Annotated in this window: 211 protein-coding genes, 3 tRNA genes and 1 pseudogene (2 of these 215 cut by a window edge); 69 read left to right on the forward strand and 146 right to left on the reverse strand. The window is 73.9% G+C overall.

The window, feature by feature from the left end; genetic code table 11:
• Both EDD33_RS17315 and EDD33_RS17320 read left to right on the forward strand, forming a co-directional pair.
• On the forward strand, positions 1–1,001 hold the 3' portion of the coding sequence (locus EDD33_RS17315) for a phytoene desaturase family protein (RefSeq protein ID WP_123392273.1). Its footprint begins 589 nt before the window's first position; 1,001 of the gene's 1,590 nt are visible here — the last part of the coding sequence; its start codon lies beyond the left edge, outside the window; it ends in the stop codon at positions 999–1,001.
• A gap of 98 nt (positions 1,002–1,099) precedes the next feature.
• Positions 1,100–1,176: transfer RNA gene (locus tag EDD33_RS17320), tRNA-Phe, on the forward strand.
• 17 nt (positions 1,177–1,193) lie between these two features.
• Here the strand turns inward: EDD33_RS17320 and EDD33_RS17325 are convergent.
• Positions 1,194–2,054 (reverse strand): MerR family transcriptional regulator, encoded by an 861-nt coding sequence (locus tag EDD33_RS17325; protein ID WP_123392275.1) that lies wholly within the window; start codon positions 2,052–2,054, stop codon positions 1,194–1,196.
• Positions 2,055–2,133: 79 nt separating this feature from the next.
• Between EDD33_RS17325 and EDD33_RS17330 the strand changes: the two genes are divergently transcribed.
• Together EDD33_RS17330 and EDD33_RS17335 are read left to right on the forward strand one after the other, a co-directional pair.
• A complete protein-coding gene (locus tag EDD33_RS17330; RefSeq protein ID WP_123392276.1) occupies positions 2,134–2,481 on the forward strand; it encodes a nuclear transport factor 2 family protein in 348 nt (115 codons plus the stop codon).
• Between the two features lie 142 nt (positions 2,482–2,623).
• On the forward strand, positions 2,624–3,019 hold the full coding sequence (locus tag EDD33_RS17335) for a VOC family protein (RefSeq protein ID WP_123392277.1): 396 nt from the start codon (positions 2,624–2,626) through the stop codon (positions 3,017–3,019).
• A gap of 4 nt (positions 3,020–3,023) precedes the next feature.
• Here the strand turns inward: EDD33_RS17335 and EDD33_RS17340 are convergent, their stop codons facing one another.
• Both EDD33_RS17340 and EDD33_RS17345 read right to left on the reverse strand, forming a co-directional pair.
• On the reverse strand, positions 3,024–3,731 hold the full coding sequence (locus EDD33_RS17340) for an FkbM family methyltransferase (protein WP_123392278.1): 708 nt from the start codon (positions 3,729–3,731) through the stop codon (positions 3,024–3,026).
• A gap of 30 nt (positions 3,732–3,761) precedes the next feature.
• Complete coding sequence (locus EDD33_RS17345; protein WP_246003578.1) at positions 3,762–4,163, reverse strand: acylphosphatase; 402 nt, start codon at positions 4,161–4,163, stop codon at positions 3,762–3,764.
• Here EDD33_RS17345 and EDD33_RS20915 point away from each other — a divergent pair.
• From EDD33_RS20915 to EDD33_RS17360, 4 genes and pseudogenes are all read left to right on the forward strand, one after another.
• Positions 4,077–4,301 (forward strand): annotated as a pseudogene (locus EDD33_RS20915) (DNA-formamidopyrimidine glycosylase family protein); the annotation flags it as partial. The gene EDD33_RS17345 and the pseudogene EDD33_RS20915 overlap by 87 nt on opposite strands.
• Before the next feature lie 193 nt (positions 4,302–4,494).
• The gene (locus EDD33_RS20600) at positions 4,495–4,899 is read left to right on the forward strand and encodes an Fpg/Nei family DNA glycosylase (RefSeq protein ID WP_246003579.1); all 405 of its coding nucleotides are present in this window, start codon (positions 4,495–4,497) and stop codon (positions 4,897–4,899) included.
• A 146-nt stretch (positions 4,900–5,045) separates the two neighbouring features.
• Complete coding sequence (locus EDD33_RS20605; protein WP_170169866.1) at positions 5,046–5,990, forward strand: patatin-like phospholipase family protein; 945 nt, start codon at positions 5,046–5,048, stop codon at positions 5,988–5,990.
• 79 nt (positions 5,991–6,069) lie between these two features.
• A complete protein-coding gene (locus EDD33_RS17360; RefSeq protein WP_123392282.1) occupies positions 6,070–7,041 on the forward strand; it encodes a YegS/Rv2252/BmrU family lipid kinase in 972 nt (323 codons plus the stop codon).
• Positions 7,042–7,115: 74 nt separating this feature from the next.
• Here the strand turns inward: EDD33_RS17360 and EDD33_RS17365 are convergent, their stop codons facing one another.
• Positions 7,116–8,657 (reverse strand): LVIVD repeat-containing protein, encoded by a 1,542-nt coding sequence (locus EDD33_RS17365; protein WP_170169867.1) that lies wholly within the window; start codon positions 8,655–8,657, stop codon positions 7,116–7,118.
• Positions 8,658–8,805: 148 nt separating this feature from the next.
• Here EDD33_RS17365 and EDD33_RS17370 point away from each other — a divergent pair, with 148 nt between their 5' ends.
• Positions 8,806–9,516, forward strand: a complete 711-nt coding sequence (locus EDD33_RS17370) for a DUF305 domain-containing protein (protein ID WP_123392284.1) — start codon at positions 8,806–8,808, stop codon at positions 9,514–9,516.
• Between the two features lie 120 nt (positions 9,517–9,636).
• Here the strand turns inward: EDD33_RS17370 and EDD33_RS17375 are convergent, their stop codons facing one another.
• The 8 genes from EDD33_RS17375 to EDD33_RS17410 form a co-directional block, all read right to left on the reverse strand.
• Entirely contained in the window at positions 9,637–9,849 is a 213-nt protein-coding gene (locus tag EDD33_RS17375; protein ID WP_123393618.1) for a BldC family transcriptional regulator, read from the reverse strand.
• Positions 9,850–10,172: 323 nt separating this feature from the next.
• Positions 10,173–10,373 carry a DUF3073 domain-containing protein gene (locus EDD33_RS17380; protein WP_123392285.1) on the reverse strand — a complete coding sequence of 67 codons (201 nt, stop codon included), beginning with the start codon at positions 10,371–10,373 and terminating at the stop codon, positions 10,173–10,175.
• A 140-nt stretch (positions 10,374–10,513) separates the two neighbouring features.
• Positions 10,514–11,599 carry a phosphoribosylformylglycinamidine cyclo-ligase gene (purM, locus tag EDD33_RS17385; RefSeq protein ID WP_123392286.1) on the reverse strand — a complete coding sequence of 362 codons (1,086 nt, stop codon included), beginning with the start codon at positions 11,597–11,599 and terminating at the stop codon, positions 10,514–10,516.
• The gene (purF, locus tag EDD33_RS17390; protein ID WP_170169868.1) at positions 11,596–13,197 is read right to left on the reverse strand and encodes an amidophosphoribosyltransferase; all 1,602 of its coding nucleotides are present in this window, start codon (positions 13,195–13,197) and stop codon (positions 11,596–11,598) included. Before purF ends, purM begins: the two co-directional genes overlap by 4 nt.
• Positions 13,198–13,239: 42 nt before the next feature.
• Complete coding sequence (locus EDD33_RS17395) at positions 13,240–14,034, reverse strand: inositol monophosphatase family protein (protein WP_211332588.1); 795 nt, start codon at positions 14,032–14,034, stop codon at positions 13,240–13,242.
• 9 nt (positions 14,035–14,043) lie between these two features.
• Positions 14,044–16,161 (reverse strand): PAS domain-containing sensor histidine kinase, encoded by a 2,118-nt coding sequence (locus tag EDD33_RS17400; RefSeq protein WP_123392289.1) that lies wholly within the window; start codon positions 16,159–16,161, stop codon positions 14,044–14,046.
• 78 nt (positions 16,162–16,239) lie between these two features.
• Positions 16,240–17,589: a dipeptidase gene (locus EDD33_RS17405; RefSeq protein ID WP_123392290.1), complete on the reverse strand. Its 1,350-nt coding sequence runs from the start codon at positions 17,587–17,589 to the stop codon at positions 16,240–16,242.
• Between the two features lie 38 nt (positions 17,590–17,627).
• Positions 17,628–17,987: a sterol carrier family protein gene (locus EDD33_RS17410; protein ID WP_123392291.1), complete on the reverse strand. Its 360-nt coding sequence runs from the start codon at positions 17,985–17,987 to the stop codon at positions 17,628–17,630.
• Positions 17,988–18,110: 123 nt separating this feature from the next.
• Here EDD33_RS17410 and EDD33_RS17415 point away from each other — a divergent pair, with 123 nt between their 5' ends.
• A complete protein-coding gene (locus EDD33_RS17415; RefSeq protein ID WP_123392292.1) occupies positions 18,111–18,656 on the forward strand; it encodes a hypothetical protein in 546 nt (181 codons plus the stop codon).
• An 81-nt stretch (positions 18,657–18,737) separates the two neighbouring features.
• On the opposite strand, the gene EDD33_RS17420 is transcribed toward EDD33_RS17415, so the two are convergent.
• From EDD33_RS17420 to EDD33_RS17430, 3 genes are read right to left on the reverse strand one after another with little or no spacing between them, the layout of a single operon-like run.
• The gene (locus EDD33_RS17420; RefSeq protein WP_123392293.1) at positions 18,738–19,307 is read right to left on the reverse strand and encodes a hypothetical protein; all 570 of its coding nucleotides are present in this window, start codon (positions 19,305–19,307) and stop codon (positions 18,738–18,740) included.
• Between the two features lie 54 nt (positions 19,308–19,361).
• A complete protein-coding gene (gene purL / locus EDD33_RS17425; protein ID WP_246003580.1) occupies positions 19,362–21,656 on the reverse strand; it encodes a phosphoribosylformylglycinamidine synthase subunit PurL in 2,295 nt (764 codons plus the stop codon).
• A gap of 10 nt (positions 21,657–21,666) precedes the next feature.
• Positions 21,667–21,882 carry a hypothetical protein gene (locus tag EDD33_RS17430; protein WP_123392295.1) on the reverse strand — a complete coding sequence of 72 codons (216 nt, stop codon included), beginning with the start codon at positions 21,880–21,882 and terminating at the stop codon, positions 21,667–21,669.
• 15 nt (positions 21,883–21,897) lie between these two features.
• On the opposite strand from EDD33_RS17430, the gene EDD33_RS17435 reads away from it, so the two are divergent.
• A complete protein-coding gene (locus EDD33_RS17435) occupies positions 21,898–22,530 on the forward strand; it encodes a hypothetical protein (protein ID WP_123392296.1) in 633 nt (210 codons plus the stop codon).
• Positions 22,531–22,618: 88 nt separating this feature from the next.
• On the forward strand, positions 22,619–24,109 hold the full coding sequence (locus tag EDD33_RS17440) for a glycoside hydrolase domain-containing protein (RefSeq protein WP_123392297.1): 1,491 nt from the start codon (positions 22,619–22,621) through the stop codon (positions 24,107–24,109).
• On the opposite strand, the gene purQ is transcribed toward EDD33_RS17440, so the two are convergent.
• The 12 genes from purQ to EDD33_RS17500 all read right to left on the reverse strand — a co-directional run bounded on the left by purQ (position 24,106) and on the right by EDD33_RS17500 (position 36,594).
• Entirely contained in the window at positions 24,106–24,777 is a 672-nt protein-coding gene (gene purQ, locus EDD33_RS17445) for a phosphoribosylformylglycinamidine synthase subunit PurQ (RefSeq protein ID WP_123392298.1), read from the reverse strand. The two genes, EDD33_RS17440 and purQ, sit on opposite strands and share 4 nt — an antisense overlap.
• A complete protein-coding gene (gene purS / locus EDD33_RS17450; protein WP_246003581.1) occupies positions 24,774–25,019 on the reverse strand; it encodes a phosphoribosylformylglycinamidine synthase subunit PurS in 246 nt (81 codons plus the stop codon). The genes purQ and purS overlap by 4 nt, the downstream gene beginning before the upstream one ends.
• Before the next feature lie 93 nt (positions 25,020–25,112).
• Entirely contained in the window at positions 25,113–26,357 is a 1,245-nt protein-coding gene (locus EDD33_RS17455; protein ID WP_246003691.1) for a S8 family serine peptidase, read from the reverse strand.
• Positions 26,357–27,697: a type VII secretion protein EccB gene (gene eccB / locus EDD33_RS17460; RefSeq protein ID WP_123392302.1), complete on the reverse strand. Its 1,341-nt coding sequence runs from the start codon at positions 27,695–27,697 to the stop codon at positions 26,357–26,359. Before eccB ends, EDD33_RS17455 begins: the two co-directional genes overlap by 1 nt.
• 114 nt (positions 27,698–27,811) lie before the next feature.
• A complete protein-coding gene (locus EDD33_RS17465; RefSeq protein ID WP_123392303.1) occupies positions 27,812–28,744 on the reverse strand; it encodes an LPXTG cell wall anchor domain-containing protein in 933 nt (310 codons plus the stop codon).
• A 107-nt stretch (positions 28,745–28,851) separates the two neighbouring features.
• Positions 28,852–30,219 carry a type VII secretion integral membrane protein EccD gene (gene eccD / locus EDD33_RS17470; RefSeq protein WP_123392304.1) on the reverse strand — a complete coding sequence of 456 codons (1,368 nt, stop codon included), beginning with the start codon at positions 30,217–30,219 and terminating at the stop codon, positions 28,852–28,854.
• 203 nt (positions 30,220–30,422) lie between these two features.
• Complete coding sequence (locus EDD33_RS17475) at positions 30,423–32,003, reverse strand: WXG100 family type VII secretion target (protein ID WP_123392305.1); 1,581 nt, start codon at positions 32,001–32,003, stop codon at positions 30,423–30,425.
• 1 nt (position 32,004) lies between these two features.
• Positions 32,005–33,444, reverse strand: coding sequence for a S8 family peptidase (locus tag EDD33_RS17480; protein WP_123392306.1), 1,440 nt, complete (start codon positions 33,442–33,444; stop codon positions 32,005–32,007).
• The gene (locus tag EDD33_RS17485) at positions 33,444–34,112 is read right to left on the reverse strand and encodes a hypothetical protein (RefSeq protein ID WP_123392307.1); all 669 of its coding nucleotides are present in this window, start codon (positions 34,110–34,112) and stop codon (positions 33,444–33,446) included. Before EDD33_RS17485 ends, EDD33_RS17480 begins: the two co-directional genes overlap by 1 nt.
• A 141-nt stretch (positions 34,113–34,253) precedes the next feature.
• Positions 34,254–34,547 (reverse strand): WXG100 family type VII secretion target, encoded by a 294-nt coding sequence (locus EDD33_RS17490; protein WP_056540738.1) that lies wholly within the window; start codon positions 34,545–34,547, stop codon positions 34,254–34,256.
• A gap of 27 nt (positions 34,548–34,574) precedes the next feature.
• Positions 34,575–34,886 (reverse strand): WXG100 family type VII secretion target, encoded by a 312-nt coding sequence (locus EDD33_RS17495; protein WP_056540734.1) that lies wholly within the window; start codon positions 34,884–34,886, stop codon positions 34,575–34,577.
• A gap of 214 nt (positions 34,887–35,100) precedes the next feature.
• The gene (locus EDD33_RS17500; protein ID WP_123392309.1) at positions 35,101–36,594 is read right to left on the reverse strand and encodes a hypothetical protein; all 1,494 of its coding nucleotides are present in this window, start codon (positions 36,592–36,594) and stop codon (positions 35,101–35,103) included.
• Positions 36,595–36,836: 242 nt separating this feature from the next.
• On the opposite strand from EDD33_RS17500, the gene eccCa reads away from it, so the two are divergent.
• Positions 36,837–40,829, forward strand: coding sequence for a type VII secretion protein EccCa (gene eccCa, locus EDD33_RS17505; RefSeq protein WP_246003582.1), 3,993 nt, complete (start codon positions 36,837–36,839; stop codon positions 40,827–40,829).
• Between the two features lie 4 nt (positions 40,830–40,833).
• Here eccCa and EDD33_RS17510 read toward each other — a convergent pair whose 3' ends face one another.
• The 10 genes from EDD33_RS17510 to EDD33_RS17550 form a co-directional block, all read right to left on the reverse strand.
• On the reverse strand, positions 40,834–41,028 hold the full coding sequence (locus tag EDD33_RS17510; protein ID WP_123392311.1) for a hypothetical protein: 195 nt from the start codon (positions 41,026–41,028) through the stop codon (positions 40,834–40,836).
• Positions 41,025–41,450, reverse strand: coding sequence for an SRPBCC family protein (locus EDD33_RS17515; RefSeq protein ID WP_123392312.1), 426 nt, complete (start codon positions 41,448–41,450; stop codon positions 41,025–41,027). The genes EDD33_RS17510 and EDD33_RS17515 overlap by 4 nt, the downstream gene beginning before the upstream one ends.
• Positions 41,450–42,337 (reverse strand): phosphoribosylaminoimidazolesuccinocarboxamide synthase, encoded by an 888-nt coding sequence (locus EDD33_RS17520; RefSeq protein ID WP_425463867.1) that lies wholly within the window; start codon positions 42,335–42,337, stop codon positions 41,450–41,452. The genes EDD33_RS17515 and EDD33_RS17520 overlap by 1 nt, the downstream gene beginning before the upstream one ends.
• 100 nt (positions 42,338–42,437) lie before the next feature.
• Positions 42,438–42,581 (reverse strand): hypothetical protein, encoded by a 144-nt coding sequence (locus EDD33_RS20155; RefSeq protein ID WP_170169870.1) that lies wholly within the window; start codon positions 42,579–42,581, stop codon positions 42,438–42,440.
• Between the two features lie 195 nt (positions 42,582–42,776).
• Entirely contained in the window at positions 42,777–44,342 is a 1,566-nt protein-coding gene (locus EDD33_RS17525) for a M28 family metallopeptidase (RefSeq protein WP_123392313.1), read from the reverse strand.
• Positions 44,343–44,489: 147 nt separating this feature from the next.
• Complete coding sequence (gene purB, locus EDD33_RS17530) at positions 44,490–45,917, reverse strand: adenylosuccinate lyase (RefSeq protein WP_123392314.1); 1,428 nt, start codon at positions 45,915–45,917, stop codon at positions 44,490–44,492.
• Positions 45,914–46,495 carry a hypothetical protein gene (locus EDD33_RS17535; RefSeq protein WP_148077132.1) on the reverse strand — a complete coding sequence of 194 codons (582 nt, stop codon included), beginning with the start codon at positions 46,493–46,495 and terminating at the stop codon, positions 45,914–45,916. Before EDD33_RS17535 ends, purB begins: the two co-directional genes overlap by 4 nt.
• Positions 46,496–46,637: 142 nt before the next feature.
• Positions 46,638–47,885 carry a phosphoribosylamine--glycine ligase gene (purD, locus tag EDD33_RS17540; protein ID WP_123392317.1) on the reverse strand — a complete coding sequence of 416 codons (1,248 nt, stop codon included), beginning with the start codon at positions 47,883–47,885 and terminating at the stop codon, positions 46,638–46,640.
• 11 nt (positions 47,886–47,896) lie between these two features.
• A complete protein-coding gene (locus EDD33_RS17545; protein WP_123392318.1) occupies positions 47,897–49,735 on the reverse strand; it encodes a family 43 glycosylhydrolase in 1,839 nt (612 codons plus the stop codon).
• Positions 49,736–49,835: 100 nt separating this feature from the next.
• Positions 49,836–51,119 (reverse strand): adenylosuccinate synthase, encoded by a 1,284-nt coding sequence (locus tag EDD33_RS17550; protein WP_123392319.1) that lies wholly within the window; start codon positions 51,117–51,119, stop codon positions 49,836–49,838.
• Between the two features lie 125 nt (positions 51,120–51,244).
• Here EDD33_RS17550 and EDD33_RS17555 point away from each other — a divergent pair, with 125 nt between their 5' ends.
• On the forward strand, positions 51,245–52,147 hold the full coding sequence (locus EDD33_RS17555) for a diacylglycerol/lipid kinase family protein (protein ID WP_246003584.1): 903 nt from the start codon (positions 51,245–51,247) through the stop codon (positions 52,145–52,147).
• A 12-nt stretch (positions 52,148–52,159) separates the two neighbouring features.
• Here the strand turns inward: EDD33_RS17555 and EDD33_RS17560 are convergent, their stop codons facing one another.
• From EDD33_RS17560 to EDD33_RS17575, 4 genes are all read right to left on the reverse strand, one after another.
• A complete protein-coding gene (locus EDD33_RS17560) occupies positions 52,160–52,576 on the reverse strand; it encodes a DUF3151 domain-containing protein (protein WP_123392321.1) in 417 nt (138 codons plus the stop codon).
• Between the two features lie 74 nt (positions 52,577–52,650).
• Positions 52,651–53,226 (reverse strand): PepSY domain-containing protein, encoded by a 576-nt coding sequence (locus EDD33_RS17565; RefSeq protein ID WP_123392322.1) that lies wholly within the window; start codon positions 53,224–53,226, stop codon positions 52,651–52,653.
• Between the two features lie 111 nt (positions 53,227–53,337).
• Positions 53,338–54,684 (reverse strand): sensor histidine kinase, encoded by a 1,347-nt coding sequence (locus EDD33_RS17570; RefSeq protein ID WP_211332590.1) that lies wholly within the window; start codon positions 54,682–54,684, stop codon positions 53,338–53,340.
• A complete protein-coding gene (locus EDD33_RS17575) occupies positions 54,677–55,354 on the reverse strand; it encodes a response regulator transcription factor (protein ID WP_123392324.1) in 678 nt (225 codons plus the stop codon). Before EDD33_RS17575 ends, EDD33_RS17570 begins: the two co-directional genes overlap by 8 nt.
• 538 nt (positions 55,355–55,892) lie before the next feature.
• Between EDD33_RS17575 and EDD33_RS17580 the strand changes: the two genes are divergently transcribed.
• Entirely contained in the window at positions 55,893–56,429 is a 537-nt protein-coding gene (locus EDD33_RS17580) for a hypothetical protein (RefSeq protein WP_148077133.1), read from the forward strand.
• Between the two features lie 418 nt (positions 56,430–56,847).
• Here the strand turns inward: EDD33_RS17580 and fbaA are convergent, their stop codons facing one another.
• Positions 56,848–57,879: a class II fructose-bisphosphate aldolase gene (fbaA, locus tag EDD33_RS17585; protein WP_123392326.1), complete on the reverse strand. Its 1,032-nt coding sequence runs from the start codon at positions 57,877–57,879 to the stop codon at positions 56,848–56,850.
• A 115-nt stretch (positions 57,880–57,994) separates the two neighbouring features.
• Between fbaA and EDD33_RS17590 the strand changes: the two genes are divergently transcribed.
• Positions 57,995–58,312: a hypothetical protein gene (locus EDD33_RS17590; protein ID WP_123392327.1), complete on the forward strand. Its 318-nt coding sequence runs from the start codon at positions 57,995–57,997 to the stop codon at positions 58,310–58,312.
• A gap of 6 nt (positions 58,313–58,318) precedes the next feature.
• Here the strand turns inward: EDD33_RS17590 and EDD33_RS17595 are convergent, their stop codons facing one another.
• From EDD33_RS17595 to EDD33_RS17615, 5 genes are read right to left on the reverse strand one after another with little or no spacing between them, the layout of a single operon-like run.
• Positions 58,319–59,263, reverse strand: coding sequence for a hypothetical protein (locus tag EDD33_RS17595; RefSeq protein WP_123392328.1), 945 nt, complete (start codon positions 59,261–59,263; stop codon positions 58,319–58,321).
• A 3-nt stretch (positions 59,264–59,266) separates the two neighbouring features.
• Positions 59,267–59,899: a TrmH family RNA methyltransferase gene (locus EDD33_RS17600; RefSeq protein ID WP_123393627.1), complete on the reverse strand. Its 633-nt coding sequence runs from the start codon at positions 59,897–59,899 to the stop codon at positions 59,267–59,269.
• Between the two features lie 59 nt (positions 59,900–59,958).
• Positions 59,959–60,642, reverse strand: coding sequence for a DedA family protein (locus tag EDD33_RS17605; protein ID WP_246003585.1), 684 nt, complete (start codon positions 60,640–60,642; stop codon positions 59,959–59,961).
• Entirely contained in the window at positions 60,639–61,178 is a 540-nt protein-coding gene (gene pyrE, locus EDD33_RS17610; protein ID WP_123392329.1) for an orotate phosphoribosyltransferase, read from the reverse strand. The genes EDD33_RS17605 and pyrE overlap by 4 nt, the downstream gene beginning before the upstream one ends.
• A gap of 11 nt (positions 61,179–61,189) precedes the next feature.
• Positions 61,190–61,921, reverse strand: coding sequence for a class E sortase (locus EDD33_RS17615; RefSeq protein ID WP_123392330.1), 732 nt, complete (start codon positions 61,919–61,921; stop codon positions 61,190–61,192).
• Positions 61,922–62,000: 79 nt separating this feature from the next.
• Here EDD33_RS17615 and EDD33_RS17620 point away from each other — a divergent pair, with 79 nt between their 5' ends.
• On the forward strand, positions 62,001–63,212 hold the full coding sequence (locus tag EDD33_RS17620) for a pyridoxal phosphate-dependent aminotransferase (RefSeq protein ID WP_123392332.1): 1,212 nt from the start codon (positions 62,001–62,003) through the stop codon (positions 63,210–63,212).
• Between the two features lie 3 nt (positions 63,213–63,215).
• On the opposite strand, the gene EDD33_RS17625 is transcribed toward EDD33_RS17620, so the two are convergent.
• From EDD33_RS17625 to dnaK, 8 genes are all read right to left on the reverse strand, one after another.
• Positions 63,216–64,520, reverse strand: coding sequence for a hypothetical protein (locus tag EDD33_RS17625; RefSeq protein WP_123392333.1), 1,305 nt, complete (start codon positions 64,518–64,520; stop codon positions 63,216–63,218).
• A 377-nt stretch (positions 64,521–64,897) separates the two neighbouring features.
• The gene (gene clpB, locus EDD33_RS17630) at positions 64,898–67,480 is read right to left on the reverse strand and encodes an ATP-dependent chaperone ClpB (RefSeq protein WP_123392334.1); all 2,583 of its coding nucleotides are present in this window, start codon (positions 67,478–67,480) and stop codon (positions 64,898–64,900) included.
• Positions 67,481–67,623: 143 nt separating this feature from the next.
• Entirely contained in the window at positions 67,624–68,517 is an 894-nt protein-coding gene (locus EDD33_RS20390; protein WP_246003586.1) for an Abi-alpha family protein, read from the reverse strand.
• The gene (locus EDD33_RS17640; RefSeq protein WP_246003587.1) at positions 68,514–69,818 is read right to left on the reverse strand and encodes a DUF445 domain-containing protein; all 1,305 of its coding nucleotides are present in this window, start codon (positions 69,816–69,818) and stop codon (positions 68,514–68,516) included. The genes EDD33_RS20390 and EDD33_RS17640 overlap by 4 nt, the downstream gene beginning before the upstream one ends.
• A gap of 114 nt (positions 69,819–69,932) precedes the next feature.
• The gene (locus EDD33_RS17645; protein WP_123392336.1) at positions 69,933–70,346 is read right to left on the reverse strand and encodes a heat shock protein transcriptional repressor HspR; all 414 of its coding nucleotides are present in this window, start codon (positions 70,344–70,346) and stop codon (positions 69,933–69,935) included.
• Between the two features lies 1 nt (position 70,347).
• Positions 70,348–71,520: a molecular chaperone DnaJ gene (gene dnaJ / locus EDD33_RS17650; RefSeq protein ID WP_123392338.1), complete on the reverse strand. Its 1,173-nt coding sequence runs from the start codon at positions 71,518–71,520 to the stop codon at positions 70,348–70,350.
• 48 nt (positions 71,521–71,568) lie between these two features.
• Positions 71,569–72,261 carry a nucleotide exchange factor GrpE gene (grpE, locus tag EDD33_RS17655; protein ID WP_246003588.1) on the reverse strand — a complete coding sequence of 231 codons (693 nt, stop codon included), beginning with the start codon at positions 72,259–72,261 and terminating at the stop codon, positions 71,569–71,571.
• Positions 72,258–74,120, reverse strand: a complete 1,863-nt coding sequence (dnaK, locus tag EDD33_RS17660) for a molecular chaperone DnaK (protein ID WP_123392339.1) — start codon at positions 74,118–74,120, stop codon at positions 72,258–72,260. The genes grpE and dnaK overlap by 4 nt, the downstream gene beginning before the upstream one ends.
• Positions 74,121–74,363: 243 nt before the next feature.
• Here dnaK and galE point away from each other — a divergent pair, with 243 nt between their 5' ends.
• From galE to EDD33_RS17675, 3 genes are all read left to right on the forward strand, one after another.
• The gene (gene galE / locus EDD33_RS17665) at positions 74,364–75,371 is read left to right on the forward strand and encodes a UDP-glucose 4-epimerase GalE (RefSeq protein ID WP_123392340.1); all 1,008 of its coding nucleotides are present in this window, start codon (positions 74,364–74,366) and stop codon (positions 75,369–75,371) included.
• 73 nt (positions 75,372–75,444) lie between these two features.
• Positions 75,445–76,887: a glucose-6-phosphate dehydrogenase gene (gene zwf / locus EDD33_RS17670; protein ID WP_123392341.1), complete on the forward strand. Its 1,443-nt coding sequence runs from the start codon at positions 75,445–75,447 to the stop codon at positions 76,885–76,887.
• Between the two features lie 47 nt (positions 76,888–76,934).
• The gene (locus EDD33_RS17675; RefSeq protein WP_123392342.1) at positions 76,935–77,783 is read left to right on the forward strand and encodes an aldo/keto reductase; all 849 of its coding nucleotides are present in this window, start codon (positions 76,935–76,937) and stop codon (positions 77,781–77,783) included.
• Positions 77,784–77,870: 87 nt separating this feature from the next.
• Here EDD33_RS17675 and EDD33_RS17680 read toward each other — a convergent pair whose 3' ends face one another.
• From EDD33_RS17680 to EDD33_RS19830, 10 genes are all read right to left on the reverse strand, one after another.
• On the reverse strand, positions 77,871–78,410 hold the full coding sequence (locus EDD33_RS17680; protein ID WP_123392343.1) for a hypothetical protein: 540 nt from the start codon (positions 78,408–78,410) through the stop codon (positions 77,871–77,873).
• A 90-nt stretch (positions 78,411–78,500) separates the two neighbouring features.
• Positions 78,501–79,580 (reverse strand): ABC transporter ATP-binding protein, encoded by a 1,080-nt coding sequence (locus tag EDD33_RS17685; protein ID WP_123392344.1) that lies wholly within the window; start codon positions 79,578–79,580, stop codon positions 78,501–78,503.
• Positions 79,580–80,671 (reverse strand): ABC transporter ATP-binding protein, encoded by a 1,092-nt coding sequence (locus EDD33_RS17690; RefSeq protein ID WP_123392346.1) that lies wholly within the window; start codon positions 80,669–80,671, stop codon positions 79,580–79,582. The genes EDD33_RS17685 and EDD33_RS17690 overlap by 1 nt, the downstream gene beginning before the upstream one ends.
• Positions 80,668–81,681 (reverse strand): ABC transporter permease, encoded by a 1,014-nt coding sequence (locus EDD33_RS17695; protein ID WP_123392347.1) that lies wholly within the window; start codon positions 81,679–81,681, stop codon positions 80,668–80,670. The genes EDD33_RS17690 and EDD33_RS17695 overlap by 4 nt, the downstream gene beginning before the upstream one ends.
• A gap of 112 nt (positions 81,682–81,793) precedes the next feature.
• Positions 81,794–83,545, reverse strand: a complete 1,752-nt coding sequence (locus tag EDD33_RS17700; protein WP_123393634.1) for an ABC transporter substrate-binding protein — start codon at positions 83,543–83,545, stop codon at positions 81,794–81,796.
• A 99-nt stretch (positions 83,546–83,644) separates the two neighbouring features.
• Entirely contained in the window at positions 83,645–84,670 is a 1,026-nt protein-coding gene (locus tag EDD33_RS17705) for an ABC transporter permease (RefSeq protein WP_246003589.1), read from the reverse strand.
• A gap of 123 nt (positions 84,671–84,793) precedes the next feature.
• Entirely contained in the window at positions 84,794–86,035 is a 1,242-nt protein-coding gene (locus EDD33_RS17710; RefSeq protein ID WP_123392348.1) for an MFS transporter, read from the reverse strand.
• Positions 86,036–86,042: 7 nt separating this feature from the next.
• Positions 86,043–86,264 (reverse strand): SCO4848 family membrane protein, encoded by a 222-nt coding sequence (locus EDD33_RS17715; RefSeq protein WP_123392349.1) that lies wholly within the window; start codon positions 86,262–86,264, stop codon positions 86,043–86,045.
• A 4-nt stretch (positions 86,265–86,268) separates the two neighbouring features.
• Positions 86,269–86,826 (reverse strand): sensor histidine kinase, encoded by a 558-nt coding sequence (locus EDD33_RS19825; protein WP_170169871.1) that lies wholly within the window; start codon positions 86,824–86,826, stop codon positions 86,269–86,271.
• Positions 86,827–86,914: 88 nt separating this feature from the next.
• On the reverse strand, positions 86,915–87,403 hold the full coding sequence (locus EDD33_RS19830; RefSeq protein ID WP_170169872.1) for a response regulator: 489 nt from the start codon (positions 87,401–87,403) through the stop codon (positions 86,915–86,917).
• A 148-nt stretch (positions 87,404–87,551) separates the two neighbouring features.
• Here EDD33_RS19830 and EDD33_RS17725 point away from each other — a divergent pair, with 148 nt between their 5' ends.
• The gene (locus EDD33_RS17725; protein ID WP_170169873.1) at positions 87,552–88,256 is read left to right on the forward strand and encodes a response regulator; all 705 of its coding nucleotides are present in this window, start codon (positions 87,552–87,554) and stop codon (positions 88,254–88,256) included.
• 226 nt (positions 88,257–88,482) lie between these two features.
• On the opposite strand, the gene EDD33_RS20165 is transcribed toward EDD33_RS17725, so the two are convergent.
• From EDD33_RS20165 to EDD33_RS17760, 8 genes are all read right to left on the reverse strand, one after another.
• Complete coding sequence (locus tag EDD33_RS20165) at positions 88,483–88,635, reverse strand: MFS transporter small subunit (RefSeq protein WP_170169874.1); 153 nt, start codon at positions 88,633–88,635, stop codon at positions 88,483–88,485.
• Positions 88,632–90,059 carry an OFA family MFS transporter gene (locus EDD33_RS17730; protein ID WP_123393638.1) on the reverse strand — a complete coding sequence of 476 codons (1,428 nt, stop codon included), beginning with the start codon at positions 90,057–90,059 and terminating at the stop codon, positions 88,632–88,634. The genes EDD33_RS20165 and EDD33_RS17730 overlap by 4 nt, the downstream gene beginning before the upstream one ends.
• A gap of 77 nt (positions 90,060–90,136) precedes the next feature.
• Positions 90,137–91,081, reverse strand: a complete 945-nt coding sequence (locus EDD33_RS17735) for a ferredoxin family protein (protein WP_123392356.1) — start codon at positions 91,079–91,081, stop codon at positions 90,137–90,139.
• Positions 91,036–92,175, reverse strand: a complete 1,140-nt coding sequence (locus EDD33_RS17740; protein ID WP_123392358.1) for a cupin domain-containing protein — start codon at positions 92,173–92,175, stop codon at positions 91,036–91,038. Before EDD33_RS17740 ends, EDD33_RS17735 begins: the two co-directional genes overlap by 46 nt.
• Positions 92,176–92,182: 7 nt before the next feature.
• On the reverse strand, positions 92,183–92,503 hold the full coding sequence (locus tag EDD33_RS17745) for a BatC protein (RefSeq protein WP_123393640.1): 321 nt from the start codon (positions 92,501–92,503) through the stop codon (positions 92,183–92,185).
• 94 nt (positions 92,504–92,597) lie between these two features.
• Positions 92,598–93,749, reverse strand: coding sequence for an imidazolonepropionase (gene hutI, locus EDD33_RS17750; RefSeq protein ID WP_123392360.1), 1,152 nt, complete (start codon positions 93,747–93,749; stop codon positions 92,598–92,600).
• Positions 93,746–95,035 (reverse strand): formimidoylglutamate deiminase, encoded by a 1,290-nt coding sequence (locus tag EDD33_RS17755; RefSeq protein WP_123392362.1) that lies wholly within the window; start codon positions 95,033–95,035, stop codon positions 93,746–93,748. The genes hutI and EDD33_RS17755 overlap by 4 nt, the downstream gene beginning before the upstream one ends.
• A complete protein-coding gene (locus EDD33_RS17760) occupies positions 95,032–96,255 on the reverse strand; it encodes an allantoate amidohydrolase (RefSeq protein WP_246003590.1) in 1,224 nt (407 codons plus the stop codon). Before EDD33_RS17760 ends, EDD33_RS17755 begins: the two co-directional genes overlap by 4 nt.
• A gap of 10 nt (positions 96,256–96,265) precedes the next feature.
• Between EDD33_RS17760 and EDD33_RS17765 the strand changes: the two genes are divergently transcribed.
• The 4 genes from EDD33_RS17765 (at position 96,266) to EDD33_RS17775 (ending at position 100,159) form a co-directional block, all read left to right on the forward strand.
• Positions 96,266–96,880: a nitroreductase family protein gene (locus EDD33_RS17765; protein WP_123393644.1), complete on the forward strand. Its 615-nt coding sequence runs from the start codon at positions 96,266–96,268 to the stop codon at positions 96,878–96,880.
• 184 nt (positions 96,881–97,064) lie between these two features.
• Positions 97,065–97,208, forward strand: a complete 144-nt coding sequence (locus EDD33_RS20170) for a hypothetical protein (RefSeq protein ID WP_170169875.1) — start codon at positions 97,065–97,067, stop codon at positions 97,206–97,208.
• A gap of 195 nt (positions 97,209–97,403) precedes the next feature.
• Complete coding sequence (locus EDD33_RS17770) at positions 97,404–98,726, forward strand: M20/M25/M40 family metallo-hydrolase (protein ID WP_123392364.1); 1,323 nt, start codon at positions 97,404–97,406, stop codon at positions 98,724–98,726.
• Positions 98,723–100,159, forward strand: a complete 1,437-nt coding sequence (locus EDD33_RS17775) for an MFS transporter (RefSeq protein ID WP_211332593.1) — start codon at positions 98,723–98,725, stop codon at positions 100,157–100,159. The genes EDD33_RS17770 and EDD33_RS17775 overlap by 4 nt, the downstream gene beginning before the upstream one ends.
• 7 nt (positions 100,160–100,166) lie before the next feature.
• On the opposite strand, the gene EDD33_RS17780 is transcribed toward EDD33_RS17775, so the two are convergent.
• Positions 100,167–100,952 carry a TSUP family transporter gene (locus tag EDD33_RS17780; protein WP_123392366.1) on the reverse strand — a complete coding sequence of 262 codons (786 nt, stop codon included), beginning with the start codon at positions 100,950–100,952 and terminating at the stop codon, positions 100,167–100,169.
• Positions 100,953–101,069: 117 nt separating this feature from the next.
• Between EDD33_RS17780 and EDD33_RS17785 the strand changes: the two genes are divergently transcribed.
• The gene (locus tag EDD33_RS17785) at positions 101,070–101,639 is read left to right on the forward strand and encodes a DnaJ family domain-containing protein (RefSeq protein WP_123392368.1); all 570 of its coding nucleotides are present in this window, start codon (positions 101,070–101,072) and stop codon (positions 101,637–101,639) included.
• The gene (locus tag EDD33_RS17790) at positions 101,636–102,250 is read left to right on the forward strand and encodes a class F sortase (RefSeq protein ID WP_148077135.1); all 615 of its coding nucleotides are present in this window, start codon (positions 101,636–101,638) and stop codon (positions 102,248–102,250) included. Before EDD33_RS17785 ends, EDD33_RS17790 begins: the two co-directional genes overlap by 4 nt.
• A gap of 83 nt (positions 102,251–102,333) precedes the next feature.
• Here EDD33_RS17790 and EDD33_RS17795 read toward each other — a convergent pair whose 3' ends face one another.
• From EDD33_RS17795 to hutH, 4 genes are all read right to left on the reverse strand, one after another.
• Complete coding sequence (locus EDD33_RS17795; RefSeq protein WP_123392372.1) at positions 102,334–103,221, reverse strand: universal stress protein; 888 nt, start codon at positions 103,219–103,221, stop codon at positions 102,334–102,336.
• A complete protein-coding gene (locus tag EDD33_RS17800) occupies positions 103,218–104,699 on the reverse strand; it encodes an amino acid permease (protein ID WP_123392373.1) in 1,482 nt (493 codons plus the stop codon). The genes EDD33_RS17795 and EDD33_RS17800 overlap by 4 nt, the downstream gene beginning before the upstream one ends.
• A gap of 88 nt (positions 104,700–104,787) precedes the next feature.
• The gene (gene hutU / locus EDD33_RS17805; protein WP_123392375.1) at positions 104,788–106,449 is read right to left on the reverse strand and encodes a urocanate hydratase; all 1,662 of its coding nucleotides are present in this window, start codon (positions 106,447–106,449) and stop codon (positions 104,788–104,790) included.
• Complete coding sequence (gene hutH, locus EDD33_RS17810; protein ID WP_123392377.1) at positions 106,446–108,017, reverse strand: histidine ammonia-lyase; 1,572 nt, start codon at positions 108,015–108,017, stop codon at positions 106,446–106,448. The genes hutU and hutH overlap by 4 nt, the downstream gene beginning before the upstream one ends.
• Positions 108,018–108,157: 140 nt before the next feature.
• Between hutH and EDD33_RS17815 the strand changes: the two genes are divergently transcribed.
• The 4 genes from EDD33_RS17815 (at position 108,158) to EDD33_RS17830 (ending at position 115,323) form a co-directional block, all read left to right on the forward strand.
• On the forward strand, positions 108,158–109,156 hold the full coding sequence (locus tag EDD33_RS17815; protein ID WP_246003591.1) for a glycoside hydrolase family 25 domain-containing protein: 999 nt from the start codon (positions 108,158–108,160) through the stop codon (positions 109,154–109,156).
• Positions 109,157–109,233: 77 nt separating this feature from the next.
• On the forward strand, positions 109,234–110,019 hold the full coding sequence (locus EDD33_RS17820) for an IclR family transcriptional regulator (protein ID WP_123392379.1): 786 nt from the start codon (positions 109,234–109,236) through the stop codon (positions 110,017–110,019).
• A 9-nt stretch (positions 110,020–110,028) separates the two neighbouring features.
• On the forward strand, positions 110,029–111,225 hold the full coding sequence (locus EDD33_RS17825) for an MFS transporter (RefSeq protein ID WP_246003592.1): 1,197 nt from the start codon (positions 110,029–110,031) through the stop codon (positions 111,223–111,225).
• 135 nt (positions 111,226–111,360) lie between these two features.
• On the forward strand, positions 111,361–115,323 hold the full coding sequence (locus tag EDD33_RS17830) for a heterodisulfide reductase-related iron-sulfur binding cluster (RefSeq protein ID WP_123392381.1): 3,963 nt from the start codon (positions 111,361–111,363) through the stop codon (positions 115,321–115,323).
• Between the two features lie 273 nt (positions 115,324–115,596).
• Here the strand turns inward: EDD33_RS17830 and EDD33_RS17835 are convergent, their stop codons facing one another.
• Genes EDD33_RS17835 through EDD33_RS17855 form a run of 5 tightly spaced genes read right to left on the reverse strand, consistent with a single transcriptional unit; the run spans position 115,597 to position 120,554 of the window.
• Complete coding sequence (locus EDD33_RS17835) at positions 115,597–116,568, reverse strand: siderophore-interacting protein (RefSeq protein WP_123392383.1); 972 nt, start codon at positions 116,566–116,568, stop codon at positions 115,597–115,599.
• Positions 116,565–117,407: an ABC transporter ATP-binding protein gene (locus tag EDD33_RS17840; RefSeq protein ID WP_123392385.1), complete on the reverse strand. Its 843-nt coding sequence runs from the start codon at positions 117,405–117,407 to the stop codon at positions 116,565–116,567. The genes EDD33_RS17835 and EDD33_RS17840 overlap by 4 nt, the downstream gene beginning before the upstream one ends.
• Positions 117,407–118,483: a FecCD family ABC transporter permease gene (locus tag EDD33_RS17845; RefSeq protein WP_246003593.1), complete on the reverse strand. Its 1,077-nt coding sequence runs from the start codon at positions 118,481–118,483 to the stop codon at positions 117,407–117,409. The genes EDD33_RS17840 and EDD33_RS17845 overlap by 1 nt, the downstream gene beginning before the upstream one ends.
• A complete protein-coding gene (locus EDD33_RS17850) occupies positions 118,480–119,523 on the reverse strand; it encodes a FecCD family ABC transporter permease (protein ID WP_246003594.1) in 1,044 nt (347 codons plus the stop codon). Before EDD33_RS17850 ends, EDD33_RS17845 begins: the two co-directional genes overlap by 4 nt.
• Entirely contained in the window at positions 119,520–120,554 is a 1,035-nt protein-coding gene (locus EDD33_RS17855; RefSeq protein ID WP_123392387.1) for an iron-siderophore ABC transporter substrate-binding protein, read from the reverse strand. Before EDD33_RS17855 ends, EDD33_RS17850 begins: the two co-directional genes overlap by 4 nt.
• Positions 120,555–120,676: 122 nt before the next feature.
• Between EDD33_RS17855 and dcd the strand changes: the two genes are divergently transcribed.
• From dcd to EDD33_RS17875, 4 genes are all read left to right on the forward strand, one after another.
• A complete protein-coding gene (gene dcd / locus EDD33_RS17860; protein WP_123392389.1) occupies positions 120,677–121,252 on the forward strand; it encodes a dCTP deaminase in 576 nt (191 codons plus the stop codon).
• A gap of 4 nt (positions 121,253–121,256) precedes the next feature.
• On the forward strand, positions 121,257–122,051 hold the full coding sequence (locus tag EDD33_RS17865; RefSeq protein ID WP_123392390.1) for an SGNH/GDSL hydrolase family protein: 795 nt from the start codon (positions 121,257–121,259) through the stop codon (positions 122,049–122,051).
• A 40-nt stretch (positions 122,052–122,091) separates the two neighbouring features.
• Positions 122,092–122,167, forward strand: a tRNA-Gly gene (locus tag EDD33_RS17870).
• Positions 122,167–122,835: a DUF2461 domain-containing protein gene (locus tag EDD33_RS17875; protein WP_123392391.1), complete on the forward strand. Its 669-nt coding sequence runs from the start codon at positions 122,167–122,169 to the stop codon at positions 122,833–122,835. Before EDD33_RS17870 ends, EDD33_RS17875 begins: the two co-directional genes overlap by 1 nt.
• Positions 122,836–122,865: 30 nt before the next feature.
• Here EDD33_RS17875 and EDD33_RS17880 read toward each other — a convergent pair whose 3' ends face one another.
• The 4 genes from EDD33_RS17880 to EDD33_RS17895 all read right to left on the reverse strand — a co-directional run bounded on the left by EDD33_RS17880 (position 122,866) and on the right by EDD33_RS17895 (position 125,802).
• Positions 122,866–123,951 carry a hypothetical protein gene (locus EDD33_RS17880; protein WP_148077136.1) on the reverse strand — a complete coding sequence of 362 codons (1,086 nt, stop codon included), beginning with the start codon at positions 123,949–123,951 and terminating at the stop codon, positions 122,866–122,868.
• Between the two features lie 52 nt (positions 123,952–124,003).
• Positions 124,004–124,522 (reverse strand): hypothetical protein, encoded by a 519-nt coding sequence (locus tag EDD33_RS17885; RefSeq protein WP_123392393.1) that lies wholly within the window; start codon positions 124,520–124,522, stop codon positions 124,004–124,006.
• Positions 124,519–125,280: a signal peptidase I gene (locus EDD33_RS17890; protein WP_123392395.1), complete on the reverse strand. Its 762-nt coding sequence runs from the start codon at positions 125,278–125,280 to the stop codon at positions 124,519–124,521. The genes EDD33_RS17885 and EDD33_RS17890 overlap by 4 nt, the downstream gene beginning before the upstream one ends.
• 78 nt (positions 125,281–125,358) lie before the next feature.
• Complete coding sequence (locus EDD33_RS17895) at positions 125,359–125,802, reverse strand: hypothetical protein (RefSeq protein WP_123392396.1); 444 nt, start codon at positions 125,800–125,802, stop codon at positions 125,359–125,361.
• Positions 125,803–126,058: 256 nt separating this feature from the next.
• Between EDD33_RS17895 and EDD33_RS17900 the strand changes: the two genes are divergently transcribed.
• Entirely contained in the window at positions 126,059–127,060 is a 1,002-nt protein-coding gene (locus tag EDD33_RS17900; protein ID WP_123390269.1) for an IS481 family transposase, read from the forward strand.
• Here the strand turns inward: EDD33_RS17900 and EDD33_RS17905 are convergent.
• A complete protein-coding gene (locus EDD33_RS17905; protein WP_056540546.1) occupies positions 127,057–127,515 on the reverse strand; it encodes an RrF2 family transcriptional regulator in 459 nt (152 codons plus the stop codon). The two genes, EDD33_RS17900 and EDD33_RS17905, sit on opposite strands and share 4 nt — an antisense overlap.
• A 268-nt stretch (positions 127,516–127,783) precedes the next feature.
• Here EDD33_RS17905 and EDD33_RS17910 point away from each other — a divergent pair, with 268 nt between their 5' ends.
• From EDD33_RS17910 to EDD33_RS17935, 6 genes are all read left to right on the forward strand, one after another.
• Complete coding sequence (locus EDD33_RS17910) at positions 127,784–129,661, forward strand: acyl-CoA dehydrogenase (RefSeq protein WP_123392397.1); 1,878 nt, start codon at positions 127,784–127,786, stop codon at positions 129,659–129,661.
• Between the two features lie 148 nt (positions 129,662–129,809).
• Positions 129,810–130,034 carry a DUF6458 family protein gene (locus EDD33_RS17915; protein WP_056540541.1) on the forward strand — a complete coding sequence of 75 codons (225 nt, stop codon included), beginning with the start codon at positions 129,810–129,812 and terminating at the stop codon, positions 130,032–130,034.
• Positions 130,035–130,125: 91 nt separating this feature from the next.
• On the forward strand, positions 130,126–130,959 hold the full coding sequence (locus tag EDD33_RS17920) for a maleylpyruvate isomerase family mycothiol-dependent enzyme (protein ID WP_123392398.1): 834 nt from the start codon (positions 130,126–130,128) through the stop codon (positions 130,957–130,959).
• On the forward strand, positions 130,956–131,930 hold the full coding sequence (locus tag EDD33_RS19835; RefSeq protein WP_170169876.1) for an SDR family NAD(P)-dependent oxidoreductase: 975 nt from the start codon (positions 130,956–130,958) through the stop codon (positions 131,928–131,930). Before EDD33_RS17920 ends, EDD33_RS19835 begins: the two co-directional genes overlap by 4 nt.
• Positions 131,927–132,427, forward strand: coding sequence for a GNAT family N-acetyltransferase (locus EDD33_RS17930; RefSeq protein ID WP_170169877.1), 501 nt, complete (start codon positions 131,927–131,929; stop codon positions 132,425–132,427). The genes EDD33_RS19835 and EDD33_RS17930 overlap by 4 nt, the downstream gene beginning before the upstream one ends.
• A 17-nt stretch (positions 132,428–132,444) precedes the next feature.
• Positions 132,445–133,443 carry an NAD-dependent epimerase/dehydratase family protein gene (locus EDD33_RS17935; RefSeq protein WP_123392400.1) on the forward strand — a complete coding sequence of 333 codons (999 nt, stop codon included), beginning with the start codon at positions 132,445–132,447 and terminating at the stop codon, positions 133,441–133,443.
• 102 nt (positions 133,444–133,545) lie between these two features.
• Here EDD33_RS17935 and EDD33_RS17940 read toward each other — a convergent pair whose 3' ends face one another.
• From EDD33_RS17940 to EDD33_RS17975, 8 genes are all read right to left on the reverse strand, one after another.
• Positions 133,546–134,496, reverse strand: a complete 951-nt coding sequence (locus tag EDD33_RS17940) for a hypothetical protein (RefSeq protein ID WP_148077138.1) — start codon at positions 134,494–134,496, stop codon at positions 133,546–133,548.
• A gap of 152 nt (positions 134,497–134,648) precedes the next feature.
• Complete coding sequence (locus EDD33_RS17945; RefSeq protein WP_123392403.1) at positions 134,649–135,449, reverse strand: ABC transporter permease; 801 nt, start codon at positions 135,447–135,449, stop codon at positions 134,649–134,651.
• A complete protein-coding gene (locus tag EDD33_RS17950) occupies positions 135,449–136,411 on the reverse strand; it encodes an ABC transporter ATP-binding protein (protein WP_123392404.1) in 963 nt (320 codons plus the stop codon). The genes EDD33_RS17945 and EDD33_RS17950 overlap by 1 nt, the downstream gene beginning before the upstream one ends.
• A 64-nt stretch (positions 136,412–136,475) precedes the next feature.
• Complete coding sequence (locus EDD33_RS17955; protein ID WP_123392405.1) at positions 136,476–137,984, reverse strand: dihydrolipoamide acetyltransferase family protein; 1,509 nt, start codon at positions 137,982–137,984, stop codon at positions 136,476–136,478.
• Positions 137,985–138,032: 48 nt separating this feature from the next.
• Positions 138,033–139,010, reverse strand: a complete 978-nt coding sequence (locus EDD33_RS17960) for an alpha-ketoacid dehydrogenase subunit beta (protein ID WP_123392406.1) — start codon at positions 139,008–139,010, stop codon at positions 138,033–138,035.
• The gene (gene pdhA, locus EDD33_RS17965) at positions 139,010–140,167 is read right to left on the reverse strand and encodes a pyruvate dehydrogenase (acetyl-transferring) E1 component subunit alpha (RefSeq protein WP_123392407.1); all 1,158 of its coding nucleotides are present in this window, start codon (positions 140,165–140,167) and stop codon (positions 139,010–139,012) included. Before pdhA ends, EDD33_RS17960 begins: the two co-directional genes overlap by 1 nt.
• A gap of 268 nt (positions 140,168–140,435) precedes the next feature.
• Positions 140,436–141,080: a hypothetical protein gene (locus tag EDD33_RS17970; protein ID WP_148077139.1), complete on the reverse strand. Its 645-nt coding sequence runs from the start codon at positions 141,078–141,080 to the stop codon at positions 140,436–140,438.
• Positions 141,081–141,177: 97 nt separating this feature from the next.
• The gene (locus EDD33_RS17975; RefSeq protein ID WP_123392410.1) at positions 141,178–142,113 is read right to left on the reverse strand and encodes a DMT family transporter; all 936 of its coding nucleotides are present in this window, start codon (positions 142,111–142,113) and stop codon (positions 141,178–141,180) included.
• Positions 142,114–142,146: 33 nt separating this feature from the next.
• On the opposite strand from EDD33_RS17975, the gene EDD33_RS17980 reads away from it, so the two are divergent.
• Positions 142,147–142,644, forward strand: coding sequence for an SRPBCC family protein (locus EDD33_RS17980; RefSeq protein WP_123392411.1), 498 nt, complete (start codon positions 142,147–142,149; stop codon positions 142,642–142,644).
• Between the two features lie 17 nt (positions 142,645–142,661).
• Positions 142,662–142,874, forward strand: a complete 213-nt coding sequence (locus EDD33_RS17985; RefSeq protein WP_123392412.1) for a hypervirulence associated TUDOR domain-containing protein — start codon at positions 142,662–142,664, stop codon at positions 142,872–142,874.
• A gap of 78 nt (positions 142,875–142,952) precedes the next feature.
• Here EDD33_RS17985 and EDD33_RS17990 read toward each other — a convergent pair whose 3' ends face one another.
• The 3 genes from EDD33_RS17990 to EDD33_RS18000 are packed head-to-tail and all read right to left on the reverse strand — an operon-like array spanning position 142,953 to position 146,001.
• Positions 142,953–143,912 (reverse strand): glutathione S-transferase family protein, encoded by a 960-nt coding sequence (locus EDD33_RS17990; RefSeq protein WP_123392413.1) that lies wholly within the window; start codon positions 143,910–143,912, stop codon positions 142,953–142,955.
• 42 nt (positions 143,913–143,954) lie between these two features.
• Positions 143,955–145,058 carry a histidinol-phosphate transaminase gene (gene hisC, locus EDD33_RS17995; protein ID WP_123392414.1) on the reverse strand — a complete coding sequence of 368 codons (1,104 nt, stop codon included), beginning with the start codon at positions 145,056–145,058 and terminating at the stop codon, positions 143,955–143,957.
• A gap of 10 nt (positions 145,059–145,068) precedes the next feature.
• A complete protein-coding gene (locus EDD33_RS18000; protein WP_123392416.1) occupies positions 145,069–146,001 on the reverse strand; it encodes a dimethylarginine dimethylaminohydrolase family protein in 933 nt (310 codons plus the stop codon).
• Positions 146,002–146,139: 138 nt separating this feature from the next.
• Here EDD33_RS18000 and EDD33_RS18005 point away from each other — a divergent pair, with 138 nt between their 5' ends.
• The 9 genes from EDD33_RS18005 (at position 146,140) to EDD33_RS18045 (ending at position 154,007) form a co-directional block, all read left to right on the forward strand.
• The gene (locus EDD33_RS18005) at positions 146,140–146,850 is read left to right on the forward strand and encodes a GntR family transcriptional regulator (RefSeq protein WP_123392417.1); all 711 of its coding nucleotides are present in this window, start codon (positions 146,140–146,142) and stop codon (positions 146,848–146,850) included.
• Between the two features lie 18 nt (positions 146,851–146,868).
• Complete coding sequence (locus tag EDD33_RS18010) at positions 146,869–147,252, forward strand: phage holin family protein (protein WP_123392418.1); 384 nt, start codon at positions 146,869–146,871, stop codon at positions 147,250–147,252.
• A 1-nt stretch (position 147,253) separates the two neighbouring features.
• Entirely contained in the window at positions 147,254–147,757 is a 504-nt protein-coding gene (locus EDD33_RS18015) for a low molecular weight protein-tyrosine-phosphatase (protein ID WP_246003595.1), read from the forward strand.
• Between the two features lie 91 nt (positions 147,758–147,848).
• Positions 147,849–148,850: a sigma-70 family RNA polymerase sigma factor gene (locus EDD33_RS18020; RefSeq protein WP_123392419.1), complete on the forward strand. Its 1,002-nt coding sequence runs from the start codon at positions 147,849–147,851 to the stop codon at positions 148,848–148,850.
• A gap of 4 nt (positions 148,851–148,854) precedes the next feature.
• Positions 148,855–149,451 (forward strand): maleylpyruvate isomerase family mycothiol-dependent enzyme, encoded by a 597-nt coding sequence (locus EDD33_RS18025; RefSeq protein ID WP_123392420.1) that lies wholly within the window; start codon positions 148,855–148,857, stop codon positions 149,449–149,451.
• Positions 149,452–149,515: 64 nt separating this feature from the next.
• Positions 149,516–150,370 (forward strand): fructosamine kinase family protein, encoded by an 855-nt coding sequence (locus EDD33_RS18030; protein ID WP_123392422.1) that lies wholly within the window; start codon positions 149,516–149,518, stop codon positions 150,368–150,370.
• Between the two features lie 88 nt (positions 150,371–150,458).
• Positions 150,459–151,169, forward strand: a complete 711-nt coding sequence (locus tag EDD33_RS18035; protein WP_281274197.1) for a response regulator transcription factor — start codon at positions 150,459–150,461, stop codon at positions 151,167–151,169.
• 19 nt (positions 151,170–151,188) lie between these two features.
• Positions 151,189–152,583: a sensor histidine kinase gene (locus EDD33_RS18040; protein WP_123392424.1), complete on the forward strand. Its 1,395-nt coding sequence runs from the start codon at positions 151,189–151,191 to the stop codon at positions 152,581–152,583.
• Between the two features lie 44 nt (positions 152,584–152,627).
• Positions 152,628–154,007 (forward strand): S1C family serine protease, encoded by a 1,380-nt coding sequence (locus tag EDD33_RS18045; protein ID WP_123392425.1) that lies wholly within the window; start codon positions 152,628–152,630, stop codon positions 154,005–154,007.
• 114 nt (positions 154,008–154,121) lie between these two features.
• On the opposite strand, the gene EDD33_RS18050 is transcribed toward EDD33_RS18045, so the two are convergent.
• The 10 genes from EDD33_RS18050 to EDD33_RS18095 all read right to left on the reverse strand — a co-directional run bounded on the left by EDD33_RS18050 (position 154,122) and on the right by EDD33_RS18095 (position 166,595).
• Complete coding sequence (locus EDD33_RS18050; RefSeq protein WP_123392426.1) at positions 154,122–156,014, reverse strand: anthranilate synthase family protein; 1,893 nt, start codon at positions 156,012–156,014, stop codon at positions 154,122–154,124.
• Between the two features lie 55 nt (positions 156,015–156,069).
• The gene (locus EDD33_RS18055; RefSeq protein ID WP_123392427.1) at positions 156,070–158,202 is read right to left on the reverse strand and encodes a HelD family protein; all 2,133 of its coding nucleotides are present in this window, start codon (positions 158,200–158,202) and stop codon (positions 156,070–156,072) included.
• Positions 158,203–158,296: 94 nt separating this feature from the next.
• Positions 158,297–159,739: a vWA domain-containing protein gene (locus EDD33_RS18060; protein ID WP_123392429.1), complete on the reverse strand. Its 1,443-nt coding sequence runs from the start codon at positions 159,737–159,739 to the stop codon at positions 158,297–158,299.
• Positions 159,736–160,605: an AAA family ATPase gene (locus EDD33_RS18065; protein ID WP_123392430.1), complete on the reverse strand. Its 870-nt coding sequence runs from the start codon at positions 160,603–160,605 to the stop codon at positions 159,736–159,738. Before EDD33_RS18065 ends, EDD33_RS18060 begins: the two co-directional genes overlap by 4 nt.
• Before the next feature lie 35 nt (positions 160,606–160,640).
• A complete protein-coding gene (locus EDD33_RS18070) occupies positions 160,641–162,143 on the reverse strand; it encodes an MFS transporter (protein ID WP_123392431.1) in 1,503 nt (500 codons plus the stop codon).
• Between the two features lie 4 nt (positions 162,144–162,147).
• On the reverse strand, positions 162,148–162,720 hold the full coding sequence (locus EDD33_RS18075; protein ID WP_123392432.1) for a TetR/AcrR family transcriptional regulator: 573 nt from the start codon (positions 162,718–162,720) through the stop codon (positions 162,148–162,150).
• Positions 162,721–162,797: 77 nt separating this feature from the next.
• Entirely contained in the window at positions 162,798–163,790 is a 993-nt protein-coding gene (locus tag EDD33_RS18080; protein ID WP_123392433.1) for an aldo/keto reductase, read from the reverse strand.
• 123 nt (positions 163,791–163,913) lie between these two features.
• A complete protein-coding gene (locus EDD33_RS18085; protein WP_148077140.1) occupies positions 163,914–164,603 on the reverse strand; it encodes a hypothetical protein in 690 nt (229 codons plus the stop codon).
• Complete coding sequence (locus EDD33_RS18090; RefSeq protein ID WP_123392436.1) at positions 164,600–166,291, reverse strand: coiled-coil domain-containing protein; 1,692 nt, start codon at positions 166,289–166,291, stop codon at positions 164,600–164,602. Before EDD33_RS18090 ends, EDD33_RS18085 begins: the two co-directional genes overlap by 4 nt.
• Positions 166,292–166,298: 7 nt before the next feature.
• The gene (locus tag EDD33_RS18095) at positions 166,299–166,595 is read right to left on the reverse strand and encodes a hypothetical protein (RefSeq protein ID WP_123392437.1); all 297 of its coding nucleotides are present in this window, start codon (positions 166,593–166,595) and stop codon (positions 166,299–166,301) included.
• 58 nt (positions 166,596–166,653) lie between these two features.
• On the opposite strand from EDD33_RS18095, the gene EDD33_RS18100 reads away from it, so the two are divergent.
• Positions 166,654–167,091, forward strand: a complete 438-nt coding sequence (locus tag EDD33_RS18100) for a VOC family protein (RefSeq protein WP_123393657.1) — start codon at positions 166,654–166,656, stop codon at positions 167,089–167,091.
• 61 nt (positions 167,092–167,152) lie between these two features.
• Entirely contained in the window at positions 167,153–168,397 is a 1,245-nt protein-coding gene (locus EDD33_RS18105; protein ID WP_123392438.1) for an HNH endonuclease signature motif containing protein, read from the forward strand.
• Between the two features lie 62 nt (positions 168,398–168,459).
• Here EDD33_RS18105 and araA read toward each other — a convergent pair whose 3' ends face one another.
• From araA to EDD33_RS18165, 12 genes are all read right to left on the reverse strand, one after another.
• Complete coding sequence (gene araA / locus EDD33_RS18110; protein WP_123392439.1) at positions 168,460–169,959, reverse strand: L-arabinose isomerase; 1,500 nt, start codon at positions 169,957–169,959, stop codon at positions 168,460–168,462.
• Between the two features lie 38 nt (positions 169,960–169,997).
• The gene (locus EDD33_RS18115) at positions 169,998–170,678 is read right to left on the reverse strand and encodes an L-ribulose-5-phosphate 4-epimerase (RefSeq protein WP_123392440.1); all 681 of its coding nucleotides are present in this window, start codon (positions 170,676–170,678) and stop codon (positions 169,998–170,000) included.
• Positions 170,675–172,381: a ribulokinase gene (gene araB, locus EDD33_RS18120; protein WP_123392441.1), complete on the reverse strand. Its 1,707-nt coding sequence runs from the start codon at positions 172,379–172,381 to the stop codon at positions 170,675–170,677. Before araB ends, EDD33_RS18115 begins: the two co-directional genes overlap by 4 nt.
• Positions 172,378–173,496: a LacI family DNA-binding transcriptional regulator gene (locus EDD33_RS18125; RefSeq protein ID WP_246003596.1), complete on the reverse strand. Its 1,119-nt coding sequence runs from the start codon at positions 173,494–173,496 to the stop codon at positions 172,378–172,380. Before EDD33_RS18125 ends, araB begins: the two co-directional genes overlap by 4 nt.
• Positions 173,493–174,503 carry a galactofuranose ABC transporter, permease protein YjfF gene (gene yjfF, locus EDD33_RS18130; RefSeq protein ID WP_123392444.1) on the reverse strand — a complete coding sequence of 337 codons (1,011 nt, stop codon included), beginning with the start codon at positions 174,501–174,503 and terminating at the stop codon, positions 173,493–173,495. Before yjfF ends, EDD33_RS18125 begins: the two co-directional genes overlap by 4 nt.
• Positions 174,500–175,570, reverse strand: coding sequence for an ABC transporter permease (locus tag EDD33_RS18135; RefSeq protein WP_123392445.1), 1,071 nt, complete (start codon positions 175,568–175,570; stop codon positions 174,500–174,502). The genes yjfF and EDD33_RS18135 overlap by 4 nt, the downstream gene beginning before the upstream one ends.
• On the reverse strand, positions 175,563–177,188 hold the full coding sequence (locus EDD33_RS18140; protein WP_211332594.1) for a sugar ABC transporter ATP-binding protein: 1,626 nt from the start codon (positions 177,186–177,188) through the stop codon (positions 175,563–175,565). The genes EDD33_RS18135 and EDD33_RS18140 overlap by 8 nt, the downstream gene beginning before the upstream one ends.
• Positions 177,189–177,270: 82 nt before the next feature.
• Entirely contained in the window at positions 177,271–178,278 is a 1,008-nt protein-coding gene (locus EDD33_RS18145) for an ABC transporter substrate-binding protein (protein ID WP_123392446.1), read from the reverse strand.
• A 288-nt stretch (positions 178,279–178,566) separates the two neighbouring features.
• On the reverse strand, positions 178,567–179,619 hold the full coding sequence (locus tag EDD33_RS18150; RefSeq protein ID WP_123392447.1) for an aldose epimerase family protein: 1,053 nt from the start codon (positions 179,617–179,619) through the stop codon (positions 178,567–178,569).
• Positions 179,620–179,647: 28 nt separating this feature from the next.
• Positions 179,648–180,673: a LacI family DNA-binding transcriptional regulator gene (locus EDD33_RS18155; protein ID WP_123392449.1), complete on the reverse strand. Its 1,026-nt coding sequence runs from the start codon at positions 180,671–180,673 to the stop codon at positions 179,648–179,650.
• 27 nt (positions 180,674–180,700) lie between these two features.
• Positions 180,701–181,309 carry a cysteine dioxygenase gene (locus EDD33_RS18160; RefSeq protein ID WP_246003597.1) on the reverse strand — a complete coding sequence of 203 codons (609 nt, stop codon included), beginning with the start codon at positions 181,307–181,309 and terminating at the stop codon, positions 180,701–180,703.
• Positions 181,291–182,262 carry an amidohydrolase family protein gene (locus tag EDD33_RS18165; protein ID WP_123392450.1) on the reverse strand — a complete coding sequence of 324 codons (972 nt, stop codon included), beginning with the start codon at positions 182,260–182,262 and terminating at the stop codon, positions 181,291–181,293. The genes EDD33_RS18160 and EDD33_RS18165 overlap by 19 nt, the downstream gene beginning before the upstream one ends.
• Before the next feature lie 167 nt (positions 182,263–182,429).
• Here EDD33_RS18165 and EDD33_RS18170 point away from each other — a divergent pair, with 167 nt between their 5' ends.
• The gene (locus tag EDD33_RS18170) at positions 182,430–183,500 is read left to right on the forward strand and encodes an NADH:flavin oxidoreductase/NADH oxidase (RefSeq protein ID WP_123392451.1); all 1,071 of its coding nucleotides are present in this window, start codon (positions 182,430–182,432) and stop codon (positions 183,498–183,500) included.
• A gap of 12 nt (positions 183,501–183,512) precedes the next feature.
• On the opposite strand, the gene EDD33_RS18175 is transcribed toward EDD33_RS18170, so the two are convergent.
• Positions 183,513–184,757 carry a glucose-1-phosphate adenylyltransferase family protein gene (locus EDD33_RS18175; protein ID WP_123392452.1) on the reverse strand — a complete coding sequence of 415 codons (1,245 nt, stop codon included), beginning with the start codon at positions 184,755–184,757 and terminating at the stop codon, positions 183,513–183,515.
• A 63-nt stretch (positions 184,758–184,820) separates the two neighbouring features.
• Between EDD33_RS18175 and EDD33_RS18180 the strand changes: the two genes are divergently transcribed.
• Positions 184,821–185,216 carry a low affinity iron permease family protein gene (locus tag EDD33_RS18180; RefSeq protein WP_123392453.1) on the forward strand — a complete coding sequence of 132 codons (396 nt, stop codon included), beginning with the start codon at positions 184,821–184,823 and terminating at the stop codon, positions 185,214–185,216.
• 24 nt (positions 185,217–185,240) lie between these two features.
• Here EDD33_RS18180 and EDD33_RS18185 read toward each other — a convergent pair whose 3' ends face one another.
• The gene (locus EDD33_RS18185) at positions 185,241–185,729 is read right to left on the reverse strand and encodes a DUF427 domain-containing protein (protein ID WP_123392454.1); all 489 of its coding nucleotides are present in this window, start codon (positions 185,727–185,729) and stop codon (positions 185,241–185,243) included.
• 54 nt (positions 185,730–185,783) lie between these two features.
• Here EDD33_RS18185 and EDD33_RS18190 point away from each other — a divergent pair, with 54 nt between their 5' ends.
• The gene (locus tag EDD33_RS18190) at positions 185,784–186,224 is read left to right on the forward strand and encodes a DUF6153 family protein (protein ID WP_123392456.1); all 441 of its coding nucleotides are present in this window, start codon (positions 185,784–185,786) and stop codon (positions 186,222–186,224) included.
• A 76-nt stretch (positions 186,225–186,300) separates the two neighbouring features.
• Complete coding sequence (locus EDD33_RS18195) at positions 186,301–186,846, forward strand: DUF305 domain-containing protein (RefSeq protein WP_123392457.1); 546 nt, start codon at positions 186,301–186,303, stop codon at positions 186,844–186,846.
• Positions 186,847–186,868: 22 nt separating this feature from the next.
• Here the strand turns inward: EDD33_RS18195 and EDD33_RS18200 are convergent, their stop codons facing one another.
• The 4 genes from EDD33_RS18200 to EDD33_RS18215 all read right to left on the reverse strand — a co-directional run bounded on the left by EDD33_RS18200 (position 186,869) and on the right by EDD33_RS18215 (position 188,596).
• A complete protein-coding gene (locus EDD33_RS18200; protein ID WP_123392458.1) occupies positions 186,869–187,315 on the reverse strand; it encodes a hypothetical protein in 447 nt (148 codons plus the stop codon).
• A 157-nt stretch (positions 187,316–187,472) separates the two neighbouring features.
• Positions 187,473–187,559, reverse strand: a tRNA-Ser gene (locus EDD33_RS18205).
• Positions 187,560–187,597: 38 nt separating this feature from the next.
• The gene (locus tag EDD33_RS18210; protein ID WP_123393663.1) at positions 187,598–188,029 is read right to left on the reverse strand and encodes a nucleoside deaminase; all 432 of its coding nucleotides are present in this window, start codon (positions 188,027–188,029) and stop codon (positions 187,598–187,600) included.
• A gap of 33 nt (positions 188,030–188,062) precedes the next feature.
• Complete coding sequence (locus EDD33_RS18215; RefSeq protein WP_123392459.1) at positions 188,063–188,596, reverse strand: tRNA adenosine deaminase-associated protein; 534 nt, start codon at positions 188,594–188,596, stop codon at positions 188,063–188,065.
• Between the two features lie 81 nt (positions 188,597–188,677).
• Here EDD33_RS18215 and upp point away from each other — a divergent pair, with 81 nt between their 5' ends.
• Positions 188,678–189,319, forward strand: coding sequence for a uracil phosphoribosyltransferase (gene upp / locus EDD33_RS18220; protein WP_123392460.1), 642 nt, complete (start codon positions 188,678–188,680; stop codon positions 189,317–189,319).
• Between the two features lie 9 nt (positions 189,320–189,328).
• Here the strand turns inward: upp and EDD33_RS18225 are convergent, their stop codons facing one another.
• The 8 genes from EDD33_RS18225 to EDD33_RS18260 form a co-directional block, all read right to left on the reverse strand.
• Positions 189,329–191,509 carry a sensor histidine kinase gene (locus tag EDD33_RS18225; protein WP_123392461.1) on the reverse strand — a complete coding sequence of 727 codons (2,181 nt, stop codon included), beginning with the start codon at positions 191,507–191,509 and terminating at the stop codon, positions 189,329–189,331.
• A gap of 141 nt (positions 191,510–191,650) precedes the next feature.
• Positions 191,651–193,048, reverse strand: a complete 1,398-nt coding sequence (locus EDD33_RS18230; protein ID WP_123392463.1) for an NAD(P)(+) transhydrogenase (Re/Si-specific) subunit beta — start codon at positions 193,046–193,048, stop codon at positions 191,651–191,653.
• Positions 193,045–193,371, reverse strand: coding sequence for an NAD(P) transhydrogenase subunit alpha part 2 (locus EDD33_RS18235; RefSeq protein WP_123392464.1), 327 nt, complete (start codon positions 193,369–193,371; stop codon positions 193,045–193,047). The genes EDD33_RS18230 and EDD33_RS18235 overlap by 4 nt, the downstream gene beginning before the upstream one ends.
• A complete protein-coding gene (locus tag EDD33_RS18240; RefSeq protein ID WP_123393665.1) occupies positions 193,368–194,582 on the reverse strand; it encodes an NAD(P) transhydrogenase subunit alpha in 1,215 nt (404 codons plus the stop codon). Before EDD33_RS18240 ends, EDD33_RS18235 begins: the two co-directional genes overlap by 4 nt.
• Positions 194,583–194,677: 95 nt before the next feature.
• Entirely contained in the window at positions 194,678–195,451 is a 774-nt protein-coding gene (locus EDD33_RS18245) for a VIT1/CCC1 transporter family protein (protein WP_123392465.1), read from the reverse strand.
• Positions 195,452–195,524: 73 nt separating this feature from the next.
• Positions 195,525–196,211 carry an NAD-dependent deacylase gene (locus EDD33_RS18250; protein WP_123392466.1) on the reverse strand — a complete coding sequence of 229 codons (687 nt, stop codon included), beginning with the start codon at positions 196,209–196,211 and terminating at the stop codon, positions 195,525–195,527.
• Entirely contained in the window at positions 196,208–196,690 is a 483-nt protein-coding gene (locus EDD33_RS18255) for a hypothetical protein (protein ID WP_123392467.1), read from the reverse strand. The genes EDD33_RS18250 and EDD33_RS18255 overlap by 4 nt, the downstream gene beginning before the upstream one ends.
• Entirely contained in the window at positions 196,690–197,625 is a 936-nt protein-coding gene (locus EDD33_RS18260; RefSeq protein ID WP_123392469.1) for a 1,4-dihydroxy-2-naphthoyl-CoA synthase, read from the reverse strand. The genes EDD33_RS18255 and EDD33_RS18260 overlap by 1 nt, the downstream gene beginning before the upstream one ends.
• 61 nt (positions 197,626–197,686) lie before the next feature.
• Between EDD33_RS18260 and EDD33_RS18265 the strand changes: the two genes are divergently transcribed.
• Positions 197,687–198,130 (forward strand): nitroreductase family deazaflavin-dependent oxidoreductase, encoded by a 444-nt coding sequence (locus EDD33_RS18265; protein ID WP_123393667.1) that lies wholly within the window; start codon positions 197,687–197,689, stop codon positions 198,128–198,130.
• A 3-nt stretch (positions 198,131–198,133) separates the two neighbouring features.
• On the opposite strand, the gene EDD33_RS18270 is transcribed toward EDD33_RS18265, so the two are convergent.
• Positions 198,134–198,766, reverse strand: coding sequence for an ACT domain-containing protein (locus EDD33_RS18270; protein ID WP_123392470.1), 633 nt, complete (start codon positions 198,764–198,766; stop codon positions 198,134–198,136).
• Positions 198,767–198,849: 83 nt separating this feature from the next.
• Between EDD33_RS18270 and EDD33_RS18275 the strand changes: the two genes are divergently transcribed.
• Positions 198,850–199,749, forward strand: coding sequence for an NAD(P)H-binding protein (locus EDD33_RS18275; protein WP_123392471.1), 900 nt, complete (start codon positions 198,850–198,852; stop codon positions 199,747–199,749).
• A gap of 4 nt (positions 199,750–199,753) precedes the next feature.
• Here the strand turns inward: EDD33_RS18275 and EDD33_RS18280 are convergent, their stop codons facing one another.
• The gene (locus EDD33_RS18280) at positions 199,754–200,500 is read right to left on the reverse strand and encodes a CPBP family intramembrane glutamic endopeptidase (RefSeq protein ID WP_123392472.1); all 747 of its coding nucleotides are present in this window, start codon (positions 200,498–200,500) and stop codon (positions 199,754–199,756) included.
• Positions 200,501–200,572: 72 nt separating this feature from the next.
• On the opposite strand from EDD33_RS18280, the gene EDD33_RS18285 reads away from it, so the two are divergent.
• Positions 200,573–201,922, forward strand: coding sequence for a cryptochrome/photolyase family protein (locus EDD33_RS18285; RefSeq protein WP_123392473.1), 1,350 nt, complete (start codon positions 200,573–200,575; stop codon positions 201,920–201,922).
• Here EDD33_RS18285 and thpR read toward each other — a convergent pair.
• Entirely contained in the window at positions 201,901–202,491 is a 591-nt protein-coding gene (gene thpR / locus EDD33_RS18290; RefSeq protein ID WP_246003694.1) for an RNA 2',3'-cyclic phosphodiesterase, read from the reverse strand. The genes EDD33_RS18285 and thpR overlap by 22 nt on opposite strands.
• Positions 202,492–202,631: 140 nt before the next feature.
• Here thpR and glgX point away from each other — a divergent pair, with 140 nt between their 5' ends.
• Genes glgX through treZ form a run of 3 tightly spaced genes read left to right on the forward strand, consistent with a single transcriptional unit; the run spans position 202,632 to position 208,949 of the window.
• Positions 202,632–204,863, forward strand: coding sequence for a glycogen debranching protein GlgX (gene glgX / locus EDD33_RS18295; protein WP_123392476.1), 2,232 nt, complete (start codon positions 202,632–202,634; stop codon positions 204,861–204,863).
• A complete protein-coding gene (gene treY / locus EDD33_RS18300) occupies positions 204,860–207,190 on the forward strand; it encodes a malto-oligosyltrehalose synthase (protein ID WP_123392477.1) in 2,331 nt (776 codons plus the stop codon). The genes glgX and treY overlap by 4 nt, the downstream gene beginning before the upstream one ends.
• 1 nt (position 207,191) lies before the next feature.
• Positions 207,192–208,949: a malto-oligosyltrehalose trehalohydrolase gene (treZ, locus tag EDD33_RS18305; protein ID WP_123392478.1), complete on the forward strand. Its 1,758-nt coding sequence runs from the start codon at positions 207,192–207,194 to the stop codon at positions 208,947–208,949.
• A 225-nt stretch (positions 208,950–209,174) separates the two neighbouring features.
• On the opposite strand, the gene EDD33_RS18310 is transcribed toward treZ, so the two are convergent.
• From EDD33_RS18310 to recC, 6 genes are all read right to left on the reverse strand, one after another.
• Complete coding sequence (locus tag EDD33_RS18310; protein WP_123392479.1) at positions 209,175–209,864, reverse strand: CE1759 family FMN reductase; 690 nt, start codon at positions 209,862–209,864, stop codon at positions 209,175–209,177.
• Positions 209,861–210,922: a CE1758 family FMN-dependent luciferase-like monooxygenase gene (locus EDD33_RS18315; protein WP_123392480.1), complete on the reverse strand. Its 1,062-nt coding sequence runs from the start codon at positions 210,920–210,922 to the stop codon at positions 209,861–209,863. The genes EDD33_RS18310 and EDD33_RS18315 overlap by 4 nt, the downstream gene beginning before the upstream one ends.
• Positions 210,923–210,990: 68 nt before the next feature.
• Positions 210,991–212,601 (reverse strand): choline-sulfatase, encoded by a 1,611-nt coding sequence (betC, locus tag EDD33_RS18320; RefSeq protein WP_211332595.1) that lies wholly within the window; start codon positions 212,599–212,601, stop codon positions 210,991–210,993.
• 2 nt (positions 212,602–212,603) lie between these two features.
• Entirely contained in the window at positions 212,604–214,421 is a 1,818-nt protein-coding gene (gene recD / locus EDD33_RS18325; protein WP_123392481.1) for an exodeoxyribonuclease V subunit alpha, read from the reverse strand.
• Positions 214,418–217,807: a UvrD-helicase domain-containing protein gene (locus EDD33_RS18330; RefSeq protein WP_246003598.1), complete on the reverse strand. Its 3,390-nt coding sequence runs from the start codon at positions 217,805–217,807 to the stop codon at positions 214,418–214,420. Before EDD33_RS18330 ends, recD begins: the two co-directional genes overlap by 4 nt.
• Positions 217,804–221,109, reverse strand: coding sequence for an exodeoxyribonuclease V subunit gamma (recC, locus tag EDD33_RS18335; protein WP_123392483.1), 3,306 nt, complete (start codon positions 221,107–221,109; stop codon positions 217,804–217,806). Before recC ends, EDD33_RS18330 begins: the two co-directional genes overlap by 4 nt.
• 110 nt (positions 221,110–221,219) lie before the next feature.
• Between recC and EDD33_RS18340 the strand changes: the two genes are divergently transcribed.
• Both EDD33_RS18340 and EDD33_RS18345 read left to right on the forward strand, forming a co-directional pair.
• Positions 221,220–221,783 carry a PH domain-containing protein gene (locus EDD33_RS18340; RefSeq protein ID WP_246003599.1) on the forward strand — a complete coding sequence of 188 codons (564 nt, stop codon included), beginning with the start codon at positions 221,220–221,222 and terminating at the stop codon, positions 221,781–221,783.
• Positions 221,780–223,324, forward strand: coding sequence for a PH domain-containing protein (locus EDD33_RS18345; protein ID WP_123392484.1), 1,545 nt, complete (start codon positions 221,780–221,782; stop codon positions 223,322–223,324). Before EDD33_RS18340 ends, EDD33_RS18345 begins: the two co-directional genes overlap by 4 nt.
• A 12-nt stretch (positions 223,325–223,336) precedes the next feature.
• Here the strand turns inward: EDD33_RS18345 and EDD33_RS18350 are convergent, their stop codons facing one another.
• The gene (locus EDD33_RS18350) at positions 223,337–224,098 is read right to left on the reverse strand and encodes an SDR family oxidoreductase (RefSeq protein ID WP_211332596.1); all 762 of its coding nucleotides are present in this window, start codon (positions 224,096–224,098) and stop codon (positions 223,337–223,339) included.
• A 58-nt stretch (positions 224,099–224,156) separates the two neighbouring features.
• Positions 224,157–224,621 carry a MarR family winged helix-turn-helix transcriptional regulator gene (locus EDD33_RS18355; protein WP_211332597.1) on the reverse strand — a complete coding sequence of 155 codons (465 nt, stop codon included), beginning with the start codon at positions 224,619–224,621 and terminating at the stop codon, positions 224,157–224,159.
• Between the two features lie 38 nt (positions 224,622–224,659).
• On the opposite strand from EDD33_RS18355, the gene EDD33_RS18360 reads away from it, so the two are divergent.
• Positions 224,660–225,928, forward strand: the 5' portion of a protein-coding gene (locus EDD33_RS18360) for an MMPL family transporter (RefSeq protein WP_123392487.1). Its footprint extends 816 nt past the window's final position; only the first 1,269 of its 2,085 coding nucleotides appear in the window; the start codon lies at positions 224,660–224,662; the stop codon falls past the right edge of the window.

Here is a 225,928-nt window from a genome sequence, read left to right on the forward strand (position 1 = left end):
ACGCCGACCTGCCGCTCACCGGCGTCGGCTCGGGCGTGTTCGCCCTGATGCTCACCATGACCGGCCAGGTCCACGGCTTCCCGGTGCCCGTCGGCGGCGCGGGCGCCCTCACGGCGGCGCTGGCCCGGCGGCTGGAGAAGAAGGGCGGCCGGGTCGAGCTCGGCACCCCCGTCACCGGCATCGAGCTGCGCGACGGCCGGGCCCGGACCGTGCGCACGGCCGGCGGGACGACGTACGACGCGACGCGGGCCGTCGTGGCCAGCGTCGTCGCACCCCACCTGTACGCCGACCTGCTGCGCCCCCGCGACGTCTCGCGCCGCGTGCGCTGGGGGATGAAGCGCTTCCAGCTCGACCCCTCGACCGTCAAGGTCGACTGGGCGCTGTCGGCGCCGGTGCCCTGGGCCACCGCCCCCGCGGCCGCTCCCGGGACCGTCCACGTGGCCGACTCCGTCGCCCAGATGGTCGAGGTGACCGAGCAGGTCGCCGCGGGCGTCGTACCGGCCGAGCCGTTCCTGCTGACCGGCCAGATGACCACCAGCGACCCGACCCGCTCCCCCGCGGGCACCGAGTCGCTGTGGGCCTACACCCACGTGCCGCAGCCCGCGCAGCACCGCAGCGACGCCGCCGGCGAGCTCAGCGGCCGCTGGGACCACGACGACCTGGAGCGGTTCGGCGACCGGATCCAGGCCCGGCTGGAACGGTTAGCGCCCGGCTTCGGCAGCACCGTGCTCGCCCGCCGCGTGCTCGGGCCGCACGAGCTGGAGGCCCGCGACGGCAACCTCGTCGGCGGCGCGATCAACGGCGGCACCTCGCGGATCTCCCAGGAGCTGGTGCTGCGTCCGGTGCCCGGCCTGGGCCGCGCCGAGGCCGGTGTCCCCGGTCTCTACCTCGCCTCCGCCTCGGCCCACCCCGGCGGTGGCGTCCACGGCGCGCCCGGCGCCAACGCGGCCCGGGCGGCACTCGCGCACGACCGCACCCGCGGCTGGCGGCCGTTGCGCTGACGGGTGCGGGGGTCCTCCCGGACACGGTTTCGGGCGTCCCCGAGGTGTCCGGTACAGTTCCGTCTCGGTTCCTCCGGTCCGCCGCAGGAGCCTGGTGAGGGCAGGTAGCTCAGCTGGTACGAGCGTCCGCCTGAAAAGTGGAAGGTCGGCGGTTCGACCCCGCCCCTGCCCACCACCGACGGAGCCCGCCGGTCAGTCCGCTGACCGGCGGGTTCCGTGCGTCCGGCCCGACCGGTCCGTCCCGCCCGTCCCGCCCGGGGCCACCCCGACACCGAAGACCGGCCACCCGATCTCGGTGCGCCACGCGGAGGCCTCGGGGGTGTCCCGCGGCCCGACGAGGTAGGTCTCGCGGATCGGGCCGGCCACGGCGAGCGCGTTGCGCACCAGCCAGCTCCCGACCTCGCCGTAGGTGACGTCGATGTCGTCGTGCGCGCCGACGTGGGTCGCGACGGCCAGCTCCACCCCGGGCAGCGTGACCGGGTGCACCCGGCCCCGTCGCGGGGCGTCCGTCGTCGGGAGGTGCACCAGCACGTGCCCGGCGCCCTGCTCGAACAGCGCGTTGTCGTAGACGCCGCCCGGACGACCCGCCGGCTCGGGGACCACGGCGTCGAGCTCGGCCATCGCCCCGGCGTACCAGGTCAGGACGTCGTCGATCGCGACGTCGTCCTCGACCGCCGCGACCTCGGCCCCGGCGACCGCCCGCAGCTCCACGTGCACCGGTGCGGGCTCGGGCGCCAGCAGCCGACGCAGCGAGGTGACGGCGGCGCGGGTCCGGTCCAGCTCGGCCTCGAGACGCGCCAGGTGGTCGGCCACGAGGGTGGCGCGGGTGCCGGGGTCGGACGAGCCCAGGATGCGGCGTACGTCGGTCAGCGGGACGTCGAGCTGGCGGAGCCGGTGGATGACCTGCGCCGTCGGGATCTGCTCCACGCCGTAGTGGCGGTACCCGGTCGAGGCGTCCACGCTCGCGGGCACCAGGAGCTCGGTCTCGTGGTAGCGCCGCAGCGTGCGCACGCTGACGTGCGTCAGCCGGGAGAACTCCCCGATGGTCACCATGCCGGAAGTCTGCCCCCTCCCCCGGGGAGAGGGTCACGTCCTTGACCCTCCTCCGGACGGAGGCGGCAGCGTGTCCGCCATGACCACCAGCATCGAGACCTTCGAGCTCCCCGCCACCGTCCGTGCCTTCCTGGCCGCCCACGCCGCCGGCGACAGCGACCTCGCGGCCCGGGCCTTCACCGCCGACGCGGTCGTCACCGACGAGGGGCAGACCTACCGCGGCGCCGACGAGGTGCGGCGGTTCCTGGAGGAGGCCGGCTCCCAGTTCACCTACACGACCGCGCTGGTGGGCGCCGAGCGCGTCGGGGAGACCCGCTGGGTCGCCGTGAACCGGCTCGAGGGCGATTTCCCCGGCGGCGTGGCCGAGCTGCGGTTCCGCTTCCGCCTGGTCGGCGACCTCGTGGCCGAGCTCAGCATCGGCCCCTGACGCCGCCGCCGGCCGGTCTATCCCGCGGGCGCGCCGGGGTTGTCGTTGCCCGACGGACAGGCGGAGAGTCGGGTGGGCCATGACCGCCGGGGCGGCGTCGCGGTCCGGGTCCCTGACGTGGTCCCTCCCCCGAGGAGTCGCCATGCTCGACCAGGCCGAAGTCACCGCCAACATCCCCGCCGCCGACCTCGCGCGGGCCCGCGCGTTCTACGCGGACAAGCTCGGCGTCACCCCCGTCCAGGAGATGGCGGGCGTCGCGCTGCTCTACCGGACCGGGGCCGGGTCGGTGTTCACGATCTACCAGACCGAGCACGCCGGTCGGGCCGGCCACACCATCGCGCAGTGGCACGTCGCCGACGTCCCCGCCGCTGCCCGCGAGCTGGCGGCGAAGGGCGTGCGGTTCGACCACTTCGACGCCCCCGGGATGGAGTGGGACGGCGACGTCTCCTTCACCGAGGGCATGGGGCACGCCGCGTGGTTCCGCGACAGCGAGGACAACGTGCTCTGCCTCGACAGCGGCGTGCCCGGGCTCGACTGAGGCCTCAGGGCTCCGGGGTGCGGACGAGCACGGCGTCGTGCTCGATCACCCGCAGGCTGGCGCGCTCGAAGGAGACGGGGTAGAGACCGGCGAGCGACCAGCCCGCCGCGGCGTACTCCTGCAGGTGCTCGGCCATCAGCGGCACGCCGTCGTAGATCGGCAGGCACGCCACCTCCGACAGCACCGCCACGACCGGCCCTCCCGCCCGCACCAGCCGGCCGGCGCCGCGGAAGGCGGCCAGGTCGAAGCCCTGCGTGTCGAGCTTGAGCAGCACCCGGGTGGCGTCGCCGGCGAGCTCGTCCCAGGCGGCGTCGAGACGGCGTACGGCGACCCGCTCCTCGCGCGTCCGCGACATCACGTCCTTCCACGACCGCCCGAACTCCGAGCTCTCGCGCAGCGACCCCAGCTCGGTCTCCTCGTCGACCGCGTGCAGCACCGCCTCGCCCTCGACGTCGCCCAGCGCCCACGGACGCACCTCCCAGGCGGGGTCGGTCGCGGCCAGCTCCTCGAGCCGGGCGCGAGGTGCGGCGGCGGGCTCGAGGGAGACCAGCCGGCCGGCGTACCCACCCTCGCGCAGGCCGCGCCCGAACTGGCCCCGGTTGGCCCCCACGTCGAGCACCAGGTCGACGTCGAGCGCGGTGATGAGCCACCGCAGGTGCGCGTCGCGCGCCTCCTCGCTGAGCTGCCGCTGGTGCACCAGGGGGTCGTCCATGCCACGACCCAACCACGGGCGAGGGGGCCGCTACTCCTCGACGGTGAAGCCGACCAGGTCGGCGGGGTCGGTGTCCACGGTCGCGAGGTGGTGCACCCGGGCGCTGGGCGACCCGCGCCGCAGCCAGGTCAGCATGTCCTCGACCGGACCCTCGTCACCTTCGACGAGCGCGTGCACGGTGCCGTCGCTGCGGTTGCGGACCCAGCCGGCGACGCCCAGCCGCTCCGCCTCGCGCGCGGCGTACGCCCGGAACGCGACGCCCTGCACCTTGCCGGTCACCAGCACCTCCACCGCACGCATGCGTGCCAGGATGCCCGGTGGGGACCGGTCGGCACACTGGAGGGCGTGCCCGAGCTGCCCGAGGTCGAGTCCGCCCGCCAGGTCGTCGAGCGCGGGGCGCTCGACCGTCGCATCGTCGAGGTCGACGACCACGACACCTACGAGTGCCGCCCGCACGCGCCCGGCGAGATCGCCGCGGCGCTGCTCGACCGCCGGATCCGCTCGGTGCACCGGCGCGGCAAGCTGATGTGGTGCGAGACGACCGGGCGGCGCTCGCGGCAGGGGGACGGCCCCCTGCTGGGGCTGCACCTCGGGATGAGCGGCCGCATCCTCGTGGTCGGGCCCGACGACAGCCAGGTCGAGGGCGGCGACCAGGAGGGCACCGGGCCGGGCCGGGCCCCGCAAGGAGGAGTGGTACCGCTTCACGCTCACCTTCGACGACGGCGGCCGGCTGCGCCTGTTCGACAAGAGGCGGCTCGGCCGGGTGCGGCTCGACCCCGACCTCGACGCGCTCGGTCCCGACGCCGGGGAGATCGGGCGCGAGGAGTTCCGCGAGCGCGTCGGCCGCGGCACGGCCCCGCTCAAGGCCCGGCTGCTCGACCAGTCGGTGCTGGCCGGCGTCGGGAACCTGCTCGCCGACGAGGTGCTGTGGCAGAGCCGGCTCGACCCGCGTCGCCCCGCGGGCGAGCTGTCCCCCGAGGAGCTCGACGACCTGCGTCGCGAGCTGCGCGCCGGCATCCGTCGCGCGATCCGGCTCGGCGGCGTCCACACCGGCGAGGTGGTCCCCCACCGGGGCGCCGGTCGGCACTGCCCGCGGTGCGGCGCCGAGATGACCCGGGCCACGGTCGGCAGCCGGACCACGTGGTGGTGCCCGGTCGAGCAGCACTGACGACCCGGGCAAATCCCGGATTTCCCGGTAAAACGGACATAGGAGACGCCAGGATGGATCTGGGTCCGCAGGAACGCGGGCCACGACACGCCGACTCGGGCAGGCGCACCACGCAGCAGACCGGCACCACACCACCTGGAGGGGCGATGAGCGGGCGAGACGACATCCACGCGGCGGTGCCCCCCTCCGTGCCCGAGCACCGCAACGTCTTCGTGCTCTCCGGCGGGGCGTCCCGCGGGGCGGTCCAGGTGGGGATGCTCGAGGTGCTCCTCGACGCCGGGATCGTGCCCCACGCCCTGGTCGGCACCTCCGTCGGCGCCCTCAACGCGGCCTTCCTCGCCACCAGCCCCACCCACGACCGCGTGCGGGAGCTGCGCGGCAAATGGCTGCAGCTGACCACCCGCGACATCTTCCCGGGCGGCACCCTCACCCGGGTGGGCCACCTGGTCCGTCAGCGGCCCTACCTGTTCTCCTCGGCGGCGCTGGCCCGGCTGATCGAGGACTGGAAGCCCGTCGACCGGCTCGAGGACCTGCCGGTCCCGGTGCGGGTCGTCACCACGCCGCTGGCCGGTGACGGCGCGGTCTACCACCGGCACGGCGACCTGGCCCAGCTGCTGCTGGCCTCCGCCGCCGTCCCCGCGGTCTTCGCGCCCGTCGACCTGCCGGCGAGCTGCGGCCACCCCGGGCTGCACGTCGACGGCGGCGTCGCCGACAACGTGCCCGTGGCCGGCGCGGCCGACCTGGCCCCGACCCGCGTGTTCGTGCTCGATGCCAGCGTCCCCGCCCGCCTCCCCCGAGGTCGTACGCCGATCGACGTGCTCGTCGCCAGCCTCGGCGTCGCCATCCGGGTGGGCGCCGCCCCCGACCTCGGTCCGTCGGTGGGCGTGCACCGGATGACCACCCCCGACCGGGGCGTGCGGATGACCGACTTCTCCGCGACCCGCGAGCACATCGCCGACGGTCGGACGGCCGCCAACCAGGCCGTGGAGGAGATGCTCCGGGTCGAGCAGGCCCAGCGTGCCGTCCAGGCGGCCCCCGTCCCCGCGCGCCGCGGCGTACGCCTGTGGGACCGGCGCGAGCGCGTCGCCTGAGCGCTCGTCGCGTGCCGTCCTCAGGCTCGCATCAGGTCGCTCACACGGCGTCCTCACACCCCCGGCCTACCGTGGACGCATGCCCCTCGATCCCTCCCTCGACCGCGTCTGCGTGGTGCTCAACACCGCCTCCCGGCGGGGTGCCGACGCCGTCGAGGAGGTACGCCGCCTGCTCGCCGCCGCGGGCCTGGGCCACGCCCGGCTCGACGCCGTGCCGGTCGGCAGCGCCCTGGACGCGGCCCTCGACGCCGCGCTGGACACCGGCCCCGACCTGCTCGTCGTCGGGGGCGGCGACGGGTCGCTGAGCGCCGCGGCCGGCAAGGTCGCCGGCACCGGCACCACCCTGGGCGTGCTGCCGCTCGGCACCGCCAACGACTTCGCCCGCACCTGCCAGATCCCCGGCGCGCTCGAGGAGGCGGTGCGCACGCTCAGCACCGGGAAGGTCGTCGACGTCGACCTGGGCCGGGCGCGCGCGTTCGGCCCCGGCACCGCCGCGGTCTCGCGCCCGTTCCTCAACGTCGCCTCGACGGGACTCTCGGTCGGCGTGACCGAGCGGCTCAGCGCGCGGCTCAAGCGACGGCTCGGGCCGCTCGCCTACCCCGTGGCCACGCTCTCGGCGTACCGCCACCACGAGCCGTTCTCGGTGCGTCTGGAGTTCCCCGACGGCGACCACCCGACGCTCGAGCTCGACGACCTGCTGCAGGTCGCGGTCGGCAACGGCCGCCACTACGGCGGTGGCAACGCGGTCTCCCCCAGCGCCTCGGTCGACGACCACACCCTCGACCTCTACGCCATCACCCGCGGCCGGCTGCGCGACCACGTCTCGATCGCGCGGCTGCTCAAGGACGGCAGCTTCGTGGAGCACGACCGGGTCCACCACCTGCTGACCCGCCGGGTGCGGGTGCACACCTCGGTGCCGCAGCCGTTCAACCTCGATGGCGAGGTCGCCCTCGGCACGCCGGTGGACTTCCGGGTCGAGCGCGACGCGGTCCACGTCGTCGTCCCGCGGGCCAGCACCGCCGCGTCGTACGACGGGCAGCGCGCCGCCTGAGGCGACGACCGCGCAGACGCACCGCGGCCCCCGGACCAGCATGGTCCGGGGGCCGCGGTGCGCGCGGGTGCAGGTCAGCCGTCGAACGAGGTCTGGGCCTGCGGGTTGAGCTCGGTCATCCTCACCTTGCGGGCCGGGTCGGTGCGCTTGTCACGCAGCTCGAAGACGTCGAAGCCCTTCTGGATGTCGTTGGAGTAGATGTAGCCGTTGTAGTAGTACGACGACCACGAGCCGCCCAGCTGCAGCGCGGTGGCCGACAGCGGACCGCGGTCGAACCAGCCGATCTCGGTCGGCTTCGAGGAGTTCGTGAAGTCGAAGACCGAGGTGCCGCCCTGGTACCACGCCTGGACCATCACGTCCTTGCCCTCGACCGGGATCAGCGAGCCGTTGTGGGCCACGCAGTTCTCGGTGTCGGCCTGGGTGCGGGGCATCTTGTAGTAGCTCCTGAACTCCAGCTGGCCCGCGACGATGTCGTAGATGCCGTTGGCGCCCTTGGTCGACCCCACGGCCGGGTTGCAGGTCGGGCTGCCGCCGCCGCCGAGCTCGTCGGTGAAGACGACCTTGGTGCCGGCGTTGTTGAAGGTCGCGGAGTGCCAGAACGCGAAGTTGGTGGTGTCGCGCACCGTCTCGGTGACCTTCGGGTTCTCGCGGTCGGCGATGTCGAGCAGCACGCCGTCGCCCATGCAGGCGCCGGCGGCGACGTCCTTCGCGGGGTAGGTCGTGATGTCGTGGCAGCCGCTGGTGGTGCTGGACCCGTTGCTGCCCGGGTTGCCGCCCTCGGGGAAGAGGACCGGCTCGTTGACGACCTTGGCGTCACGCGGCGCACCGGCCGGGATCTTCACGACGCTGATCTTGTCGTGGGCCGGCTGGCAGTCGGGGAAGTCCGCCCGCGGGGAGTAGGAGGAGACGTAGACGTAGACGGACCTGCCGTCCTTGCTCGGGGCGAGGGAGTTGGTGTGCGAGCCGCAGTCGGTCTCGATCGCCGAGACGTACTCCGGTCGCGTGGGGTCGCTGATGTCGAAGATGCGCAGGCCCTCCCACGACGACTTCTCCGTCGCGGGCTGCGGCGTGCTGTCGGCGCACGAGGAGCTGCTGCGGCTGGAGTCGACGCTGAAGACCAGGATGTCGCCGGAGATCGAGACGTCGCCCTGGCCGCCGGGGCACAGGAACTGGGTCACGGCCCGGGGCTTCTTGGGGTTCTTGATGTCGAGGACCGTGAAGCCGTTGTAGTTGCCCGCGAAGGCGTAGTCCCCCTTGAAGGCCAGGTCGCTGTTGTAGGCCGAGGACTCGGCGAAGGCGCCCTGCTTGGGCACGTTGGCGACCAGCTTCATGTTCGTGCTGCTGGCGCTCTGGCCCGGCTGGAGCTGCCCCTGACTGGGGGCGACCTTGCGGAAGTCCTGACCGGGGAGGCAGCCGGCGGCGAAGTTGTCGCCGGCCTTGGCCAGCTTCTTCTTCTCGGCGTCGGTGCAGCGCGGGTCGGCCTGGCTGGCGGTGGCGGACTCTTCCTCGTGGGCCATGACCGGGCCCGCGGTGGCGAGCAGACCGAGGGCGGCGACGGAGGAGAGGAGCGCCGTTCGGCGCAGGGGCGTGCGGGCACGCCGTCGTTGGAGGTGCATTCCCGAGAACCTTTCGTGACGGGCCGACGGGTTCTCCGTCGATACCGGTTCGTCGTACCCTGACCGTTCTGTCCTGTCCGTGTAAAGGTCCCGGCACCCTGTTTTGCGAGGGTTGTGCTGGATTCGTTACCGATCGAGGAGCCCCACCGTGTCCGTCTCGGGATGCACCCCCGCACGCCGTACGCCGCGCCTCGCCGCGCTGGCGCTGCTCGGCACCCTGACCCTCTCGGCGTGCGGCGGCACCGACGCCGACCCCGCCGCGGAGGCCTCGCCGTCCGCCGGTCCCACCGCCTCCGACGGGCCGCGGGTGGTCCAGGGAGGTGAGCCCGGGGAGGACGCCCGCGAGGTCAGCGGCGACGACGCCGTCGCCCAGGACGAGTGGTCCCACGACGACGTGATGTTCATGCAGATGATGGTTCCCCACCACGCGCAGGCGCTGCGGATGTCGGAGCTGGCGCCGGAGCGGGCGCAGGACCCCCGGGTGCTGCGGCTGGCCGAGCGGATCGAGGCGGCCCAGGGGCCGGAGATCACGATGATGGCCGCGTGGCTCGACGAGCGCGCGCTCGAGGTGCCCAGCGCGAAGGACCCCATGGCGCTGGACCACGGCGAGCACGGCCACGCCTCGATGGAGGGCATGCTCACCGACGCGCAGATGGAGGCGTTGGCGAGGACGCGGGGGGCAGCCTTCGACGAGCTCTACGTCCGCTCGATGATCCGCCACCACGAGGGTGCGGTCGCGATGGCCGACGAGACCGCCGGCGAGGGCATCGACGCCCGGGTGGGCGAGCTCCGCGACGACGTCACCGCGTCGCAGTCGGCCGAGATCGCCCGGATGCAGGACCTCCTCGACGGCCGCTGAGGCCCCCGTCGCTCCGGCGCGACCGCCGTGGGACGTGCACGAGGCTCCTCACCGGTCGGTGAGGAGCCTCGGTCGGCGTCAGGTGGCGCGGTGCGAGCACACCGCGCGGCGGACGTCAGGTCAGTCGCGGGCGCCGCGCTGGGCCGGGATGGTGCCGCCCAGGAGCTCGGTGACCTCGGACTCGCGGTAGCGGCGGTGGCCGCCCAGCGTGCGGATGGCGGACAGCTTGCCCGCCTTCGCCCACCGCGTGACCGTCTTCGGGTCCACGCGGAACATGGCGGCCACCTCAGCAGGAGTGAGGAGGGATTCGGTCTCAGTCGGTCGCGTTACCACGGCGCTCCCCTTAATGCTTATGTCGAGCGACTTGCTCTGAGGAAAGGATGCCACCGCGGGGGGTCCCCCGAAACCTGATATGTCCGGATTCCGGGAAACCGGGGAAAATCGGCGAACGCCGTCTAGACCGGATCAGATCCACCCTTGCGTAGAGCCACGTATGGTGCATTCGCACCAAGGCGGACATCCGTTACAAGTTGCCGCCCCCGCGCGGTGGTCCAGGGGCATGGTTCCGCTGCGGCCGCCCCCGGAGGTGCCGGTCGTCTCGGAGCACCCCCGCACCGCCGCCCCGCGGGCAGCCGCACGTCACGTGCCGAGCAGGATCAGTCGCGTGAGGAGGGGCCGGAGTAGTCGGCCCACTTGTCGTACTCGTCGGGATCATCGACACGGTCGGTGTTCTCGGCCGGGGCCGAGTCACTCCCGTGGAGCTCCTGCGCCAGCGACGCGAAGTCCGTCTCGTGAGTGCGGTACTTCAGATCGCGAGCAACCTTGGTCTGCTTCGCCTTTGCACGGCCGCGCCCCATGGGTGGCCCCCTCGCACGTTTGGCCGGCGCTCGACGGCTGCCGGTCGGAGTCAACTGTTCGTGGGCTCAACCCTAGCCGCCCGATGGTCAGTCGTGCACATCGGGCGGGACACGCCGCTGCTGCGTGGGTGTGCGGGGGCTCAGCGGTGGTCGCCGCGCAGGCTCACCCGACCGCCGTCCTGCTCGCCCGCGGTGGCGACGGTGCCGGCCACCCAGGCCTCGATGCCGTGGCCCGCGAGCAGCGAGACCGCGCGGTCGGCGTCCTCGGGCGCGGTCAGCGAGACCATGCCGACACCGCAGTTCAGGGTGCGCTCCAGGTCCTCGCGGGCGACCCCGCCGGTGCGCGAGACCAGCTCGAAGACCGGCGGCAGCGACCACGTCGTGCGGTCCAGGGTCGCGCTCAGCTCCACCGGGAGCACCCGTTCGAGGTTGGCGGCCAGGCCACCCCCGGTGATGTGCGACATCGCGTGGGTCTCGGTGTCGCGGGCGAGGTCGAGGCAGGCCTTGGCGTAGATGCGGGTCGGCTCGAGGAGCTCCTCGCCGAGGGTGCGGCCGAGCTCGTCGACGTGCTCCTCCAGCGAGCGGCCGCCCTGGGTCAGCAGCACGTGACGCACCAGCGAGTAGCCGTTGGAGTGCAGCCCGCTCGAGGCCATCGCCACCACGGCGTCACCGGGTCGGACACGGCCGGGACCCAGCAGCTGGGAGGCCTCGACGACGCCGGTGGTCGAGCCCGCGACGTCGTACTCGTCGGGACCGAGCAGGCCGGGGTGCTCCGCGGTCTCGCCGCCGATGAGCGCGCAGCCGGCGGCCACGCAGGCCTCGGCGATGCCCTTGACGATGGCGGCGATCCGCTCCGGGACCACCCGTCCGGTGGCGATGTAGTCGGTGAGGAACAACGGCTCGGCACCGCACACGACCAGGTCGTCGACGAGCATGCCGACGAGGTCGAAGCCGATGGTGTCGTGCTTGTCGAGCGCCTGCGCGATGGCGACCTTGGTGCCCACGCCGTCGGCCGAGCTGGCCAGCAGCGGCCGGTCGTAGGCCTTGAGCGCGCTCGCGTCGAAGAGCCCGGCGAAGCCGCCGATGCCGCCGATCATCTCGGGGCGGCGGGCCTGCTCGACCCAGACCTTCATCAGCTCGACGGCGCGGTCGCCGGCCTCGATGGAGACGCCTGCCGACTCGTAGGTCGCCCCGGTGGCGGGTGCGGGACCGGTGCCGGCGCTCACGGGCGCTCCAGGGCGTCGGGCGCCCCGCCCCCGGTCAGCGAGGTCGCCAACCCGTCGGCGTCGAGCAGGGGGGCCATCTCGAGCAGGTGCTTGCCGAGGTTCTCCGGCTCGGGCAGCTTGACCGGGTAGACGCCGTCGAAGCAGGCGCGGCACAGGTCGTCCTTGGGCACCGTGGTCGCCTCGACCAGCCGGTCGAGCTCGATGTAGCCCAGCGAGTCGGCGCCGATGGAGGAGCAGATCTCCTCGGAGGTGAGACCGTTGGCGATCAGCTCGGCGCGGGTGGCGAAGTCGATGCCGTAGAAGCACGGCCACTTCACCGGCGGGCTCGCGATCCGGACGTGCACCTCGCGGGCGCCGGCCTCGCGGAGCATCCGCACCAGCGCGCGCTGGGTGTTGCCGCGCACGATCGAGTCGTCGACGACGACCAGGCGCTTGCCCTCGATCACGTCGCGCAGCGGGTTGAGCTTGAGCCGGATGCCGAGCTGACGGATGGTCTGGCTGGGCTGGATGAACGTGCGCCCGACGTAGGAGTTCTTCACCAGGCCGGTGCCGTAGGGGATGCCGCTGGCCTCGGCGTACCCGATGGCGGCCGGCGTGCCGGACTCCGGCACCGGGATCACCAGGTCGGCCTCCGCCGGGAAGTCCTGCGCCAGCCGGCGGCCGATCTCGACGCGCACGCTGTGGATCCGCTGGCCCGAGATCAGGGTGTCGGGGCGGGCGAGGTAGACGAACTCGAACAGGCAGCCCTTGGGGGCGGCGGCGGCGAAGCGGCGGGTCCGCAGGCCCTGCTCGTCCACGGCGACCATCTCGCCGGGCTCGATCTCGCGGATGTAGGAGGCGCCGACGATGTCGAGCGCCGCGGTCTCGCTCGCCACGACCCAGCCGCGCTCGAGCCGACCGAGCACGAGGGGGCGGATCCCCTGGGGGTCGCGGGCGGCGTAGAGCGTGCCCTCGTCCATCCAGACGAACGAGTAGGCGCCCTTGATGAGCGGCAGCAGCTCGGCCGCGCGCTCCTCAAGGCTGGTGTCGGGGTGGTAGGCCAGCAGGGCGGTGACCAGCGAGGTGTCGTTGGTGGTCACCTCGAGCTTGCGGCCGCCGAGGTCGAGCTCGCCGCGGTCGTCCGGCAGCGCGTCCACCATCTCCTGCAGGTCGCGGGTGTTGGTGAGGTTGCCGTTGTGGGCCAGGGCGATCGAGCCGTGCTCGGTCGGACGGAAGGTCGGCTGCGCGTTGTGCCAGGTGCTGGCCCCGGTCGTGGAGTAGCGCGAGTGGCCGACCGCCAGGTGGCCCTTGAGCGCCTCCAGCGTGGACTCGTCGAAGACCTGCGAGACCAGGCCCATGTCCTTGTAGACCAGGATCTGGCGGCTGTTGCTGACCGCGATGCCGGCCGACTCCTGGCCGCGGTGCTGCAGCGCGTAGAGACCGAAGTAGGTCAGCTTGGCGACGTCCTCCCCCGGAGCCCAGACACCGAAGACGCCACAGGCGTCCTGTGGTCCGCGTTCGTGGGGGTCGAGGTCGTGAGTCAGACGACCGTCGCCGGGACGGCTGGAGGGGCTGGCCACGGGCCCGAGTGTACGGCCCGGGACGGGCTCGCGTGACACGCGAGGTGGAGCAGGCCACGGAGGCCCGACGGAGCGGTCGGCCTAGGAGCCGGTGCGCGGCCAGATCCCCTCGCACGCCTCGAGCACCAGGCGCAGCGTCTCGGCGTCTGCGGCGACGACGAGCCCGGGAGAGTCCGAGCGTGCGGTGTAGGGGCTGCCGTCGCGGTGGGCCACCGCTCCCCCGGCCTCGCGGAGCATCAGCGAGCCGGGCAGGTGGTCCCAGGCGTTGGTGTGGCCGTAGAGGAGGTAGTCGGCCTCGCCCTCCATCAGCCGGGGGTAGTCGATGCCGCAGCACACCCACGAGCCGCGCAGCGCGGGGAGCCCGAGCGGCTGGCGTCCGCGGCGCGACCAGATCGAGGTCGCCCCACGAGGTCGCGCTCCGGCGGGCTCGCGGACGACCGGCACGCCGTTGCGGCGCGTGCCGGCCCCGCGCTCGGCCACCCAGGCCACCTGGTGCTCGGGCTGCCAGATCCAGCCGCGCACGGTCTCGCCGTCGACCACCTCGGAGACCATCACCGCGTGGTCGGGCGAGCCCTGGACGAAGTTCTTGGTGCCGTCGACCGGGTCGACGGTGAAGCCGTGGTCGGCCTCGCGGAACCGCTGCAGCAGGCCCTCGTCGGCGGCGTGGGCCTCCTCGCCCAGCACGACGGCATCGGGGTAGGCCTCGAGCAGGGCCGCGGTCAGCAGCTCCTCGGCCTCGCGGTCGGCGACCGTCACGAGGTCGCCGGGCTGCTTCTCGTCGATCTCGGACTCCGTGAGGGAGCGGAAGCGGGGCGTCACCACCTCGGCCGCCACCTGCTGGACGAGCGTCAGGACGGCGTCGGTGGTCAGAGGCACCGCTCCAGGCTAGCGAGGGCCTCCGACGGCCTCGGCGTCAGCGGGCCCCGTGGTCGAGGTGGTCCGCGAGCCCGGGAACCAGCCGGGGGCGACCGGCAGGGTGAAGCTGAACACCGCCCCCTCGCCCAGGGTGCTCTCCACCCAGATCCGGCCGCCGTGCTGCTGCACGATCGAGCGGGTGATGGTGAGGCCGAGCCCGGTGCCGCCCCGGTCGGTGGCCTCCCCCGTGGTGACCTGGTGGAAGCGCTCGAAGACGTGCTCGAGCTGGTCGTCGGGCAGCCCCGGACCGTGGTCGCGGACGGTGACCAGCACGGCGTCGCGCTCGGTGCGCACCTCGACCTCGACGGCACCGCCCTCGGGGGAGAACTTCACGGCGTTGCCAATCAGGTTGACCAGGGCCTGCTCGATCCGGTCGGCGTCGCCCCAGACCTGCGCCGGCCCCACCTCGCCGACCTCGATCCGCACGTGCGCCCCGGCGGCGAGCGGCTGCAGCGCGGTGACGGTGTCGTGCAGCACCCGCGCGAGCGGGATCCGGGAGCGCTGCAGCCGGAACTGACCGGTCGCGAGCTTCTCGGCGTCGATGATGTCGTCCACCAGCCGGCTCAGCCGCTCCACGCCACGGCTGGCGTTGGCGACCAGGCTGTGCCCGTCCGGGGTCAGCTCGCCCGCGTCGCCGTCGACGAACATCTCGAGCACGCCCCGCACCGAGGTCAGCGGCGTGCGCAGCTCGTGGCTGACGGTGGAGACGAACTGCCGCTTGACCTGCTCGACCGCGACGCGGGCGGAGACGTCGCGGAAGGCGATCACCACGCCCCCGTGGTGGCCACCGTCGAGGTCGCCCGCCCCGGACGGCTGCGGCGTCGCGTGCAGCTCGACCGGCACCACCGACCCGTCGCGGTGGCGCAGCTCGGCGTCGACGCCGTCGACGACCGCGCCGAGGAGGGCACCGTCGAAGGGGCACTCGTGGCGCGGGGCGGTGCACAACGCCTCGCACGCGTCGCGGCCGACGAGCCCGGCGGGCGTCCGCCCGAGCAGCGTGCAGGCCGACGCGTTGGCGAAGGTGATCCGGCCCTGCGCGTCGGTGCTCACGATGCCGTCGCCGACGGTGTCGAGGATCGTGGCGTAGCGCTCGGTCCAGTCGCGCAGGTCCGTCGTGCGGTCGGCGACCTCGCGCTCGAGGCGCCAGTGGAACCGCCGGGCGTCGGAGGTCACCACGACGTGCCGCACCACGACCGAGAGGGCCACCACCGCGGCCAGCGCACGCTGCGGCCAGTGGTCGAGGCCGACCACGATGCCGGTCACCGCGGCGACGACGACCACGGCCTCGGGCACGGCCAGGACGACCCGGGAGACGCGGGAGCCGACCTCGACGGTGTCGGGACGGCGGCGCACCACCCGCTGCGCCGACAGGGCGAGCAGCGTGGTGCCGACGCCGACGGCCCAGCTGACGCCCGCGGGAGCGACGTACGCGTCCGGCGTGAGGGTGTACGCCGCAGCGCCGGCCAGCCACGCGACGAAGGACGCCGAGAGCAGGAACAGCTCGGGCCGGGGCGGGTAGACGTGGCGCCGGCTGACCTCGTAGGCCAGCCCCACCATCGCCAGCGCCGCCGCGGGGTAGGCCAGCGCGAACACCCGGTCGGCCCCGGAGGCGCCCTGGACCGCGCTGCCGACCAGCGAGACCGACATCAGCAGGCCGACGCCCGCCACGAGGACCAGCACGTCGAGCCAGGCGCGGGCCGCCTGGCCGGTGCTCCACCGCGGACGCGGCAGCACCAGCAGCGCGGCCAGCACCAGCACCATCGAGGTGCCCTGCAGCGGGTAGATGCCGGCGTTGATGCCGCGGCCCGGCAGCACCACGGCCGAGACGACCGTGACCACGTTGCCCGCCGCCCACAGCCCCGACGCCACGGCCAGCAGCCTCCAGGCCACCGACCAGCGCGCGCTCGTGACGCGGGCCGCGCGCAGGCACAGCACGGCGGCGGGCAGGCACAGCACGGCACCGACGAGCTGGGCCGCGACCGCCACGGCGAGGCCGTCCGGGAGCAGCAGCGCGAGGAGACCGGCCACGGCGAGCAGCCCCACGGCGAGCAGCGTCGTACGCCGCCCACCCGGGGTGCGGGCGGTCACGTCCTCACCTGGCACCTCGGTCCACCTCCACGAGAGACCCGCGCGGACGAGGCGGGCGCCGCCACCCTAGTCGGCGGGTCAGCCCCCGGCGAGCAGGTCCAGCAGCCGCGTCTCGGCCAGGCAGACCCGCTCGAACTCGGCGAGGTGCAGTCCCTCGTCGATGCCGTGGGCCCGGGTGTCGGGGTCCTCGACGCCGGTCACCAGCACGCTGGCCTCGGGGAAGGACTCGAGGAACTCGGCGATGAAGGGGATCGAGCCGCCCACCCCCATGTCGACGGGTGCGGTGCCGTCCCAGGCCTCGGTGAAGGCCCGGCGCGCGGCGTCGTACGCCGGCCCGGTGGCGTCGATCCGGGTGGCCTCGCCGGTGTCGACCAGGTCGACGGCCAGCTCGGCGCCCCACGGCACGTGGGTCTCGAGGTGGCGGCGCAGGCACGCCAGGGCGTTGGCGGTGGTGTCGCCGGGGGCCACCCGGAGCGAGATCTTCGCCCGCGCGACCGGGGTCAGGGTGTTGCTGGCGCCGTCCACCCTGGGGGCGTCGACACCGGTGACGGTGAGGGCGGGCCTGGTCCACAGCCGCTCCACCGCCGAGCCGGTGCCGATCAGCTCGACACCGGGGTTGGCGCCGGACTCGGCGCGCAGCCGGTCGGCGGGGTACTCCACGTCGGCCGCGGGGCCGCTGTGCAGGCCCGCCACGGCGACGTCGCCGGCGTCGTCGTGCAGGCTCGCGAGCAGGCGCACCAGGGCCATCAGCGCGTCGGGCACCAGCCCGCCCCACATGCCCGAGTGCACGGCGTGGGTCAGGGTGCGGACGGTGACGTCGACCCGCACCAGGCCGCGGAGGCTGGTGGTGAGGGCGGGGACGCCGATGTCCCAGTTGCCGCTGTCGGCGATCACGATGACGTCGGCGCGCAGCGTGTCGGCGTGCTCGCGCAGCAGGTCCGGGAGGGTGTCGCTGCCGACCTCCTCCTCGCCCTCGACGAAGACCGTGACCCCGACGCCGAGGTCGTCGCCGAGCGCACGCACGGCGGCCAGGTGGGCCACGATGCCGGCCTTGTCGTCGGCCGAGCCGCGGGCGAAGAGGCGGCCGTCGCGCTCGGTCGGCTCGAAGGGCGGCGAGGTCCACTCGGCGTGGTCGTTCTCGGGCTGCACGTCGTGGTGGGCGTAGAGCAGCACCGTGGGCCGCCCCTCCGGCGCGGGCTTGCGCGCGATCACCGCCGGGGCGCCGCCGTCCTCGCGGGCACTCACGATGGCGGTGTCCTCGAACCCCTCGCCCCGGAACAGCGCGGCCACCGCCTCGGCGCTGCGCTGCACCTCGGCGGCGCGGGCCGGGTCGGCGCTGACCGACTCGATCCGCACCAGGTCCTCCAGGTCCGACCGCAGGCGCGGCAGCTCGGCCTGCACCCGGGAACGCAGCTCCTCGATGTCCATGCCGACCACCCTAGGAGCCCAGGAGGGAACCGGCCGCCCTACCCCAGCGGGAGGTACGGCGCGAGGTCGGCGCGCTCGCCGGAGGCCCGGACCCGGCCGGTGGCCAGCGCCTCGGGCCAGGTGGTGGTCGCGGTGGCCAGCGCGATCCAGGTGTCGGCGTCGAGCTCGACCACGGCGGGCGGGGTGCCGCGGGTGTGGCGCACGCCCGGGATCACCTGCGCGGCGGCGTACGGCGGGACCCGGACCTCGACCGAGGCGCCGGGCGCGCGGTCGGCCAGCACCGCCAGGTAGTGCTTGACCAGCAGCTTGAGGTCGGCGCGGCCGTGCTCGCCCGCGGCGAGCCGGGCCCGGGCGTCGGCGACCGCGCCGGGGTCGGCGAGGCGGAGGTGGGCGGGCACGACCCCAGGCTAGCCAGCGCGTGAGCCCGAGGGGGCGGGGGCCGGTGAGGCCCCTCGGGCGTGGGTACGGATCGATATCGGCCGTCGCAGCCCTGCGCGGCCCCTCCCATCGGAAGGACATCCATGTCCGAGCGCGACACCGTCATCCGCAGCATGCACGACCTCGGCCTCGCCACCTGGTTCGGAGGCTCCCTGATGGGCGCCGTCGGCCTCAACGGTGCGACCGCCGAGGCGCACGACCCGCAGGAGCGCACCCGCCTGTCCTCGCTGGGCTGGAAGCGCTGGTCCCCCGTGGCCGCCGCGGCCATCGGCGTCCACGCCATCGGCGGCGCCGGCCTCATCGCCTCCAACAGCAACCGGGTCCGCCAGCAGGACGAGGCGGCCAACAACACGCTGGTCAAGCTCGGTCTCACCGTCGTGGCCGCCGGCCTGACGGCGTGGTCGGGTGCGCTGGGCCGCAAGGTCGAGCAGGAGCAGGACCAGGGCGCCGTCGGCGCCACCGAGCCCCATGCCGGCGCCTCCGAGGGCCTGAAGAAGGCCCAGCGTCAGCTCAAGATCACCCAGTGGGCGATCCCCGCCGTCACCGGCACCCTGATCGTCATGGGCGCCCAGCAGGGCGAGCAGCAGAAGCCCTCGCAGCAGCTGCGCACCCGCGTCGGCCTGGGCTGAGCGCGACCGGCACGGGACGTCGTGGGGGGTGGTCGCCCCGCGACCGCACCGCACGACGTCCCGGACCGGGGGCGCCCCGGGTCAGGCCCCGAACTTGTCGACGAAGGCCTGCTTGATCGCGGCCCCCACCTCGCGGTCGCCCTCGATGCCGATGCCGTCCTTGGTCGACTCGTCGCTGACCAGGCGTGCGACCTCCTCCTGGTCGTCGCACAGGCCCGTGCTGGCGACGAAGGCCTCGTCGTCGGAGACGTCGAAGTCGACCGAGATGTCCTTGCCCTCGTCCTGGAGGCAGAGCTTGCGGTTCTTCTCGTCGAACTCGGCGATGGAGATGCCGTCGGGGAAGTCCGCCTGGCGGTTGAAGTCCTCGGCCGACGTCGCCTTCTCCACGGCTTCTTGCTGGGCGAACAGCGTGGTGACCAGCGCTGCGTAGTCCGCGGGGGTGGCGTCGGGCTCGGCAGGGGCCGAGGACTCCGCCGACCCCGACCCCGAGGCGGAGTCGCCGGCCGAGCCCGTCGACTCCTCCGAGGAGCCGCAAGCGGTCAGGGTCAGGGCGAGCAGGATGCTCGGGACGGTGACGAGCGCGCGCTTGGTGATGGTGGCCTCCCCAGGCTCAGGGACAGCCGGACACCACGGACGGCCCGGACCTGTCACCGCCCACTGTGGCGGATGCCGCCTGACCGCGCAGCAAAAAAGGCCTGACCGGGCTCAGCCCAGGGCGAGCGGCAGCGTCGCGACCCAGGCCTGGTGCAGCTCGTCCAGGGGCACGTCGAACGCGCCGGCCACCGACACGGTCGAGCCGCCCGTGGTCCCGATCGCCGTCACCGGGACGCCCGCCTCGCGGGCCGCCGCGACGAGGGCCTCCTCGTCGGCCGGGTCGACCGTGACGACCGCGCGGGCCGCCGACTCGCCGAACAGCGCGACGAAGACGTCCTCGTGGACGCCGCCGAGCGCGACCTCGACACCGACGTGGTGGCGCAGCGCGGACTCGACCAGCGTCTGCGCGAGACCGCCGTCGGAGACGTCGTGGGCCGAGGTGAGGAGCGCGGCCGAGCCGACCAGCACCTCGCTCAGCGCCCGCTCCGCGGCGAGGTCGACCCGCGGCGGCAGCCCCCCGAGATGGCCGTGGACGACGTGCGCCCACTCCGAGCCCGACAGCTCCTCGCGGCTCTCGCCCAGCAGCAGCACCCGGTCGCCCGCGCGGCCGAAACCGGTCGGGGTGCGCCGGGCCACGTCGTCGATGACGCCGAGGACGGCCACCACGGGGGTGGGCAGGATCGCGGTGTCGCCGGTCTGGTTGTAGAGGCTGACGTTGCCGCCCGTGACGGGCACGCCCAGCTCGAGGCAGGCGTCCTTGAGACCGCGGCAGGCCTCGGCCAGCTGCCACATCACGGCCGGGTCCTCGGGGGAGCCGAAGTTGAGGCAGTCCGAGATCGCGACCGGGGTGGCGCCGCCGGTGGAGACGTTGCGGTAGCTCTCGGCGAGGGCGAGCTGCGCCCCGGCGTACGGGTCGAGGCGGGCGAAGCGGCCGTTGCAGTCGGTCGAGAGCGCGACCCCGAGGCCGGTCTCGTCGTCGATGCGCACCATGCCGCTGTCGCTGGGCTGGGAGAGCACGGTGTTGCCGCGGACGTAGCGGTCGTACTGGTCGGTGATCCAGGACTTGTCGCACAGGTTGGGGCTGGCCACGAGCCGCAGCAGCGTCTCGCGCAGCTCCTCCGGCGTGGTCGGGCGGGGCAGCGCCTCGGCGCCGTCGGCCTGGAGCGCGTCCTGAGAGTCGGGGCGGGCGTAGGGCCGCTCGTAGACCGGGCCGTCGTGGGCGACGGTGCGGGGGTCGACGTCGACCACGGTCTGGCCGTGCCAGTCGATGACCAGCCGGCCCTCGCCGGTGACCTCGCCGACCACGGTCGCCTCGACGTCCCACTTCGCGCAGATCTCCAGGAAGCGCTCGACGTCGGCAGGCTCGACGACCGCCATCATCCGCTCCTGGCTCTCGCTCATCAGGATCTCCTCCGGCGCGAGCGAGGAGTCGCGCAGCGGCACCCGGTCGAGCTCGACGTGCATGCCGCCGTCGCCGGCCGCTGCGAGCTCGCTGGTGGCGCAGGAGATGCCGGCCGCGCCGAAGTCCTGGATGCCGGCGACGACGCCCGCGGCGAAGAGCTCGAGCGTGCACTCGATGAGCAGCTTCTCCATGAACGGGTCGCCGACCTGGACGGCGGGGCGCTTGGAGGGCTTGGTCGCGTCGAAGGTCTCCGAGGCCAGGATCGAGGCGCCGCCGATGCCGTCGCCGCCGGTGCGGGCGCCGTACAGCACGACCTGGTTGCCGGCGCCGGTCGCCTTGGCGAGGTGGAGGTCCTCGTGGCGCAGCACCCCGACGCAGAGCGCGTTGACCAAGGGGTTGCCGAGGTAGGTCGGGTCGAAGACCGCCTCGCCGCCGATGTTGGGCAGGCCCAGGCAGTTGCCGTAGCTCCCCACCCCGGACACGATCCCCGGAAGCACCCGGTGGGTGTCGGGCTCGTGGAGCGGCCCGAAGCGCAGCGGGTCCATCACCGCGACCGGGCGGGCGCCCATGGCGAGGATGTCGCGGACGATGCCGCCGACGCCGGTGGCGGCGCCCTGGTGCGGCTCGACGTAGGACGGGTGGTTGTGGCTCTCGACCTTGAAGGTGACGGCGTAGCCCTGGCCGATGTCGATGACGCCGGCGTTCTCGCCGATCCCGGCGAGCATCCGGCCCGCGCGGGTCTCCTGCGGGATCTCCGAGAACTGCTTGAGGTGCACCTTGGAGGACTTGTAGGAGCAGTGCTCGCTCCACATCACGGAGTACATCGCCAGCTCCGAGCTGGTCGGACGACGACCGAGGATCTCGCGGATCCGGGCGTACTCGTCGGCCGTCAGGCCCAGCGTCGACCAGGGCTGCTCGCGCTCCGGGTCGGCCGCGGCGACCGCCACGGTGTCCAGACCGGTCTCGTGAGGCGGGCGGGACTCGGGCGAGGGGGTCTCGGGCACGGGCGACAATCTACCGAGGTCCGCGGTGGCGACCGGCCGCCGGTGCGTCCGCGGACGACCCGCCCTCGGACGCCTGGGCCTCGGCCAGCCGTTCGTGCAGCCGCGAGCGGACGTCGTCGGGCGAGAGCTGCGCCCGCTGGCGCTGGTCACGCGCGATGATGGCGCCGGTCGCGGCGACGCCGCCCACCCCCGCCAGGCCCAGCAGCTTCCACCACGAGAACTTCACGGGAGGACCTCCTCGATGGACATCGGTACCGGCCTCAGTCTGGACGACGCGGTCGACCTCACCCGGACCGGGGACCTGTGGCTCTTCCGCGGCCGTTCGGCCGCCGACCAGGCGATCCGGGTGCTGACCAACGCGCCCGTCAACCACGTCGGGATGGCGGTCGTGCTCGACGACATGCCTGCGCTGATGTGGCACGCCGAGCTCGGCAAGGGGTTGCGCGACGTCTGGACGGGCAGCCACCAGCGCGGCGTGCAGCTGCACGACCTGCGCGAGGCGGTCGAGCAGTGGTGCGGCCGCTACGAGCAGCGGGCGTGGCTGCGCCAGCTCGACGCCCCGGTCACCCGGGCGCAGGAGGACGCCGTGCTCCGCACGATCTCCCAGCTCGACGGCACGCCGTTCCCGGCCACCGCCGCGCTGGCGGGGCGGTGGGCGCGGGGGCGCGTGCACCACGACGCCGGGCTGGAGACGACGTACTGCGCCGAGGTCGTGGCCCGCACCTACACCGCGATGGGGCTGCTCGACCCGGACCGGCCGACCAACTACTACGACCCCGGCAACTTCTGGTCCGGCGACGGCCTGCAGCTGCTCGCCGGCGCCCGGCTCGGCGACGAGGTCCCGGTGCGGATGTCGTCGGATCCGCGCCGCTAACTACGTTCCTGTAATTCGGTCGAGCGTGTTACGGCTGTGAAGAATGTGATTAGGGTGACGCGGAATCCCGACATTCTTGGAGATAGTCATGCGTCTGCCCGGCCCCTCGGCGACCGGCCGTCCGACCACGTCACGGCTCCGCGGCTGGGCGCGCCGCGCCTCGGCGGGGCTCCTGGTCGGAGCGCTCGCCGGTGGCCTGCTGGCGACCAGCCCCGCTCCGTCGTACGCCGCGAACCCGGTGACGCCCGGTGACTACACCGGCCTCGGGTTCGACCAGTGCGAGGCACCGAGCGAGACCGCCATGCGGGCCTGGCGCCGGGCCTCGCCGTTCCGCGCGGCGGGCATCTACATCTCCGGCGCGTCACGGGCCTGCCAGCGCCAGGCCAACCTGACGCCCACGTGGGTGCGCAACCAGCTGGCCGACGGCTGGCACCTGATGCCGATCACGCTCGGTCCCCAGGCGTCCTGCTCGACCCGCTTCCCGCGCTACGGGCGGAGCATCGACCCGACGATCAACCCCAGCACCACCGGGACCTACGCCGCGGCCCGCGCGCAGGGCGCCGCCGAGGCCCGCAGCGCCGTGTCCCGCGCCGGCACGCTCGGCATCGTCAAGCGCAGCACGATCTTCTACGACCTCGAGGCCTTCGACACGACGTCCTCGACCGCCTGCACGCAGTCGGCGCTGTGGTTCATGGACGCGTGGACCCGCGAGCTGCACCGGCTCGGCTACGCCTCGGGCTACTACTCCAGTGCCGCGTCCGGCATCAAGCTGCTCGACGACGCCCGGGTCCGCTCGGGCAACCCGATCCGGATGCCCGACCAGGTCTGGATCGCCGACTGGGACGGCCGCGCCACCACCTCCTCCCGGTGGGTCCGCAGCACCGGGTGGGCCGACCACGCCCGCGCCAAGCAGTTCCGCGGCGACCACCGCGAGACCTGGGGCGGGGTGAGCATCACCATCGACACCAACTACGTCGACCTCCGCACCCCGCGGATCCCGGGCGCGGTGAGCACGCCGGCGCCCAGCCCGACGCCGGCTCCGGCGCCGTCGCCCTCCCCCTCTCCCGAGCCGGTCCCGATGGGTCCCGCCCCGCGCCACACCGGCACCGACCTGGCCGACGCCCGGTGCTCCCCGTCGACGATCAGCCTCCCGGCGTACACCCGGACGGGGCCGTGGCGCACCCAGCACCTCGTCGCGCTGCAGTGCCTGCTCAAGCAGCGTCGGCTCTACCCGTACGCCGTCACCGGCACCTGGAACACCCCGACCACCACCGCGCTGCACGCCTTCCAGCGACGGGCCGGCCACCCGGTCCGGACCTGGGCGAGCCGCAGCGACTGGGTGAGCCTGCACGTCACCGGCACCAGCCGCCGCACGCTGCGCAGCGGCGCCACCGGCGTCGACGTGATCCGGGTGCAGCGTGCCCTCAACGCGGCCACGAGCGCCGGCCTGGTGGTCACCGGTCGGTACGACGCCCGCACCGCCTCGGCCGTCGGCACCTACCAGCGCGCGGTCGGCGTCAACCCGAGCAAGGTGGTCTACGGCACCACCTGGACCGCGATGGAGAAGGGCCGGCTCTAGCGGGACGCGAGCGCGCCGAGCACGCTGGTGAAGAAGCCGAGCCCGTCGGTGCCCGGACCGGTGAGGTCCTCGACGGCGTGCTCGGGGTGCGGCATCAGCCCGACGACGTTGCCCGCCTCGTTGGTGACCCCGGCGATGCCGCGCTGCGAGCCGTTGGGGTTCTCGCCCACGTAGCGGGCGACGACCCGGCCCTCGGCCTCGAGGGCGTCCAGGGTGTGCTCGTCGGCGACGAAGGAGCCCTCGCCGTTCTTCAGCACGATGGTGAGCTGCTGGCCCTCGGCGTACGCGGTGGTCCAGGCGGTGCCGGTGTTCTCCACGACGACCCGCTGGTCGAGGCAGCCGAACTTGCGGTGGTCGTTGCGGATCAGCGCACCCGGCAGCAGGTGGGACTCGCAGAGGATCTGGAAGCCGTTGCAGATGCCGAGCACCGGCATCCCGCCCCGTGCCGCGTCGACGACCTCGGTCATCACCGGCGCGAACCGGGCGATGGCGCCGGCGCGGAGGTAGTCGCCGTAGGAGAACCCGCCCGGCAGCACGACCGCGTCGACCCCGGCGAGGTCGTGGTCGCCGTGCCACAGCGCGACCGGCTCGGCGCCGGCGATGCGGACCGCGCGCTGCGCGTCGACGTCGTCGAGCGAGCCGGGGAAGGTGACGACACCGACCCTCACGGCAGCACCCGCACGTCGTAGTCCTCGATCACCGGGTTGGACAGCAGCGTCTGGGCCATCTGGTGGACCTCGGCGAGCACCGCCTCGCTGGCCTCGCCGTCGAGCTCGAGCTCGAACCGCTTGCCCTGGCGCACGTCGACCACCCCGCTGAAACCGAGCCGGGGCAGTGCCCCCTGCACCGCCTTGCCCTGGGGATCGAGGATCTCGGGCTTGGGCATGACGTCGACGACGACTCGGGCCACGGGGCGCATCCTTTGCAGGCGGTGGGCGTACGGCGCGCCGAGTCTATCGGCGTGCGACCCCGACCTCGCGCCGCGTCCGGCTGGGGCCGCCGGTCAGTCGCGGCGGGCGCGGGCGACCAGGGGCCGGAGCACGAGCGCGAGGGCAGCCAGGCCGCCGCCCCCGATCAGCCACCAGAGCACCTCGCGACGCGCGGGGTCCAGCGGGTCGGTGCTGACCTCCATCGCACGCGCCCCGGTGGGTTCGCTCGCGACGGCCTCGACCTGCTCCTGTCCCGGCGCCGCCGGACCCGGTCGGCGCGTGTCGAGCGTCGCGGTCAGGGCCTCGTAGGGCCGGATGGCGCCCCAGCCCTGGCGATCGTCGCGCTGACCGGCGACGGGGCGCTGGGCGGTGGAGGCGATGCGGTAGCCGATCTGGGCCGCGCTCTCCTCGGGGAACCGCTGCTTGAGCTGCGCCGCGAGCGCGGACACGAACGGCGCCGCCCAGCTGGTCAGCGCCACCTCGCCCGTCTGGCAGTCGCCGTTGGCGTGGAACGCGACCAGGATGTTGGAGCCGGGTGCCGCCACGTCGACGTGCTCGCCGTGGACGGAGTAGTCGTCGACCACGCCCTGGACGTTGGTGGCGGCCACGCCGATCACGCCGCGACCGGCGGCCGGGAAGCGCTGCTCGGTGCGGGAGGTGCCGTCGGAATCGCCCGAGGAGGCGACCACGACGACGTTGCGGCGTTCGGCCAGTGCCAGCGCCGACTTGATCTCCCCGAGCGAGATGTTCGTGCTGGGAGCGCTGAGCGAGACGTTGACGACGTCGGCGCCGTTCTCGACCGCCCACCGGATGCCGCGCGCGATGTTCGACCCGGTGAGCCCCGTGTCGCCGGGCTGCAGGTCCGTGTCGCGGGTGAACACGCGCACGGGCAGGATCTGCACCTCCGGGGCCGCACCGATGAGACCCGACCTCTTCTCGGGCAGGGCCCGCGCCGCGATGATGCCGGCCACCGCCGTCCCGTGTCCGAGCACGTCGGTCCGGCCGGTCGGGTCGGGATCGCCCGCGACGAACGAGACTCCCGGGAGCACGACCCCGTCCGGGAAGTGGGCGTTGTCGTCGTTGACCCCGCTGTCGACGACCGCGACCTTGACGCCACGGCCTCGCGCGAGGGTCCATGCCTGACCGATCCCCAGACGCTGCAGCACGGGTGAGGCCCCTGGGAAGTACTGCGTCTTGCCGATCTCGCACTCGGCCGCGGACGCAGGCGTCGCCGTCGCCACCACCCCGAGCGGGGCGAGCGTGGCGAGCAGGACCGCGGCCAGCCCGGACCGCAGGCGGGTACGACGCCGCGACGCCATCACGACTGGTCCGAGGCCACCGGCCGCTTCGCAGCGGCGGAGGAGCTGAGCTGCGGGCCGGGTGCGAAGAGGTCCATCCACGCTGCCGGGACGGGTCGAGGGGTGTAGTCGGAGTAGCCGAGCGACGCCAGGCCGGCGCCGTCGGAGTTCTGGCCGACGACGTAGCTGGTGCCGGTGCCGTCGACCAGGTAGACCGGGCCGGCGTCGAGCACGTTGGCCGAGACACCTCGCACCACCGCTCCTGACCGCAGCGAGACGTTGCGCTCGAGCTCGGACGTGGTCGCCAGGGCGTCGTCGCTGCGCGGCGCGGCCAGCTGCACGACCGGCGCCTCGTCCTCCGAGGCGTCCATGCGCACGCACGGCGTACCGGGCAGGTCGTACGGCGTGACCGCGTCCTCGGGCCAGTCGCTCGCGACGGCGTCGTTGCCGGGACGGGTGTCGAGGTCCTGGATGTCGGAGAAGTCCAGCTCGACGGGCTGACGTCGGGCGCTGTAGACGAGGTGAGCGAACTCCGTGGTCTGCAGCAGCGCCCCGTCGGCTCCGAGCACGAAGGTGCGACCGTCGACCTCGACGGGGGTGCCCACCTCGCTCAGGCCGGGCACGCCGGTGTCCACCCGGCGCCCCTCCCCTGCCAGCTGGGGCCCGGGCAGGGGGGTGCCCTCGGGCACCAGGTCGAGCCACAGTCCGGAGACGTCGACGGGCTCGACCCCGTCCAGCCCCAGGGACCGCAGCACGAGCTGGCCCTGGCTGTCGCCGGCGACCGGCAGGCGCCGCTCGCCCGCGACGAGGAACTGCTTGCCCTCGCTCTGCACCAGCAGGGCGGCGTCCGTCGCGGGCTGGGAGACCGGGTCGGTCGTCAGGCTCACCTTGATGCCGCCGCCGGTGTTGGTGCACGCGGTCCATCCCTGGTCCGACAGTGCGTCCGGGCTCGGCAGGACCTCGGGAGCCCCGTTGATACCGATGGTGGGCCCCGGCCTCTTGCCGGCGATCACGTCGTCGCCGATGGTGACGGGCTCCTTGCCCTCCTCGAGGAGGAGCCGGGCCGAGGTGATGTTGATGATCGGGTAGAGCGTGCCCTCGTAGGCGTAGAAGCGCGACCCGCTCTCCTTGCCGATGACCAGGCCGGCCTGGTCCCAGTTCTTCGGCGGCGGCTTCTGCAGGAAGCCGCTCACCGCGGCGCCGGCCACCACCATCACGGCCAGGACGATGCCGCCGATGATGGTCCGGCCGTAGCGCACCGGCTCGACCTCGCGGCCGCCGGGAGCCCCGCTCACGAAGGCGGTGACGAGACGACGGCGGTTGTAGCCGTGGGCCTCCACCAGGTCACGCTTGCTCGACATGGCGTCCCCGCCCTCCCCTCGGTCCGTTCGTCGCTGCAGGTGGTGCGCCGCGCGTGATGCCGGAGCCTCGCGGCTCCGGCATCACGACGCGGTTGGTGCAGGTGGTGCGGGTCCTCAGGCGCCGACGAGGCGGTGACGTCCGCGACGACCGGGCTTGACCAGCAGGCCGCCGGCGAGCAGCAGACCGACACCCACGAACAACAGCTGGCGGCTGTTCTCCGCCGCGCCGGTGGCCGGCAGGCCCTCGGTCGCGGACCCGGTCGAGGACCCGGTCGAGGTCGCCGCCGGCGCGGACTGGCAGATCACCGAGTCGCTGCAGGAGGTCACGGCCGCGGCCGCCTCGGACCCGGGGACGCTGCCCTCGGGCTGGGCCGAGACCGTTCCCAGCCCGGAGTTGTTGCCCCCGACAGATCCCGACACGGGACCGGTGCCGGGGCTCGTGCCGGGGCCCGTGCCGGGGCCCGTGCCGGGGCCCGTGCCGGGGCCGGGGTCCGTGCCCGGGTCGGTGCCGGGGTCCGTGCCCGGGTCGGTGCCGGGGTCCGTGCCCGGGTCCGTGCCCGGGTCCGTGCCGGGGTCGGTGCCCGGCTCGCCACAACCGGGAGCGTCGTCGTTGTAGTCGACGCCGTCACAGTCGTCGACCGGCGGGCACCCGTCCTGGTCGGGGAACAGCTCGCACGGCCCCAGGTCCTGGCAGCCCACGGCGGTGTCGAGGTCGATGCCGATACCCGGGCAGTCGTCGTCGGGCAGCTCGCCGCCCGGGGTCCCGCCGCCTCCACCGGGAGTGCCCTCACCGGGCGTGTCGATCGGCGGTCCGCTGCCCTCGTCCTGACCGGGGGGCAGGTCGAGGCCCTCGGCCACGGGGACGATGTCCTGGACGTTCGAGGCCTGCGTCTCCGGGGCCGTGTCCTCGGCCATGGAGGGCGCCGCGAAGGCGCCGGCGACGAGCCCGACGACCATCATGGTCACGGCCAGGGACTGACGGGCACGACGGGTGCGCCGCGGCCGCCGGGCGGGTGCCTGGACCCGCGTGGTGGATCGATCGGTCATGTGTGGTTCTCCCCCGATGTGTGGTGCGAACAGAAGCAAAACGTGACGAACAGTAGGCGTGGGCCGCGGCTACGTCGACCCGGACGACCCGGGTCTGGGACGGGCGCTCACGAGGTCACCGCCGCGACGACGCCGACCGCGATCACGACGAGCGGGATCATCGCGACCAGCGCGGTGAGCTCGGCGACGTCACCCAGGCGTCCCCACCGCACCGAGGGCGGACGGGGCACCAGGGTGGTGACGAGCAGGACCACCGCGGTGACGGCGAGCACGACGGCCAGGACCGGGAGCCAGGAGCGCTGGAAGAGCACGATGCCGACGCACAGCGAGGCGAAGCCGGCGACGGCGCAGCCGAGGCCGGTGACGACCTCGGGCCCGACGCGGTACTGGCGGGTGCGCAGCAGCAGCACGACGCAGGCGCAGACCGCGACGAACGTGCCGGTGACGCCGAGGGAGACGGCCATCGGGGCGGTCAGCACCAGCAGCAGACCGACGGTGGCGGTCACCGCCAGCAGCACCTCGTGGCCGATCCTGGCGTCGCGGCGCACGGCGCCGGCGTCGACGGGGAACGCCTCCGCGGTGAGCTGGGCGTGGTCCTGGGCCTGCGGGACGCGGGTGCTGGTCGAGGAGAGCGCGACCCACGGGACGGCGCTGCCGGCGAGCACCACCACGACGAGCAGGACGGTGTGCACCGCCTGGGCGTCCAGGGTGGTCGCGGCGACGATGCCGTTGGCCACACCGAGACCGGCGCTCACGGCCGCGGCGGGCACGAGGGCGGCACGGCGCTCGGTGAGGCCGAAGACGGCGACCAGGCTCACGGCCAGGGCAGCGCCGGCACCGACGGCGGCGGGGAGACCCAGCACCGGGCCGGCCGGGGCAGCGGTGACGCCGCCGACGGCGGCGAAGACGACGCCGGCCCAGGCGAGCATCACGGCCGTCTCGTGCTCGGCCCGCACGCGGGCCAGCACCACGGCGGCGACGACGAGCACCAGGCCCGAGACCCCTGCGGCGGCACCGGCGACCACGTCGGGGCGCTGCAGTCCCAGGGCCAGGGCCCCGAGGCCGAGGACGAGGGCCGCCGCGCCCAGAGCCGTACGCCGCCCGGTGGCGGGGTCCCAGGGGCGCATGTCGGCCTCGACGGCGTCGGCCATCGCCTCGACCACGTCGTCGTAGACGCGGGGGGCGGGCTGGTCGACCCCGGCGGTCAGGGTCAGCACGCTGCCCGGGTCGACCCCCTGGGCGAACAGCCCGAGGTCGCCGTCGAGACGACGACCGTCGGCGGCGACGAGGTCGTAGCCGGCGTACACGGTCTCCGCGTCGAGCAGGTTGAGGGTCCGCGCGAGCTCGGGCACGAGCTCGGCGACCGGGAGCTGGCCCGGGAGCGCGAGGTCGTGGCGGCGCTCACCGACGACGACCGTCAGGCGCAGCAGCCCGCCACCCGCGACACCGCCCTCAGGCACGGCGACCTGCGTCATGGAGCACCCCCGGGTCGATCTGGACTGGACGTCCCGCGCCAGGTGCGACGGACAGGTCGGACGAGGCGGCCGGGACGTGCTGACGATATCGGCACAAAGGGCCCCGGCTCACCGGAAGGCCCAAAGTCGGACGCCCCTGACGGACATCCGCCGCGACAGGACCGACCAGCGGTCCCGTCGCGGCGTACGACGCCTCGCAGCGCCTACTGGATCACGTCGGGAGCGACGTCGTCGTCGTCGAGCCAGTCCTCGGCCATCACCATGGCCGTGCGCTTGTCCGCCTTCTCGTCCGCACCACGCTGGGTGCCGCGACCGCCCTGCGCCGTGGAGCCCGGACCGGTGCCACCGGGACCGCTGCGCGCACCCGGACCGCCGTTGCGGCCTCCGGTCGCGCTGCTCCCGGGTGCCGCCTTGGCCCCCGCGGCTCCACCCGACCTGCCGGCCCCGCTGCCGCCCGCCGCCTTGGCGTTGCTGCCCGCGGCGGTGCTGCGACCACCGGCCTGCATGCCACCGCCCGCCGGTCGGCCCGCGGCTCCCGCGGACCGTCCAGCCGCGCTGCCGGCGCGAGCCCCGGCGCCACCACCGCGACCGCCCGCGGCACCGCCGCGCGCACCCGCCTGCTGGCCGCCGGCCATGCCACCGCGACCGCCCGCGGCACCGCCGCGCGCACCCGCCTGCTGGCCGCCGGCCGTGCCACCGCGACCGCCGCCCGTCTGGCCGGCCCCGCCGGTGGTCCCTGCGCTGCGGCCGCCGAGGACGCCCTTGGACGCACCGGCGGACTTGCCGCCGATGGCGCCGCCCTTGGCCGAGGCACCCGAGGTCCCGGCGCGTGCGGAGGCACCCGCCGCGCCCGCGGCACGACCTGCTCCGGCGCCGGCACCGCCCACCTTGCCGAGCAGCCCCTTGCCGCCACCGAGCAGCGCGGCCGCGCCCCCCGCACCCATCGCACCGCCCGTGCCGCCACCGAGACCGGCACTGCCGCCGACGACCGAGCCGCCGCCAGCACCGCCACCGCCGGCGCCGCCCTCCGCGCCCGGGACGGTGCCACCGACGACGCCGTCGGCCGTGGCGCCGTCGTTGCCGACGCCCTGGACGTTGCCAGGCCTGATGGTGCCGCCGAGGACCGGGCGGCCGCCGAGCATGGCGGTGCCCACCGCGGTGCCGGCGAAGGTGCCGTTGGTGCTGGTCGAGTAGGGCCCGGTGCCACCGGAGCCCGGGGCGGAGTAGGAGCTGCCTCCACCGCCGGTGTAGGTGTCGTCGTGCGTCTCCTCGGGCACGTCGACGACCTTCTGGTCGAACGGCGCTGCGGTCCTCATCTCGCGGGTCGCCTCGGTGAAGCCGGCGTTCATCACCCGGAGGTACTCGCCCGCCTTGCGCTCACGCTCGGCCTTGCCTGCGGCACTGGCCTCGTCGGCAGCCTCGACCTGGCGGGGGGTCGCGCCGTCGCCCAGCGCGGAGCTCCCGGCCGGCGGCGTCGGCAGCGCCTGGTAGTTGGAGCGCGCCTCGGTCACGGTGCGCGCGGCGGTGCGGTAGGAGTCCGCCGCCAGGGCCATGCGGTCCGCCTGCACCTCGACGTTCTCGGCGAGCGTGCCGAAGGCAGTCGTCGCCGCCGCACCGTCGTCCCCCGACGGCCACGCGGCCTGCAGCTGGGTCTGCTTGGTCCGGAGGCGCTCTGCGACCAGCCGCAGGTCCTCGGCCCCCTTGTCCCAGGCACGGGCCTGTCGGCGCATCGCGCCCGGCTCGGCCTCCAGCGCCTTCATCAGCGCGGCTTCGTTGGGTCCCATCTCAGCTCCCCCTCGGTGCTGTGCGGTCGTCGGTCGGTTCGTGGTCTGCGTGGACGGCTGTGCCCGGCTCGGGGCGCGGGGGCGCCGTGGTGGGCCGGCGTCTGCGGGCCAGCACTGCCCCGGCGCCGACGGCGGCGAGGAGCACGGCCCCGAGGGCCACGGCCCACCACGGGACCGCTCCCCCCTGGCCGGCCTGGTCGGTCTCGTCGGCGCCGCCGGCCTGCTGCGCGCTGTCCGAGGTGGCGCCGCTGTCCTCCGGACCGGCCGCCGCGTCGGCGGTGGCGTCCTCGCCCGAGGTGTCCTGGTCGTAGCTGCTGGCGGGGAACGCCTCGATGGCCTCGGCCGGTTTCATGAGCAGGGGGTTCTCGTCGGGGTAGCCGGCCGGGTCCACCTCGAGCGCGCGACGCAGGCTGAGGGTGCCGTAGCCCTGCACCTTGTCGTAGGCGAGGCCACCGTCGGCGCCCTTGCGGCCGGTGTGGTGCAGGACGCTCTGGATCAGCTGGTTGTTGGTGGCCTCGGGCCAGCGTTCCTTCAGCACGGCGAACGCGCCGGCCGTGATCGCCGAGGCGCCGGAGGTACCGGTGCGCGGCTCGGCGAGGACCCACGTCGAGTCCTGCCTGAAGGCACCCAGCGGGGTGTCGACCCCGGGGGCGGTCACGGTGAGCCAGTCGTTCTCGGGAAGTCCGTCGCCGTAGGGGTTCTTGGACCACACCGTGCCCTTGCTGGTCCCGGCCGCCACGGCGACGACCCCGGGGATCCCGGCCGGGAGCTCGAGGAGCTGCTCGTCGCGGGGAGTGCCGTCGGGGACCTCACCGCTGGAGGCCACGACGACGGCTCCCGCGTCCAGGGCCCGGGCGACCGGCTCCTCGAGACCGCTGCCCACCCCGAGAGACATGTTGATGACGTCGGCACCCCACGCGATCGCCTTGTCCACCTGGCGGCCGATGAGGAGGCCGTCGCACTCGTAGCCGCCGTTCTGGGGGTTCTGGTCGTAGGAGTAGAAGCGCACCTCGGCGTCCGGCGCGACCCCGACGATGCCCTTGCCGCCCGCCCCCTGGCCCACGATGGCCGTGGTCATCGCGGTGCCGTGGCTGGCGAGCGGTCCCCGCCAGTACTTGATGGGCTTGTTGTCGAGGCAGTCGGTGCCCGTGCTGAGCTCGGCGCCCCGCAGGTCGGGCACGTAGGGGTCGAGCTGGATGTCGATGACGGCGACCTTGACGCCCTTGCCGGTGGCCTTCTCGTGGACGTCGCCCAGCCGCATGGCGTCGTACCACCACACCCCGGGTCGGGACTTCCGCGCCGCGGCAGCGACCTCCGAGCCGGTGTCGGTCGAGGTGCTGTCCCCCGCGGGCGCGGTCGCGCCCGAGGCCGGGGCCACCCCGCCCGTCAGCAGCAGCCCGGCGCCGAGCAGGCCGAGGGCTCGCGCCCCAGCGACGACCATCAGAAGGATCCGCCCTCGCCCGGGGGCGGGCCCTGCGGCGCGGAACCCGGGGACGTGGGACCCGTGGTCGCAGGGCCGGTGGTCGCAGGGCCGGTGGTCGCAGGGCCGGCGCCCGACGGATCGGCCGGGGCCGACGGATCGGCACCGCCGGCCGCCCCGCCGGGGGACGCCTCGACACCGTCGGCCACCTCTCCGGGCGACCCCTCGACGCCGTTGTCCATGGTCTCGGCGGCCGGGTGGTCCTCGTCGAGGTTCTCTTCGTAGACCTCCTGGCTCTGCAGGCCGGTGTGGTCGTCGTACTGGTCGTTGACGTTGCTCATCGCGGCAGCCGCAGCCTGCTCGTCGGCGCGGCGGGCCTCCATCGAGGTCATCGTGTCGGCGTTCGACTCGTCGACGGCGCGGTGGTTGGCGGCGTTGGACGCGAGCGCGTCGGCGAACTCCTCGAGGTCGGTGACGACGCCCATGAGGATCTCGGTGAACACCTGGTGAGCGGTGGCCTGGTGCTCGTGGAAGGCCAGGCCCGGGGGGATCCCCGCGAACGCGCCGGCGTCGAGGGTGGCGTTGGCGAACTCGCCCGCACCCTCCTGGGCCGCGCTCGCGATCTGGCTGCGCGTCTGCTGCGCGATCGCCTCGATCTCCTCGATGAGGATGTTGACCTCGCCGCTCATGGCCTCGCTCCTGCCCTGCCGTGCTCGCGCATCGCGCTACCCCCTGGTCGTGCCACTCCGTCGGTGAAAACCTGCCGGGTGGGTCGGGCGACGTCCGCCCGACCCACCCAGGTGGTGCAAGTGCTGCTGTGCTGCTGCGGCTCAGCCCCAGCGAGAGGCGTTGGCGCTCTCGGTGGACTGGTAGTCGCTGTTGGACTGCGTCACCGCGTTGCCGATGTCGGCGAGCAGCTGCTTCATGTCGGCCATGCCGGCGTCCCACTTGGCCTTGGCGGCCTGGTAGGACTCCGACGCCGAACCGGTCCAGTCGGCGCGCAGCGGCGCCAGCTCGGACTCGAGGGTGTCGAGACGACCCTCGATCTGGTTGGCCGATCCCATGATGTCGGCGGCGGCCGTGTCGAGGCCGCCGAAGTTGACCTTGAGCTCTCCTGCGTTCATGTCTCTGCTCCTGTGATCTGGTCTGGGTCAGCCGAGACGGCCGGACAGCTTGCTGAAGGTGGAGGACTGCTGCTCGTCGCTGGCGTTGTAGGTCTGCTCCGACGACTTCAGGTTGGCCTCGAACTCGTCGAGCGCCGAGGTGATCTTGCGGGCGCTCTCGTCCCAGCGCTGCATCGTCTGCTGGAACGCGGACGAGCCGGATCCACGCCACTGGGCGCCGATGCTGGACAGCTTGCCCCGGAGCCCGGTCAGCTGCTGGTCGAGGTCACCCTTGGCGGACGCCACCATCTGGGCCCCACGGTTGAGTGACTGATCTTGCTTGGTTACCTCGCCGGCCATGTCAGCCAGCCCCCTTTCGTTCGTCCCTCCGGGTATCCGAGCCCTTCCCGGCCCCGAATGCTGCGCACCCCCCGATGGAGCACGGTGGAACGGATCACAGCGAAGATATCCCTGCCGGGCACCGGCCAAACCAGAATCCTGCAATCGGTCCCAGCAATGGCGGACATCCGACTTGTCCGGGTTGGTGGGGAGGTGACCCACCGGTGTCGCCGGGTCAGCCGACCGAGGTCCTGACGAGGTCGAACAGGCCGGAGGCGAGCGGGACCAGCGCGAGGACGAAGACGCCCGTGAGCGTCTCCAGGATCTCCCCGACGCGCGCCCACCAGACCGAGCGCCACCCTCCCCCGAGCCGCACGGCGGCGAGGAGCACCGCGGGCGCGACGACCAGCGCGGCCGCGAAGGCGTACCAGAGCGCGTCGGGCCCCAGGTCGGTCGCCACGGCCGTGCCGGTGAGGGCGACGAGCCAGGCTGCGGTCAGGCCGAGGAGGGTGCGCAGGCCCAGCGACCGGAAGCTCCGGCTCACCAGCGCCAGCGAGGCGGCGCCGAGGAGCACCAGGGCGACACCGCCCCAGCGCGCCCACGACGTGGGGTCACCGCCCAGACCGAGCACCACGAACGGTCCGGTCACCGCGGCGGCGACGGCGCTCACCACGACACCGGTGCCGACGGTGCGCTGGCTGCGGCGCGCGACCTCGCGCACCATGCGGGGACGGACCTGGTTGCGCTTGCGGCCGCTGCGCGGCTGCTCGCGGGCCGACCACGCGGTGACCGCCAGTCGGTCGAGGTCGAGCAGGACGTCGTCGTCGACGTCGACGGCGAAGGCCGGGAGCACCCGGGTGGCCACGACGGCGGCGCCGAAGCCCACGGCGGAGAGGGCCAGCGGGCTGGCACCGAGCAGCAGCCAGACCACCGCGGTGACGCAGACGATGCCGCCCGTGACCAGCCACAGCCGCGCGAGGTGCTCGTCGGCTCCCTCGAGGCCGGTGCGGGCGAGCGCCGCGACCACCAGGGCCGCGAGCCCCCCGACGGCCAGCGCCAGGAGCAGCCCGCCGGCGTCCGGCGAGGCCGCCGCCACGAAGCCGGCCGCTCCGGCGAGGCCCGGCCCGGCGAGGAAGGACCAGTCGTCCTGGCGGACCCGGGGCGTGCCGGTGCGGAGGTCGGCGCCGGCATCGACCGCCTCGTCGTCCCCGGGACGGGGCGCGGCCACGAGCAGGGCGCCGACCAGGAGGACGGTGGCGGCGACGGGGCGCACCCAGAACGGGGCGTCGGCGGCGAAGGTCAGACCCGCCCCCACGGCGGCCGCGGCGAACCCCGCGACACCCGCCAGCACGAGCAGTGCCGCAGCGGTCCGACCAGCGGGGCGCTGGGAGCCGGGGGCGGCGACGTCGTCGCTCCCGCTCCCGCTCGCGGCGGAGACCGTGGCGGGAGCGGCATCGGCGGCGACGAGGAGGTCGCCCTGCTCCAGGACGTCCTCCAGCGTGGCGACCGGGTCGAGCTCACGGCCACCGGCGCGGGCCAGTCGCGGCGGGGAGGCGAGACCGAGCGTGTCGGCGTACTCCTGGGCGAGCGCGGCGACGTCGAGCCACATCGGGACCGCGACGTCGAGCCGTCCGGCGTCGCCCAGGATGCTCAGGCGCAGGGCCTGGTCGGCACCGTGCGTGGGGCGCACCGCCGGGGCCTCCCCCTCCGCCTCCGACTGCGTGGTCATGCGAGCCCCCCGTGCCCTCTCGTGTGTGCGTGCCTGCTCGGCGACACCGTGCCCTACGGAGCCCGACGCGCGCCGGTGGACGGCCAGGGTTGGCGTGTGTCCGTCACGCATCGGCAGATGCGGATGTTCTGCCCATGGGGCCCCGAACAGGCACCTATCATCATGCCCCACGGGGGCAGTTGCGTACGCCGAAGTCGTCACCCCGTCCCGCCGACGACTCCACGACGCGTAGGGGTAGGGCCGTGACCGCCACTCTGGGATCCGATCGATCGCTCGACGTCCCGCAGATGCCCCGGGGCACGCTGCACCTCGAGCCGCCGCCGGAGCTGGAGCCCCACGAGGGCGCCAGCGGCGCCCTGATGATGGCGCTGCCCATGCTCGGCAGCGTCGGCGCGATCGTCTTCGTGGCGGCCGGCCAGGCCGGCCCCACCCGCTACATCGCCTCGGGCATGTTCCTCGTGGCCACGCTCGGCTTCGTCTTCGTCCAGATCGACCGGCAGCGCAAGCAGCGCAACAACAAGGTCTCGGGGGGCCGCCGCGAGTACCTCCGCTACCTCGCCGGCGTCCGGACCCAGGTGCGCGACGCCGCCGACCAGCAGCGCCGCAGCCTGACCTGGCGCTTCCCCGAGCCGACGGCACTGCCGGCCCTGGCCGAGGAGCGGTCGCGGCTGTGGGAGCGCGGCAAGGACGACGAGGAGTTCCTGCAGGTCCGGTTCGGCGTCACCGCGCAGGCGCTGGCACTGGAGCTGGTCCCGCCGGAGTCCGCACCCATCGACCAGCTCGACCCCGTCTCGGCCTCGGCCCTGCACCGCCTGATCGCCGTGCACCGCGTCCAGCCCGACCTGCCCGCCGCGCTGCGTCTCGGCGCCTTCAGCCGCGTCGAGCTGACGGGCGACGCCGAGCAGGTACGCTCCCTCGCCCGCTCCCTGGTCGGCTCGGCCACCGCGGCGCACGCCCCGCAGGACCTGCTGGTGGCCGTGCTCGCCTCGCCGGACAACCTCGCGGCGTGGGACTGGGTGAAGTGGCTGCCCCACGCCCACAGCCCGGAGCAGAACGACGCCCTCGGCCGCAGCCGGATGGTCAGCGACTCCCTCGAGGACGTCTTCTCGATGCTGCCCCCCGAGCTGCGCGACCGGCCCCGCTTCTCCGGCGAGGGCCGGGACTCGCTGCCCCACCTGCTGCTCGTGGTCGACGGCGGCGCGCTGCCCCCCGGCAACAACCTGCTGCCCGAGGAGGGACTCGAGGGCATCACCGTGCTCGACCTGCCCGCCTCGTGGGGCGACCTGGAGGACCCGACCCGGCTGCGGCTCCACCTCGAGTCGGCCGTGCTGCCCGACGGCCGCGTCCCGATGACCGCGCTGCGGCTGCGCGAGGCGCCGACCAAGGCCGCCGGCGACCAGATGGACGCGGCGACCGCCGAGGCCTACGCCCGCCGGCTCGCCCCGCTGGAGCTGCACGACGGTCCCGTCCGCGAGGACCCCAGCGCCGCGACCCCCGAGCTGCTCGACCTGCTCGGGCTGGGCGACGTGCACGACCTCGACCTCGCCAAGGCCTGGGCCCACCGGCCGGCCCGCGACCGCCTGCGCGTCCCGATCGGCGTCGGCGAGGCCGGCAGCCCGATCCACCTCGACATCAAGGAGTCCGCCCAGCAGGGCATGGGCCCCCACGGCCTCGTGATCGGCGCGACCGGCTCGGGCAAGTCGGAGTTCCTGCGCACCCTCGTGCTGGGCCTGCTGGCCACGCACTCCAGCGAGAACCTCAACATGGTCCTCGTCGACTTCAAGGGCGGCGCGACCTTCGCCGGCCTGTCCGACGCCCCCCACGTCTCGGCGGTGATCACCAACCTCGAGGGCGAGCTCACCCTGGTCGACCGCATGCAGGACGCCCTGTCCGGCGAGATGGTGCGCCGGCAGGAGATGCTCCGCGCCGCCGGCAACTACGCCTCGGTGCGCGACTACGAGAAGGCCCGCGCCGACGGCGCCGACCTCGAGCCGCTGCCCAGCCTGTTCATCTGCGTCGACGAGTTCTCCGAGATGCTCTCGGCCAAGCCCGACTTCATCGAGCTGTTCGTCGCCATCGGCCGGCTCGGCCGCTCGCTCGGCCTGCACCTGCTGCTCGCCTCCCAGCGCCTGGAGGAGGGCCGGCTGCGCGGGCTCGAGAGCCACCTGTCCTACCGCGTCGGGCTGCGCACCTTCTCGGGCGCGGAGTCCCGCGCCGTCCTCGGCGTCCCGGACGCCTACGAGCTGCCGCCCGTGCCCGGCCTGGGCTACCTCAAGCCCGACCAGTCGACGCTGCTGCGCTTCAAGGCCTCCTACGTCTCCGGCCCGCCCCCGCGTCGCAGCCGTCGCGGCCGCGCGTCGGGCGGTACGACGACCACGATCCTGCCCTTCACCACCGCGCACGTGCTGCCGCCCCGGGTCGACACCGAGGAGCAGCACGACTCCACGCCCGTGCCTGCCGTCCAGGCCACCGACTCCCGGTCGATCCTCGACATCGCCGTGGACCTCATGGTCGGCCAGGGCCCCGAGGCCCACCAGGTGTGGCTGCCGCCCCTCGACGTGCCCGACACCCTCGACCAGCTCATGGGCGACCTCACCGAGAGCGACGAGCACGGGCTGCACTCCCCGGGCTGGCGCTCGCGCGGCGGACTGGTCGTGCCGCTCGGCATCGTCGACCGGCCGCGGGAGCAGCGCCGCGACGTGCTCGAGGCCGACCTGTCCGGCTCCGGCGGCCACATCGCCGTCGTCGGCGGTCCCCGCTCGGGCAAGAGCACGCTGCTGCGTACCCTCGTGGCCAGCGTCTCGCTCACCACGACGCCGCAGGAGTCGCAGTTCTACATCCTCGACTTCGGTGGCGGCACCTTCGCGCCGATGGCGAACGCACCCCACGTGGCGGGTGTCGCCACCCGGTCGGAGCCCGACGTGGTGCGGCGTACGTTCGCCGAGGTCACGGGCATCGTGGACAAGCGCGAGAAGTACTTCCGCCAGCAGGGCATCGACTCCATCGAGACCTACCGGCAGCGCCGCGCCGACGGCACCGCCGACGACGGGTACGGCGACGTCTTCCTGGTCGTCGACGGGTGGAGCACGCTGCGCTCGGACTTCGACGACCTCGAGATGCAGATCCAGGTGCTCGCCCAGCGCGGCCTGACCTTCGGCCTCCACGTCGTCACCAGCGCCAGCCGGTGGGCCGACTACCGCGCCGCGATCCGCGACCTGTTCGGCAACCGGTTCGAGCTGCGCCTCGGTGACCCGCTCGACTCCGAGATCGACCGCAAGGTCGCGCAGCTCGTGCCGACCGGCCGACCCGGGCGCGGCATCGTGCAGCGCTGGGGCAGCAAGCTGCACTTCCTCGCCGCCCTCCCCCGGGTCGACGACACCTCGGACCCCCGCAGCGTGGGACGCGGCGTCGAGGACTACGTCGAGCGCCTCCGCAAGGCCTGGAAGGGCCAGACCGGCCCCAAGCTGCGGCTGCTCCCCGAGCGCGTGGAGCTGGCCGACGTGCTGGCCCAGGCCGAGCGTCGCTCCGGCACCGGCGACCAGCGCGTCTACCTCGCGATCGACGAGAAGGACCTGGCCCCGGTCGGGCTCGACGTCGACAGCGAGCCGCACCTGCTGGTCTTCGGCGACTCGCGCTCGGGCAAGAGCGCGCTGCTGCGCACCTACCTCCACGAGGTGATGCGCACCCGCACCGCCGCGCAGGCGCAGGTGTTCACGGTCGACTACCGGCGCTCGCTGCTGGGCGAGGTGCCCGAGGAGTACCAGGTCGAGTACCTCACCAACGCCAACCAGGCCGAGCCCGTCCTGAAGGAGCTCGCGGCGTACCTCCAGACGCGGCTGCCCGGGAGCGACGTCACGCCGCAGCAGCTGCGCGACCGGTCGTGGTGGACCGGTGCCGAGGTCTTCGTCGTGGTCGACGACTACGACCTCGTCGTCACCGGTTCGAGCTCCCCGCTCGCTCCGCTGGTGCCGGTGCTCGGCCAGGCCCGCGACGTCGGACTGCACCTCGTCGTCGCCCGCCGGTCCGGTGGCGCCGCACGGGCGATGTACGAGCCCGTCATCCAGTCGCTGCGCGAGCTGGCGATGCCCGGCCTGCTGCTCTCGGGCGACCCCCAGGAGGGCGCGCTCATCGGCACCACCAAGCCGCGCAAGTCGATCGCGGGCCGCGGTCAGCTGATCACGCGCGACCGCGGGGTCGACGTGGTGCAGGTGGCCTGGCGCGACGCCGAGCTCTGAGGGCTCAGCGGCGGTCGCTGCGACGCAGCGCCACGATGCCCAGCGCGACGCCGAACCCGGCGAGCAGCGGGCCGACCAGCGACCAGAAGCGGACGCCGGTCATCGGGCTGCCCTGCACGTAGCCCAGTCCCTGCAGGGTCCACAGCACCCCGACCGCGACCATCAGGCCGGCCAGCGCCAGCAGCAGGACCCGGATCACGGGTGGTGCCGCTCGGAGAGGATCCGACCGGCCGTGGCCAGGTCGGCGCGGACGGCGGGCAGGCCCACCGCACCGGCGGCGGCACCGACGGGTGCCCACGGCCCGCGACCGCGGACCGTGAACTGCGCGTGGACCCGGCAGCCGGCACCGTGGGGCTCCAGGCGGAGCGTGAGGTCGGCGGTGATCCCGCGCCAGGTCCCCGACTCGGCCCAGGAGGCGTCGTCGAGCGCGGTGGTGGCCATGTCGGCCACGACCCCCACCGCCGTGTGGTCGCGCCAGCGCTGGCCGGTGTGGGGCGGACCCGGGTCGAGCAGCTCGACCCGGCGCAGCGACGACTGCCACTCGGGCCGGTTGACCGGGTCGCTGAGGTAGGCCAGGGCGACGTCGGCCGGGACGTCGTAGGTCAGGGTGGTGGTGGGCATCAGAACCGCTCCCCCGTGAGTCGCTCGAACGCCTCGACGTAGCGCGCGCGGGTCCGCTCGACCACCTCGGGCGGCAGTGGCGGCGGCCCTTCCCCGGTGTTGCGGTCCCAGCCGCTCTCCTCCGAGGTCAGCCAGTTGCGCACGACCTGCTTGTCGAAGGAGGCCTGCACGCGGCCGGGCTCCCAGTCGTCGGCCGGCCAGTAGCGGCTGGAGTCGGGGGTGAGCACCTCGTCGCCGAGGACGACCGTGCCGGGCTCGCCGCGCTCGGCGTCGAGCCGGGTGCCGAACTCCAGCTTGGTGTCGGCCAGGATGATGCCGCGCTCACGGGCGAGGGTCTCGGCGCGGGCGTAGACGGCCAGCGTGAGGTCGCGCAGCTCGGCCGCGGCCGGGGCGCCGATGTCGCCGGCGACGGCGTCGAAGGAGACGTTCTCGTCGTGGTCTCCCAGCGCCGCCTTCGTGGCCGGTGTGAACAGCGGCTCGGGCAGACGGCTGGACTCGGTCAGGCCGGGCGGCAGGTCGATCCCGCACAGGGCGCCGGTGGCCCGGTAGTCGACCAGGCCCGAGCCGGTGAGGTAGCCGCGCGCCACGCACTCGACGGGGTACATCGCCAGCTCCTCGCACACGACCGCGCGACCCTTGACCGACTCGGGGACGTCGGTGGAGACGACGTGGTGGGGCACCAGGTCGGCGAGCTGGTCGAACCACCACAGCGACATCCGGGTGAGGATCTCGCCCTTGTCGGGGATCGTGGTCGCCAGGACGTGGTCGTAGGCGCTGATGCGGTCGCTGGCGACCATCAGCAGGCCGCCGTCGTCGAGCCGGTAGAGGTCGCGGACCTTGCCGGAGTGCAGGTGGGTGGCGCCCTCGATCACCGGCGCGGGCGGGATGTTGTCCACCTCGCCAGCCTACGCAGCGGCCCCGGGACGCGACGGAGGGGCGTGCCGGTGGTCCGGCACGCCCCTCACGCTCAGCTGGGTCAGAGGCGGATCAGAGGATCGCCTTCAGGATGGCGCGGTTGCCGCCCTTGGGGGCGGCGTCGGCCGCGCCGCCGGCAGCAGGCACGGCCGAGACGGCCAGCGCGACGGTGACGGCGAGCAGGGCGCCCTTGATGCCTCGCGACTTGATGTTCATGTGTGTTCCCCTCCGTGGACCCGGACCCCGGCGGCCCGTCGTTGAGGTCGAGCGTAGGAGGGCTTTGTCCGTTTTGGTGGTAAACGGGGAAAGTCGTCGAAAAAGGGGGACACGGCCGAGGGGCCGCCTCCGGCTGGAGACGGCCCCTCGGGTCGAGCGTGCTGGTGGAGCGTGGTGGTCGAGCGGTGCGTCCGGTCAGCGCTTGCTGTGGCCGTGCGCGTCGCCGGTGACCTGGACGGCCTTGGCGGAGCGCTTGTCGCCCTTCGCCGCCTTGGCCTGGCTGTTGATCGACTTGGTGCTCGTCGACAGCGTGTAGACGGCGTGCGCGACCGCGTCGGACATCTGGTCCAGAGCCTGGACGTTGATGTTGTCGATGTCGTCGCAGGCCTGGTGGTAGCACTCGTCGTACGCCACGCCGGCCTTGCCGCCGTAGATCCGCGCCTGCTCGGGGGTCTTGATCTCCTCCGCGCCGGTGAACAGGCCGCCGGCGGCGACACCGTTCTCGATGAACGGGCCGTAGTCGCTGCGGCCGTCGAACGCGGTGGGCTCCGAGGCGAGCTTGCGGCTCTTGAAGTAGTTCACGAAGAGGTCCTCGAGCTGCGCGGAGCCCGCGGGACCCACGACGCCGGTGCCGAGCGAGTTGTCGCCGTCGTAGACGAAGCGGACGAAGTTCGGCGAGCCGACCATGTCGAAGTTGAGGTAGGCCTCGATGTCCTCGAGCGCCTCGGGGTTGTTCTCGACCAGGCCGTCGACGTAGTCGTAGGCACCGAGCAGGCCGAGCTCCTCGGCACCCCACCAGGCGAAGCGGACCTTCTTCTTGAGGTTCTTCTGCTTGGCCAGCTGCTCGGCGACCTCGAGGATCGTGCCCGAGCCGGAGCCGTTGTCGTTGATGCCGGGGCCCTCGAGGACGGAGTCGAGGTGGGCACCGGCCATGACGACCCGGCCGGCGTCGCCGCGGGTGGTCTCGGCGAACACGTTGTAGGTCGTGCGCGGCTCGCTGACGGTGGAGGTGGTGACCTTGGCGACGGTGCCCGACGCGAGCAGCTCCGTGCCCGCGGCGTAGCTGAGCCCGAGGACCGGGATCTCGATGCCCGGCGCGCCCAGGGTGCCGGCGACGGTCCCGGTCTCGTCGGTGGTGCCGCGGTTGAAGATCAGCGCGGCGGTGGCGCCCGCCTCCTCGGCGTTGGCGGCCTTGGTCGCGAAGTCGCAGGTGCCGCGCTGGAGCAGCGCGATGTTGCCGGCCGGGAACGAGGCGAAGTCGGCTGCCTCGCACCCGCTGGTGGAGGTGTCGGTCGCGGCCCCCGTGGTGTCGACCGCGGTCACCGTGGCCTGGGTGGAGCCGCTGCCGGAGTAGTCCATGACGTCGTAGTCGGTGTCGATGGTGTAGCTCTTCGGGCTGGGCGAGACCCGGGACAGGGTCCCGGGCGCGGTCTCCTCGAAGAAGTCGAACCGGAAGGACTCCACGGTCGGCTTGTAGCCCGCCGCGCGCAGCGTCTTCACGACGTAGTCCCGCGAGGCCTCGTAGCCGTCGGTGCCGCTCGCGCGGGTGCCACCGTTGGCGTCGGCGATGTCCTGCAGCGCGGCGAGGTGCTGCTGCACGCCCTTCACCGTCACGGACTTCTGGAACTTCTTGGAGGCCTGGCTGACGGTGGGCTTCGGCTGGGGCTTGGCCTCGGCGACGCCGGCCGTGCTGGTGGCGATCAGGGCCGCGGTGGTCACCGCGGCCGTGGCCGCGGCCAGGCCGCGGGCAGGACGGGACATCCTCATGGTTCTCCTCGAGACGGACGATCTCGGCCACGGATCTCGCGGGCGAGGGTCAGAACCGCTCGAACCTAAGCCGCCCCGACGCCCGCTGACCAGACTCCGAGACCAACTCGTGACCTCGCCGTGACTCCTGGGGCCCCCGTGCTAGAGGATCGCGCCCGGGACGTACGACGCCGCGTCCGGGTCGGTGGCCACGACGGCCTCGATGCGGCGCACCACCTCGGCGACCTGGTCGCGCGCGGCTCCCGTGAACTCCACGGGGTCGGCCACGAGGCCGGCGATGCGGGAGCGGTCGAGCCCGAGCCGCGGGTCGTCGCCGAGACGGTCGAAGAGGTCGTTGGCGGCCAGGCCCTGCCGCATCTCCAGGGCGACGCCGACGGCGTGCTCCTTGATCGCCTCGTGGGCCTCCTCGCGGCCCACCCCGGCCCGCACCGCCGCCATCAGCACCTTGGTGGTGGTGAGGAAGGGCAGGTAGCGGTCGAGCTCGCGCTGCACGACGGCGGGGAAGACGCCGAACTCGTCGAGCACGGTGAGGAAGGTCTGGAACAGGCCGTCGGTGGCGAAGAACGCGTCGGGCAGCGCCACGCGGCGTACGACGGAGTCGGAGACGTCTCCCTCGTTCCACTGGTCGCCCGCGAGCTCGCCCACCATCGACAGGTGGCCGCGCAGCACGACGGCGAGGCCGTTGACGCGCTCGCAGGAGCGGCTGTTCATCTTGTGCGGCATCGCCGAGGAGCCGACCTGCCCCTCCTTGAAGCCCTCGGTGACCAGCTCGAGCCCGGCCATCAGCCGGATCGTCGTGGCGAGGTTGGAGGGTCCGGAGACCAGCTGGGTGAGCGCGCTGACGACGTCGAGGTCGAGCGAGCGGGGGTAGACCTGACCGACGCTGGTCAGGGTGCGCTCGAAGCCGAGGTGGGTGGCCACCCGCTGCTCGAGGTCGGCCAGGTCGGCGGTGGACCCGTCGAGCAGGTCGAGCATGTCCTGGGAGGTGCCCATCGGCCCCTTGATCCCGCGCAGCGGGTAGCGCCCCAGCAGGTCGTCGAGCCGCTCGAGGCCGACGAGCAGCTCGTCGGCGACGGTGGCGAACCGCTTGCCGAGCGTGGTCGCCTGCGCGGCGACGTTGTGCGAGCGCCCCGCGACGACCAGCTCGGCGTGCTCGGCGGCGAGCCGACCCAGCCGCGCGAGGGTTGCGACGACGCGCCGGCGGACCAGCAGCAGGCTGGAGCGCACCTGGAGCTGCTCGACGTTCTCGGTCAGGTCGCGCGAGGTCATGCCCTTGTGGACGTGCTCGTGGCCGGCGAGGGCGCAGAACTCCTCGATGCGCGCCTTGACGTCGTGGCGCGTCACCCGCTCCCGCGCGGCGATGCTGGCGAGGTCGACCTGGTCGACGACGGCCTCGTAGTCCTCGACCACCCCGTCGGGCACCTCGACCCCGAGGTCGCGCTGGGCGCGCAGCACCGCGAGCCACAGCTGCCGCTCCAGCACCACCTTGTGCTCCGGGGACCAGATCTCGGCGAGGTCCGCCCCGGCGTAGCGGGTGGCCAGGACGTTGGGGACGGCGGGGCGACTCACCCCCCAATCCTCACACGCGCGGAGGGGACCCTCGCGACCTGCGTCGGTGGGTGGATGACCCAGGGCCGTCCGGGCCCCGTGCGCAACCGGGCTCCGTCGAAGACCTCGAACCACGACGCGGGTGCGGCGAGGTCGAACGACGGCGCGGACCCGTCCACCGACCTCGCCCGCGTGATCTCGGCTCCGAAGGTGACGAACCCCCCGGTGCACGCCACGAACGGTCGCGGTCCGTCGCGCTCGATCTCGAGCTGGAGGCGCAGCATCACCCACCGTGAGATCTCGCCCCAGCCGTGCGCGAACCACCGCTCCTGGTCGGATCGCGACAGACCGCGGGGCAGGTCGCGGCGCGCGACGAACAGCCCCTGCGGGCACTGCTGGGCCAGGGTGCGGCCGGCCAGGACGCGCCGCTCCGCCAGCTGCCGAACCCGCCCCTCGTCGTGGAGCAGCACGGACCTCGCGCGGACGGCTGTGCCTGCCAGTCCCCCGGCCAGGACCCGGTCGGCGGACCGGGCACCCACGCCGGCCGACCTCAGGACCGTGAGCGCCTCGCGGGTCGAGACGAGCGTCGGCGGTGGCATGCGACGGACGCTAGGCCGCGGCACCGACAACCGGCCCGCTCGCACCCGATCGTCGACCGCCACGGGAGCCCCCTCGGACAGGACTGGGGAGAGGGTGGCGACTGCCACGGTCTCCTGAGTCCTCGGAGGAGAGGTCGGTCGGTCAGTCCCGGGCTGCGGCGCGAGCGATGTCGGTGCGCCACTGGGCCCCGGGGAAGTCGATGGACGACACACCTGAGTAGGCCTTCGTCCGCGCCTCCTCGAGGTCGCCTCCGACCGCCGTCACGGCCAGCACGCGGCCACCGTCGGTGACCAGTCGACCGTCGCCGTCGAGGGCGGTCCCGGCGTGGACCACGTCGACGTCCTCCCGGGCGTCGAGCGCGTCCGCACCCGTGATCACGTCCCCCCGGTGGGACGAGGCGGGGTAGCCGCGGCTGGCCATCACCACCGCGACGGCCGCGCCGGCCCGCCAGCGCGGCGGCTCGACGTCGGCGAGGGTGCCGACGGCTGCCGCCCGGAGGAGCGGGCCCAGCGGCGAGTCGAGCAGCCGCAGCAGCGCCTGGGTCTCGGGGTCGCCGAAACGGGCGTTGAACTCCACCACGCGCACCCCGCGGGAGGTGAGGGCGAGACCGGCGTACAGCAGGCCGGAGAAGGGGGTGCCGCTCGCGGCGAGGTGGTCGACGGTGGGCTGCAGCACCCGCTCGAGGACCTCCTCGACGAGGCCGTCGGGGGCCCAGGGCAGGGGGGTGTAGGCGCCCATGCCGCCGGTGTTGGGGCCGGCGTCGCCGTCGCCGAGGCGCTTGAAGTCCTGGGCCGGCTGCAGCGGGTAGACGGTGGTCCCGTCGGTGAGGGCGAACAGCGAGACCTCGGGCCCGTCGAGGAACTCCTCGACCAGCACCTGCTCGCAGCCCGCCGCGTGGTCGAGTGCGGCCTGGCGGTCGTCGGTCACCACGACGCCCTTGCCGGCGGCGAGGCCGTCGTCCTTCACGACGTACGGCGCGCCGAAGGCGTCGAGCGCGTCGGCGACCTGCTCGGGGGTGGTGCACACCCGGGCCAGGGCGGTCGGCACGTCGGCGGCGGCCATCACCTCCTTGGCGAACGCCTTGGACCCCTCGATCCGGGCGGCGTCGCGGGAGGGCCCGAAGACCGCGATCCCCCGCTCCCGGACGACGTCGGCCACGCCAGCCACGAGCGGCGCCTCGGGACCGACCACGACCAGGTCGACACCCAGACGGACGGCGAGGTCGGCCACGGCCGCCCCGTCGAGCGGGTCGACGTCGTGCAACGTCGCGACCTCCGCGATGCCGGGGTTGCCGGGCGCGGCGTGCACCTCGACCTCCCCGGGGTCCCGTGACAGCGCGAGGGCCAGCGCGTGCTCACGTCCGCCGGTGCCGATGACGAGGGTCTTCACGTGGGTGCACCCTACCGGCGCAGCGACCACACCCGCAGGTGGTCGAACCTCGCGGTCGACCCCTCGCCCCCGCCGGCCACCAGGCCGATCCGCGGCGCGACGAGGTCGTCGGCGCGCCAGGTGGACCCGCGGGTCCAGGTGATGCCGTCACGACTGCTGTCCGCGCGGTAAAGCCGCGCGGCACCCTCGGTGGTGTGCACCAGGCGCAGCCACGTCGTCGCACCCGGCGGCCCCACCGTGGAGATGCCGATGCGACGCGGTGTCGGACCGGCCTCGCGGACGAAGCCGACCTGCTCGATCTCCCCCGCCACGGCGTGCACGAGCTTGAGGTAGCGGTCGTCCCCCGCGTGGACCACCAGCCCGGCCTGGGTGCCGCTCGGGGCACCGGCCCCTGGCACCTCCAGGGTCACCCGGGTCTCCACGACGTAGTCGCCCTCGGGGGCTGCCTGGAGGAGCAGCGGCGCGTCGTTGCGGGCGGCGTACAGGCTGTTCGTGTGGGTGCGCAGCCGCAGCGTGCCGTCGGTCACCTCCACATCCTCGGGTGCGGGCGAGCGCAGCCAGGTCCAGCGGTCCGCCAGGGCGGCGCCGTCGAAGTCGTCGGAGCGGGCCACGTCGAGCACCCCCGGGGGGTCCGCCGGCACCGGTGAGGGGCGGTACGCCGAGCGCTGGCCGGTCTGCGCGGCGGGGACCGGGACGGCCGTCGAGGACGCCCCGCGTCCGGCACGGACGGTGGGCCAGCCGCCGACCCAGTCGACGGGGTCGAGCATGGGCGGTCGCCGGGTGATCACCTCCCCGGCGAGGAAGGGCCGGGCCAGGTCGACCGCGTGGTAGACGGTCCACCACTGCCCGCCGCGATCCACGAACGTCGAGGTGTGGCCCGGGCCGACCCACCGGTTGCCCGACGCCGCGAGCACCGGCGTGCCACCGGGGCGGCGGTCCAGCAGCGAGACGCCGTCACGGTCGCGGAACGGTCCGTAGGGGCTGCGCGAGCGCGCGGTGACGACCGAGTAGCCGGAGAGCCCGCCGTTGCAGCAGTCGCCCGCGGAGACGGTGAGGTAGTGGTAGCCCCCGCGCCGCACCACGTCGGGCGCCTCGAAGCGTCGCGTCACCGTCACCGGACGCACGCGGCCGGTGAGGCGCATGCCGGTGCGGGTCAGCGCGGCCGGGGCCGCCTGGACTCCCCCGGCGAAGCTGCCGAAGTAGAGCACCGGCGGGATGCTCCCCGAGGCCTCGAGCAGGTGAGGGTCGATGGTGGCGGCGAAGTCGCAGCCCGGACCGAGCCGGCGCGGTGCGACCACGGGCGTGGCACTCGGCGTCCACGGCCCGGTGGGCCGGGTCGCCACCGCCACCCCGATCGCCCGGTCGCGGGCGCAGCCCGGCTGCCCGCTGACCCGGTCCCTGACGTCGGTGACGCCGAAGGTCATGTAGTAGCGCTTGCGGGTCGGCGACCAGGTCACGTCGGGAGCCCACAGCGACGCCCCGGGCGCCGCCCACGACGGACGGGCGGACGCGGCCGCGCCGACGTAGCGCCAGTGCACGAGGTCCTCGCTGCGCAGCACCGGGAGCGTCCGGGAGACCCGCGGGGTCGCCGCGGCGTCGCGGTCGTCGATCGGGTCGGAGGTGCAGACCATGAACCAGGAGCGGGCGTAGCCGCCGGCGCCGCGGAAGACGTGGGGGTCGGGACAGTTCGTCACGGTGCGCGTGCCGGCGGTGGGCCGCAGCGGGTTGGTGTACGTCGCCCCCGCCGCCTGTGCCGTCGGGGTGGGCACCCCCGGCGACACTGCCAGCAGCCCGGCGAGCAGGCACGACACCACCGCCGTGGCGGCCAGCGCCGCGAACCGGAACCGCATGGGGGTCCTCCTCCGTCGACCGCGACCGTAAGCCCACCGTGGCCGGTGGCGCGGCGCGACGACCGAGGGGCGGGCGCTGGACTAGTCAGCCGGGGACGGCTCAGCCGTTGACGACGACCGTCTGCTCGCGGCCGGGACCGACGCCGACGGCCCAGAACTTCGCACCGGACATCTCCTCCAGCGCCGCGACGTAGCGCTGGGCGTTGACCGGCAGGTCCTCGAACCGCCGGCAGCCGGAGATGTCGTCGGCCCAGCCGTCGAGGTACTCGTAGACCGGCTCGGCCCGGTGGAACTCGCTCTGGGTCAGCGGCATCTCGTCGTGGCGGACGCCGTCGATCTCGTAGGCCACGCAGACCGGGACCCGCTCCCAGGAGGAGAGGACGTCGAGCTTGGTCATGAACAGCTCGGTGAGGCCGTTGACGCGGACGGCGTAGCGGGCGACCACGGCGTCGTACCAGCCGCACCGACGGTCGCGGCCGGTCGAGACCCCGACCTCGCCGCCGACGCGCCACAGCTTCTCGCCGTCCTCGTCGAAGAGCTCGGTGGGGAACGGACCGGAGCCGACGCGGGTCGTGTAGGCCTTGATCACCCCGATCACGCGGTCGAGGCGGGTCGGTCCGACGCCGGAGCCGGTGCTGACGCCGCCGGCGACCGGGCTGCTGCTCGTCACGAACGGGTAGGTGCCGTGGTCGACGTCGAGCATCGTGGCCTGGGCGCCCTCGAAGAGCACCGTGCGGCCGTCGTCGAGCGCCCGGTTGAGCAGCAGCGAGGTGTCCTCGACCATCGGCTTCATCCGGTCGGCGTAGGACAGCAGGTCCTCCAGGACCTCCTCGACGCTGATCGCGCGGCGGTTGTAGACCTTGGTCAGCAGGTGGTTCTTGACCTCGAGCGCGGCCTCGACCTTCTCGGCCAGGATCGCCTCGTCGAACAGGTCGGCGACGCGGATGCCGACCCGGTTGATCTTGTCGGCGTACGCCGGGCCGATGCCGCGGCCGGTCGTGCCGATCTTGTTCTTGCCCAGGAACCGCTCGGTGACCTTGTCGATCGTCGAGTGGTAGGAGGCGATCACGTGGGCGTTGGAGCTGATCACCAGCCGGCCGATCGCCACGTCGCGCTCGAGCAGCGCGTCGAGCTCGCGGAACAGCGCCTCGGGCGAGACCACGACGCCGTTGGCGATGACCGAGGTGCAGTCGGTGGTGAGGATGCCGCTGGGCAGCAAGTGGGTGGCGAACTTCTGGCCGTCGACCACGATGGTGTGGCCGGCGTTGTGCCCGCCGCTGGTGCGGACGCAGAAGTCGATGCTGTCCTCGGTGGTCAGCAGGTCGGTGGCCTTGCCTTTGCCCTCGTCCCCCCACTGGGCTCCGAGAACGACGATCGCGGGCATGTGTGCACCCCTCCATCAGCGGGTGTCGACCGGCCCGGGAGGGCCCTGGCACGCATCGAGCCCGGTCCCCGACCGGGCTCACTGCGCACGCCACGCTACCACCGGGCAGCGGCTAGGGTTCGGTCGTGGACCCCCTTCTCGTGATCGCCAACGCCGAGGCCGGCGGTGGCGAGCGCGACGCCCTCCAGCAGGCCCTCGAGGTCCTCCGGGCCGAGGCCGACGTCGAGGTCGCCCGGACCTCCAACCCCGGCGAGCTCGACGGCGTGCTGCACCGCGCGGGGTGCCGCCGCCTCGTGGTGGCCGGCGGCGACGGCAGCCTGCACGCGGTGGTGAAGGCGCTCTACAAGCGCCACGAGCTCGAGAAGCGGACCATCGGCCTGCTCCCGCTCGGCACCGGCAACGACTTCGCCCGCTCGCTGGGGATCCCGCTGGACCCCCAGGAGGCGGCGCGCACGGTGCTCACCGGCGAGGTCCGCCCGATGGACCTCATCGTGGACGAGCTCGGCGGCGTCGTGGTCAACAACGTGCACGCCGGCGCCAGCGCCCAGGCCAGCCGCCGCGGTGCGCGGTGGAAGAAGCGGCTGGGGCCGTTCGGGATCGGCATCCTCGGCTACCCGGTCGGCGCGGCGCTGGCGGCGTTCCGGCCGCCGTACGTCCGGCTGCGGATCGAGGTCGACGGCGAGATCCTCGTCGACGTCGACCGGCCCACCCTCATGGTCGCCATCGGCAACGGTGCCAGCGTCGGCGGCGGCACCGAGCTGACGCCCGACGCCGACCCGGAGGACGGTCGGCTCGACGTGATGGTCTCGCTGGCGACCGGGCCGCTGCAGCGGTTCGCCTACGTCGGCGAGCTCGTCCTGGGCAAGCACCAGGAGCGCGACGACGTGCTCACCGCCCGGGCCACGCAGGTGACCATCAGCGGCGAGGACTTCTACCTCTCCGCGGACGGCGAGATCAACGGGCCCGAACGGCGCCGGTCGTGGCACCTCGAGCGGGCGGCGTACTCCATGGTCGTGCCGCCCGCCTGAGCCCTCCGCGGCTCAGAGGAGCTGGTCGGCGGCCTCGGGGCTGGAGTCGCGCAGGAAGTCGGCGCAGCGCTGCTGCTCGTGGTCCTCACCGATGCGACCGGCCGCGGTGGTGAGCGCGGCCAGCGCCCGCAGGAAGCCGCGGTTGGGCTCGTGCGACCACGGCACCGGGCCGTGACCCTTCCAGCCGTTGCGGCGCAGGGAGTCCAGGCTGCGGTGGTAGCCCACGCGGGCGTAGGCGTAGGCGGTCACGTCGTCGACGTCACCGTCGGCCAGCGCGGCCTCGGCCAGGGTGGCCCAGGCGAGCGGCGACTCGGGGTGGCGGCGTACGACCTCGGCGGCCGGGGCGCCGGACTCCAGCTCGGTGGCCGCCGGGTCCTGCGGCAGCTCGGTGGGCGGGGGGCCGGCCATCAGGTCACGTCCAAGGGTCATGGCTCGATGCTCCCACGCGCGACGAGGCCCACCCGCCCCGCAGGGTGGGTGGGCCGTCGGGGGCCGCTGCGGGGTCAGCGGTCCTCGCGCTGGTCCACCACGGCGAAGGCGTCGTCGAGGTCGACGTCCCACTCGGTGCCGTCGGTGGCACGGACCTCCACGTCGTACGCCGTGCCGCGGTCGTCGCTGGCCTCGACGTCGGTCGCCGTGCCGCCGCCGACCGCCTCCTCCGCGGCCGCCGCGGCCCGGTCCCGCTCGGTGGCGCTCAGCACGCGGTCGTCGCGGTCGGTCGTGCCGTCGTCGTCGGTGACGTCGTCCCGGTCGGTGCGGTCGTCCCGGTCGCCGTCGGCGCGGTCGTCCTCGCGGCCGACCACGCCCAGCTCGTCGTCGAGGACGACGTCGACCTCGGTGCCGTCGGCGCGGGTGACCTCGACCTCGTAGGCCTCGCCGCGGTCGTCGCTGGTCTCGACGCTGGTGACGCGGCCCTCGCCGACGGTGCGCAGCGCGGCGGCCGAGACGCGGTCACGCTCGCCGCCGCCCACCTGGTCGGCACTGGCGGTGCCGGCCCAGACGGTGCCGCCCACCCCGAGCGCCACGACGGCGACGGCGGGGACGAGGACGCGCTTGCGGCGCAGGGTGCGGGTGTTCATGGGAGTTCCTCTCGCTGGGGTGTCGGGGTGACGGGTACACCGTGCGACACCGTCGCTGAACCCACCCTGAAGGCGCCTGAAGACGCGTTCAGCCAGCGGCGACGGGGTCGGTCAGGAGGCGGCGGGCAGGCGCACGGTGAACCGGGCGCCGCCCCAGGGCGACGTACCGATCTCGACCGTGCCGCCGTGCACCCGCACGATCTCGCGCACGATGCTCAGCCCGAGGCCGCTGCCGCCGTCGTCGCGGGCACGGGACTCGTCGAGCCGCACGAACCGCTCGAAGACCCGGTCGCGGTCGGCCGGGGCGATGCCGCTGCCGTCGTCGTCGACCACCACCTCCGCGGTGCCGGCGTCGTCGCGCACCCCCAGGCCGATCCGGGACGTGGCGTGACGCACGGCGTTGTCGACCAGGTTGCGCACCACCTGGGCCAGCGCGCCCTCGTCACCGCGGACCCGCGCCGTGGCGATGCCCGAGCCGTCGACCTCGAGGCCGCCGCGCCGCGCCCGCCGGGCCTCGGTCAGCACCAGGTCGTCGAGGTCGACCTCGCGCCGCTGCGCCGCGACCGCGGCCTCGTCGGCCCGGGTGAGCAGCAGCAGCTGCTCGACCAGCCGCTGCATCCGCACCGACTCCTCGAGCACCGCGTCGGCGAGCTCGCCCTCGGGCATCGCGCCGGGGTGGGCCCGGGCGACCTCGGCGGTCTGCCGGATGCCGGCGAGCGGCGAGCGCAGCTCGTGCGAGGCGTCGCCGACGAACTGGCGCTGCCGCTCCTGGGCGGCCTGGAGGCGCCCGAGCATGCCGTTCATGGTGTGCGCGAGGCGGTGCACCTCGTCGCGCGAGGGCGGCTCGGGCACGCGGCGGTCGAGCCGGTCACCGGTGATCTGCTCGACCTCCTGGCGGATCCGCTCCACCGGTCGCAGCGCCCGGGTCACGACCACCCAGGTGGTGCCGCCCACGAGCAGCAGCAGCGCCGGCAGCCCGACGAGCAGCAGCGGCACGAGCGCGGCGACGGAGTCCTCGACCTCCTCACGGCTGACCGCCACGACGACGCGGTAGTCGCCGGCGCTCTCGGTCACCACGAGGTACGCCGCGTCGCCGCCGGGCAGTCGCACCTGGTCGGCGTCGCGCGCCGGCAGCGGCCGGGACAGCGGCTGCGAGGAGCTGACCACGCGACCGTCGCCGTCCTGGACCTGCCACACCTCGTCCTCGAGGTCGTCGTCCTCGCCCTGGTCCTCGGCGGTGCTCCCTCCCGGCGTCTCGGTCGAGCCGACCTGCGCGGCCAGGGTGTCCGCGCGCTGCTCGGCCGACGACTCCAGCCCGTCGACGAGCGCGCCGCGCACCAGCACCACCAGGGCGACGCCACCGGCCAGGAGGGCCACCGCGACGACGAGGACGGCCGCGAGCGTCGTACGGACCCGGACGGAGGCGCGACCCAGCCCGCGGGCCCCGCGCTCAGCCACCGTCGCTCGCCAACCGGTAGCCCGCGCCGCGCAGCGTGCCGATCGCCTCGCGGCCGAACGGCCGGTCGAGCTTGTTGCGCAGGTGCCGGACGTAGACCTCGACGATGTTGGGGTCGCCCTCGAAGTCGTCGTCCCACACCGCGTCCAGGATCTGCCGCTTGGAGACCACGTCGCCGGGGTGGCGCATCAGGAACGCCAGCAGCGAGAACTCCCGCGTGGTCAGGTCGAGCTCGACCTCACCACGCCAGGCCCGTCGCGCCGCCGGGTCGAGCCGCAGGTCGCCGGCCTCGAGCAGCGTGGGCCGCTCGCGCGCACCCCGCCGGGCCACCGCACGCAGCCGCGCCACGAGGACCGGGAACGAGAACGGCTTGGTGAGGTAGTCGTCGGCCCCGGTGTCGAGCCCCTCGACCTGGTCCCACTCGCCGTCCTTGGCCGTGAGCATCAGCACGGGCGTCCAGTTCTGCTCCGCGCGCAGCGTCTCGCAGACCTTGTAGCCGTTGATGCCCGGCAGCATCAGGTCGAGCACGATGGCGTCGTACGGGTGCTCGCGGGCCAGCCACAGCCCGTCGGTCCCGTCGTGGGCCACGTCGACCGCGAACCCCTCGGCCTCCAGCCCCACCCGCAGCGAGCGCGCCAACCGCACCTCGTCGTCCACGACGAGCACACGCATGGGCACCTCCGGGGCAGGGGACGGCCCCATCCTCCCGGCTCGTCCTGAACGCCCGCTGAAGGCGGGGGCGGCGGGTGGGCGGCGGGTGGCGGCGGGCGGTGGGCGGCGGGCGGTGGGCGGTGGGCGGTGGGCGGTGGGCGGCGGCGTATCGCATGTAACGCGGGGTTATTGCATGTGAACAAGGCCGGTCCGGGCCGCGACGCTGCACAGCACCGCACCAGATGACCGGTGCGGCGCGATCAGGCCGAGCGCGCCTGGGCGTCGTACGCCGGATGCGCGCGGCCTGCTCGGCCAGGTGGGACGGCAGCCGGGGACCGAACCGTGACCGGGTGACCAGCTCCTCGGCGGCCACCCGCCGCATGGTGCTGTCCCGGGCGCGGCCGAGCAGGTCGTCCCAGTGGACGCGCGACATGCCGAGCCCCTCGCCGCAGATCGCCACCTCGCGTGCCCGAAGAGCACGGAGCGCCTCGCGGGTCGACGTGGCGTAGCCGCCCTCGCTGCGGGGCAGCAGCTTCTGCAGACCGTCGGCCTCGACGAGGTGGCAGCCGACCCGCAGGTCGGCCCAGTAGACACGACCACCCACGGCGATCGGCCACCCGACGTCGATGTCGTCGAAGCCCATGTCGACCAGCAGCAGCCGGGCGAGCGACTCGACCGCGGTCTCGGCGCGGTCGTCGCTGAGCTCGAGCGCCTGGCGCACCGTCCTGACGCCGGGCCAGGACCACATCACCCGGAGCTCGCGCTCCAGCTCGTGCAGGGGTACGCCGCCCCACCGCACGGCATCGATCGCCACGACCCCCGTCTCCCGACCGTGCTCACGGGCGAGGTCGAGGGCGGTGCGCGCGGGACCCGTCACGGGGACACCACCGACGACGTGCTCGTCCCCCAGGTCGATGCGCGTCAGGTGGTGCTTGACCCCGTGCTCGGTGCGGCTGCCGCCGACCCCGAGGCGAGTGACGTGACTGAGCTGGTGCTGCGGCCGCAGCAGCGGCACGCCCAGGGCACGGGCCGCCGAGTCGTGGCTGAGGACGTGCTCCTCTGTCATCATCAGGTGCGCGGCGAGGTCACGCAGTGACGCGCGCTCCTCGGCGGTGGTGTCCTCCCACCGGCGGCGTTCGGCGTACACGCCGCGCCGCACGACGACCCAGGGACCGTACGTCGCCAGGAGTGCGCGCAGCTCGGAACGGCCGTAGCCCGCCGACTGGCACTGGGCACGGGTCACGAGCCCGTGCTGGGAGACAGCGAGGGAACGGAGAGCTGGGCGCACGCGAGCAGGCTCGACCCCGCGTCGGGGCTGCGCCACCCCCCGGCGTACGCCTGTGGAGAAAGCGCGGTCATGGCCGGCCTGTGGACGGCAGGTCACCCATGTTGCCGCCGCTCATCTGCTGCGGTGGTGTGCACCCAGAACGGGCGGACCGGCCTTGTTCACATGCACTAACCCCGCGTTACATGCGGATCCACGCCCACGCCCACGCCCACGACCGCCCCGCCCGTCAGCCGATGGAACGGCCGGAGGCGCGGAGGTGCTCGCAGGCCTCGACGACGCGGGCGGCCATGCCGGCCTCGCCGGCCTTGCCCCAGGCGCGGGGGTCGTACTGCTTCTTGTTGCCGACCTCGCCGTCGATCTTGAGCACGCCGTCGTAGTTGCTGAACATGTGGGCGGCGACGGGGCGGGTGAAGGCGTACTGGGTGTCGGTGTCGACGTTCATCTTGACCACGCCGTAGGACAGCGCCTCGGCGATCTCCTCCGGGGTCGAGCCGGAGCCGCCGTGGAAGACCAGGTGGAAGGGCTTGGAGCCGGCGTCGAGGCCGAACTCCTGCACCACGGCGTCCTGGGCGTCCTTGAGGACCGAGGGGCGCAGCTTGACGTTGCCGGGCTTGTAGACGCCGTGCACGTTGCCGAAGGTCAGCGCGGTCATGAAGTAGCCGTGGTCGCCGTGGCCGAGCGCCTTGGCGGTGGCGATGGCGTCCTCGGGGGTGGAGTAGAGCTTGTCGTTGATCTCGTTGTCGACGCCGTCCTCCTCGCCACCGACGACGCCGACCTCGATCTCCAGCACGATCCGCGCGGCCTGGCAGGCCTCGTGGAGCTCCTGGGCGATCTGGAGGTTCTCCTCGAGCGGCACCGCGGAGCCGTCCCACATGTGGCTCTGGAACAGCGGCTCCTGACCACCCTTGACCCGCTCGGCGGACAGGGCGAGCAGCGGGCGGACGAAGCCGTCGAGCTTGTCCTGGGGGCAGTGGTCGGTGTGGAGCGCGATGTTGACGGGGAACTGCTTGGCCACCTCACGGGCGTAAGCCGCGAAGGCGACCGAGCCGGTGACCATGTCCTTCACGGTGGGGCCGGAGAGGTACTCCGCACCGCCGGTCGAGATCTGGATGATGCCGTCGGACCCCGCCTCGGCGAACCCGGCCAGCGCGGCGTTGAGGGTCTGCGACGAGGAGACGTTGATGGCCGGGAAGGCGAACTCCTGCGACTTCGCGGTGTCCAGCATCTCGGCGTACTTCTCGGGGGTGGCGATGGGCATCGGCGGGACTCCTCGGCGGCGGGGACGGCAGGTGGGTGCAGCGGGTGGCCGCGGCGGGCGGCGACTGGATTTCCACCCTAGTGGACCCGTCCGACGCCGCCGTAGTCTCGCCGCCATGCCTCCCCTCGGGCGCGAGTCCCGCGCGCTGGTCGCCTTCGTCCTCGCCGCCGCGCTGCTCCTCACCGGACTGTCCAACCTCGGCGTCGCGGTCTACCGCTCGCTGGAGTCGCTGCTGCCCTTCGTCGGCCAGCCCGACCTGCTGGCCGCCGTCATCGGGCTGGCGCTGTCGGTGCTGGTGCTCGTCGTGGGCCGCGGCGCCGCCCGGGGCCCCGCCCGCGACGTGTGGCACCACCTCGCCGTCGCGGCCAGCTGGCTGGCCCTGCTGCTGGTGCTGATGGCGCTGCTGACCCTGGTCGCCGCGCTCCTCGGCTGAGGTCGTTCAGCCGTGCGGCCGCACCGGCGGCACGACCTCGCCCCGACGGACCCGACGGTCGTGGACCCGCTGCATCCGCGCCTCGCGTCGCCGCCGTGCGGCGCGGCCCCGCGGGCTCTCGACGTACGCCGAGAACGCCCGTCGTCGACTGGGCCACCAGCTCTCCTGCGCCCGGATCACCCAGCGCATCACCACGGTGACGACGGCGCCGGCCACCCGCCCGGGCTCGCCCGTGCGGTGCAGCTCGCGCACCCGCGGCGGCATCAGCAGCAGCGCCTGGGTGCGGGCGAACCAGTGCATCGGCGGCGGGAAGAAGCGGTCGGCGTACTGCTGGACCATGCCGCGCGCCAGCTCGTGGCCGTCGTCGGTCGAGGGCCACGGCCGCGCCTCGAACTCCTCCGCGAAGCGCCGCATCCCGGCGAGGTCGTCGGGCAGGCCCGTCACCGGCCCGTGCTCGCCGCGGAACAGCGCGCCGAGGTCGCGCAGGAAGTGGTGCCAGGCGACGTCGAGCGTGGGTGACTGCGGCGGCAGCCCGAGGGTCTCGCGCATCCGCGGCACGAAGGTCGCGATCGCGCACAGCGTGTAGACGTACTCGTCGTTGTCGCCGAACGCGCCGGGGAACTGTCGCGCCAGGCCGAGGTGGTAGCGGTTGAGCCGCTCCACCGAGGCCCGCGTCTGCGGCGAGGACGAGCCGTGCCGGAACCACGTCAGGAGGTACGCCGACCCGTCGGCGAACCGCTGCTCGCCGCGGTGCAGCAGCTTGCCGGTGCCGACCAGCGTCGCCGCCGCAGTCGGGGGCACGGCGGTCTGCGCGGTGGTGACCAGCAGGGTCAGGTTGACGATGGGCAGGTTGAGCTGGTGCTCGGCGAGCAGCCGCATCACCTCGTCGTACTCCGTCTCGGGGTCGAGCGCCTCGATCCGGCGCGGCAGCCACGTCCAGGGAGCGGGCACGGCTCAGCCCCGCCAGGCGGTGTCGAGGTCGGCGTGCCGCACGACCCAGGCGTGCATCGCGACGGCCGCCGCGGCAGAGGCGTTGATGGAGCGGGTGGAGCCGAACTGCGCGATCGAGAAGGTGCCGTCGCAGGCCTGGCGGGCGCCCTCGGAGAGGCCCGGCCCCTCCTGCCCGAACAGGAAGCACACCGCGCGCGGCACCTCCCAGGTCTCGAGGTGGCGCGAGCCGGGCAGGTTGTCCACGCCCATCAGCGCCACCCCGCGCTCGTGGAGGTACGCCGCCAGGGCCGGCACGTCCGGGTGGTGCCGGACGTGCTGGTAGCGGTCGGTGACCATCGCGCCACGCCGGTTCCAGCGGCGGTTCCCGACGATGTGCACCTCGCGGGCGAGGAACGCGTTGGCGGTGCGGACCACGGTGCCGATGTTGAAGTCGTGCTGCCAGTTCTCGATCGCGACGTGGAAGTCGTGGCGACGCGTGTCGAGGTCGGCCACGACCGCCTCGAGGCGCCAGTAGCGGTAGCGGTCGACGACGTTGCGCCGGTCGCCGTCGCGCAGCAGGTCGGGGTCCCACTGCGGCCCCTCGGGCCACGGGCCCTCCCACGGGCCGACGCCGACCTCGGCAGGGCCGTGCGGCACGGGGTCGTACGGCGCCCGCGGCTCGTCCGGCGACTCCGGGGTCGGCGGCGGGGACCCGCTCACGCCGCCGGGCCGCCCGCGCGCTTCTCGGCCCGGATGCTGCGCACCCGGGTCACCACGAAGAAGCCGACGGCGGCCACCACGAGCGCGATCACGACGTTCTGGAAGGTGCCGACGTAGGGGCCGACCGTGTCCCACTGCTCGCCGAGGAGGTAGCCCGCCATCACGAACACGCTGTTCCACACCAGGCTGCCGAGCAGCGTGTAGAGCGTGAACAGGCCGAACGACATCCGCTCCAGGCCGGCCGGCACCGAGATCAGGCTGCGGAAGATCGGCACCATCCGCCCGAAGAAGACCGCCTTGCCGCCGTGGCGGGCGAACCACGCCTCGGTCTTCTCGAGGTCCTCGGTCTTGACGAGCGGCACGCGCTCCCACACGGCGTACATCCGACGGCGGCCGAGGCCGGCGCCGATGCCGTACATCGCCCAGGCACCCACCAGCGAGCCGAGCGTGGTCCAGAAGATGGCGCCCCACAGCGTGAAGTCGCCGCGGCTCGCGGCGAAGCCCGCGAACGGCAGGATGATCTCGCTGGGGATGGGCGGGAACAGGTTCTCCAGCGCCACGGCCAGCCCCGCGCCGGGACCGCCGAGCTTCTCCATGAGGTCGACGGCGAAGCCCGCGAGCCCGCCGAGGTCCTCGGACCCGCTGGCGGCCAGGGGCAGGACGTGCCCGAGCGCGCTCACCCGTGGACCGCGTCGAGCTGGGCCTTGGTCAGCACCGGGCGCACCTCGAGGCCGACGTCGGCCAGCGGGTTGCTGTCCGCGGGGCTGCGGTCGATGGCGCACACCACCGTCTCGACGATCGCGCCCGCGTCGCGCAGCGCTCGGGTGGCGTCGCGCACGGCGCCGCCGGTGGTGATGACGTCCTCGACGAGGGTGACGCGGCGCCCCGCCACGTCGGGCCCCTCGGCCAGCTTGCAGGTGCCGTAGCGCTTGGCCTCTTTGCGCACGAACAGCGCCGGCAGCGAGGTGCGCGCCGAGAGCACGGTGGCGAGGGGGACGCCGCCGAGCTCGAGGCCGCCGAGCAGCTCGGTGTCCGCGGGCAGCAGCGGCTCCATCCGGGCCACGACGCGGGCCAGGAGGGCGGGCTGGGCCTCGAAGAGGTACTTGTCGAAGTACTCCGTCGCGACCTGGCCGGAGCGGAGCGTGAACTCGCCGGTCAGGCGGCAGGCGGCGTCGACGTCGCGGGCGAGCTCGGGGTCCGGGGCGGCGGCGGGCATGGTGCCAGAGGCTACAGCCCGGTCTTGGGCTCGGTCTTGACGAGGTGACCGAAGGAGATCATCCGGTCGTCGGTGTGGAAGAGCTCCGAGCACGTGGTGAGCGTGATCAGCCGCTGGCCCTTGCGCTGCTCGGGCTGGGCGCCCCCGGCCTCGGGGTTCTTCGGCACCTCGTCGAGGACCCAGACGCCGGTGAAGGGGATCACCAGCGCCCGCGGGTCGGTGTCGAGGCGGTAGGTGTACGTCGCGTCGACGGTCTCCACGAGCACCTGGTCGCCCGGCCGCAGCTCGGGCATCCGACGCAGCGGCTCGCCGTGGGTGACCCGGTGCGCGGCCAGGGCGTAGTTGCCCTTCGCGCCCGGGTCTGCGGTGTCCTCGAAGTGGCCGTAGCCCTTGGCCAGGACCGCGTCGCTGGTGCCCTCCAGCACGGGCACGACGTAGTCGTCGCCGAACTTGGGGATCCGGATCAGGGCCGAGGCACGTCCCTCGGGCACGTAGGCCGGCTCGAGCTTCTCGCCGCCGCCCTCCCACTGCGTGCGCAGCGTGGAGGTGACCTCCTTCTGGGCCCGCTGCGAGGTCCAGTTGGTGCCCCAGAACTGCCACCCGACGTAGCCGAGCATGACCACGCCAGCCAGCATCATCGCGACGCCGAGCCAGGTGGTGACGCGGCGGACCAGGCTGGGCCGACCGGCCCGACGACCCGCGGGGGTGGTGGGCTCGGAGGTGCGCCGGGAGGCCTTCGACATGCGGCCATCATGACGGCTCGGGCCAGCCCGCCCCGACCGATCCCGGGAACCGGTCGGCCCGCGGGCTAGGTTCGGACGGGTGACGCCGCCCCTCACCCCGTCCTCGACCCCGTCCCCGACCGGTCTCTCCGGCCGGACCGCCCGCCGGCTCGACGGGGTCGGTTCCACGATCTTCGCCGAGATGTCGGCGCTGGCCGTGCGCACCGGCTCGGTCAACCTCGGTCAGGGGTTCCCGGACGTCTCCGGGCCCGCGGCCGCCGTCGAGGTGGCGTACGACGCGATGCGGGCCGGCCGCAACCAGTACCCGCCCGGGCACGGCTCCCCCGACCTCGTCGCCGCCGTGGTGCGCCACCAACGACGCCACTACGGCATCGAGCTGACCCCCGAGGAGGTCGTCGTGACCACGGGCGCGACCGAGGCGGTGGCGGCGGCGGTCCTCGGCCTGGTCGACCCGGGCGACGAGGTGGTGGTGCTCGAGCCCTACTACGACAGCTACCGCGCGATGGTGCAGTTCGCGGGCGGCGTACGACGGCCGGTGACGCTGCGTGCCCCGGACTACCGCCTCGACGCGGCCGAGCTGGAGGCGGCCGTCACGCCCCGGACCAAGCTCGTGCTGCTCAACACCCCCCACAACCCGACGGGGCACGTGCTGTCGAGGGCCGAGCTGGAGGCGGTGGCCGACGTCGCCCGGCGTCACGACCTGCTGGTGGTGACCGACGAGGTCTACGAGCACCTGGTCTTCGACGACCACCGGCACGTGCCGATCGCGACGCTGCCCGGCATGGCCGAGCGCACCGTGTCGATCTCCAGCTCGGGCAAGACGTTCTCCTTCACCGGCTGGAAGATCGGCTGGGCCACCGGTCCGGCCGCGCTGGTCGCCGCCGTCGAGGGCGCCAAGAACTGGTTGTCCTACTCCTCGGGGGCGCCGTTCCAGCCCGCCGTGGCGCATGCGCTGGACCACGAGGAGGACTTCCACCGGGCGCTGCGCGACGACCTGGCGACCAAGCGCGACCACCTGTGCGCCGGGTTGGCGGACCTGGGCCTGGAGGTGCACGTGCCGCAGGGCACCTACTTCACGACCACCGACGTCTCGGCGCTCGGCTGGGAGGACGGAGAAGCGTTCTGCCTGGCGCTGCCCGAGCGGGCGGGCGTGGTGGCGATCCCCTCGCAGGCGTTCTACGAGGCCGGGTCGGCCGAGGGCCGGCACCTCGTGCGGTGGGCGTTCTGCAAGGAGCGCGACGTCATCGACCAGGGGCTGCGGCGGCTCCGCGCCGGGCGGCTGCAGGCCTGAGCCTCACCAGGGCCCCTGCCGCCCCGACGGGGGCTGCTGCGGCGGGACGCCGGGGCGACCCGCCTCGGCACGGCGGGCGAACCAGTCGCGGGTCTCGGCGTGCAGCAGCAGCCCGATGACCACGGCAGCGGCGAGCTGGACGACCAGCCCGACCGGGAAGGCGGCGATCGCGAGCAGGAACGTCGCACCGGCGCTGACGACCAGTGTCCAGCGGGCCCAGTTGTGGCCGCGGCGCGCGAGGTAGGCCAGGACGCAGGCGGCGACCGCCCACAGGATCGAGAGCACCAGCACGATCACCATCGACGGCAGCAGCACCTGCTCGACCGTCTCGGCCGGGACCTGGGCGTCGCGCAGCGCCTGCTGCCACTGCGGGGACTCGCGCAGCGGGTCGAGCACGGCGTCCGGGGAGGCGATCAGGACGACGGTGACGACGGTGTAGACGGCCGCGATCGTGCTGGAGAAGATCCAGGTCACCAGGCAGGCGATGGACAGCGGGGCCGGCACCCTGCGGGTGGCGGCGGTCGCGTTCCGGTCCTGCCCCCGGCCCTGACCCTGGTCCTGCCCCTGGTCCTGCCCCTGGGGCAGCCACGCCGGCGGGGTCTGCTCGGTCCGGGGGGCGCCGAAGCCGTGGGTCGCGGGCGGCCGACCCCCGCTGCCGCTGGTGCCGTCGGGGTCGACCTTCGGCAGGGTCGCGACGGCCGTCGAGCCGCCGGCCCCGCTCGCCCCGGCGTCCGAGGACGGGCTCGGCCCGCCGACGCCCGACGCGCCGGGCCGGTCGACCGAACGGGCGCGGTCGCGGTCGTCCTGCGAGCCGGGCGTGCGGGACGAGCTGTCCGAGCGCGTGGCGGTGGAGCCGCCCCAGGACGACTCGCGCACCGGCCGGCCGGCGTACCAGTCCCGCGCGGGGCCGGACCAGATCACCGCGGTCGCCGCCGCCACCAGCGCACCCAGGAGGCCGCCGGTCAACGGCGCGGTGAGCAGCAGCGGCACGGCCGCGACGGTGAGCGCGATCCGGGCCCCGCGGTGCTTCTGCAGCACGAAGACGCCGGCGACCAGCGCCACGGCCGCGCAGACCGCGGCCACGGTGAGGCCCACGCGCATCAGCTCCAGCGCCTGGGACACGCTCAGCCCGAGTCCTTCCCCCGCCGGCGAGGACAGCGCCTCGGTGACGGAGTCGCGGGTGTCCACCGAGCGCAGCCGCGTGATGCTGTCGAAGACCGAGACCAGCAGGAACAGCGAGCCGCCGATCACCAGCCCTGCCGCGGTCGTGACCTGGCGGGGTCGGGCGGGGGTGCTGGAGTCGGCCATGGGGCCATCTTGCCAAGCGCACGGCTGTCGCCGCCGGTCCGCCCGTCCGCAGGCTCCCGGTCGCGGCCGGACGGACGGCCTGCCGCGCGGCGGCGTACGTCGTGCGCAGCGGCGTGCGTAGGTGAGGCGATGCGCATGTAACGCGGGGTTATTGCATGTGAACAGGGGCCCTCCGGCCGATCTCGGTGCACAGCACCGCGGCAGATGGGCCGGCGCGACAGACGACCCCGCGTCGTGCGGACGCGGGGTCGCCTGTCGTGCTGATCCCTGGATCGACAGCTCGGTCACATGTGGTGCGGTGCTGTGCACCCGACACGCCGGGCATGCGGCATGTCCACATGCAATAACCCCGCGTTACATGGGCCCCGCCGCCGACCTCATCCCGTCGTCAGCACCAGCCCGTCGGAGTCGTCGGTGTCGACGACGACGTGCTGGCCGTCGACCACCTCGCCGCTGATGAGCAGGCGGGCGAGCGGGTCGCCGATGGCGGTCTGCACCAGGCGGCGCAGCGGCCGGGCGCCGTACGCCGGGTCGTAGCCGTGCTCGGTGAGCCAGGCCCGGGCCGCCTCGGTGACGCCGACGGTGATCCGGCGCGGCGCCAGCCGGGCGTCGAACGCCCGAAGCTGGAGGTCGACGATGTGCGCCAGCTCCTCGCGACCGAGCGCGTCGAAGAGCACCACCTCGTCGAGCCGGTTGAGGAACTCGGGCTTGAAGGCCTGCCGCACCACGGCCATCACCGCGTCGCGCTTCTTCTCCTCCTCCAGCGTCGGGTCCACGAGGTAGGTCGAGCCGAGGTTGCTGGTCAGGATGAGCAGCGTGTTGCGGAAGTCGACCGTGCGGCCCTGGCCGTCGGTGAGCCGACCGTCGTCGAGCACCTGCAGCAGGATGTCGAAGACCTCCGGGTGGGCCTTCTCGACCTCGTCGAGCAGGACCACGGAGTACGGCCGACGACGCACCGCCTCGGTCAGCTGGCCGCCCTCGTCGTAGCCGACGTAGCCCGGAGGGGCGCCGACCAGCCGCGAGACCGAGTGCTTCTCGCCGTACTCGCTCATGTCGATGCGCACGATCGCGCGCTCGTCGTCGAAGAGGAAGTCCGCGAGCGACTTCGCCAGCTCGGTCTTGCCGACGCCGGTGGGGCCGAGGAACAGGAACGAGCCGGTCGGGCGGTCGGGGTCGGCGATGCCGGCCCGGCTGCGTCGTACGGCGTCGGAGACGGCCGTGACCGCGGCGCGCTGACCGACCAGCCGCTCGCCGACGATGTCCTCCATCCGGAGCAGCTTGGCGGTCTCGCCCTCGAGCAGCCGGCCGGTCGGGATGCCGGTCCAGGCCTCGACGACGTCGGCCACCTCCTGCGGCCCGACCTCCTCGTTGACCATCCGGTCGCCCGCCGGCACCTCGGCCCGGTCGGCCTCCTCGATCTGCTTCTCCAGCGCCGGGATCCGGCCGTAGAGGACCTCCGAGGCAGCCCCGAGGTCACCGGCGCGCTGCAGCCGCTCGGCCTCCACGCGCAGCTCGTCGATCTGCTTGCGCAGCTCGCCCGAGCCCTCCAGGGCAGCCTTCTCGGCCTCCCAGCGGGTCTCCAGGCCGCGCAGCTCCTCCTGGCGGTCGGCGAGGTCGGCACGCAGCCGCTCCAGCCGGTCGCGGGAGGCGTCGTCGGTCTCGCGGTCGAGCGCGAGCTCCTCCATCCTCATCCGGTCGACGGCGCGGCGGAGCTGGTCGACCTCGACGGGCGAGCTCTCGATCTCCATCCGCAGCCGCGAGGCCGACTCGTCGACGAGGTCGATCGCCTTGTCGGGCAGCTGCCGGCCGCTGATGTAGCGGTCGGAGAGCACCGCGGCGGCCACCAGCGCGGCGTCGGTGATCTTGACGCCGTGGTGGGCCTCGTACTTCTCCTGCAGGCCGCGCAGGATCGCCACGGTGTCCTCGACGCTGGGCTCGCCCACGAAGACCTGCTGGAAGCGGCGCTCCAGGGCGGGGTCCTTCTCGATCCGCTCGCGGTACTCGTCGAGCGTGGTCGCGCCGATCAGGCGCAGCTCCCCGCGGGCCAGCATCGGCTTGAGCATGTTGCCGGCGTCCATCGTGGAGTCGCCGCTGGCGCCCGCGCCGACGACCGTGTGCAGCTCGTCGATGAAGGTGATGACCTGGCCCTCGGAGGACTTGATTTCCTCGAGCACGGCCTTGAGGCGCTCCTCGAACTCGCCGCGGTACTTCGCGCCGGCCACCATCGCGGCCAGGTCGAGCGAGAGCACGCGACGCCCCTTGAGCGAGTCGGGCACGTCGCCCGCGACCACGCGCTGGGCGAGTCCCTCGACGACGGCGGTCTTGCCGACGCCGGGCTCGCCGATCAGCACCGGGTTGTTCTTCGTGCGGCGCGAGAGCACCTGCACGACGCGGCGGATCTCGGCGTCCCGGCCGATCACCGGGTCGAGCCGGCCCTCCTCCGCGCGGGCGGTGAGGTCCACGGCGTACTTCTCCAGCGCCTCGTAGGTCGCCTCGGCCTCCGGGCTTGTGACCCGGCGGCCGCCGCGCACCGCGGTGATCGCCGTGCGCAGCGCGTCCTCGGCCACCCCGGCGCCCTGCAGCACCCCGCGCACGGGGGTGTCGACGACGACCAGGGCGAGCAGCAGGTGCTCGGTGGCGACGTAGTCGTCGCCCATGCCGGTGCTCAGCTCGAGCGCCTTGGCCAGCACGCGGGTCAGGCCGGCCGAGGGCGACGGGTTCGACACCGTCGACCCCGAGGCACGCGGCAGGCCGGCCAGGGCCTGGTCGACCGCGCGACCGACGGCGGCCGCGTCCACGCCCGCCTTGCCGAGCAGCGACGGCGCGACGCCCCGCTCCTGCCGCAGCAGCGCGGCGGCGAGGTGGGTCGGCTCGATCTGCGGGTGCCCCTCGGTGACCGCCAGCGTGCCGGCGGCGTTGACGACCTCCACGCTGCGCGAGGTCAGCTTCGACGCATCCACTTGGTTCTCCCTCACAGGTCCGGGTCCCACCCGGGGCGGCGGGACGACACCGGTGCAACGACACCAGAGTTGAGTCTGTTCCCCTCAACTTTGAGGGGCGCCGTGACGTCCTGTCCAGGGCCTTTCGACCCGCGTGCGCCGCCTCAGTCCTGCGGGATCCCGTGGCTGGGGAGCGAGGTCCGCTCGGTGGGGTCGACGAGGCAGGCGGTGCAGAACCCGGTGCCGAAGGGGGTCAGGTGGATGCTGCGGCGCACCACCTTGGGGAAGCGCACGGAGTGCATCGCGGCGAGCACGTCGGGCTGGGCCTCGACGACCTGGTACTCCATCGGGTCCTCGAGCTGCTCCCGGCTGAACCAGATCAGCCCGAGCCGGAACAGGTTGTTGAGGTACGCCGGCACCTCGTCGGGGTAGCGCGCCCCCGCCCGGGCGCCGATCATCGACATGCCCGGCGCGACCAGCGCGCTGCTCACCATGCCGACCGGGCCGCCGGTGCGGACGTCGACCGAGGGCTGCGGGCCGCCGCGCAGGAGCAGCAGCAGGATGCGCGCCTCGTCGGGGGCGAGCTCCTCCAGGATGCGGCCGTACGCCGGGTGCACCTCCTCGGTCCCCCACACGTCGCGGGACCGCTCGAGCAGGTCCTCGCCCCGCTCGCGCAACGACCGCTCCCGCTCGGGCTTGGACTCCTGGGGGGTGGCGTCGGCGAGCACGACCTCGGCCAGGGAGACCGACGCGTCGCGCAGCGCCTTGGTGACCGGGACCCCCGAGGAGACCGCCCGGGCGACGTCGCTGACCGTGCGTGAGGCCTCGGCGACGTCGTGGGCCACGCCCTGGACCAGCTCGCCGGCGGTGTCGGGGTCGGTGACCGCGCGCACCAGCAGCCGGCCCGAGCGCAGCCCGGCGCCGATCGACCAGACCGTCGAGCGCGCGGCCGCCGTGGCTGCGATCCGGGCCACGCCGGGCAGCGCCTCGGTGGCCTCGCGCAGCACCGGCTGCCGGGAGCGGCGGGGCTCGCCGGTGGGCTCCATCGGGGTGCTCACCTCGGACCCCCCACCCCGAAGAGCGCGAGGTGGAGCAAGCCACCCGCGAAGCCCATGATCGCGCCGTGGGCGTACAGCATCCACTCGTCCTCCTTGATCGCCGAGCGCATCATCTCCACGAAGTCGCGCGGCGGGAGCTCCTTGGTGCGCTGCGCGATCAGGGCGTTGATCTTGTCGGCCTGGCGCCGGCTGAACTCCGGGTCCTTGAACGGCTTGATGGTGCGGTCGACGGCCTCGAGCGCCATCGCGTCGCGGATGTTGTCGAACTGCCGGGGTCCGACCGCGACGCGCACCGCCCCGCGGACCGGGCCGGCGGCGTTGTCGATGGCGGGCCGCATCGCCGAGGCGAGCATCTGCCGGGTGCGGTCCCCGCGGGGGCCGTCGAGCAGGAAGTCGCCGATGTTCTCCAGGGTGATGACGTCGTCGGCGATGATCCGGGCGTACACCTCGGCCGCCTGGTCCTGGCGCCGCAGGAACAGCCCGTGGACCTTGACGCCCAGGATCCGGCGCGGCTCCGGGGGCTCGAAGATCAGCCACATCCCGAGCGCGTTGGTGATCCAGCCGACCAGGACACCGAGGACGGGCAGCAGCCACCACTGCGCGAACCAGTGGTCGAGCACCGCGACCGGCACGCCGAGCGCGAAGCCGAAGACGAACCCGAACGCGACCATCAGGTTGAGCTCGCGCTGGCCGAAGTCACGGAAGATGCGGACCACCAGCGCGGGGTTGCGCTGGAAGTGGTTGATGACCATGATCTTGGGGTCCAGCAGCTGGTCGATGTGCTCGCCGATCTCGTCGGTCACGGTGTGCACCACGCCGGGCAGCTGCGCCTGGACCCGGCGTACGACGGCCTCCCGCGCAGGCCGCGGCAGGTCGCGCCACAGCCCCGGATGCTCGCGCCGCATGATCTGGTCGATCATCTGCGGCAGGTCGGGCTCGAAGACGGTGACGATGTGCTCGGCGATCTGGTCGGGCTCGAGCTGCTGGTAGAACTCCGCCGGCGTCCCGAGCTTGGCGATCGCCTTGTCCACGGCGATGCTGCCCATCTTGGCCGCGCGGGCCGGCACGATCCCCTGCCAGCCGAGACCGCCCTGCAGGATGCCCGGCACCTCCTGCACCTTGCGGGGCAGCACGCGCGAGAGCTGGCGCATGCCGGGCACGGTGATGCCGTGGAAGCGCACCGGCGAGAAGAGCATCCACAGGCCCGACCAGTTGATGAGGAAGCCGACCACGCCGGTGAACACCGGGATGGTGAGCACGTGGACCCAGTCGGCCCGCTGGAAGAACCAGTCGATCTCCACCGGGGACTCCTCGTCGCTGCGGACGGACCCGGCCGGGCACGTCGTGTGTCGCCGAGGTTAACGACTGGTAGGCAGCCAGGTCACCGGGACGGCCAAGCCCGTCGCGAGGGGGCCTCAGTGCCAGGGCGTGATCGTGCCCGGCGGGCGCAGGGCCGGCAGGTTGGGCCGGTGGCCGCGCAGGGTGTCGAGCGTGGTCTGGAGCGCGGACTGCAGCTCCCCGACCTGGCCGCGCAGCTCTGCGTTGCGGGCCCGCAGGGCCGCCACCTGGTGCTCGAGCTCGAGGATGCGGCGTACGCCCTCCAGGCCGATGCCCGAGGCGGTCAGCTCCGCGACCTCGCGCAGCAGCTCGATGTCGCGCAGCGAGTAGCGGCGACCACCGCCGCCGGTGCGGCCCGGCGAGACCAGGCCCGCGCGGTCGTACTGCCGCAGCGTCTGGGGGTGGAGCCCGGTCAGCTCGGCCGCGACGCTGATGACGTAGACGGGCACGGTGGGGCCGGGCACCTGCGGACGGCGGGGGCGGGCGGGCACGTCACGCCCTGCCCTGCTCGAGCGAGGCGCGGGGGTCGTGGCCACCGCGGGCCTCGCGGTAGGCCGCCACGGCGGCGCGGCCGGCTTCGTCGAGGTCGCCGGGCACCTCCACCTCGACGGTGACCAGCAGGTCGCCGCGGGCGCCGTCCTTGCGGGCCGCCCCACGTCCCCGGGCCCGGAACACCCGGCCGTTGGGGGTGCCCGGGGGGAGCCGCAGCGTCACCGGCGACCCGCCCAGCGTCGGGACCTTGATCTCGGCGCCGAGCACGGCCTCGTCGAAGGCGACGGGGGCGGTGAGCGTGAGGTTGTCGCCCTTGCGCCCGAACAGCGGGTGGGGACGGACCTTGACCACGACCAGCAGGTCGCCCGCGGGGCCGCCCTGCTCACCGGCGGCTCCCTTGCCCTTGAGCCGGATCTTCTGGCCGTCCTTGACCCCGGCCGGGATGCGCGCGGAGACGGTGCGGTCGGACATGCCGCGACCCGAGCCCAGGCAGGTGGGGCACGGCTCGTCGTAGACGAGCTGGCGGCCGTGGCACTCCGGGCAGGTCTCGTTCATCGAGAACGCGCCGCCGACGCTGTTGACCACGACCCCGGCGCCCTCGCAGGTGCCGCAGACGTGCGGGCGGGTGCCCGGCTTGCCGCCGGTGCCCGAGCAGGTCGGGCACGGGGCGTCCGAGCGCAGGCGCATCGTGATGGTGGTGCCCTCGACGGCGTCGGCGAAGTCGATCGAGGTCTCGGCCTCGACGTCGTTGCCGCGGCGGGCACGGCTCTGCTGCCGGGTGCCGCCGCCGAAGCCGCCGCCCCCGCCGCCGCCCTGCCGGAACAGGTCGCCGAAGAGGTCGGAGACGTCGAAGCCCTGACCACCGGGGCCACCAGCGCCGGTGGTGCGTCCACCGCCGAAGCCCCCGGGGAACCCGCCGCCGAAGCCGCCGGAGCCGACGGCCGAGCGCAGCTCGTCGTACTCCTTGCGGCGCTCGGCGTCACCGACGACGTCGTAGGCCTCCGCGACCTGCTTGAAGCGGTCCTCCGCGGCCTTGTCGCCCGGCTTGGAGTCAGGGTGGTTCTCGCGGGCCAGCTTGCGGTAGGCCTTCTTCACGGTCGCCTGGTCGGCGTCCTTGGGCACCCCCAGGACCTGGTAGAAGTCCTTGCCGGCCCAGTCGGCGTGGTTCGCCACGGGTCACCCCTCCTCTCGTGGATCGCGGTCGTAGGTCGTGCGGGAGCCTCAGCCCTCGGGCCCGAGCACCGTCACCTTGGCGGCGCGGACCACCCGCTCGCCGATGCGGTAGCCCGCCTGGGCCACCACGTCGACCCGGGTCGTGTCGACCTCCGGGCTGGCGCCGTGCATCAGCGCCTCGTGCAGCGTCGGGTCGAACTCGTCTCCCGTGGCGCCGAACTTGGTCAGGCCCAGGCCGCTGACGGTGCGGTCGAGCGAGTCGGCCACCGCCTTGAAGCCGCCCTCGACCTCGCCGTGCTCGCGCGCCCGGTCGATGTCGTCGAGCACGGGCAGCAGGCCGCTCAGCACCGTGAAGACGGCGTTCTCGCGCACCAGGTCGCGGTCGCGCTCGACGCGCCGCTTGTAGTTCAGGAACTCCGCCTGCAGCCGCTGGAGGTCGAGCGTGCGCTCGGCCAGGGCGGTCTGCGCGAGGACCAGCTCGTCGGAGGCGGCCAGGTCGCCCGCGGCGTCGTCGGCCGGGGCCTCGCCCGGGTCACGGGACTCCACGGGGTCACCGGTCGCCGGCTGGTCGAGCTGGTCGGCGTCGGCCACCGGGCCCGCGGCCGGGTCGGCCGCCCAGTCGGCGGACGTGCCCGTCGTCGGGTCGTCCGCCGAGGGACCGGCCCCGGGCCGGGGAGCAGCGGGCTGCTCCCCGGCCGGGGTCCCGACGTCGTCCAGCGGACGGTCGTCGGAAGAGGTCACTTGTCCTCCTGCTTGGGCTCGTCGTCGACGATCTCGGCGTCGACGACGTCGTCGTCGTCGGTCGGGGCCTCGGCGCCGGGCTCGCCCGCGGCCGCGCCCTCACCCGACTCCTGGGCCGACGCCTCGTACATCGCCGCCCCCATCTTCTGGCTGGACTCGCCGAGCTTGGCGATGGCGGCGTTGAAGGCGTCCTTGTCGGTGCCCTCGTCCTCGAGCAGCTTCTTCAGCTCGTCGAGGTCGGCACGGACCTCGGTCTTGACGTCCTCGGGCAGCTTCTCGTCGTTGTCGTCGAGGAACTTCTCGGTCGAGTAGACGAGGGAGTCGGCCTGGTTGCGGGCGTCGACCGCCTCGCGACGCTTGGCGTCCTCCTCGGCGTACTGCTCGGCGTCACGGACCATCCGGTCGATGTCGTCCTTGGACAGCGCGCTGCCGCCGGAGATCGTCATCGACTGCTCCTTGCCGGTGCCCTGGTCCTTGGCCGAGACGTGCACGATGCCGTTGGCGTCGATGTCGAAGGTGACCTCGATCTTGGGCACGTTGCGCGGCGCCGGGGGCAGGCCGGTCAGCTCGAAGTTGCCGAGCGGCTGGTTCTGCGCCCACATCTGGCGCTCGCCCTGGGCGACCTTGATCTCGACCGACGGCTGGTTGTCGTCGGCGGTGGTGAAGATCTCCGAGCGCTTGGTCGGGATGGTGGTGTTGCGCTCGATGAGCTTGGTCATCACCCCGCCCTTGGTCTCGATGCCGAGGCTCAGCGGCGTGACGTCGAGGAGCAGCACGTCCTTGACCTCGCCCTTGAGCACGCCGGCCTGCAGGGCCGCGCCGATGGCGACGACCTCGTCGGGGTTGACGCCCTTGTTGGGCTCCTTGCCGCCGAGCAGGCTCTTGACGACGTCGGTGACGGCCGGCATCCGGGTGGAGCCACCGACGAGGACGACGTGGTCGATCTTGCTGACGTCGACGCCACCGTCCTTGAGGACGTTCTGGAACGGCGTCTTGGTGCGCTCGAGCAGGTCCGCGGTGAGCTTCTGGAACTCGCTGCGGGTGAGCTTCTCCTCGAAGTGCAGCGGGCCGGACTCGCCGTGGGTGATGTAGGGCAGGTGGATCGTGGTCTCGCTGGAGGAGGACAGCTCGATCTTGGCCTTCTCCGCGGCCTCCTGGAGGCGCTGGAGCGCGATCTTGTCCTTGCTCAGGTCGACGCCGTTGCCGCCCTGGAACTTCTTGACCATCCAGTCGACGACCTTCTGGTCCCAGTCGTCGCCACCGAGGTGGTTGTCACCGCTCGTGGCCTTGACCTCCACGACGCCCTCGCCGATCTCCAGCAGCGAGACGTCGAAGGTGCCGCCACCGAGGTCGAAGACGAGGATGGTCTGGTCGGCGTCGCCCTTGTCGAGGCCGTACGCCAGCGCGGCGGCGGTCGGCTCGTTGACGATGCGGCTGACGTTGAGGCCCGCGATCTCGCCGGCCTCCTTGGTGGCCTGGCGCTGCGCGTCGGAGAAGTACGCCGGGACGGTGATCACCGCGTCGGTCACGGTCTCGCCGAGGTAGGCCTCCGCGTCGCGCTTGAGCTTCTGCAGCACGAACGCGCTGATCTGCTGCGGGGTGAAGTCCTTGTCGTCGATCTTCTGCTTCCAGTCGGTGCCCATGTGGCGCTTGACCGAGCGGATCGTGCGGTCGACGTTGGTCACGGCCTGCCGCTTGGCGACCTCGCCGACGAGGACCTCTCCGGACTTGGCGAAGGCGACGACCGACGGGGTCGTGCGCGCGCCCTCGGCGTTCGCGATGACGGTGGGCTCGCCACCTTCGAGTACGGCGACGACGGAGTTCGTCGTGCCCAGGTCGATGCCGACCGCTCGTGCCATGTCAGTGCTCCTTGCGTGTGGGGGTTCGGGGGCCGGACCTCGTGGGCCCGGCGGCTCTCCGGCGGTGTCGCTGCCGGTGCCGTGTCAGACAAGTTGAGTCCTGCTCGCTCAACTCTAGACACCTGTCCCAACCGCGCGCCACCGGGTCTTGTTCCCGTCCCGCGAGGTGCTGCTGCGGCGACCCACGTGGGCTGCCGCGTCGTGCGCCTGCGGCCCGGGGCGTGCGGCCCCTAGCCTGGCGCGGTGAAGGTCCTCGTCACCGGCGGCGCCGGCTACATCGGGTCGACGACGGCGACGGCGCTCGAGGCCGCCGGCCACGAGCCGGTCGTGCTCGACTCGCTGCTGACCGGCCCCCGGGTCTTCGTCGGCTCCCGGCCCTTCTACGAGGGCGACGTCGCCGACCGCGGGCTCGTGGCGCGGGTGTTCGCCGACCACCCCGACATCGGCGCCGTGATCCACATGGCGGCGCGCGTCGTGGTGGCCGAGTCCGTCGACGACCCCTACGGCTACTACCGCGACAACGTCGTGAAGTCGCTCGAGCTCGTCGACCAGCTCGCGGCGCTCGGCTGCACCCGCGTCGTCCTCTCCTCCTCCGCCTCGGTGTACGCCGCCCCGGCGACCGGCTTCGAGGTCACCGAGGACTCGGCGCTCGACCCGCAGTCGCCGTACGCCCGCACCAAGCTGGTGATGGAGCTGGCGCTCGCGGACCTGACCGCGGCGACCCCGCTCCGGGGCATGTCGCTGCGCTACTTCAACCCGATCGGCGCCGACCCGGCGCTGGCCACCGGGCTGCACGTGCGCGACCCCTCCCACGTCCTCGGGCAGCTGCTGCTGGCCTCCGACGGCCGCCGCGACGCCTTCGCGGTGTCCGGGACGGACTACCCCACCCCGGACGGCACCGGCGTCCGCGACTACGTGCACGTCTGGGACCTCGCCCGGGCCCACGTCGCCGCGGTCGAGCGGTTCGACGACGCGCTGGCCGAGGAGGACACCACCCACCTGGTGCTCAACGTCGGCACCGGGTCCGGCGTCTCCGTGCGCGAGCTCGTGGCCGCCTTCGAGCGGGTGCACGGTCGACCCGTCCCGGTGCGCGACGCGGCCCGACGACCCGGCGACAGCGCCGGCGCCTACGCCAACGTGGACCGGGCACGGCGCCTGCTGCGGTGGCGGGCCGAGGCGAGCCTCGAGGAGGCCATCGGGTCGGCGCTGGCCTGGTGGGCCCGGCGTGAGCAGGTGCTCGGCTACCCCTGAGCCGTGACCCCCGCCACCCCTGGAGGCGGCGAGCGCGCTTCCCATCCGAGTCGCGGCAGAGAATGCTGGGCCCATGCCGACCCCCACGACCGTCGTCCTGTTCGGTGCCACGGGCGACCTGGCCCAGCGCAAGCTGCTGCCCGGCCTGATGCACCTGTTCCAGTCAGGGCTCCTGACCGAGGTGCAGGTCGTCGGCACCTCCCTGGACGACCACGACCGCGACTCCTTCGTCGACTTCACCCGGATGGCCATCGCGGAGTACGGCGGCGAGGGCGCCGACCCGCCGGGGTGGGAGGAGTTCTCCAAGCGGCTGCACTGGGCCGCGGGCGCCGGTGGGCCCGCCCGGCTGGCCGAGGTGGTCGCCGAGGCCGAGGCGCACTTCCCCGCGGACGCCGAGCCGCGCCGGCTGCACTACCTGAGCGTGCCGCCCAAGGCGGCGCTGCCGGTGGTCCACCAGCTCAAGGACGCCGGCCTCGTCGAGCGGGCCCGGATCGTGATGGAGAAGCCCTTCGGCACCGACCTGGAGTCGGCCAAGAAGCTCAACAGCTCGCTGCACGAGGTCTTCGACGAGGACCAGATCTTCCGGATCGACCACTTCCTGGGCAAGGAGGCGGCCCAGAACATCCTGGCCTTCCGCTTCGCCAACGGCCTGTTCGAGCCGATCTGGCACCGCAACAACATCGACCACGTCCAGATCGACGTCCCCGAGGAGCTCGGCCTGGCCCAGCGGGCCGACTTCTACGAGTCGACCGGCGCCTACCGCGACATGGTGGTGACCCACCTGTTCCAGGTGATGGCGTTCACCGCCATGGAGCCGCCGACGGCCCTGGAGCCGTTCGCGATCTCGGAGGAGAAGAACAAGGTCTTCCGCTCGATGCTGCCGATCGAGCCCAGCGACGTCGTGCGCGGGCAGTACGTCGGGTACCGGGACATCGACGGGGTCGCCCACGACTCCGAGACCGAGACCTTCATCGCGCTCAAGTGCTACGTCGACAACTGGCGCTGGGCCGGGGTGCCGTTCTACCTCCGCACCGGCAAGCGCCTCGCCGAGGGGGCGCGCATCATCTCGATCGCCTTCCGCGAGCCGCCGCGCTCGATGTTCCCGGCCGGCTCCGGCGTCGGCGACAACGGTCCCGACCACCTCACCTTCGACCTCGCCGACCAGTCGAAGATGTCGCTGTCCTTCTACGGCAAGCGACCCGGCCCGGGCATGAAGCTGGACAAGCTCTCGATGCAGTTCGCGATGCACGAGACCGGCTGGGCGGGCGAGGTGCTGGAGGCCTACGAGCGCCTCATCTACGACGCCGCCCGCGGTGACCGCACCCTGTTCACCAGCGCGGAGGGCATCGAGCGCCTCTGGGAGGTCTCCCAGCCGCTGCTCGACAACCCGCCCCCGGTGCGGCCCTACGCGCAGGGCTCCTGGGGACCCAACCGGATCCACCAGCTGATCACCCCGCACCTGTGGCGGCTGCCCTTCGAGCGCACCTGGCGCGACGCCAAGGAGAAGGGCTCCTGACCCGCGCTCCCGGAATAGACCCGGGGGCGGCGGGTATTGAGACGGACATGGCATCTGTCCCGAACCTGACCCTGAACGACGGCAACACCATCCCGCAGCTCGGCTTCGGGGTGTTCCAGGTCCCGCCGGAGGACACCGCGCGGATCACCGGCCTGGCCCTGGACGCCGGCTACCGCCACATCGACACCGCGCAGATGTACGGCAACGAGAAGGGCGTCGGCGAGGCGCTGGCCGCCTCCGACCTCGCCCGTGACGACGTCTTCGTGACCAGCAAGCTCAACAACGGCTTCCACGAGCCCGACGCGGCGCGCAGGTCCTTCGACGAGTCGCTGGCCGCGCTCGGCACCGACCACGTCGACCTGTTCCTCATCCACTGGCCGCTGCCGACCCGCTACGACGGCGACTTCGTGTCCACCTGGAAGACCCTCGTCGAGTTCCAGAAGGAGGGGCGCGCCCGGTCCATCGGCGTCTCCAACTTCCAGCCCGCCCACCTCGAGCGACTGGCCCAGGAGACCGACGTGGTGCCCGCGGTCAACCAGATCGAGGTCCACCCCTACTTCGGCAACGAGGCCGCCCGGGCCGCCAGCCACGACGCCGGCATCCTCGTCGAGGCCTGGTCCCCGATCGCCCAGGGCGGCGTGCTCGACGACGGCACCATCTCCGAGATCGCGGAGAAGGTCGGCCGCAGCACCGCGCAGGTGACCCTGCGCTGGCACGTGCAGCGCGGCGACATCATCTTCCCCAAGTCCTCCTCCCCCCAGCGGATGAAGGAGAACTTCGCGATCTTCGACTTCGAGCTCGACGACGCGCAGGTCCGGGCGATCGACGCGCTCGACAAGGGCGAGCAGGGCCGCACCGGCCCCAACCCCGACGAGTTCGACTACATCCCCGACTGATCACCCCTCGCCGTACGACGTGACAGGGCCGGTCCCCTCGGGGGCCGGCCCTGTGCCGTGCCCGGCGAGGACGTGCTGGGCGCGCGGTCAGCCGATGGTGACCCGGACGACGTTGCTCGCCTTGCGGGCGGCCGGGTCGAAGAGCCGGAACAGGTTCTCCCCCGTCCGGCCGCTCATCACGTAGGTCTGGAACGTGCCGGCCGTGACACCCGCGTCGACACCGAAGCTGGTCCAGGCGCCGTTCTCCTGCCGCTGCACCTCCAGGCGTGCGTTGTCGCCGCCGCGGTAGGTGCCGGTGAGGTTGATCCGCTGCATCGGGCCCACCGAGGACGGGCTGACCGAGAGCGAGATGTCGCCGTCGGCGGCGGACTCCGAGGGAGACTCGCTGGGCGGGGCCGAGGGTGACTCCTCCCCCGGCACGGGCAGCGCCGAGGACGGCAGCGGGTCGCTGGGCTCGGTGGCCGACCCCACGGCGACGTCCGACTCGCCCTCGTCGAGCCCGAGGGTCCGGACCATGAGCACGGTGCCGAGGGCGATCACGATCGCGACCGCCAGCAGCGCCACGAGCCCCTTGACCAGCGCTCCGCGCACCTGCTCGGAGCGCTCGTCCTGATCGTCGTGGTCCATCGCGAAGGCCTCCGGGGGATCGGGGGTCGGCGACCGGGTCGGCCGGTCCGGGCTCGGGCCCGACGAGCGTACGAGGTCCTCGCGCCCGCCTCAGGGGGTGGGTGCAGGCGTGGACACCGGCGTCGGGGCCTCGAGGTTCTCGGGGAAGTGGCAGGCGACCTGGTGCGAGGGACGTCCGAGCTGCACCAGTGGCGGCTCCTCGGTCCGGCAGATCTCCTGCGCCTTCCAGCACCGGGTGTGGAACCGGCAGGCGGGCGGCGGGTTGATCGGGCTGGGCACGTCGCCCTGGAGCCGGATCCGCTCGCGGTTCTGGCGTCGCGTGGTGTCGGGCACCGGCACGGCCGAGAGCATCGCCACGGTGTAGGGGTGGTGCGGCCGGTCGTAGAGGTCGTCGCGGTCGGCGACCTCGACCACCTTGCCGAGGTACATCACCGCGACCCGGTCCGAGACGTGGCGTACGACGGAGAGGTCGTGCGCGATCATCACGTAGGTCAGCCCCAGCTCCTCCTGGAGGTCCTCCAGCAGGTTGACCACCTGGGCCTGGATCGAGACGTCGAGCGCCGAGACCGGCTCGTCGGCGACGATCAGCTTGGGCTTGAGCGCGAGCGTCCGGGCGATGCCGATGCGCTGCCGCTGGCCGCCGGAGAACTCGTGCGGGTAGCGGTTGTAGTGCTCGGGGCTCAGCCCGACCAGCTCGAGCAGGTCCTGGACGGCCCGCTTGCGGCCACCCTCGGGGTCGACGCCCTGCAGCCGGAACGGCGCCCCCACGATCTTGCCGACGGTGTGCCGCGGGTTCAGCGAGGAGTAGGGGTCCTGGAAGATCATCTGGATGTCGCGGCGCAGCGGGCGCATCTTGCCCTCGGACAGGTGGGTGATGTCCTGGCCGTCGAAGCGCACCGTGCCGCCGGTGGGCTCGAGCAGCCGGGTGACCAGGCGCGCGGTCGTGCTCTTGCCGCAGCCGGACTCCCCCACGATCGAGAACGTCTCGCCCCGGCGTACGGCGAAGTCGACGCCGTCGACGGCCTGGACCGCGGTCTTGCCGCGCTGCAGGAAGCCGCCCTTGATCGGGAAGTGCTTGACCAGCCCCTCGACGCTGAGCAGCACGTCGTCGTCGGAGGTGGCGCCCCCCGTCGTCGGGTCGGCCGTCTGGTCGGTGGTCGGAGTCGTCATCAGGCGAGCCTCGGGGAGATCTCCTGCGCCCAGACCTGCTGGCGCTCGGCGGTGGGCAGGTGGCAGGCGGCGCCGTGGCCGACGTGGGCGCCGGTGCCGCTGCCGGCCGGCAGCAGCTCGGGGCGCTCGGTGGTGCAGGCGTCGCCCCGCACGCGGCCGGAGAACTCGCAGCGCGGGTGGAAGGCACAGCCCGACGGCACCCGGATCAGGCTCGGCGGGGTGCCCTTGATCGGCAGCAGCCGCTCGGTCGGCGGCCGGTCGAAGCGGGGCATCGACCCGAGCAGCCCCCAGGTGTAGGGGTGCTCGGGGGCGTTGAAGATCGCCTCGGCGCTGCCCTGCTCGATGCCGCGGCCGGCGTACATCACCACGATGTCGTCGGCGAGCTCGGCGACGACGCCGAGGTCGTGGGTGATGAGCACGACCGCGGAGTCGAACTCCTGCTGCAGGTCGCGGATCAGGTCGAGGATCTGCGCCTGCACCGTCACGTCGAGCGCCGTGGTGGGCTCGTCGGCGATCAGCAGGCTCGGGTCGCACGAGAGCGCCATCGCGATCATCGCCCGCTGGCGCATGCCCCCGGAGAACTGGTGGGGGTAGGCGTCGATGCGGCTCTTGGGCTCGGGGATGCCGACCCGGTCGAGCATGTCGATGGCGTGGGCGCGGGCGGCCTTCTTGGAGACCCGGTTGTGGATCCGGTAGGCCTCGATGATCTGGTTGCCCACGGTGTAGAAGGGGTGCATCGCCGAGAGCGGGTCCTGGAAGATCATCGCCATCTTCTGACCGCGCAGGCGGCGTACGTCGTCCTGCTCGGCCCCGACGAGCTCCTGCCCGTCGAGCCGGATCGACCCGGTGATGCGGGCCGAGCGGCTGGTGTGCAGCCCCATCACGGCCATGCTCGAGACGGACTTGCCCGAGCCCGACTCCCCCACGATGCCCAGGGTGCGGCCGCGCTCGACGGAGTAGGACAGGCCGTCGACGGACTTCACCAGGCCGTCGTCGGTCTCGAAGTGCACGCGGAGGTCGGAGACCTCGAGGTACGGCGCCCGGCCGCCGCCCGTGGGGGCGGGGGTCGGGTCGGCGAGGAGAGAGTTCATCGTGCGCGCACCCTGGGGTCGATGACGGCGTAGAGCAGGTCGACGATCAAGTTGGCCACGGCCACGAACACGGCGACGAGGAGCACCACGCCCAGCACCTGCGGCAGGTCGTTGCTCTTCGTGCCGTCGATGGCGAGCTGCCCCAGGCCGGGGAGGCCGAAGACGGTCTCGGTCAGCACGGCGCTGCCGATCAGCAGGCCGAAGTCGAGGCCGAAGATGGTCACGATGGGCGTCAGCGCCGCCCGCAGGCCGTGCTTGGTGACCACCGTGCGCTCGCGCAGGCCCTTGGCGCGGGCGGTGCGGATGTAGTCCTCGCCCATCGTCTCGAGCATCCCGGCACGGGTGAGCCGGGCGTACTGCGCGGAGAACAGCAGCGCGAGCGTGATCCACGGGAGCAGCAGGCCGTAGGCCCACTGCAGGGGGTTCTCGGTGAAGGGGGTGTACGTCGCTCCCGGTGGCGTCCAGCCGAGCTGGTAGCTGAAGAGCGACAGCGAGATCAGGCCGGTCCAGAAGATCGGCATCGAGACGCCGGCCAGCGCGATCGTCATGGCCGCACGGTCGAAGAAGGAGCCGCGCTTGAGCGCGGAGACGACCCCGACGGTCAGGCCCATGACCAGCCACAGCAGGGCCGCGCCGATGGCCAGGGAGAACGAGACCGGGAGGCGCTTGAGGATCTCGGGGGTGACGGGGTCCTGGTTGCGGAAGGAGTAGCCCAGGCACGGGGCCGGGCAGTTCACCTGCGCGACGCCGGTGTCGATGGTGGTGCCGAACACGACGCCGCGCAGCCAGTTGAGGTACTGCACCGGGATCGGGTCGTAGAAGCCGAGCCGCTCGGTGGTCAGCTGCACCGTGTCGGCGGTGGCGGCGCGGCCGACGTAGCGGGTCGCCAGGGTCTCGGGGGAGGCCCCGGCGAGGCGGGGCATCAGGTAGAAGATCGCGAAGGTGATCATCGAGACGATGATCACGAGCCCGACCGCGGCGATGAGTCGCCGGATGATGTAGCTGATCACTGACGTCGGCACGGTGACCGCGCCGGCCGGGTCCTGAGGCGGACCCGGCCGGAGCGGCACCTACGCCTTCACCTGCTTTCGCATGAGCGTGACGCGGGGTGGTGCAGGACGGCTACTGCTTGACGCCCATGGCGGTGTAGTCGTAGTAGCCGAAGGACTCGTTGACGAACACGTTGGTGGCGTTCTTGCCGCGGAGCAGGACGGACTTGGCGTAGACGCCCGGGTAGATGACCGCCTCCTCCATCACGCGCTCGTCGATCGCGCCCCACATCTCGTTGCGGGTGTCCTCGTCCTGCTCGACGATGGCCTCGTCGAGCATGTCCTGGACCTCGGGGATCCGGACGGAGGTGTTCGAGGAGCCGCCGGTCTCGCGGATCACGCGACCGTCGACGATCTGCGACAGGAAGCCGTAGCCGTCGGGCCAGTCCGCACCCCAGCCGTTGATGCACATGCCGATGTTGTTCTTCACGACGTACGACGGGAGGCCGCAGGTGCCGGAGAAGTAGTCACCCTCAGGCAGCGGACGCGGGGTGGCGGTGATGCCGACCTTCTCCAGCGACTGCTGGAACGCCTCGGCCGTGGCCTTCTCCTTCGGACGCTCGGCCCGGTAGGCGATGTTGGTCTCGAAGCCCTCGGAGCCACAGGCCTTCAGCGACTCCTCGGCCTTGTCGGGCTGGCCGTTGGGGTTCTTCTTGACGTCGTAGAGGTCGAAGTCCTTGTAGCCCGGGATCTGCGGGGGCATCAGGGTGGTGGCGATCTCGCCGCCGGCGAACTCGCCGCCGTAGGCGTTCTGGTAGGACTTCGGGCTCATGGCGTACATGACGGCCTTGCGGCAGTCGATGTTGTCCAGCGGCTTCACGGTCGGGTTGATCGAGGTGTACCAGAGGCGCGCGTTGAGCGGGTTGTCCGCCCGCTCGCGCAGGTCGGCCTGCTGCAGCACCTTGGGCAGCGCCGCGGCCTGGACCCCGGTGCCCGCGATGTCGACGTCGATGGTGCCCGCGATGATCTGGTTGTCGAGGTCGTTGGCCTCGAGCCCCGTCTTGACCACCATCTCGTCGGGCAGCGCCTTGCGGTTGGGGTCGCTGTCCGCGCTCCACTCCGGGTTGCGCTTGAGGGTGAACCCGCTGCTGGGGTCGTAGTTGCCGTCGAACATGTAGGGGCCCGAGGAGAGCGGGTGCGACTTGTACTTCGCGCCGGTGTCCTTGTCCTCCGGCACGGGAGCCGTCTGCGGCAGCTGGGCGAGGTAGTCGAACCCGGCGAACGGCTGCTTGAGCTTGAAGACGATGGTCTTGTCGTCCGGGGTCTCGATGGCCTGGTCGGTGTCGGCGTTCTTGGACTTGTAGGGGCCCTTGTAGCCGTCCGGCAGGTCGAGCATCGCCTCGAAGTAGGCCGGCCCGTTGGGGAAGGTCTCCTTGTCGGTCGAGCGCAGCACCGCGTGCTTGACGTCCTGGCTCGTGATCTCGGTGCCGTCCTCGAACTTCACCCCGTCGCGCAGCGTGTAGGTCCAGGTCTTGCCGCCGTCGCTGGACTTGCCGAGGTCGGTGGCGAGGTCGGGGGTCAGCTCGAGGCCGGCCTTGCCGGGCTCGGTCTTGAACATCACCAGGGAGCGCGCGTAGTTGCGCAGCATGTCCCAGGAGTAGCCGTAGTAGGTCTCGCCCGGGTCGACCGTGTCGCCCCACTCGCCGGCGAGGCCGAAGGTGAGGGTGCCGCCCTTCTCATCGGACTCGGAGACGATCTTGCCGACGCCGCCGTTGTCGAGCTCGGGCTCGCCGGCGCTGCTGCCGCCGCCCCCGCCGCCGGAGCCGCAGGCACTGAGACCCAGTGCGGCCACCGCGACCAGGGCCGCGGCACCTCTCTTACGCATGAACCGCATGGTTCCTACCTTTCTCTCCTCCGGCCCCGGCGGTCGCCAAGGTCACGGGCTGGTGCGTCGTCGGGGTCGACGAGGTGTCGGGCACCTCGGTCACCGACTGCTCTTGGGGTCGAAGGCGTCTCGCAGCCCGTCGCCGAAGAGGTTGAAGGCCAGGACGGTCAGGAAGATCGCCAGTCCGGGCCAGAACATGAAGTGCGGGACGGTGTAGAAGTTCACCGCGTCCGAGAGCATCCCGCCCCAGCTCGCGGTGGGGGGCGGGACCCCGACACCGAGGAACGACAGTGCCGCCTCGAAGAGGATGTTGGTCGGGATGATCAGGGTGGCATAGACCAGGATCGGCGCCAGCAGGTTGGGCAGCAGCTCGGTGAACAGGATGTAGGGCCGGCGGGCCCCGAGGCTGCGAGCCGCCTCGACGTACTCCCGCTCCCGCAGGGAGATCGTCTGGCCGCGCACGATGCGTCCGATGTAGGGCCAGTTGAAGAACCCGATCACGAACACGAGCAGCGCCAGCCGCAGCGGCAGGCCCTTGAGTCCGAACGCCTCGTTGGGGAAGACCCCGGACAGGGCGATGGCGAAGACCAGGATGGGGAAGGCCAGGAACACGTCCATGACCCGCGACAGGACCGCGTCGACCCAGCCGCCGAAGAAGCCGGCCACGATGCCGACGACGGTGCCGATGACCACCGAGACGATGGTGGCGAGGATGGCGATGAGCAGCGAGATGCGGGCGCCGTAGAGGACGCGGCTGAAGATGTCGCGGCCGTTGACGGTCTCGACCCCCATCGGGTGGTCCCAGCTCATGCCACCGAAGGCACCGATCGGGATCCCGCCGAAGTTCATGTCGAGGAGGTCCTCGTGGAAGGCGTTGGGCGGCCCTCCGGTCACCTTGACGATGAGCGGCGCCAGCAGGGCCACCACCACGAGGAAGACGATGAACGCGGCGCCGGTGAGCGCGACCTTGTCCTTGCGGAGCCGGCCCCACGCGATGTGGCTGAGGGAGCGACCCTCGATGTTGCGCTCCCCCGCGACGACCGCTTCCGGGTCGATCGCGTGACCGGGCTCCTCGAGCGTGCTCAGAGCGACCTCCTCGGCCGTGTCGGACGTCGTCCGGACCACGTCGGTCGGCGCGGTCGCCTCACCTTGGTCCTGCCCCCGGTGGGGGTCAAGCACCGCCCCGGCCGCGTTGCCGAATCGTGACCGCCCCGGGGCCGCTGACGGGAACTCCTGCGGCCCGGACGCTCAGGCGGGGGCGACCTCGCGGAACCCGGCGGTCACGACCTCACGATGTCCGTCCAGGACGCGCCACAGCACCAGGCCGATGGCGAGGCCCGCCACGCCCGCGGTCACGAAGACGGCCGGGATGCCCGACGAGCGCGCCAGCAGGCCCCCGGCCAGGGTGCCGAGCGGGATGCCACCCCAGATCACCGTCCGGTAGGCGCCCTGCACCCGTCCGAACAGCTCCTCGGGCACCAGCACCTGCCGCACCGACATCACCTGCACGTTGAAGGTCGAGACCGCGGCCGCGGAGAGCGCCGATCCCACCAGGCCGACCGCGGGATGGGGCAGCAGCCCCATCGCGAGCAGCGCCGCGGCGGAGACGACGCCGCTCAGCCCCATGGCGTGGGTGCGTCCCAGCACCCGCGTGACGTACGGCGAGGCCAGCGCGCCGACCACCGCGCCGACACCCCCGGCCGCGAGCAGCACCCCGAAGCCGCGCTCGTCGAGCCCGAGCGTCTCCAGGGCGTAGAGCACCATCACGCCCTGGACGAGCGCGTGGACGGCCGCCTGCACGCCGCAGCACAGCATCAGCGAGCGCAGCAGCCGGTGCCGCAGCAGCCAGCGCAGCCCCTCGGCGACGTCGGTGCGCACCGTCGTCGGGACCGTACGACGCGGCAGGGCGCGGGCGGTCACGCCGACGACGAGCACCGCGGCCAGCAGGTAGGCGCCGGAGTTCAGCCACAGCGGCGCCGAGACCGCCAGGCCGAAGAGCAGCGCCCCGACGGGCGCCCCGAGGAAGATGTTGCCCACGCTCTCGACGGTCGTCAGCAGGCTGTTGCCGCGCTCGAGCTGGTCGCGGGCCACCACGGCGGGCAGCAGCGCCCGGGCCGCGTTGTCGTAGACCGTCTCGGCGGTGCCCAGCGCGAGCGCGGTGGCGTAGAGCAGCGGCAGCGTGGCGACGTCGAGCACCACGGCGGTGGCGAGCAGGCCCGCGCCGACGGCGCGCACCAGGTTGGCGCCCGCCATGGCCCGGCGCCGGTCGACGCGGTCGACCAGCGCACCGGCGGGGAGCGAGAGCAGCAGCCACGGCAGCACGGCCAGGGCCGCGACGGCGGCCACGGCCATCGGGTCGCGGGTCAGGGTGGCGGCCAGCAGCGGCAGCGCCGCCTGCAGCACGCCGTCGGAGAGGTTGCTGGTCCCGGAGGAGACGAACAGGCGGCGGAACGCCGGGCCGAGGGGCTGCCGGGGACCGGGACGGCCCACGCCGGGGTCAGCGACCGGCGCGCTGGGCCCGGAGGGCCTGCAGGCCCCAGCGGCCGAGCACGACCGCGATCACGAGGTTGACCACGATCAGCACGCCGTGGGCCACGAAGTAACCGGTCGGCCGCTCCTCCTCGGTCTGCACCAGCGCCTTGGTGAACTGCGCGTAGGTGACGACGTTCCACACGGCGACGGCGAGCAGGACGAGGGCGTGCTTGCGTTCGAGCTTCACCGCCTCAGCCTAGGCAGGGCCCCGTCGTCCCCGGCTGTGCGGGCATCCGGGCGCACAGCGCGTCCGCCCCGCCCAGCGCCTCGACGACCGCGCTCGCGAGGTCGACGAGCTCGCCGCGCTGCAGGCCGTCACGTGCGCCGTCCAGAAGCGTGCCGACGACGGTGAGCAGCCGCTCGGCGTTGGCGTCGATGCGCTGCAGCATGAGCGCCTGGTCCTCCCCCAGTCGTCCGGCCTCGCCGTCCAGCAGCAGCTCGACGTAGCCGATCACGGCGGTGAGCGGCGTGCGCAGCTCGTGGTCGACCGCGGCCAGGACGCGGCTGCGCGTCTCGGGGGTGCGCGGCAGGCGGGACGCGACGACGTACGCCGGCACCGGGTGCACCACGGGCCGGCCGGCGCGGCGCCGGCCGAGCGAGCGGTGCGTGCCCAGCGCGGGTCCGGTGGCGCCGTGGACGCCGCCCGGGGTGCGACGCGGGCCGGACCGGGGCGGACGACCGGCCGGACCGGAGGTGCGGCGACGGGGGCGGGGGCGGAGCACGTCGGTGCCCGCTCGGGGGGCGGTCACGGACGGGGGCGCGGGTGGCACGGGTGGGGCATGCTCCGAGCCTGTCAGCCCCAGGACGCCACCGGCAGGGCCCGAGGCGCGATCCCGTCTAGTGCCTAGGAGCCGTTCGCACCTGGTCGGACGGGTGGTGCGGCCGGTCGCCGTCGACCAGGTGGAGCAGCGCCGTGGCGGCCGCGGGGGTGGCCAGGACCACCTGCCCGGCGGCGCAGCGCACGAGCAGGTCGGGCAGGTCGTGGGCGGGCTCGCCCTTGACGAGGAAGCCGACCACCCCCTCGCGCAGCAGCTCGACGACGGTCGCGGCGGTGGCGTGGGCGGAGAGGACCACGACCCGCACCGGGTCGAGCCGGCCCTGCTCGACGGCGTGGCGGAGCGCCCGGGCGGCGACCACGCCCCCCTCGGGCATCCGCACGTCGAGCAGCACGAGCTCCGCGGCCAAGGCCCGGACGGCGTCGACGACGTCCGAGCCCGAGGTCCGGGTGCCGACCACCTCGAAGCGGCGGTCCGCCTCGACGACCTCGACGAGCGCAGTGCGGAACAGCTCGTCGTCGTCGGCGACGAGCACTCGGGTGGCGCGCACGTGTTCTCCCTGCTCCGGGTCGCTGCACATGGTGCCCCTCGGGGGCGATCCGCGGAAACCCGTGACGGAGCCATTGTGTCTAGTACCTTGGTGCCACCTCAGCCCGCGGCCCGTCCCGTCCGCGGTGCGAGGATCCCGGGGGAGGGACATGGCCGAGGACCAGGACGACGGCGCGGGGACCGACGCCGAGACCGGCGCCGAGACCGGCGCGAGGTCACGCGTGCGGGTGCTCGTCGTCGACGACCACGCCGTGCTGGCCACCAGCCTGGGCCAGGTGCTCGACGCCGAGCCCGACCTGACGACGGTCGGGGTGGCGGGCACGCTCGCGGAGGCCCGGACGATGATCCGGTCCACCCGCCCCGACGTGCTGCTGCTCGACCACCGGCTGCCCGACGGCGACGGGGTCGCCGCGATCCCCGAGCTCCAGGCGCTGCGCCCGGAGGTGCAGGTGGTCGTGCTCACGGCGAGCGCCGCCGACCACGTGCTCATCGCCGCCATCGAGGCCGGGGCGTCGGGCTTCGTGTCCAAGACCCGCAGCCTCGGCGAGGTCACCGGCGCGGTCCGCGCCGCCGCCTCGGGCGAGGCGCTGATCAGCCCCGAGATGCTGGCGCGGCTGCTGCCGCGGCTCTCGCGCGGTTCGCAGCGTCAGCACCAGGAGCTGACCGAGCGCGAGCGCGAGGTGCTGGGCCTGCTGGCCGGCGGGCTGACCAACGCCGCCATCGCCGCGGAGCTGGTCGTGAGCGTGCACACCGTGCGCAACCACATCGCCAACCTCTCGGCCAAGCTGGGGGCGCACTCCAAGCTCGAGGCGCTGTCGATCGCGGTGCGCGAGGGCCTGCTGCCGGACCGGTGAGGCGACGTGCGGCCGCCCCGGCCCGCCAGCAGCGGACGCCCCTCGGCGTCGCGGGTGGTGCATCGGCACCAGGACGAGATGGGACGCAGCGCTCAGGTGCGGCGGCCGTGCGCCCGGCAGACTGGTCGGTCGGTGGGGCGCGTCCCCCCTGCCCCGCCGACCAGACGCCAGGCCCGGTGGCACCCCCGGCCATCCCCCCATGGTCCGGGAGCCGCCGGGCCTGGTCTCAGCCGAGCAGCTGCGCGGCCTTGACCAGCGTCTGCCACAGCCCGTAGGCGAGCGGCACGGAGACCAGCAGCCAGGCCAGCGTGACCACGAGCGCGCTCGTGGGGCTGGTCGAGCCGGAGGTGCGGGACTGGTCGTCCTGGGTGGTGCTCATCGGGTGCCTCCTGTGGTGGCGGGCTCGCCCGCGGGGTCGCTGTGGTCGCCGGAGCCGGAGTGGGACCGGACGGCCTCGGCGTCGTAGTGCTTCTCGTCGACGGTCTTGACGAGCAGGTTGGCCACGAAGCCCACCCCGAGCACGACCACCATGGTGATCAGCGCCGGGTGGTAGTCCTCGGCGACCAGGCTGCCGGGCTCGCCGGCGCGGTCGAGGAAGCCGTTGACGATGAGCGGGCCCATCACGCCCGCGGCGGCCCAGGCGGTCAGCAGCCGACCGTGGATCGCGCCGACCTCGAGGGTGCCGAAGAGGTCCTTGAGGTAGGCCGGGACGGTGGCGAAGCCGCCGCCGTAGTAGCTGATGATGAGCAGCGCCAGGACCACGAACACCGCCGGCGAGGTCTGCCCGAAGGTGGCCAGCAGGATGTAGAGCACCAGGCCGACGCCGAGGTACATCATGTAGATCGGCTTGCGGCCGATCCGGTCCGAGGCGCTGGACCAGATGAAGCGCCCGGCCATGTTGGCCAGGCTCAGCATGCCGACGAAGCCGGCGGCCTCGGCGGCGGAGACGCTGGAGTCCTGCCCGTCGCGGAAGAAGTCCTGGATCATCGGCGCGGCCTGCTCGAGGATGCCGATGCCGGCGGTGACGTTGCAGAACAGCACCACCCACAGCAGCGCGAACTGCGGCGTCCGGATGGCGGCCTTGGCCCGCACGAGCGCGCCGCCGCGGCCGGGCTGGTGGGCGGCGGTGGCGTCGTCGCCGAAGCCCTGGGGCAGCCGGATCAGCGCCGCTCCGATGAGCATGAAGACGAGGTAGACCAGGCCGAGCGTCAAGAACGTCGCCGCGAGCGCGGACGCACTGGCGCCGTTGCCGCTGTTGGCCGGGTCGAACTGCGGGTCGTAGATGCCGAGCAGCAGGTTGGACAGCGGCGAGGCGATCAGGGCGCCGCCGCCGAAGCCCATGATCGCCATGCCGGTCGCGAGGCCCGGCTTGTCCGGGAACCACTTGATCAGGGTGGAGACCGGGGAGATGTAGCCGATGCCCAGGCCGATGCCGCCGATGACGCCGTAGCCGAGGTAGAGCAGCGGCAGGCTGCCGATCGCGATGCCCAGCGAGCCGACCAGGAAGCCGGTGCCCCAGCACAGCGCCGCGGCCACCATCGCCTTGCGCGGACCGTTGCGCTCCACCCAGGTGCCGAGGACGGCCGCGCTCAGGCCCAGCATCACGATGGCGATGGAGAAGATCCACGCCACCGCGGTCTGCGAGGACTCGAAGCGCTGCACCAGCGAGGTCTTGAAGACCGAGAAGGCGTAGACCTGACCGATCGACAGGTGCACGCACAGCGCCGCCGGGGGGATGAGCCACTTGCTGTAGCCCGGTCGGGCGACAGTGTTCTTCTTCTCGAGAAAGGCCAGTCCAGCCATGCACACCTCCATGTGGTGAGCGCCACGTACCCGAGGCCGGGTGGTGGAAACAACAACTGTCCGGACGACCGCCCCGGTCAGCCTCGGACCTGCTGGAGCTCGAGCACCTCGAAGACCGGCACGCGGCCCGGGCGGGCGGCTCCGCAGGTCAGCCGGCCCTCCACCTCGCCCTCGCCACGCCGGACCCGCACGGCCCAGGTGTCCTCGCCGTGGACGAACTCGGTGAGCTCGCCGTCGCGGCGCACGACGCGGACGGCGGCCTCGCGGTCCTCGTCGAGGTGGCGGCGCAGCGCGACCTCGGCGTGCTGGACGTGCATCGGACGGCTGGAGCGCCCGCGGAGGCGGTCGAGGTCGAGCCGTCCCGACTCGTGCCGGTCGGCCAGCCCGGCGGCGTCGGCGGGGGTGACCTGGCCGTAGTAGAGGCCCTGGGGCAGCACGAGCACGTTGGCGGCGAAGCGGTCACCGCCGACGTGCGAGACCTCCCAGGTCTGTGCGGGGCGGACCGCGGTCAGCGCGGCGGCGACGGGGCGGCCGCGCTCGGCGCAGCACGCGTCGTGGCGGCCGTGGGTGCACACGCCGTACAGCGGCTCGGTCACGGGCACCCAGCCGGGCGGCTCCTCGCCGCGGGCGAGGGCGGCCACGTCGAGGTCGAGCAGCTCGCGGTGGTCGGCGACCTCGTGCCGCAGCAGCCGCTGGGTGTGGGGGAAGCAGACGTGGACGGCGTACGTCGCTCCGCGGTGCGCCCGGTGGTGGCGTCGGGCCAGCAGCACCCGGACCGCCCCGATGCCCGAGAGGTGGCGGCGGACCTCCTCGTCGAGCCGGCTGTCGCGCAGCACGGCCGTGCCCCACGGGCCGTGGTGCTCGACCAGCAGGAACGCCGCGACGTGGGTGGCGCTGCCGGCGAGGTCGTCGGCCCGCTCCAGCGCGGCGGCGGCGCAGCGGAAGGGCGGGACGGCGGGGGTGAGGGGGACGGCGCTCAGCGTCGTACCTCGAGCAGGCCCTCGCGGACCAGCCGCCGGCACAGCACCAGGGCGCTGGTCGGGTCGAGGTCGAGGTCGTCGGGCACCAGCTCGGTGGCGTCGCGCAGCTGCTCGACGGCGGCCCGGATCCGGATCGGGACGCTGACCCGGCGGTCGCCGAGGAGCAGGTGGAGCTGCTCGCCGTCGGGCCGGAGCACGCAGGGACGCCCCGGGCGACGGCGCAGCGGGGTGTCGCCGGTGATCGCGTCGAGCCCCGCACGGTCGAGCAGCCCGCCGCCGAGCGGGCTGACGCGCTGCTGCAGGAAGTCGTCGACCTGCGCCGCGGCGACCTCGCCGGCGTCGACCGACCGGAGCGCGGCGGCGAGGCCCTCGAGGCGCTCGGCCAGACCGCCCGCGACCACGTCGGGTCGGGTCAGGTGGGCGGCGGGGAGGTGGCCGTCGAGGTCGAGGCCCTGCCCGGCCTCGCGCACGGCCCGGTCGACCAGGGTGCGCCAGGTGAGCTGGTTGATGCCGATCGTGACGTGCAGCGAGACGGTGTCCTGGGCCCGCGCCGCGTGGGGCGTGCCCGTGGGGAGGTACATCGAGAGGCCCGGCTCGAGCAGCACCTCGCGGGGCTCCGCCTGCTCCTCCAGCGGGGCCGGGTGCACCTCCCACAGCTTGGAGCCGTGGGTCTGGAAGACGAAGACGTCGTGGCTGTCGCTGTGCACGGCGAAGCCCTGCGAGCCGGGCGGCGTGAGGTAGGCGTTGGCCTGGCACGGGTGGCCCAGCGCGACCTCGAGCTCGGCGACGAGCCGGGTCAGCGGCGGCCAGTAGCGGTGCAGACCCTGGAGCACGACGGTGGCGCCGCCCTCGAACAGGTCGAGCACCTTGCGGGCGTCGACCAGGCCGGTCAGCGGCTGGCCCGCGATGGTCGAGCCGCCACGGGTGAAGGCGGAGGCGGGCAGCACGGCGCCGTCGCGGGCGACCCGGACCGCCGGGGTGCGGATCGCGGTGGCGGTCAGCAGGTGGTCGACGTCGGCCAGGGACAGCACGCCGACCAGGTCGGCGGGGTCGGTGTGGTGCAGGTGGACGCGGGACGCCCAGACCTTCTCGACGAAGGTCTGGGCGTCACCGCTCAGCAGGTCGAGCGCGTCCAAGGTGGGATCAGGCGTCCGTCGCGTCGGAGGCGTCGGAGTCGCTGCCCGGGGCGTCGGCCGGCCCGTGCGAGCCGCCGTCGCTGGCCGGGCCGTCGGTGCCGTCGTGGGCGGCGGTGTCGCTGCCCGGCGCGTCGGCGGGGCCGTGGGAGCCGCCGTCGCTGGCGTCGCCGTCGGTGCCGTCGGAGGCGTCGGTGTCGCTGCCGGGGGCGTCGGCGGGGCCGTGCGAGCCGCTGTCGCTGGCGTCGGCGTCGGCCGGGCTGCCGGTGGAGCCGGCGGTCGGGGTCGTGGTGATGTCGTCGTCGCCCAGCGGCTGGTTGCTCTCGGTCATCTGCGCCTCCTTCATAGGGGTCGGCGCTGCGGTGCGCCGTACGTCACGGGTGCCCGTTCCGCCGGACTTGAATCGCTCCCGCCCCGCACTCGGCTCAGCCGAGCACCTCGGCGACGAGCGGGACCCCCGGCCGGTAGGCGAGGTGCACGTGGGAGGGCGCGTCGAGCACGGTCAGGTGGGCCCGTCGACCCGGGGCGAGGACGCCCACGTCGTCGCGCCGCAGCGCGCGCGCACCCCCGGCGGTGGCCGCCCACAGCGCCTCGGCCGGCGTCATCCCCATCTCGCGGACGGCCAGGGCGACGCACAGCGCCATCGAGGAGGTGTACGACGAGCCCGGGTTGCAGTCGCTGGCCAGGGCGACCGTCACGCCGGCGTCGAGGAGCGCACGGGCGTCGGGGTAGGGCGAGCGGGTGCTGAACTCCACCCCGGGCAGCAGCGTCGCGACGGTCCCGCTCGCGGTCAGCGCCTCGACGTCGCCGTCGTCGAGGAAGGTGCAGTGGTCGACCGCGGCCAGCCTGAGCTCGCAGGCCAGCCGCACGCCGGGGCCGGGGCCGAGCTGGTTGGCGTGGAGCCGCCCCAGCAGCCCGGCCGCGTCCCCCGCGGCGAGCACCGCCCGGGCCTGGTCGACGTCGAAGGCGCCCCGCTCGCAGAACACGTCGATCCAGCGCGCGTGCGGGGCGGCGGCGGCCAGCATCGGCCCGGTGACCAGGTCGACGTACGCCGCCGGGTCGGCCGCGTGCTCGTGCGGCACCACGTGGGCGCCGAGGAACGTCGTCTCCTCGGTCCAGCGCCGCGCGATCGCCAGCGACCGGGCCTCGTCGTGGACGGTGAGCCCGTAGCCGCTCTTGACCTCGACCGTGGTGGTGCCCTGCCGCCTCATCTCCGCGAGGTGGCGGGCCAGGTTGGCCTCCAGCAGCTCGTCGGGAGCGGCCCGGGTGGCGGCGACGGTGGTGCGGATGCCGCCCCCGTCGTACGCCGTGCCGGCCATGCGCGCCGCGAACTCCGCCGACCGGTCGCCGGCGAAGACGAGGTGGGAGTGGGAGTCCACGAACCCCGGCACCACCGCCCGCCCGCCGAGGTCGCGGGCGTCGTCGGTGGCGGGCGCGTCCTGGCGACGTCCCACCCAGGCCACCCGCCCGGCCTCGACCACCACCGCGGCGTCGGCCAGCACCCCGCTCGGGGTGCCGTCGTGGACGGGGTCGTTGGTGACCAGCTCGGCGATGCCGCTCAGCAGGACGGAGCTCATCGGGTGCCCTCCTCGGGGAGCGGTCGTACGTCGGCGCCGCCGGCCGCGAACACCAGCGTCTCGGGCGTCGCGCCGCAGCCGCGGGTGCGGGTGCTGCCCAGGTCGACGGTGACGAGGTCGGCCCGCTGCCCCACCGCGATCGCACCGGCGTCGTCGAACCCCAGGCTCGCGTGCCCGTCGACCGTCGCCGCGGCCAGCAGCTCGGTCGCCGACCAGTGCCCGCGCCGCTGGGTGACCAGCCGCTCGTCGAGCTCGACGGCCCGCATCTCCTCGAACAGGTCGATCACCGCGTGGCTGTCCGAGCCCAGCGTCAGCACCGCGCCGGCCTCGTGCAGCCGCCGCGACGGGCCGACCCCGTCGGCGAGGTCGCGCTCGGTGGTGGGGCAGAAGCACACGCGGGTGCCGCTCTCCCCCAGCAGCCGGACGTCGTCGTCGGTGAGGTGGGTGGCGTGGACCGCGGTGGTCAACGGCCCCAGCGCACCGACGTCGGCCAGCAGCCGGGTCGGGGTGCGCCCGGTGGCGGCGAGGCAGGCGTCGTTCTCGGCGACCTGCTCCGAGAGGTGCACGTGCAGCGGCCGGCCCGCGGCGGCCTCGACCACCGTGGCCAGCTGGTCGGGCGGCACGGCCCGCACCGAGTGGATCGCCACCCCGACCCGGTCGTCGTCGAACGCCGCGACCCGCTCGGCCCAGGCGTGGGCGTCGCCGTCGGAGTAGCGGCGCTGCACGCCCTCGGGCTGCCGGCCGAACCCGGCGGCGAGGTAGCAGGTGTCGAGCAGCCGGATCCGGATCCCGGCGTCGTCGGCCGCGGCGAGCAGGGCACGGCCCATGGCGTGGGGGTCGTCGTACAGCGTCCCGTCGGGCTGGTGGTGCAGGTAGTGGAACTCCCCGACCGCGGTGATGCCGACGGCCCGCATCTCGGCGTACACCTCCCGGGCGAGCTCGAAGCAGGAGTCGGGCGTGAGGTCGGCCGCCACGGCGTACATCTGCTCCCGCCAGGTCCAGAACGACCCCCGCTCGGCCTGCGTGCGCCCCCGCAGCGTCCGGTGGAACGCGTGGCTGTGGCAGTTCGCCATCCCCGGGATCGTCAGGCCCGGGACGTGGGTGGGGGGCGGTCCCGATTCCCCGGACGTCCGGGGAACCGGGGACTCGTCCGCTGTCGTGACGGCCGACGAGTCCCCAGGACGGCCGACGAGTGCCTCGGTGATGACGCCGTCCACCACCTCCAGCCGTACGCCGGAGGCCACGCCGTCCGGGAGCAGCGCGTGCTCGAGCAGGTACGCCGTCACGCGACCAGCTCCTCGAGGACGGCCGCCAGCGCGTCGACGCCGGCCAGGCAGTCGGCGAGGTCGGCGTGCTCGGCCGGCGAGTGCGAGACGCCCGTCGGGTTGCGGACGAACAGCATCGCGGTCGGGACGCCCGCCGCGGCCAGGACGCCGGCGTCGTGGCCGGCCAGCGACGGCACGACCGGGACCTCGCCGGGGCCGCCCCACGGGCGCAGCACCCGCGCCAGGCGCGCGGTCAGGGAGACGTCGAAGCCGACGGCGCCCGAGACGGACTCGGGGGTGACCGCCAGGGCGGTGCCGTCGCCGGAGGCGCGCTCGGACCCGGCCCGGGCGATCTCCTCGACCAGCTCCTCCAGCGCGTCGTCGGAGCCGGCGCGGGCGTCGAGCCAGGCGGTGACCCGCGAGGGCACCGCGTTGGTGCCGTTGGGGGCGACGTCGAGGCGGCCGAAGGTCGCGCGCGGGCCGGACGCGCCGGCCGTGGCGGCCGCGGCCAGCGCGGTCGCGGCGTAGGACAGCATCGGGTCGCGGCGGTCCTGCATCCGGGTGGCACCGGCGTGGTTGGCCTCGCCGGTGAAGTCGAAGCGCCAGCGGCCGTGCGGCCAGATCTCGCTCGCCAGCCCGACGGCGGCGTCGCGGTGCACCAGGTCGCGGCCCTGCTCGACGTGCAGCTCCACGAAGCAGCCGACGCGCGTCAGCCAGGGCGCCGGGCCCAGGCGTGGCTCCACGCCGGCGGCGGCCATCGCGTCCAGCAGCGGCACGCCCTCGCGGTCGCGCAGCTCCCGCGCCGCGTCGGGCGTGGTCGCGCCGGTGGCCAGCCGCGAGCCGAGGCAGGCCACCCCGAACCGCGACCCCTCCTCCTCGGCGAACGCCGCCACGACCACCGGCCGGGTCGGCACCACGCCTCGCCCGCGCAGGCGGTCGATCGCGGCGAACGCGGAGACCACGCCGAGCGGGCCGTCGTACGCCCCGCCGTCGAGGACCGAGTCCAGGTGGCTGCCGACGAGGACGGCGTCGTCGCCGGAGCCCCAGGTCGCGAGCAGGGTCCCGTTGCCGTCGGCCTCGAGCGCCAGCCCGCGCGCGGCGGCCTGCTCGGCGAACCACGCCCGCAGCTCGCCCTCGGCGGCGGTGAAGGGCTGTCGGAAGTAGCCGCCGCTCCGCGCCGAGCGGCCGACCGGCGCGAGGTCGCGCCACATCTGCTCGAGGTCACCGGGTGCGTCAGCCATGCTGGGCCCCGTGGAGTTCCGTGAGGTCGTACGCCGCCGCCGCATGGTGCGCAGCTACACCGACGAGCCCGTCGACCCGGCCGTCGTCGACCGGGCGCTCGCCCACGCCACCCGGGCGCCCAGCGCGGGCTTCAGCCAGGGCTGGGGCTTCCTGGTGCTCGACACCCCGGCCGACGTGGCGGCGTACTGGCGGGCCACCAGCGACGACACCGAGACGCCCGGCCGCTGGCTGCGCGGCATGATGCGCGCCCCGGTCGTGGTGGTGCCGTGCTCGAGCAAGGCGGCCTACCTCGAGCGGTACGCCGAGCCGGACAAGGGCTGGACCGACCGCGACGAGGCCCGCTGGCCGGTGCCCTACTGGCACACCGACGCCGCCATGGCCGCGCTGCTGGTCCTGCAGACGGCCGTCGACGAGGGCCTGGGAGCCTGCCTGTTCGGCGTGCCCGCCGACCGGGTCGACGCGCTGCGGGCGACCTTCGGCATCCCCGCGGGCTTCGACCCGGTCGGCGCCGTGACGCTCGGCCACCCGGCCGACGGCGGCGCGGCCGGCTCGCCCGCACGACGCGCCCGGCGACCCCTCGACGAGGTCGTCCACCGGGGCTCCTGGGGCACCACGAGGGGCTGAGGCCGGGCGGCTCGGACGGGGGCGAAGGCTCACGTGGCCAGTCCACCGGACCTGGGCGCGCACCGCCACCACGGGCGACGACGAGAACGTCTCGGATCCGAGACCACACCGGTGTCGTTTGGAGGGGCGCGCTACGGGTACGTTCCTCCTCGACGGGGGGATCCGTCACGAAGGGAGTCAGGACATGGTCGTCCTGGGTTTGATCCTGCTCATCATCGGTCTGGTGCTGCCCCAGTCCATCCTCACCACGATCGGCATCATCTTGATCGTGGTCGGTCTGGTGCTCAACCTGGTCCCGATCGGCGGCAGCCGGCGGCGCGTCTTCTAGCGTCTCGTCCGGAGGCACAGCTCCACTGCAACGAGACACCCACCCCGGGTGACGACCCGGGACGAACAAGCCCCACGGCGCACCACGGCCCACGGCTCCGAAGGCCCCGGACCATCTCGGTCCGGGGCCTTCGGCACGTCCGAACCCAATCTCGCGCCCGGCGGCACCGGCCCCGCGATGGCCTAACCTCACCGCGTGGACGCCGACGTCGAGAAGCTGCGCCGCCTCGTGCGGATCCCGACGGTCTCCTCGACCGACGAGGCCGAGGTCGACGCCGAGGTCTTCGAGCGGTTCCTGGCCGTCCTGGCCGAGGCGTTCCCGCTGCTGCACGACCGGCTCGGGACCACCCGCGTGCGCGACCACTCGCTGCTGCTGCGGTGGGCCGGTCGCGACGCGGACGCCGACCCCGTGGTGCTGATGGCCCACCTCGACGTCGTCCCGGTCGACCCCACGGCCCCCTGGCAGCACCCGCCCTTCGGGGCCGAGGTCCACGACGGGGCGGTGTGGGGGCGCGGCACGCTCGACGACAAGGGCTCGCTGGTGGCGATCTGCGTCGCCGTCGAGCGACTGCTGGCCGACGGCGTGGTGCCGGCGCGCGACGTGTGGCTCTCCTTCGGCGCCCGCGAGGAGGTCTCCGGCGAGGACGCCGCCGCGGCCGTCGGGCTGCTGCGCGAGCGCGGGGTGACACCGTGGTTCGTGCTCGACGAGGGCGGCGCGGTCGCCCACCAGGCCTTCCCCGGCGTCGCCCCGCCGCTCGGCGTCGTCGGCGTCTCCGAGAAGGGCACCACCACGCTCGAGCTGGTCGCCGAGGGCCGCGGCGGCCACTCCTCCACCCCGTCGCGCGGGGGTCCGACGGCGCGCATCGCCCGGGCCGTCCTACGCCTGGAGGGACGGCCGTTCCCCGCCCGGCTGCCCGCGCCCACCGCCGAGCTGTTCCGCCGGATCGCACCCCACGCCCCGCTGCCGCTGCGACCGCTGTTCGCCGCCGCCCGCCGGCTCGAGCCCCTGGTGACGCGCGCGCTGCTGGCGGCCGGGCCCGAGCCCGCCGCCCTGGTGCGCACGACGATGGCGGTGACCCAGCTGTCCGGCTCGCCGGCCCACAACGTGCTGGCCTCACGGGCCACCGCGGCCGTCAACCTGCGGATCCTGGTCGGCGACACCGTCGCGAGCGCCACCGAGCACGTCCGCCGCGCCGTCGCCGACGACTCGATCACCATCACCGCCCTCGAGGCCGGCGAGCCCTCGCCGGTCTCGCCGGTCGACGACCCGGCGTTCGAGCTGCTGGCGGCCACGATCGCGGCCGAGTTCCCCGACGCCGTCCCCACGCCCTACGTCATGATGGCCGCCACCGACAGCCGGTTCTTCACCGCGATCTGCGAGCGGGTCTACCGGTTCACGCCGTTCCGGATGACCAAGGCGCAGCGCGAGAGCATCCACTCCTACGACGAGCACGTCGGTGTCGCGGACTGGCTCGCGGGCGTCGACTGGTACACCCGCCTGCTCCGGGACCTCCCGTGACCACCGCGACCCGCCCGGTGACCCCGCCGGTGGTGCCCGGGCTGGTGGCGATCGTCGGGTTCCTGGTCTGCGTCGAGCTCGCGAGCGGCATCCTGCAGGGCTACTACACGCCCGTCCTCAGCGACATCGCCCGCCACCTCGGCATCCGCGACGCCGACGTCAACTGGTTCGAGGCCGCGCAGCTGGTCGTCTCCGCGCTCGTGGTGCCGCTGCTCGCCCGGCTCGGCGACCTGTGGGGCCACCGGCAGGTGCTGCTGCTCTCGACCGGCGTGACCGCGGTGGCCTCGTGGGGCGTCGCGGTGGCGCCCGACTTCACGACCTTCCTCGTCGCCTGGGCGCTGCAGGGCTGCTACGTCGTGTGGCTGCCGCTCGAGATCGCGATCATCCACCGGCGCACCGCCGCGAGCGGGGCGCAGGGCCGGCTGACCCGGCGCGGGGCCGCGCTGCTGGTGGCCGCGCTCGAGCTCGGCGTCATCGCGGGCGCGCTGACCAGCGGCGCCCTGGTCGGCACGCTCGGCATGACCGGCCTGCTGGCGCTGCCCGCGGTCGCGGTCACGGTCTGCTTCGTCGTCATCTGGTGGGGGATCGCCCCGACGCCGCCGGCGGCCTCGGGACGTCTCGACCTGCCCGGCCTCGGCCTGGTCACGTTGCTGATCAGCCTGGTGATGGCCGGGCTGGTGCTCGTCCGCGTGGTCGGCCCCGGGTCGCTGCTGCCCTGGGTGGCGCTGCTCCTCGGCGCGCTCGTCGTCTGGCCGTTCGTGCGGGTCGAGTCGCGCACGCCGGAGCCGCTGATCGACGTGCGCCTGCTCGGGACGCCCGCGCAGTGGCCGGTCCAGCTGACCGCGTTCCTGTTCGGCGTCTCGGTGCTCGGCGCCCAGATCCCGCTCTCGACCTTCGCGCGCACCGACCCGGCGGTGACCGGCTACGGCCTGGGCGCCTCGGCGGCGTTCGTCTCGACCCTCATCGGGGTCTACGTCGTCTCCCTGCTGCTCGGCGCCCTCGCCCTGCCGCTCGCCGCCCGGCTGCTGAGCACCCGCGGCGCGATGCTGGCCGCCTGCCTGCTGGTCGCGCTGGGCTACGGCCTGTTCCTGCCGCTGCACGACACCACCACCCAGACCCTGCTCAACCTGGGGATCGCCGGCACCGGCTCCGGCGTCCTCGTCGCCGCCCTCCCCGCCGCCGCGGCGGCGGCCGCACCGCCCGACCGCACCGGCTTCGTCACCGGGATGACCAACACCACCAAGACCATCGGCGGCGCCATCGCCTCCGCGCTCTTCGCGATCGCGCTGTCCGCCACCGGCTCGCTCGAGGTCGCCGAGGTCGGGGCCGCCCCGCTGTCGGGCTACCTCACCGTCTGGGCGATCTGCTCCGGCACCGCGCTGGTGGCGGCGCTGAGCCTGCTGGTCGTGCCGCGCGACGCGTTCGCCGACTGAGCGCCGCTCAGCCCCACCAGCCGAGCACCTCGCCCCCCAGCCGGACGACGAACGCCGAGACGACCAGCAGGAAGAACACCCGCACGAACCCCGCTCCGCGCGAGACGGCGGTGCGGGCACCGACGTAGGCGCCGACCAGGTTGCCCAGCCCGATCAGCAGGCCGACCTGCCACAGCACGGCGCCCTGCGGGACGAAGACGACCAGCGCGGCGACGTTGGTGGCCCAGTTGGCGATCTTGGCCTTGGCCGAGGCCTGCAGGAAGTCGTAGCCCAGCAGCCCCACCAGCGAGATCACGAAGAAGCTGCCCGTGCCGGGGCCGAGCACGCCGTCGTAGAACCCCACGACCACGCCCGTGCCCATCGCCGCCGCGACGTGGTGGCGCCCGGTGAACCGCAGCGCGGTCACCTGGCCGAGCGAGGGGCGCAGCAGGACGTAGCCGCCGACCACCACCAGCACCACCAGCACGATCGGCACGAAGGCCTCCCGCGGCAGCCGGCTCGCGACCAGTGCCCCCAGCACGGAGCCGAGGAAGGCGGTCGCCATGAGCGGCACGAAGGTGCGCGGGTCGGGTCGGACCCGGCGCGCGTAGGTCAGGCTGCTGGCCGAGGTCGAGAACACCGACCCCAGCTTGTTGGTCGCCAGCACCTGCAACGGCGAGGCGCCCGGCAGGCCGACGAGCAGGGCCGGGAGCTGGATCAGCCCGCCGCCGCCGACCACCGCGTCGACGAAGCCCGCGGCCAGGCCGGCCAGGACCAGCAGCGCCAGCACGGTCAGCGAGAGGTCGGCAGGCACCCGGCGATGCTAGGACCCGGGACCGGTACGACCCGGCGCAGGTCGGCCCGCGGCTGTGCCCCGCGACGTACGCTCGACCACGCACCCGACCCCGTCGCCCTCGCTGCGGAGACCACGATGACCGACCCCTCCCGCCACGACGTCGACCACGGCCGTCGCCCCCGCGCCGACCAGGAGCGCGACGACCGGACTGGGCGCACCGCGGCCAGCACCCGCATCGCCCACCAGGCGCGGTGGGTCGACCTGCAGATCGAGCGGGCGATGGAGCGGGGCGAGTTCGACGACCTGCCCGGGGCCGGCAAGCCGCTGGGAGACCTCGGCTCGCCGTACGACCGCGACTGGTGGCTGAAGAAGCTCATCGAGCGCGAGCAGGTCACCGGCGTGCTGCCCGAGGCGCTGCAGCTGCGCAAGGAGGACGGCGAGCTCGACGACGTGCTCGACCGCGAGACCGCCGAGAAGCGGGTCCGCGAGGTCGTCGACGGCTTCAACCGCCGCGTGGTGGCCGCCCGCCGCCAGCTCCAGGGCGGGCCGCCCGTGGTGACGCCGACCCGCGACGCCGACGTGGAGGTACGCCGCTGGGCCGAGCGCCGCGACGAGCGCGCCCGCGCCAACGCCGAGGCGCTGCGGGCGGCGGCCGCCGCCGAGACCGCGCCCGAGCGACCCCGTCGCTGGTGGCGACGTCGATGAGGACCCCCGGGGCGTACGCCGCCCTCGCGGGCCTGCTCCTGCTCGCCGGATGCGGCGGCGACCCGTCGTCCCCGCGGGCCGAGCCGCCCTCCCCGGACGCCCAGCCGGTGACCGCGGGCAGCACCCTCGCCGCACGTCCGTGCCCCAGCAGGTCGGAGCCGTTCGAGCCCACCCGGGTCGACGTGCCGGGCGTGGCCCGCGGCGCCGCCGTGATGTTCCCGGCGCGCGCCCGGGTCGACGTGCCGGGCACCCCGTCGACCGACAGCGTCGGCAAGCAGCAGTTCGCCTTCGACCGGGTGCAGGAGGTGCAGCCCGGCGACCGGCGCGGCAACGTGCTGCTCAACGCGCACACCTTCCCCGACGGCTCGGCGCTGGGCAACCGGCTGCTCGAGGGGCTGCAGGAGGGCGGTCGGCTGGTGCTCGCCGACGGCGACCGACGGCTCTGCTACCGCGTGACGGAGCGGGTCGAGGTCTCGGCCGACACCGACTTCTACCGCTACTACGACAAGGACGGCCCGGCCCGGGTCGCGATCGTGGTGTGCTCCGGCGAGCGGCTCGGCCCGGGCGTCTGGACCAGGCGCACCGTCTGGTTCGCCCGCCCCTCGGCCTGAGCGCCGATCCGCGCGCGGGGTCCGTGGAGCGTCATACGTCCTGGTCGTCCGGACATCCACCTCGTATGACGCACCGGCCGACGTCAGGCGCCGCGCGGCACCACGATGACCGGGACCGGGGAGTGACGCACGATCCGGGTGGCGTCGGAGCCCAGGAACAGCCGTGAGACCAGGCCGGCGGCCGAGGAGCCGACCACCAGCACGTCGCCGCGGTCCCAGTCGAGCTGCTCGAGCGCCTCGGTCCACGTCGCCCCGGTCGCGACCGCGGTGCGGACGTCGGCGGGCGCGAGGTCGCCGAGCTCGGCGACGGCGCGCTCCTGGTCGGCGGAGGTCCGGGCGACGTACGCCTCCATCACCTGCTGCTCACCGAGCACCTCGGGGGGATACATCGTCCGGCCGCGGACCCCGAAGGTGGCCACGCGCAGCGAGGCACCGACCTCGCGGCAGATGCGCGCGGTGCGGACGAGCACCGCCCGGGAGGCGGCGTCGCCACGGAAGGCGCAGGTGGCGCGGCGTACGCGCGTGGCGGCCTCGGCCCGGTGGCCGCGGGTGGCCACCGCGACCGGCACCGGCGAGGAGTGGAGCAGCCGGTCGGCCGTCGAGCCGACCACCACCGAGCCCCAGGCGCCGTGCGAGGCCGAGCCGACCACCACCATCGCGCCGTCGTGCTGCTCGGCCTGCTCGATCAGGGTCGCCGCGACCGAGGAGGCGGCGACCGTGACGACCTCGCTGCGCAGGTCGGCGCACAGCTCGGCCAGCGCCTGCTGCGCCTGCGCCGTGGCCGCCTCGCCCTGCTCGCGCGACCACCGGGCGAACTCCCTGTCGGGCCCGCCTGCCACCGGGGTCGGCCAGGCCGGCGGCACCACGGTGACCACCCGCAGGTCCTGCCCGGCCGAGCGCGCGAGCGTCGCGGCCAGCTGCAGCGCCGACCGGTCGTCCTTGTGGGGCGGGTGCCCCACGACGATGGTCACGACCGGTCCTCGGGCACGTCGGCGGTGGCCACCTCGCCACGGCCCAGCGCCGCGTGCCGTCGGCCCCACAGCAGGTAGAAGGACAGCACCACGGCCAGCCAGACGGCGAAGATGAGCCAGGTGATCGCGGCCAGGCCCGAGAGGATGTAGAGGCAGACCGCGATGGTCAGCAGCGGCGTCACGGGGTAGCCCGGGACCCGGAACGGGCGCTCCAGGTCGGGCGCCGTGCGCCGCAGCACCAGCACCGCTGTCGCCACCACGATGAAGGCGATCAGCGTGCCGATGGAGACGGTGTCCCACAGGTAGTCCGCGGGCACGAACCCGGCGATGACCGCGACCACGACCGACACCACGACGGTGTTGAAGGTGGGGGTGAGCGTCCGCGGGTTCACCGACGCGAACCGGTCGGGCAGCATCCCGTCGCGGCCCATCGCGAACAGGATGCGCGTCTGGCCGTAGAGCGTCACCAGGGTGACCGAGAAGATCGAGATCACCGCGCCGGCCGCCAGGACCGTGGCGGGCACGCTGCTGCCGGTGATGTTCTCGAGGATCACCGAGAGGCCGGCGCTCTGCTGCTCGGGGTCCTCGAACCGCTCGACCGGCTGGGCACCGACACCGGCGACGGCCACCAGGACGTAGATCGTCACGACCACGGCCAGCGCGCCCATGATCGCCCGGGGCAGCGCCCGCTGCGGGTCGCGCACCTCCTCACCGGCCGTCGAGACCGCGTCGAGGCCGATGAAGGAGAAGAAGATCGTCGCCGCCGCGGCGCTGACCCCCGCGGCGCCGGCGTCCCAGAAGCCGTCGAAGTGGTCGGCCTCGAAGGCGCTGAAGCCGATCACCACGAACATCAGCAGCACGCCGAGCTTGACCAGCACCATGACCGTGTTGACGCGGGCAGACTCGCTGGCCCCCCGGACCAGCAGCACCATGCACATCAGCACCAGCACGATGGCCGGCAGGTTGACCAGGCCGGTGGTGTTGTCCTCGAACGGGATCGGGGAGTAGGACAGCGCGTCGGGCAGCGAGACCCCGACGAGGTTGTCGAGCAGCTCGTTGAAGTAGCCCGACCAGCCGACCGCGACGGCGGCCGAGCTGACGCCGTACTCCAGCAGGACGCAGGCCACCACGACCATCGCGACCAGCTCGCCGAGCGCGTGGTAGGCGTAGCTGTACGTCGACCCGCTCACCGGGATCGCACCGGCCACCTCGGCGTAGCAGATCGCCGACAGCCCGGCCCCGAGCCCGGCCACCAGGAACGAGACCACCACGGCCGGCCCGGCGTCGGGGACCGCCTCCTGCAGCACGAAGAAGATGCCGGTGCCGACGGTCGCGCCGACACCGAACATCATCAGCTGGAAGGTGCCGAAGCTGCGCTCCAGCTCGCCCCCGTGGCCCGGGCGCACCGCCCCGATCGGCTTGCGCCGTCGCAGCTGCTCCCCGAGCCCGGCCGTCCCGCGCTGCGCCAGGTTGGTCATGAGGTCCCCTCCCCCAGGGCCCCTGCGTCCGGAGCCGGTCCGAGCGACGCTAGACCTTCCTAGCCGCTCCGCACAGCAGTCGTGTGCCTCAGCCCTCCGCCATCGGGACGCGTACGCCGCGCTCCGCGGCCACCTCGGCGGCGCGGTCGTAACCCGCGTCGACGTGGCGGATGACGCCCATCCCGGGGTCGTTGGTGAGCACCCGCTCGATCTTCTCCGCCGCCAGCGCGGTGCCGTCGGCGACGCAGACCTGGCCCGCGTGGATGGAGCGCCCCATCCCGACCCCGCCGCCGTGGTGGATCGAGACCCAGGTGGCGCCCGAGGCGGTGTTGACCAGCGCGTTGAGCAGCGCCCAGTCGGCGATCGCGTCGGAGCCGTCGAGCATCGCCTCGGTCTCGCGGTAGGGCGAGGCGACCGAACCGGCGTCGAGGTGGTCGCGGCCGATCACGACCGGCGCCTTCAGCTCGCCGCTGGCGACCATCTCGTTGAACTTCAGCCCGGCGAGGTGGCGCTCGCCGTACCCCAGCCAGCAGATCCGCGCCGGCAGCCCCTGGAAGGAGACCCGCTCGCCGGCCATGGTGATCCACTTCCGGAGCCGCTCGTTGTCGGGGAACAGCTCGAGGATGGCGCGGTCGGTGGCGGCGATGTCGGCCGGGTCGCCGGACAGCGCGGCCCAGCGGAACGGCCCCCTGCCCTCGCAGAACAGCGGCCGGATGTAGGCCGGGACGAACCCCGGGAACTCGAAGGCCCGGTCGTAGCCGCCCTTGCGGGCCTCGTCGCGGATCGAGTTGCCGTAGTCGAAGACCTCGGCGCCGGCGTCCTGGAACTCCACCATCGCCCGCACGTGCGCGGCCATCGAGGCCTGGGCGTCCTTGGTGAACCCGTCGGGGTCCCGTCGGGCGGCGTCGTGCCAGTCCTCGAACGGCACGCCGACGGGCAGGTAGGACAGCGGGTCGTGGGCCGAGGTCTGGTCGGTGACGACGTCGATCGGGGCGTCGATCGCGAGCAGGTGGGGAAACACCTCGGCGGCGTTGCCCAGCACGCCGATGCTGAGCGGCCGGCGGGCGTCGCGGGCCTCCACGGCCAGCTCGAGGGCGTGCTCCACGGAGTCCGCCCGTACGTCGAGGTAGCGGTGCTCGATGCGACGCTCGATCCGGGTCTGGTCGACGTCGACGCAGATCGCGACGCCGTCGTTCATCGTCACCGCGAGCGGCTGGGCCCCGCCCATGCCGCCGAGGCCGGCGGTCAGCGTGATGGTGCCGGCCAGGGTGCCGCCGAACTTCTTGTCCGCGACGGCGGCGAAGGTCTCGAAGGTGCCCTGGAGGATCCCCTGGGTGCCGATGTAGATCCAGGAGCCGGCCGTCATCTGTCCGTACATCGTCAGGCCGAGGTCCTCGAGCCGCCGGAACTCCTCCCAGCTGGCCCAGTCGCCCACCAGGTTGGAGTTGGCGATCAGCACGCGCGGGGCCCAGGCGTGGGTGCGCATCACCCCGACGGGCTTGCCGCTCTGCACGAGCATCGTCTCGTCGTCGCGCAGGTCGCGCAGGGTGCGCACCAGGGCGTCGTAGGCCTCCCACGACCGCGCCGCCTTGCCGGTGCCGCCGTAGACCACGAGGTCCTCCGGACGCTCGGCGTTGGCCGGGTCGAGGTTGTTCATCAGCATCCGCAGCGGCGCCTCGGTCTGCCAGGAGCGAGCGGTGAGCTCGGTCCCGGTGGCGGCGTGGATGGGCAGGCGGGGGTTCTCGGTCACTGCATCTCTCCGATCACTGCGGTCGCGGCGGCCACGACGGCCCCGCTGCGGACGAGATCGACACAGGCCTCGATCTCGGGGGCCAGGTGGCGGTCCGGGCCGGGGCCGCGGACGCCGTGCGCGCGGAGCAGGTCGACCACCGCGCCGGTGGCCGGCGAGGGCTCGAGCGGCCGGCGCAGGTCCAGCGCGCGGGCCGCGGCCATCACCTCGACGGCGAGCACCCGGGTGAGCCCGTCGACGGAGCGGCGCAGCTTGCGCGCGGCGGCCCACCCCATCGAGACGTGGTCCTCCTGCATCGCCGAGGACGGGATCGAGTCCACGCTCGCCGGGACGGCGAGCCGCTTGAGGTCCGAGACGATCCCGGCCTGGGTGTACTGCGCGATCATCAGCCCGCTGTCCACACCCGGGTCGTCGGCGAGGAACGGCGGCAGGCCGTGGCTGCGGGCGCGGTCGAGGAAGCGGTCGGTGCGTCGCTCGCTGATCGAGGCGACGTCGGCGGCCACGATCGCCGCGAAGTCGAGCACGTAGGCGACCGGCGCCCCGTGGAAGTTGCCGTTGGACTCGACGCTGTCGCCCACCACCACCGGGTTGTCGACCGCGCTCGCCAGCTCCCGGCCCGCGACCACGGCGCAGTGCTCGAGCGTGTCCCGGGCGGCGCCGTGCACCTGCGGCGAGCAGCGCAGCGAGTAGGCGTCCTGCACCCGTGTGCAGTCGGGCCCGCGGTGGGAGGCCACCACGCCCGAGCCGGCCAGCAACACCCTCAGGTTGGCGGCCGACGCGGCCTGGCCCGGGTGGGGGCGCAGTGCCTGGAGCTCGGCGGCGAAGACCCGGTCGGTGCCGAGCTGGCCCTCGACCGACATCGCCGCGGCGACGTCGGCGGTGCGCAGCAGCATCCCCAGGTCGGCCAGCGCCATCACGAGCATCCCGAGCATCCCGTCGGTGCCGTTGATCAGCGCCAGGCCCTCCTTGGCGGCCAGCTCGACCGGATGCAGGCCGGCGGCGGCCAGCGCCTCGGCGGCCGGCCGCAGCACCCCGTCGGCGTCGCGGACCTCGCCCTCCCCGATCAGCGCCAGCGCGCAGTGCGAGAGCGGGGCGAGGTCGCCCGAGCAGCCGAGCGAGCCGTGCTCGTGGACGACGGGCGTGATCCCCGCGTCGAGCATCGCGGCCATCAGCTGCGCCGTCTCCCGTCGTACGCCGGTCCGGCCGGTCGCCAACGTGGAGAGCCGCAGCAGCACCAGGGCCCGCACCACCTCGCGCTCGACCTCCGGGCCGGAGCCGGCCGCGTGGGAGCGGACCAGCGAGCGCTGCAGCTGTGCCCGCTTCTCGGTGGGGATGTGCCGGGTGGCGAGCGCTCCGAAGCCGGTCGAGACGCCGTACACCGGGGTCTGCGACGCGGCCAGCTCCTCGACAGCGGCGCGCGCCCGGTCGATGCCGACCAGGGCATCCTCGGTCAGCCGGACGGCGGCGCCGTGCCGCGCCACGGCGACCACGTCGGCCGGCGCGAGCGGCCCGGGACCGACCTCCACGACGGGCCGGTCGACGGTGCGCGGGCGGGGGGCGTCGTCCATGGCTCCAGTGAACGTCCGCGGGCGGGTCGGCCGCAGCCACCGGGACCCACCGGTCGTCTCGGATCCGAGACTGCCCGGATCGGTGACCCGTCCTCGTCCCGTCGTGCCACCATGCCCGGGACACCCGAGGAGGCCAGGCCGTGCCGCACCGCTCCGCCCGCACCCGGCCGGGCCTGCTCGCCCTGCTGGTGACGGTGCTGCTCCTCGGCACCGCCTGCGAGGCGCCGCTGCAGCCGGAGTCGCGCCGCGAGGCCGCGGCCACCCCCTCGCCCGCGGCGCCCGCGTCCCCGAGCGGCTCCCCCAGCCGCGCGGCGAGCGCGTCCCCCTCGGCCACCCCCTCGATCGAGGTCCCGGAGGGCCTGGAGAAGAGCGCCCGTGACCAGGTCCGGCGGCAGGCGGAGCGGCGCGCCCGCCGCGGCCCCGTGCTGGGCGGCGACATCAGCTGGCCGCAGTGCCCGACGGGGATGGGCATCCCCGAGCGGCGCACCCTCGGGCTGCCGATGCCGCGGCCCGAGGCGGAGTACGTCGTGATCGGGCTGACCAACGGCCCCTCGTTCACCGCCAACCCGTGCCTGGCCGACCAGGTCGGGTGGGCGAGGCAGCGCGGGCTGCTGACCTCGGCGTACGTCGTGCTCAGCGGGCCGTACGCCGACACCCTCGCCCGCTTCGGCGGCCGCGGGCCCTACGACTCCGGCACCGAGGCGGGGCGGCTGGCCAACCTCGGCCACGCGCAGGCGCGCTACGCCCTGGGCGTGATGCGCCGGGCGGGCCTCGAGACGCCGTTCGTGTGGCTCGACGTCGAGCCCGTGCCCGCCTTCGACTGGAGCGACGACCCGGCGGCCAACGCCCAGGTGGTGCGCGGCGCGGCCCGGGCGTGGACCGACGCGGGCTTGCGCATCGGCGTCTACTCCACCGCGGCGCTGTGGGCCGGCGTCGTCGGCGACCTCCGGCTCGGCCTGCCCGAGTGGCGCGCCGCCGGCGAGACCTCGCGCGCCGAGGCACTGAGCCGCTGCTCCCCCGACAGCCAGATCCAGGGCGGCCCCGCCGTGCTCGGCCAGTGGCTGCAGGACTCCCGCGACCACAACGTCACCTGCCCCGGCGTCGCCGCCGACCTCGGGCGCTACTTCCACGACTACTGACCCATCGGCCGGGGTCCGGAGGTCGTCGTGGACCGCGCTGGCCCCTCGCGCGGCGGCGCTGTGGTTGGGTTTCGCGCATGAGCCAGGTGCCGGCAGCGACGCGCGCGCTGCGGGTGCTGCGGTTCCTCGCGGCGCAGCCCGACCCGGTGACGCTGGACCGGTTGGCCGCGGAGGTCGGACTGCCGCGGTCCACGGCGTACCACCTGGTCAACACCATGATCGAGGAGGGCTTCGTGGTGCACCTGCCCGAGGAGCACCGCTACGGGCTCGGGGTCGCGGCGTTCGAGGTCGGCAGCGGGTACGCCCGGCAGGCGCCGCTGCAGCGGCTGGCCCGCCGCCAGCTCGCCAGCCTGGTCGACGCCGTCGGGCAGAGCGCCCACCTCGCGGTGCTCCACGGCCGCGACGTGCTCTACGTGCTCGAGGAGCGGGCGCCGGGCCGACCGCCGCTGGTCAGCGACGTCGGCGTCCGGCTCCCGGCGCACCTCACCGCCAGCGGACGGGCCGTGATGGCCGAGCTGCCACCGCCCCAGGTGCGGGCCCTCTACCCCGACCGCACGGCGTTCGTGGACCGTCACGGGGCCGGTCCGCAGTCGCTGAGCGCGCTGCGGAGCCTGCTCAGCGAGACCCGGCAGCGGGGCTGGGCCGCCGAGCACGGCGAGGTCACCCCCGGCTTCGCCTCGGTGGCCGCCGCGGTGCTCGACCACAACGGGCACCCGGCGGCCGGGGTGGCGGTGACGTGGCCCGAGGACGCCGGCGCCGACGAGCCCGAGCTCGCCCGGGCCGCGCAGCGCACCGCCGCCTGGCTGACCCGTCGCATCGGCGGATCCGGACGCCCCGTCGGACGGACCACCGAGGCGACCTAGCGTGGGGTGGTGAGCCCCGCCGTCCGGTCCGTCGTCGACCCCGCCGCCGTGGGCACCCGCCGACGCTGGGCGATGCTCGGCGCCAGCGTGGCCGCGCAGGCCGCCGCCTCGGTCGCCACCAACGGCTGGGCGTTCCTGATCCCGGCCTGGCGCGACGAGCGGGGGCTCGGTCTCGCTGCGGCCGGCACCCTGGCCGCGATGCCGATCGCCGGCACCATGCTCACCCTGTTCGGCTGGGGCCTGCTGGTCGACCGCTGGGGCGAGCGGCGGGTGCTGCTGCTCGGCCTCGCCGGCACCGCGGCGGCCGGCCTGGTCGCGGCCCGCGCCGAGGACCTGCTGCTGCTCGGGACCGCCCTGCTGCTCGTCGGCGCGTTCGCCGCCAGCACCAGCTCGGCCAGCGGCCGGGTGGTGGTGGGCTGGTTCCCGCCGGAGCGTCGCGGCCTGGCGATGGGGGTGCGGCAGATGGCCCAGCCGCTCGGTGTCGCCTTCGCCGCGGCTACGATGGCGGTCACGGCCGACCGGGCCGGGGTCACCTCAGCGGGCGCGGTCCCGGTGGCCAGCACGCTGCTCGCCCTGGTGGCCGTGGCCGTGCTGGTGCTCGACCCGCCCCGGCCGCGGCGCACCACGGCGAACGCCGCCAACCCCTACCGCGCCGGCTCGTTCCTCACGCGCGTCCACGGCGTCTCGGTGCTGCTGGTCGTCCCGCAGTTCCTGGTGTGGACCTACTCGCTGACCTGGCTGGTCGACTCCCGCGGGTGGACGCCCGCCGCTGCCGGGGCGCTCGTCGCGGTCACCCACGTCCTCGGCGCGCTCGGCCGGATCGCGGTCGGCCACCTCTCCGACGTCGTCGGCTCGCGGGTCCGGCCGCTGCGCTGGGTCGCGGTCGGGGCCGCCGCGACCATGGCGCTGCTCGCGCTGACCGAGCCGACCGGCGTCGCCGTGGTGCTGCTGGTCATCGCCTCCACGGTCACGGTCGCCGACAACGGCCTGGCCTTCACCAGCGTCGCCGAGCACGCCGGGCCGTTCTGGTCCGGGCGCGCCCTGGGCGTGCAGAACACCGCGCAGTACCTCGCCGCCGCCGCTGTCGCCCCCGTCGCCGGCCTCACCATCACCCACTGGGGGTACGCCGCGGCCTTCGGCCTGGCCGCCCTGGGCCCGCTCACCGCCACCGCGCTCGTCCCCCGCGACGACGCCGGCGCCGCCTGAGGATCCGGCCCGGGACGACCGGCAAGTTACCGCCGCGTAGCCTTTCTCACACACCGCCCGGACCCCTCGTCCCGGGCACTAGGCTCGCGCCAGCCGGACGTCTCGGCTCGGTGTGCCCTACGAACGGGAGTCTTCATGCAGCTGTTCGCCCAGGTCGTCTCGATCGCCATCGCGGTCGTCGGCATCGCGTTGTTCGTCAAGGCGATCCGCCAGATCATCGCGACGATCAAGATCGGTCAACCGGCGCGGCGTACCGACAACCCCGTCGGGCGCAGCCTGACGCTGGTCAAGGAGTCGCTCGGCCACACCCGGATGCTGCAGTGGCACTGGGTCGGCGCCGGCCACTGGTTCATCATGACCGGGTTCGGACTGCTCTTCTTCACCCTGGTCACCGCCTTCGGGCAGCTGTTCGACCCCGGTTTCCACATCCCGTTCCTCGGCCACTTCTTCCTCTTCGAGTGGGCCAGCGAGCTGTTCACGCTGGTGATGATCGTGGCCATCGTCGCCTTCATCTACTACCGCGCCACCCGCCCCAAGGAGCGCGAGCGCGGCCCGAAGGGACGCTTCTGGGGCTCCACGATGTGGCAGGGCTACTTCGTGGAGATGGTCATCCTCGGCGTGGGCCTGTGCATCGTGGTGCTGCGCGGCCTGGAGTACGCCCTGGCCACCAAGGAGGACCCGGAGTACGCCTCGGCCTTCCACTTCCCGTTGTCGTTCCCGCTGGGCGAGGCCTTCTCCGGCCTCTCCGAGGGCACCCTGGCCAACCTGATCTACCTCGTCGCGATGCTCAAGATCCTCATCTCCTTCACCTGGATGATCGTGATCTCGCTGCAGCCGACGATGGGCGTGGCCTGGCACCGCTTCCTGGCCTTCTTCAACATCTACTTCAAGCGCAACGCCGACGGCCGTACGGCGCTCGGCGGCCTGGCCCCGATGACCTCGGGCGGCACGACCATCGACTTCGAGGACCTCGAGGAGATGGACGAGGACACCAAGCTCGGCGTCGGCGCGGTCGAGGACTTCTCCTGGAAGGGCATCCTCGACTTCTCGACCTGCACCGAGTGCGGCCGCTGCCAGAGCCAGTGCCCGGCCTGGAACACCGACAAGCCGCTGTCGCCCAAGCTGCTGATCACGGCGCTGCGCGACCACGCCTACGCCAAGGCGCCGTACCTCAACGCCGCCGAGGGCGACCGCGCCGCCCTCCTCGAGGGCGACACCAGGCTCGCGCTCGAGGTGGAGCGCCCGCTGGTCGGCGACACCGGCGACGACTGGTTCTACATGCCCGACAGCGGTGCCGCCGTGATCGACCCCGAGGTGCTGTGGAACTGCACCTCGTGCGGCGCCTGCGTGCAGCAGTGCCCCGTCGACATCGAGCACGTCGACCACATCGTCGACATGCGGCGCTACGCCGTGCTGGTGGAGTCCAACTTCCCCACCGAGCTCAACGGGCTGTTCAAGGGCCTGGAGAACAAGGGCAACCCCTGGAACATGTCGCCCAAGGCCCGCCTGGACTGGGCCAAGGACCTGCCCTTCGAGGTGAAGGTCGTCGGCGAGGACGTCGAGTCGCTCGACGAGGTCGAGTGGCTGTTCTGGGTCGGTTGCGCCGGCGCCTACGAGGACCGCGCCAAGAAGACCACCCGCGCCGTCGCCGAGCTGCTCGACATGGCCGGCGTCGACTTCGCGGTCCTGGGCAACGGCGAGACCTGCACCGGCGACCCCGCGCGACGCGCCGGCAACGAGTTCGTCTTCCAGGGCCTCGCCGCGCAGAACGCCGAGACCCTCAAGGACGCCAAGGCCAAGAAGGTCGTCTCGACCTGCGCGCACTGCTTCAACACGCTCAAGAACGAGTACGCCGCGTTCGGCGTCGAGCTCGAGGTCGTCCACCACACCCAGCTGCTCAACCGTCTGGTGCGGGAGAAGAAGCTGACCCCGGTCGCCTCCAACGGCACCGCCGACAAGCGCCAGGTGACCTACCACGACCCGTGCTACATCGGTCGTCACAACGGCGTCTACTCCCCGCCGCGCGAGCTGCTCCAGGTCATCCCCGACGCCACCCTCGTCGAGATGCCCCGCAACTCCGAGCGGTCGTTCTGCTGCGGCGCCGGTGGGGCGCGGATGTGGATGGAGGAGAACACCGGCGAGCGGATCAACCTCAACCGCACCAAGGAGGCCGTGGAGACCGGCGCCGACCAGATCGCCGTCGGCTGCCCCTTCTGCCGCGTGATGCTCTCCGACGGGCTGACCAACCAGCAGTCCAAGGGCGAGGCCCGCGAGGAGGTCGAGGTCCTCGACGTCGCCCAGATGCTGCTGGCCTCGGTCAAGGGCGACTCCCCCGCGCCGCGCAAGGCCAGCGCGGCCGCCGCTCCGGCCGCCGCGGCTGCGGGTGGTGGCGCCGGGGGCGGCACCGCCACGCTGACCCGGGAGCAGGAGGCCGCGGTCGAGGAGGACACCCACGCCGAGCCGTCCGCCGGTGACGCGACCCAGACCGAGGACACCGTCACCGCCACCGAGGACGCCGGCCCGCTGGCCAAGGCCTCCGGCGGCACCTCGCTGTTCGACGAGCCCGAGATGAAGGACACCCAGCCGGCGACCACCGGCGGCAACGCCGGCGGGAGCTCGCTGTTCGACCTCGGGGGTGACGACGCCGCTCCGGAGACGAAGCCGGCGACGGCGTCCGGGTCCGCGTCGGCGTCTGGTCCGGCGTCCGCGTCCGCGTCCGGGTCCGGTTCCGGGTCCGGCTCCGGGTCCGCCACGTCGTCGGGTGCTGCGTCCGGTGGGTCGCTGTTCGACCTCGGGGAGCCCGAGGAGGCGCCGGCACGGCCGGCGACCGAGGAGCCCGCGGGCGAGGACCCCGCCGACGACTCGACCACCGACGGCCCGACCGACCGGAGCCAGGACGACGCCGACACCTCCACGCCGACCGAGCCCGCACCCGCGTCCAGCACGCGCTCGGCGGTGACCCCGGCGACCGAGGTGCCCGAGGGCGGGTCGCTGTTCGACCTGGCCGAGCCCGAGGAGGAGCAGGTCAGCTCCTCGGCGCCGGCCACACCGACCGCTCCGGCCGGGACTGCTGACGCGGCACCTGCGTCGACGGACGACGAGCCCGCGGGCGAGGACCCCGCCGGCGACTCGACCACCGACGGCCCGACCGACCGGAGCCAGGACGACGCCGACACGTGGTCGCAGGACGCCGAGAAGGCCGCCACCGCGTCGGCCGCCACGGCCGGCACCGCTGGCTCGGGCACCCGCACGGCGCTGACCCCGGCCAGCGAGATCCCCGAGGGCGGGTCGCTGTTCGACCTGGCCGAGCCGCAGGAGGAGTCCGTCGCCGGCAGCTCGGCCGCCCCCGCGAGCGAGGTGCCCGCGGCGGCTGCGGAGCGGCAGGACGAGGCCGCCGACGTGCAGGAGACGGTCGTCGAGGAGTCGGACACCCCGACCTCCGGCGACCAGGTCAGCCCCGAGCCCCAGCCCGAGGCCACCGAGCCCGCGCCCGAGCCGTCGGCGGCCGCTGCGGCCCCGGCGGCCACCTCGGCGCCGTCCGGCGGCGAGGGCGGACTGGGGGGGAAGTACGCCAAGGGGAGGTCGATGTTCGACCTGCCGTCGGCGGCGAGCGCCCCGGCAGCGGCAGCTCCGGCAGCTCCGGCTCCGGCTCCGGAGGCGGAGGCGGAGGCGGCTCCGGAGGCGGACGTGTCCGGCTCCACCGTGACCCCGGCCCCGGCGGCTCAGGCCGTGGACAAGCCCGTCACCTCGCTGCGCGACATCAAGGCGAAGTTCGCGGGCGGCGGTGCGGCGGCCTCGGCCGACGCGTCGTCGGGCACCTCCGAGGCCACCTCGACCGACGACCACTCCCCCGAGGTCGCCACCGACACCGCCGAGGCGGTCCAGGAGGAGAACCCGGCCGAGGCGGTCGAGGAGCACCCGACCGAGGAGCCGGCTGCGGAGGCGACCGACACCCCGGACGCCCCGGAGGCCTCGGCCCCTTCCGACGCCTCCGAGGACGAGCAGCCCCCGGCGCGGCCGGCGACCGGCTCCGGCGAGCAGCACCAGCCGAAGACCGACGCCGACATCCACGAGGCGGGGTCGCTCTTCGACCTGTAGTCCAGCCGGCCCGGCGTACGACCTCGGCGCGGTGCTCTGCTGTCACCTGGTGGCAGCAGAGCACCGCGTTCGTCGTTCACGGCGGGACGTCGTAGGTCCCGACCCCGGCGTACGGCGGGCCCCGCGCCTGGCGTCCGGAGATCCCGGTTTCCCAGGCGAACCTGGGAATCGGCGGCCTTGACAGGCAAAACTGCCCTCGCGTGCCCGGATTGCCCGGTCCGACGGGCAGTTTCACCGGCTAGCCGGTGAAACTGCCCGCCCCCGTCCCCGCCCCTACGACTGCATCGCCACCCCCCGCCGCCAGTAGCCCATGAAGGCGACCTGGCGGCGGTCGACGCCGACCTCCTGGACGAGCGCGCGGCGCAGGCGGGTGACCATGGTGGACTCGCCGGCGATCCAGGCGAAGACACCCTCGAGGGGGCCGGAGGTGGGGTTGGTCGCGCGGCCGGCGACCTCCTCGCCGGAGCTGGAGTACGCCGGGGTCTCCCACAGCTCGGGGTCGACCTCGACGACCGTCGGGTCCGCACCCGGCGCCGACGACGGCAGCCCGAGGCACTCCCGCACCGCCGGCACCAGTCGGCTGCCCACGTCGCGGTGGCCGCGGACCAGCCAGCGGACCTCGACGCCGGTGGGGGCGGGGAGGTCCTGGAAGTCGAGGGCGTCCGGGACCTCGAGGAAGACCGTGCCGGACGCGCCGCAGCCGAGGCCGGCCAGGATGCCGGCGATGGCCGGGACCGCGGACTCGTCGCCCACCAGCAGCAGCGAGGTGGCCTCGCCCGGGGTGAACTCGATGCCGCCGAACGGCACGCCGCGCCGCGGGGCCAGCAGCACGACGCGCATCCCCGGCCGGGCCCGCAGTGCCCAGCCGGCGCCCGGTCCGGCGAGGCCGTCCTCGTGGACCACGAAGTCGACGACGAGGCGGGTGTCGGCGCCGTACCCCTCGAGCTCGCGCACCGTGTAGGTCCGCATGTGGCCGCGCTGCTGCGGCGGGAGGGCGCGCCAGTCGGCGTACCAGTCCGCGCCGACGCCCTGGAGCGAGGGCAGCGTGCCGTGCTCCTCGGGCAGCACCAGCTTGATGCGCTGGTCCAGCCACGGGCCGTCGACGCCCATGTCGGCCAGCTGGTCGCCGGCGAAGACGACCCGGACGAAGGACGGCGACAGCCGGGTGACCTCGACGGCCTCGACCTCGGTGAGCACCAGCGGCAGGACGGGCGACGCCGCGGTGGTGGCGGTGGTCGGGCTCATGCGGGGACCTCCTGGGTCCGGTGGCGGGCGGCGCGTCCCAGCGGGACGACCATGGGGGTGCCGGTGACGGGGTCGGGCACGACGCGACAGGCCATGCCGAAGACCTCGCTGACGCACGGCTCGGTGATCACCTCGGCGGGGGTGCCGGCGGCCACGATGCGGCCGTCGCGCATGGCGACGAGGTGGTCGGCGTACCTCGCCGCGAGGTTGAGGTCGTGCAGCACCATCACCACGGTCGTGCCACGCGCCTCGTTGAGCTCGGCGAGGAGGTCGAGGACCTCGACCTGGTGGGCGACGTCGAGGTACGTCGTGGGCTCGTCGAGCAGGAGCAGGTCGGTCTGCTGGGCCAGCGCCATCGCGATCCACACCCGCTGGCGCTGGCCGCCGGAGAGCTCGTCGACGAGCCGCTCGGCGAGGTCGAGGGTGTCGGTCAGCCGCAGCGCCTCGGCGACCGCCTCCTCGTCGGCCGAGGACCAGCGGCGCAGCGCGCCCTGGTGGGGGTGGCGACCGCGCCCGACGAGGTCGACCACGCTGACGCCCTCGGGGGTGACGGGGTTCTGGGGCAGCAGGCCCAGGGTGCGGGCGACCTGGCGGGAGGGCAGCGAGGCGATCGCCCGGCCGTCGAGCAGCACGGACCCAGCGGTCGGCGTGAGCAGCCGCGCCATCCCGCGCAGCAGCGTCGACTTGCCGCAGGCGTTGGCGCCGACGATGACGGTGACCCGGCCGTCGGGGACGGTGGTGGTGAGGTCGGTGACGACCGCGCGGTCGCCGTACCCCAGCGTCACGCGCTCGGTGCGCAGCCGGCCGGCGGTCCGGGACGGGTCGGGCAGGTCGGGCATCAGGACCTCCGGGAGGTGCGTCCGGTGGCGAGCAGCCACAGCAGGAAGGGGGCGCCGACGGCACCGGTGACCACGCCGACGGGGAAGTTGACGTCCGGCACGGCGTACGCCGCGACGTGGTCGGCGGCGACCACGATGATCGCGCCGACCAGCCCGGCGCCGAGCAGCGTGGTGCGACCGCCGTTGAGCGACCGCGCGATCGGCCCGGCGAGGAAGGCCACGAACGAGATCGGGCCGGCGGCGGCCACGCCGACCCCGACGAGCAGCACCGCGACGAGCAGCAGCAGGTCGGCCCGTCGTGGGGGTACGCCGAGCCCGGCGGCCGCGTCGTCACCGAGCTCGGAGGCCCGGGCCGAGCGGGACAGCACCACCAGCACGGGCACCACGACCAGCAGGAGCAGGGAGAGCACGCGGATGGTCGGCCAGTCGACGCGGTTGAGGCTGCCGATCAGCCACTGCAGCACGATCTGCGTGTCCCACTCGTCGGCGCGGGTGAAGAGGTACTGCACGACGGAGTAGAGCCCCGCGCTCAGCGCCACCCCGACCAGCACGAGCCGGGCCCCCGCGTGCGCGCCCACGAGCAGCCGCACGCCGACGGCGACGCCGACGGCGCCGAGCACCGCGGCGGCGGCCAGGGCGACGCCGCGCTGGTCGAGCACGACGATGGTGAACACCGCGGCGGTGCTGGCGCCGACGCTCACGCCGACCACGTCGGGGCTGGCCAGCGGGTTGCGCAGCGTGGTCTGGAAGATCGCCCCGCCGACCCCGAAGGCCAGCCCGACCAGCACGCCGAGCACGGCGCGCGGCAGCTTGCTCTCCATCAGGATGTACGACGCCCCGGGGATCTCGGTGCCGGTGACGATCCGCACCACGTCGGGCAGCGTCACGATGAAGTCGCCCAGCGTGATCCGCACCAGGAAGACGGTCACCAGGAGCGCGGAGAGCGACGCGACCACCAGGCGGGTACGCCGCTGCGGGCGGCGGCGGGCGCGGCGTACGACCTCCCGCGGGTCGGGCGCGGGCCCTGCGGCGGCGGTCGCCGCCTCGCGGGGACGGGAACCCAGCACGGTGCTCACAGCGCCCCGATCCGGCCGCGTCGCACGAGGTGCAGGAAGACGGGGACGCCGACGACGGCGCTCATGATGCCCACCTGGACCTCCCCGGGCGGCAGCACCAGCCGGCCGACGGTGTCGGCGGCGACGACCAGCACCGCGCCGAAACCGAGGCTCAGCGGCAGCACCGACCGGTAGTCGGGACCGACCAGGGCGCGTACGCCGTGCGGCACGATCAGCCCGACGAAGGCGATCGGCCCGGCGAGCGCGACGGCCGACCCGGCGAGCAGCACCGTGGCGAGGCCGACGACGAGCCGGTCCCGGACCACGTGGCGGCCCAGCCCGCGGGCGAGGTCGTCACCGAGCGCCAGGGCGTTGAGGGTGCGGGCACAGGCGAGGCCGAGCACGGCGCCGACGGCGAGGAACGGCAGGCCGATCAGCAGCACCTCGTCGCCGCGCCCGGCCACGGTGCCGACCTGCCAGAGCCGGAACGACTCGACGGTCTTGCGGTCGACGAGCAGCAGTCCGGAGACCCAGCTGGTGACGGCGGCGGTGAGCGCGGCGCCGGCGATCGCGACCTTGACCGGGGTGGCGCCGTCGCGGCCCACCGAGGCGATCGCGTGCACCAGCACCAGGGCGATCGCCGCGCCGGCGAAGGCCCACCAGACGTAGGCCCGGATGTCGGAGACGCCCATCACCGAGATCGCGACCACCATGGCGAGCGAGGCGCCGGCGTTGACGCCGAGCACGCCGGGGTCGGCGAGCGGGTTGCGGGTCAGGCCCTGCATCAGCGCCCCGACCAGGCCCAGGGCGCCGCCGACGGCGAGCCCGAGCAGGGTGCGGTCGAGGCGCACCGCGGCGATCTCGTGGGTGGGGCTGCCGGGATCGAGCAGCGAGGTCGGCCCGATCCACCGGGCACCCAGCAGCACCGAGGCCGCGGCGACCACGAGCAGCGCCACCACCAGCACCGCCACGGCCGTGACCGGGGACGCACGCCGCACCCCCTCGGGGCGCGCGCGGAGGCGCCCCGAGGGGGTGGCGGGCGTGCGGGTGGCGGTGCTCACGAGCCCTGGACGGCCTTGCTGACCTCGGGCACGAACTCGTCGATGATGAACGGGATCGAGAGCGGGGTCGGGTTGGTGACCGCCATCGCGACCTGCTTGTCGGCCTCGGCGTAGGCGTGGCCCTCGGCGATGGCCGGCAGCTGGCCGACCAGCTTGTCCTGGGTGAACTTCTCCATGTCCTCCGGCGTCTCGGCCCAGGTCAGGAAGACGTCGGAGTCCAGCTCGGGGGCCTTCTCGGCCGAGACGGTGCTGTAGAACTCGCCGGGCTTGATCGACTCCGCGACCGCCGGGGCGTCCTCGAGGCCGAGGTCGTGCATGAAGGCGACCCGCGGGTCCTCCGGCGCGTAGATCCCGACGGTGGAGAGGTCGGTGGTGGCGAGGTAGCCGAAGATCATCGAGGCCCCCTGGATCTCGGGGTGGTCCTCCTTGGCCGCGTCGATCTCCTGCTGCGTCTGCGCGACGACCTCCTCGGCGGCGCTCGTGCGTCCCAGCGCCTTCGCGACCGTGTCGAGCGAGGTCTGCCACGGCGTCGTCCAGGGCGCCTCGGGGTAGGCCACGACCGGCGCGATCTTGGAGAGCTTCTCGTACTCCTGCTCGGTGATGCCGGAGTTGGTGGCCAGGATGACGTCGGGCCGCGTCTGGGCGACCTCCTCGATCGGGGCGCCGTCCGCGTCGTCGTAGCGCACCGGCGCCTCGGCGCCGAGCTCCTCGACGGCGGCGTCGAAGTAGTCCGAGCTGCCGGTGTCGTTGCCGCCCCAGGTCAGCTTGGTCGCGCCGACGGGCACGACGCCGAGCGAGACGGCGTGGTCCTGGTCGCTCCAGCCGAGGGTGGCCACGCGCTTCGGCTCCTCGGTGAGGGTGGTCTCGCCGAAGGCGTGCTCGATCGTCACGGGGTAGGCGTCGGCGTCCACCTCCGTGGTCGTGCTGGAGGCCGCGGCATCGCCGCCGTCCTCGGTCGAGCCGGTCGAGCAGCCGCTGAGGGCGAGCGCTCCGAGACCGGCGGCCAGGGCGAGGTGCCGCAGTCGCGTCATCAGGTGTCCTTCGAGGAAGAGGGTGGGAGAGGTAAGCCTTGGCTTACTTAGGGCACCCTAACCTCTAGGACCGGCTCGGACGCAAGGGGTGCCCCCGACCCGGCTGGGTTAGGTTGGCGCCCGTGCTGCTCTCCGACCGCGACATCCTCGCCGAGATCGACCTGGGACGGATCGCGCTGGACCCCTACGACGCGGCGATGATCCAGCCCTCGAGCATCGACTTCCGGCTCGACCGGTTCTTCCGCGTCTTCGAGAACCACCGCTACCCCCACATCGACCCCGCGGCCGACCAGTCCGACCTGACGCGCGAGGTCGTGGCCGAGGGCGACGAGCCGTTCATCCTGCACCCGGGCGAGTTCGTGCTCGGGTCGACCTACGAGACGGTGTCGCTGCCCGACGACGTCGCCGCCCGCGTCGAGGGCAAGTCCTCGCTGGGCCGGCTGGGGCTGCTCACGCACGCCACCGCCGGCTTCGTCGATCCCGGCTTCAGCGGCCACGTGACCCTCGAGCTGGCCAACGTCGCGACGCTGCCGATCAAGCTCTACCCGGGCATGAAGATCGGCCAGCTGTGCTTCTTCCGGCTCTCCTCGCCGGCCCAGCACCCCTACGGCTCGGCGAAGTACGGCTCGCGCTACCAGGGCCAGCGCGGCCCGACGCCGTCGAAGTCGTTCGCCAACTTCCACCGGACCCAGATCTGAGCCCATGGCGTTCCAGCGCTACGTCGCCCTCGGCGACTCCTTCACCGAGGGCGTCGGCGACCCCGACCCCGACCGTCCCGCGGGCCTGCGCGGCTGGGCCGACCGGGTCGCGGAGGTGCTCGAGGACCGGGCCCACGACGCGGGCACCGGCTTCGGTTACGCCAACCTCGCCATCCGCGGCCGCAAGCTGCTGCCGATCCTCGAGGAGCAGCTGGACCCCGCGCTGGCGCTCGCCCCCGACCTGGTGACGATCCACGCCGGCGCCAACGACGTGCTGCGCCCGCGGGTCGACCTCGACGCCCTCGCCGCGGCGTACGACGCGGGCGTGGGCCGGCTCGCGGCCACCGGCGCCCGCGTGGTCGTCTTCACGATCTGGGACCCGGGCGGGTCGGGCATCTACGGCGCCCTGCGGGGCCGGATGGCGGTCTTCAACGAGCACGTCCGCGAGATCAGCGACCGCCACGGGACCGACCTGGTCGACATGTGGCGAATGCGCGACCAACCCGTCGGCCAGCTCATGGACACCGACCGGATGCACCTCAACGCCCGCGGCCACGACGCCATCGCCCGGGCCGTGCTGGCGGCCCTCGACGTGCCCCACGCGGTGCCGCCGCCCGAGCCCTTCGTCGCCCCCGCCCTCAGCCGCCGCGAGCAGCTGCGCGAGGACGCCCGCTGGACCCGCGAGTTCCTGCTCCCCTGGGTGCACCGCCGGGTCACCGGGCGCTCCTCGGGCGACGGCCTGGCCCCGCGGCGCCCGACCCTCGCACCGGTGCTGCCGAGCACCGACCGCGTCGGGTAACCTCGGCCCCGGCGTCGTCGCAGCACCGGACGGCGGCCACGCGGATGTAGCTCAGTTGGTAGAGCGCGACCTTCCCAAGGTCGATGTCGCGAGTTCGAGTCTCGTCATCCGCTCCATGTCCTCCTCCCCGGCAGCCGGTCCCACCGGCGCGTTCGCGGGGTTCCCACCTGCCGCGCTCGACTTCTACGACGACCTCGAGCTCGACAACACGCGGACGTTCTGGGAGGCGCACAAGCAGGCGTACGCCGACCACGTCCGCGCCCCGATGCTCGCCCTCACCGAGGCGCTGGCGCCGGAGTTCGGTCCGGCGAAGGTCTACCGCCCCTACCGCGACGTGCGGTTCTCCAAGGACAAGACGCCCTACAAGGAGCACCAGGGGGCGATCGTCAGCACCGCGCCGGCGACCGGGTGGTACGTCCAGGTCGCCGCCCCCGGCGTCCGCGTCGGCGCCGGCTCCTACCGCGCCGACGGCCCCGACCTCGCCCGGATCCGCGCCGCCATCGACGCCGACCACTCCGGCCGCGAGCTCGAGCGCATCCTGCGGCGGCTGACCTCGGCGGGCTTCGAGGTCGGCGGCGAGCGGCTCAAGACGACCCCGCGGGGCTGGTCGGCCGACCACCCCCGCATCGACCTGCTGCGCCACAAGTCGCTCTTCGTGGGCCGCCACTACGGCTTCGAGCCGTTCGTCCACACCCCCGAGCTCCTCGACCACGTCCGCGACGACTGGCGGCAGCTCCGCCCCCTCGTCGAGTGGCTCACCGCCCGCGTCGGCGTGCTGGGCTGAGGTCGGGCTGGTGCGTCGGGCGAGGGACGGCTACGCGCCGACCCCGCCCACCCCGGCAGCCCGGCGCTTCCACTTGCGGCGCTTGCGGTCGAGGTCGGCGACCTCGGCCTCGAGCGTGGCGAGCCGGGCGCGCAGGGTGGTGTTGTCGGCCAGGGCGTCGCCGAGGGCGTCGACGGCGACGGCGAGCTGGTCGCGGGCGCCCGGGAGCGTGGTGGGCTCGCCGGCGTCGAGGAGGTCCAGCAGGTCGCCCTGGAGGTCGTAGCCGCCCGCCTCGAGCGTGGTGCGCCAGCGCTCCACGAGCGGCGCGAGGACGTCGGTCGGCACGGTCGGCATCGCGGCCGCCTCGGCGTCCGCCGCGTCGGGCACGACGAGGCCCGTGCCCGCCCGGGCCAGCGGGGCGTCGAGCTGGCGGTTGACGCGACGCAGCACGGCGACACCGGCCGGATCGGCGTACGCCGGGACCCGGACGGGCAGCCGGGCGGCGACCTCCTCGCCGAGGCGCAGCTCGCGGACGACTCCCGCCCACTGCCGCGCCGGGTCGCGGTCGGCGACCACGTGGACCCGGTCGTGGTGCAGCGTCCAGGCCCAGCGCGCGACGAGCGAGCCGAGCTCGTGGCCGGCCCAGTAGTCCTCGCCCTGCCGGTGCTCGCGGGCGCCGCCGGTGGCGTGGTCGAGCACGCGGGCGGCGTACTTCTCCCAACCGGTGCCCGAGCCGCGCCGCAGCGCAGCGAGCCAGGAGCCGTAGAGCTGGGCGGAGAACGCGTCGAGGGTGAGCACGAGGTGCACCTCGACGCCGATCAGCGGGTCGAGGGCGAGGCGCAGCTGGTCCTTGTCGGCCGCACCGAGGTCGGGGGTCGAGACCACGCTGGTCCCGCGGTGCTCCCAGACCCGGTCGCAGATCCGCGCCCAGCGGCCCTCGACGTCGCGGCGGGCGAGCTCGGCGTCGCGGTGGGTGCGCAGCAGCTCGTGGGTCGCGAGCCCGGCCTCCTCACGGGTGGCCACGACCCGGACGCCGGCCTCGCCGAGCGCGTCGGCGTGGTGCTCCAGGGTCGCGGGGATGACGGGGCGTGCCGCCTGGGGCAGCCCGAGGTGCCAGACCAACCTGCGTCGTGCCATGGCCCCGAGCGTGGGGGCGCGACGCGTCCGCGCGGTGAACGGCGGAGGTCCGTCAGGGAACCGTCGTGGGGACCGTGGTCTCCTCGGCCGCACCCGCGACCTCCGGTGCCGTGGTGGCCGTCTGCGTCGGGGCCGGGCTCGGTGCGCTGCTGCCCGCCTTGCCGCCACCCGTCTGGCCCTTGCCGGGCTGGGGGCCCGAGCTGCCAGGCTGCCCGTTGCCAGGCTGCCCGTTGCCCGGCTGCCCGTTCGGGTGGCTGGTGCCGGGCTGACCGTTGGGCTGGCCGTCGGGTTGGCCGTTGCCGGGCTGGCCGTTCGGCTGGCCGGCTGGTCCGGGCTGGTTGCCCGGACCGGGCTGCCCGGGCCCCTGGCCGTCGTCGTCCTCGTCCTGGTCGTCCTGGTCGTCCTCGTCGACGTCGTGGGGCAGTTCGAGGTGGACCGGCATCGACCACATCTGCAGCGGGGCGGCGGAGACCGTCAACCCGGCCGCGCTTCCCGTCGTCAGCGCCGTCGGGAGCACCAGCAGCCCGACCAGCACTGCGGCGAGGGTGAGCGCCGCCCAGAGCCGCCTCACGGGACGAGCACCTTGCGCGGCGGCGGGGGCGGGACGCGACGGCCGGTCGGCCGCAGCACGACCCTGGGAGCCGCGGTGCGCGGGGCCGGGACGCGGCGACCGGTGGGCCGGAGGGCGGTGAGCGCCGGTCGCCCGAGCTCGGCGTGGTCGCCGGTGCGCTGGGTCGGGATGAACGGGTGGACGCCTGCCGCCACGAGCACCAGGTCGCGGCCGTCGGGGGCAGGCACGGTGACCGACGCCGGGGCGGGCGTCGGCCGGTCGCAGGCGTCGACCTGCTCCTGGTCCTTGCGACGGGGCCGGCTGTCCCAGCCCAGGACCAGCAGCGTGGCCAGTCCGGCTGCGACCCCCGGGAACCAGGGATGCTGCGGAAGGTGGAGGACCCAGGCCTTCTGTGGGAGGTAGAGCCACGAAGCGCCGACGACCTCGTCATCGGTCGGCTGCCACGGGTCCGGGGTCGGGTTGTTGTCGCCCTGCATCGTGTAGCCACGAGCTCCGTCGCCGCCGATGATGCGGTGGATGACCCGGCCACCACCCGCGACCTCGAAGGTGACGATGTCGCCGACCTCGTAGGTGTCCTGCTTGCGGGTCACGACCAGGTCACCGGTCGCGTAGGTGCCGTCCATGCTGTGGCCCGACACCTCGATGTACGCCGCCGGCCCCCCGATCACGGTGGGCGCCAGGGTCACGAACCACGCCCCGAGCAGGGCGACCACGGCGACGTTGGACAGCTGGCCACGCAGGCAGCGCACGATCGACATGGGTGCTCGCAGGGGTAGGAGGAGATGGACGGGGCGGCGGCACCTCGTCGAGGTGCCGCCGCCCCGGATGGTGCTCGATCAGCGGGTGCCGTAGGGCTGGCCCTCGAAGCCCGGGTCGATGCTGACGCGCACCGAGTTCAGCTCCTCGGCGGGGAACGCCTGGTTGAAGGACAGGCGGACGAACTGGTTGCCGGCGCCCTGGGCGGGGACCCGGCCCGAGGCGCGGACGTTGCTCCCGTTCTGCACCTTGCCCGACCCGTCCTCGTTGGTCCACAGGACGGTGACGGCCTGGTCGGAGCACTGGGCGCCGGTGAGCTTCACCAGGGCCGTGTCGACGGTGGGCACGGCGAGGTCGTCACGGAACCCCCACTCGACGACCTTGGCACTGGTGGCGCAGGTGAGGTCGTTGGTCGTGCCGGTCTGCACCGGGTTCGCGCTGACGCCACCGGCGAAGCCAGCAGCAGAGGCGGCGCCGACGGCCGCGACAACGGCCACCACGGGCACGACGATGAGCTTCTTCATGATGTCTCCTCGGATGAGCGGGGATTCCCCCTGCGTCCCGCCACTCCTCGCGAGCACTGCGGCGACAGGTCCAAGGTTCGTCGCGACGACCCCCTCGGGGCATCGTCAGAATTGATGAAAAGCGCCCACCTAGTTGTGATGACCAGGCACGTTGGTCAAGGACGTGTGAGGACACGGTCTGATGTCGTGGATGAGTGAAGACCTCCCGGTGTGGAGTGGAGCTACCTAGGAACCGCTCCACGACCAGGAGGTCTTCGTGTCTCACGCTACCCATGCCAATGCTGCTCTGACGCCACGTGCCCGGCTGCGATTGGCGCGTCTGATCGTCGAGCACGGTTGGCCGCCGGCGCGGGCAGCCGAGCGGTACGACGTGTCGTGGAAGACCGCGAGGAAGTGGGCTGAGCGCTATCGGGCCGAAGGGCCGGCCGGGATGAGCGATCGGTCCTCGGCCCCGCATCGTCAGCCAAACCGGACCCCGGCACCGGTGGTGCGCAAGATCGTGCACCTTCGGTGGAAGCAGCGGCTCGGGCCGGTCGAGATCGGTGACCGGCTCGCGATGCCGTCCTCGACGGTTCACGCGGTCCTGGTGCGGTGCCGGATCAACCGGCTCACCCACATCGACCGCGCCACCGGTGAGCCGATCCGACGCTACGAGCACGAGCGACCAGGCGACCTGCTGCACGTTGACGTCAAGAAGCTCGGCAAGGTCCCCGACGGCGGCGGCTGGCGCTACGTCGGACGTCAGCAGGGCGAGAAGAACCGCGCTGCGACGCCTGGGAAGCCGCGCAACAAGTACCGCGGCCCGCTGATCGGGACCTGCTACCTGCATACGGTGATCGATGACCACTCCCGCGTCGCCTACGTCGAGGCCCACGACGATGAGACCAAGGAAACGGCCACCCAAGTGCTGCGCAACGCAGTCGCCTGGTTCGCCGAACGCGGTGTCATCGTGCAACGGGTCCTCAGCGACAACGGCAGCTGCTACAAGTCCCACCTGTGGCGCGACACCTGCGCCGAGCTGGGGATCACGCCGAAGAAGACCCGGCCTTACCGGCCCCAGACCAACGGCAAGATAGAGCGCTTCCACCGCACCCTGGCCGAAGGGTGGGCGTTCAAGAAGTTCTACAACTCAGAATCCGCCAGACTCGCCGCCCTGCCAGGCTGGGTCCACGAGTACAACCACCACAGGCCCCACTCGGCCATCGGGAAACGCTCACCCATCAGCAGGTTGGACAACCTGGCTGGGCATCACACCTAGTGCGGCTGCCAGGCGTCCTCGTCGGTGGTGCGCGCCTCGACCTCGGGCGGCAGGGTGCGGGTGGCGAGCGCCTCGATGGTGACGTTCTCGAAGACCTCGCGCAGCGCGCTGCGGGCCGCGATCCAGGCGTGCTGCAGGATCTGCGCCGACTCGTTGTACTGCACGGCTTCGGGCCGCAGGCCGTAGACGCTGACCAGGGGCCCGTCGACGGCGCGGATCACGTCGGCGACGGTCACGTCGGCCGGGCGCGCGGCGAGCCGCCAGCCCCCGGACTGGCCCCGCTGGCTGACCACGATGCCGGCACGACGCATGTCGGCGAGGATCGCCTGCAGGAAGCCGTGCGGGATCTCCTGGAGTCGCCCCAGCTCCTCCGCGCTCACCGGCCGCCCGTCGTCACGGTTCGCGATCTCGATGAGCGCCCGGAGGGCGTAGTCGGCCTTGGCGGAGACGCGCATGGCCCCAAGTCTGGCAGAACGCTCGGCTTACCCGAGCTGATCGAGTAGGTCGTCTTGCCCCACGCCGTCCCGCGACATCGCGCCCCGGGTCTCCGCCGGCCCGCCTCGGGGGAGTTTCGCCCACCAGGACGGGCGAAAGTCGGTCCGGACACATTCCGCGGTTGCGCTTGCATGCCCGCCCGCGACGACGGATACTGATGTTACTGAGCAGTAGAACTCAGTGGTAGCACGCCCGGAGCGCGGGCACCGAGACGAGATGGGTGGGCCCATGAGCCACTACAAGACCAACATGCGGGACATCGAGTTCAACCTCTTCGAGGTGCTCGGTCGGGACGAGGTCCTCGGACAGGGCCCCTTCGAGGCGATCGACGGCGAGACCGCCCGGTCGATCCTCGGCGAGGTCGAGCGGCTGGCCCGCGAGGACCTCGCGGCGTCGTACGAGGACAGCGACCGCAACCCGCCGGTCTTCGACCCCACGACCCACACGGCCCCCGTGCCGGCGAGCTTCAAGAAGAGCTACGAGGCGTGGCGCGACGCGGAGTACTGGCGCCTGCAGCTGAGCGAGGAGCTCGGCGGCACCCCCGCCCCCGCGAGCCTGATCTGGGCCCTGGGCGAGATGGTGCTCGGCGCCAACGCCCCGATCTGGATGTACGGCGCCGGCCCGGCCTTCGCGGGCATCGTGCACCGCAACGGCAACGACCGCGACAAGCAGATCGCCCAGCACATCGTGGACCGCCAGTGGCACACCACGATGGTGCTGACCGAGCCCGACGCCGGCTCCGACGTGGGTGCCGGTCGCGCGAAGGCCACCCCCAACGAGGACGGCACCTGGAACATCACCGGGGTCAAGCGCTTCATCACCTCGGCCGAGAGCGACCTGACCGAGAACATCGTCCACCTCGTCCTCGCCCGTCCGGCGGGCGTCGAGGGCGTCGGCGGCCCCGGGACCAAGGGCCTGAGCCTGTTCATCGTGCCCAAGACGCACTTCGACGTGGAGACCGGCGAGCTGACCGGCGAGCGCAACGGCGTCTACGTCACCAACGTCGAGCACAAGATGGGCATCAAGGTCTCCAACACCTGCGAGGTCACCTTCGGCGACCCGTCGGTCGGCGGCGGCGAGCCCGCCCGCGGCTGGCTGCTCGGCGAGGTGCACAACGGCATCGCGCAGATGTTCCAGGTCATCGAGAACGCCCGCATGATGGTCGGCTCCAAGGCCATCGCGACGCTGTCGACCGGCTACCTCAACGCGCTGGAGTTCGCCAAGACCCGCGTCCAGGGCGCCGACCTGACCCGGGCGGCCGACAAGACCGCCCCGCGCGTCACGATCACCCACCACCCCGACGTGCGTCGCTCGCTGATGGTGCAGAAGTCCTTCTCCGAGGCGATGCGCTCGCTCGTGCTCTACACCGCCTCCTGGCAGGACCGGGTGCAGCTGGCCGAGCACCGCGGCGAGACCGACGAGCTGGCGATGCGGGTCAACGACCTGCTGCTGCCGATCGTCAAGGGCTACGGCTCGGAGCGCTCGTGGACGCTGCTGGGCACCGAGTCGCTGCAGACCTTCGGCGGGTCGGGCTTCCTGCAGGAGTACCCCATCGAGCAGTACGTCCGGGACGCCAAGATCGACACCCTCTACGAGGGCACCACCGCGATCCAGGGCCAGGACTTCTTCTTCCGCAAGATCGTCAAGGACCAGGCGCAGGCGCTGGGCCACCTGGCCGGCGAGATCGAGGCGTTCCTGGCCAGCGAGGCCGGCAACGGTCGGCTGAAGAACGAGCGGGCGCTGCTCGCGCAGTCCCTCCAGGACGCCCAGGCCCTGGTCGGGCTGATGATCAACACGCTGATGAGCGCCGACGAGTCCTCCGAGGGCGGCGACATCCGCAACATCTACAAGGTGGGGCTCAACACCTCCCGCCTGCTGATGGTGCTCGGCGACGTGGTCTGCGCCTGGCTGCTGCTCAAGGGCGCCGACGTGGCCCTGCAGAAGCTGGGTGGCGAGGTCTCGGCCAAGGACAAGGCCTTCTACGAGGGCAAGGTCGCGGCCGCGCAGTTCTTCGCGCAGTACAACCTGCCCAGGACCAGCTCCGAGCTGGCCATCGCCGAGGGCACCGACCTGTCGCTGATGGACCTCGACGAGGCCGCCTTCTAGGCACCCACCACCGCGCCACCGGACCCGGCCCCTCGCACCAGGGGGGCCGGGTTCGCCGCTTCCGCGCATGGAGCGGCCCGGTTGGGGCACACTTCTGGACAGCCCCGTGCGGCCGCCCCGGCCCGCGACCCTCACGAAGGAGCACGTCATGGGAATCGGACTCGGAGTCGTCCTGCTGCTGGTGGGACTCATCCTCGCCTTCGACGTCATCACCATCGACGCCGTCAACAACGTGGTCGACACCAACACCCTCGGCTGGATCTTCATCATCGTCGGCGCCCTGGCGATCGTGCTGGCGCTGGTCATGAACGCCCAGCGCAGCCGCACCACCACCCGGGTCGAGGAGCGTCGTCTCGACGACCGGCGCTACTGACCGGAGCACCGCACGCACCGGCCCGTCCACCCTCCGGGGTGGGCGGGCCGACGTACGTCCCGGGCTGCTGCCACTGCGTATCTTGACCCCCATGTCATCTCACCCGCCGGCCGTCCCCGATCCCGCGCTGTGGCGCCTGGTGGAGACCTGGGAGCGGGCCTGCGCGGACTTCCTCGTCCTGGTCCGCGGCCTCACCGAGGCCGAGGGACGGCTGCCCACCGACCTGCCCGGCTGGGACGTGCACGCCAACGTCGCCCACACCACCCACCTCGAGGCCGTGCTCGCCGGGGCCCCCGAGGACACCGTCGAGGTGCCCGACGCCGCGCACCTGACCAGCCCGACCAGCCGCTACACCGAGCAGGGCGTGCTGGCCCGTCGCGGACGCACCCTGGCCGAGCTCGCCGACGAGCTCGAGCAGGCCGTGGCCACCCGCCTCGCCGCGCTCCGTGCCGACCCGCCGACCGACGCGGCCGCCCCGGCGCCGCGGACGCCCGCCGACCAGGGGTGGCCGACCGGGCTGCTGCTGCGCAACCGGCCCTTCGACGTCTGGCTCCACGAGCAGGACGTACGCCGCGCCGTGGGCCGCCCCGGCGGCTACGACTCCCCGGCCGCCGCCCACACCCTCGACGTGCTGGGCTCGGGACTGCCGATGGTCGTGGGCAAGCGGGTCGCCCCGTCCCCGGGCAGCACCGTACGGGTGGTCGTCCCCGACGCCGACCGCAGCTGGACCCTCGTGGTCGGCGAGGACGGCCGCGCCGTCCCCGGCACCGACGCGGACCCGGCCACCACGACCGTGACCCTGTCGGCCGAGGACCTCGTGGTCCTCGGCGCCGGACGCCGGGGTCCGGAGCGGGTGCAGGCGCGCCTCGAGGGCGACGTCGCGACCGGGGAGCGACTGCTCGCCTCGTTGGCGGTGACGCCGTGAGCCCCCGGGGCGAGGGCTGGACCCCCGACGACGTCCCCGACCTCACCGGGCGCCGGGCCCTGGTCACGGGCGCGACCACGGGCACCGGCCGCGAGGTCGCGCTGACGCTCGCGCGCCACGGCGCCACGCTGGTCCTGGCCGACCGCGACCTCGACGCGCTGGCCGACCTCGTCCGCAGCCTCGACGCGGAGGGCGCCGCACGGCCGGTGGCCGTGCGCCTCGACCTCGCCGACCTCGACTCCGTGCGTGACGCCGCGAGCACGGTGCTCGACGGGCCCGCGGGGCCGCTCGACCTGCTCGTGCTGGACGAGGGCGCCCGACCCCGGTCGGTCGCCCGGGCGGCCGACGACCTCGACCCCGCGCTCACCGCGCGGTTCCTCGGACCGTTCGCGCTGACCGGGCTGCTGCTGCCCCGACTGCGCGAGGCGACCCGCGCCCGGGTGGTCACGGTCGTCTCGCCGGCCCACCGGCTGGCGCGCGAGGTGCCGACCGGCCCGGAGGGAGCCCCGGACCCGGGCGACGACCAGCTGCGGCGGCGTACGGCGTGGGCGGCTCCGGCCGAGGCCGCCCTGGCCGCGCTGATGTTCGCCCTGGAGCTCGACGCCCGCGCCCGCCAGCACGGGCTGGCCACGCTCGACAGCCTCGCGGCCGTGGCCGGGCTCGACGCCTCCGGCGTGCTGGGCGAGGGCGGCCAGGCGCAGGCGCTGACGCAGCGCGCCCGCCGCGGGCCCGGGATCCTGCGTGCGGCGCTGGGCGCGGTCGAGCAGCGCAGCGAGCTCGCCCCGTGGCCGGCGCTGATGGCGGCGACCGCCGACCTGCCCGGGTCGACGGTGGTCGGGCCCGGCGGGCCGCTCGGGCTCAACGGCGCCGCCCGCATCGTCAACCCGCCCCAGCGGGCCCGGGACCGCGACGCCCGGTCGCGGCTGTGGGAGCTGGCCGAGGCGGCGACCGGCGTGGAGTACCTCTCGTGACGACCCGGCTCCGCCCGATCGAGCCCACCGACCACGACGACGTGCTGGGGCTCAACGAGCGCCACGTCGAGCTGACCGCCCCGCTCGACGGCACCCGGCTGGCCGAGCTCGTGGCGTGGGCCGACCGGGCGCTGGTGCTCGACGTCGACGGAGCGTTCGCAGGGTTCGTGCTGACCTACGCCAGCGGGTCGGCGTACGACGGGGAGAACTTCGGCTGGTTCTCCGAGCGCTACGACGACCTCGCCTACCTCGACCGCGTCGTCGTCCACGAGGACTTCCGGCGGCGGGGGCTCGCGACCCTGCTCTACGACGAGCTCGAGGGCGGCTGCGGTCGGCCCGTGATGGCGCTGGAGGTCAACCTCGACCCGCCCAACGAGCCGTCGCTGGCCTTCCACCGGGCCCGGGGCTACACCGAGGTCGGGCAGCGGGAGTCGGGCGGCCACGTGGTCTCGATGCTGGTCAAGCGCCTGGCGCCGGACTTGCTCACGGGGCCGTGACCAGGGAGGTTGGGACGATGAAGCTGCTGGTCCTGGGAGGGACGCTGTTCCTGTCGCGCGCCGTGGCGGCCGAGGCCGCCGCCCGCGGGCACGAGGTCACCTGCGCTGCGCGCGGACACTCCGGCGGAGTGCCCGAGGGGGCCACCCTGGTCACCCTCGACCGCGCCGAGCCCGACTGGTCGGCGCTGCAGGGCGACTGGGACGCCGTCGTCGACGTCGCCGGGTCGCCGGGCTGGGTGCGCGACGCGCTCGACCACCTGGCCGACCGGGTGCCGCACTGGGTCTTCGTCTCCACCATCAGCGTGTACGCCGACCACGCCACCCTCCACGGCACCCCGGCCACGCTCCCGCTGCTCGACCCCGTCGGCGACGCCGTCGAGCAGGACACCCCGGAGGCCTACGGCGGCGCCAAGGTCGCCTGCGAGCAGCTGGTGCGGCAGCGGGCCACGACCTCGCTCGTGGTGCGCCCCGGGCTGATCGTGGGCCCCGGCGACCCGACCGGCCGGTTCTCCTACTGGCCCGAGCGGCTCGCCGAGGGCGGCGACGTGCTCGCCCCGGACCACCCCGAGCGCGACGTGCAGCTCATCGACGTGCGCGACCTCGCGACCTTCCTCGTCGACGGCGCCGAGCAGCGCCGCGAGGGCGTCCTGGACGCCACCGGCCGCGTCACCGGGCTCGGCGAGGTGCTCGAGGAGGTGCAGCGCGGCGTCGAGGGCCACGGCCCCGGCTCGCGCGCCACGCTCTACTGGGCCGCCCCGGCCTTCCTGCGCCGCCACCACGTGCAGCCCTGGTCGGGCCCCCGCTCGCTGCCGCTGTGGCTGCCCGAGGCGATGTCCGGGATGCTCACCCACGACGTCAGCGAGGCCTTCGCAGCCGGCCTGCGCACCCGCCCGATCAGCGAGACCGCCGCCGACACGCTCACCTGGCTGCGCTCCGAGCAGGGCCGGGTCACCGTCACCGGCATGACCCGCGCCGAGGAGCAGGAGCTGCTCGACGACTGGCACACGATCGAGTAGCCGGGGCCGGCAGTTTCACCGGCTGGCCGGTGAAACTGCCGCGAGTGCCACGGGAGCGTCGCGCGCAGCGGCGTACGACGACGCTGGTGTGGCACTCGATCGTCATGGTGGACCCGGGTCGACCGCGAGCCGCCAGGTCCTCGGGCGTCCCGAGACGCGGGCCCGCTCGACGGCGGCGTGCATCCGGGCCACGACCTTGCCGAGGTCGTGGCGGTCCCGTCCGACGACGGTGAAGCTCTCGAGCCCCACGGCTGCGAAGCGGTCGTCGCGGTCGAGGTCGTTGCTCCTCCGATCGGCGCGCCGGTGCTCGGCGCCGTCGTACTCCCCCCGCGTGGCCAGCGGCGGGCACAGCAGGTCGGCCTTGCCGACGTAGCGACCGGCGGCGTCGTGGACGGGCCAGTTGCACAGCGGAGGTGGGAGCTGGGCGTCGAGCACCCAGACCGTGCGCAGCCAGCTCTCGGCCGGGCTGAGGCTGCGGCCGTCGACCAGGAGCAGCGCGGTCCGGACCTGCCACGCGCCGCGGCCCCGGGAGCGGGCGGCGTACGACGCCAACGCCGACGGCGTGGTGACGCCCGCCGCCAGCACCATGTCGAGCTGCACGATCGCCGCGCGTAGGTCGGTGGCGCGGGCCGCCTCGTCGACGGCCGCCCGGACCGGCTCGACGCACGGCACGCCGTGGCGCCGGACGACCTCATGGGGCGCCAGCTCCTCACGGCGCACCACCCCACCAGGCAGCTCCCGCATGCGTCGGGGTGGCGGGACGAGGAGCGGTACGGGCAGGTCCTGCGCGGCGACGTACGCCACCCCGTGGAGTCGCAGCGAGGCCCAGCCCCCGACGGCGCCCTCGGGCGGCAGGCGCTGCGCCTGCTCGAGGATGCGCTGCTCCGGCTCGCCCGGGGTGTCGGCAGGCACGTAGAGGCGTGGGCTCGTACGGCGCCACCCCGGCCCGCGGGCCTGGCCCGGCGTCGGGCCGGACACGCCGGCGGGATCGACCGGGACGGGGAGCACCAGTCCGCGGGGTGGCCGGGCACGAGGTCGGAAGGGTCGGTCCACGGCCGCACCCTCGCCGCCGCGCGCCGCGGCGTACAGGTGGGAGGCGAGGTCTGTGGACGACCGAGTGCCACATCAGGGCTGTGGAGGCGAGCTGGCCGCGACGCTGGTGCGGCAGTGGGGGCAGTTTCACCGGCCAGCCGGTGAAACTGCCCTCAGCTCACGTCCCGCCGCACCGTCAGCAGCGACCCGACGCCGGCGAGGAGGGCGGCCCAGGCGGTGAGGACCAGCGCCCCGCCCCACCAGGACAGCCGGACCGAGTCCGGGCCGTTCTCCACCGCGTTGACGATGGCGTTGGTCGCCTCGGTGGGCATGTACGGCGCGATGTGCTCGCGACCGAACTCGAACGCCCGGAACGCCAGGCCGAGCAGCGGCTCGACGATCCAGGCGACGCCGACGCCGATCAGCAGCGCGGCGACCTGGTTGGGGATCAGGATGCCGACGCCGAGGCCGATCAGCGCCCACAGCCCGAGCACGAGCAGGCTCAGCGCGAGGGTGCGCAGGATCTCGGTCGAGGGGAACGGGTCCTCGCCGACCAGGTCGAGCCCGATCGCGCCCACGACGACCGACCCGACGAGGCTCAGCAGGCCGTAGCCGACGCCGATCACCAGCAGCGCGACCACCTTGGCGGCCATCACCCGCGCCCGACGCGGCTGGGCGAGGAAGGTGGAGGTGATGGTGTGGTGGCGGTACTCCGAGCCGATCTGCATCACCCCGATCGTCAGCATCAGCAGGTAGCCCACGCTCAGCCCGCCGGTGTAGACGCTGTTGGCGACCTGCACCGCGTCTCCCCCGGGTACGCCGCCCGGCCCGCCCGCCCCCGCGGGCGCCGAGGTCAGCACCCAGGCGAACAGCCCGGCGAAGACGGCCCCGGCCACCACGACCGCGATCGCCATGCCCCACCACAGCCGGGTGGTGAGGAACTTCAGCAGCTCGGCCCGCACGGCGCTCACCATCAGGCCACCTCCCCTGCTCCGGCGCCGGCCGAACCCGGCGGCGCCGACCCCAGGTTGCGGTTGGTGCCCTCGGTCAGCGAGAAGAACAGCGCCTCGAGGTCGGCCCGGCGCTGGCTGAGCTCCCACACGGGCAACCCGGCGGCGTGCGCTGCCTCCCCGACCCGGCGCAGGTCGTCGGTGTGGACCAGCAGCGCGTCGGCCCCCTCGGGCGCGGCGGACAGCCCGGCCTGCTCGAGGGCGGCGGCCAGTGCGGCCGGCTCGGAGGTCCGCACCACGACGTGGGCGTCGCCGTCGAGGTCGGCGACCGAGCCCTGCCGCACCAGTCGCCCGTTGGCGATGATCACGACGTCGTCGGCGGTCTGCGCGATCTCCTGGAGCAGGTGGCTGGAGACCAGCACGGTCTTGCCCTGCTCGCGGCTCAGCATCGACAGGAACCCCCGCAGCCAGCGGATGCCCTCGGGGTCCAGCCCGTTGGCCGGCTCGTCGAGCACCAGCACCCGCGGGTCGCCGAGCAGCGCGGCCGCCAGGGCCAGCCGCTGGCGCATCCCCATCGAGTAGGCCCCGGCGCGACGGCGCGCGAACGCCGGGATGCCGGTCAGCTCGAGCATCTCGTCGACCCGCGAGGCGGGGATGCCGGAGGTGGCGGCGAGCACCCGCAGGTGGTCGCGTCCCGAGCGGCCGGGGTGGAAGTTGGTCGCCTCCAGCGCGGCACCGACCGTGCCGAGCGGGTCGGCGAGGTCGGCGTACGCCTGGCCGTCGATGGTGACGGTGCCCGAGGTCGGGCGCACCAGGCCCAGCGCCATCCGCAGGCTGGTGGTCTTGCCGGCCCCGTTGGGGCCGAGGAAGCCGGTGATGCGCCCCGGCTCCACGGTGAAGGTGAGGTCGTCGACGGCCGTGAAGCCGCCGAACCTCTTGGCCAGGCCCCGGAACTCGACCCGGGCACCCCGCTCCTGCGCGCTCATCTGATCCCCTGTCCGGGCCGCTCCCCCGCGGCCCTCCCGCGCGGCACGTTACGTGAGGGCGGCCTCAGAACAGCAGCGCGGTCGCGGGGTCCTCCATGATCGACGCGACGTCGGCGAGGAACCGCGAGCCCATCTGACCGTCGACGTGACGGTGGTCGAAGGACAGCGCGAGGGTGCAGACGTCACGGATCTCCAGCCGCTCGTCGGCGCCGGTGCCGACCACCCACGGCTGCCGCCGCGTCGCCCCGAAGCACAGGATCGCGGACTCGCCGGGGTTGATGATCGGGGTGCCCGCGTCGACACCGAAGACGCCCACGTTGGTGATGGTGAAGGTGCCCCCGGCCATCTCGGCGGGCTGCGTGCGTCCCTCGCGCGCGGTCGCGGTCAGCGCGGCCAGCGCCTCGGCCAGCTCGCGCAGCGACAGGGCGTCGGCGTCCTTGACGTTGGGCACGACGAGGCCCCGCGGGGTCGCGGCGGCGATGCCGAGGTTGACGTAGGACTTGTAGACGACCTCCTGGGCCGGCTCGTCCCAGGTCGAGTTGACCTCGGGCGTACGCCGCACGGCCAGCAGCGCGGCCTTGGCCAGCACCAGCAGCGGGCTCACCTTGACGTCACGGAAGTCGCGGTGGGTCTTGAGGCGCTCCACCAGCTCGCCGGTGCGGGTGACGTCGACGGTGACCCACTCGGTGACGTGCGGCGCCGAGAAGGCCGAGTCGACCATGGCCTGGCCCATCATCTTGCGCACGCCCTTGACCGGCTCGCGGCGCTCGCGCGCGTCGGGCGAGGTCGCCGTCCCGGCAGCCGGCTCGTAGGAGGTGCGCACCACCGGCGACGCGGGCCTCGCGCCGCTCGCCGCCTGCTCGACGTCCGCGCGGGTGACGGCGCCCTCGCGGCCGGTGCCGCTCAGCGAGGTCAGGTCGACCCCGAGGTCGCGCGCCAGCTTGCGCACCGGCGGCTTGGCCAGCACCCGGGTCCGCTCGCCCGTGAGCGCCTCCCGGGGCACGAACGCGTCGGCGACAGCAGGTGCGGGCGCCTCGTGCGCAGGCACGGCCGGCTCGTCGGACTCGACGACGTCCTGTGACTGCGCTCCCCCCTGGGAGAAGGCGCCCTGCACCTGCATCTGCGTCGCCGCCGCCGACTCGGTGGCGGGCGACGCGGAGCCGCGACGGGGGCGGCGCACGGGACCCCGGTCGGCCTTGTTGCGGCCCACCAGGCTCTCGCCCTCGCCGCCGCCGCTCGCGGCCGGGTTGGAGAGGTCGATGACCATGTCGGGCACCGGGGCGGGCGGGGTCGCGACGGGCTCGCCCGACGACGCCGGCTCGACCGGCGCCACCGCCGCGGGGTCGCCGATCGCGATGATCGGCGTCCCGACGGGCACCATCTCGCCCTCGGCGACGAGGAGCGCGGTGACCGTGCCGGCGTACGGCGAGGGCAGCTCGACCAGCGACTTGGCGGTCTCGATCTCGACGACGACGTCGTTGATCTCGACGGTGTCGCCCTCCTCGACGCGCCACGAGACGATCTCGGCCTCGGTCAGGCCCTCGCCGACGTCGGGCAGCTTGAACTCAGACATTGCGGTTCCTCTCGGGGCTCGTGGTCTCGACGGGCGCGACCGACGACGTCAGAAGGCCAGGGAGCGGTCGACGGCGTCGAGCAGCCGGTCGAGGTCGGGCAGGAAGTCCTCCTCGATGCGCGAGGCGGGGTACGGCGTGTCGAACCCGCCGACCCGCAGCACCGGCGCCTCGAGGGAGTAGAAGCACTCCTCGGTCACCCGGGCGGCCACCTCGGCGCCCATGCCGAGGTTGACGTGGGCCTCGTGGCACACGACGAGACGGCCGGTGCGGCGCACGGACTCCAGCACCGGCCCCATGTCGAGCGGCGAGAGCGTGCGCAGGTCGATGACCTCGAGCGAGGTGCCGTCGGTGGCCGCGGCCTCGGCGGCGGCCATCGCCGTCTTCACCGTGGGCCCGTAGGCCACGACCGTCGCGTCGGTGCCGCGCCGCACCACCCGGCTGGTGAACAGCGGCTCGGGGGTCGCGGTCTCGTCGAGGTCGGCCTTGTCGGCGTGGTACTGCCGCTTGGGCTCCAGGAACACCACCGGGTCGTCGCTGGCGATCGCCTGCTGGATCATCCAGTAGCCGTCGACCGGGTTGGAGCACGCGACCACCTTGAGCCCGGGCGTGTGCGCGAACTGCGCCTCGGGGCTCTCGGAGTGGTGCTCGACCGCGCCGATGCCACCGCCGAAGGGGATCCGGATGACCATCGGCATCGGTGAGCGACCCCGGGAGCGGTAGTGCATCTTCGCGACCTGGCACACGATCTGGTCGTACGCCGGGTAGACGAACCCGTCGAACTGGATCTCCACCACCGGCCGGTAGCCGCGCAGCGCCAGCCCGACCGCCGTGCCGACGATGCCGGACTCGGCCAGCGGGGAGTCGATGACGCGGTCCTCGCCGAAGTCCTTCTGCAGCCCGTCGGTGATCCGGAAGACACCGCCGAGCTTGCCGACGTCCTCGCCCATGACCAGGACCTTGGGGTCGTCCTCCATGGCCTTGCGCAGCCCGGCGTTGAGGCCCTTGGCCAGCGTGATCCGGCTCATCAGCGTGCCCCCTCGAAGGTGTCGAGGTAGGCCGCGTAGCCCTCGCGCTGGTGGCGCAGCTCCTCGGTCTCCTCGGCGTAGACGTGGGCGAACAGGTCGAGCGCCTTCGGGTCGGCCAGCGCCTTGCAGCCCTCGCGGAGCCGGTGCCCCAGGGCGTCGGCCTCGACCTTGAGGTCGGCCACGAAGTCGTCGTCGACCAGGCCGTTGCGCCGCAGGTAGACCTCCAGGCGCGCGATCGGGTCCTTGAGCTTCCAGTGCTCGACGTCGTCGGAGAGCCGGTAGCGGGTCGGGTCGTCGGTCGTGGTGTGGGCGCCCATCCGGTAGGTGTAGGCCTCCACCAGGGTGGGTCCGCTGCCCTCACGGGCGCGCTGCAGGGCGGCCTGCGTCACGGCGTACGTCGCCAGCACGTCGTTGCCGTCGACCCGGACGCCGGGGAAGCCGAACCCGAGCGCGCGCTGGTAGAGCGGGATGCGGGACTGGCGCTCGATCGGCTCCGAGATCGCCCACTGGTTGTTCTGGCAGAAGAACACGACCGGGGCGTTGTAGGACGCGGCGAAGATGAACGCCTCGTTGACGTCGCCCTGCGAGGACGCCCCGTCGCCGAAGTGCGCGACGACGGCGGCGTCGCGGTCGGGGTCACCGGTGCCCACCGCGCCGTCGCGCTGGATGCCCATGGCGTAGCCGGTGGCGTGCAGGGCCTGCGCACCGATGACGATCGTGTAGAGCCCGAAGTTGTTCTCGCGCGGGTCCCAGGCGCCGTGGTCGACGCCGCGGAACAGCCCGAGCAGGTCGAGCGGGTCGACCCCGCGGCACCAGGCGACGCCGTGCTCGCGGTAGGTCGGGAAGACGTAGTCCTGCGGGCGCAGCGCGCGGCCGGCGCCGATCTGCGCGGCCTCCTGGCCGAGCAGCTGGGCCCAGATGCCGAGCTCGCCGTGGCGCTGCAGCGCCGTGGCCTCGGTGTCGATGCGGCGGGTCAGCACCATGTCGCGGTAGAAGCCGCGCAGCTGGTCGCCGGAGAAGTCGAGGTCGAACTCGGGGTGGTGGGTGCGCTCCCCCTCGGGGGTCAGCAGCTGCACCAGGTCGGGGCCCCCGTCGCGCTGCGAGGGACCGAACACCTCGACGAGATCGGGGCCGAAGGCCTCACGGGACTGGCTCACGCGTCACTCCTGTCTGGGTTGAGCCGGCGCCGGGATCACCGGTCCGGCGCCGTGGTCGCCGGGTGCCGGGGGTGTCCCGGCGTACGACGCAACAGTGCGGGTTCCTGCGGCGTCGGCCACGACGTCGTGGTGGGACGGTGTGACCGGGACCACAGGAGCGCCGTCAACCTACCGGCCCCCGGTGACCGCCGCCACACCGCCCCGCGGACGCACGACGGCCGCCGTCCCGGGACGGGACGGCGGCCGTGACGTGCGCGTGAGGAGCGGGTCAGACGACGCGCTCGGCGGCCCGGTCGACGCGGCGGTGGTAGCGCTGCCCGACCTTGCCGCCGGCCATCGCGGCCAGCAGGGTGCCGACGAGCACCACCACGGCCGCCACGATGCCGGAGGTGGTGAGGTCGCTGGCGCTGGGCAGGCCGATGCCGGGGGCGTCGGTGCGGGAGAGGACGTCGTACTGGTCCCCCGCGACGGTCGCCAGCACCGCGGCCAGCACGCTGACCACGAGCGCGATCACCCAGACGAGCAGGCCTTGGCGACCGCCGTCGAAGCGCGACATCCGGCCGGCGACGTAGCCCCCGCAGTAGTAGGCGAGCAGCACCACGACGAGCAGCGCGATCGCGGCACCGAGGCCGAGGCTGGCGGCGTTGTCCTCGGCCTGGTCCTGCGTCACCACGCCGGAGTAGCCGAGCACCGCGGCCACGGCGGCCAGGATGCCGGTCAGCAGCACGGTCATGCCGACCGCGACCATCCAGCCGAAGAAGGCGGCCCCGATGTTGGCGCCGCCGAACTTCTCGCGCGCGTGGTGGTCGTCGTGGGTCACGACGCCCTCCCGGCCCCGGTCACGCCCCTCGGTCTCGCCGAGGTGTTCTCGCTCCCCCTCGACGGGCTCCCGCCTGCGTCCGAAACCAGCCATGGCTACCTCCCTGGAACTGCCCCCCGGACGACCGCTTCGTCCGGGTCCAGGGTGCCCGCTGGGACTGCGGTGAAACGAGCGACGCGCGCGGGCGGGCTCAGGGAACCGGTGCGTCGGTCCGGGCCCGGCCCGCTCGCGCACCTCCGTGGGTGGCCGCCGCCACCGCGGCGATCGTGACCACCAGGCCCACGACCTCGCGGACTCCCAGCGTCTCGCCCAGCACGACCCAGGCCATCACGGCCGTGACCGGGGGCATCACGAAGAACACGCTGGCGGCCGCACCGGCGCCCCGCGCCCGCACCAGCACGCCCAGCAGGCCGAGGCCCACGATCGAGTTGACCACCGCGAGCACCAGCACCGCGACCGCGGCGTCGACGGGGTCCCGGACCACGTCGGTGCCCTCGGTCGCCAGCGCGAGCACGAGCAGCGGCGGCCCGCACACCCCGAACTGCACCGCCGCCGACCACAGCGGGTCGGGCGCGTGGCCGATCCAGCGCTGGCCGAGGGTGCCCAGGCTCAGCCCGAGCACGCTGAGCACCGCCCACGCCACGGCGACCGGCCCGCCCGCCTGGTCGAGGTCGGGACCCAGCACGAGCAGCACGCCGCCGACGCCCACGACGAAACCGAGCACCTGCACCGGTCGCAGCCGCTCGTGCAGCAGCGCGGCGGCCAGGACGGCGGTCAGCACCGGGCTCAGCGAGTGCAGCAGCGCCCCGAGGGTGGCGCCGAGGCCGCGCTCGAAGGCGAGGTACATCGCGGCGAACTGCACGCCGTTGAGCACCAGCCCGGTGGCCGCCATCCGCAGCAGGTCGGCCCGCGGCACCCGCAGCGGCCCGCGCAGCGCCCGGGCGAGGGCCCAGGCGATCGCCGCGGCCAGGAGGAAGCGGAAGGCGACCAGCATCAGCGGGTCCATCGCCCCGACGCCGTAGGGCCCCACGATGTAGCCCGAGGACCAGATCAGCACGAAGCCCGCCGCGGGCACGAACGGCAGCCGCCCCTGGTCGGCGGGCCGGGTCGTCGTGGGCGAGGTCATCGCCGCTCACGCTACGGCTGCTTGACTCGGCCCATGACCTCCCCGTCCGGACAGGACAGCACTGCCCCGTCCACCGAGCACCCCCGCGTCGTCACCGACTCGATCGAGGTCCAGGCGCCGCCGTCCGTGGTCTTCGACCTCCTCGCCGACCCCCGCCAGCACCCGCGGATCGACGGCTCCGGGTCGCTGCGCGGCTCGATCTCGGGCCCCGACCGGCTGACGCAGGGGGCGCACTTCGGGATGGACATGAGGCTGTTCGGACTGCCCTACAAGATCCGCAACACCGTGGTCGAGCTCGAGGAGGACCGGCGGATCGCCTGGCGGCACTTCGGCGGTCACCGGTGGCGCTACGTGCTGGAACCCACCGCGCGGGGTACGCGCGTGACCGAGTCGTTCGACTACAGCCGCTACGGGCTCCTGCCCCGGCTGTTCGTCGAGCTGGCCGGCTTCCCCGAGCGCAACCGACGCGGCATCGCCGGGACGCTGGTCGAGCTCAAGAAGGCCGCAGAGCACGACGCCCGCACCACCTGAGCGAGAGGACAGCAGCCATGAGCATCCGCACCGGATCCACCGTCACCTGGACGTGGGGGGACAACGAGGCCGAGGGCAAGGTCACCGAGGTCCACCACGAGAAGGTCACCCGGACGTCCAAGGGCAGCGAGATCACCCGCAACGGCTCCGACGACGACCCGGCGTACGTCATTGAGCAGGAGGACGGCACGACCGTGCTGAAGCTCAAGAGCGAGGTCCAGCAGGGCTGAGCCGTCGCGGGCGCACAGTCGTGTGGGTGAGGGCGCGCCCTGGCGCCCTCCCACCCACACGACTCGTGCTGGTGGTCGCTAGCCCAGCCGCTCGCGGTCGTGCGGGGTGAGCCAGACCGACTCGTCGGGGCCCTGGGGCACGATGCCGCTGGGATTCACGTCGGTGTGGACGACGTAGTAGTGCGCCTTGATCTGCGCGAAGTCGGTGTTCTCGCCGAAGCCGGGCTGCTGGAACAGGTCGCGAGCGTAGCCCCAGAGGTGGGGCAGCTCGGTCAGCTTCTGGCGGTTGCACTTGAAGTGGCCGTGGTAGACCGCGTCGAAGCGGGCCAGCGTGGTGAAGAGCCGGATGTCGGCCTCGGTGATCGTCGACCCCATCAGGTAGCGACGGTCCGCCAGCCGGTCCTCCAGCCAGTCCATCGCCGTCCAGAGCCGGTCGTAGGCCTCGTCGTAGGCCTCCTGGGTGCCGGCGAAGCCGCAGCGGTAGACGCCGTTGTTGACCTCGGTGAAGACGCGCTGCATCACCTCCTCCATCTCGTCCCGGACCTCGGCGGGCCACAGGTCGGGCGCGTCGGCGCGGTGGTGCTCGGTCCACTCGAAGAACAGGTCGTGGGTGATCCACGGGAAGTCGTTGGTGACGACCTGGCCGGTGGGGACGTCGACGATCGCGGGGACGGTGATGCCGCGCGGGTAGTCGGGGTAGCGCTCGAAGTAGGCCTGCTGCAGCCGCTCGATGCCGAGCACCGGGTCGACGTCGCCCTCGTCGAGGTCGAAGGTCCAGCTGCGCTGGTCGTGGGTGGGGCCGGCCAGGCCGAGCGAGATGACGTCCTCGAGGCCGAGCAGCTGGCGCACGATGATGGCGCGGTTGGCCCACGGGCAGGCCTTCGCAGCCACCAGCCGGTAGCGGCCGGGCTCGACCGGCCACTGCGGCGGGTCGGAGCCCTCGACGGGCTCGCGCACGATGCGGTCCGGGATGTAGTTCATGTCCCGGTCGAAGGACTTGCCCTGCTCGACGTAGCTGCCGCCGGTCTCGTCTGCCATGCCCCCATGTTCCCGGATGGGAGAAGGTTCAACCGCTTCGGGCTACTCCGGGACCGGGACGCCGGACCGCCAGGCGGCCGTCACCTCGAGGAGGACGTCGTTGCCCTCGGGCTCGCCGATGCTGACGCGCACGCCGTCGCCGGCGAAGGGCCGCACCGAGATGCCGGCCTGCTCGGCCGCCGCGGCAAACTCCAGGGAGCGGTCCCCGAGCGGGAGCCAGACGAAGTTGCCCTGGGCCTCGGGGACCTCGAAGCCCTGCCGGGCCAGCGCGTCCACGACGCGGGTGCGCTCGGCGACGAGCGCGTCGACGCGCTCCAGCAACGCCTCCTCGGCCTCGAGCGAGGCCACGGCCGCGGCCTGGGCGACGCTCGAGACGCCGAACGGCAGCGCGCACGCACGCACCGCCGCCGCCACGTCCGGGTGGGCGACCAGGTAGCCGACGCGGAACCCGGCCAGCCCGTAGGCCTTGGCGAAGGTGCGCATGACCGCGACGTTGGCGTGCTCGGCGGCCAGCGCGAGCGCGTCCACGGGGTCCTCGTCGCGGACGAACTCCCGGTAGGCCTCGTCGACGACGACCAGCACCTGCGGGGGCACCTGGGCCACGAAGTCGCGCAGCTCGGCGTCGCTGACGGCCGTGCCGGTCGGGTTGTTGGGCGTGCAGACGACCACCACGCGGGTGCGGTCGGTGACCGCCGCCGCCATCGCCGCCAGGTCGTGGCGACCGGTCGCGGTGACGGGGACCCGGACGGAGGTGGCGCCGTTGGCCGACACCGCGATCGGGTAGGCCTCAAAGGACCGCCAGGCGTAGACGACCTCGTCGCCGGGCTCGCAGAACGCCTGGAGCAGGTGGTAGAGCACCGCCACCGAGCCGGTGCCCGCGGCGAGCTTCTCGGGGGCGACGCCCAGCTTGTCCGACAGCGCGGCGTACAGCGCCGTGTTGCCCATGTCGGGGTAGCGGTTCATCCGCGCCACCGCGGCCTCGGCGGCCTCCACCACGCCCGGCAGCGGCGGGTAGGGGTTCTCGTTGGAGGACAGCTTGAAGACCTGCTGGCCGGGTCGCGGCGTCGGCGGCTTGCCGGCGACGTACGCCGGGATGGCGGCGATCGTCGCGCGGGGGGAGGGTGCCGTGTCGTGGGGGTTGCTCACCCGCAGGACTCTAGGACGGCAGCACGACGCCGCCCCCGGGGACCGGTCGCAGGTCCCGCCCGAGGCGTACGTCGAGGGGGTTGGTCAGGCACCGCACGGCGCCGCCGCCCTTGAGCAGCTCGGAGACGTCGACCACGACGACCTCGAAGCCCCACTCCTCCAGCTGCGCGCGCACCCGGTCGGGGCAGGCGGGCATCACCACGGTGCGGCCCACGACCACGGAGTTGGCGCAGAACGTCATCGCCTCGTCCTCGGTGAGCACGAGCGGCTCGGGCACGAGGTCGAGGAGCGCGGCGGCCGAGGCCTCGTCGTACGCCGCGGGGCAGACCATCGCGCGGGTGTCGTCGAGCGGGCAGAAGCCGAGGTCCATGTGGTACATCCCCGGGTGCACGATGCGGAAGCCTCGGACCGTCGTGCCGAGCTCGGTCGCGAGGTGCTTCAGGGCCAGCTCCTCGGTGCGCGGGCCGAAGCCGACGACCAGGTCGCCGCGCCAGGCGAACGCGTCGCCGGCCTCGAGGTGGGCGCCGACGCCGTCGCGGCCGGTGCGCTGGGTGGTCGCGCCACGGTCGGCCCACCAGCGCTCGGCGGCCGGGGTCTCCATCCGGCGCTCGGCGTGGCGCATGTGGGACAGCACGACGTGGGGCGAGCCGTCCTCCCGCTCGAGCGCCAGGCCGAGGTTCATCGCGTAGACCATGTCGGGCGCCTCGGCGAGCTGGCCGAGCACCTCGACGCTCGCGCCGGCGGCCTCGATCGCGGCCACCATCGCGGCCCACTGCTCACGGGTGCGGACCGGGTCGGGCTGGTCGTCGAGGTGCATGAACGGGTTGATCGCGTAGTCGATGCGGAAGTGGTCGGGCGACACCGCGAGGTAGCGGCGGCCCCAGGGCAGCGGCTGCGTCGTCGGGACGGGCGGGGCGGGCAGGGTCTCGGGGCGCGTGCTCATGGGGGCCTCCTCGGCGGTGCGGGGCGTCGAGCGGTGGTGACGCCGGTCACGTATTGCCTGATTGTCGGACAATCTTGGGTCCAGTGTGACCCACGGGGGTGTGCTTCGCCAAAGAACGCGCGCGATGATGGGGGTCCCATGTCGGCCACCCCGCGCGAAGGCGCCCCGCTCAGCCCGTTCGCGGGCCTGCGGATCGAGCCGATGACCACGGTCGAGCGGGTCGCCGAGGAGCTGCGCCGCTCGCTGTTCGAGGGCGAGCTCGAGCCCGGCACCCCGCTGCGCGAGGTGGCGATCGCCGACGCGCTCGGGGTCTCCCGCTCGACGGTCCGCGAGGCACTGGGGGTGCTCGTGGCCGAGGGCCTCGCGGACCGGCTGCCCAACCGCGGCACCCAGGTGCGCCGCCTCGACAGCGCCCAGGTCGCCGACGTCTGCCGGGCGCGGGTGGTGGTCGAGAGCGCCGGCGTACGCCGCTGGCCCGACGCGGCGGAGGAGGAGCGGCAGGAGCTGCGCGACGCGCTGAGCGCCTACTCCGACCTGCGGGGCAGCGACTGCACCACCGCGGAGTTCGTGGCCGCCCACCTCCGGATCCACCGGGCGCTCGCCGGGCTGGCGGGGTCGAGCCGGCTGCTCGCCTTCGTCGACGGGCTGCACGCCGAGGTCCGGCTCGCGCTCGCCGAGGTCGACCGCGCCCGCGGCAACGCCGCCGAGCAGGTGCACTCCCACAGCCACCTGCTCGACCTGCTCGAGGCCGGGGACACCGAGGCCGCGGCGGCCGAGCTCGCCGCCCACCTCGAGGAGGCCGAGGAGTCGATGACCGACGAGGTCGAGCGGCGGCTGCGCGCGGAGTAGGCCTCTACGCTGCGGCGCATGAGGTTCCTCGTCTTCGTCATCGCCAACGCGCTGGCACTGGGAGCGGCGGTGTGGCTCTTCGAGGGCATCACGCTCCCGGCTCCCGACGACACCACGCTGGCCGTCGAGCTGCTCGTCGTCGGCGTCATCTTCGGGGTGGTCAACGCGGTGGTGCGGCCCGTCGTGCGCCTGCTGTCGCTGCCGCTGATCGTGCTGACCCTCGGCCTGTTCTGGTTCGTGGTCAACGCCGCGATGCTGCTGCTGACCAGCGCGATCTCCGGCGCGGTGGGGCTGGACTTCCGCGTCGACGGGTTCGGCACCGCGCTGCTCGGGTCGATCGTGATCTCGCTGGTGAGCCTGCTCGTCAACGCCGTGCTGCCCGACCCCGAGCGGCGGCGCTGAGGTGGCCGCACCCGCGCTGCCGGCGCCGCTGGGCGCGCCGTACCGGATCGGGTTCGTGTGCCTGGGCAACATCTGCCGCTCCCCGATGGCCGACGTCGTGACGACCTCGCTGGTCGCCGACGCGGGCCTCGCCGACCGGGTCGAGGTGCGCAGCAGCGGCACCGGCGGCTGGCACGTCGGCCAGCCGATGGACGAGCGCGCGGCGGCCCGGCTGACCGCGTCGGGGTACGACGCGAGCCGCCACCGCGCCCAGCAGCACGACGCCACCTGGGCCGGCCTCGACCTCGTGCTCGCCATGGACGCCGCCAACCTCGCCGAGATCGGCGGGGAGTCCGACCGGGTCCGGCTGTTCCGCTCCTTCGACCCCGAGGCGGACGCCGACCCGGCACCCGACGTGCCCGACCCCTACTACGGCGGCGACGCCGGCTTCGCCGACGTCCTCGCCATGGTCGAACGCACCTGCGCCGTCCTCGTCGACGGCCTCGCGCGCCTCGACCTGCGCTGAGCGAGGGCCCACCGACCCGCCCACCGATGATTTCGGGGGTGCCGCGAAGTCTCCTCCCCTGCCTACAGTTGGACCCCCTGGAGGAGGACCCATGACCCAGCTCCACGACCGCGTCCCGACTCCCCCCTTCCCCGAGGTGGCCGACCGCTACCGCCGCGAGCTGACCGCGCACTGCTACCGGATGACCGGGTCGGTCTACGACGCGGAGGACATGGTCCAGGAGACCTACCTGCGGGCCTGGAAGGCCTTCGACGACTTCGAGGGGCGCTCGTCGGTCCGCACCTGGCTCTACCGGATCGCCACCAACGTGTGCCTGACCAACCTCGAGGGCCGGGGCCGCCGGCCGCTGCCCACCGGCCTGGGGATGCCCGACTCGCAGGCCCGCGACGAGCTGGTCACCGCCGACGAGGTGCCGTGGCTGCAGCCCATGCCCGACGTGATGGTCGACGTCGCCAACATCGACCCGGCCGAGGTGGTCGGCAACCGCGACGCCATCCGGCTCGCCTTCGTGGCCGCGCTCCAGCACCTGCCTCCCCGCCAGCGGGCCGTGCTCGTGCTGCGCGACGTGCTCCGCTGGACCGCCAAGGAGACCGCCGCCGCGCTGGACACCACGGTCGCCGCGGTCAACAGCGCGCTGCAGCGGGCGCACGCCCAGCTCGCGGAGAAGCAGCTCACCGAGGGCACCGTCGAGGACACCCTGACGCCGGAGCACGAGCGGATGCTCGAGCGCTACGTGCAGGCGTTCTGGGCCAAGGACGTCGACGCGCTGGTGACGATGCTGGCCGCGGACGCGGTCTGGGAGATGCCACCCTTCACCGGCTGGTACCAGGGCGCCGAGACCATCGCCGAGCTCATCGAGCACAACTGCCCCGGCGGCGCGCACGACATGCCGATGCTGCGGACGTCGGCGAACGGCCAGCCGGCGTACGGCCTCTACATGCGCACCCCCCAGGGCGACTTCCGGCCCTTCCAGCTGCAGGTGCTGCAGCTGGTCGACGGCCGGGTGCGGCACGTGGTGGCGTTCTTCGAGGAGGGCCTGTTCGAGACCTTCGGGCTGCCGGCCACGCTGCCCGCGTCGTACGCCGCCGGCTAGGGCCGTGCCCACGCTCTCGGCGCCGCGTGCCCTCGCGGTGCTGGACGCTGCCGTGGTCTGGACCCACGACTGCCTGCAGGCGGCGCGCACCGCCGACGCCGGCCTGCCGACGCCCTGCGCCGGCTGGGACCTCGGCGACCTGCTCGTCCACATGGAGGACTCGCTCGCGGCCCTCGCCGAGGCCGCGCTGGGCCGGGTCGCGCTCGACGCCCCGCTGCCGGCGGCGGCCCGCGAGCCCGCGGTGCTGGTGGAGCGGGTCGTACGCCGCGCCTGCCACACGCGCGCCCGCTGGCAGGCCCTCCCGACCGGCGGAGCCGTCGAGGTGGACGTCCTGGCGCTGGACCGCGACACCCTCGCCCTGGTCGGGGCGCTCGAGGTGACCGTGCACGGCTGGGACGTCGCCGCGGCCGTCGGTCCCGCCCGGCGACCGCCCGAGGACCTGGCCGCCCGGCTGCTCCCGGTCGCCCGCCACGCGGTGCCCGCGGGCGAGCGCGGCGGTCGGTTCGCGCCGGCGCTCGTGCCGACGGACGGCTCCGCGGCCGCGCGCCTGCTGGCCCACCTCGGCCGTGACGCCGGCTGGCGCGTCGGGCGGCCCCGCTGACCCCGGCGGCTGGTCGCCGCCCGCTGCCCTGGCGGTGGTTGGTCCGGCTCGGCACCCTGGGGGCATGGCACGCAGCCGAGGGGTCGCCGAGCTCGTGGAGCGCCTGCTGGGCACGCCCGTCGCGGCCACCACCCCCGTCGCGGGCGGCGACACCTGCGTGACGACCCGGGTACGGCTCGGCGACGGCCGGTCCGCGCTCGTGAAGACCCGGTCGGGGGCGCCGGAGGACTTCTTCGCCGCCGAGGCGCGTGGGCTGCGGTGGCTGGCCGAGCCGGGCGTCGTACCCGTCGCCGAGGTGCTCGCCGTCGACCGCGACTGCCTCGTCCTCGCCTGGATCGAGACCGGACGACCCACTGCCGAGGCGGCTGCCGGGCTCGGCCGCGGCCTGGCCCTGCTGCACGCCAGCGGCGCCGACGGCTTCGGCGCCGAGCAGGACGGCTTCGTGGGCTCGCTGCCGCTGCCGAACGGACCCGCCCCCACGTGGCCGGAGTTCTACGCGGTCCGGCGGGTGCTGCCCTACCTCCGGCTGGCCGTCGACCGCGGCCACGTCGAGCCGCGTGACGCCGCGGCCGTCGAGGACGTCGTACGCCGGGTCGCGGAGCTCGCCGGCCCCGCCGAGCCGCCCGCCCGCCTCCACGGCGACCTGTGGTCGGGCAACGTGGTCTGGGGCACCGAGCGCGCCCACCTCGTGGACCCCGCCGCCCACGGCGGCCACCGCGAGACCGACCTCGCGCTCCTCGCCCTCTTCGGCACCCCTCACCTCGAGCGCCTCGTCGCGGCGTACGACGAGGAGCGGCCGCTCGCCGACGGCTGGCGCGACCGCCAGCCACTCCACCAGCTCTTCCCGGCGCTCCTCCACGCCGCGATGTTCGGCGGCGGGTACGGCGCCCGGGCAGGCGAGCTGGCCCGGCGGCTCTGAGGGGGTCGGCTCTCCAGGGAGCAGAGCGCCGGCCCCCACCCCCCGCGCGTCTCAGCCAGCCCTCAGGCCCTGGTGGCACCCTGAACCCGTGACACCGGACAGCCCTGCCTCCCGCCAGCACGTGCTCGTCGTCGAGGACGACCGCGCGGTCCGGGAGTCGCTGCGGCGGTCGCTGGAGTTCAACGGCTACCAGGTCTCCACCGCCTCCGACGGCGCCGAGGCGCTGGCCGGGATCAGCGGCACCAACCCCGACGCCGTCGTGATGGACGTGATGATGCCGCGCCTGGACGGCCTGGAGACGACCCGCGCGCTGCGCAAGGTCGGCAACAGCGTGCCGATCCTGGTGCTCACCGCCCGCGACGCCGTGGGTGACCGGGTCGAGGGGCTCGACGCCGGGGCCGACGACTACCTCGCCAAGCCGTTCGCGCTCGAGGAGCTGCTGGCCCGGCTCCGGGCGCTGCTGCGACGGGTGACGCCGGTGGAGGGCGAGGCCGACGAGACGCTGGCCTTCTCCGACCTCAGCATGGACCTCGCCTCGCGGGAGGTACGCCGCGGCAGTCGCCTCATCGAGCTGACCCGCACCGAGTTCTCGCTGCTGGAGCTGTTCCTGCGCCGGCCGCGCCGGGTGCTGGAGCGCTCCTTCATCCTCGAGGAGGTGTGGGGGTTCGACTTCCCCACCACCGCCAACAGCCTCGAGGTCTACGTCGGCTACCTGCGTCGCAAGACCGAGGCCGAGGGGGAGGCCCGGCTGCTGCACACCGTGCGCGGCGTGGGCTACGTGCTGCGCGAGGCCCCCTGATGGACGCCGTGATGTCGCGATGAGCTTCCTCGTGCCGCTGCGCTACCGCCGCTCGCTCGCCGGCCGCGTGACCCTGCTGACCACGATCGCGGTGGGCCTGGCCGTCACGGGGGTGGCGTTCGCGGCGTACGCCACGGTGCGGATGCAGAGCCTGTCCAGCCTCGACGAGTCGCTGCGCTCCCGGGCCGCGCAGGCCGCGCACACCGACACCCTCGAGGAGCTGCAGCGCCAGCGGGTCCCCGCCTGGGCGCTCGGCGCCGCCGACGTGAAGATCCTGTTCCTCGACGCCACCACCGGCAACATGCGCACCACCAACGGTGCGGTCCAGGCCAGCAGGATCTACGGCCCCGAGGCCGACGTGGCGCTCGGCGAGCGGCCCTGGTCGGCGCGCACGGTGCTCATCGAGTCCGAGCGATACCGCGTCGTCGCGGTGCCGGCCCAGCCGGGCGAGGCGCTCGTGCTCGCCCAGTCGCTGCAGCCCACCGACCGGATGCTCGACCGGCTGGGCCTGGTGATGCTGCTCTTCGGCATCGCCGGCATGGTCACCGCCGGTCTCGCGGGCTGGGCGGTGGCGCGCAACGGCCTGCGTCCCGTACGCCGCCTCACCACCGCCGTCGAGCAGATCGCCCGCACCGAGCGGCTCAACCCCATCACCATCGAGGGCAACGACGAGGTGGCCCGCCTCGCGGTGGCGTTCAACTCGATGCTGACCGCGCTGTCGGCCTCCCAGACGCGTCAGCGCCAGCTCGTCGCCGACGCCGGCCACGAGCTGCGGACCCCGCTGACCTCGCTGCGCACCAACCTCGACCTGCTGGCCCAGGCCGACGCCAGCACCCACCTGTCGGCGGAGTCGCGGGCGGAGCTGCTGGCCGACGTACGCGCCCAGATCGCCGAGATGACCACCCTGATCGGCGACCTCACCGAGCTCGCCCGCGAGGACCCCGCCACCCCCGCGGTGGAGCCGGTCGAGCTGGCGGCCGTGGTCGGTCAGGCCGTCACACGCGTACGCCGCCGCACCACCACCGTCGCCTTCGACGTCCGCACCCAGCCCTGGTGGGTCACCGGCGACGCCGCTGCCCTGGAGCGCGCCATCACGAACCTGCTCGACAACGCCGCCAAGTGGAGCCCGCCGGGCGGCACCGTGAGCGTCGAGCTGCACGAGGGCACCGTGATGGTCGCCGACCAGGGCCGCGGCATCTCCGCGGGCGACCTGCCCCACGTCTTCGAGCGCTTCTACCGCTCGGCGGAGTCGCGCACCATGCCCGGCTCCGGGCTCGGCCTGTCCATCGTCAAGGCGGTCGCGGACCGCCACGGCGGCGCGGTCACCGCCGGCACCGCGCCCGACGGCGGCGCCGCGTTCTGGTTCAGCGTGCCCGGCACCATGGCCCCGCCCGAGGTCTTGGCGCGGTCGTAGGGGGTTCCAAGCGCCCTCTCAGGGAGGCCACCCAGACTGGAGCCATGACCGAGCAGAACCCGCCCCAGGACCCCTACCAGCCCTCCGGGCCCCAGGGCCCCCGCGCTCCCCAGGACGGCGACGAGCACACGCGCCCGCTGCCGCCCCACCAGCCCGCTCCGCAGGGCCCCCCGGGGTCGCAGGGCTACTCCGAGCCGCCGATCTGGCAGGGCTCCTACCCGCCGCCCCCGCAGGACCCCTACGCTTCGCCCGCGCTGGCGACCGTGCCTCCGCGGGCCCGCGGCCGGAAGTACGCCGCGGCCCTGCTCGTGGGCGCGCTGCTCGTCGGTGGCGGCGCCGGTGTCGGCGGGGCGGCGCTGTACGACGCGGTGACCGAGGACGGCGCCACCGGCGCGACCACCAGCGGCGGCGTCGAGGCGACCAAGACCGCGGTCGTCGAGGACGGCACCGTCGAGAAGGTGTCCTCGGCCGTGCTCCCCTCGGTCGTCAAGGTCAACGTCTCCAGCTCCGAGGGCGCGGGCTCCGGCTCGGGCATCGTGCTGAGCAAGGACGGCGAGATCCTGACCAACAACCACGTGGTCGCCGGTGCGGGCGAGGGCGGCGACATCTCCGTCAGCCTCAACGACGGCACCACGCTCCAGGCCACCGTCGTGGGCACCGACCCGCTGGTCGACATCGCGGTGATCAAGGCCCGGGGTGCGACCGACCTCACGCCGGCCTCGATCGGCAAGTCCGGCGACCTCTCGGTCGGCCAGTCCGTGGTGGCCATCGGCTCGCCGTTCGGGCTCAACGCCACGGTCACCTCGGGCATCGTCTCCGCGCTCAACCGCCCGGTCTCCGTCGGCACCGACGAGACCTCGCAGCAGGGACAGTCCACGACGTACCCCGCTATCCAGACCGACGCGGCCATCAACCCCGGCAACTCCGGCGGCCCGCTGGTCGACCTGTCCGGTCGCGTGGTCGGCATCAACTCCTCGATCCGCACCTCCAGCAGCAGCAGCCTCAGCGGCGGGCAGGGCGGCTCGATCGGGCTGGGCTTCGCGATCCCGATGGACGAGGTGCTCCCCATCGTCAACCAGATCCTCGACGGTGACACCCCGACCCACGCCCGCCTGGGCGTCTCGGTCGGCGACACCAACCAGGGGGGCCAGGGCGGCCAGGGCGGCGGCCAGGCCGGTCAGCCCAGCCAGGGCGCGCTGGTCAGCGAGGTCGAGGACGGTGGCGCGGCCGACTCCGCCGGGCTCCGCGACGGCGACGTCATCACCAAGGTCGACGACGAGGTCATCGACGGGTCCGAGTCGCTCGTGGCCACCATCCGCGGCCACCGTCCCGGCGACGACGTCACCATCACCTACGTCCGCGACGGCAGGACGGCCACCACCCGGGCCGACCTGGGGTCGGACGCCGGCACCCCGGCCTCCTGACCCACCCGGCACGGCCCCGCCACGGCGGTGGGGCGCCCGAGAACCCGAGAGCTCGGGCGTCCCTCCCCCCTGGCGGGGCCGTGCTGCTGCGTGGGTGGCGGGGGCCGGCGACCCTCAGCCGTCGAGGAGGTCGAGCAGCAGCCGCCGCAGCAGCGCGAAGCCGTTCTCGGTGAGGATCGACTCGGCGTGGAACTGCACGCCGCGGAAGTGCGGGCCCTCGACCTGGTGGACGTCGCCGGTCTCGGCGTCGGCCTGCACGCTCACGCCGCTGGGCAGCGCGTCACCCGCCCGGGCCACGAAGGTGTTGTAGAACCCCACCGGCTCGGTCCGGCCGTCGAGCTCGACCCGCGACTGCGTGCCCTGGAAGACGATATCCTTGAAGGCCAGGTCGAGACCGAGCACGTCGCACAGCACCTGGTGGCCGAGGCAGACCGCGAGGAAGGGCTGCTCGGCCTCGAGCAGGTCGGCGACCGCGGTCCGGTACGCCGCGATCTTGGGGTGGTCGTGCTCGCGCGGGTCGCCCGGTCCGGGGCCGACGACGACGAGGTCGGCACCGTCGAACGCGCCGGCTGCGTACTCCTCGTGGCGCACGACGGTCGAGTCCATCCCGAGCACGGAGAACACGTGGGCGAGCATGTTCACGAAGTCGTCCTCGCCGTGGAGGATGACGATCTTCTTCCCCTGCAGCGAGGGGGCCGCGTCGGCGCCGGACTGGTCGGTGAGCCAGAACTTCGCGAGCCGCTGGTTGCGCGAGCCCAGCGCGATCAGGACGTCCTCGTCGGCGATCAGGTCGGCGACGTCGGTGGGCGTCGCGGTCGCGCCGGGGGCCAGGCCGAAGGCCGACAGGATGCCGCCCGCCTTGGCGTGGGTCTCGGCGACCTCGTAGTCGGGCTCGGAGTCGCGCACCAGCGTCGCGCCGGCGGTGACCTTGAGGTGCCCGTCGGCGCTGACGTCGGCGGTGCGGATCACGATCGGGCTGTCCGCGGTGGGGGCGCCCTCCTCGTCGCGGCCGAGCAGGGCGAGGGCGCCGGCGTAGTAGCCGCGCCCCTCGGACTCGTAGCGCTGGATCAGCCGGCAGGCGTTCTCCACGGGGGCACCGGTGACGGTGGCGGCGAACATCGTGTCGCGCAGCACGTCGCGCACGTCGGACCGGGTGCGCCCGGCGAGGAGGTACTCGGTGTGCACGAGGTGGGTCATCGGCTTGAGGAACGGTCCGAGCACCTGGCCACCCTCGTGGCAGATGTCGCACATCATCTTCAGCTCCTCGTCGACGACCATGAAGAGCTCGAAGACCTCCTTCTCGTCGGCGAGGAACTCCATCAGGCGTGGCTTCAGCTCGCTCGGCTCGTGGCCGCCGAGCCGGAAGGTGCCCGAGATGGGGTTCATCCGCACGTCGCCGCCGTGCACGCTGACGTGCCGCTCGGGCGAGGCGCCGATGAGGAACCGCTCGCCGGTCCAGAAGCAGTAGGTCCAGTAGGCGCCGCGCTCGCGGGTCAGCAGTCGCGCCAGCACGCCGAGGGCCTGGCGGGCGTCCCAGTCCTTGAGCTTGGCGCGGTAGTGGCGGCCGACGACGAGGTTGGCCCCCTCGCCCCGGCCGATCTCGTCGCGGATGATCTGCTCGACGACCGCGGCGTAGTCGGCGTCGCTGGTCTCGAAGCCGCCGGTGTCGTCGTACGCCAGGTCGACCTCGGGCAGCACCGCCAGCAGCTCCTCCAGCGGCACCTCGCGCTCGGTCGCGATGTCGACCACGGCCAGGGGCGCGCCGTCGTCGTGCGCCACGAACCCACGCTCGGCGACCTGCCGGAACGGCACCGCCACCAGCCGGTCGAAGCGACGGCCGTCCTCGGGGACCCCCTCCTCGAGCGGGATGTCGCGCAGCGTCGCGAGGTGGCTCACCGGCCCACCGACGAGGGTGACCGTCGGGGAGTCGCGCAGCCGCACCGCGGCCCACGCCTCGTGCCCCATCAGCTCCTCGAGAGCGGACCGGGCGTCGAGCGGGGCAGACATGGCCCGAACGCTACCCGTACGCCGACCGGGCACTCGTGCTGAGTCCAGGGCCGGGTCAGGGGGTGGTGAGGGTGACCATGCGCTGGGTGGCACGGGTGTAGACGACGTAGAGGGTGGCGCGGCCGGTGGGGGCCTCGTCCTCGATCTCCTGGGGCTGCACGACGACGATGCCGTCGAACTCCAGGCCCTTGGTGTCCAGCCCCGGGAGCACGACGATGCGCGACTCGGGCGTGCCGGTCTCGTCGGCGAACTCGCCCCACGAGGACACCCAGCGGGTCACCTCGCCGAGGCGGGCGACCGGCACGACGATGCCGACCGTGCCCTCGAGCGAGCCGGCCAGCTCGGTGAGGTGCTGGTGGACGGCCGCCTCGAGGTCGTCGACGGTGAGCTCGGCGGGCGCGACGCCGGTCGAGCGGACGGCGTCGGGCAGGTCGGCGTCGAGGCCGACCCGCTCGGCGTACGCCGCGGCGAAGTCGTAGATCTCCGAGGAGTTGCGGTAGTTGGTCGAGAGGTGGAACTCGTGGACCTGCTTGTCGCCGAGCGCCTCGGCGCGGGCGCGGCGGGCCTCGGCGGGCACCGGCCACGACGACTGCGCGGCGTCGCCGACGATCGTCCAGGTGGCGGTGCGGCCGCGACGGCCGAGCATCCGCCACTGCATCGGGGTGAGGTCCTGCGCCTCGTCGACGAGCACGTGGGCGAAGCCGTCGTCCTCGACGCGGTGGGTGGGCGGGGTCCAGCCGCGGGGGCCGGCGTACTCCCGGTCGGAGGCGGTGGTGACCTCGACCAGCGAGGAGTCCTCGGCGCTGAGCCACTCGTCGTCGACCGAGCCGGTGTTGACCAGCGGCGGGTCGCCGAGCAGGTAGCGCAGCTCGTCGAGGAGCGCGACGTCCTCGACGCTGAGCGTCTCGCCCCACGACTTGGCCAGGAGGCGCACGGCCTCGTCGTCGAGCACGCCCTCGCTGACGCGGGCCAGCAGGTCGGGGTCGCGCAGCCAGCCGAGCACGGTCGGGGCGTCGAGCACGGGCCACCAGGCGGCGGCGAACTCCAGGAAGTCGTCGCGGGTGCGCAGCTCCTCGGAGAAGTCCTCCTTGGTCCGCTCCCGGCCGCGCTCGGAGCGCACCTGCCGCCACAGCGCGTCGATCAGCGTCGAGGCGACCTTGGTGGTGGAGCGGTTGCGCAGCCCCATCGAGAGCAGCTGCCGGCGGATCGCGCCCAGCTCGCGCCGGCCGAGGACGAGGTTGTCGTCGCGGTAGAAGACGCGGTACTCGCCGGGGCCGTCGGGCACCGCCTGGCGCGCCGTACGACGGAGCACCTCGGCCATCGACGCGGACCCCTTGACCTCGGCGACGGCCGGGTCGTCACGACGCGACGCCTTGACGCCGTCGACGACCTCGCCGAGCGAGCGCAGCGCCACGGCGGTCTCGCCGAGCGAGGGCAGCACCCGCTCGATGTAGCGCATGAACACGCCGGACGGGCCGACGACGAGCACGCCGCCGCGCTCGTAGCGGCGCCGGTCGGCGTAGAGGAGGTAGGCCGCGCGGTGCAGCGCCACGACCGTCTTGCCGGTGCCCGGGCCGCCGGAGATCGACACGACGCCCTTCTGCGGCGCCCGGATCGCCTTGTCCTGCTCGGCCTGGATGGTGGCGACGATCGAGTGCATCGATCGGTCGCGGGCACGGGACAGCTGGGCCAGCAGCGCGCCCTCACCGACGATCTCGAGGTCGGTCTCGGCCTCGGCGTCGAGCAGGTCGTCCTCGACGCCGAGCACGGTGACGCCGCGCGAGCGCAGGATGCGGCGGCGCACGACGCCCTGGGGGTCGTGCTGCGTGGCCTGGTAGAACACCGCGGCGGCCGGGGCGCGCCAGTCGATCAGCAGGGTGTCGTAGTCGTCGTCGCGCAGCCCGATGCGGCCGATGTAGCGCGGGGGGACGTCGCGCTCGGGGCGCAGGTCGAGCCGGCCGAAGACGAGGCCCTCGTGGGCGGCGTCGAGCGTGGCCATCCGGCGGGCCGCCTGGTAGACCATCGCGTCGCGCTCGACGAGGCCGCCCTCGTTGCCGATGCGCCCCCGCTCGAGGCCCTCCTTGGCGAGCTCCTGGGCCGAGGCCGCCGCCTTCTCGAGCTGCGCGTAGACGGTGTCGACGTACGCCTGCTCCTGCGCGACCTCGCGCGCGGCCACGTCACTGCTCAACGCGGTGCCTCCATCGACCTGATCCTGCCCGGGGAAGCGACAACTCTACTCGGGGCGGGTCCCGCGCGCGGCGGTCGGGCCGAGGTTTCGAGACTCACGCCAGGTCGTGCACGAACTCCCCGAGCTGGGTGAGGTTGCGGCACTCGACCATGGCGGCGATCCGGCCGTACTCGCTCGCCGCGGAGTCGCCCGTGTCCCAGTTGCGGACGTGCTCGGGGTTGAGCCACCAGGTGTGCCGCGCGGCGTGCACCAGGTCGCGGAAGACCGGCAGCGCGAGGTCACCGTGGTTGGACCGCGCGTCGCCCAGGACGAGCAGGTTGGTGCGCGGCCCGAGGGCGTCTGGGTGCTGCTCGGCGAAGCGGGTGAACGCCCGGCCGTAGCTGGTGCGGCCCCACAGGCTCGCGTGGCGCGCGCTCGCCGCGAGGTCGGCCAGCACCGTCGCGGGATCGGCGCCGGGGACGAACCGGTCGGTCACCTCGTGGACCTCGTCGACGAAGGTGAACGCGCGGACGCGGTTGAACTGCTCGCGCAGCGCGAAGACCAGCATCAGCGTGAACCCCGCGAACCCGGCCACCGAGCCGCTGACGTCGCACAGCACGACGAGGTCGGGGCGCCCCGGCCGGCGGGGACGGTGGTGCGTCTCCAGGGGCACCCCGCCGCTGCTCATCGAGGCCCGCACCGTGCGGCGGAAGTCGAGCGGGCCGCGGTGGCGCTGGTGCTGCTCGCGGTTGAGCCGGGTCGCCAGCCGTCGGGCCAGCGGCTGGATCTCGCGGCGCATCAGCTCGAGGTCGGCGCGACGGGCCGAGCCGAAGTCGATCTGCTCCACCGCCTGGCGCACGGTGTGGCGGGCGACGTGCTGAGGCCCGCGCACCTCGGCCGCGCGGCGGCGTACGTCGGTCTCGACGAGGTCCTCGAACGCCCGCGCCTGCGCCTCGACGAGCCGGCGCAGCGACAGGTCCTCGTCGGGGTTGCTCATCCCGAGCGCGGCGAGGGCCCGGGCCACGAGCTCGCCGGGAGAGACCCGGTTGCTCACGTTGTACGCCGACCAGCGCTGCTCCCCCGGTCCGCGGCCCCGGATCCGGCCGAACCGCTGCACCCCCTCCCGGGCCAGCACCGCCAGCGCGTCGGGGTCGCCCAGCGCCATCGCGGTCGCCAGCGCCTCCCGGAAGTCGGCCAGGGCCTGGGGACCGTCGTCGAGGGGGGTGGGGTCAGCGGGCCCGTCGTCGGGTAGTCCGAGACGTTCGGCACCCTCCTGACCCCCCTCAGGGGTGCCAAACGTCTCGGAGTACCCCGACGTGGGGTCGGAGCCGTCCCCCACCAACGCCGGCCAGTAGAGGTCGAAGACCTGGTCGAAGGAGGGGCGGTGGGACTGGCGGGTGAGGAGCGTCGCGGAGTACGCCGCCCGCAGCGTCTCGCGCTCGTGCAGGCCGAGCGCCTCGATGGCGCGCACGGCGTCCAGCCCCTCGGACAGCGCCACCGGGAGGCCGGCGTCGCGCAGTGCCCGGAGGAAGGCGAGGTGGCGGTCGAGGAGGGTCATCGTGTCCGGAGCTTGAGCTCCTTGAGCGCCCGCTCGTGGTCGGAGTGGTGCTTGAGCACGACGCCGAGGGTCTGCGCGATCGCGGCCTCGTCGAGGGTGCCGGTGCCGAGCGCGACCAGGGTGCGGGCCCAGTCGACGCTCTCGGCGATCGACGGCGACTTGCGCAGGTCGAGTGCGCGCAGGCGCGAGACGACCTCGACGAGCTGGCCGGCCAGCTCGTCCTCGACCTCGGGCACCTGGGAGAGGACGATCTCGCGCTCGCGCTCGCTGTCGGGGTAGTCGATGTGCAGGAACAGGCACCGACGCTTGATCGCCTCGGACAGCTCGCGGGTGGCGTTGGAGGTCAGCACGACCAGCGGGCGGCGTACGGCCTCGACGGTGCCGAGCTCGGGGATCGTGACCTGGAAGTCGCTGAGGATCTCGAGCAGCAGCCCCTCCACCTCGACGTCGGTCTTGTCGACCTCGTCGATCAGCAGCACCGTCGGCTCCTCGCGCCGGATGGCGGTGAGCAACGGGCGGGTCAGCAGGAACTCGTCGGTGAAGATGTCGTCGTGGGTCTCGTCCCAGGCCTGGTCACCGGCGGCCTGGATGCGCAGCAGCTGCTTCTTGTAGTTCCACTCGTAGAGCGCCCGCGCCTCGTCGAGGCCCTCGTAGCACTGCAGCCGCACCAGCCCGGCACCCGTCGCCCGGGCCACCGCCTTGGCCAGCTCGGTCTTGCCGACGCCCGCCGGGCCCTCGACGAGCAACGGCTTCTCGAGCGCGCCGGCGAGGTAGGTGGTGGTGGCCGTGGCGGTGTCGGCGAGGTAGCCCACCGCCCCCAGCCGCTTCTCGGCGTCGGCGGGGGACTCGAACCACGGGGAGGTCACCCGGTCATGGTGCCAGCCGGCGCAGCGGCCCGCGCTCAGTGCTCGAGCTCGGCGAGGTCCAGGTCGGCGGGGAGCAGCCGGTGCACCAGCCACGCGGCGACCAGCATCAGCAGGGCGCCGGCCAGGCCGACCCAGCCGAAGGCGTCGGTGTACGCCGCCTGGGCGGCCGCCGCGACCGGGGTGTCGAGCGCGAGCGCCAGCGACTCCCGGGCGTCGGCGGACGCCGAGGCGGGCAGGCCGCCGCGGTAGAGCGCCGCCGTCAGGCCGCCGAGCACGCTGATGCTCAGCACCGCGCCGAGCTCGTAGCAGATCTCCTCGACCGCGGCCGCCGAGCCGACCTGGTGCTGCGGGGCGCTGCCGACGATCAGCGCCGAGGCCAGGGCCAGGGCCCCGGTGCCGAGGCCGACCAGCGTCAGCGCCACCGCCACCCACAGGTAGGGCATCGGACGCGGCGTGAGGAACAGCACCAGCGGACCGGCGGCGAGCAGCAGCAGGCCGAGCACCACGGCGCGACGGGCACCGAAGCGGGAGGCGATCGCGGGGGCCAGCGGCGAGGCGACCAGGCCGCTCACGGCCAGCGGCAGCAGGGCGACACCGGCGAGCAGCGGCCCCCACCCCTGGACCAGCTGGAGCCACTGCGAGCCGACGAAGAGCAGCGCCATCATGGTGATGCTGCTGGCGAGCGCGGCCACCACGCCGGCGCGGAAGAGCGGCAGCCGGAACAGCGAGACGGCCAGCATCGGGTCGGTCTGGTGCAGGCTGCGGCGTACGAACACCGCGAGGAGCAGGGCCCCGAGCAGGACGCCCCCGACGGAGACCGGGCCGAGGCCGACCTTGCCGAGCTCCTTGACGCCGTAGACCAGCGCCACCATGCCGCCGACGGTCAGCACGACGCCGGGGAGGTCGATGCGACCGGGGCGGCTCGAACGGCTCTCCGGCAGCAGCCACAGCCCGGCCGCGATGGCGACCACCATGAGCGGCACGTTGACGAGGAACGCCGCGTGCCAGCTCCAGACCTCGAGCAGGGCGCCGCCGACCACGGGACCCACGGCCGCGCCGAGGGAGGCCATCGCGGCCCAGAGACCGAGGGCGTAGGCGCGTTCCTGCGGGTCGGTGAACAGGGTGCGGATCAGCGACAGCGTCGAGGGCATGATCATCGCGCCGCCCAGGCCGAGCGCGACGCGCAGCGCGATCACGGTCCCGGCGGTGTCGACCCAGAGCACCACGGTCGAGGCGACGGCGAAGATCGCGAAGCCGGTCAGCAGCATCCGCTTGCGGCCGATCCGGTCGGCCAGCGCGGTGACCGGCACGAGCAGGCCGGCGAGCACGAGCGGGTAGGCGTCGACGATCCACAGCTGCTGCAGCGCGCTGGCGCCGGTCTCGGCCGCCAGCGCGGGCAGGGCGACGTTGAGGACGGTCATGTCCATCACGACCACCAGCAGGCTGGCGGCGAGCACCGCCAGGCCGGCCCAGCGGCGGGGGTGGCCGGGCGTGGACGCGGCAGCGGGGGCGGACGGGGAGAGGGGTGTGGCGGTCATGACCTCAGAGCGGCTTTCCCGGAGCGGCGGCTCCGTGGAGGAAGAAGGACGCGACCACGGTGTCGAGGTCGCGTCGCGGGACGTCGCCCGCCCGCAGGGCGTCACGGGCGGCCACGAGGAGGCCGTAGCAGGCCTGGGAGATCCAGCGCGGGCTGACGTCGTCGCGCAGCACCCCGGCCGCCTGGGCCGCGGCGAAGAGCTCGATCTCGCGCTCGGCGAGCGCCTCGCCCCGCGCGGTCAGGGTGGGCTCGGCCAGCACGAACTGGTCGGTGAGGGCGAAGCCGAAGTCGTCGGAATCCTCGAGGTACTGCCCGAGCAGCGTCACGAGGGTCGCGCGCAGCCGGTCCGCGTCGTCGCTCGAGCACACGTCACCGACCCGGGCGGCGTCGAGCCGCTCCTCCCACCGGTCGAGCGAGCGCGCACCGATCTCGGTCAGCAGGTCCTCGCGGCCGGAGAAGTGCCGGTGCAGCGTGGCCCGCCCGATCCCGGCTGCGGCCGCGATGTCGGCCATCGAGCTGGTCGGGTCGAGGTTCAGCCGCCGTTGGGCGGCACCCAGGATCTCCTCGCGCGTCGACATGCGGCACCTCCGTCTCGTGTGAGACACAACTGTCTCACACGAGACACAGGTGTCTCAAAACAGGCGGGGCGCCCCGCTCACCAGCGGTCGTGCACCAGCTCGCGCACCCGGGCGTCGTAGAGGTCGCGGACCCCGGCCAGGAAGGTCTCGCCCAGCGGCGCGACGTCGCCGGCGGCCGCGTTGGAGCGGGCCTGGTCGCTGTTGCGGGCGCCGGGGATGACGCTGCTGACACCGGGCTGCTGCCAGATCCAGGCGATCGCGGCCTGGGCCGAGGTGACCTCGCCGGGCAGGTCGCGGACGAGCGCGCCGAAGTCGGCGGCGGCGGCCAGGCCCACGTCGTACGGCACGCCGGAGAAGGTCTCGCCGACGTCGAACGCACTGCCGTCGCGGTTGTAGCTGCGGTGGTCGTTGGCGGCGAAGGTGGTGCTCGCGTCGTACTTCCCCGACAGCAGGCCGGACGCCAGCGGCACCCGGGCGATGATCCCGACGCCGGCCTCCTGCGCGGCGGGCAGCACCCGCTCCAGCGGCTTGAGCCGCAGCGCGTTGAGGATGATCTGGATGCTCGCGACGTGGGGACGCGCGATGGCGGCGAGCGCCTGGTCGACGGTCTCCACGCTCACGCCGTACGCCGCGACGGCGCCGTCCTCGACCAGCGCGTCCAGGGCGTCGTACGTCGCGTCGTCCTCGATCGTGGCGCTCGGCGGGCAGTGCAGCTGGACGAGGTCGAGGGTGTCGACGCCGAGGTTGCTGCGCGACCGGTCGATCCAGGCGCGGAAGTGGGCGGGCGTGTAGTTCTCCGGCAGCTGGTCGACCCGGCGGCCCATCTTGGTGGCGACGGTGAAGCCCTCGCCGGCGTGGTCGGCCAGGAAGCGGCCGACGACCTTCTCGCTGCGGCCGTCGCCGTAGACGTCGGCGGTGTCGTAGAACGTCACGCCCGCCGCCGCCGAGGCCTCGAGGACCTCGCGGGCGTCGGCCTCGCTGACCTCGCCCCAGTCGGCGCCGAGCTGCCAGGTGCCGAGCCCGACGACCGACACCTCTCGTCCGGTGCGTCCCAGCGTGCGCTTCTCCACGTCGTCCTCCTCGTCCCGGCGCCGGTGCCGGCGTCCCCGACGTTCCTACAGGACGCAGGGGTCGCAGCGGGACCTGGCGCCCGCGTCGACGCGCGGGTGCCGGTCCTGGACGGGCGCCGCCGCTCAGCGACCCGCAGGCAGCTTCCCGGTCTCGCGGATCCGCTCCAGCGCCTCGGGCTCGTAGTAGCGCGGGTCGAGCAGCACCATCCACTGGTGGGTCTGCCCGGCGCCCTGCTCGCCGCGCGCGGTCACCTGGGTGACGAAGCCGCTGGGCGAGACGCCCGGCGTGAGGCTGACCTCCTGCTCGCCGGTACCGGTGAGGGCCTCGCGCCAGGTGGCGACCGCCTCGCGCGGCAGCCCCCAGCGCTCGACCGCCTCGTCGAGGGCGGCCAGGCCCTCCTCCTCGGTGTCGTAGGACTCGAACCACGTGACCGCGTCCGCGGTGTCGGCGCTGCTGAAGAAGGTGGCGGAGAAGGTCGAGGTCCCGATGCGCTCCTCACCCTCCGGGGCGCGCAGCACCAGGTCGATCTCCCGGCCGCCGGGGCGTCCGACGATCGGGCCCATCCGGTTCTCGGGCAGGCCGACGTCGGACCTCGTCAGCGTGAGGTCGCGGAGGTCGAAGCGGGCGCTGCCCGACTCCTCGATCTGCTGCACGCCCTCGCGGTCGAGCGGGGAGTTGCTCACGGTGGCCTCGTCTCTGCGGTCGGGGTCGGTGTCCTCGCTGGTCGAGCAGGCGCCCAGGGCGGCGGCCACGGCCAGGACCAGGCCGGCGGCCACGACGCGGCGCCGGCCCCGGGCGGGGTGGGGGCTCATCGGCGGTACTGCCAGTCGGTGGCGAGGTCGGAGAGGATGCCTGGCGTACGACCGATCAGGCGGTAGTCGTCGACACGGCCGTCGAAGTCGCTTCCGACCAGCTCGCGCAGCCGGTCGGGGTCCTCGGCGAGCAGCTCCTGGTAGGCCGGAAGCGTGTCCTGGGTGATGAGGTCCCACCGGTCGTAGCGGTCGGCGATGTTGCCGTCGGGCAGCGGGGTGACCACGTCGCCGAGGTCGGCCTGCGGCAGCGGGATCGGCCCGACCTGACCGGGGGTCTCGAGGTCGATCACCGCGGGGAAGACGTCGGCGTACCCCTGCGCGCCCGGGATGGACGGAGCCCCCACGAGGGTGGTCATCCAGGTCATCGCCTCACCCGTGCCGGGACGGTCGCGCATGGTGTCGTAGTCGTCGGCGATGATGTCGAACTGCTCGCGCTGCAGCAGCGCCTCGTTGCCCTGCTGCACGCGTGTCGGGTCGTCGCTGGCGATGTCGTGCCAGGCGGTGCCGGTGCGCCCGTCCATCAGGCCCGCGGCCTGCATCCGGTCGGTCTCGTCGGTGCCGCCGAGCAGGTAGGCCTCGTGCATCGAGGCCTGGTCGAGGAAGATCTCCTTCTGCATCGACAGCAGCGTCTGCTCGTAGAACTGCACCTCGGAGTCCGGCAGGTCGCGCAGCGTCTCGAGCATCTCGCGGGCGTCGTCGTCCCAGTCGCCGGGCGCGTTGGGGATCGAGGGCAGCGCCCCGTCCACGCCCTGGGCGACGTCGCGGATCATGTCGAGGTCGTAGAAGCCGGCCGCGAAGCTGGGGCCGATCAGGTTGGCCATCCCGGCCCACTGGAGCTCCGGGTGGTCCAGGAACAGCTGGCCGTAGTAGTCGTAGACCGAGGTGATCGTGCCGCTGTTGGCCGAGGCGCCCGCCGAGGGGTCCCAGGCGCCGCCGTCGATGCCGGCCGCCTCCAGCGCCTCGTCCTCCCAGTACTTCCCCAGGAAGTCGCGGTAGGCCTGGCTCTGGGCCGACAGCGTCCCGGAGTCCACGGCCTGGTCGAGGAGGCCCTTGGCCGCGTCGGGGTGGGCCGCCATCCACCGCTGGAAGTCGGCCGACGCCAGCAGGGCGGTCACCTGCTGCTGGCTCATCCCGTTGGTGGTCGTGGGCGGGGAGTACTCCAGCCCGGCGTCGACGTCGGCGCTCGTCGCGCGCAGCTCGTCGAGGGCGGAGTCGATCGCGTGCGCCACCTGCGCGTCCTCGGTCGACAGCGTGCTCAGCGCGTCGCTGATGGCCTCGACGTGGGCGTCGAGCTCGGCCTGGCGGGCGTCGACCTCGTCCGCGGGCACGGTGCGGGAGTCGGTCACCATCCAGTCGTCGGCGACCGCGAACCCGTCGGCCACCGCGGCGTCGACCTTGGCCAGGAGCGTGCTGCGGGCCGACTGCAACCGGGGTACGCCGTCGCGGATCGCCTGCTCGACGTCCTCGAGGCGGGCCCGCAGCCGGCGCCCGAAGGCCAGCTCGGTGCGCACCCGGCTCTCCGCCGCCCGCGCGGCCCGGCCCTCCCACTCGGCGACCAGCTCCTCCAGGCTCCGCTCGTGACGGCGCAGCTGGACGCTGAGCTCCTCGGTGCGCTCGCCCACGGCGTCGGCGGCGGCCGTGAGACCGGCAGGGCGCCAGCGGCGTACGGACGACAGGGTGTGGGTCATCGCGGGCTCACCGGCTCATCGCCCCGAAGCCGGTGACGACGTCGTCCTCGGTGGCCTCGTAGTCGTCCTGGGTGCCATCCGCGACGTCGGCCATCTCCCGCAACCGCTGCGCCAGCACCTCCATCGCGCCCTCGACGTCGGGACCGGCGCTCGACACGGCCTCGGCGGTGCGCGTGGACGGCAGGTCACCCCGTACGCCGCGGCCGATCGATCCGCCGTCGATCCGGCCCAACGCGTCGGCGGCTTCGCGGCACTCCCCGGCGAAGGCGCGGAGCCGCCCTGGCGGCACGTAGATGTCCGACATGTCAGAAGGGTCTCAGACGCATCGCCCCAGGTCACCCCGTCGGGGCATCATGGCGACCATGACCACCATCCGGTTCGACCACGTCGGCGTCACCGTCGCCGACCTCGACCGCGCGATCGCGTTCTTCACCGGCCTGGGTCTGGAGCTCGAGGCACGGATGTCGGTGGAGGGCGAGTTCCTCGACACCGTCATCGGCATCCCGGACGCGCGCACCGAGATCGCGATGCTGCGCCCACCCGGTGGCGGCACGGCGCTGGAGCTCTCGACGTTCGAGCGGCCCGGCCACCAGCCCGACGACCCAGCGGCGATGGCGACCCGCACCGGGTTGCGCAACGTCTGCTTCGAGGTCGAGGACCTGCACGGCACCCTCGCGCGCCTCGCGGACGACGGCTACGGACTGGTGGGCGGCGTCGGGCAGCACGAGGACGTGTGGCTGATGGCCTACGTGCGTGGGCCGGAGGGGGTCGCCGTGTCCCTCGCCGAACGCATCGGCTGAGGTGATCCACATCCTGGGACCGATCCTGGTCTTCGCACACGTGTTCGAATAACATACCTGCATGACCTCGTCCCTCGCCCTCGACGAGCCGCTGCTCGTCGAGCTGGCGCGGCTGGACGACTGTGTCGACCGGGTCCTGGCCGCCGCCGCCTCACCCGGAGACCCGACGGCAGCGCTGCGCGAGGTGGAGCGCGTCCAGCGCCGATTGGCAGCGGTGCGGCTCAAGGTCCTCGGCGCGGCCGAGGCCCAGCAGACCGCTGCTGCCCGCGGGCTGCCCACGACCGCCGCCTGGGCGGCCCGGGAGTCGCGGACGTCGGCGGTGGACGCCGCCCGCGAGACCCGGCTCGCCGTCGAGCTGGGCGCCGCCCCGGCGGGTGCGACGTCCCTGCCCCTGGAGTCCGGTGACGTGTCCGCTGCCCACGCGAGCGTCATCACCGCCGCCATGGCCGCGCTCCCCGGTCGGCTCACCGCGGACGAGCGAGGGACCTGCGAGCGGCGCCTGGTGGCAGATGCCCGGCGCTACTCCCCCGACCAGCTGCGGCGCCACGCCCGCCGGGTGCTCGCCGAGGCCGAGAGCGACGAGCAGGTGGTCGACGCCGAGGAGGACGCCCAGGTGGTGGCCCAGGAGGACCGGGCCTACGCCGCGACCTCGCTGACCTTCCACGACAACGGCGACGGCACGGTCACCGGCCGCTTCACGCTCCCGCACCTGCAGGCGGCGATGCTGAAGAAGGCCGTCGAGGCCCTGGCGGCACCACGGCGGGTGCGCGGGACCGAGCACACCAGCCCCGAGCACGCCCGCGGCGTCGCGCTCGCCGCGCTGCTGGAGCACCTGCCGACGGACCACCTCACCGGCACCACCAGCGCCCAGGTCGTGGTGACGATGGACGTCACGCTGCTCCGCGGGGCGCTGCGCGCCGCCGGCCTCGACACCGACCAGCCGATCTCGGCCGGGGAGGCCCGGCGGCTGGCCTGCACCAGCCACCTGCTGCCCGCGGTGTGGGGCAGGACCCTCGGCGGCGCCTCCCGGGTCCTCGACCTCGGCCGCTCGTCGCGGTTGTTCAACGACACCCAGCGCACCGCCGTCGCCGCCACCCACCAGCACTGCGCGGCCGACGGGTGCGACCGGCCCACCGCCTGGTGCGAGCTGCACCACCGCACCGCGTGGTCAGCCGGCGGCCACACCGACCTGGCCGACGCGGTGCCGTTGTGCCACTGGCACCACCGACGGGTCCACGACCACCGCTTCCGCCACTCCTGGCGACCCGACGGGTCGGTGGAGCTGACCAGGGTGGACCGGAGGTGAGTCGCGTCGGTGGCGCCCCGGCCTGCCCGGAGCCGGGCCGTCCGGCTGCGCGTGCCCGGGGTTCACAGCCCCCGGGCGAGCCGGTGGTACGCCGCGTTCCAGCGCAGCCCGTCACGGAAGGACCGTGTCGTGGTGTGCTCGTCGATGACGACCAGCTCGGTGCGGGTCATCTCGGCGAAGTCGTCGAGGATCTCGGTGTCCAGGGCGGTGGAGAGCACGGTGTGGTGCGGTCCGCCGGCCGTGAGCCACGACTCGGCCGAGGTGGCGAGCGAGGGGTGGGGCTCCCAGACCGCGCAGGCCACGGGCAGGTGGGGCAGCGCCTCGTCGGGCTCGACCACGTCGATCTCGTTGAGGGTCAGCCGGAAGCGGTCGCCGAGGTCCGAGATGCCCACGACCACGCCGGGGCCCGGGTCGGCGGTGAAGCGCAGCCGCACGGGGTCCTCGCGACCGCCGATGGACAGCGGGTGGATCTCGAGCGAGGCGGTGTCGGCGGTCAGCGACGGGCAGACCTCGAGCATGTGCGCGCCGAGGATCTTCTGCTCGCCCTCGACCAGGTGGTAGGTGTAGTCCTCCATGAAGGACGTGCCGCCGGGCAGGCCCGCGGCCATCGTCTTGGCGCCGCGCAGCAGCACCGAGGTCTTCCAGTCGCCCTCGCCGCCGAAGCCGTAGCCGTCGGCCATCAGCCGCTGCACCGCGAGGCCCGGCAGCTGCCGGAGCCCGCCGAGGTCCTCGAAGTTGGTGGTGAACGCGCCGAAGCCGCCGTCGGTCAGGAAAGCCCGCAGGCCCAGCTCGATGCGGGCGCCGTAGCGCAGCGACTCGTGGCGGTCGCCGCCCGCGAGCAGATCGGGGGCGATGCGGTAGGTGTCGGCGTACTCCACGACGAGCTTGTCGACCTCGTCGTCGGAGACGGCGTCGACCACCTCGACCAGCTCGGTGACGCCGTAGGTGTTGACCGAGACGCCGAAGCGGTGCTGGGCCTCGACCTTGTCGCCCTCGGTGACGGCCACGTCGCGCATGTTGTCGCCGAAGCGCGCGAGCCGCAGCCCGCGCAGCTCCTGGCGGCCCAGGGCGGCGCGCACCCAGCACTCGATCCGGTGGCGCACCGACGGCGACTCGACGTGGCCGGCCACGGTCTTGCGCGGGACGCCGAGGCGCGACTGCATGTAGCCGAACTCGCGGTCGCCGTGCGCGGCCTGGTTGAGGTTCATGAAGTCCATGTCGATGGTGGACCACGGCAGCGCGACGCCGGCCTGGGTGTGCAGGTGCAGCAGCGGCTTGGCCAGGGCGTCGAGCCCGGCGATCCACATCTTGGCCGGGGAGAAGGTGTGCATCCACACCACGACGCCGACGCAGTCGTCGGAGGCGTTGGCGTCCAGCATCTGGCGGTGGATGGCGACGGCGTCGAGCAGCACCGGCTTCCAGACCACCTCGGCGGGCAGTCCGTCGGCGGCGAGCCGACCGGCGATCTGCTGCGACTGGCTGGCGACCTGGTCGAGCGTCTCCGGACCGTAGAGCGCCTGGCTCCCGGTGAGGAACCAGATCTGGGGGGTCGGACGGGTCATGCGGGGGCCTCGTTCTCGAGATGGGGGTGGGGAGGTGCTCAGCCGGGCTGGCCGTAGACGTTCTGGTAGCGGTCGAAGAGCTGGTCGACCCGGTCCTGCGGGATCGGCACGGGCTGGCCGAGCTGGCGGGCGACGTGGACGGTGCGGGCGACGTCCTCGCACATCACGGCCGCCTTGACCGCGGAGCGGGCGTCCTTGCCGATCGAGAACACGCCGTGGTTCTGCATCAGCACCGCCGGCGAGCGGCTGTCGCGGAGCGTCTCGACGATGCCGCGGCCGATGGAGTCGTCGCCGATGACCGCGAACGGGCCGACTGGGATCTCGCCGCCGAACTCGTCGGCGCCCATGGTCAGCACGCACGGCACCGGCTCGGCGCGGGCGGCCCAGGCGGTGGCGTACGTCGAGTGGGTGTGGACCACGCCGCCGACGTGCGGCAGGTGGCGGTAGACGTAGGCCTGCGCCTCGGTGTCGGAGGAGGGCGCGTGCTCGCCGTCGACGACACGGCCCTCGAGGTCGCAGACCACCATGTTCTCGGGCGTCAGGTCGTCGTAGGACACGCCGCTGGGCTTGATGACGAGCAGGTCCTGGCCGGGCACCCGGGCGGAGACGTTGCCGGCCGTCCACACCACCAGCTGGTAGCGCGTCAGCTCGGCGTGCAGCCCGCACACCTCGCGGCGCAGGGCGCCGATCGTGGTGCGGACGTCGGACACGGCGGTCACGCGTGAGCCCCTTCCAGCTGGTCGGTCGCCCGCAGGTCGACGGTGCGCGCCTCGCGGCGCAGGGCGCGCAGCCGACGCATGGTGCCGGAGTCGCGGCCGAGGTGGTCGTGCAGGGCGACGTACTCCGCAAACAGCCGGTCGTAGCGCTGCGCGGCGGCCTCGTCGGGCACGAAGGCGTTGCGGTGCACCCGGCCCATCCGGGCCGCGGCCGCGGTGACGTCGGGGTAGGCGCCGGCGGCGACGGCGGCGTGGATGGCCGACCCGAGGGCCGGGCCCTGCGCCGAGCCGATGACCGACAGCGGGAGCCGCAGCACGTCGGCGTAGACCTGCATCAGGAGGTGGTTCCTGGCCAGCCCGCCGGCGACGACGAACTCCTCCACGGGCACGCCGGCGTCGCGGAAGGTCTCCACGATCACGCGGGTGCCGAAGGCGGTGGCCTCGAGCAGGGCGCGGTAGACGTCCTCGGGCCGGGTGCCCAGCGTCAGCCCGACGACCAGGCCGGAGAGCTCGTGGTCGACCAGCACCGAGCGGTTGCCGCTGTGCCAGTCCAGCGCCACCAGCCCGTGCTCGCCGACCTGCTGCGCGGCGGCCAGGCGGGTCAGCAGCTCGTGGAGCGTCTCCCCCGCCGCACGCGCCCGCTCGGCGTACGACGCCGGGACGCTGGTCTCGACGAACCACCCGAAGATGTCGCCGACGCCGCTCTGACCGGCCTCGTAGCCGTAGCGGCCGGCGACGATGCCGCCGTCGACCACGCCGCACATACCGGGCACCTCGCGGAGCACGTCGGCGTTCATCACGTGGCACGTCGAGGTGCCCATGATCGCGACCATCTGGCCGGGCTCGGTGGCCTGGGCGGCGGGGGCGGTGACGTGGGCGTCGACGTTGCCGACCGCGACCGCGATGCCCTCGGGCAGCCCGGTCCAGGCGGCCGCCTCGGCGGTGAGGCCGCCGGCGCGCCTGCCCAGCTCGCCGATCGGGTGCTCGACCTTGTCGGTCACGAACGACTCGAAGCCGGGGGCGAGGGCGCCGAGGAAGGCGGGCGAGGGGTACTCCCCGTCCTGGTAGATCCCCTTGTAGCCCGCGGTGCACGCGTTGCGGACGTAGCGGCCGCACAGCTGCCAGACGATCCAGTCGGCCGCCTCCACCCAGTGCTCGGTGCGGTCGTAGAGCTCGGGGTCCTCCTCGAACAGCTGCAGGCCCTTGGCGAACTCCCACTCCGAGGAGATCAGGCCGCCGTAGCGGGGCAGCCACGCCTCGCCGCGCTCCTCGGCGAGCCGGTTGATCCGGTCGGCCTGGGGCTGGGCGGCGTGGTGCTTCCACAGCTTGACGTAGGCGTGGGGCCGGTCCTCGAGGCCGGGCACCTCCGAGAGCGGGGTGCCGTCGGCCAGCGTCGGGACCATCGTGCAGGCGGTGAAGTCGGTGGCGATGCCCACGACCCGGGCCGGGTCGACGCCGGCCTCGGCCAGCGCGGCCGGGACGGCGGTCCGCAGAACGTGCCGGTAGTCCTCGGGCACCTGCAGCGCCCAGTCGGGGGGGAGCGGCCGGCCCGAGGGCAGCGTCTCCTCGAGCACCGCGTGGGGGTACGCCGTGACGGCGCTGCCGAGCTCGGCGCCGTCGCCGACCCGCACGACCAGGGCCCGGCCCGACAGGGTGCCGTAGTCGACGCCCACGACGTAGGTGTCCTCGTGCGGTGCGGTGCTCATGCGGTCCTCTCGACGGGGGTGGGGGTGCGCGGGGCGGAGCGGGGCGCGCAGGTGGACGCGCGCACGACGAGCGAGGGGCGGAGCAGCTTGCCGACCCGGTCGCTGAGCTGGTGGCTGCCGGGCACGCGGTCGTCCTCGACGGCGCGCTGCAGCACCTCGATGGCCCGGCGACCGATGGCGGGGAAGTCCTGGTGGACGGTGGTGAGCGGGGGGATGAGGTACGCCGACTCGGGCAGGTCGTCGAAGCCGACGACGCTGACGTCCTCGGGCACGCGCACGCCGGCCTCGTGCAGCGCACGGAGCAGCCCGATCGCCATGTGGTCGTTGGCGACGAAGACAGCGGTGACGTCACGCATCGCCGCGAGGCGTACGCCGGCCGCGTGGCCGCTGCCCGCGCTCCAGTCGCCGACCAGCGGCTCGGGCGGACGCAGCCCGCCGACCTGGAGGGCGGTGCGCCAGCCGGCGAGCCGCTCGCGGGCCTCGGTCCACTCGGCGGGGCCGGCGACGTGCTGGATCCGGGTGTGGCCCAGCGCCAGCAGGTGCTCGGTGGCGAGCACGGCGCCGAGGTGGTTGTCGACGCCGGCGGTGAGGCGGGCCCGGGAGAGGTCGCCCTCGACGACCACCACCGGCAGCCCGCCGGTCTCCTGGGCCCGGACGGCCTCGAGCGCCTCGTCGTTGGCGGCGATCAGCACGATGCCCTCGACCCGCTGGTCGCGCAGGTGCTCGACCGCCTCGGTGACGTCGCGGCGGGTCACCTCGGGCAGGTCGATGGCGCTGACGAAGTAGCCCGCCTCGCGGGCCGCGGTCTGCACCGAGCGGTGGATGGCCGCGGGGCCCCAGAACTCGCTCTTGGTGCCGATCACCCCGAGGGTGGCCGAGCGGCGGGTGACCAGCGCCCGGGCGGCGACGTTGGGCCGGTAGCCGAGCTGCCGGATCGCCTCCTCGACGCGGGCGCGGGTGGCGGGGCGCAGGTGGGGGGCGCCGTTGACCACCCGGGACACGGTCTGCAGCGAGACGCCGGCGAGCCGGGCGACGTCGGCCATCACGGGCGACCGCCCCGCCTCCGGGCGCGGGGGGGCCGCCCCCGGTCCGGGGGCCGGGACGGTGCCGGTCACGGCTGGCGCCTGGTGATGAGGCGCTGGACGACGACGAAGAGGAGCAGCAGCACGCCGATGGTGATCTTGGTCCACCAGGAGCTCAACGTGCCGTCGAAGGAGATGAAGGTCTGGATGGTGCCGAGCACGAGCACCCCCAGCAGCGAGCCGAGCACGAGGCCGCGGCCGCCGGTGAGCAGGGTGCCGCCGATGACCACCGCGGCGATGGCGTCCAGCTCCATGCCGACGGCGTGCAGGCTGTAGCCCGAGAGCATGTAGAGCGAGAACAGCAGCCCGGCGAGCGAGGCGCAGAAGCCGCTGATGGCGTAGACGCCGACCTTGGTGGAGGCGACCCGCAGGCCCATCAGCAGCGCCGAGGACTGGCTGCCGCCGATGGCGTAGACGGTGCGGCCGAACCGGGTGCGGTGCAGCACCCAGGCGGCGACGACGACGGTGCCGAGCGCCACCAGCGCGGTGGGCGTGGTGCTGTAGCCGCCCGGGAGCGGCACCGACGCGGCGGCGACGGAGAAGAAGGTCTCGTCGCGGATCGGGATCGACTCGACGCCGATGAGGTAGCACAGGCCGCGGGCCAGGAACATCCCCGCGAGCGTCGCGATGAAGGGCTGGATGTCGAAGTAGTGGATGACCAGGCCCATCAGCAGCCCGAGCACGGTGCCGGTGAGCAGCACGGCGGCGACGGCCAGGCCGGGCGCCCAGCCGGCCTCGAGGGTGCGGGCCGCGATCATCGTCGAGAGCGCCACGACCGAGCCGACCGACAGGTCGATGCCGCCGGTGAGGATGACGAAGGTCATCCCGACCGCGAGCACGATCAGGAAGGCGTTGTCGACCAGCAGGTTGAGAGCCACCTCGGGCGTCGCGAAGCCCTCGTAGCGGACCCCGCCGACGCCGAAGAGGCTGACGAAGACGACCGCGGTGGCGATCACGGGGAGGTACTGCGAGGGCGGCGACCAGCCGCGCAGGCGCTCCCAGGCGGTGGGTCCGGTCGTGGTGGTGGTCGCGGCGCTCATGCCACACCTGCCTTCGCGGTCATCGGGAGGGTGCGGCGGCGTACGCGCAGGGCGTGGCGCACGCGGGGCGACTGCAGCAGGCAGACGAGGATCACCACGACGGCCTTGAACAGGTAGTTGGTCTGCGCCGGGATCCCGAGGTTGGGGATCGTGGTGGCGAGGGTCTGGATGAACAGCGCGCCGACGAGCGTGCCGGCCAGCGAGAACCGACCGCCCGCGAGCGAGGTGCCGCCGATGACGACGGCGAGGATCGCGTCCAGCTCGATCCACAGGCCGGCGTTGTTGGCGTCGGCGGCGCTGGTGTTGCCGGCGATCATCAACCCGGCCAGGCCGGCGCACAGCGCGGCGAAGACGTAGACCGTCCAGATGATGGTGCGGGCGCGGACCCCGGCGAGCCGGCTGGCCTCGGGGTTGATGCCGACCGCCTCGATCAGCATGCCGAGCGCCGTACGCCGCACCACCAGCGCGGTGAGCGCGAAGACGCCCAGCGCGACCAGGATCGCGATCGGCAGCGTCGCGACGAAGCCGACGCCCAGGCCCGCGAAGGTGCTGTTGTTGACGGTGGTGATCTGGCCGTCGGTGACGAGCATCGCCAGTCCGCGGCCGGCGGTCATCAGCACCAGCGTGGCGATGATCGGCTGGATGCCCAGCACCGAGACGAGGAAGCCGTTCCACAGGCCCAGCGCGACGCAGGTGGCCAGGGCCAGCGAGCAGGCCACGATCGCGGTGCCGACGCTGCCGCCGTCGGGGGCGCCGGCGATGTAGACGCAGGCGACCGCGCCGGAGATCGCGGCGACGGCGCCGACTGAGAGGTCGATGCCGCGGGTGGCGATGACCAGCGTCATGCCGAGGGCGACGAGCAGCACCGGGGCGCCGTTGCGGGCGATGTCGACGAGGTTGCCGTAGAGGTGGCCGTCCTGCATCCGCAGCGAGAGGAAGCCGGGGTTGGCGACGACGTTGATCGCGAGCAGGGCGACCAGCGCGACGACGGGCCACAGCAGCGGGTTGCGCCGGAGCAGCGCCAGGCGGCCCCCGCGGTCGGCGGTCCGGGCGGGGGTCTCAGCCACGGGGGGCCTCCTCGGGGGTCGGGCGCTCCTGGCCGGCGATCAGCTCGAGCACGTCGCTGACGGAGACGTCGTCGTTGAGCCGCTCGTCGATCTTGCGGCGCTCGCGCATCACCACGAGACGGTCGGAGAGGCGCAGCACCTCCTCGAGCTCGGCGGAGATGAAGACCACGGCCATGCCGCGGCGGGCGAGGTCGGCGACGAGCTGCTGGATCTGCGCCTTGGCACCCACGTCGATGCCGCGGGTGGGCTCGTCGAGGACGAGCAGCTCGGGCTCGGTGAGCAGCCAGCGGGCGAGCAGCACCTTCTGCTGGTTGCCGCCCGAGAGGTTGCGCATCGTGGCGTCGGGGTTCGCGGGTCGGATGTCGAGCGCCTCGACGTACTTCGTGACCAGGGCGTGGCGCTGCGCGGCCGGGATGGGTCGCAGCCAGCCGCGGGAGGCCTGCATCGCCAGCAGCATGTTGTCGGCGACCGAGAGGTCCTCGATCACGCCCTCGGCGCGGCGGTTCTCGCTGCTGAACGCGAGCCGGCGGTCGATGGCGTGCCGTGGCGAGCGGAAGCGGCGCGTCTTCCCGTGCACCTCGATCTCGCCGGTGTCGGCGGTGTCGGCACCGAAGAGCAGGCGGGCCAGCTCGGTGCGGCCCGAGCCGAGCAGGCCGGCGACGCCGACCACCTCGCCCTCGTAGACCGCGAGGTCGGTGGCCTGCAGCGAGCCCTTGCGGCCCAGGCCCAGCACCTTCAGGACGGGGGTGGCGCTGCGGTCGACGAGGTCGGTCGCGGCGACCTCGCGGTCGAGCTCCTCCAGCGTGGCCAGCTCGCGGCCCAGCATCAGCTTCACCAGCTCGAGCTGGCTGGTCTCGGCGACCATCCGCTCGCCGACGAGGCGGCCGTTGCGCAGCACCGTGAGCCGGTCGCTGATCTCGAAGATCTGGTCGAGGAAGTGGGAGACGAAGACGATCGCGGTGCCCTGGTCGCGCAGCGTGCGCATCACCGTGAACAGCCGCGCCACCTCGTCGGCGTCCAGGCTGGAGGTGGGCTCGTCGAGGATCAGCACCTTGGCCTCGACGTCGACGGCCCGGGCGATGGCGACCAGCTGCTGCACCGCGATGGGGTGGCGCCCGAGCACCGAGGCCGGGTCGATGTCGAGGCCGAGCCGGTCGAGCGTGGCGCGGGCGCGGCGGTTCATCGCCCTGGTGTGGATGCCCCCGAGGCGGCGCGGCTCGCGGCCGAGGAGCATGTTCTCGGCGACGGTGAGGTTGGTGCAGAGGTTGACCTCTTGGTAGACGGTGCTGATCCCCGCGGCCTGGGAGGCTGCCGGCGAGGTGAACGACTCCTCGCGGCCGTCGACGACGATGGTGCCGGCGTCCACGGCGTACACCCCGGTCAGGGCCTTGATGAGCGTCGACTTGCCGGCGCCGTTCTCGCCCATCAGGGCGTGGACCTCGCCGGGGTAGAGGCGCAGCGCGACGTCGTCGAGGGCGGGCACGCCGCCGAAGGCGATGCTGATGCCCTGCATCTCGACCACGGGCGCGGCGGCGGGTCGGTCCGCTGTCGGCGCGACCTCGCGCGTGGGGGCGGGGGTGCCGCTGCCCACGGCGGCAGGGGTCTGGGTCTGGCTCATCGGGTTCCGTCCGTCCGGGTCTTCCTGGCGCGTCGGGCGCGGGACCCGGCTCCCTGGGGAGCCGGGTCCCGGCCGGTGGTGATCAGTACTGGCGCTGGTCGAGGACCTCGGCGGCCTGCTCCTGGTCGAAGGTGGTCTCCTCGGTGACGACGCGCTTGGGGACCTCCTCGCCGTCGACGACCTTCTTGGCGAGGTCCATCAGCTGGGGGCCGAGCAGCGGGTTGCACTCGACGATGAAGTTGATCTCGCCCTTCGACAGGGCCGTCATGCCGTCCTTGACCGCATCGACGGTGATGATCTTGACGTCGGTGCCGGGCTTCATGCCGGCGGCCTTGATGGCCTCGATGGCACCCAGGCCCATGTCGTCGTTGTGGGCGTAGACGACGTCGATGCCCTTCTCGGACTTCAGGAAGGTCTCCATGACCTTCTTGCCGCCGTCGCGGGTGAAGTCACCGGTCTGCGAGGCGACCACCTCGATCGAGTCGTCCGCGGCGATCTTGGAGCCGAAGCCCTCCTTGCGGTCGATCGCCGGCGCGGCGCCGGTGGTGCCCTCGAGCTCGACGACCTTGATGCTGCCGTCGCCGTCGACGTCGGACTCGTCGGCGTTCTCGACCAGCCAGTCGCCGGCCTTCTCGCCCTCCTGGACGAAGTCGGAGCCGAGGAAGGTCTCGTAGAGGGAGTCGTCCTTGGAGTCGACCGAGCGGTCGGTGAGGATCACGGGGATCTTGGCGCGCTTGGCCTCGAGCAACACCGTGTCCCACCCGGTCTCCACCACCGGGCTGAAGGCGATGACGTCGACCTTCTGCTGGATGTAGGAGCGGATCGCCTTGATCTGGTTCTCCTGCTTCTGCTGGGCGTCGGAGAACTTCAGGTCGACGCCCTCGGACTTCGCGGTGTCCTGGATCGACTTGGTGTTGGCGGTGCGCCAGCCGCTCTCGGCGCCGACCTGGGCGAAGCCCATCGTCAGCCCGCCGTCGGAGCCGCCGGAGCCGCTGGAGCCGCTGCCCCCCGACTCGGAGCTGCCGCAGGCGGTGAGCGTGACGGCGCCCAGGGTGATCGCACAGGTGGCGACCAAGCTCTTCTTCAGCACTGCTAGGTCCTCTCGGTCTCGGAGCCAGGTCGCTCCTGTGACTGACGTCACTGCGCCGAGTGTGAGCGTTAACATCACCGCGCGTCAAGCACCTCCACACAACTTTGTGACCTGCGTGTCGACCGTTGCGGATTCAATTGTGAGCGCTCACAAGCAGAGTGGGGCAAACCGGGCGGCCGGGCGTCGTACGGCGTGACCGGTCCGCCGTCCTGGGGACCTGTCAGCCGTTACGACAGCGGACAGGTGCCTGATCACCCGGACGTCCGGGTGATCAGCAGGGCCCGCCGCTCACTCCCCCAGCGACTCGAACGCCCAGCGGAGGGTGGAGCGGTAGGTCTCGCCGGGGCGGAGGGTGGCGTCGCCGAAGTCGGGGCGGCGGGGGGTGTCGGGGAAGACCTGCGGCTCGAGGGCGAGGCCGTCGCCCTGGCGGTGCCAGCCGCCGGCCGAGGAGGGCTCGGAGCCGTCGAGGCCGTTGCCGGTGTAGACCTGCAGGCCGGGCTGGTCCGAGGACAGCACCAGCCGGGTGCGGGTGGCCGGCGAGGTCAGCCACGCCACGGGACGCACCCCCTCGTCCGGGTCGAGGACGTAGTTGTGGTCGATGCCGCCGGCGTCGCGCAGCTGCGCGTGGTCGAGCCGTACGACGGGCCCCAGCCGGCGTGGCTCCCGGAGGTCGAAGGGCGTGCCCTCGACGGGGGCCGGCGGGCCGGGCACCGGGATGCCGGTGCCGTCGATCTCGACGTACGCCGCCGCGGCGACCGCCAGCCACTGGCCGTCGATCGTGCCAGAGCCCTCCCCCTCGAGGTTGAGGTAGGCGTGGCTGGTCAGGCAGACCGGTGTCGGCGCGTCGGTGGTGGCGCTGAGCTCGAGCTCGACGGCGTCGGCGGTCACGGTGAACCGCGCACGCACCTGCAGCTCGCCGGGGAAGCCCTGGTCGCCGTCGGGGCTGACCAGCGTCAGCACCGCGTGGTCCTCGCCCTGCTCCTCGACGTCCCAGAGCCGGACGTCGAAGCCCTCGGGGCCGCCGTGCAGCGTGTGGCCGCGGTCGTTGGTGCCCACCTGCACCTCCTGGCCGTCGACCTCGAACCGGCCGTCGGCGACCCGGTTGGCGTAGCGGCCGATGGTGCCGCCGAGGTAGGACGTCGAGGCCAGCAGCGACGCGGGGTCGGGGTGGCTCAGCACCACGTCGCGTCGTACGCCGTCACCGCCGGTCACCCACAGCCGGTGCACCGTGGCCCCGAGGTCGAGCAGCTCGAGCACCGGGCCGGGGGCGCTGCCGAGAACGAGGCGGGTCACCTCGCCACGGGGCGAGCTGCCGAAGGGGAACGCGCGCGAGTCGGGCATGCGCGCACGCTAGCCGCGGGCGGCGGCCTCAGCCCGTCGGGGTGCTCGAGGTGCGCACCACCAGCTCGGGCGGCACGAGCGGCACGGTCGCGCCGACCTCGCCGTCGAGGGTCCGCACCGCGAGGTCGACGGCCCGACGGCCCAGCGCCGCGAAGTCCTGGCGCACGGTGGACAGCGGCGGCCAGGCGTACGCCGACTCCGGCGCGTCGTCGAACCCCACGACGGCCACGTCGTCGGGCACCCGTCGCCCCTGCTCGTGCAGCGCGCGGAGCAGCCCGAGGGCCATCGCGTCGTTGCCGACGAAGACCCCCGCGACGTCGCGGTCGGCGGCGAGCCGGAGGCCGGCCTCGTAGCCGCTGCGCGCCGACCAGTCGCCCTCGAGCAGCGGACCGGGCGCGACGCCGCGCGCCTCGAGCTCGGCGTGCCAGCCCTCGCGCCGCATCTGCGCCTCGACCCAGTCCTCGGGGCCGGCGACGTGCGCCACCCGGCCGCGCCCGCCCACCACGTCGAGCAGGTGGCCCGTGGCCAGCCGACCGCCGGTGCCCTGGTCGATGCCGGCTGCCATCGGCTGGCCCGGGACCACGCCCTGCACGAGCACGACCGGCACCGGCAGGTCGAGCGCCGCGACGGTCTCGAGCGCCGCGCGCTGGGCCACCGCGACCACCACCGCCTCCACCGCCTGGTCGAGCAGCCGGTCGACGTCGCGCCGCAAGGACCCCTCGTCGAGCTCGGCCAGCCCGACCTGGGCCACGGCGTACCCCGCGTCGTGGGCCGCGTCCTGCACCGCCACCGAGATCATCCCCGGCCCGTGCAGCCCGAGGTGGGCCGCGACCAGCCCGATCAGGCCGGAGCGGTTGGTGGCCAGGGCCCGCGCCGCGGCGTTGCGCCGGTAGCCGAGCTGCCGCATCGCCACCTGCACCCGCTCGCGGGTCTCCGGGCGCACCACGGCGTGGTCGTTGAGCACCCGCGAGACGGTCTGGTGCGACACCCCGGCCAGGGCCGCCACGTCGGCCATCGAGGGCGGGCGCTGGCCGCCGGCGGCACGGGGGGTCATGCCGGTGATCGTAGGGGCACCAGGCCCCTAGTCGAGCGGTCTCAGCTCGTCGGCGTAGGACAGCGACACCCGGCGCAGCACGCCGGCGTCGTTGACGGCGTACTGGCCCATCCGCCACAGCGGCGGGCTGTAGGCGTGCACGCTCACCGACCCGTGCACCGCGCCGTTGAGCCGGTGGATGTGGTCGGGCCCGAACGAGAACACCGACCCCTCCCCGACGCGCGTCTCCCGCGCGCCGTGCAGCAGGGTCAGGTTGTTCTCGACCAGCTCGCCCTCGACGACCGCGACGGCGCCCGAGGACACGTCGTGGTCGTGCCACCCGGTGTCGTTCTCGGGCGTCCAGCACAGCAGCCAGACGTCGACGTGGGCGTCGCGGTGCAGCGAGGCGTAGACCCGCTCTCGCTCCCCCGGCTCGTCGCCGCCGAACGCCACCAGGTGGCGCCACAGCCCGGGCTGCTGGGCGATGCTCGCGGCCAGGGCCTCGAGCTCGCCCTCGGTCAGGTCGCGGTCGGGCAGGTCGGCGACCCGCAGGTCGTCGTCGTAGGACGCCAGCGGCGCGGCCCGCTCGGCGGGGACCCCGGTGACGCGCTCGGGTCCGAGGTCGCGCGCCTCGGTGCTCAGCTCGCCGCCGGCCACGACCGCTCACCCCCGGCCACGGGCAGGCCGAGCAGGCGCCGCGGGTTGGTCACCCGGACGGCGTGCGTGGCGGCGTCACCGAGCAGCGCCGCGACCGGCTCGCCGTAGGGCCGGTCGCTGCCGAGCACCAGGGCGTCGACACCCAGCACCCGGACGACGGACTCCAGCGCCCGGACGCCCAGGCCCGAGGTCTCGGCGTGCAGCAGCGGGTCGAGCGCCTCGCGCTGGCCACCGCGCAGCAGGTGCCGCTCGGTCAGCAGCGGCGCCAGCCCGGCGCCCGCCACGAACACGACCCGCAGGGTCGGGAACAGCGCCCGGCCGGAAGCGGCGTGCCAGGCCCAGTAGGCCGCCTGGAGCTGGGCGGTGTAGCCGACGACCGGAGCCCACCAGTCGGGCAGCCGGCCCGGCAGCACGTGGCGCGGCTCGGGGCCGGGGTGCACGAGCACCGGCGCGTCGGCGAGCTCGGCGGCGCGGAGCAGCGGCGCGTGCGCCTCCCAGCCGTACGGCGTCGCCAGGTCGCTCGCCGGCAGCTGCAGCCCGACGAACCGCTCCTCGGCGAGGAGGCCGGAGAGCGCCGCCACGTCGGCCTCGCCGTCGTCGAGCGCCGGCACCGAGGCCCAGGCCCGGAAGTGCCCGGGGAGGTCACGGGCACCGCGGTGCCAGGCGTCGAGCAGCGGCCGGGCGGCGGGTCCGCCGAGGCGCTCGATGCCGAGCGGGGAGGAGAGGCCGACGCAGGCCGTGACCACCCCCGCGTCGGTGTCGGTCGCGACGCGCGTCGCGACGTCGTGGTGGGTGGGGTCCACCTCGAAGGGCGGCTCCCCCTCGAGGTGCAGGGTCCAGCCCCGCAGGTAGGGGGCCCGGCTGCGCGCGCGCAGCCGGTCGACGAGCTCGTCGGTCCACAGGTGCTGGTGGACGTCGACCGCTCCGGTGGGACCGGTGGTGTGGTCTGGCATGACGTTGACCTCCTTCCAAACGTAGTAAGTGCAGTGACATTATCTTGTTTGAGACGCGGGTGGGGCTCGTCTCACCGGCCCGGCGGAACAGTGGCTCCGCACGGGCGGTTGTGGTCCGTCGTACGCCTGATGACTGTCCCACGACCCGCAACCCTCCAGGAGGATCCGTGCCTGCGCTCTTCGAGCCGATCACGCTGCGCGACCTGACCGTGCGCAACCGCGTCTGGCTGGCGCCGATGTGCCAGTACTCCGCGACCGACGGCGTCCCGGACGACTGGCACCTCGTCAACCTGGGGGCCCGCGCCAGCGGCGGCTTCGGGCTGCTGCTGACCGAGGCGGCCGCGGTCGTGCCCGAGGGCCGGATCAGCCCCGAGGACGCCGGGCTGTGGAACGACGAGCAGGCACGGGCCTGGCGCCGCGTCGTCGACTTCGTGCACACCCAGGGCGCGGCCATCGGCGTCCAGCTCGCGCACGCCGGCCGCAAGGCCTCGACCTACCGCCCGTGGGCCGGGTCCGAGGGGACGGTCCCGCCGACCGAGGGCGGCTGGACCAGCCGCGGGCCGTCGCCGGTCCCCTTCGAGGGGTACGCCGCCCCGACCGCGCTCGACGCCCAGGAGATCGCCGACGTCGTCGAGGCGTTCGTGACCGCCGCGCAGCGGGCCGTCGACGTCGGGTTCGACACCGTCGAGCTGCACGCCGCCCACGGCTACCTGTTCCACGAGTTCCTCTCCCCGCTGTCCAACCAGCGCGACGACGCGTGGGGCGGCGACTTCGAGGGCCGCACCCGCCTGCTCCTCGAGACCACCGAGGCCGTGCGGGCCGCGATCCCCGACGGGATGCCGCTGCTGGTGCGGATCTCGGCCACCGACTGGCTCGACGGCGGCTGGGACCTCGAGCAGAGCACCCGGCTCGCCGGGCTGCTGCGCGAGCGCGGCGTCGACCTCGTCGACGTCTCCTCGGGCGGCAACGCCGCGGCGTCGATCCCGGTGGAGCCGGGCTACCAGGTGCCGCTCTCGGTCGGAGTCCGGTCCGCGGGCGTGCCGACCGGCGCGGTCGGCCTGATCACCGAGCCCGCCCAGGCCGAGAAGGTGCTGGCGAACGGCGAGGCCGACGTCGTGCTGCTCGCCCGGGCCGCGCTGCGCGAGCCCTCGTGGCCACTGCGGGCCGCCCACGAGCTCGGTGTGCCGGCCGACGAGGCGCCCTGGCCGCCCCAGCACGCGCGGGGCACCTGGCGCTGAGGGCCGGACCGCTCAGACGACCCCGCCCGGGGACACCCGGGAGCCCGGCGCCACGTCGCTGCCGACGACCACGTCGCGACCCAGGATGGTGATCGCGTCCGGGTCGTCCAGGGCGGTGTCGGCGCTGCCCACGGTGGCGCCGGGGCCCACCTCGCAGGCGGTGTCGACCAGGGTGCGCAGCACGCGGGCCCCCGACCTGATCACCGACCCGGCCGAGACCACGCTCTCGACGACCTCGGCGCCGTGCTCGACGACCACGTCGGGGCCGATCACGCTGCGGGTCACGGTGCCGAGCACGCGGCTGCCCGCGCTGAGCATGCTGTCGGAGACCACGGCGCCCGAGGCGACGAAGGCGGGCGTCCGCTCGGGGTGCTGGGTCAGCACCGGCCAGGTCGGGTCGAAGAGCCCGGTGCCGCCCTCGAGCAGCTCGAGGTGGGCGTTGAGGTAGTGGTGGGGCTGGCCCAGGTCGCGCCAGTAGCCCTCGAGCCGGTGGGAGAAGACCTTGCCGCGCTCGACCAGCCGCGGCACCAGCAGGTCGCCGAAGTCGTCCAGGCCCGAGTCGCCCGCGGGGCGGTCGGAGTCGGCCTGCGAGAGCTCGCGGTGGAGCTCCTCGAGCACCTCGACCAGCACGACCGGGTCGTAGGCGAAGACCTCGCAGGCCACGACCGACCCGTCGGGCTCGTCGGGCTTGTAGGCGAACCCGGTCACCCGACCCAGCCGGTTGCTGGTCACGACCGCGTGGTCGGCCGGGTCCTCGGCGTACACCTCGGAGAGGTCGGTGACCAGCATGGTCAGCTCGGCCTCCTTCTCCAGGTGGGTGGCGACGAGCTCGCCGAGGTCGAAGCGGTAGACGTGGTCGGCGCTCATCACCAGCACCACGTCGGGGGCCGCCCGACGCAGGTCGTCGCGCAGCCGGTAGAGCTCGTCGGCGTTGCCCTGGGCGAAGCCCTCCTCGTCGAGGGAGCCGTTGCCCTCGCGCGGCATCAGCATCCGCAGGCCGCCGCGGGTCCGGTCGAGGTCCCAGGGCCGGCCGTTGCGCACCTGCTCCTCCAGCGACTCGGCCTGGTAGGACACCGAGAGCCAGACGTCGTCGACCCCGGAGTTGACGAGGTTGGACAGCGGGAAGTCGAGGAGCTGGTAGGACCCGGCGAAGGGCAGCGCCGGCTTGGCGCGCTCCGCGGTCAGCACGTCCATGCGACCGCCCGCACCGCCGGCCTGGATGATCGCGAGCGCCTTGAGCCGCTGGAGGGGGTTCATCGGCTGATCCTCGCACCGTGGCGTCCGCATGCTGGAAGGGGCCGGGGGCCCTAGCCTGCGGCCATGGAACGCAACGACGCGGCCTCGGACCGCCACAGCCCTGACGGACGGTCGGCCTTCGAGAGGTTCGTCGAGGCGACCTACATGCAGGTCAGCCGCGCGCCCTTCTTCGTGGTCTGCCTCGTCGTCGTGGTCGCCTGGGGCGCCAGCGCCCCGCTCTGGCCCAACCTCAAGGAGTGGCAGGTCGCGATCCACACGGTCGCGAGCGTGGTGTCGCTGCTGCTGCTCGTGCTGCTGGAGAACGCCGGCCGGCGCTCGGAGGAGGCCTCGCAGGAGAAGCTCAACGTGCTCGCCGAGGCGCTCGCGTCGCTGATGGAGTCCTCCGCCGCGCGCGACCCCGAGCTGCAGGAGGCAACCCGCAGGCTGCGCGAGGCGGTCGGCCTGGAGGAGCGACACTGACCTCGGGGGGGACGTCCCGGGCGGCTACCAGCCGAGCGTGCCCGGCCCGCCCTTGAACGGCCCCACCACGTCGTCGGTCACCCAGCCGCCGTAGAAGCCGCCGTCCTGCGGCCGCACCCGCTCATCGTCGACGAGGCACTCCAGGCGTGAGGGGTAGAAGGTCACGAAGCCCCGGAGGTCGGTGAAACCGGCCGTCGGGTCCTCGTAGGACCAGGCCGCGGCCTCGAGACCCAGCACGTCCCAGTAGGTCGCCGCGCCCTTCCACTCGCACCACGTCGACCGGGCCCGCGAGCGGGTCAGCACCCCCTCGGCCACGTCGGCGGGGTCGACGTACCAGGTCGGCGGGTGGCTGGTCTCCAGCACCCGGAAGCAGCGCGTGCTGTCCACGACCAGCTGCCCCTCCCGTCGTACGACGACCCGGCGGTCCGAGGACACCAGCGCCGGCGGCCTCGGGTAGTCCCACACCGACTCCTGACCGGGACCGGGCTCGACCCGGCGCTGCTCCTTGCGCATGCCCCGATCCTGCTCCGCCCCGCCAAGCACCGACGCCTGGCTACCCTCGGGGGCGTGACCAGGACGAGGCACCCGGGCGCCCGCGCAGCACTGCTGCTGCTCGCCCTGCTGGGCCTGCTCGCGATGCACGGTCTCTCGGCCCACGGCGCGGCCGGCCACCACGGCGCCCGGACCACCGAGCCCACGACCGCCGAGCCCACGACCGCCCAGCACGCGCAGCACGCCGCCGCCACGTCCGCCGCCACCTCCGCCGCCACCTCCCTCGAGCCCGGGCTCGCGCCGGCGACCCCCGTGGCGCCGGGCGAGGAGGGGACCTCGGCCGCCGGGCTCTGCCTCGCGGTGCTCCTCCTCGGCCTGCTCGCGCTGCTCGCCCTGCGTCGCGACCGGCCCCGGCTCCTGCCCGACCGGTCCTCGGTCGTCGCGCCGACCCGGGCGCCACCCGCGCGCGACCCCGACCCGCCCGACCTGTCCCGCCTCTGCGTCCTGCGCTGCTGAGCAGACCGCGCCCCGACCCCACCCGGTCGGCGCGCACACCTGCTCCCAGCACGCCCACCCGACCGGAGGAACCCCCATGTCCCAGCACGCCCTCACCCGCACCATCGCCGCAGCGTCCCTGCTGCTCCTCGCCGCCTGCGGCGGCACCGACCACGCGGAGGCGGACGTCCGCTTCGCGCAGCAGATGGTCCCGCACCACGCCCAGGCGGTGGAGATGGCCGACCAGGCCCTCGACACCAGCCGTGACGCCGACGTACGCCGCCTGGCCGAGGAGATCCGTGCGGCCCAGGACCCCGAGATCGAGACCATGACCGGCTGGCTGGAGGAGTGGGGCGAGGACGTGCCCGACACCTCGGGCGGCATGGCCGGGATGGGTGACATGTCGGAGATGGACGGCATGATGACCGACGCCGAGATGCAGCGCCTCGACACCACCACCGGTGCGGAGTTCGACCGGCTCTGGCTGCGGCTGATGGTCGAGCACCACCAGGGTGCGATCGAGATGGCCCGGGCCGAGCAGGCCGACGGCACCTACGACGCCGCGGTCGACCTCGCGAAGGACGTCGAGCGCACCCAGCAGGCCGAGATAGCCGAGATGGAGGAGCTGCTCGGCCAGGGCTGAGCGGTGCCGTCGCGGCGGCGGGTCAGCGGTCGGCGTACGGGTCGGGCGCCAGCTCCACCCAGACGTCGGTGAGCCGCTCGGGGTCGTCCCCGGCGCGGATGCTGACCCGCACCGCGGTCCGCTCGGGGTGCGCCGGCACGACCACCTCGTGCTCGGCGTCGCCGATCGCGACCGCTCCGCGCGGGGTCCGCAGGACGTGGTCGTAGAGCACCCGGCGGGCGGTGCGCGGGTGCGGGGCGTCGCGCACCTCCACGTGCACCGTCGCCCCGACCTCCCCGACCTCCGCGGCCGTCGCGTCCTGGGCGTGCGCCACGTGCAGCACCACCCAGTGACCGTCGGCCACGACGGGCCCCTCGCCGCGGGGCGGCTCGAGGGCGTGGGGGTCGGAGACCGTCACCAGGCCCCACTGCCACGTGTGCGTCACGGTCATCACGAGCCGGGGATGGGCGGCCGCGAGTCCGTCGTCCATCCGGCGAGTATGGAACACCGTCCCCAGGGACGGTCACCGTCCCGAGAGGAGCCGCGTCGAGTCGTGTGGGTGAGGACCCACCAGGGCGCCCGCTGAGCCACACGACTCCGGGAAGCAGAGGACCCGGGCCCACGTGGTGGACCCGGGTCGCTGACCGCGGTGGCGGAGGGATTTGAACCCTCGGTTGACTTGCGCCAACAAACGCTTTCGAGGCGTTCTCCTTAGGCCGCTCGGACACGCCACCGCCGGGAAGGCTACCGGACGGGGTGGGTGGGGCTGAAATCAGCGGTGCCCGGCGAAGAACCGGTCGAGGATCCGGGCCGACTCCTGCGCCAGCACGCCCGCCACGACCTCGGGCCGGTGGTTCAGCCGGCGGTCCCGCACGACGTCCCAGAGCGAGCCGACCGCCCCCGCCTTCTCGTCGTACGCCGCGAACACGACCCGGTCGACCCGGGCCAGCACCGCCGCCCCTGCGCACATCGTGCAGGGCTCGAGCGTGACCACCAGGGTGCAGCCGGTGAGCCGCCACTCGCCCCGGGCCGCCGCCGCCTCGCGCAGCGCCACCACCTCGGCGTGGCCGGTGGGGTCGGCGTCGCGCTCGCGGACGTTGTGGCCGCGCCCGACGACCTCGCCGTCCGGCCCGATCACCACGGCGCCGACCGGTACGTCGTCGCGGGCCGCGGCCTCGGCGGCCAGGGCGAGCGCCTCGCGCATCGGCCCCGCCCAGCGGTCGGTCGGCGGCACGGGTCAGTCGTCCAGGTCGACCAGGTCGTCGAAGGCGGCGCCGAAGCCCGCGGCGTCCGCGACCTCGCTGAGCAGCTCCTCGGGGAACAGCTCCTCGTCGTCGAGCAGCTCGCCCAGCTCGCTGGCCGGCATGCCGAGGTCGGCGACGATGCCGAGGTCGCCCGCCGGCGCGGTCTCGTCGTCGTCCTCGACCAGCACGCCGAGGTGCTCGGTCGCGGACCGGGCCAGCGTCCACTCGGTGGCGGCGCTGGCGTCGGAGAGCAGCACGCGCGTGGTGGCGCCCTGCACCCGCACGACGAGCGCGAAGTCCTCCGCGACCGAGACCAGCGCGAGCGCACCCCCGTCGCTGCCGTCCTCGTCGGTCCAGCGCTGCAGCTCCTCCACGAGCGCCTCGACGCTCACGAGCGCATCGTCGGGGAGCTCGTCGACGACCCAGTCGCCCTCGTCGCGGTAGGCGAGCACCGCGACGTCGACCTCGTCGACCTCGTCGGTCCGGTCGTCCCCGCCGCCGTTGCCTGTCTCACTCGTCCCCGACATGGGACACCGCCTCCCGCTCCACCCGTGATGGTGTCAGACGGGGGCGGGGGTGGACCACCGAGATGCGACTACGGTGACGCCATGCGCCTGCACGTCGTGGACCACCCGCTGGTCTCCCACAAGCTGACCACGCTCCGCGACGAGGACACGGCCTCCCCGGAGTTCCGGCGGCTCACCGAGGAGCTGGTGACGCTGCTCGCCTACGAGGCCACGCGCGACGTCCGCGTGGAGCCCTCCCACATCACCACGCCGGTGGGCCCGACCGAGGGCGTCGTGCTCAGCCGGCCGCGTCCCCTGGTGGTGCCGATCCTGCGCGCCGGGCTCGGCATGCTCGAGGGCATGATGCGGCTGGTGCCCACGGCCGAGGTCGGGTTCCTCGGGATGGTGCGCAACGAGGAGACGCTCGAGGCCTCGACGTACGCCGAACGGCTGCCTGTCGACCTCAGCGGCCGCCAGTGCTACGTGCTCGACCCGATGCTGGCCACCGGCGGCACCCTCGCCGCCGCGATCCGCTTCCTCACCGACCGCGGCGCCGACCACATCACCTGCATCTGCCTGCTGGTGGCCCCCGAGGGCGTGGCCAACCTCGAGCGCGGCCTGGAGGGCATCGACGTGCCCGTCACGGTGGTCACCGCCGCGCAGGACGAGAAGCTCGACGAGCGCGGCTACATCGTGCCGGGCCTGGGCGACGCCGGCGACCGGCTCTACGGCCTGGCGCAGTAGCCGTCGGCCTCAGGCGACGCTGGGCGTCGCGACGCCGCCGGGCTCCGGGGCCAGGACGAGGGTCGGCACGTCGCCCGCAGCCGCGTCGGGCGCCCGCTCCGCGACCACCGTCGGCACGCCGGGCGGCAGCTGCACCCGCACCGTCGTCCCGTGCCCGTCGCGGGAGGCGATGCTGACGGTCCCGCCGTGCAGCGCCACGATGGCGCGCGCGATGGTCAGCCCCAGACCGGTGCCGGGGATGGCCTGCTCGGTGGCGGTGCTGGACCGGAAGAACCGGGTGAACAGCTGTTGCTGCTCCTCCTCGGGGATGCCGATGCCGGTGTCGGCCACGGTGATGACGCTCTGGCCCGCCTCGGCCCGCAGCCCGATCTGCACCTCCCCGCCGTCGGGGGTGAACTTGACGGCGTTGGTGAGCAGGTTGGTGACCATCCGCTCGAGCTGGCGGGGGTCGCCCTCGTGGTGCACCGGCACCGCCGGCAGCGTGAGCGTGACGTCGAGCAGGCGCTGGGCGAGGGAGGCGGTGACCGCGTCGTGGGCGCCGCGCATCACCTCGCGCAGGTCGATCGTCTCGGGCTGGATCTCCAGCCGGGAGGTCTCGATCTGGGAGAGCGTCAGCAGGTCCTCCACCAGCAGCAGCAGCCGGCGGCCGTTGCGGTCGACCCGGTCGACGATGTCGAGCTGGGCCGCGCTCAGCTCGCCCACCATGCCGTCCTCGAGGACCTCGGTGTAGCCGATGATGCTGGTGATGGGGGTCCGCAGCTCGTGGCTGACGGTGGAGACGAAGTCACCCTTGACCCGCTCGAGCTCCTGCAGCCGGGCCACGGCGACGCGCTGGTGCTCCAGCGTCTGCACCAGCAGCCGCTGCGCCGCCTCGCGCTCGGTGACGTCCTCGGCGGTCATCAGGTAGCCCGCCTCGGCGCCGTCGGCGTCGGGCAGCGGCGAGACGATCATCCGCAGCACCCGGGCGTCGTCGCCGCGGCCGAGGTGCCAGAGCCGGTCGAGCTCGCCCGAGGCGACCGCCGCGCGGCACAGGCTGGTGACGTCGGCGTCGGTGCGCAGGTCGCGGGCCTGCTGGCGCAGCTCGGTCACCGACCACAGCAGGTCGGCGGGGCGGCCGATGGCCTCGGACCCGGGGCGGCTGAAGACCTCCTCGGCCTGCGGGTTGAAGACGGTGATCAGCCCCGCGCGGTCGGTCGCGACGATGGCGGTGCCGGCTGCGGAGTAGACGACCCGCTCCAGGGTCTGTCGCTCGGCCCGGGCCCGGGCCGCCGCGGCGCGCTGCTGGGTGACCATGGCCGACAGCGGCAGCAGGATCAGGGCGCAGTCGATGACGAACAGCTGCAGCACGCCGTCGACCAGCTCGGGGGCCAGGTCGTAGCGCGGGCCCAGCGACCAGATCGGGCCGTGCCCCAGCTCGGTGACAGCGGTGCCGATGGCGGCCACGACCGTGAGCAGCACCGTCGCGCCGCGCAGCGAGCCGCGGTAGGCGTGCCAGGCGAACATCGGCATCACCACGAACACCACGGGCGGCACGTCGGTGGCCAGGAAGACCGCCGAGGTCGTGCCCACGGTGATCACCGCCTGGGCGAGCCGTTCGCGGGTGCCGCTGAGAGCGGCGTACGGCAGGGTCCGGAGGAAGAGCGGCAGCAGCACCAGCGTCGCCGCGGCGGTCGACCCGAAGCCCGACAGCAACGTCAGCCACGCCCGGCCGTGCCCGGTGAGCACCGCCGTCAGCGCCAGGCCGGCGCCGGCGACGAGGCTGCCGCCCGCGACCGCGCCGATCATCCGCGAGACGTCGCCGGGCTCGAGCAGCGCCACCCGGCCGGTGTGGCCCCGCACCAGCAGGCAACGGGTGGTCCACGAGGCCAGGGCGTACGACGCTCCCGCACCCGCCGCGACCACCGGCGGGAGCCCGACCCCGAGGTGGGCCAGCACCCCGACCGCACCGACCACGCCGAGGAGCGGCAGCCGCCACCGGTGGGGCGAGACCAGCAGCATCCCGGCGGCCAGACCACCGGCCGGCCACACCGCGGGCACCAGACCCCCGGGCGCGATCGAGAGCGACCCCAGCCACGCGGCGACCGCCACGGCGAGCAGCAGCAGCGCCACCCTCAGCAGCGCGCGTGGGCTCGCGACGTGTCGGTGGGCGCGCCGGACGACGGCGTCGCCGGACGACTGGCCCTGCTGCATGCACCCTCACCAGCTCGGACGGACGGGACGCCGACCAGTATGTGGAGGGGAAGGCCCGTTGTGTGGCGATTCGCTCCAAAACCGTGCGATCGGTCGGTCGTCTCCACCCGCAGGGGTGAGGCCCGGGTGAGGGAGGCCGCCTCAGAGGGCCTTGACGGCGTTGAGCAGCTTGCTCATCGAGTCCTTGGCGTCGCCGAAGAGCAGCGTGGTGTGGTCCTCGAAGAGCAGCTCGTTCTCGATGCCGGCGAAGCCGGGACGCATCGAGCGCTTCATGAACACCACCTGCTTGGCCTCGTCGACGTTGAGGATCGGCATGCCGTAGATCGGCGCCCCCGGCGTCGTCTTGGCCGCCGGGTTGACGACGTCGTTGGCGCCGACGACGAGGACGACGTCGGCGTCCTTGAAGTCGCCGTTGATGTCGTCCATCTCCTTGAGCTGCTCGTAGGGCACCTGCGCCTCGGCGAGCAGCACGTTCATGTGGCCCGGCATCCGCCCGGCCACCGGGTGGATGGCGTAGTCGACGTCGGCCCCGCGCTCGCCGAGCACGTCGACCAGCTCGCGCAGCGTGTGCTGCGCCTGGGCCACGGCCAGGCCGTAGCCCGGGACGATGATGATGCGGTCGGCGTAGGCCAGCATGATCGCGACGTCCTCGGGTCCGGCCGAGCGGACCGGACGGTCCGAGGCCACCCCGGCGCCGAGCGTCGAGCCGCCCTTGAGCGCCCCGAAGAGGATGTTGGACACCGACCGGCCCATGGCCTTGGCCATCAGCAGGGTGAGGAAGGTGCCGGAGGCGCCGACCAGGGTGCCGGCGACCAGCAGCACGACGTTGTCGAGGACGTAGCCGCCCGCGGCCACCGTCAGGCCGGTGAAGGCGTTGAGCAGCGAGATCACGATCGGCACGTCGGCGCCGCCCACGGGCAGCACCAGCAGCGCCCCGAACAGCAGGCCGACCAGCGCCAGCACGATGCCGACCCACATCGCCGGCGACAGCGCCAGCTGGGTGGCGAGGCCGACCCCGGCCACCAGCGAGGCACCGAAGACGATCGCGAGGCCGGGGAAGACCAGGGGCGCGGAGCTCATCAGCTCCTGGAGCTTGGCGAAGGTGATCACCGAGCCGGCGAAGGAGACCGAGCCGACGAAGATCGTGAAGGCCGTGGCCACCAGGACGAACCAGCCGACGACGTCCACCCCACCGGGCTGCTCCAGGATCTCGTGGAGCTCGAGCAGGGCGACCAGCGCCGCGGCGCCACCGCCGACGCCGTTGAACAGCGCCACCATCTGCGGCATCTGGGTCATCTGCACGCGGCGCGCTCCGACCACGCCGCCGACGGTGCCGACGGCGATCGCGACCAGGATCAGCACGACGTGGTCGAGGTCGACGTAGAAGAACGGGACGGCGCAGGCGATCACGGCGGCCGCAGCGCCGACGAGGTTGCCGGTGCGGGCGGTGCGCGGGCCCGAGAGGCCCTTGAGCGCCAGGATGAAGCCGACGGCGCAGGCGAGGTAGACGAGCTGGGCCCAGACGGGGACGGCGGTCATCGCGCGCCTCCCTCGGTGGCGCCGGGCTCGGTCCTGGCGGGTCGCTTGCGGCGTACGAACATCTGGAGCATGCGGTCGGTGACCACGAAGCCGCCGACCATGTTGACCGCCGCGAGCACGATCGCGACCAGCCCGATCACGAGGGCCAGGGCGTTGTCGGTGGTGCCGGTGACCAGGATCGCGCCGAGCAGGATGATGCCGTGGATCGCGTTGGCCCCCGACATCAGCGGCGTGTGGAGGGTCGAGGAGACCTTGGCGATGACCTCGATGCCCACGAAGACGCTGAGCACGAAGATGGTCAGCCAGACGACGGCGTCGTTCACGATCGCTCCTCGGACGGGTCGGTGGGGTCGAGCTGGTCCTCGGGCGGCAGCGCCTCCGACGGCGCACCCGGCGTGACCACGGGCGCGGGCGCCGGGCCCTCGATCGCCTCGCGGGTCGGGGCGTGGCGGACCTCGCCGGCGTGGGTGACGCAGGCGCCGACCACGACCTCGTCGTCGAAGTCGGGCACCACGTCGCCCTCGTGGCTCATCAGGGCCAGCAGGTTGACGACGTTCTGGGCGTAGAGGCTCGAGGCCGGGCCCGGCATCTGGGAGGGCACGTTGTCGCCGCCCCAGACCTGGGCGTGACCGATGCGCAGGACCTTGCCGGGCACCGAGCCCTCGACGTTGCCGCCGGACTCCGAGGCCAGGTCGACCACGACCGAGCCGGGCTTCATCGCCTCGACCATCGCCGCGGTCACCAGCAGCGGGGCCCGGCGACCGGGCACGGCCGCGGTGGTGATCAGCGCGTCGGCGCCGGCGATGTAGGGCGCGAGCGCGTCCTTCTGCCGGGCGGCGCGGTCCTCGTCCATCTCGCGGGCGTAGCCGCCGGTGCCCTCGAGGGTCTCGAGCTGCAGGTCGATCGCCTTCGCACCCACCGAGCGGATCTCCTCCGCGGCGGCGGCCCGGACGTCGTAGGCCTGGACCACGGCGCCGAGGCGCTTGGAGGTGGCGATCGCCTGCAGGCCGGCCACGCCGGCGCCGAGGACGACCACCTGGGCCGGCTGGACGGTGCCGGCGGCGGTCATGTTGAGCGGGAAGAAGCGACGCAGCAGACCGGCGGCCACGATGGCGCAGCGGTAGCCCGAGACCAGCGCCTGCGAGGACAGCGCGTCCATCGACTGGGCGCGGGAGATGCGGGGCACCAGCTCCATCGCGAGCGCGGTCACCCGCAGGTCGCGCAGGTCGGCGACGAGGTCGAGCGACGTCGAGACCGGCAGGAAGGAGACCGTGATCGTGCCCTCGCGCAGCTGGTGCAGCCGGTCGCGGTCGAGCGGGTTGACGCTGACCACGACCTCGGCGCCGGGCAGCGGCTGGTCGACGAGACCGGCCCCTGCCTCGGCGTAGAGCTCGTCGGCGAAGCCGGCCGCCTCGCCCGCACCCGGCTCGACGCCGACCTCGTGGCCCAGGGCGGTCAGCTTGGGGACCAGGTCGGGGACCAGCGCCACGCGGGTCTCCCCGGGCCGGGTCTCTCGGACGACTGCGATCCTCACGATGGCCACCTCACGGGGCCGAACCTAGAGGAGAACACCGACAGGATCGGGGATTGTGACGCCTGTCTCAGGTGCGTCTCTCCCGGCCGCCCGTCTCAGGCCATGCCGGTGCCGATCACGCTGCCGATGGCGTAGGTCACCGCCATCGCCAGCAACCCGCCGCCCACCACGCGCGTCACCGCCGGCCGCACCGGCGCGTCGCCCGCCCGGGCCGAGAGCAGGCCGGTGAGGCCCAGCGCCAGCGTCACCGCGACGACCGTGACGACCGCGCGCAGGCTCGGACCGAAGACCAGGATCGTGAGCAGCGGCAGCAGCGCACCGACCGTGAAGGACACCATCGAGGCCAGTGCCGCCTGCCAGGGGCTGGTCAGGTCGTCGGGGTCGATGCCGAGCTCGACGTCGAGGTGCGCGCGCAGCGCGTCCTTCGCGGTCAGCTGCACCGCGACCTCGCGCGCCAGGTCGTCGTCGAGGCCCTTCTGGCGGTAGAGGTCGATCAGCTCGGCCAGCTCCTCCTCGGGCTCCTCGCGGAGCTCACGGGTCTCCTTGGCGACGAGCGCCTTCTCGGTGTCGCGCTGCGTGCTGACCGAGACGTACTCCCCCACCGCCATGCTCAACGCGCCCGCCACCAGGCCGGCGATGCCGGCCACGAAGATCGTGTTGCGGTCGGTGGTCGCGCCGGCCACGCCCATCACCAGGCCGGCGACACTCACGATGCCGTCGTTGGCGCCGAGCACCGCCGCGCGCAGCGCGTTGAGGCGTCCGCTCACGGAGTCGTCGTGGGGCTCGTGGGCGTGCTGGCCGGGCTCGGGGGAGTCGCCGGGACGGGGCTCGGGGGCGTCCTCGGCGCGGGTCGGGGAAGGGGTGCTCACCGCTCCATGGTGACGGCCGCCGGGTCGGCGTACAACGAAGGTGAGGCTGGCCTGCGGGCGCGGGGCCGCCCCCTCAGCCCCCGACGAGCTCCTCGACCCAGGCGGGCACGGTGTCGGTGGCCCGGCCGCGGCGCGACCGGGAGAAGTCGCTGACGCGGGGGACCTCGAGGTTGAGCTCGAGGGTGTCGGCGCCGCAGCCGATCGCGTAGTGGACGTACGCCGCGGCCGGGTAGACGAGCCCCGAGGTGCCGATCGCCACGAACAGGTCGCAGTCGAGCGGCGCCTGCTCGACCAGCTCCGTGCCGTGCGGCACCTCGCCGAACCACACCACGTCGGGCCGCAGCGCCGGTGCGCCGCACGCCGGGCAGGGCGGGCGGTCGGCCAGCGTGGTCGACCACGCGTGCCGCGCGTCGCAGGCCGTGCACCACGCCGCGCCGAGCCGCCCGTGGAGGTGGTGGACCTGCTCGGACCCGCCGCGCTCGTGCAGGTCGTCGACGTTCTGGGTGACGAGGTGGAGGTCGTCGCCGAGGTGCTGCTCGAGCCGGGCCAGCGCCCGGTGGGCGGCGTTGGGCCCGACCCGGGCCAGGGCGGCGCGGCGCTCGTCGTAGAAGCGCTGCACCAGGTCGGGATCGGCGTCGTACGCCTCCGGGGTCGCGACCGTCATCGGGTCGTGGCCCTCCCACAGCCCGTCGGCGTCGCGGAAGGTCGGGAGCCCGCTCTCGGCGGAGATCCCGGCCCCGGTCAGCACCACGACCCTCATGGGCCGAGAGTAGGTGCCGGCCTCAGCCGTTGAGGAAGCAGACGAAGAACATCGGGAACGCGATCCCCCATCTCGACGAACGCGAAGACCCCGCCGGTCCAGTACATCGCGCGCGCCGTGGCCGCCGAGCCACCCTGGCTCCGCACCTCACGGCGCAGGGTCGTGCCCGCGCCCCCGTGCGCGGAGGGCAGGAAGCAGAGCGTCACCGGCGCACTCAGGAGCAGCATCGGCACCACGACGAAGCCCATCGCCGGGTAGGAGCCCGTCCGGCCGTAGATGATCCCGGCCGCGACGGCGACCACGAGCCAGAGCAGGAGCAAGCCGAGGTGCAGGGCCAGCACGAGCGCGACCATGCGTCCCGGCCGGTTGCGGCTGGCCCGTACGGCGAGGCGCTGCAGCGGTCGCTCCACCAGGAACGCGGCCCCGAAGGCCCACACCAGGACGCCGGTCGCGAGGGCGGCCACCGCCCCGTCGGACATCAGTAGTACCAGGGGAAGGGGCTCCAGTCGGGCTCCCGCTTCTCCAGGAACTGGTCGCGTCCCTCCTGCGCCTCGTCGGTCATGTACGCCAGCCGCGTGGTCTCCCCGGCGAAGAGCTGCTGGCCGACCAGGCCGTCGTCGACGGCGTTGAAGGCGTACTTCAGCATCCGCTGCGCCGTCGGGCTCTTGCCGTTGACCAGCCGGCCCCACTCCAGCGCGACCTGCTCGAGCTCGGCGTGCGACACGGCGCGGTTGACCGCGCCCATCCGCACCCCGTCCTCGGCGGAGTACTCCTGGCCCAGGAAGAAGATCTCGCGGGCGACCTTCTGGCCCACCTGCCGGGCGAGGTACGCCGACCCGAAGCCGCCGTCGAAGGACCCGACGTCGGCGTCGGTCTGCTTGAAGCGCGCCTCCTCGGCGCTGGCCAGCGTCAGGTCGCAGACGACGTGGAGCGAGTGGCCGCCGCCGGCCGTCCAGCCGGGGACGACGCAGATGACGACCTTGGGCATGAACCGGATCAGGCGCTGCACCTCCAGGATGTGCAGCCGGCCGAGGCGGGCCTGGTCGGCCGGGGTGCGGGCGTCGCTGGTGGCGCCGGCGGTGCCGTCCTCGTACTGGTAGCCCGCCCGACCGCGGATCCGCTGGTCGCCGCCGGTGCAGAAGGCCCACTTGCCGTGGCGCTCGCCCGGTCCGTTGCCCGTCAGGAGCACGCAGCCGACGTCGGCGGTGGTGCGCGCGTGCTCGAGCACCCGCAGCAGCTCGTCGACGGTGTGGGGCCGGAAGGCGTTGAGCACGTCGGGCCGGTCGAAGGCCACCCGGACGGTGCCGTGGGCGCGGGCCCGGTGGTAGGTCAGGTCGGTCAGGTCCTCGAAGCCGGGCACCTCGTCCCACGCCGCCGGGTCGAAGATCTCGCTGACGCCCTCGATCGCACTCATGGGGCGACCCTAGAGCGGCTGGTGCTGGCGCGGGACGGCCAGGTCTGCTGTGCTGGACCGCATGGCGATCACCGGCGAGTACGTCCCCAGCAAGGCCCAGTGGGTCCGTGAGCAGGTCGAGCAGTTCGAGGCGAGCAACGGCCAGGAGGCCAACACCCTGCCCGGCACCGACTACCCCATCGTGGTCATCACCAACGTCGGCGCGAAGTCCGGCTACGTCCGCAAGACGCCGCTGATGCGGGTCGAGCGCGACGGCGTCTACGTCGCCATCGCCTCCAAGGGCGGGGCGCCGGAGCACCCGGAGTGGTACTTCAACTTCCTGGCCCACCCCGAGGTCGAGCTGCAGGACGGCGCGGAGAGGAAGACCTACCGCGCCGAGCTGGTCGAGGGCGAGGAGCGCGACGACCTGTGGCGGCTCTCGGTCGACACGTGGTCGACCTACGCGTCGTACCAGGAGAAGACCGACCGGCAGATCCCCGTCTTCAAGCTCACCCCCGTCGACTGAGGACTAGCGCGAGATCGACTGCGCCAGCGCCGCGAGGTGACTGAGCCGGGCGATCTCCGAGGGCAGGATCTCCGGGCCGCCGCGCCGGACCATGACGATCATCTCGGCGCGGCCCAGCGCGCAGCCGGCGACCAGCATCTCGCCGAGCTCCTCGGGCACCTCGATCAGCGCGCCGCGCTCCAGGTCGGCCGGCCAGCGGATGTCGGGCGGGATCCGCGAGGGTGCTGCCGAGGAGCCGTGCACCAGCTCGCCGCCGTCGCCCTTGCGCCGCACCCGCGCGGCCCAGTCGACCACGAAGGTCGCCGGCAGCAGGTCGACCAGGGTGTCGGGCGCCCGCGCGGGCTCGGAGGTCATCGCCTCGACGACCTCGAGGTCGCGGGTGAGGTTGGAGCCGGCGCCGTAGTGCGAGATCCACAGCACGTCCACGCCCTCCAGGGCCGTGCAGGCCGAGATGATGCTGTCGGGCATCACCCCGTGGTCGGCGGCGAGGAAGACGTCGTCGACGGCACGACCGTCGGCGGTGCGCTCGACGATCTCGATGGCGTCGATGTTGCCCCCCGCCGTACCGATCGCCGACGCCAGGCGGCCCAGCGACCCGGGCACGTCCGGCAGCGCCACGCGCAGCAGGTACGACATGGGGGGACCCTACTGCGCCCGCGTGTCGCCCAGATGTCGCCGCCCGCAGGGCCCGACGGGGACCTCTTCCCTAGGCTGCACCCATGAGCATCGTCCTCGTGACCGGCGCGACCGGCTTCATCGGCAAGCGCCTGGTGCCGGCGCTGATCGAGCAGGGCCACGAGGTCCGAGCCATGACCCGCCGCCCCCAGCAGTACGACGGCCCGGGCACGCCCGTGGGAGGCAACACCGACGAGCGCGACTCGCTCGACGAGCCGCTCGCGGGGGTGGAGGTCGCCTACTACCTCGTGCACTCCCTCGACGACGCCGACTTCGAGCGCAAGGACGCCCAGGCGGCACGCAACTTCGCCGCTGCGGCCGCCGCCGCCGGGGTCCGCCAGATCGTCTACATGGGCGGCCTCGGCGACGACGGCGACCTGTCGGCCCACCTGCGCTCGCGCCGCGAGGTCGAGTCGCTGCTGGCCGAGACCGGGGTGCCGGTGACGGTGCTTCGCGCGGCGATCGTGGTCGGCCACGGCGGCATCTCGTGGGAGATCACCCGGCAGCTGGTCAAGAACCTGCCCGCGATGATCGTGCCGAAGTGGGCCGCCACCCGCACCCAGCCGATCGCGCTCGACGACGTGGTCCGCTACCTCGCCGGGGTCGCCGACCAGGACCTCGCCCTCGGCCGCACCTTCGAGGTGGGCGGGCCCGACCAGCTGACCTACATCGACATGCTGCGCGTGGCCGCCGAGATCGAGACCGGCCGCCGGGTCCCGATCGTCAAGGTGCCGGTGCTCAGCCCCGGGCTGTCCTCGCGCTGGCTGGCGCTGGTGACCGACGTCGACGTCACCACCGGCCGCAACCTGATCGACTCGATGGGCATCGAGGTGGTGGTCCGCGAGCAGACGATCCGCGAGGTCGTGCCCGGCGAGCCGCTCGGCTACGAGGAGGCCGTACGCCGCGCCGTGAGCGACCGCGCGGCCGCCGAGAAGGACGCCTGAGCGCTCAGGTCGCCGTGCCGAGGAAGATCAGCGGCAGCAGGTAGAGCATCGAGACCGACCAGGTCAGGTGCGTGATGATGGGCGCCAGGATGCCGCCGGTGGCCCGGCGCTGCAGGCCCACGATCACGCCCAGGACGATGGCGGCGAAGCCCAGCATCACGTTGCCGGTGGCCAGCGTCGCGACGGTGTAGGCCACCGTCGTGATCGCCACCTGGTGCTTGCGGATCGCGGCGTACATCGCCCCGCGGAAGAACAGCTCCTCGGCGATGCCGTTGAGCACGGTCACCACCAGCAGGATCCAGGCGTTGCCCTCGCGGGCGTACTCCAGGACGGTCTGGATGAACGGCGTCAGGTTCTCGTCGAGGAACGGCACCGCCCGGATCAGGAACGAGCCGGCCACGAAGACGAGCACCAGCGCGGCCCCGAGCAGGAACGGCTGCACGATGGGGCGTGGGGCGTGGGTGTCGGGGTCCGAGGGCACCCCGATGCGTCCCAGGTGCAGCGGCCCCGAGGTGAACGCCCCCACGGTCCAGACCCCGGCCAGGATCGCGGTGGCGGCGTAGAAGCGGTTGCTGTCGGTGGGCTCGATGAAGCCGAGCGTGTAGCCCAGCACGACGGCGCCGACCAGCACCACGACCACGCTGACGACCTGACGACGGCGGAACTCCCGGTCGGACTGCCGGTGGTCGCGCGGTGTCATGTCCCAGAGGTTGGTGCGCAGCGTGGTGCGCAGACCCCGGACTGAACGCATGCAGCGACCCTAACCGGGCGGCGGGCACCCGGACGGGGCGAGGCGGTCGGTGGTCCCTCGTAGGGTCGCGGCATGACCTCGATCATGTGGTTCCGGCGCGACCTGCGGCTGCGCGACAACCCGGCGCTGCGCGCTGCCGCGGCCGACGGGCCCGTCCTGGGGCTGTTCGTGCTCGACCCCGTGCTGTGGCGCACCGCCGGGCACTCCCGGCGGGCCTGGCTCGCCGCCAACCTGCGCTCCCTCGACGACTCCATGGGGGGTCGCCTGTGCGTCCGCATCGGCGACCCCGCCTCCCTGGTGCCGTCGCTGGCGAAGGAGGTCGGGGCCGAGCGGGTCCACGTCACCAACGACTCGACCCCCTACGCCCTGCGGCGCGACCGGGCGGTGGTCGACGCGCTGCCCGACGGCGTCGAGGGCGTCGCGACCGGCACGCCGTACGCCGTGCCGCCCGGCACCGTGAAGAACGGCTCGGGCAACCCCTACAAGGTCTTCACCCCCTTCAGCCGGGCCTGGCGCGACGTCGGGTGGGACGACCCGGTCCAGGCGCCCCGCGGCGTGGACTGGGTCGACCACGACGACGACCAGCGCGTGGCCGCCCGCTTCGACAAGGCGCTCGACGAGGCGCCGGAGTCGATGCCGACCGCCGGTGAGGACGCCGCCTGGCGCCGGGCGCGGTCGTTCCTCGAGCACGACGTCGCCGACTACGACGACGCGCGCGACGACCCGGGCGCCGACCGCACCTCGCGGCTCTCGGCCTACCTCAAGTACGGCGTGCTGCACCCCCGCCAGCTGCTCGCCGAGACCCAGGGCCGGGGCGGCTCGGGGGCGCGGACCTTCGACACCGAGCTGTGCTGGCGCGACTTCTACGCCGACGTGCTGCACCACAACCCACGCTCGTCGTGGCACGACCTCAACCCCGTCAACGCGCTGACCTACGACGACCCGGACGACGACGTGGAGGCCTGGAAGCAGGGGCGCACCGGGTTCCCGATCGTGGACGCGGGGATGCGGCAGCTGCTGCACGAGGGCTGGATGCACAACCGGGTGCGGATGATCACCGCCAGCTTCCTGACCAAGGACCTCCACGTGTGGTGGCCGGTCGGCGCCCGGCACTTCCTGGACCACCTGCTCGACGGCGACATCGCGTCGAACAACCACGGCTGGCAGTGGGTGGCCGGCACCGGCACCGACCCCTCGCCGTACTTCCGGGTCTTCAACCCCGTCACCCAGGGCCTGAAGTTCGACGCGGCCGGCGACTACGTCCGCCGCTGGGTCCCCGAGCTGCGCCACCTGGAGGGCAAGCGGGCCCACGAGCCCTGGGACGCCGAGGACGGCTACGCCCACGACTACCCGCGGCGCATCGTCGACCACGCCGAGGAGCGCAAGGAGGCGCTGGAGCGCTACGGCCGCGGCCGCGACTGACCCTCGCGCGCACCCAGCGGGCACGTCCCGACCACCTCGTGGCGGGCCCTGCCGCCCGGGCCCTCGCCCAGGTGCGAGGCCACCAGCACCACCTCCTCGACGGTCCAGGTCGGGCCGGCGTAGGTGTCCAGCACGCGGAGCCACCGGGTGGCCTCCACCGCCCGGGCGATCCGCGCGACGGTGAGGTGGGGCCGGAACCGCTGGCCGTCGACCTCGACGCCGGCCCCCGCGGCCGCGTGACGGGCACCGGTCGCCATCCGCTCCAGCTCGACCGGGTCGGTCTCGATGCCGGCGAACAGCAGCTTGGCGCGCGAGGGGTCCGGGAACGCCCCGCCGCCGGCGAGCCGCGCCTGGACCGGCCGGCGGCGCGAGGCCGCCACCGCGAGCCGCTCGACCAGCGTGTCGAGGGCCCGGTCGGGCACGTCCTCCATGAACGCCAGGGTGACGTGCCACTGCGCCACCGGGGTCCAGCGCCACGGGCGCCCCTCGACACGAGCCTCCTGCCGCGGGGCCAGGAACTCCTCGAGGTGCTCCAGCACCTCGGGCGGCGGCAGCACGGCGACGAACATCCGGGTCACGGCGCGAGTGTGGCACCCACGGGGGGAGGTGACCCTGGCCATAGCCCGTGGTTTCTGCCGCGACCCGGGTACTCACGGACGTGACGAGCGATGATTTGATCGTTCCAACCCGGCATCACTGAGGAGAGCACGTGGAGATCTGGCCCGGCAAGGCCTACCCCCTGGGGGCGACGTTCGACGGCAGCGGCACCAACTTCGCGCTGTTCAGCGAGGTGGCCGAGCGCGTCGAGCTGTGCCTGTTCCAGGTGGCCGCGAACGGCGGTGTCGAGGAGAAGCGCATCGAGCTGACCGAGGTCGACGCCTACGTGTGGCACTGCTACCTGCCCACCGTGCAGCCCGGCCAGCGCTACGGCTACCGCGTGCACGGGCCGTGGGACCCCGAGAACGGCCTGCGCTGCAACCCGAACAAGCTGCTGCTCGACCCCTACGCCAAGGCCACCGCCGGCGAGATCGACTGGGACCAGTCGCTGTTCGGCTACGACTTCGACGACCCCGAGTCGCGCAATGACGACGACTCCGCCGAGCACATGACGCACGGCGTGGTCATCAACCCGTTCTTCGACTGGGAGGGCGACCGCGCGCTCGCGATCCCCTACAACGAGTCGGTCATCTACGAGGCCCACGTCAAGGGCATGACCCAGCTGCACCCCGACGTGCCCGAGGAGCTGCGCGGCACCTACGCCGGCCTCGCGCACCCGGCCGTCACCAGCCACCTCAAGCGGCTCGGCATCACCGCGATCGAGCTGATGCCGGTCCACCAGTTCGTGCAGGACAACACCCTGCTCGAGAAGGGGCTGCGCAACTACTGGGGCTACAACACCCTGGCCTTCCTCGCCCCGCACGCGTCGTACGCCGCGACGGGCGACCTGGGCCAGCAGGTCCAGGAGTTCAAGCAGATGGTGAAGTCGATGCACCAGGCGGGCATCGAGGTCATCCTCGACGTGGTCTACAACCACACCGCCGAGGGCAACCACCTGGGGCCGACGCTCAGCTTCAAGGGCATCGACAACCCGGCGTACTACCGCCTCGTCGACGACGACCAGCAGTACTACATGGACTACACCGGCACCGGGAACACCCTCAACGTGCGGCACCCGCACTCGCTGCAGCTGATCATGGACTCGCTGCGCTACTGGGTGACCGAGATGCACGTCGACGGCTTCCGCTTCGACCTCGCCGCCGCCCTGGCCCGCGAGTTCTACGACGTGGACCGGCTCGCGACCTTCTTCGAGCTCGTCCAGCAGGACCCGATCGTGAGCCAGGTCAAGCTCATCGCCGAGCCCTGGGACGTCGGCCCCGGCGGCTACCAGGTCGGCAACTTCCCGCCCCAGTGGACCGAGTGGAACGGCGCCTACCGCGACACCGTCCGCGACTTCTGGCGCGGCGAGCCCGACCTCGGGGACTTCGCCTCCCGCCTCGCGGGCTCCTCGGACTTCTACGAGAACTCCGGACGACGCCCCTTCGCCAGCATCAACTTCGTCACCGCCCACGACGGCTTCACCCTGGCCGACCTGGTGTCCTACAACGAGAAGCACAACGACGCCAACGGCGAGGACAACAACGACGGCGAGAGCCACAACCGCTCCTGGAACCACGGCGCGGAGGGCCCGACCGACGACCCGGAGGTCCGGGCGCTGCGGGCCCGCGACCAGCGCAACGTGCTCGCGACGCTGCTGCTCAGCCAGGGCGTGCCGATGATCCTCCACGGCGACGAGATGGGCCGCAGCCAGGACGGCAACAACAACACCTACGCCCAGGACTCCGAGATCTCCTGGATGCACTGGGACGCCGCCGACAAGCCGCTCATCGACTTCACCGCGGCGCTGATCCGGCTGCGGCTGCGGCACCCGACGTTCCGCCGCAAGCAGTTCTTCACCGGCGAGGCGGTCAACGACGGCGAGCGCCTCGACGACATCGTCTGGCTGCACCCCGACGGCCGCGTCATGGAGGACGGCGACTGGAGCAACGGGCTGCGCAGCGTCGGGATGTACCTCAACGGCAACGGCATCGCCGGGCGAGACTCCCGCGGCAACCCGGTCGTCGACGACGACTTCCTGCTGTTCTTCAACGTCGGCGAGGCCGTCACGCTCACGCTCCCCTCGCAGGAGTACTCCCCGGCCTGGGACGTCGTGGTCGACACCGGCGGGGTGGCCGACAGCGGCCGGACGTACGCCGCCGGCGGCACCGTCGAGCTGCACGAGCGCTCGGTGCTCGTGCTGCGCGAGCACCACGAGCCCGAGGGCGAGCCCGACCACTCGGTCGCCGCCTCGCTCGCGGTCCAGGGCGGCGGCGCCAGCAACATCGACACCCGCGAGAACGCGCCCCTCGCCGGACCCGGTCAGCAGGCGGGGTCGCTGCTGTGAGACCCGCTGCGAGCGCGCCGGCGAGCACCTACCGGTTCCAGGTCACGGCCGACTTCGACCTCGCGGAGGTCGCCCGCCGGCTGCCCTACCTGCACGACCTCGGCGTCGACTGGGTCTACCTCTCGCCGCTGCTGCAGGCCGAGCCCGGCAGCGACCACGGCTACGACGTCGTCGACCCCACCCGGGTCGACGGGTCGCGCGGCGGCGCGGCCGGCCTGGCCACGGTCGCCGCGGAGGCGCACCGGCTCGGCATGGGCGTGCTGGTCGACGTGGTGCCCAACCACGTCGGCGTCGCCACCGCGTCGGCGAACCCGTGGTGGTGGGACCTGCTGCAGCACGGCCGCGACTCGGCCCACGCGGCGTACTTCGACGTGGACTGGGAGGCCGGCGACGGCCGCCTGCTCGTGCCCGTCGTCGGCGACGACGACGAGGACGCCGTGCAGGTCGTCGGGGGCGAGGTCCGCTACCACGACCACCGGTTCCCGATGGCGCCCGGCACCACGACGCTCGAGGAGCAGCACTACCGCCTCGTGCACTGGCGCCGCGGCGACAGCGAGCTCAACTACCGCCGGTTCTTCACCGTCACCACGCTGGCCGGCGTCCGCGTCGAGGACCCGGACGTCTTCGACGCAGCCCACGTCGAGGTCGCCCGCTGGTTCGACGAGGGGCTGGTCGACGGCCTCCGGGTCGACCACCCCGACGGCCTGCGCGACCCCGGCGCCTACCTCGACGACCTGGCCCGCCTGACCGGCGGCTCCTACGTGCTGGTGGAGAAGATCCTGGAGGGCGGCGAGCAGCTGCCGACCTCGTGGGCGACCGCCGGCACCACGGGCTACGACGTGCTGGCGCTGCTCGACCGGGTGCTGACCGACCCGGCCGGCGAGACGCCGCTGACCGCGCTCGACGCCCGGCTGCGCGGCCTGCCCGGCACCGACGAGGACTGGGCCGAGCTCGTCCACAGCCGCAAGCGCGCCGTCGCGACCGGGGGCCTGCTCGCCGAGACCCGACGGATCGTCCGCGAGCTCCCCGAGCCGCTGCGGACCCGCCTGACGCCCGTTGTCGCCGAGGACGCGGTCGCCGAGGTGCTGACCTGCTTCCCGGTCTACCGCTCCTACCTGCCGCTGGGCCGCGAGCACCTCGACGAGGCGCTCGGGCTCGCCCGCCGGCACCGTCCCGACCTCGCCGACGTGCTCGACCTGCTGGCCCCCGTGCTGGCCGACCCCGAGGCGCCCGCCGCCCGACGCTTCCAGCAGACCAGCGGCATGGTGATGGCCAAGGGGGTCGAGGACAGCTCGTTCTACCGCTGGTCGCGACTGACCGCGCACGACGAGGTGGGCGGCGACCCCGGCACCTTCGTGGTCACGCCGTCGGACTTCCACGCCGCGATGGCCGAGCGCCAGGCCACCTGGCCCGTCGCGATGACCACGCTGAGCACCCACGACACCAAGCGGGGCGAGGACGTCCGCGCCCGGATCCTGGCCCTGGCCGAGGTCCCGCACCTGTGGGAGCAGGTGCTCGGCCGGCTGCTCGAGCTGGCGCCCGTGCCCGACGAGGGGTTCGCCAACCTGCTCTGGCAGGCCGTGGTCGGCGCCTGGCCGGCCCGCGTGGACGGTGCCCCGCCGTCGGACCTGCGCGAGCGGCTGTCGGCGTACGCCGAGAAGGCGATGCGCGAGGCCGGTGACCGCACCACCTGGACCGACCCCGACGAGGAGTTCGAGGCGGCCGTCCACGCCGCGGTCGACGCGGCCCTCGACGACCCCGACGTGTCCCGGCTGGTCACCGACCTGGTGGCCCGCCTGGCCGACGCCGGCTGGAGCAACGCGCTGGCCGCCAAGCTGGTCGCGATCACCGCTCCGGGCGTGTGCGACGTCTACCAGGGCAGCGAGCTGTGGGAGCAGAGCCTGGTCGACCCCGACAACCGACGCCCGGTCGACCTCGACCGTCGCGCCGAGCTGCTGGCCGGCCTCGACGCCGCCCCGGCCGCCCCGTCGGGCCCCGACGACGAGGGCGTGGCCAAGCTGTGGGTCACCGCGACCGCGCTGCGGCTGCGCCGCGACCGGCCGGAGCTGTTCGGCGACTACGTCCCGCTGACCGCGTCCGGTCCGGCCGCCGACCACGTGCTGGCCTTCGACCGCGGTGGCGCCGTCACGGTCGCCACCCGGCTGCCGCTCGGCCTGGCCGAGTCCGGCTGGGGCGAGACTGCTCTGGAGCTCCCCGCGGGGAGCTGGCGCGACGCGCTCGGCTCGACGCGCGGGCTGAGCGGGTCGGTGTCGGTCGGGTCGCTGCTGGCCGGGCTGCCGGTCGCGCTGCTGGTCAGGGAGGGCTGAGATGGTGCGTGACCGCTTCGACGTGTGGGCGCCCGACGCCCGGCGGGTGCGGCTCTCCGTCGTGGTCGACGGGGCCGAGCAGGTGCTGGCCATGCGGCAGGGCGACGACGGCTGGTGGACGCCCGAGGCGGCGCCCACCGCGACGGTCGTCGACTACGGCTACCTCGTCGACGACGCCGAGACGCCCAAGCCGGACCCGCGCTCGCGCTGGCAGCCCGAGGGCGTGCACGCCCGCTCGCGCACCTTCGACGCCGCCGCCTTCGCGTGGACCGACCAGGCGTGGACCGGCCGTCAGCTCGCCGGGTCGGTCGTCTACGAGCTCCACCTCGGCACCTTCACCCCCGAGGGCACCCTCGACGCAGCGATCGAGCACCTCCCGCACCTCGTCGACCTCGGCGTCGACCTGGTCGAGCTGCTGCCCGTCAACGCGGTCAACGGCACCCACAACTGGGGCTACGACGGCGTCCTCTGGTACGCCGTCCACGAGCCCTACGGCGGGCCCGCGGCCTACCAGCGCTTCGTCGACGCCTGCCACGCCCACGGCCTCGGCGTGGTCCAGGACGTCGTCTACAACCACCTCGGTCCGTCGGGGAACTACCTGCCCGTCTTCGGGCCCTACCTGCACGCCACCGGGCAGAACAGCTGGGGCTCCTCGCTCAACCTCGACGGCGAGGGCTCGGCCGAGGTGCGCCGCTACGTGATCGACAACGCGCGGATGTGGCTCGAGGACCTCCACGTCGACGCGCTCCGGCTCGACGCCGTGCACGCGCTGGCCGACACCTCGATCACCCACCTGCTCGAGGAGCTCGCGACCGAGGTCGACGCGTTGTCGGCCCACCTGCGCCGCCCGCTGACGCTGATCGCCGAGAGCGACCTCAACGACACCCGGATGGTCACCCCGCGCGAGGCCGGCGGGCGTGGCATCCACGCCCAGTGGAGCGACGACTTCCACCACGCGGTGCACGTGGCGCTGACCGGGGAGACGAGCGGCTACTACGGCGACTTCGCCCCGCTGTCGGCGCTGGCCAAGGTGTGCGAGCGCGGCTTCCTGCACGACGGCACCTGGTCGAGCTTCCGCGGCGCCCGCCACGGCCGCCCCGTCGACACCGCCGCGATGCCGACCTGGCGCCTCGTCGTGGCCAACCAGAACCACGACCAGATCGGCAACCGCGCCGTCGGCGACCGGCTCGCGGCCACCCTCGACGACGACCAGTTGGTCTGCGCGGCGCTGCTGACGCTCGCCGGCCCGTTCACGCCGATGCTCTTCCAGGGCGAGGAGTGGGCGGCCTCGACGCCGTTTCAGTTCTTCACCTCCCACCCCGAGCCCGAGCTCGCCGAGGCGGTCCGCACCGGTCGCCGGGCGGAGTTCGCCAGCCACGGCTGGGGCGAGCAGGAGGTGCCCGACCCGCAGGACCCGGCGACCTACGAACGCTCCCGGCTCGACTGGTCCGAGCTCGCCGGCGGTCGGCACGCGGTCGTGCTGGAGGCCTACCGCGAGCTCGGCCGACTGCGCCGCGAGGTCCCGGCCCTGACCGACCCCTCCTTCGGGTCGGTCGCGTGCACGGCCGACGAGGAGTCGCGGGTCTTCACGCTGCGCCGCGGCGACACCCTCATGGTCGTCAACTTCGGCTCGTCCCCGACCTCCGTCGCCCTCGACGGCCCCGCCGAGCAGCTCTTCGCCACCCCCTCCGGCGTCACGGTGCACCCCGACCGGGTCGACGTCCCCGCTCACGGTGGGGTGCTGCTCCGGGTCGCGTGAGCGGCCGCGGACTCCCCGGGACGGCGCACGGCCCGGCCGGGCCCGCTGCACGGATGCGTACCCAACCTCGGGGTGCGCCCGGTTCGTCCGGATCCGTGACCGGACATCGCGGACACCGTGGGCCTTGGGTACGCATCCGTGCAGGTGCGGTGGGGCGTGACCCGCCGACGGGCCGGTGGTGGCGGCGTACGCCGCGATCGGGTGGGAGTGGGGCGGCGCTGCGGCTCAGCCGCCGAGCAGGTCCTCGAACGAGCCCATCGCGGCGACGTCGCGGTCGAACTGGTCGAGCCGCTCGGCCGGTGCCCGGGTGCCGGCGAGCCGGTCGACGAGCTCTCCGGCCGCACGGTCGATGCGGGTCCGCAGGGCGCTGTCGGCGCCACCGCCGGCCCAGTCCTCGCTCGCCGCGAAGACACCCGTGGGCAGCACCACCGCGTGCAGGTAGGAGAACAGCGGCCGCAGCGCGTGGTCGAGCACGAGGCTGTGGCGGGCCGTGCCCGCCGTGGCCGCGACCAGGACCGGCACCCCGTCCAGGGTGCCCCGCTCCAGGACGTCGAAGAAGGTCTTGAACAGGCCGCTGTAGGACGCGCTGAACACCGGCGTCACCGCCACGACGGCGTCGGCCGCCGCGACCTGGGCCTGCGCCGCCGCGACCTCGCCGCTGGCGAAGCCGGTCAGCAGCGCGTCGGTGAGGCCGTGGGCCAGGGCCCGCAGCTCGACGTGCTGGACCTCGACGACGGCGCCCCGCTCGGTGGCGACCCGGGTGGTCGCCTCGGCGAGCAGGTCGGCGAGCAGCTTGGTCGAGGAGGGGTCGGACAGCCCGGCCGAGACGACCACGACCCGGCGTACGTCGACCGCCCGGCCGACCCCGCCGGGCGCACCCGGCGAGGTCCGACGGAACGGGATCGGGTCGCTCATGCCGCGCTCCCCGAGGCCGAGGCGGCCGGGGTCTGCGTCGGGACGGCGGCCAGGCCGAGCTCGTTGCGCAGCGAGGCCACGACCTCGCCGAGCAGGTCGAGCTGGTGCAGGACCGTGCTCAGCGGCACCCCGGCGTGGTCGATCAGGAAGAGCTGGCGCTGGTAGTCGCCGGCGTACTCCCGGAACGACAGGGTGCGCTCGACGACCTCGGCCGGGGTGCCGACGGTCAGCGGGGTCTGCCGGGTGAAGTCCTCGAGCGAGGGACCGTGGCCGTAGACGGGCGCGTTGTCGAAGTAGGGCCGGAACTCGTTCACGGCCTGCTCGTGGGTGCGGCCGAGGTAGACCTGGCCACCGAGCCCGACGACGGCGTCCTCGGCGCGGCCGTGGCCGTGGTGCTCGAAGCGCTGGCGGTAGAACTCGACCATCCGCGCGGTGTGCGAGGCGGGCCAGAAGATGTGGTTGGAGAAGAACCCGTCGCCGTAGTAGGCCGCCTGCTCGGCGATCTCGGGGCTGCGGATCGAGCCGTGCCAGACGAACGGCGCCTCGCCGTCGAGCGGCCGCGGCGTCGCGGTGAAGCCCTGCAGCGGCGTGCGGAACCTGCCCTGCCAGTCGACGTTCTCCTCGCGCCACAGGCGGTGGAGCAGCGCGTAGTTCTCGATCGCCAGCGGGATGCCCTCGCGGATGTCCTTGCCGAACCAGGGGTAGACCGGGCCGGTGTTGCCGCGGCCGAGCATGAGGTCCATCCGGCCGTCGAGCAGGTGCTGCAGCGTGGCGTAGTCCTCGGCGATGCGCACCGGGTCGGTGGTGGTGATCAGCGTGGTGCTGGTCGAGAGCTTGATCCGCTCGGTCTGCGCCCCGATGTAGGCCATGGTCGTCGTGGGCGAGCTCGCGACGAAGGGCGGGTTGTGGTGCTGGCCGACCGCGACGACGTCGAGCCCGACCTCCTCGGCCTTGCGGGCGATCTCGACGGTGGCCTTGATCCGCTCGTGCTCGGTCGGGGTCCGGCCCGTCGTGGGGTCGGTGGTGACGTCGCCGACGGTGAAGATGCCGAACTCCATGGGTGCCTCCGGTGCGCTGGTAGTTGCTGGCTCAACTACGTGACACGTCACCGTATTCCACGCGCGCGTCAGGCCGGGCGCTGGGGCTCCACGACGTCGGGGTCGAGGAACCGGTCGGGCACCTCGGTCGGTCGCGGGAAGCGCGCACTGCGCTCCACCTCGTTGAGGTCGAGGTGGTTGCGCATGTAGAGCTGCCGGCCGTCGTACGGCGGGTCGTACTCCCACGGCGTCACCGTGCCCTGGCGCAGCGCGTGCCAGATCAGCCGCCGCCGGGCCTGGTCGGCGAGCACGTCGGCGTTGAGCCGGTCGAGGTCCCATCGGGCCGCGACCTCGGTGCGCAGCTGGCGCACGCGGGCGGCGTACGCCGGGTCCTCGGCCAGGTTGACCCGCTCGTCGGGGTCGTCGGCGAGGTCGTAGAGCTGGTCGGGGTCGACCGGCGAGTGCACGAACTTCCAGGTGCCGCGCCGGATCATCACGATCGGCGCGATCGCGCCCTCGCCCATGTACTCGCCGACCACCTCGCGCGGCACCGGCTCGACGTCGGGCCGCTCGTCCGGGGCGCCGGGGTCGCGGCACAGGCCGAGCAGCGAGTGGCCGGGCATCGGGTCGACCAGCGTCGGCACGCCCTCGCCGACCAGCTCGGTCAGCGTGGGCAGCACGTCGACGAGCGAGACGGGCGCGGCCACCCGCTTGGGCGCGAACCGGGAGGGGCTGTGGATCACCAGGGGGATCCGGGCCGCGCCCTCGAAGAAGTTCATCTTGTACCAGAGCCCGCGCTCGCCGAGCATGTCGCCGTGGTCGGCCACGACCATCACCACGGTGTCGTCGTCGACCCCGAGGCCCTTCATGGTCGAGAGCAGCCGGGCGGTCCAGTCGTCGAGGTAGGACACGTTGCCGTAGTAGGCCCGCCGGGCCCGGCGTACGTCGCGCTCGGTGATCTCGACCTCGTCCATCGCGCTCACGTGACGCAGCCGGGCGGTGTGCGGGTCGAGCGGCACCTCGCCCTCGCGGATGCGGGGCAGCGGGATGTCGACGCCCTCGAACCGGTCCCAGTACTGCGAGCGGGTGACGTAGGGGTCGTGGGGGTGGGTGAAGGAGACCACCAGCATCCAGGGCCGCTCGTCGTCGTCACGGGCCAGCTCCTGCAGCGCCCGCACGCCCTGGTGGCCGACCTCGTCGTCGAAGAGCAGCTGGTTGGTGACCTCGGCGACGCCGGCCTGGGTGACGGCGTCCATGTTGTGCATCCACCAGTCGACGCGCTCGTCGGGCTGGAGCCAGTCGGGGGTCCAGCCGAAGTCGGCGGGGTAGATGTCGGTGGTGCGCCGCTCCTCGAACCCGTGCAGCTGGTCGGGGCCGACGAAGTGCATCTTGCCGTCGAGCACGGTGCGGTAGCCCGCCGAGCGCGCGAGGTGGGCGAAGGTCGGCACGGTGGTCGCGAGGTAGGCCGCGTTGTCGTAGCCGCGGGTCGCCGAGGGCAGCTGGCCGGTCATCATGCAGTAGCGCGCGGGGGTGCACAGCGGGCTGTTGGAGTACGCCGCGTCGAAGACCACGCCCTCGCGCGCGAGCCGGTCGATGGTGGGCGTCCGCGCGGCCGCGTTGCCGTAGCACCCGAGGGCGTCGGGGGGGACCTGGTCGAACATCACGACCAGGATGTTGGGTCGCTCCGCGGGAGGCTTCACGGTCACTCCTGGAGTGTGACACCCCCACCCGGGGGCTCCGCCAGCGCGCCACGCAGCCGTTCGCGCAGGCCGCTGGCGCGCTGCACCTCGCGCGAGACCGCGGCCCGCACCGCGGCCTCGGTGCCGACCACGCGCACCCGCTCCTGGGCCCGCGTCACGGCGGTGTAGAACAGCTCGCGGGTGAGCAGCCGGGACTGCTCGTCGGGCAGCACCACGCTCACCACCCGGGCCTGGGACCCCTGCGACTTGTGCACCGTCATCGCGTGCACGGTCTCCACCCCCGCCAGCCGGCTGGTGGCCAGCTCGCGGGTGGCGCCACCGACCTGGACCACCACGCGCAGTCGGCCGTCGGCGTCGCGGACGGTGGCCCCCATGTCGCCGTTGTTGAGCAGCTGGTCGTAGTCGTTGGCGGTCACCAGGATCGGGCGGCCGGCGTACCACTCGTCGTAGTGGGTGACGCCGGTGCGCTCCGCGACCAGCCGCTCGACCAGCCGGTTCCAGCCACCGACGCCGTAGGGGCCCTCGCGGTGGGCGCACAGCAGGCGGTGGCCGCCGAGCGCCGCGAGCGCTCCGGTGCGGTCGCCCGCCTCGCCCGTGCGCCGCAGCTCGACGGCGACGTCGGCCACCTCGTCGCGGAACCGCGTCATCGCCGCCTCGTCGGCGGCGTCGACCAGCTCGACCTCGCCGCCCCCGGCGCGCAGCTGGGCGAGCGCGGCGTCGGCGTCGCCGGTGCGCAGCGCGTCGGCGAGGGCACCGATGCGGGCCCCGAAGCGGTGCGTGCGTCGCAGCGCGGCCACCGGGGAGTCCGCACCGTCCTCCAGGCCCGCCACCAGGTCGGCCAGCACGGCCCCGGCCTCCACCGAGGCCAGCTGGTCGGGGTCGCCCACGAGCACCAGCCGGGCGTCGGGCCGCATCGCCTCGAGCAGCCGGGCCATCATCGTCAGCGAGACCATCGAGGTCTCGTCGACCACCACGACGTCGTGGGGCAGCCGGTTGCCGCGGTGGTGGCGGAAGCGCACCCGGCTGTCGGGCCGCCAGCCGAGCAGCCGGTGGAGGGTGGAGGCCTGCAGCACGCCCAGTCGCTGCTGGTCGGCCGGCGCGAGCCGCTCGGTCGCCTCCTGCACGGCCTCCTGCAGCCGGGCGGCCGCCTTGCCGGTCGGGGCGCTGAGCGCCATCCGGGGCGGCCGGCCGGTCAGCAGCTCGTGCTGCTCGGCGACCAGGGTCAGCAGACCGGCCACGGTGGTGGTCTTGCCGGTGCCGGGGCCGCCGGTGAGCACGGTGGTCCAGCGGACGGCGGCACCGCGGGCGGCGTCGCGCTGCTCGGCGTACCCCTCGCCCGGGAAGACCCGCTCGAGCCCGGCCTCGAGGAGCGCGACGTCGACCTCGGGCGGATCGCGGCGGACCCGGGCGACGAGGTCGTCGCAGACCTGGCCCTCCTCGCGCCAGTAGCGGTCGAGGTAGAGGCGGGTCCCGTCGAGTCGCAGCAGCTGCTGGGCGACCAGGGCGCTGCTCGCCACCGCCGCGGTCCATGCCGTCGGCTCGGGCCACGGCAGCACGACGTCGTCCTCCAGGGGCAGCGCGCCGATGGTCGCGAGGTCGAGGCACACCGAGCCGGTGCGCACGGCCCGCACGGCGAGCGCGACGGCGAGCAGCACCTCGTCGTCGGTCTCCTGCGCCAGCGACCCCAGCCGCTGGGCGACGTGGACGTCTGCGGCGGCGAGCACCTCGGGGTGGTTGAAGCGCGCCAGCAGGCCGGTGGCTCCGAGCACCCGGCGCCGGTCGCCCGGGTCGGTCCAGGGACCCGTGGTGGCGGTGGTCATCGCAGATCCCCCTCGACGGGGCTCGGGGCCGGCCCCGGGGCCGGTCGCCCGTCGAGCAGCTCGGACAGCTCGACGACCAGCGCGGCCGGCGGCCGCCAGCTGAAGACGCCGCAGGGCACGCCGTCGACGCGGGGGGTCTCCGGTCCGCAGAGGCCGCGCAGGTAGAGGTAGAGCACGCCGCCGAGGTGGACCTCGGGGTCGTAGCCGGGCAGCCGCCAGCGCAGGTAGCGGTGCAGCACCACGGAGTAGAGCAGCGCCTGGAGCGGGTAGTGGGAGTGCAGCATCGCGGCGTCGAGCGCGGCCGGGGCGTAGTCGAGCGCGGTGATCGGCGCTCCCGGCTCGCCGAGCCGGTTGGTCTTGTAGTCGACCACCACGAAGCGCTGCTCGGCCCCCGCCCCGACCCGCAGCACCACGTCGATCGAGCCGCTGAGGTAGCCGCGCAGCAGCTGGTCGCCGAGCCCGGGTGCCTCGAGCCGCTCGGCGTAGGGCCGCATCGGGTCGTCGGTGGGGAGGTGGCGGCGGAGCACGTCGGCCATCGCCGCCAGCGGCACCTGGGCCCCGGGGCGGTCGCCACCGGCGAGCGGGATCTCGAAGTCGAGCTCGCGCAGCCGGTCGCGCAGCCCGATGTCGGCCAGGGTGCGGTCGCCGACCAGCGGCCCGAGGGGGGTGTGCTGCGAGGGCAGCAGCGCCCGCGCCAGCTCGGGGGTGGGCGTCTCGACCGCCCACCAGCGGCGCTCCTGCTCGACCCGCAGCTCCAGCTCGGCGAGCAGGTCGGGGGCGGCCGGGTCGGCGTGCTCCAGGACGCCGTGGACCAGCGAGCCCAGCGTCGCGCCGGCGGGCAGGCCGTCCATCGGCGAGGGCACGTCGTCGGCGTCCTCACGGGTCACCGCCGGGGTGGCGGGCAGGTCGTCCTCGGCTCCGTCGCGCTCGTCGGTCGTGCCGGCCAGCTCGGGCTCGGTCTCGGTGGTGGCGCCGTCGGTGCCCGGCGTCGCGGGCTGCTGCTCGGCACGGATCAGGCCGGAGTAGGAGGTGCGGCGCCAGTCGGTGTCGACGGTCCGGTCGAACCGGCGTACGTCGAGACGGGGGGTGCCCTCGCCGGGCGGCAGCGCCGGCGTCCCCGTGGGCACGGAGTCCTCGACGGCCAGGGCACCGGCCTGCTCCCAGCGCTCGAAGGCCTGGCGCGCCTCGCGGGGGCCCGGCACGGCGTCGAGCCGGGTCGCGACCGTGGGGCTGCCGGGCGTGCGCCCGAGCAGCAGCCGCGACCAGCCGGCGTTGACGCTGTCACGGGTGGGCGCCCACCAGGCGACCACCTGGCTCTGGGCCCGGGTGAGCGCGACGTAGGTCAGCCGCAGCTCCTCGCCGGCCTGCTCCTCGCGGTGGCGGCGCACCGAGCGGCCGTCGCGGGTGCCGCCGACGTCGCGGGTGCGGTGGCCCTGGGCGTCGTGGAACAGCGGGACCTCGTCGTCGGGCACCCACTTGTTGAAGGCCAGGGGGAGGTAGACGACGGGGTACTGCAGGCCCTTGCTGGCGTGGATGGTGACGAGCTGGACCGCCCGGGCGTCGGTGTCCAGACGCCGGGTGCGGGCGTTGCTGCCGACCGCGGCCCGCCGCTCGCCGCGCAACCACTCCAGCAGGCCGGTGACGCCGAGACCCTCGCGGTGGGCCTCGTCGTGGAGCACCTGCCCGAGGTGGTGCAGGTCGGTGAGCAGCCGCTCGCCGTCGGGCCGGGCCAGGACCCGCTCGGCGAGGCCGTCGGCCACCACGGCCTCGTGCACCGCGGCGATGCCGCGGGCGCGCACCAGGTCGAGCCAGCGACGCACCCGCTCGCCGACCTCGTCGGTGACGTCCTCCCCGCCTGCGTCGAGGGCGGCCGGCGTCAGGCCGACGAAGGGGCCGAGCGCGACCGACCGGACCCGCGCGGCGCGGTGCGGCTGCTCCAGCGCCTCGAGCAGGGTCAGCCACTCGCGACCGGCCTCGGTCAGCAGCACGCTGCTGCCGCCGTGCACGACCGAGGCGACGCCCTTGGCCGCCAGCGCCCGCTGGAACAGCTCGACGTGGCGCAGGCTGTAGACCAGCACCGCGAGGTGCTCGGGCTGCAGCGGCTCGCCGTCGTGGCGCGCCCCGGAGCCGAGCAGGGCCGCGACGTCGTCGGCGAGGTCGGTGGCGACGTGACGCCGGGCGGCGTCGACCGAGAGCGTGCCCGCGCCGCTCTCGCCGGACGGGCCGTCGACCACCCGGAGCCGCAGCGGCGCCGGACGCGGGGCCCCGGTGAGCCGGGACGTGGCGTGGTGGGCCGCCACCGGGTGCACGGCGATGCGCGGGTCGCCGAGCTCGGCACCGCCCAGCAGCGCCTGCAGCGCGTCGACCAGGGGGGCGTCGCTGCGCCAGTTGGTGGCCAGCGTGCGGTGCTCGACCGCGGTGCCGGCGGCGTCGAGGTAGGTCGCGACGTCGCCGCCGCGGAAGGCGTAGATCGCCTGCTTGGGATCGCCGATCAGGACCATCGTGGCCGCGCCGCCGAAGGCGAGGTCGAGCACCTGCCACTGCACGGGGTCGGTGTCCTGGAACTCGTCGACCAGCACGGTGTGCCAGCGGTGCTGCATCCGGGCCCGGGCGGGGGAGTCGGGGTGGCGCAGCGCGTCGCGGAGGCGGGAGAGCAGGTCGTCGTAGGACAGGACGCCGCGGCGTCGCTTGCGGCGCTCCAGCTCGGCGCGGACCGCCTCGCCGAAGTCGCGTCGCTCCACCGCCGGCGACCCCTCGGCCCCCTCGGCGACGAGCAGCGACTGCGGGTCCCCCGTCGCGACCCGGGCGACCCCGAGCGCCACCTCGCGGGTGAAGGGGGGCGTGGCGAGGTCGCCGTAGCGGGCCAGGAAGAGGTCGTCGACCACCTCGACCACGAGGTCGTCGAGCTGCTCCACCAGCTCGGCGCCGGTGTCGGTGTCGCCGGCGACGCCGAGGGAGCGCAGCACCTGCTGGCAGAACTGGTGGGTGGTGGCGATGGTGGCGCCGTCGAAGTCGGCCAGGGCCTGGCGCAGCCGCTCGCGTCGCAGGGCCACCTCGTCGTGCCCGGCACCGGCGAGCAGCCCGGTCAGGCCGCCGGCGTCGCGGGCCGCCACGGGGTCGGCGAGCGCCCGCTCCGCGGCCACGAGCTGCTCGCGCACCCGCTCGCGCAGCTCCTGGCTGGCGGCGCGGCCGAAGGTGATGACGAGCAGCTCGTCGAGCCGGGCGCGACCCTCGGCGACGTAGCGGGTGACCAGGGCCCCCACGGCCCACGTCTTGCCGGTGCCGGCGCTGGCCTCGAGCAGCGCGGTGCCGGTCGGCAGCTCGCCCAGCGGGTCGAAGGGCGCGGGCACGGGGCGCACCGGCGCACCGGCGGTCGGGGTGCTCACGACCGCGCCCGGTCGAGGACGGGTCGCCACAGCGTGGTGGCGAGGGCGCCGAGCCGCGTGGTCTGTCCCTCGCGCTCCTCGCCCGGCAGCGGGCGCTGCTCGAGCAGCCTCGAGAGCGGGGCGTCGGCGCCCCAGACCCGGACGTGGGCCTCGTCCTCGCACTCCGGTCCGAACCGCGCCCGCGACCACTCGGCCTCCGCCTTGGGTCGCGCCGCGCGCGGGTTGGCGGCCCAGGCGTGGCCGGTCTTGAGCGGCAGCGGCAGCGGCGCGGCGGTGCCCGCGTCGTAGATCGCGACCAGCTCGCGCAGCCGGACGGTCGCCTCCTCGACGGGGGCGAAGGCGGCCCGGGCGGTCGGTTGGCTGCGGAAGCGACCCCGCCCCACCGAGCCCGCGGTCCAGCCGCGGCCGGGGCTGTCGGCGCACAGCGCCAGCAGCGGGACCCAGGCGTCGAGGTAGTGCCGCGGACCGAGCCGGGAGTAGCTGTGGCGCACCACCCGGGTGCCGTGGATCCCGGTGACCGTGCCGCGCAGCCGGCGGCCGTCGCCCAGGTCGACGTCGACGTCGCGTGCGGTCGCCCGCTGGCCCTGGGTGACGGAGTCGACCAGCTCGGCGACCGGGAGCGCCTGGTCGGCCAGCCGCTTGGCGAGGTCCCAGCCGAGGCGCCCGGGCGGCAGCACGCCCCGGCGCCACTCGCGGTCGCGGGCCTGCCCCGGGGTGCGGCCCAGCAGGAGGTCGGCCAGCAGCCGCTCCCCCACCTGCCACTGCTGCAGCCCGTCGAGGTCGACGGGCAGCCCGTCGGTGACCTCCTCGCCCTCGTCGGGCAGGGCCACCTCGAGCCGCCGTCGCAGGAAGTGGCGGACCGGGTGGCGCAGGAAGGCCGACAGCTCGGCGAGCTCGACGTCACCCCCCGGACGCGGCAGCACCGCCCCGGCCAGGGTGGGCGGCGCCTCCCGCGTCCGGGCCGCGGCGCGGGCCCCGGCGAGGGCGGCGGCGTCGAAGGAGAACGGTCGCGGCGGCACCAGGTTGTCCTGGTCGAAGGCCTGCAGCGGGTGGGAGCGCAGCACGTGGTCGCGCCCACCCGCGACGGTGAGCTCCACCGCGTCGAGCAGCTCCCCGAGCGGCACCGCGGGAGGACGGGGGGCGCCGGTCGTCTCGTGGGCACCGGTGTAGGTCACGACGAGGTGCTCGGTGGCCGCGACCACGGCGTCGAGCATCAGCTGGCGGTCCTCGCTGCGGACGTCGCGCTCCCCGGTGAGCGGTCGCCGGGCGAGCACGTCGTCGCCGTCGACCGCCCCGACGCGGGGGAACGAGCCGTCGTCGAGCCCGAGCAGGCACACCACCCGGTGGGGGACCGAGCGCATCGGCACCATGGTGGCGACGGTGAGGGTGCCGGTGCGGAAGTTGGCGCGGGTGGGGCGCCCGGCCAGCCGCTCGGCCATCAGCGAGCGCACGTCGGGCAGCCGCAGCTCGAGGTCGCCGGTCCAGGACCGGGCGCTGGCGTCGAGCACCTGGGCGAGCTCGCGGTGGACCTGCGCGGTCTGCCACTCCTCGCCCCGGGGCACGAGCGTGAGCTCCTCGACCGCGCGACCGATCGTGGTCAGCCAGTGGTCGACCGGGTGGCTGCCGGTGAGCGCCCCGGCCAGGCGCTGCACCCGGTCGAGGGTCTCGGCCAGCCGGCCGGCGAGGTCGATGCTGGTGGAGCCGACGTCGTCCAGGGGCAGCGTGGCGCCGAAGTAGCGGTCGGCGTCGTCGCTCACCGCCACGCCGGTCAGCACCCGGTCGAGCCCGAAGCGCCAGGTGTTCTGCACGAACCGCTCGAGGCCGAAGTCGCGGCGGTGCTCGCCGTCGAAGGCCCAGCGGACCCCGGCCTTCTCGACCCAGTCGGTCAGGGTCTCCAGGTCGCTCTCGGTGAGCCCGAAGCGGCGGCGCACGGGCTCGGTCGCGAGCAGGTCCAGCACCACGCTGGCCTCGGCCCGGCCGCCGGCCAGGTCGAGCAGTCGCTCCACCACCGCGAGCAGCGGGTTGGTCTGCGTCAGCGACCGGTCGGCCAGCCGGACGCGCAGCCGGTGGCCGGGGTGGGCGCCGATCTCGCCCATCCCGAAGGCGGCGGAGACGAGCGGGGCGTAGGCCTCGATGTCGGGGCACATCACCACGACGTCGCGGGGCTCCAGGGTCGGGTCGTCGGCGAGCAGCCCGAGCAGCACCTCGCGGAGCACCTCGACCTGGCGGGCCGGACCGTGACAGGCGTGCACCTGCACGCTGCGGTCGTCCTCGCGCAGCACCCGGCCGCGGGCGGCCTCGTCGGGGGACCGGTCGGCGGCCAGGTCGGCCTGCAGCCAGCCGAGCAGCGTGGTGTCCTCGGGCCCCGCCGGGTCGGGGGCCGCGGGGGTGACGTCGAGGGGGGTCACGTCCTGCACCGAGCGCTGCAGCTCGCGCAGGTCGCGGCCGAGCGAGGCGAGCAGCGGGTGGCGCACCCGGCGCCGGGCGGGGTCGTCCTCGCGGGCCACCGACCCGGCGAGGTCGGTGAGGGCCGCCCACGACGCCGGCGAGGGGTGCGGCAGCCAGAGGTGGACCTCGCGGCGCTCGCCCAGCGCCGCCAGCAGCCGCACCTCGGTGACCGGCAGCCGGGTGTGGCCGAAGAGCGAGATCCGGGTCGGCAGGTCGGGGTCCAGCTCACCCGAGCCCAGCGCGTCGCAGACCTGTCGGTGCCGCACCACCGGCGACGGCGCCCCCACCCGGGCGACCAGCCGTCGCCACAGCTCGGGCTGCCAGGTGAGGTCGGGATCGAGCACTCCCCCGGCACCGTCGGTGTCGCGGCCGGCCTCCCAGTCGGCGAGCAGCGACGGGCGCTGCACGGCGTACGCCGCGAGGTGGCGCGCGAGCCGCCTCGCGGTGGCGTAGCGACGGCCGCGCCGCAGCTCGCGCTCCTCGCCCTCGTGCTCGTGGCCGAGGTGCAGGCTCAGCGCCTGGCACCAGGGCTCGCCGGCGGCCTCGTCGACGACCTGGAGCAGCGGCCAGACGAGTGCGTCGGGCGACCACGGGTCGTCGTCGGTGGTGCCGAGCACCTCGCCGACCAGGCCGGCGGGCGAGCGCAGCTCGACGCCGGCGCACAGGCCGTCCTCGCGTCCTGGGGCGGCGCCGACCCGGTGGGAGAGCCGCTGGCTGAGCCACCGCTCGACGCCCCGCGCCGGGACGATCACCAGCTCGGGAGCGAACGGGTCCTCGGGCGGCTCGGCCAGCAGGGCGGCCAGGCCGTCGGCGAGCGCGTCGGCCCGCGGCGCGCGGTGGAGGAGCAGGGGCACGGGCGGACCTGGGGGTCGGGGACGGGTCTGGCACGGGACCGAGACCGGGACGGGGCGACCCTAGTCCTCGCCACCGACAGGGCCGGGGCCGTGTCTGACAGGCTGGTCGCGTGAGCACGACGGAGCCTGCCGAGGATCCCTTCGCCGCCCCGGACGCCACCACCGACGCCGGGTCGGTGTCCGGCGACGCCCCCGTCCTGCGGCTGCGTCCCCCGCGCCACCGTGTCTCCTCCCGCGCGCCGGTGATGTGGGCACTGGGCTCGCTGTTCGGCGACCTGCTGGTGCTGGCGGCGCTCCTGGTCGTGCGGTGGTTCGACTGGTTCGACCTGGCCTGGTGGGTCTGGGCCCTACTGGGCGTCAACGTCGTCGTCGGCGTCGTGGTCTCGCCGCTCGTGCGCTACCGGGTGCACCGCTGGGAGAGCACCGACTCGGCCGTCTACACGCAGTCGGGCTGGCTCTCCCTGGAGCGCCGGATCGCGCCCATGGCCAAGGTGCAGACCGTCGACGTCGAGCAGGGCGCCTTCGCCCGGCTCCTCGGGCTGGCCACCGTCACCGTCACGACCGCCTCGGCCGCCGGGCCGGTGAAGATCGAGGGGATCGAGTCGGCCACCGCGGACCGGCTGGTGGCCGAGCTGACGCGGCGCACCACCGCCGAGGCGGGCGACGCGACGTGACCGAGCCGCCGGTGCCGGGCCCGGTCCCCGAGCAGCCCTGGCGCCGCCTCGACACCAAGATGCTGCTGGTGCACCCCGTGCAGCAGGTGCTGCGGTTCCTGCCGGTCCTGGTCGGCCTGCTCGTCGTGGGCGGGTCGCGAGGGACCTGGTGGCAGGCCGCCGGCGTCGTGGTGCCGATCCTGCTGGGCGTCGCGACCTACTTCTCCACCCGGTTCCGGATCACCCCCGACCAGCTCGAGCTGCGTCGCGGCCTGGTGCAGCGCACCACGCTCAGCGCGCGGCTCGACCGGGTCCGCTCGGTCGAGGTCACGGCGCCCCTGATCCACCGGCTGCTCGGCCTCACCCAGGTCAGGATCAGCACCGGCAGCGCCGCGGTGACCGGTGACGACGGCTTCGCGCTCGACGGGCTCGCGGCCTCGGAGGCGCGTGAGCTGCGCGCGCTGCTGCTCCACCGCTCCGAGGCCGTCCCGGACCAGCCCGCCGCGGTCGCCGCTCCCCCGGCCGGGGACGCTGCCGCCGACGTGCCCGTGCCCCCGACCCCGGCGGCCGAGCCCGACGAGGTGCTGCTGCGCTTCGACCCGCGCTGGGCCCGGTTCGCGCCGCTGACGGCCTCGGGGGCGGTCATCGCCAGCGCCGTCGCGGCGATCGGCTCCCAGGGGATGGACGCGCTGGGCATCGACCCGGTGACCGACCTCGGGCTCGACGAGCGGCTGGGCGACGTACGCGTGCTGCCCCTGGTGGGCGTCGGACTGCTCGTGTTCCTGGTGCTGACCGCGGTGTCGGGGGTGCTGGGCTACCTCGTCACCAACTGGGGCTTCACCCTCACGCGGGACCGGCAGGGCCGCTCGCTGCAGGTGCGCCGCGGCCTCACCACCACCTCGGAGACCAGCGTCGAGATCGCGCGCGTGCGCGGCGCCCGCCTGACCGAGCCGATCGGGCTGCGGCTCACCGGCGCCGCCGGCACCGAGGCCCTCCTCGCGGGCGGGTCGGTGCTCTCCGGCGGCACCGCGACCGTGGCCCCCGCGGCGCCGCGCGCGGTCGCGCTGGCGACCGCCGCGCGGGTCCTGGGCCACCGCGGCCTCGAGGCGCCGCTGCGCCCCCACGGCCCGGCCGCCCGCCGCCGGCGGCTGCTGCGCGCGGTCGTGGGCGCCGCCGTGCCGACCGCCGCCCTCGTGGTGGCGGCCGCGCTCGACCGGCTGCCGTGGTGGCCCGCGGTGACGGCCGTGGTGGTGCTGCTGCCGCTCGGCGTCGCGCTCGGTACCGACCGCTACCGCCGGCTCGGGCACGCCCTGGTGGAGGACCACCTCGTGGTGCGCTGGGGCACCGTCAGCGGTCGCCACGTCGCGCTGCACACCGGCGGCATCATCGGCTGGAACCTCCGGCAGACCTGGTTCCAGCGCCGCGCCGGGCTGGCCACGCTGGTCGCGACCACGGCCGCCGGCGGCCAGTCGCTGGAGGTGCTCGACGTGCCCGCCGACCTCGCCGTCGCCCTGGCCGACGCGGCGACCCCGGGGCTGCTCACGCCGTTCCTGGCCGCCTGACTCCGCCCCGGGTCAGATGAGCCGCTTGAGCACGGGCAGCGGTGCGTGCCGCATCACCACGCCCATCGGCGCCCACGGCAGCGGCGGCACGCACGCCGAGGCCTTCTCCTTCTCGATCGCCTCGACCATCGCGCGCACGCCCACCTCGGTGGAGACCATCCCGCGCACCTTGCTCGGGTCGACCTGGTCGTTCATCTCCGAGGAGATGTAGCCGGGGTAGATCACGCTGACCTTGATGTCGGTGCCGTACAGCTCGGTGCGCAGCCCCTCGGCCAGGTGCGCCGCACCGGCCTTGGTCGCGGCGTACGTCGTCATCGACTTCGGCATCCCGCGCATCGCCGACATCGAGCTCACCATCACGAAGTGACCGCGGCCCTGGGCGCGGAAGATCTCCATCGCCGCCTCGGACTGTGCGAGCGCGGCGACGAAGTTGGTCATCGCGGTCTCCCGGTTGGCGTCGTAGCGGCCGGTGCCCAGCGCCGCGCCCTTGCCCAGGCCGGCGTTGACCACGACGCGGTCGATGCTGCCGAAGTCCGCGGCGAAGGCCCGGAACACCGCGAACACCTGGTCGTCGTCGGTCACGTCCAGCGCCCGCACCTCGACGCGGCGCCCGGGGTGGGAGGCGGCGATCTCGGCGCGCAGCGCGTCGAGCTTGTCGGTACGCCGCGCGCACAGCGCCAGGTCGTGGCCCCTGGCGGCGAACTGCCGGGCCATCTCGGCGCCGAGCCCACTGCTCGCGCCGGTGATCAGGATGGTCTGTCGGTGGGGTGCCATGCGGCTCATCCTGCCGGGCGACACCTCGACCCCGGCCTCGGGTCACGCCCGCGGTCGGCTACGTCACCCGACGCATCGCCGCCGAGGCACCGCGCAGGTAGCGCGTGACCACCTCGCGCTCGGCGCCGGTGAGGCCGGCGTCGAGCTCGGCGAGCTGGCGGAACATCGGCATCAGGTGGCCGACGACCTCGGCGCGGCCGGAGTCGCTGATCGTCACCGACGTACGACGACCGTCGCTGGCGTGGCTGACGCGCCGGGCGTGCCCGCGGGCCTCGAGCCGGTCGATGATGCCCGACGAGGCGGCCGAGCTGACGCCGAGCACGCGGCTCAGCTCGCCGGGACCCATCGGACCCTCCACCAGGTGCTCCAGCGTGCGCAGCTCGTTGTGCGTCAGCCCGGCCCGGTTGGCCACCGCCGGGGCGACCTGCTCGGAGAGCCGGGTGAGCTCCCGCAGCGCCAGCAGCGAGGAGGTCTGCTCCCAGGCGTCTGTCCACCTGCTATCTTCACTCACTAGATTGCTCACTTAGTTAGTCATCAACCGAGACACCAGGAGCCTACTCCGTGGCCACCCTCCGTCGGTTCCTCGTGAACCGCGCCAGCTTCCTCGTCGGCCTGCTGCTGCTCGTGCTCGGCGCCCTCACCATCGCCGGCCTGGGCCAGGCGACCCGCGACAGCGCGGTCGACGACGCCCTGCCCGCCGGCACCGACAGCACCCGCGCCGCCCAGGTGCGCGACACGCTGCCCCAGGAAGAGGGCTCGACCGCGATCGCGCTGTTCACCCGCGACGACGACGGCGAGCTCGACGACGCCCAGGTCGACGCGCTGCGCGAGGCCGTCGCCGGCCTCGACGTCGACCGGGTCGAGGTGCCCGACGGACCCCAGGCGCTGGTCGCCGCCGAGGACGGCACCGCCGCCATCAGCGTGCTGCCGGTCCGCGCCACCGACGCGACCGGCACGGCCGCGGCCGTCGGCGAGCTGCGCGACGCCCTCGACGCGGCCGTGCCCGACGGCGTCGAGGCGCAGGTCACCGGCCCGGCCGGCATCCAGGCCGACCTCGCCGCCGTCTTCGACGGCGCCGACGTCCGGCTGCTCGCCACCACCGCGGGCGTGGTCGCGATCCTGCTCGTCATCACCTACCGCAGCCCGGTGCTGTGGCTGGTCCCGCTGAGCGTCGTCGGCATCGCCGACCAGACCGCCGCCGTCCTCGCGACCCGGGCGCTCAAGGAGCTCGGCGTCCCCTGGGACGAGTCGACCACCGGCATCCTCTCGGTGCTCGTCTTCGGCGCCGGCACCAACTACGCGCTGCTGCTGATCTCCCGCTACCGCGACGAGCTGCGCTCCCACGAGGACCGCTACGAGGCGATGCGGCTCGCGCTGCGGCGTACGGCCGAGGCGGTCTTCGCCAGCGCCACCACCGTCGTGGTGGGCGTGCTCTGCCTGGCGCTGTCCCTGGTCCCGACCACGCGCGGCCTCGGCATCGCGTGCGCGGTGGGCATCGTCGTCGCCGTCGTGTTCGTGCTCGGTGCGCTTCCCGGCCTGCTCGTCGCGTGCGGCCGCTGGGTGTTCTGGCCCAAGGTGCCCCACGTGGGGACCGCCTCGCTGGCCGAGGGCCACTCGCTGTGGCGCCGGGTCGGCGACGCGGTGGCGCGGCGTACGGCGCTCTTCGCCGTGGGCACCGTCGTCGTCCTCGCCGTGCTCGCCTCCGGCCTCGGCGCCGCCCGGCTGGGACTGCCCACGGTCGAGCAGTTCCTGCAGACCCCCGAGGCGATCTCGGCCGGTGAACGCCTGGCCGAGTCCTTCCCCGCCGGCAGCTCCGACCCCGCGACCGTC

This window comes from Nocardioides aurantiacus (assembly GCF_003752505.1).
In the GTDB taxonomy this organism is placed as follows: domain Bacteria; phylum Actinomycetota; class Actinomycetes; order Propionibacteriales; family Nocardioidaceae; genus Marmoricola; species Marmoricola aurantiacus.

Coding starts and splice junctions, on each gene's coding strand:
- EDD33_RS17325 (WP_123392275.1), bottom strand. CDS start 2,054: ATGGTGACCATCGGGGAGTTCTCCCGGCTGACGCACGTCAGCGTGCGC.
- EDD33_RS17330 (WP_123392276.1), top strand. CDS start 2,134: ATGACCACCAGCATCGAGACCTTCGAGCTCCCCGCCACCGTCCGTGCC.
- EDD33_RS17335 (WP_123392277.1), top strand. CDS start 2,624: ATGCTCGACCAGGCCGAAGTCACCGCCAACATCCCCGCCGCCGACCTC.
- EDD33_RS17340 (WP_123392278.1), bottom strand. CDS start 3,731: ATGGACGACCCCCTGGTGCACCAGCGGCAGCTCAGCGAGGAGGCGCGC.
- EDD33_RS20605 (WP_170169866.1), top strand. CDS start 5,046: ATGAGCGGGCGAGACGACATCCACGCGGCGGTGCCCCCCTCCGTGCCC.
- EDD33_RS17360 (WP_123392282.1), top strand. CDS start 6,070: ATGCCCCTCGATCCCTCCCTCGACCGCGTCTGCGTGGTGCTCAACACC.
- EDD33_RS17365 (WP_170169867.1), bottom strand. CDS start 8,657: ATGCACCTCCAACGACGGCGTGCCCGCACGCCCCTGCGCCGAACGGCG.
- EDD33_RS17380 (WP_123392285.1), bottom strand. CDS start 10,373: ATGGGGCGCGGCCGTGCAAAGGCGAAGCAGACCAAGGTTGCTCGCGAT.
- EDD33_RS17405 (WP_123392290.1), bottom strand. CDS start 17,589: ATGGACATCGAGGAGCTGCGTTCCCGGGTGCAGGCCGAGCTGCCGCGC.
- EDD33_RS17415 (WP_123392292.1), top strand. CDS start 18,111: ATGTCCGAGCGCGACACCGTCATCCGCAGCATGCACGACCTCGGCCTC.
- EDD33_RS17435 (WP_123392296.1), top strand. CDS start 21,898: ATGGACATCGGTACCGGCCTCAGTCTGGACGACGCGGTCGACCTCACC.
- EDD33_RS17440 (WP_123392297.1), top strand. CDS start 22,619: ATGCGTCTGCCCGGCCCCTCGGCGACCGGCCGTCCGACCACGTCACGG.
- EDD33_RS17455 (WP_246003691.1), bottom strand. CDS start 26,357: ATGGCGTCGCGGCGTCGTACCCGCCTGCGGTCCGGGCTGGCCGCGGTC.
- eccB (WP_123392302.1), bottom strand. CDS start 27,697: ATGTCGAGCAAGCGTGACCTGGTGGAGGCCCACGGCTACAACCGCCGT.
- EDD33_RS17465 (WP_123392303.1), bottom strand. CDS start 28,744: ATGACCGATCGATCCACCACGCGGGTCCAGGCACCCGCCCGGCGGCCG.
- eccD (WP_123392304.1), bottom strand. CDS start 30,219: ATGACGCAGGTCGCCGTGCCTGAGGGCGGTGTCGCGGGTGGCGGGCTG.
- EDD33_RS17475 (WP_123392305.1), bottom strand. CDS start 32,003: ATGGGACCCAACGAAGCCGCGCTGATGAAGGCGCTGGAGGCCGAGCCG.
- EDD33_RS17480 (WP_123392306.1), bottom strand. CDS start 33,444: ATGGTCGTCGCTGGGGCGCGAGCCCTCGGCCTGCTCGGCGCCGGGCTG.
- EDD33_RS17485 (WP_123392307.1), bottom strand. CDS start 34,112: ATGAGCGGCGAGGTCAACATCCTCATCGAGGAGATCGAGGCGATCGCG.
- EDD33_RS17490 (WP_056540738.1), bottom strand. CDS start 34,547: ATGAACGCAGGAGAGCTCAAGGTCAACTTCGGCGGCCTCGACACGGCC.
- EDD33_RS17495 (WP_056540734.1), bottom strand. CDS start 34,886: ATGGCCGGCGAGGTAACCAAGCAAGATCAGTCACTCAACCGTGGGGCC.
- EDD33_RS17500 (WP_123392309.1), bottom strand. CDS start 36,594: ATGACCACGCAGTCGGAGGCGGAGGGGGAGGCCCCGGCGGTGCGCCCC.
- EDD33_RS17515 (WP_123392312.1), bottom strand. CDS start 41,450: ATGCCCACCACCACCCTGACCTACGACGTCCCGGCCGACGTCGCCCTG.
- EDD33_RS20155 (WP_170169870.1), bottom strand. CDS start 42,581: ATGAACATCAAGTCGCGAGGCATCAAGGGCGCCCTGCTCGCCGTCACC.
- EDD33_RS17525 (WP_123392313.1), bottom strand. CDS start 44,342: ATGTCCCGTCCTGCCCGCGGCCTGGCCGCGGCCACGGCCGCGGTGACC.
- EDD33_RS17535 (WP_148077132.1), bottom strand. CDS start 46,495: ATGCCACCGCCGACGCTCGTCTCGACCCGCGAGGCGCTCACGGTCCTG.
- EDD33_RS17545 (WP_123392318.1), bottom strand. CDS start 49,735: ATGCGGTTCCGGTTCGCGGCGCTGGCCGCCACGGCGGTGGTGTCGTGC.
- EDD33_RS17550 (WP_123392319.1), bottom strand. CDS start 51,119: ATGCCCGCGATCGTCGTTCTCGGAGCCCAGTGGGGGGACGAGGGCAAA.
- EDD33_RS17560 (WP_123392321.1), bottom strand. CDS start 52,576: ATGACCCTTGGACGTGACCTGATGGCCGGCCCCCCGCCCACCGAGCTG.
- EDD33_RS17565 (WP_123392322.1), bottom strand. CDS start 53,226: ATGAACACCCGCACCCTGCGCCGCAAGCGCGTCCTCGTCCCCGCCGTC.
- EDD33_RS17575 (WP_123392324.1), bottom strand. CDS start 55,354: ATGCGTGTGCTCGTCGTGGACGACGAGGTGCGGTTGGCGCGCTCGCTG.
- fbaA (WP_123392326.1), bottom strand. CDS start 57,879: ATGCCCATCGCCACCCCCGAGAAGTACGCCGAGATGCTGGACACCGCG.
- EDD33_RS17590 (WP_123392327.1), top strand. CDS start 57,995: ATGCCTCCCCTCGGGCGCGAGTCCCGCGCGCTGGTCGCCTTCGTCCTC.
- pyrE (WP_123392329.1), bottom strand. CDS start 61,178: ATGCCCGCCGCCGCCCCGGACCCCGAGCTCGCCCGCGACGTCGACGCC.
- EDD33_RS17615 (WP_123392330.1), bottom strand. CDS start 61,921: ATGTCGAAGGCCTCCCGGCGCACCTCCGAGCCCACCACCCCCGCGGGT.
- EDD33_RS17625 (WP_123392333.1), bottom strand. CDS start 64,520: ATGGCCGACTCCAGCACCCCCGCCCGACCCCGCCAGGTCACGACCGCG.
- dnaK (WP_123392339.1), bottom strand. CDS start 74,120: ATGGCACGAGCGGTCGGCATCGACCTGGGCACGACGAACTCCGTCGTC.
- zwf (WP_123392341.1), top strand. CDS start 75,445: ATGCCGACCCCCACGACCGTCGTCCTGTTCGGTGCCACGGGCGACCTG.
- EDD33_RS17675 (WP_123392342.1), top strand. CDS start 76,935: ATGGCATCTGTCCCGAACCTGACCCTGAACGACGGCAACACCATCCCG.
- EDD33_RS17680 (WP_123392343.1), bottom strand. CDS start 78,410: ATGGACCACGACGATCAGGACGAGCGCTCCGAGCAGGTGCGCGGAGCG.
- EDD33_RS17685 (WP_123392344.1), bottom strand. CDS start 79,580: ATGACGACTCCGACCACCGACCAGACGGCCGACCCGACGACGGGGGGC.
- EDD33_RS17690 (WP_123392346.1), bottom strand. CDS start 80,671: ATGAACTCTCTCCTCGCCGACCCGACCCCCGCCCCCACGGGCGGCGGC.
- EDD33_RS17700 (WP_123393634.1), bottom strand. CDS start 83,545: ATGCGTAAGAGAGGTGCCGCGGCCCTGGTCGCGGTGGCCGCACTGGGT.
- EDD33_RS17725 (WP_170169873.1), top strand. CDS start 87,552: ATGGCCGAGGACCAGGACGACGGCGCGGGGACCGACGCCGAGACCGGC.
- EDD33_RS20165 (WP_170169874.1), bottom strand. CDS start 88,635: ATGAGCACCACCCAGGACGACCAGTCCCGCACCTCCGGCTCGACCAGC.
- EDD33_RS17730 (WP_123393638.1), bottom strand. CDS start 90,059: ATGGCTGGACTGGCCTTTCTCGAGAAGAAGAACACTGTCGCCCGACCG.
- EDD33_RS17745 (WP_123393640.1), bottom strand. CDS start 92,503: ATGACCGAGAGCAACCAGCCGCTGGGCGACGACGACATCACCACGACC.
- hutI (WP_123392360.1), bottom strand. CDS start 93,749: ATGAGCTCCGTCCTGCTGAGCGGCATCGCCGAGCTGGTCACCAACGAC.
- EDD33_RS17760 (WP_246003590.1), bottom strand. CDS start 96,255: ATGGCTGACGCACCCGGTGACCTCGAGCAGATGTGGCGCGACCTCGCG.
- EDD33_RS20170 (WP_170169875.1), top strand. CDS start 97,065: ATGGTCGTCCTGGGTTTGATCCTGCTCATCATCGGTCTGGTGCTGCCC.
- EDD33_RS17785 (WP_123392368.1), top strand. CDS start 101,070: ATGACCGACCCCTCCCGCCACGACGTCGACCACGGCCGTCGCCCCCGC.
- EDD33_RS17790 (WP_148077135.1), top strand. CDS start 101,636: ATGAGGACCCCCGGGGCGTACGCCGCCCTCGCGGGCCTGCTCCTGCTC.
- EDD33_RS17800 (WP_123392373.1), bottom strand. CDS start 104,699: ATGACCAACCTGGCGCAGCGCGGGACGGCCGGGCTCGGGGAGCAGCTG.
- hutH (WP_123392377.1), bottom strand. CDS start 108,017: ATGGACGACGCCCCCCGCCCGCGCACCGTCGACCGGCCCGTCGTGGAG.
- EDD33_RS17820 (WP_123392379.1), top strand. CDS start 109,234: ATGAGCCAGGTGCCGGCAGCGACGCGCGCGCTGCGGGTGCTGCGGTTC.
- EDD33_RS17830 (WP_123392381.1), top strand. CDS start 111,361: ATGCAGCTGTTCGCCCAGGTCGTCTCGATCGCCATCGCGGTCGTCGGC.
- EDD33_RS17835 (WP_123392383.1), bottom strand. CDS start 116,568: ATGAGCCCGACCACCGCCACCACCGCGGCGTCGCCCGTCCTGCCGCTG.
- EDD33_RS17840 (WP_123392385.1), bottom strand. CDS start 117,407: ATGCCCGACCTGCCCGACCCGTCCCGGACCGCCGGCCGGCTGCGCACC.
- EDD33_RS17855 (WP_123392387.1), bottom strand. CDS start 120,554: ATGACGCGACTGCGGCACCTCGCCCTGGCCGCCGGTCTCGGAGCGCTC.
- EDD33_RS17865 (WP_123392390.1), top strand. CDS start 121,257: ATGGCGTTCCAGCGCTACGTCGCCCTCGGCGACTCCTTCACCGAGGGC.
- EDD33_RS17875 (WP_123392391.1), top strand. CDS start 122,167: ATGTCCTCCTCCCCGGCAGCCGGTCCCACCGGCGCGTTCGCGGGGTTC.
- EDD33_RS17880 (WP_148077136.1), bottom strand. CDS start 123,951: ATGGCACGACGCAGGTTGGTCTGGCACCTCGGGCTGCCCCAGGCGGCA.
- EDD33_RS17890 (WP_123392395.1), bottom strand. CDS start 125,280: ATGTCGATCGTGCGCTGCCTGCGTGGCCAGCTGTCCAACGTCGCCGTG.
- EDD33_RS17895 (WP_123392396.1), bottom strand. CDS start 125,802: ATGAAGAAGCTCATCGTCGTGCCCGTGGTGGCCGTTGTCGCGGCCGTC.
- EDD33_RS17905 (WP_056540546.1), bottom strand. CDS start 127,515: ATGCGCGTCTCCGCCAAGGCCGACTACGCCCTCCGGGCGCTCATCGAG.
- EDD33_RS17910 (WP_123392397.1), top strand. CDS start 127,784: ATGAGCCACTACAAGACCAACATGCGGGACATCGAGTTCAACCTCTTC.
- EDD33_RS17915 (WP_056540541.1), top strand. CDS start 129,810: ATGGGAATCGGACTCGGAGTCGTCCTGCTGCTGGTGGGACTCATCCTC.
- EDD33_RS17920 (WP_123392398.1), top strand. CDS start 130,126: ATGTCATCTCACCCGCCGGCCGTCCCCGATCCCGCGCTGTGGCGCCTG.
- EDD33_RS17935 (WP_123392400.1), top strand. CDS start 132,445: ATGAAGCTGCTGGTCCTGGGAGGGACGCTGTTCCTGTCGCGCGCCGTG.
- EDD33_RS17945 (WP_123392403.1), bottom strand. CDS start 135,449: ATGGTGAGCGCCGTGCGGGCCGAGCTGCTGAAGTTCCTCACCACCCGG.
- EDD33_RS17950 (WP_123392404.1), bottom strand. CDS start 136,411: ATGAGCGCGCAGGAGCGGGGTGCCCGGGTCGAGTTCCGGGGCCTGGCC.
- EDD33_RS17955 (WP_123392405.1), bottom strand. CDS start 137,984: ATGTCTGAGTTCAAGCTGCCCGACGTCGGCGAGGGCCTGACCGAGGCC.
- EDD33_RS17960 (WP_123392406.1), bottom strand. CDS start 139,010: ATGAGCCGGATCACGCTGGCCAAGGGCCTCAACGCCGGGCTGCGCAAG.
- EDD33_RS17970 (WP_148077139.1), bottom strand. CDS start 141,080: ATGGCTGGTTTCGGACGCAGGCGGGAGCCCGTCGAGGGGGAGCGAGAA.
- EDD33_RS17975 (WP_123392410.1), bottom strand. CDS start 142,113: ATGACCTCGCCCACGACGACCCGGCCCGCCGACCAGGGGCGGCTGCCG.
- EDD33_RS17980 (WP_123392411.1), top strand. CDS start 142,147: ATGACCTCCCCGTCCGGACAGGACAGCACTGCCCCGTCCACCGAGCAC.
- EDD33_RS17985 (WP_123392412.1), top strand. CDS start 142,662: ATGAGCATCCGCACCGGATCCACCGTCACCTGGACGTGGGGGGACAAC.
- EDD33_RS17990 (WP_123392413.1), bottom strand. CDS start 143,912: ATGGCAGACGAGACCGGCGGCAGCTACGTCGAGCAGGGCAAGTCCTTC.
- EDD33_RS18000 (WP_123392416.1), bottom strand. CDS start 146,001: ATGAGCACGCGCCCCGAGACCCTGCCCGCCCCGCCCGTCCCGACGACG.
- EDD33_RS18005 (WP_123392417.1), top strand. CDS start 146,140: ATGTCGGCCACCCCGCGCGAAGGCGCCCCGCTCAGCCCGTTCGCGGGC.
- EDD33_RS18010 (WP_123392418.1), top strand. CDS start 146,869: ATGAGGTTCCTCGTCTTCGTCATCGCCAACGCGCTGGCACTGGGAGCG.
- EDD33_RS18020 (WP_123392419.1), top strand. CDS start 147,849: ATGACCCAGCTCCACGACCGCGTCCCGACTCCCCCCTTCCCCGAGGTG.
- EDD33_RS18030 (WP_123392422.1), top strand. CDS start 149,516: ATGGCACGCAGCCGAGGGGTCGCCGAGCTCGTGGAGCGCCTGCTGGGC.
- EDD33_RS18040 (WP_123392424.1), top strand. CDS start 151,189: ATGAGCTTCCTCGTGCCGCTGCGCTACCGCCGCTCGCTCGCCGGCCGC.
- EDD33_RS18045 (WP_123392425.1), top strand. CDS start 152,628: ATGACCGAGCAGAACCCGCCCCAGGACCCCTACCAGCCCTCCGGGCCC.
- EDD33_RS18050 (WP_123392426.1), bottom strand. CDS start 156,014: ATGTCTGCCCCGCTCGACGCCCGGTCCGCTCTCGAGGAGCTGATGGGG.
- EDD33_RS18060 (WP_123392429.1), bottom strand. CDS start 159,739: ATGACCCTCCTCGACCGCCACCTCGCCTTCCTCCGGGCACTGCGCGAC.
- EDD33_RS18070 (WP_123392431.1), bottom strand. CDS start 162,143: ATGACCGCCACACCCCTCTCCCCGTCCGCCCCCGCTGCCGCGTCCACG.
- EDD33_RS18075 (WP_123392432.1), bottom strand. CDS start 162,720: ATGTCGACGCGCGAGGAGATCCTGGGTGCCGCCCAACGGCGGCTGAAC.
- EDD33_RS18085 (WP_148077140.1), bottom strand. CDS start 164,603: ATGAGCCCCCACCCCGCCCGGGGCCGGCGCCGCGTCGTGGCCGCCGGC.
- EDD33_RS18090 (WP_123392436.1), bottom strand. CDS start 166,291: ATGACCCACACCCTGTCGTCCGTACGCCGCTGGCGCCCTGCCGGTCTC.
- EDD33_RS18095 (WP_123392437.1), bottom strand. CDS start 166,595: ATGTCGGACATCTACGTGCCGCCAGGGCGGCTCCGCGCCTTCGCCGGG.
- EDD33_RS18100 (WP_123393657.1), top strand. CDS start 166,654: ATGACCACCATCCGGTTCGACCACGTCGGCGTCACCGTCGCCGACCTC.
- EDD33_RS18105 (WP_123392438.1), top strand. CDS start 167,153: ATGACCTCGTCCCTCGCCCTCGACGAGCCGCTGCTCGTCGAGCTGGCG.
- araA (WP_123392439.1), bottom strand. CDS start 169,959: ATGACCCGTCCGACCCCCCAGATCTGGTTCCTCACCGGGAGCCAGGCG.
- araB (WP_123392441.1), bottom strand. CDS start 172,381: ATGAGCACCGCACCGCACGAGGACACCTACGTCGTGGGCGTCGACTAC.
- yjfF (WP_123392444.1), bottom strand. CDS start 174,503: ATGAGCGCCGCGACCACCACCACGACCGGACCCACCGCCTGGGAGCGC.
- EDD33_RS18140 (WP_211332594.1), bottom strand. CDS start 177,188: ATGAGCCAGACCCAGACCCCTGCCGCCGTGGGCAGCGGCACCCCCGCC.
- EDD33_RS18150 (WP_123392447.1), bottom strand. CDS start 179,619: ATGCCCGACTCGCGCGCGTTCCCCTTCGGCAGCTCGCCCCGTGGCGAG.
- EDD33_RS18155 (WP_123392449.1), bottom strand. CDS start 180,673: ATGACCCCCCGTGCCGCCGGCGGCCAGCGCCCGCCCTCGATGGCCGAC.
- EDD33_RS18165 (WP_123392450.1), bottom strand. CDS start 182,262: ATGCCAGACCACACCACCGGTCCCACCGGAGCGGTCGACGTCCACCAG.
- EDD33_RS18175 (WP_123392452.1), bottom strand. CDS start 184,757: ATGAACCCCCTCCAGCGGCTCAAGGCGCTCGCGATCATCCAGGCCGGC.
- EDD33_RS18180 (WP_123392453.1), top strand. CDS start 184,821: ATGGAACGCAACGACGCGGCCTCGGACCGCCACAGCCCTGACGGACGG.
- EDD33_RS18185 (WP_123392454.1), bottom strand. CDS start 185,729: ATGCGCAAGGAGCAGCGCCGGGTCGAGCCCGGTCCCGGTCAGGAGTCG.
- EDD33_RS18195 (WP_123392457.1), top strand. CDS start 186,301: ATGTCCCAGCACGCCCTCACCCGCACCATCGCCGCAGCGTCCCTGCTG.
- EDD33_RS18200 (WP_123392458.1), bottom strand. CDS start 187,315: ATGGACGACGGACTCGCGGCCGCCCATCCCCGGCTCGTGATGACCGTG.
- EDD33_RS18210 (WP_123393663.1), bottom strand. CDS start 188,029: ATGCGCGAGGCGCTCGCCCTGGCCGCCGAGGCCGCGGCCCGCGACGAC.
- EDD33_RS18215 (WP_123392459.1), bottom strand. CDS start 188,596: ATGTCGGGGACGAGTGAGACAGGCAACGGCGGCGGGGACGACCGGACC.
- upp (WP_123392460.1), top strand. CDS start 188,678: ATGCGCCTGCACGTCGTGGACCACCCGCTGGTCTCCCACAAGCTGACC.
- EDD33_RS18225 (WP_123392461.1), bottom strand. CDS start 191,509: ATGCAGCAGGGCCAGTCGTCCGGCGACGCCGTCGTCCGGCGCGCCCAC.
- EDD33_RS18230 (WP_123392463.1), bottom strand. CDS start 193,048: ATGACCGCCGTCCCCGTCTGGGCCCAGCTCGTCTACCTCGCCTGCGCC.
- EDD33_RS18250 (WP_123392466.1), bottom strand. CDS start 196,211: ATGAGGGTCGTGGTGCTGACCGGGGCCGGGATCTCCGCCGAGAGCGGG.
- EDD33_RS18255 (WP_123392467.1), bottom strand. CDS start 196,690: ATGTCCGACGGGGCGGTGGCCGCCCTCGCGACCGGCGTCCTGGTGTGG.
- EDD33_RS18260 (WP_123392469.1), bottom strand. CDS start 197,625: ATGAGTGCGATCGAGGGCGTCAGCGAGATCTTCGACCCGGCGGCGTGG.
- EDD33_RS18265 (WP_123393667.1), top strand. CDS start 197,687: ATGGCGATCACCGGCGAGTACGTCCCCAGCAAGGCCCAGTGGGTCCGT.
- EDD33_RS18270 (WP_123392470.1), bottom strand. CDS start 198,766: ATGTCGTACCTGCTGCGCGTGGCGCTGCCGGACGTGCCCGGGTCGCTG.
- EDD33_RS18275 (WP_123392471.1), top strand. CDS start 198,850: ATGAGCATCGTCCTCGTGACCGGCGCGACCGGCTTCATCGGCAAGCGC.
- EDD33_RS18280 (WP_123392472.1), bottom strand. CDS start 200,500: ATGCGTTCAGTCCGGGGTCTGCGCACCACGCTGCGCACCAACCTCTGG.
- EDD33_RS18285 (WP_123392473.1), top strand. CDS start 200,573: ATGACCTCGATCATGTGGTTCCGGCGCGACCTGCGGCTGCGCGACAAC.
- thpR (WP_246003694.1), bottom strand. CDS start 202,491: ATGTTCGTCGCCGTGCTGCCGCCGCCCGAGGTGCTGGAGCACCTCGAG.
- treZ (WP_123392478.1), top strand. CDS start 207,192: ATGGTGCGTGACCGCTTCGACGTGTGGGCGCCCGACGCCCGGCGGGTG.
- EDD33_RS18310 (WP_123392479.1), bottom strand. CDS start 209,864: ATGAGCGACCCGATCCCGTTCCGTCGGACCTCGCCGGGTGCGCCCGGC.
- EDD33_RS18315 (WP_123392480.1), bottom strand. CDS start 210,922: ATGGAGTTCGGCATCTTCACCGTCGGCGACGTCACCACCGACCCCACG.
- recD (WP_123392481.1), bottom strand. CDS start 214,421: ATGACCACCGCCACCACGGGTCCCTGGACCGACCCGGGCGACCGGCGC.
- EDD33_RS18350 (WP_211332596.1), bottom strand. CDS start 224,098: ATGGCACCCCACCGACAGACCATCCTGATCACCGGCGCGAGCAGTGGG.